This window comes from Mycobacterium riyadhense (genome assembly GCF_963853645.1).
In the GTDB taxonomy this organism is placed as follows: Bacteria; Actinomycetota; Actinomycetes; order Mycobacteriales; family Mycobacteriaceae; genus Mycobacterium; species Mycobacterium riyadhense.
In genome coordinates, this window is the sequence record NZ_OY970456.1 from 3,154,923 (window position 1) to 3,385,036 (window position 230,114).

Annotated in this window: 207 protein-coding genes and 11 pseudogenes (2 of these 218 cut by a window edge); 123 read left to right on the forward strand and 95 right to left on the reverse strand. The window is 64.4% G+C overall.

Annotated features, from left to right (window positions below; genetic code table 11):
• The 6 genes from AADZ78_RS14160 to AADZ78_RS14185 form a co-directional block, all read right to left on the reverse strand.
• Window positions 1-121: the beginning of an FAD-dependent oxidoreductase gene (locus AADZ78_RS14160; protein WP_085250195.1), read on the reverse strand. 845 nt of this gene lie to the left of the window's left edge; only the first 121 of its 966 coding nucleotides appear in the window; its start codon is at window positions 119-121; its stop codon lies beyond the left edge, outside the window.
• A gap of 24 nt (window positions 122-145) precedes the next feature.
• The gene (locus tag AADZ78_RS14165; protein ID WP_085250196.1) at window positions 146-667 is read right to left on the reverse strand and encodes a hypothetical protein; all 522 of its coding nucleotides are present in this window, start codon (window positions 665-667) and stop codon (window positions 146-148) included.
• Between the two features lie 135 nt (window positions 668-802).
• Entirely contained in the window at window positions 803-1,297 is a 495-nt protein-coding gene (locus AADZ78_RS14170) for an SRPBCC family protein (RefSeq protein WP_085250197.1), read from the reverse strand.
• A gap of 316 nt (window positions 1,298-1,613) precedes the next feature.
• Window positions 1,614-1,940, reverse strand: a complete 327-nt coding sequence (locus AADZ78_RS14175; protein WP_169726280.1) for a hypothetical protein — start codon at window positions 1,938-1,940, stop codon at window positions 1,614-1,616.
• Window positions 1,941-2,046: 106 nt separating this feature from the next.
• Complete coding sequence (locus AADZ78_RS14180; protein ID WP_085250199.1) at window positions 2,047-3,051, reverse strand: NAD(P)H-dependent flavin oxidoreductase; 1,005 nt, start codon at window positions 3,049-3,051, stop codon at window positions 2,047-2,049.
• Window positions 3,052-3,184: 133 nt separating this feature from the next.
• Window positions 3,185-4,024 (reverse strand): alpha/beta fold hydrolase, encoded by an 840-nt coding sequence (locus AADZ78_RS14185; RefSeq protein WP_239656275.1) that lies wholly within the window; start codon window positions 4,022-4,024, stop codon window positions 3,185-3,187.
• A 187-nt stretch (window positions 4,025-4,211) separates the two neighbouring features.
• On the opposite strand from AADZ78_RS14185, the gene AADZ78_RS14190 reads away from it, so the two are divergent.
• Genes AADZ78_RS14190 through AADZ78_RS14205 form a run of 4 tightly spaced genes read left to right on the forward strand, consistent with a single transcriptional unit; the run spans window position 4,212 to window position 7,020 of the window.
• Complete coding sequence (locus AADZ78_RS14190; protein WP_085250201.1) at window positions 4,212-4,799, forward strand: IS607 family transposase; 588 nt, start codon at window positions 4,212-4,214, stop codon at window positions 4,797-4,799.
• On the forward strand, window positions 4,799-6,190 hold the full coding sequence (gene tnpB / locus AADZ78_RS14195; RefSeq protein ID WP_085250263.1) for an IS607 family element RNA-guided endonuclease TnpB: 1,392 nt from the start codon (window positions 4,799-4,801) through the stop codon (window positions 6,188-6,190). The genes AADZ78_RS14190 and tnpB overlap by 1 nt, the downstream gene beginning before the upstream one ends.
• An 18-nt stretch (window positions 6,191-6,208) precedes the next feature.
• Window positions 6,209-6,478 (forward strand): Mpo1-like protein, encoded by a 270-nt coding sequence (locus tag AADZ78_RS14200; RefSeq protein WP_169726281.1) that lies wholly within the window; start codon window positions 6,209-6,211, stop codon window positions 6,476-6,478.
• Entirely contained in the window at window positions 6,475-7,020 is a 546-nt protein-coding gene (locus AADZ78_RS14205) for a TetR/AcrR family transcriptional regulator (RefSeq protein ID WP_085250203.1), read from the forward strand. Before AADZ78_RS14200 ends, AADZ78_RS14205 begins: the two co-directional genes overlap by 4 nt.
• Window positions 7,021-7,023: 3 nt before the next feature.
• On the opposite strand, the gene AADZ78_RS14210 is transcribed toward AADZ78_RS14205, so the two are convergent.
• Window positions 7,024-7,623 carry a TetR/AcrR family transcriptional regulator gene (locus tag AADZ78_RS14210; protein WP_139828660.1) on the reverse strand — a complete coding sequence of 200 codons (600 nt, stop codon included), beginning with the start codon at window positions 7,621-7,623 and terminating at the stop codon, window positions 7,024-7,026.
• A gap of 42 nt (window positions 7,624-7,665) precedes the next feature.
• Here AADZ78_RS14210 and AADZ78_RS14215 point away from each other — a divergent pair, with 42 nt between their 5' ends.
• Window positions 7,666-9,243: a phytoene desaturase family protein gene (locus tag AADZ78_RS14215; protein WP_085250205.1), complete on the forward strand. Its 1,578-nt coding sequence runs from the start codon at window positions 7,666-7,668 to the stop codon at window positions 9,241-9,243.
• A 10-nt stretch (window positions 9,244-9,253) separates the two neighbouring features.
• Here the strand turns inward: AADZ78_RS14215 and AADZ78_RS14220 are convergent, their stop codons facing one another.
• The 4 genes from AADZ78_RS14220 to AADZ78_RS14235 all read right to left on the reverse strand — a co-directional run bounded on the left by AADZ78_RS14220 (window position 9,254) and on the right by AADZ78_RS14235 (window position 12,114).
• Window positions 9,254-9,772, reverse strand: a complete 519-nt coding sequence (locus tag AADZ78_RS14220; RefSeq protein WP_239655342.1) for a YbhB/YbcL family Raf kinase inhibitor-like protein — start codon at window positions 9,770-9,772, stop codon at window positions 9,254-9,256.
• A 43-nt stretch (window positions 9,773-9,815) separates the two neighbouring features.
• Window positions 9,816-10,817: a zinc-binding dehydrogenase gene (locus tag AADZ78_RS14225; protein WP_085250207.1), complete on the reverse strand. Its 1,002-nt coding sequence runs from the start codon at window positions 10,815-10,817 to the stop codon at window positions 9,816-9,818.
• A 145-nt stretch (window positions 10,818-10,962) separates the two neighbouring features.
• Window positions 10,963-11,289, reverse strand: a complete 327-nt coding sequence (locus AADZ78_RS14230) for an ArsR/SmtB family transcription factor (RefSeq protein WP_085250208.1) — start codon at window positions 11,287-11,289, stop codon at window positions 10,963-10,965.
• 90 nt (window positions 11,290-11,379) lie between these two features.
• Window positions 11,380-12,114 (reverse strand): hypothetical protein, encoded by a 735-nt coding sequence (locus tag AADZ78_RS14235; RefSeq protein WP_085250209.1) that lies wholly within the window; start codon window positions 12,112-12,114, stop codon window positions 11,380-11,382.
• Between the two features lie 39 nt (window positions 12,115-12,153).
• On the opposite strand from AADZ78_RS14235, the gene AADZ78_RS14240 reads away from it, so the two are divergent.
• A complete protein-coding gene (locus AADZ78_RS14240) occupies window positions 12,154-12,867 on the forward strand; it encodes an MBL fold metallo-hydrolase (protein WP_085250210.1) in 714 nt (237 codons plus the stop codon).
• A 275-nt stretch (window positions 12,868-13,142) separates the two neighbouring features.
• Complete coding sequence (aceA, locus tag AADZ78_RS14245; protein WP_085250211.1) at window positions 13,143-15,431, forward strand: isocitrate lyase ICL2; 2,289 nt, start codon at window positions 13,143-13,145, stop codon at window positions 15,429-15,431.
• 87 nt (window positions 15,432-15,518) lie between these two features.
• Here aceA and AADZ78_RS14250 read toward each other — a convergent pair whose 3' ends face one another.
• The 3 genes from AADZ78_RS14250 to AADZ78_RS14260 form a co-directional block, all read right to left on the reverse strand.
• The gene (locus AADZ78_RS14250) at window positions 15,519-16,328 is read right to left on the reverse strand and encodes a sulfotransferase family protein (protein WP_085250212.1); all 810 of its coding nucleotides are present in this window, start codon (window positions 16,326-16,328) and stop codon (window positions 15,519-15,521) included.
• Window positions 16,329-16,484: 156 nt separating this feature from the next.
• Entirely contained in the window at window positions 16,485-20,201 is a 3,717-nt protein-coding gene (locus tag AADZ78_RS14255) for a PPE family protein (protein WP_204903398.1), read from the reverse strand.
• A gap of 483 nt (window positions 20,202-20,684) precedes the next feature.
• Entirely contained in the window at window positions 20,685-21,680 is a 996-nt protein-coding gene (locus AADZ78_RS14260; RefSeq protein ID WP_085250214.1) for an LLM class flavin-dependent oxidoreductase, read from the reverse strand.
• A 38-nt stretch (window positions 21,681-21,718) separates the two neighbouring features.
• On the opposite strand from AADZ78_RS14260, the gene AADZ78_RS14265 reads away from it, so the two are divergent.
• Complete coding sequence (locus AADZ78_RS14265) at window positions 21,719-22,261, forward strand: maleylpyruvate isomerase family mycothiol-dependent enzyme (protein WP_085250215.1); 543 nt, start codon at window positions 21,719-21,721, stop codon at window positions 22,259-22,261.
• Between the two features lie 143 nt (window positions 22,262-22,404).
• Here AADZ78_RS14265 and AADZ78_RS14270 read toward each other — a convergent pair whose 3' ends face one another.
• Together AADZ78_RS14270 and AADZ78_RS14275 are read right to left on the reverse strand one after the other, a co-directional pair.
• Window positions 22,405-22,818 (reverse strand): type II toxin-antitoxin system VapC family toxin, encoded by a 414-nt coding sequence (locus AADZ78_RS14270; protein ID WP_085250216.1) that lies wholly within the window; start codon window positions 22,816-22,818, stop codon window positions 22,405-22,407.
• The gene (locus AADZ78_RS14275) at window positions 22,811-23,065 is read right to left on the reverse strand and encodes a type II toxin-antitoxin system Phd/YefM family antitoxin (RefSeq protein WP_085250217.1); all 255 of its coding nucleotides are present in this window, start codon (window positions 23,063-23,065) and stop codon (window positions 22,811-22,813) included. Before AADZ78_RS14275 ends, AADZ78_RS14270 begins: the two co-directional genes overlap by 8 nt.
• A 194-nt stretch (window positions 23,066-23,259) precedes the next feature.
• On the opposite strand from AADZ78_RS14275, the gene AADZ78_RS14280 reads away from it, so the two are divergent.
• Complete coding sequence (locus AADZ78_RS14280; RefSeq protein ID WP_085250264.1) at window positions 23,260-24,423, forward strand: LLM class flavin-dependent oxidoreductase; 1,164 nt, start codon at window positions 23,260-23,262, stop codon at window positions 24,421-24,423.
• Window position 24,424: 1 nt separating this feature from the next.
• On the opposite strand, the gene AADZ78_RS14285 is transcribed toward AADZ78_RS14280, so the two are convergent.
• Window positions 24,425-24,892, reverse strand: coding sequence for an SRPBCC family protein (locus AADZ78_RS14285; protein WP_085250218.1), 468 nt, complete (start codon window positions 24,890-24,892; stop codon window positions 24,425-24,427).
• Window positions 24,893-25,082: 190 nt separating this feature from the next.
• Between AADZ78_RS14285 and AADZ78_RS14290 the strand changes: the two genes are divergently transcribed.
• From AADZ78_RS14290 to AADZ78_RS14300, 3 genes are read left to right on the forward strand one after another with little or no spacing between them, the layout of a single operon-like run.
• Window positions 25,083-25,835 carry a lysophospholipid acyltransferase family protein gene (locus tag AADZ78_RS14290; RefSeq protein ID WP_139828662.1) on the forward strand — a complete coding sequence of 251 codons (753 nt, stop codon included), beginning with the start codon at window positions 25,083-25,085 and terminating at the stop codon, window positions 25,833-25,835.
• 41 nt (window positions 25,836-25,876) lie between these two features.
• Window positions 25,877-27,007 carry a serine hydrolase domain-containing protein gene (locus AADZ78_RS14295; RefSeq protein WP_085250220.1) on the forward strand — a complete coding sequence of 377 codons (1,131 nt, stop codon included), beginning with the start codon at window positions 25,877-25,879 and terminating at the stop codon, window positions 27,005-27,007.
• Between the two features lie 54 nt (window positions 27,008-27,061).
• Window positions 27,062-28,330 carry a serine hydrolase domain-containing protein gene (locus AADZ78_RS14300; protein ID WP_085250221.1) on the forward strand — a complete coding sequence of 423 codons (1,269 nt, stop codon included), beginning with the start codon at window positions 27,062-27,064 and terminating at the stop codon, window positions 28,328-28,330.
• A gap of 79 nt (window positions 28,331-28,409) precedes the next feature.
• On the opposite strand, the gene AADZ78_RS14305 is transcribed toward AADZ78_RS14300, so the two are convergent.
• Complete coding sequence (locus tag AADZ78_RS14305; protein WP_085250222.1) at window positions 28,410-28,808, reverse strand: hypothetical protein; 399 nt, start codon at window positions 28,806-28,808, stop codon at window positions 28,410-28,412.
• A gap of 44 nt (window positions 28,809-28,852) precedes the next feature.
• Here AADZ78_RS14305 and AADZ78_RS14310 point away from each other — a divergent pair, with 44 nt between their 5' ends.
• Window positions 28,853-30,694 (forward strand): fatty acyl-AMP ligase, encoded by a 1,842-nt coding sequence (locus AADZ78_RS14310; protein ID WP_085250223.1) that lies wholly within the window; start codon window positions 28,853-28,855, stop codon window positions 30,692-30,694.
• Between the two features lie 185 nt (window positions 30,695-30,879).
• Here AADZ78_RS14310 and AADZ78_RS14315 read toward each other — a convergent pair whose 3' ends face one another.
• The 3 genes from AADZ78_RS14315 to AADZ78_RS14325 form a co-directional block, all read right to left on the reverse strand.
• Entirely contained in the window at window positions 30,880-31,788 is a 909-nt protein-coding gene (locus AADZ78_RS14315) for an SDR family NAD(P)-dependent oxidoreductase (protein ID WP_085250224.1), read from the reverse strand.
• Window positions 31,785-32,417 carry a TetR/AcrR family transcriptional regulator gene (locus tag AADZ78_RS14320; RefSeq protein WP_085250225.1) on the reverse strand — a complete coding sequence of 211 codons (633 nt, stop codon included), beginning with the start codon at window positions 32,415-32,417 and terminating at the stop codon, window positions 31,785-31,787. The genes AADZ78_RS14315 and AADZ78_RS14320 overlap by 4 nt, the downstream gene beginning before the upstream one ends.
• A gap of 339 nt (window positions 32,418-32,756) precedes the next feature.
• Window positions 32,757-33,236: an MPT63 family protein gene (locus AADZ78_RS14325; RefSeq protein ID WP_085250226.1), complete on the reverse strand. Its 480-nt coding sequence runs from the start codon at window positions 33,234-33,236 to the stop codon at window positions 32,757-32,759.
• A gap of 210 nt (window positions 33,237-33,446) precedes the next feature.
• Between AADZ78_RS14325 and AADZ78_RS14330 the strand changes: the two genes are divergently transcribed.
• Window positions 33,447-34,220, forward strand: coding sequence for a YqjF family protein (locus tag AADZ78_RS14330; RefSeq protein ID WP_085250227.1), 774 nt, complete (start codon window positions 33,447-33,449; stop codon window positions 34,218-34,220).
• Window positions 34,221-34,259: 39 nt separating this feature from the next.
• On the opposite strand, the gene AADZ78_RS14335 is transcribed toward AADZ78_RS14330, so the two are convergent.
• Window positions 34,260-35,027 carry an SDR family oxidoreductase gene (locus tag AADZ78_RS14335; RefSeq protein WP_085250228.1) on the reverse strand — a complete coding sequence of 256 codons (768 nt, stop codon included), beginning with the start codon at window positions 35,025-35,027 and terminating at the stop codon, window positions 34,260-34,262.
• A gap of 18 nt (window positions 35,028-35,045) precedes the next feature.
• Between AADZ78_RS14335 and AADZ78_RS14340 the strand changes: the two genes are divergently transcribed.
• Window positions 35,046-35,522, forward strand: a complete 477-nt coding sequence (locus AADZ78_RS14340) for a nuclear transport factor 2 family protein (protein ID WP_085250229.1) — start codon at window positions 35,046-35,048, stop codon at window positions 35,520-35,522.
• Window positions 35,523-35,526: 4 nt separating this feature from the next.
• Here AADZ78_RS14340 and AADZ78_RS14345 read toward each other — a convergent pair whose 3' ends face one another.
• Window positions 35,527-36,270 carry a DJ-1/PfpI family protein gene (locus tag AADZ78_RS14345; protein ID WP_085250230.1) on the reverse strand — a complete coding sequence of 248 codons (744 nt, stop codon included), beginning with the start codon at window positions 36,268-36,270 and terminating at the stop codon, window positions 35,527-35,529.
• 17 nt (window positions 36,271-36,287) lie between these two features.
• Window positions 36,288-37,238: a GlxA family transcriptional regulator gene (locus tag AADZ78_RS14350; RefSeq protein WP_085250265.1), complete on the reverse strand. Its 951-nt coding sequence runs from the start codon at window positions 37,236-37,238 to the stop codon at window positions 36,288-36,290.
• A 121-nt stretch (window positions 37,239-37,359) separates the two neighbouring features.
• Here AADZ78_RS14350 and tpx point away from each other — a divergent pair, with 121 nt between their 5' ends.
• On the forward strand, window positions 37,360-37,857 hold the full coding sequence (gene tpx, locus AADZ78_RS14355) for a thiol peroxidase (protein WP_085250231.1): 498 nt from the start codon (window positions 37,360-37,362) through the stop codon (window positions 37,855-37,857).
• Between the two features lie 5 nt (window positions 37,858-37,862).
• On the opposite strand, the gene AADZ78_RS14360 is transcribed toward tpx, so the two are convergent.
• The 4 genes from AADZ78_RS14360 to AADZ78_RS14375 all read right to left on the reverse strand — a co-directional run bounded on the left by AADZ78_RS14360 (window position 37,863) and on the right by AADZ78_RS14375 (window position 41,602).
• Window positions 37,863-38,036 (reverse strand): hypothetical protein, encoded by a 174-nt coding sequence (locus AADZ78_RS14360; protein WP_169726283.1) that lies wholly within the window; start codon window positions 38,034-38,036, stop codon window positions 37,863-37,865.
• A 285-nt stretch (window positions 38,037-38,321) separates the two neighbouring features.
• Window positions 38,322-39,398 carry an acyl-CoA dehydrogenase family protein gene (locus AADZ78_RS14365; RefSeq protein WP_085250232.1) on the reverse strand — a complete coding sequence of 359 codons (1,077 nt, stop codon included), beginning with the start codon at window positions 39,396-39,398 and terminating at the stop codon, window positions 38,322-38,324.
• A 1-nt stretch (window position 39,399) separates the two neighbouring features.
• On the reverse strand, window positions 39,400-40,629 hold the full coding sequence (locus tag AADZ78_RS14370; protein ID WP_085250233.1) for an acyl-CoA dehydrogenase family protein: 1,230 nt from the start codon (window positions 40,627-40,629) through the stop codon (window positions 39,400-39,402).
• 16 nt (window positions 40,630-40,645) lie between these two features.
• Entirely contained in the window at window positions 40,646-41,602 is a 957-nt protein-coding gene (locus AADZ78_RS14375) for an enoyl-CoA hydratase (RefSeq protein ID WP_085250234.1), read from the reverse strand.
• 215 nt (window positions 41,603-41,817) lie between these two features.
• On the opposite strand from AADZ78_RS14375, the gene AADZ78_RS14380 reads away from it, so the two are divergent.
• The 6 genes from AADZ78_RS14380 to AADZ78_RS14405 are packed head-to-tail and all read left to right on the forward strand — an operon-like array spanning window position 41,818 to window position 48,812.
• Window positions 41,818-42,927, forward strand: a complete 1,110-nt coding sequence (locus AADZ78_RS14380) for an LLM class flavin-dependent oxidoreductase (RefSeq protein ID WP_085250235.1) — start codon at window positions 41,818-41,820, stop codon at window positions 42,925-42,927.
• 2 nt (window positions 42,928-42,929) lie between these two features.
• Window positions 42,930-45,437, forward strand: coding sequence for an FAD-binding oxidoreductase (locus tag AADZ78_RS14385; protein WP_085250236.1), 2,508 nt, complete (start codon window positions 42,930-42,932; stop codon window positions 45,435-45,437).
• A gap of 15 nt (window positions 45,438-45,452) precedes the next feature.
• Window positions 45,453-46,508 (forward strand): alpha/beta fold hydrolase, encoded by a 1,056-nt coding sequence (locus AADZ78_RS14390; protein ID WP_085250237.1) that lies wholly within the window; start codon window positions 45,453-45,455, stop codon window positions 46,506-46,508.
• Window positions 46,509-46,513: 5 nt separating this feature from the next.
• Window positions 46,514-46,981 carry a flavin reductase family protein gene (locus AADZ78_RS14395; protein ID WP_239656730.1) on the forward strand — a complete coding sequence of 156 codons (468 nt, stop codon included), beginning with the start codon at window positions 46,514-46,516 and terminating at the stop codon, window positions 46,979-46,981.
• On the forward strand, window positions 46,978-48,045 hold the full coding sequence (locus AADZ78_RS14400) for a 3,4-dihydroxy-2-butanone-4-phosphate synthase (RefSeq protein WP_085250239.1): 1,068 nt from the start codon (window positions 46,978-46,980) through the stop codon (window positions 48,043-48,045). Before AADZ78_RS14395 ends, AADZ78_RS14400 begins: the two co-directional genes overlap by 4 nt.
• The gene (locus tag AADZ78_RS14405; protein WP_085250240.1) at window positions 48,042-48,812 is read left to right on the forward strand and encodes an SDR family oxidoreductase; all 771 of its coding nucleotides are present in this window, start codon (window positions 48,042-48,044) and stop codon (window positions 48,810-48,812) included. The genes AADZ78_RS14400 and AADZ78_RS14405 overlap by 4 nt, the downstream gene beginning before the upstream one ends.
• 4 nt (window positions 48,813-48,816) lie before the next feature.
• Here AADZ78_RS14405 and AADZ78_RS14410 read toward each other — a convergent pair whose 3' ends face one another.
• Window positions 48,817-49,926 (reverse strand): plasmid pRiA4b ORF-3 family protein, encoded by a 1,110-nt coding sequence (locus AADZ78_RS14410; protein WP_085250241.1) that lies wholly within the window; start codon window positions 49,924-49,926, stop codon window positions 48,817-48,819.
• Window positions 49,923-50,515, reverse strand: a pseudogene (locus AADZ78_RS14415) (hypothetical protein). Before AADZ78_RS14415 ends, AADZ78_RS14410 begins: the two are co-directional and overlap by 4 nt.
• A 53-nt stretch (window positions 50,516-50,568) precedes the next feature.
• Here AADZ78_RS14415 and AADZ78_RS14420 point away from each other — a divergent pair.
• Entirely contained in the window at window positions 50,569-51,933 is a 1,365-nt protein-coding gene (locus AADZ78_RS14420; protein ID WP_085250242.1) for an HNH endonuclease signature motif containing protein, read from the forward strand.
• Window positions 51,934-52,612: 679 nt separating this feature from the next.
• Here the strand turns inward: AADZ78_RS14420 and AADZ78_RS14425 are convergent.
• Window positions 52,613-52,963 (reverse strand): hypothetical protein, encoded by a 351-nt coding sequence (locus AADZ78_RS14425; RefSeq protein ID WP_085250243.1) that lies wholly within the window; start codon window positions 52,961-52,963, stop codon window positions 52,613-52,615.
• A gap of 10 nt (window positions 52,964-52,973) precedes the next feature.
• A pseudogene (locus AADZ78_RS14430) lies at window positions 52,974-53,318 on the reverse strand (hypothetical protein); the annotation flags it as partial.
• 68 nt (window positions 53,319-53,386) lie between these two features.
• Here AADZ78_RS14430 and AADZ78_RS14435 point away from each other — a divergent pair.
• Window positions 53,387-53,602 (forward strand): FitA-like ribbon-helix-helix domain-containing protein, encoded by a 216-nt coding sequence (locus AADZ78_RS14435; RefSeq protein WP_139828665.1) that lies wholly within the window; start codon window positions 53,387-53,389, stop codon window positions 53,600-53,602.
• A gap of 180 nt (window positions 53,603-53,782) precedes the next feature.
• Here the strand turns inward: AADZ78_RS14435 and AADZ78_RS14440 are convergent, their stop codons facing one another.
• On the reverse strand, window positions 53,783-54,028 hold the full coding sequence (locus AADZ78_RS14440; protein WP_204079230.1) for a hypothetical protein: 246 nt from the start codon (window positions 54,026-54,028) through the stop codon (window positions 53,783-53,785).
• A gap of 350 nt (window positions 54,029-54,378) precedes the next feature.
• Between AADZ78_RS14440 and AADZ78_RS14445 the strand changes: the two genes are divergently transcribed.
• On the forward strand, window positions 54,379-54,522 hold the full coding sequence (locus AADZ78_RS14445) for a hypothetical protein (RefSeq protein ID WP_204802857.1): 144 nt from the start codon (window positions 54,379-54,381) through the stop codon (window positions 54,520-54,522).
• Between the two features lie 347 nt (window positions 54,523-54,869).
• Here AADZ78_RS14445 and AADZ78_RS14450 read toward each other — a convergent pair whose 3' ends face one another.
• A complete protein-coding gene (locus AADZ78_RS14450) occupies window positions 54,870-56,072 on the reverse strand; it encodes a TetR/AcrR family transcriptional regulator (RefSeq protein ID WP_085250245.1) in 1,203 nt (400 codons plus the stop codon).
• Window positions 56,073-56,095: 23 nt separating this feature from the next.
• Window positions 56,096-56,488: a limonene-1,2-epoxide hydrolase family protein gene (locus tag AADZ78_RS14455; RefSeq protein ID WP_085250246.1), complete on the reverse strand. Its 393-nt coding sequence runs from the start codon at window positions 56,486-56,488 to the stop codon at window positions 56,096-56,098.
• 955 nt (window positions 56,489-57,443) lie between these two features.
• Between AADZ78_RS14455 and AADZ78_RS14460 the strand changes: the two genes are divergently transcribed.
• Window positions 57,444-57,857 carry a hypothetical protein gene (locus AADZ78_RS14460; protein WP_085250247.1) on the forward strand — a complete coding sequence of 138 codons (414 nt, stop codon included), beginning with the start codon at window positions 57,444-57,446 and terminating at the stop codon, window positions 57,855-57,857.
• A 10-nt stretch (window positions 57,858-57,867) separates the two neighbouring features.
• Here the strand turns inward: AADZ78_RS14460 and AADZ78_RS14465 are convergent, their stop codons facing one another.
• A complete protein-coding gene (locus AADZ78_RS14465; protein ID WP_085250266.1) occupies window positions 57,868-59,049 on the reverse strand; it encodes a LuxR C-terminal-related transcriptional regulator in 1,182 nt (393 codons plus the stop codon).
• Between the two features lie 125 nt (window positions 59,050-59,174).
• Here AADZ78_RS14465 and AADZ78_RS14470 point away from each other — a divergent pair, with 125 nt between their 5' ends.
• From AADZ78_RS14470 to AADZ78_RS14540, 15 genes are all read left to right on the forward strand, one after another.
• The gene (locus AADZ78_RS14470; protein WP_085250248.1) at window positions 59,175-60,410 is read left to right on the forward strand and encodes a cytochrome P450; all 1,236 of its coding nucleotides are present in this window, start codon (window positions 59,175-59,177) and stop codon (window positions 60,408-60,410) included.
• The gene (locus AADZ78_RS14475; protein ID WP_085250249.1) at window positions 60,407-60,808 is read left to right on the forward strand and encodes a nuclear transport factor 2 family protein; all 402 of its coding nucleotides are present in this window, start codon (window positions 60,407-60,409) and stop codon (window positions 60,806-60,808) included. Before AADZ78_RS14470 ends, AADZ78_RS14475 begins: the two co-directional genes overlap by 4 nt.
• Complete coding sequence (locus tag AADZ78_RS14480; RefSeq protein ID WP_085250250.1) at window positions 60,805-61,032, forward strand: ferredoxin; 228 nt, start codon at window positions 60,805-60,807, stop codon at window positions 61,030-61,032. Before AADZ78_RS14475 ends, AADZ78_RS14480 begins: the two co-directional genes overlap by 4 nt.
• Window positions 61,033-61,169: 137 nt before the next feature.
• Window positions 61,170-61,955 carry an MlaE family ABC transporter permease gene (locus AADZ78_RS14485; RefSeq protein WP_085250267.1) on the forward strand — a complete coding sequence of 262 codons (786 nt, stop codon included), beginning with the start codon at window positions 61,170-61,172 and terminating at the stop codon, window positions 61,953-61,955.
• A gap of 9 nt (window positions 61,956-61,964) precedes the next feature.
• The gene (locus tag AADZ78_RS14490) at window positions 61,965-62,780 is read left to right on the forward strand and encodes an ABC transporter permease (protein ID WP_085250251.1); all 816 of its coding nucleotides are present in this window, start codon (window positions 61,965-61,967) and stop codon (window positions 62,778-62,780) included.
• A 113-nt stretch (window positions 62,781-62,893) separates the two neighbouring features.
• Complete coding sequence (locus AADZ78_RS14495; protein ID WP_085250252.1) at window positions 62,894-64,231, forward strand: MCE family protein; 1,338 nt, start codon at window positions 62,894-62,896, stop codon at window positions 64,229-64,231.
• Window positions 64,228-65,256, forward strand: a complete 1,029-nt coding sequence (locus AADZ78_RS14500; RefSeq protein WP_085250253.1) for a virulence factor Mce family protein — start codon at window positions 64,228-64,230, stop codon at window positions 65,254-65,256. The genes AADZ78_RS14495 and AADZ78_RS14500 overlap by 4 nt, the downstream gene beginning before the upstream one ends.
• Window positions 65,253-66,485 carry a virulence factor Mce family protein gene (locus AADZ78_RS14505; protein WP_085250268.1) on the forward strand — a complete coding sequence of 411 codons (1,233 nt, stop codon included), beginning with the start codon at window positions 65,253-65,255 and terminating at the stop codon, window positions 66,483-66,485. The genes AADZ78_RS14500 and AADZ78_RS14505 overlap by 4 nt, the downstream gene beginning before the upstream one ends.
• Window positions 66,482-67,723 carry a virulence factor Mce family protein gene (locus tag AADZ78_RS14510; RefSeq protein WP_085250254.1) on the forward strand — a complete coding sequence of 414 codons (1,242 nt, stop codon included), beginning with the start codon at window positions 66,482-66,484 and terminating at the stop codon, window positions 67,721-67,723. The genes AADZ78_RS14505 and AADZ78_RS14510 overlap by 4 nt, the downstream gene beginning before the upstream one ends.
• Window positions 67,720-68,859, forward strand: a complete 1,140-nt coding sequence (locus tag AADZ78_RS14515) for a virulence factor Mce family protein (protein ID WP_085250255.1) — start codon at window positions 67,720-67,722, stop codon at window positions 68,857-68,859. The genes AADZ78_RS14510 and AADZ78_RS14515 overlap by 4 nt, the downstream gene beginning before the upstream one ends.
• Window positions 68,860-70,272, forward strand: coding sequence for an MCE family protein (locus tag AADZ78_RS14520; protein WP_085250256.1), 1,413 nt, complete (start codon window positions 68,860-68,862; stop codon window positions 70,270-70,272).
• On the forward strand, window positions 70,239-70,772 hold the full coding sequence (locus tag AADZ78_RS14525) for a mammalian cell entry protein (RefSeq protein WP_085250257.1): 534 nt from the start codon (window positions 70,239-70,241) through the stop codon (window positions 70,770-70,772). Before AADZ78_RS14520 ends, AADZ78_RS14525 begins: the two co-directional genes overlap by 34 nt.
• 17 nt (window positions 70,773-70,789) lie before the next feature.
• A complete protein-coding gene (locus AADZ78_RS14530) occupies window positions 70,790-71,272 on the forward strand; it encodes a hypothetical protein (RefSeq protein WP_085250269.1) in 483 nt (160 codons plus the stop codon).
• A gap of 4 nt (window positions 71,273-71,276) precedes the next feature.
• On the forward strand, window positions 71,277-71,597 hold the full coding sequence (locus tag AADZ78_RS14535; RefSeq protein WP_085250258.1) for a DUF732 domain-containing protein: 321 nt from the start codon (window positions 71,277-71,279) through the stop codon (window positions 71,595-71,597).
• A 10-nt stretch (window positions 71,598-71,607) separates the two neighbouring features.
• Window positions 71,608-72,234: a CAP domain-containing protein gene (locus AADZ78_RS14540; protein ID WP_085250259.1), complete on the forward strand. Its 627-nt coding sequence runs from the start codon at window positions 71,608-71,610 to the stop codon at window positions 72,232-72,234.
• Window positions 72,235-72,440: 206 nt separating this feature from the next.
• On the opposite strand, the gene AADZ78_RS14545 is transcribed toward AADZ78_RS14540, so the two are convergent.
• From AADZ78_RS14545 to AADZ78_RS14555, 3 genes are all read right to left on the reverse strand, one after another.
• On the reverse strand, window positions 72,441-72,863 hold the full coding sequence (locus AADZ78_RS14545) for an NYN domain-containing protein (protein WP_085250260.1): 423 nt from the start codon (window positions 72,861-72,863) through the stop codon (window positions 72,441-72,443).
• Between the two features lie 28 nt (window positions 72,864-72,891).
• Window positions 72,892-73,167 carry a hypothetical protein gene (locus tag AADZ78_RS14550; RefSeq protein ID WP_085250261.1) on the reverse strand — a complete coding sequence of 92 codons (276 nt, stop codon included), beginning with the start codon at window positions 73,165-73,167 and terminating at the stop codon, window positions 72,892-72,894.
• Between the two features lie 147 nt (window positions 73,168-73,314).
• A complete protein-coding gene (locus tag AADZ78_RS14555) occupies window positions 73,315-73,953 on the reverse strand; it encodes a PE family protein (RefSeq protein WP_204903397.1) in 639 nt (212 codons plus the stop codon).
• A gap of 317 nt (window positions 73,954-74,270) precedes the next feature.
• Here AADZ78_RS14555 and AADZ78_RS14560 point away from each other — a divergent pair, with 317 nt between their 5' ends.
• Window positions 74,271-74,588, forward strand: a complete 318-nt coding sequence (locus tag AADZ78_RS14560) for a PE domain-containing protein (protein WP_239656594.1) — start codon at window positions 74,271-74,273, stop codon at window positions 74,586-74,588.
• A 29-nt stretch (window positions 74,589-74,617) separates the two neighbouring features.
• Complete coding sequence (locus AADZ78_RS14565) at window positions 74,618-76,039, forward strand: hypothetical protein (RefSeq protein ID WP_239655152.1); 1,422 nt, start codon at window positions 74,618-74,620, stop codon at window positions 76,037-76,039.
• Here the strand turns inward: AADZ78_RS14565 and AADZ78_RS14570 are convergent.
• Window positions 75,955-76,650 (reverse strand): response regulator, encoded by a 696-nt coding sequence (locus AADZ78_RS14570; RefSeq protein ID WP_085253550.1) that lies wholly within the window; start codon window positions 76,648-76,650, stop codon window positions 75,955-75,957. The genes AADZ78_RS14565 and AADZ78_RS14570 overlap by 85 nt on opposite strands.
• Window positions 76,632-78,323 carry a sensor histidine kinase gene (locus AADZ78_RS14575; protein WP_204903396.1) on the reverse strand — a complete coding sequence of 564 codons (1,692 nt, stop codon included), beginning with the start codon at window positions 78,321-78,323 and terminating at the stop codon, window positions 76,632-76,634. The genes AADZ78_RS14570 and AADZ78_RS14575 overlap by 19 nt, the downstream gene beginning before the upstream one ends.
• Before the next feature lie 203 nt (window positions 78,324-78,526).
• On the opposite strand from AADZ78_RS14575, the gene AADZ78_RS14580 reads away from it, so the two are divergent.
• From AADZ78_RS14580 to AADZ78_RS14590, 3 genes are read left to right on the forward strand one after another with little or no spacing between them, the layout of a single operon-like run.
• Entirely contained in the window at window positions 78,527-80,311 is a 1,785-nt protein-coding gene (locus AADZ78_RS14580) for a PE family protein (RefSeq protein WP_085253549.1), read from the forward strand.
• A 37-nt stretch (window positions 80,312-80,348) separates the two neighbouring features.
• A complete protein-coding gene (locus AADZ78_RS14585; RefSeq protein ID WP_085253548.1) occupies window positions 80,349-81,263 on the forward strand; it encodes an NAD-dependent epimerase/dehydratase family protein in 915 nt (304 codons plus the stop codon).
• Window positions 81,260-82,732: an alpha-L-fucosidase gene (locus AADZ78_RS14590; RefSeq protein WP_085253547.1), complete on the forward strand. Its 1,473-nt coding sequence runs from the start codon at window positions 81,260-81,262 to the stop codon at window positions 82,730-82,732. The genes AADZ78_RS14585 and AADZ78_RS14590 overlap by 4 nt, the downstream gene beginning before the upstream one ends.
• Here AADZ78_RS14590 and AADZ78_RS14595 read toward each other — a convergent pair.
• A complete protein-coding gene (locus AADZ78_RS14595) occupies window positions 82,723-83,544 on the reverse strand; it encodes an alpha/beta fold hydrolase (RefSeq protein WP_085253546.1) in 822 nt (273 codons plus the stop codon). The two genes, AADZ78_RS14590 and AADZ78_RS14595, sit on opposite strands and share 10 nt — an antisense overlap.
• Before the next feature lie 159 nt (window positions 83,545-83,703).
• Between AADZ78_RS14595 and AADZ78_RS14600 the strand changes: the two genes are divergently transcribed.
• A complete protein-coding gene (locus AADZ78_RS14600; protein WP_085253560.1) occupies window positions 83,704-84,519 on the forward strand; it encodes a hypothetical protein in 816 nt (271 codons plus the stop codon).
• The gene (locus AADZ78_RS14605) at window positions 84,516-85,265 is read left to right on the forward strand and encodes a hypothetical protein (protein WP_085253545.1); all 750 of its coding nucleotides are present in this window, start codon (window positions 84,516-84,518) and stop codon (window positions 85,263-85,265) included. The genes AADZ78_RS14600 and AADZ78_RS14605 overlap by 4 nt, the downstream gene beginning before the upstream one ends.
• Before the next feature lie 62 nt (window positions 85,266-85,327).
• On the opposite strand, the gene AADZ78_RS14610 is transcribed toward AADZ78_RS14605, so the two are convergent.
• Entirely contained in the window at window positions 85,328-85,597 is a 270-nt protein-coding gene (locus tag AADZ78_RS14610; protein WP_085253544.1) for a hypothetical protein, read from the reverse strand.
• 118 nt (window positions 85,598-85,715) lie between these two features.
• Complete coding sequence (locus AADZ78_RS14615) at window positions 85,716-85,985, reverse strand: EF-Tu/IF-2/RF-3 family GTPase (RefSeq protein ID WP_169726432.1); 270 nt, start codon at window positions 85,983-85,985, stop codon at window positions 85,716-85,718.
• 142 nt (window positions 85,986-86,127) lie between these two features.
• Between AADZ78_RS14615 and AADZ78_RS14620 the strand changes: the two genes are divergently transcribed.
• Complete coding sequence (locus AADZ78_RS14620; protein ID WP_239655150.1) at window positions 86,128-86,427, forward strand: hypothetical protein; 300 nt, start codon at window positions 86,128-86,130, stop codon at window positions 86,425-86,427.
• A gap of 14 nt (window positions 86,428-86,441) precedes the next feature.
• Here the strand turns inward: AADZ78_RS14620 and AADZ78_RS14625 are convergent, their stop codons facing one another.
• Entirely contained in the window at window positions 86,442-88,793 is a 2,352-nt protein-coding gene (locus AADZ78_RS14625) for an arylsulfatase (RefSeq protein WP_085253558.1), read from the reverse strand.
• Between the two features lie 43 nt (window positions 88,794-88,836).
• A complete protein-coding gene (locus AADZ78_RS14630; protein WP_239656271.1) occupies window positions 88,837-89,199 on the reverse strand; it encodes a hypothetical protein in 363 nt (120 codons plus the stop codon).
• A 325-nt stretch (window positions 89,200-89,524) separates the two neighbouring features.
• Between AADZ78_RS14630 and AADZ78_RS14635 the strand changes: the two genes are divergently transcribed.
• Window positions 89,525-90,370: a ribonuclease Z gene (locus AADZ78_RS14635; RefSeq protein WP_085253542.1), complete on the forward strand. Its 846-nt coding sequence runs from the start codon at window positions 89,525-89,527 to the stop codon at window positions 90,368-90,370.
• 176 nt (window positions 90,371-90,546) lie between these two features.
• Window positions 90,547-91,191: a response regulator transcription factor gene (locus AADZ78_RS14640; RefSeq protein ID WP_085253556.1), complete on the forward strand. Its 645-nt coding sequence runs from the start codon at window positions 90,547-90,549 to the stop codon at window positions 91,189-91,191.
• A gap of 59 nt (window positions 91,192-91,250) precedes the next feature.
• Here AADZ78_RS14640 and AADZ78_RS14645 read toward each other — a convergent pair whose 3' ends face one another.
• From AADZ78_RS14645 to AADZ78_RS14665, 5 genes are all read right to left on the reverse strand, one after another.
• Window positions 91,251-92,372 (reverse strand): PPE family protein, encoded by a 1,122-nt coding sequence (locus AADZ78_RS14645; RefSeq protein ID WP_085253541.1) that lies wholly within the window; start codon window positions 92,370-92,372, stop codon window positions 91,251-91,253.
• Between the two features lie 18 nt (window positions 92,373-92,390).
• Entirely contained in the window at window positions 92,391-92,693 is a 303-nt protein-coding gene (locus AADZ78_RS14650; RefSeq protein WP_085253540.1) for a PE family protein, read from the reverse strand.
• A 289-nt stretch (window positions 92,694-92,982) separates the two neighbouring features.
• Window positions 92,983-94,170 (reverse strand): sensor histidine kinase, encoded by a 1,188-nt coding sequence (locus AADZ78_RS14655; RefSeq protein WP_085253539.1) that lies wholly within the window; start codon window positions 94,168-94,170, stop codon window positions 92,983-92,985.
• Between the two features lie 95 nt (window positions 94,171-94,265).
• Entirely contained in the window at window positions 94,266-95,477 is a 1,212-nt protein-coding gene (locus AADZ78_RS14660) for a hypothetical protein (protein ID WP_085253538.1), read from the reverse strand.
• A gap of 182 nt (window positions 95,478-95,659) precedes the next feature.
• Complete coding sequence (locus AADZ78_RS14665) at window positions 95,660-96,559, reverse strand: haloalkane dehalogenase (protein WP_085253555.1); 900 nt, start codon at window positions 96,557-96,559, stop codon at window positions 95,660-95,662.
• Between the two features lie 90 nt (window positions 96,560-96,649).
• On the opposite strand from AADZ78_RS14665, the gene AADZ78_RS14670 reads away from it, so the two are divergent.
• Window positions 96,650-97,261: a TetR/AcrR family transcriptional regulator gene (locus AADZ78_RS14670; protein WP_085253537.1), complete on the forward strand. Its 612-nt coding sequence runs from the start codon at window positions 96,650-96,652 to the stop codon at window positions 97,259-97,261.
• On the opposite strand, the gene AADZ78_RS14675 is transcribed toward AADZ78_RS14670, so the two are convergent.
• Window positions 97,251-98,258: an NADP-dependent oxidoreductase gene (locus AADZ78_RS14675; protein ID WP_085253554.1), complete on the reverse strand. Its 1,008-nt coding sequence runs from the start codon at window positions 98,256-98,258 to the stop codon at window positions 97,251-97,253. The genes AADZ78_RS14670 and AADZ78_RS14675 overlap by 11 nt on opposite strands.
• A gap of 798 nt (window positions 98,259-99,056) precedes the next feature.
• On the opposite strand from AADZ78_RS14675, the gene AADZ78_RS29065 reads away from it, so the two are divergent.
• The 3 genes from AADZ78_RS29065 to AADZ78_RS14685 all read left to right on the forward strand — a co-directional run bounded on the left by AADZ78_RS29065 (window position 99,057) and on the right by AADZ78_RS14685 (window position 101,593).
• Window positions 99,057-99,152: a phosphopantetheine-binding protein gene (locus AADZ78_RS29065; RefSeq protein WP_169726431.1), complete on the forward strand. Its 96-nt coding sequence runs from the start codon at window positions 99,057-99,059 to the stop codon at window positions 99,150-99,152.
• A 266-nt stretch (window positions 99,153-99,418) separates the two neighbouring features.
• Window positions 99,419-99,625 (forward strand): hypothetical protein, encoded by a 207-nt coding sequence (locus tag AADZ78_RS14680; RefSeq protein ID WP_085253553.1) that lies wholly within the window; start codon window positions 99,419-99,421, stop codon window positions 99,623-99,625.
• 261 nt (window positions 99,626-99,886) lie between these two features.
• Entirely contained in the window at window positions 99,887-101,593 is a 1,707-nt protein-coding gene (locus tag AADZ78_RS14685) for an FAD-dependent monooxygenase (protein WP_085253536.1), read from the forward strand.
• A 205-nt stretch (window positions 101,594-101,798) separates the two neighbouring features.
• On the opposite strand, the gene AADZ78_RS14690 is transcribed toward AADZ78_RS14685, so the two are convergent.
• The 3 genes from AADZ78_RS14690 to AADZ78_RS14700 all read right to left on the reverse strand — a co-directional run bounded on the left by AADZ78_RS14690 (window position 101,799) and on the right by AADZ78_RS14700 (window position 104,194).
• Window positions 101,799-102,599: a glycoside hydrolase family 16 protein gene (locus AADZ78_RS14690; RefSeq protein ID WP_085253535.1), complete on the reverse strand. Its 801-nt coding sequence runs from the start codon at window positions 102,597-102,599 to the stop codon at window positions 101,799-101,801.
• 62 nt (window positions 102,600-102,661) lie between these two features.
• Window positions 102,662-103,852 (reverse strand): PPE family protein, encoded by a 1,191-nt coding sequence (locus AADZ78_RS14695; protein WP_085253534.1) that lies wholly within the window; start codon window positions 103,850-103,852, stop codon window positions 102,662-102,664.
• Window positions 103,853-103,894: 42 nt separating this feature from the next.
• On the reverse strand, window positions 103,895-104,194 hold the full coding sequence (locus AADZ78_RS14700; protein WP_085253533.1) for a PE family protein: 300 nt from the start codon (window positions 104,192-104,194) through the stop codon (window positions 103,895-103,897).
• A gap of 578 nt (window positions 104,195-104,772) precedes the next feature.
• Between AADZ78_RS14700 and AADZ78_RS14705 the strand changes: the two genes are divergently transcribed.
• A complete protein-coding gene (locus AADZ78_RS14705; protein WP_139829106.1) occupies window positions 104,773-105,090 on the forward strand; it encodes a hypothetical protein in 318 nt (105 codons plus the stop codon).
• A 4-nt stretch (window positions 105,091-105,094) separates the two neighbouring features.
• On the opposite strand, the gene AADZ78_RS14710 is transcribed toward AADZ78_RS14705, so the two are convergent.
• Window positions 105,095-105,736, reverse strand: coding sequence for a cutinase family protein (locus AADZ78_RS14710; protein WP_204081642.1), 642 nt, complete (start codon window positions 105,734-105,736; stop codon window positions 105,095-105,097).
• A gap of 469 nt (window positions 105,737-106,205) precedes the next feature.
• On the opposite strand from AADZ78_RS14710, the gene AADZ78_RS14715 reads away from it, so the two are divergent.
• The 4 genes and pseudogenes from AADZ78_RS14715 (at window position 106,206) to lnt (ending at window position 111,648) form a co-directional block, all read left to right on the forward strand.
• The gene (locus AADZ78_RS14715) at window positions 106,206-106,601 is read left to right on the forward strand and encodes a PPOX class F420-dependent oxidoreductase (RefSeq protein WP_085253530.1); all 396 of its coding nucleotides are present in this window, start codon (window positions 106,206-106,208) and stop codon (window positions 106,599-106,601) included.
• A 130-nt stretch (window positions 106,602-106,731) separates the two neighbouring features.
• Window positions 106,732-107,238: an FxsA family protein gene (locus AADZ78_RS14720; RefSeq protein ID WP_085253529.1), complete on the forward strand. Its 507-nt coding sequence runs from the start codon at window positions 106,732-106,734 to the stop codon at window positions 107,236-107,238.
• Window positions 107,239-107,268: 30 nt separating this feature from the next.
• Window positions 107,269-108,864 carry an amidohydrolase gene (locus AADZ78_RS14725; RefSeq protein ID WP_085253528.1) on the forward strand — a complete coding sequence of 532 codons (1,596 nt, stop codon included), beginning with the start codon at window positions 107,269-107,271 and terminating at the stop codon, window positions 108,862-108,864.
• A gap of 136 nt (window positions 108,865-109,000) precedes the next feature.
• Window positions 109,001-111,648: pseudogene (gene lnt / locus AADZ78_RS14730) on the forward strand (apolipoprotein N-acyltransferase).
• 20 nt (window positions 111,649-111,668) lie between these two features.
• Here lnt and rbpA read toward each other — a convergent pair.
• Window positions 111,669-112,004 (reverse strand): RNA polymerase-binding protein RbpA, encoded by a 336-nt coding sequence (gene rbpA / locus AADZ78_RS14735; RefSeq protein WP_085253525.1) that lies wholly within the window; start codon window positions 112,002-112,004, stop codon window positions 111,669-111,671.
• Between the two features lie 168 nt (window positions 112,005-112,172).
• On the opposite strand from rbpA, the gene AADZ78_RS14740 reads away from it, so the two are divergent.
• The 3 genes from AADZ78_RS14740 to AADZ78_RS14750 all read left to right on the forward strand — a co-directional run bounded on the left by AADZ78_RS14740 (window position 112,173) and on the right by AADZ78_RS14750 (window position 127,927).
• Window positions 112,173-112,535: a hypothetical protein gene (locus AADZ78_RS14740; RefSeq protein ID WP_085253524.1), complete on the forward strand. Its 363-nt coding sequence runs from the start codon at window positions 112,173-112,175 to the stop codon at window positions 112,533-112,535.
• A 276-nt stretch (window positions 112,536-112,811) separates the two neighbouring features.
• The gene (locus tag AADZ78_RS14745; RefSeq protein ID WP_085253523.1) at window positions 112,812-125,288 is read left to right on the forward strand and encodes a type I polyketide synthase; all 12,477 of its coding nucleotides are present in this window, start codon (window positions 112,812-112,814) and stop codon (window positions 125,286-125,288) included.
• 20 nt (window positions 125,289-125,308) lie between these two features.
• A complete protein-coding gene (locus AADZ78_RS14750) occupies window positions 125,309-127,927 on the forward strand; it encodes a sugar epimerase family protein (RefSeq protein WP_085253522.1) in 2,619 nt (872 codons plus the stop codon).
• Window positions 127,928-127,932: 5 nt separating this feature from the next.
• Here AADZ78_RS14750 and AADZ78_RS14755 read toward each other — a convergent pair whose 3' ends face one another.
• A complete protein-coding gene (locus AADZ78_RS14755) occupies window positions 127,933-128,607 on the reverse strand; it encodes a hypothetical protein (RefSeq protein WP_085253521.1) in 675 nt (224 codons plus the stop codon).
• Between the two features lie 79 nt (window positions 128,608-128,686).
• Between AADZ78_RS14755 and AADZ78_RS14760 the strand changes: the two genes are divergently transcribed.
• Genes AADZ78_RS14760 through AADZ78_RS14770 form a run of 3 tightly spaced genes read left to right on the forward strand, consistent with a single transcriptional unit; the run spans window position 128,687 to window position 132,704 of the window.
• Entirely contained in the window at window positions 128,687-130,192 is a 1,506-nt protein-coding gene (locus AADZ78_RS14760; protein WP_085253520.1) for a carboxylesterase/lipase family protein, read from the forward strand.
• A gap of 5 nt (window positions 130,193-130,197) precedes the next feature.
• Window positions 130,198-132,183 carry a phosphotransferase gene (locus AADZ78_RS14765; protein ID WP_085253552.1) on the forward strand — a complete coding sequence of 662 codons (1,986 nt, stop codon included), beginning with the start codon at window positions 130,198-130,200 and terminating at the stop codon, window positions 132,181-132,183.
• A complete protein-coding gene (locus AADZ78_RS14770; RefSeq protein WP_085253519.1) occupies window positions 132,162-132,704 on the forward strand; it encodes a gluconokinase in 543 nt (180 codons plus the stop codon). Before AADZ78_RS14765 ends, AADZ78_RS14770 begins: the two co-directional genes overlap by 22 nt.
• On the opposite strand, the gene AADZ78_RS14775 is transcribed toward AADZ78_RS14770, so the two are convergent.
• The gene (locus AADZ78_RS14775) at window positions 132,673-133,533 is read right to left on the reverse strand and encodes a DoxX family protein (RefSeq protein ID WP_085253518.1); all 861 of its coding nucleotides are present in this window, start codon (window positions 133,531-133,533) and stop codon (window positions 132,673-132,675) included. The two genes, AADZ78_RS14770 and AADZ78_RS14775, sit on opposite strands and share 32 nt — an antisense overlap.
• 68 nt (window positions 133,534-133,601) lie before the next feature.
• Here AADZ78_RS14775 and pncA point away from each other — a divergent pair, with 68 nt between their 5' ends.
• Window positions 133,602-134,162, forward strand: a complete 561-nt coding sequence (gene pncA / locus AADZ78_RS14780; RefSeq protein WP_169726433.1) for a pyrazinamidase PncA — start codon at window positions 133,602-133,604, stop codon at window positions 134,160-134,162.
• A complete protein-coding gene (locus AADZ78_RS14785) occupies window positions 134,162-134,959 on the forward strand; it encodes a ketosteroid isomerase family protein (RefSeq protein ID WP_085253517.1) in 798 nt (265 codons plus the stop codon). Before pncA ends, AADZ78_RS14785 begins: the two co-directional genes overlap by 1 nt.
• Before the next feature lie 16 nt (window positions 134,960-134,975).
• Here AADZ78_RS14785 and AADZ78_RS14790 read toward each other — a convergent pair whose 3' ends face one another.
• Window positions 134,976-135,326 (reverse strand): DoxX family protein, encoded by a 351-nt coding sequence (locus AADZ78_RS14790; protein ID WP_085253516.1) that lies wholly within the window; start codon window positions 135,324-135,326, stop codon window positions 134,976-134,978.
• A 186-nt stretch (window positions 135,327-135,512) separates the two neighbouring features.
• Between AADZ78_RS14790 and AADZ78_RS14795 the strand changes: the two genes are divergently transcribed.
• From AADZ78_RS14795 to AADZ78_RS14815, 5 genes are all read left to right on the forward strand, one after another.
• On the forward strand, window positions 135,513-137,306 hold the full coding sequence (locus AADZ78_RS14795) for a PE family protein (RefSeq protein WP_204903395.1): 1,794 nt from the start codon (window positions 135,513-135,515) through the stop codon (window positions 137,304-137,306).
• A 201-nt stretch (window positions 137,307-137,507) separates the two neighbouring features.
• Window positions 137,508-138,824, forward strand: coding sequence for an ABC transporter substrate-binding protein (locus AADZ78_RS14800; RefSeq protein WP_085250485.1), 1,317 nt, complete (start codon window positions 137,508-137,510; stop codon window positions 138,822-138,824).
• Window positions 138,821-139,747 (forward strand): carbohydrate ABC transporter permease, encoded by a 927-nt coding sequence (locus AADZ78_RS14805; protein WP_085250486.1) that lies wholly within the window; start codon window positions 138,821-138,823, stop codon window positions 139,745-139,747. The genes AADZ78_RS14800 and AADZ78_RS14805 overlap by 4 nt, the downstream gene beginning before the upstream one ends.
• Window positions 139,748-139,751: 4 nt before the next feature.
• A complete protein-coding gene (locus AADZ78_RS14810) occupies window positions 139,752-140,588 on the forward strand; it encodes a carbohydrate ABC transporter permease (RefSeq protein ID WP_276062993.1) in 837 nt (278 codons plus the stop codon).
• Window positions 140,589-140,593: 5 nt separating this feature from the next.
• Window positions 140,594-141,679 carry an ABC transporter ATP-binding protein gene (locus tag AADZ78_RS14815; protein ID WP_085250488.1) on the forward strand — a complete coding sequence of 362 codons (1,086 nt, stop codon included), beginning with the start codon at window positions 140,594-140,596 and terminating at the stop codon, window positions 141,677-141,679.
• On the opposite strand, the gene AADZ78_RS14820 is transcribed toward AADZ78_RS14815, so the two are convergent.
• From AADZ78_RS14820 to AADZ78_RS14830, 3 genes are read right to left on the reverse strand one after another with little or no spacing between them, the layout of a single operon-like run.
• Window positions 141,662-142,486 (reverse strand): hypothetical protein, encoded by an 825-nt coding sequence (locus tag AADZ78_RS14820; RefSeq protein WP_204903394.1) that lies wholly within the window; start codon window positions 142,484-142,486, stop codon window positions 141,662-141,664. The genes AADZ78_RS14815 and AADZ78_RS14820 overlap by 18 nt on opposite strands.
• A gap of 22 nt (window positions 142,487-142,508) precedes the next feature.
• Window positions 142,509-142,844 carry a hypothetical protein gene (locus tag AADZ78_RS14825; RefSeq protein ID WP_085250490.1) on the reverse strand — a complete coding sequence of 112 codons (336 nt, stop codon included), beginning with the start codon at window positions 142,842-142,844 and terminating at the stop codon, window positions 142,509-142,511.
• The gene (locus AADZ78_RS14830) at window positions 142,841-143,179 is read right to left on the reverse strand and encodes a hypothetical protein (RefSeq protein ID WP_085250491.1); all 339 of its coding nucleotides are present in this window, start codon (window positions 143,177-143,179) and stop codon (window positions 142,841-142,843) included. The genes AADZ78_RS14825 and AADZ78_RS14830 overlap by 4 nt, the downstream gene beginning before the upstream one ends.
• 561 nt (window positions 143,180-143,740) lie before the next feature.
• Here AADZ78_RS14830 and AADZ78_RS14835 point away from each other — a divergent pair.
• Genes AADZ78_RS14835 through AADZ78_RS14845 form a run of 3 tightly spaced genes read left to right on the forward strand, consistent with a single transcriptional unit; the run spans window position 143,741 to window position 147,353 of the window.
• On the forward strand, window positions 143,741-143,959 hold the full coding sequence (locus tag AADZ78_RS14835; protein ID WP_139828704.1) for a hypothetical protein: 219 nt from the start codon (window positions 143,741-143,743) through the stop codon (window positions 143,957-143,959).
• Window positions 143,956-146,412 carry a hypothetical protein gene (locus tag AADZ78_RS14840; RefSeq protein ID WP_085250493.1) on the forward strand — a complete coding sequence of 819 codons (2,457 nt, stop codon included), beginning with the start codon at window positions 143,956-143,958 and terminating at the stop codon, window positions 146,410-146,412. The genes AADZ78_RS14835 and AADZ78_RS14840 overlap by 4 nt, the downstream gene beginning before the upstream one ends.
• On the forward strand, window positions 146,409-147,353 hold the full coding sequence (locus tag AADZ78_RS14845) for a hypothetical protein (RefSeq protein WP_085250494.1): 945 nt from the start codon (window positions 146,409-146,411) through the stop codon (window positions 147,351-147,353). Before AADZ78_RS14840 ends, AADZ78_RS14845 begins: the two co-directional genes overlap by 4 nt.
• A gap of 238 nt (window positions 147,354-147,591) precedes the next feature.
• Here the strand turns inward: AADZ78_RS14845 and AADZ78_RS14850 are convergent, their stop codons facing one another.
• Genes AADZ78_RS14850 through AADZ78_RS14860 form a run of 3 tightly spaced genes read right to left on the reverse strand, consistent with a single transcriptional unit; the run spans window position 147,592 to window position 149,331 of the window.
• Window positions 147,592-147,903: a hypothetical protein gene (locus tag AADZ78_RS14850; protein ID WP_139828705.1), complete on the reverse strand. Its 312-nt coding sequence runs from the start codon at window positions 147,901-147,903 to the stop codon at window positions 147,592-147,594.
• 13 nt (window positions 147,904-147,916) lie between these two features.
• Window positions 147,917-149,002 carry a DUF4226 domain-containing protein gene (locus tag AADZ78_RS14855; RefSeq protein ID WP_139828706.1) on the reverse strand — a complete coding sequence of 362 codons (1,086 nt, stop codon included), beginning with the start codon at window positions 149,000-149,002 and terminating at the stop codon, window positions 147,917-147,919.
• 14 nt (window positions 149,003-149,016) lie between these two features.
• Window positions 149,017-149,331 (reverse strand): type VII secretion target, encoded by a 315-nt coding sequence (locus tag AADZ78_RS14860; protein WP_085250497.1) that lies wholly within the window; start codon window positions 149,329-149,331, stop codon window positions 149,017-149,019.
• Window positions 149,332-149,582: 251 nt separating this feature from the next.
• Between AADZ78_RS14860 and AADZ78_RS14865 the strand changes: the two genes are divergently transcribed.
• Genes AADZ78_RS14865 through eccCa form a run of 3 tightly spaced genes read left to right on the forward strand, consistent with a single transcriptional unit; the run spans window position 149,583 to window position 157,207 of the window.
• Window positions 149,583-151,424 carry an AAA family ATPase gene (locus AADZ78_RS14865; RefSeq protein WP_085250498.1) on the forward strand — a complete coding sequence of 614 codons (1,842 nt, stop codon included), beginning with the start codon at window positions 149,583-149,585 and terminating at the stop codon, window positions 151,422-151,424.
• A 21-nt stretch (window positions 151,425-151,445) separates the two neighbouring features.
• Window positions 151,446-153,032: a type VII secretion protein EccB gene (gene eccB / locus AADZ78_RS14870; protein ID WP_085250499.1), complete on the forward strand. Its 1,587-nt coding sequence runs from the start codon at window positions 151,446-151,448 to the stop codon at window positions 153,030-153,032.
• Entirely contained in the window at window positions 153,032-157,207 is a 4,176-nt protein-coding gene (gene eccCa / locus AADZ78_RS14875; RefSeq protein WP_085250500.1) for a type VII secretion protein EccCa, read from the forward strand. Before eccB ends, eccCa begins: the two co-directional genes overlap by 1 nt.
• A gap of 32 nt (window positions 157,208-157,239) precedes the next feature.
• Here the strand turns inward: eccCa and AADZ78_RS14880 are convergent, their stop codons facing one another.
• The gene (locus tag AADZ78_RS14880; RefSeq protein WP_085250501.1) at window positions 157,240-157,644 is read right to left on the reverse strand and encodes a PIN domain-containing protein; all 405 of its coding nucleotides are present in this window, start codon (window positions 157,642-157,644) and stop codon (window positions 157,240-157,242) included.
• A gap of 11 nt (window positions 157,645-157,655) precedes the next feature.
• Window positions 157,656-157,934: a type II toxin-antitoxin system Phd/YefM family antitoxin gene (locus AADZ78_RS29070; protein ID WP_085250502.1), complete on the reverse strand. Its 279-nt coding sequence runs from the start codon at window positions 157,932-157,934 to the stop codon at window positions 157,656-157,658.
• 290 nt (window positions 157,935-158,224) lie between these two features.
• On the opposite strand from AADZ78_RS29070, the gene AADZ78_RS14885 reads away from it, so the two are divergent.
• From AADZ78_RS14885 to AADZ78_RS14930, 10 genes are all read left to right on the forward strand, one after another.
• The gene (locus AADZ78_RS14885) at window positions 158,225-158,521 is read left to right on the forward strand and encodes a PE domain-containing protein (protein WP_169726295.1); all 297 of its coding nucleotides are present in this window, start codon (window positions 158,225-158,227) and stop codon (window positions 158,519-158,521) included.
• A gap of 80 nt (window positions 158,522-158,601) precedes the next feature.
• A complete protein-coding gene (locus tag AADZ78_RS14890; RefSeq protein ID WP_085250504.1) occupies window positions 158,602-159,954 on the forward strand; it encodes a PPE family protein in 1,353 nt (450 codons plus the stop codon).
• A gap of 115 nt (window positions 159,955-160,069) precedes the next feature.
• Window positions 160,070-160,408: a hypothetical protein gene (locus AADZ78_RS14895; RefSeq protein ID WP_139828707.1), complete on the forward strand. Its 339-nt coding sequence runs from the start codon at window positions 160,070-160,072 to the stop codon at window positions 160,406-160,408.
• Window positions 160,409-160,434: 26 nt separating this feature from the next.
• A complete protein-coding gene (locus tag AADZ78_RS14900; protein WP_085250506.1) occupies window positions 160,435-160,719 on the forward strand; it encodes a WXG100 family type VII secretion target in 285 nt (94 codons plus the stop codon).
• Window positions 160,720-160,769: 50 nt separating this feature from the next.
• Window positions 160,770-161,600 (forward strand): ESX secretion-associated protein EspG, encoded by an 831-nt coding sequence (locus AADZ78_RS14905; RefSeq protein ID WP_085250507.1) that lies wholly within the window; start codon window positions 160,770-160,772, stop codon window positions 161,598-161,600.
• 121 nt (window positions 161,601-161,721) lie between these two features.
• A complete protein-coding gene (locus AADZ78_RS14910; RefSeq protein WP_139828708.1) occupies window positions 161,722-163,032 on the forward strand; it encodes an AAA family ATPase in 1,311 nt (436 codons plus the stop codon).
• A gap of 23 nt (window positions 163,033-163,055) precedes the next feature.
• Window positions 163,056-164,615, forward strand: coding sequence for a type VII secretion integral membrane protein EccD (eccD, locus tag AADZ78_RS14915; RefSeq protein WP_085250509.1), 1,560 nt, complete (start codon window positions 163,056-163,058; stop codon window positions 164,613-164,615).
• Between the two features lie 4 nt (window positions 164,616-164,619).
• Window positions 164,620-166,047 carry a type VII secretion-associated serine protease mycosin gene (gene mycP / locus AADZ78_RS14920; protein WP_085250510.1) on the forward strand — a complete coding sequence of 476 codons (1,428 nt, stop codon included), beginning with the start codon at window positions 164,620-164,622 and terminating at the stop codon, window positions 166,045-166,047.
• A complete protein-coding gene (eccE, locus tag AADZ78_RS14925; RefSeq protein ID WP_085250511.1) occupies window positions 166,044-168,038 on the forward strand; it encodes a type VII secretion protein EccE in 1,995 nt (664 codons plus the stop codon). The genes mycP and eccE overlap by 4 nt, the downstream gene beginning before the upstream one ends.
• A gap of 49 nt (window positions 168,039-168,087) precedes the next feature.
• Entirely contained in the window at window positions 168,088-168,372 is a 285-nt protein-coding gene (locus AADZ78_RS14930; RefSeq protein ID WP_085250512.1) for a helix-turn-helix domain-containing protein, read from the forward strand.
• A 6-nt stretch (window positions 168,373-168,378) separates the two neighbouring features.
• Here AADZ78_RS14930 and AADZ78_RS14935 read toward each other — a convergent pair whose 3' ends face one another.
• The 5 genes from AADZ78_RS14935 to AADZ78_RS14955 form a co-directional block, all read right to left on the reverse strand.
• A complete protein-coding gene (locus AADZ78_RS14935) occupies window positions 168,379-169,020 on the reverse strand; it encodes a maleylpyruvate isomerase family mycothiol-dependent enzyme (protein ID WP_085250513.1) in 642 nt (213 codons plus the stop codon).
• Window positions 169,017-169,505, reverse strand: a complete 489-nt coding sequence (locus tag AADZ78_RS14940) for an SRPBCC family protein (RefSeq protein WP_085250514.1) — start codon at window positions 169,503-169,505, stop codon at window positions 169,017-169,019. Before AADZ78_RS14940 ends, AADZ78_RS14935 begins: the two co-directional genes overlap by 4 nt.
• Window positions 169,502-169,825 carry an ArsR/SmtB family transcription factor gene (locus tag AADZ78_RS14945; protein WP_085250515.1) on the reverse strand — a complete coding sequence of 108 codons (324 nt, stop codon included), beginning with the start codon at window positions 169,823-169,825 and terminating at the stop codon, window positions 169,502-169,504. Before AADZ78_RS14945 ends, AADZ78_RS14940 begins: the two co-directional genes overlap by 4 nt.
• 33 nt (window positions 169,826-169,858) lie before the next feature.
• Window positions 169,859-170,131 (reverse strand): DUF3349 domain-containing protein, encoded by a 273-nt coding sequence (locus AADZ78_RS14950; RefSeq protein WP_085250516.1) that lies wholly within the window; start codon window positions 170,129-170,131, stop codon window positions 169,859-169,861.
• Between the two features lie 147 nt (window positions 170,132-170,278).
• Window positions 170,279-170,569, reverse strand: a complete 291-nt coding sequence (locus tag AADZ78_RS14955; protein WP_169726296.1) for a type VII secretion target — start codon at window positions 170,567-170,569, stop codon at window positions 170,279-170,281.
• A gap of 105 nt (window positions 170,570-170,674) precedes the next feature.
• Between AADZ78_RS14955 and AADZ78_RS14960 the strand changes: the two genes are divergently transcribed.
• Both AADZ78_RS14960 and AADZ78_RS14965 read left to right on the forward strand, forming a co-directional pair.
• Window positions 170,675-172,495 carry an alpha/beta hydrolase gene (locus tag AADZ78_RS14960; RefSeq protein ID WP_239656728.1) on the forward strand — a complete coding sequence of 607 codons (1,821 nt, stop codon included), beginning with the start codon at window positions 170,675-170,677 and terminating at the stop codon, window positions 172,493-172,495.
• Between the two features lie 96 nt (window positions 172,496-172,591).
• A complete protein-coding gene (locus tag AADZ78_RS14965) occupies window positions 172,592-173,428 on the forward strand; it encodes a DUF3097 domain-containing protein (protein ID WP_085250518.1) in 837 nt (278 codons plus the stop codon).
• Window positions 173,429-173,508: 80 nt separating this feature from the next.
• Here the strand turns inward: AADZ78_RS14965 and AADZ78_RS14970 are convergent, their stop codons facing one another.
• A complete protein-coding gene (locus AADZ78_RS14970) occupies window positions 173,509-175,275 on the reverse strand; it encodes an IS1634 family transposase (RefSeq protein WP_239655096.1) in 1,767 nt (588 codons plus the stop codon).
• A gap of 668 nt (window positions 175,276-175,943) precedes the next feature.
• Here AADZ78_RS14970 and AADZ78_RS14975 point away from each other — a divergent pair.
• From AADZ78_RS14975 to AADZ78_RS15020, 10 genes are all read left to right on the forward strand, one after another.
• Entirely contained in the window at window positions 175,944-176,468 is a 525-nt protein-coding gene (locus AADZ78_RS14975) for an OsmC family protein (RefSeq protein WP_085250131.1), read from the forward strand.
• Window positions 176,469-176,493: 25 nt separating this feature from the next.
• On the forward strand, window positions 176,494-176,949 hold the full coding sequence (gene cynS / locus AADZ78_RS14980; protein ID WP_139828653.1) for a cyanase: 456 nt from the start codon (window positions 176,494-176,496) through the stop codon (window positions 176,947-176,949).
• A complete protein-coding gene (locus tag AADZ78_RS14985; RefSeq protein ID WP_085250133.1) occupies window positions 176,946-178,013 on the forward strand; it encodes an acyl-CoA dehydrogenase family protein in 1,068 nt (355 codons plus the stop codon). The genes cynS and AADZ78_RS14985 overlap by 4 nt, the downstream gene beginning before the upstream one ends.
• A 19-nt stretch (window positions 178,014-178,032) precedes the next feature.
• Window positions 178,033-178,656, forward strand: coding sequence for an RNA polymerase sigma factor (locus AADZ78_RS14990; protein ID WP_085250134.1), 624 nt, complete (start codon window positions 178,033-178,035; stop codon window positions 178,654-178,656).
• Window positions 178,653-178,922, forward strand: coding sequence for a hypothetical protein (locus tag AADZ78_RS14995; RefSeq protein ID WP_085250135.1), 270 nt, complete (start codon window positions 178,653-178,655; stop codon window positions 178,920-178,922). Before AADZ78_RS14990 ends, AADZ78_RS14995 begins: the two co-directional genes overlap by 4 nt.
• Window positions 178,919-179,452, forward strand: coding sequence for a flavin reductase family protein (locus AADZ78_RS15000; RefSeq protein ID WP_085250136.1), 534 nt, complete (start codon window positions 178,919-178,921; stop codon window positions 179,450-179,452). The genes AADZ78_RS14995 and AADZ78_RS15000 overlap by 4 nt, the downstream gene beginning before the upstream one ends.
• A 40-nt stretch (window positions 179,453-179,492) precedes the next feature.
• Window positions 179,493-180,386, forward strand: coding sequence for a formate/nitrite transporter family protein (locus AADZ78_RS15005; protein WP_085250137.1), 894 nt, complete (start codon window positions 179,493-179,495; stop codon window positions 180,384-180,386).
• A gap of 174 nt (window positions 180,387-180,560) precedes the next feature.
• A complete protein-coding gene (locus AADZ78_RS15010) occupies window positions 180,561-181,442 on the forward strand; it encodes a universal stress protein (protein WP_085250138.1) in 882 nt (293 codons plus the stop codon).
• A gap of 73 nt (window positions 181,443-181,515) precedes the next feature.
• Complete coding sequence (fdxA, locus tag AADZ78_RS15015) at window positions 181,516-181,860, forward strand: ferredoxin (protein WP_085250139.1); 345 nt, start codon at window positions 181,516-181,518, stop codon at window positions 181,858-181,860.
• A 76-nt stretch (window positions 181,861-181,936) separates the two neighbouring features.
• A complete protein-coding gene (locus AADZ78_RS15020) occupies window positions 181,937-182,836 on the forward strand; it encodes a universal stress protein (protein ID WP_085250140.1) in 900 nt (299 codons plus the stop codon).
• Between the two features lie 80 nt (window positions 182,837-182,916).
• On the opposite strand, the gene AADZ78_RS15025 is transcribed toward AADZ78_RS15020, so the two are convergent.
• On the reverse strand, window positions 182,917-184,377 hold the full coding sequence (locus AADZ78_RS15025) for an aminotransferase class I/II-fold pyridoxal phosphate-dependent enzyme (protein WP_085250174.1): 1,461 nt from the start codon (window positions 184,375-184,377) through the stop codon (window positions 182,917-182,919).
• A 176-nt stretch (window positions 184,378-184,553) separates the two neighbouring features.
• On the opposite strand from AADZ78_RS15025, the pseudogene AADZ78_RS15030 reads away from it, so the two are divergent.
• The 12 genes and pseudogenes from AADZ78_RS15030 to AADZ78_RS15085 form a co-directional block, all read left to right on the forward strand.
• Window positions 184,554-185,120 (forward strand): annotated as a pseudogene (locus AADZ78_RS15030) (trehalase-like domain-containing protein); the annotation flags it as partial.
• Window positions 185,121-185,248: 128 nt separating this feature from the next.
• Window positions 185,249-185,692 (forward strand): annotated as a pseudogene (locus tag AADZ78_RS15035) (DUF1360 domain-containing protein); the annotation flags it as partial.
• Window positions 185,693-185,730: 38 nt separating this feature from the next.
• The gene (locus tag AADZ78_RS15040; protein WP_085250142.1) at window positions 185,731-186,396 is read left to right on the forward strand and encodes a UdgX family uracil-DNA binding protein; all 666 of its coding nucleotides are present in this window, start codon (window positions 185,731-185,733) and stop codon (window positions 186,394-186,396) included.
• Window positions 186,389-186,547 (forward strand): annotated as a pseudogene (locus AADZ78_RS15045) (hypothetical protein); the annotation flags it as partial. The gene AADZ78_RS15040 and the pseudogene AADZ78_RS15045, both read left to right, overlap by 8 nt.
• 619 nt (window positions 186,548-187,166) lie before the next feature.
• On the forward strand, window positions 187,167-188,798 hold the full coding sequence (gene mdcA / locus AADZ78_RS15050) for a malonate decarboxylase subunit alpha (RefSeq protein ID WP_085250144.1): 1,632 nt from the start codon (window positions 187,167-187,169) through the stop codon (window positions 188,796-188,798).
• Window positions 188,799-188,822: 24 nt separating this feature from the next.
• Complete coding sequence (gene mdcB / locus AADZ78_RS15055; protein ID WP_239656727.1) at window positions 188,823-189,680, forward strand: triphosphoribosyl-dephospho-CoA synthase MdcB; 858 nt, start codon at window positions 188,823-188,825, stop codon at window positions 189,678-189,680.
• Entirely contained in the window at window positions 189,668-189,979 is a 312-nt protein-coding gene (gene mdcC / locus AADZ78_RS15060) for a malonate decarboxylase acyl carrier protein (protein ID WP_085250146.1), read from the forward strand. Before mdcB ends, mdcC begins: the two co-directional genes overlap by 13 nt.
• The gene (locus tag AADZ78_RS15065; protein WP_204903392.1) at window positions 189,976-191,691 is read left to right on the forward strand and encodes a biotin-independent malonate decarboxylase subunit beta; all 1,716 of its coding nucleotides are present in this window, start codon (window positions 189,976-189,978) and stop codon (window positions 191,689-191,691) included. Before mdcC ends, AADZ78_RS15065 begins: the two co-directional genes overlap by 4 nt.
• Complete coding sequence (locus AADZ78_RS15070) at window positions 191,688-192,308, forward strand: malonate decarboxylase holo-ACP synthase (protein ID WP_169726277.1); 621 nt, start codon at window positions 191,688-191,690, stop codon at window positions 192,306-192,308. The genes AADZ78_RS15065 and AADZ78_RS15070 overlap by 4 nt, the downstream gene beginning before the upstream one ends.
• On the forward strand, window positions 192,305-193,237 hold the full coding sequence (locus AADZ78_RS15075; protein ID WP_085250148.1) for an ACP S-malonyltransferase: 933 nt from the start codon (window positions 192,305-192,307) through the stop codon (window positions 193,235-193,237). Before AADZ78_RS15070 ends, AADZ78_RS15075 begins: the two co-directional genes overlap by 4 nt.
• 127 nt (window positions 193,238-193,364) lie before the next feature.
• The gene (locus AADZ78_RS15080; protein WP_085250149.1) at window positions 193,365-194,336 is read left to right on the forward strand and encodes a LysR family transcriptional regulator; all 972 of its coding nucleotides are present in this window, start codon (window positions 193,365-193,367) and stop codon (window positions 194,334-194,336) included.
• Between the two features lie 281 nt (window positions 194,337-194,617).
• Window positions 194,618-194,938 carry a hypothetical protein gene (locus AADZ78_RS15085; protein WP_085250150.1) on the forward strand — a complete coding sequence of 107 codons (321 nt, stop codon included), beginning with the start codon at window positions 194,618-194,620 and terminating at the stop codon, window positions 194,936-194,938.
• A 209-nt stretch (window positions 194,939-195,147) separates the two neighbouring features.
• Here the strand turns inward: AADZ78_RS15085 and AADZ78_RS15090 are convergent.
• Together AADZ78_RS15090 and AADZ78_RS15095 are read right to left on the reverse strand one after the other, a co-directional pair.
• Window positions 195,148-195,423: pseudogene (locus AADZ78_RS15090) on the reverse strand (transposase); the annotation flags it as partial.
• Window positions 195,424-195,514: 91 nt separating this feature from the next.
• Complete coding sequence (locus AADZ78_RS15095; protein ID WP_085250151.1) at window positions 195,515-195,856, reverse strand: hypothetical protein; 342 nt, start codon at window positions 195,854-195,856, stop codon at window positions 195,515-195,517.
• Between the two features lie 258 nt (window positions 195,857-196,114).
• Between AADZ78_RS15095 and AADZ78_RS15100 the strand changes: the two are divergent.
• Window positions 196,115-196,297, forward strand: a pseudogene (locus AADZ78_RS15100) (DUF1360 domain-containing protein); the annotation flags it as partial.
• A gap of 41 nt (window positions 196,298-196,338) precedes the next feature.
• Window positions 196,339-196,599, forward strand: a pseudogene (locus AADZ78_RS15105) (uracil-DNA glycosylase family protein); the annotation flags it as partial.
• Between the two features lie 77 nt (window positions 196,600-196,676).
• Here AADZ78_RS15105 and AADZ78_RS15110 read toward each other — a convergent pair.
• Window positions 196,677-197,855, reverse strand: coding sequence for an SDR family oxidoreductase (locus AADZ78_RS15110; RefSeq protein WP_264033197.1), 1,179 nt, complete (start codon window positions 197,853-197,855; stop codon window positions 196,677-196,679).
• 196 nt (window positions 197,856-198,051) lie between these two features.
• Between AADZ78_RS15110 and AADZ78_RS15115 the strand changes: the two genes are divergently transcribed.
• Window positions 198,052-198,432 (forward strand): hypothetical protein, encoded by a 381-nt coding sequence (locus AADZ78_RS15115; RefSeq protein WP_085250154.1) that lies wholly within the window; start codon window positions 198,052-198,054, stop codon window positions 198,430-198,432.
• 128 nt (window positions 198,433-198,560) lie between these two features.
• Here AADZ78_RS15115 and AADZ78_RS15120 read toward each other — a convergent pair whose 3' ends face one another.
• Complete coding sequence (locus AADZ78_RS15120; RefSeq protein ID WP_169726278.1) at window positions 198,561-198,698, reverse strand: hypothetical protein; 138 nt, start codon at window positions 198,696-198,698, stop codon at window positions 198,561-198,563.
• Between the two features lie 294 nt (window positions 198,699-198,992).
• On the opposite strand from AADZ78_RS15120, the gene AADZ78_RS15125 reads away from it, so the two are divergent.
• Window positions 198,993-201,959, forward strand: a complete 2,967-nt coding sequence (locus tag AADZ78_RS15125; protein ID WP_239656726.1) for an FAD-binding and (Fe-S)-binding domain-containing protein — start codon at window positions 198,993-198,995, stop codon at window positions 201,957-201,959.
• On the opposite strand, the gene AADZ78_RS15130 is transcribed toward AADZ78_RS15125, so the two are convergent.
• The 3 genes from AADZ78_RS15130 to AADZ78_RS15140 are packed head-to-tail and all read right to left on the reverse strand — an operon-like array spanning window position 201,941 to window position 204,976.
• Complete coding sequence (locus AADZ78_RS15130; protein ID WP_204078973.1) at window positions 201,941-202,135, reverse strand: hypothetical protein; 195 nt, start codon at window positions 202,133-202,135, stop codon at window positions 201,941-201,943. The two genes, AADZ78_RS15125 and AADZ78_RS15130, sit on opposite strands and share 19 nt — an antisense overlap.
• A 52-nt stretch (window positions 202,136-202,187) precedes the next feature.
• On the reverse strand, window positions 202,188-203,984 hold the full coding sequence (locus AADZ78_RS15135) for a thiamine pyrophosphate-requiring protein (protein WP_085250156.1): 1,797 nt from the start codon (window positions 203,982-203,984) through the stop codon (window positions 202,188-202,190).
• 53 nt (window positions 203,985-204,037) lie between these two features.
• Complete coding sequence (locus AADZ78_RS15140) at window positions 204,038-204,976, reverse strand: fumarylacetoacetate hydrolase family protein (protein WP_085250157.1); 939 nt, start codon at window positions 204,974-204,976, stop codon at window positions 204,038-204,040.
• Window positions 204,977-205,281: 305 nt separating this feature from the next.
• Here AADZ78_RS15140 and AADZ78_RS15145 point away from each other — a divergent pair, with 305 nt between their 5' ends.
• The gene (locus tag AADZ78_RS15145; protein ID WP_085250159.1) at window positions 205,282-207,027 is read left to right on the forward strand and encodes a PPE family protein; all 1,746 of its coding nucleotides are present in this window, start codon (window positions 205,282-205,284) and stop codon (window positions 207,025-207,027) included.
• A gap of 63 nt (window positions 207,028-207,090) precedes the next feature.
• On the opposite strand, the gene AADZ78_RS15150 is transcribed toward AADZ78_RS15145, so the two are convergent.
• From AADZ78_RS15150 to AADZ78_RS15170, 5 genes are all read right to left on the reverse strand, one after another.
• Complete coding sequence (locus AADZ78_RS15150; protein WP_085250160.1) at window positions 207,091-208,416, reverse strand: acyltransferase family protein; 1,326 nt, start codon at window positions 208,414-208,416, stop codon at window positions 207,091-207,093.
• A gap of 41 nt (window positions 208,417-208,457) precedes the next feature.
• On the reverse strand, window positions 208,458-209,876 hold the full coding sequence (locus AADZ78_RS15155; RefSeq protein ID WP_085250161.1) for a GH12 family glycosyl hydrolase domain-containing protein: 1,419 nt from the start codon (window positions 209,874-209,876) through the stop codon (window positions 208,458-208,460).
• 152 nt (window positions 209,877-210,028) lie between these two features.
• Window positions 210,029-211,036 carry a cation diffusion facilitator family transporter gene (locus AADZ78_RS15160; protein WP_085250162.1) on the reverse strand — a complete coding sequence of 336 codons (1,008 nt, stop codon included), beginning with the start codon at window positions 211,034-211,036 and terminating at the stop codon, window positions 210,029-210,031.
• Window positions 211,037-211,142: 106 nt separating this feature from the next.
• Complete coding sequence (locus AADZ78_RS15165) at window positions 211,143-211,874, reverse strand: acyl-[acyl-carrier-protein] thioesterase (protein ID WP_085250178.1); 732 nt, start codon at window positions 211,872-211,874, stop codon at window positions 211,143-211,145.
• Window positions 211,875-211,907: 33 nt separating this feature from the next.
• Complete coding sequence (locus AADZ78_RS15170) at window positions 211,908-213,329, reverse strand: NAD(P)-binding protein (protein ID WP_085250163.1); 1,422 nt, start codon at window positions 213,327-213,329, stop codon at window positions 211,908-211,910.
• 126 nt (window positions 213,330-213,455) lie between these two features.
• Between AADZ78_RS15170 and AADZ78_RS15175 the strand changes: the two genes are divergently transcribed.
• Complete coding sequence (locus AADZ78_RS15175) at window positions 213,456-214,361, forward strand: alpha/beta hydrolase fold domain-containing protein (RefSeq protein ID WP_085250164.1); 906 nt, start codon at window positions 213,456-213,458, stop codon at window positions 214,359-214,361.
• 199 nt (window positions 214,362-214,560) lie between these two features.
• The gene (locus AADZ78_RS15180) at window positions 214,561-216,231 is read left to right on the forward strand and encodes a tetratricopeptide repeat protein (protein ID WP_085250165.1); all 1,671 of its coding nucleotides are present in this window, start codon (window positions 214,561-214,563) and stop codon (window positions 216,229-216,231) included.
• Here the strand turns inward: AADZ78_RS15180 and AADZ78_RS15185 are convergent.
• On the reverse strand, window positions 216,209-218,485 hold the full coding sequence (locus tag AADZ78_RS15185; RefSeq protein ID WP_085250166.1) for a molybdopterin-containing oxidoreductase family protein: 2,277 nt from the start codon (window positions 218,483-218,485) through the stop codon (window positions 216,209-216,211). The genes AADZ78_RS15180 and AADZ78_RS15185 overlap by 23 nt on opposite strands.
• A 234-nt stretch (window positions 218,486-218,719) precedes the next feature.
• On the opposite strand from AADZ78_RS15185, the pseudogene AADZ78_RS15190 reads away from it, so the two are divergent.
• Together AADZ78_RS15190 and AADZ78_RS15195 are read left to right on the forward strand one after the other, a co-directional pair.
• Window positions 218,720-219,592, forward strand: a pseudogene (locus tag AADZ78_RS15190) (DUF4081 domain-containing protein).
• A 61-nt stretch (window positions 219,593-219,653) separates the two neighbouring features.
• Window positions 219,654-220,520 carry a hypothetical protein gene (locus AADZ78_RS15195; protein WP_085250167.1) on the forward strand — a complete coding sequence of 289 codons (867 nt, stop codon included), beginning with the start codon at window positions 219,654-219,656 and terminating at the stop codon, window positions 220,518-220,520.
• 268 nt (window positions 220,521-220,788) lie between these two features.
• Here AADZ78_RS15195 and AADZ78_RS15200 read toward each other — a convergent pair whose 3' ends face one another.
• The 4 genes and pseudogenes from AADZ78_RS15200 to AADZ78_RS15215 all read right to left on the reverse strand — a co-directional run bounded on the left by AADZ78_RS15200 (window position 220,789) and on the right by AADZ78_RS15215 (window position 226,647).
• Entirely contained in the window at window positions 220,789-222,297 is a 1,509-nt protein-coding gene (locus tag AADZ78_RS15200) for a PPE family protein (RefSeq protein WP_085250168.1), read from the reverse strand.
• Between the two features lie 216 nt (window positions 222,298-222,513).
• The gene (locus AADZ78_RS15205) at window positions 222,514-225,414 is read right to left on the reverse strand and encodes an RND family transporter (protein ID WP_139828655.1); all 2,901 of its coding nucleotides are present in this window, start codon (window positions 225,412-225,414) and stop codon (window positions 222,514-222,516) included.
• Window positions 225,415-225,419: 5 nt separating this feature from the next.
• Window positions 225,420-225,854: pseudogene (locus tag AADZ78_RS15210) on the reverse strand (MmpS family transport accessory protein).
• A gap of 184 nt (window positions 225,855-226,038) precedes the next feature.
• Window positions 226,039-226,647 carry a TetR family transcriptional regulator gene (locus AADZ78_RS15215; RefSeq protein ID WP_085250170.1) on the reverse strand — a complete coding sequence of 203 codons (609 nt, stop codon included), beginning with the start codon at window positions 226,645-226,647 and terminating at the stop codon, window positions 226,039-226,041.
• A 327-nt stretch (window positions 226,648-226,974) separates the two neighbouring features.
• Here AADZ78_RS15215 and AADZ78_RS15220 point away from each other — a divergent pair, with 327 nt between their 5' ends.
• Complete coding sequence (locus AADZ78_RS15220) at window positions 226,975-228,231, forward strand: MFS transporter (protein WP_085250171.1); 1,257 nt, start codon at window positions 226,975-226,977, stop codon at window positions 228,229-228,231.
• Window positions 228,232-228,240: 9 nt separating this feature from the next.
• On the opposite strand, the gene larC is transcribed toward AADZ78_RS15220, so the two are convergent.
• The 3 genes in view from larC to AADZ78_RS15235 are tightly spaced (each overlapping or abutting the next) and all read right to left on the reverse strand, a layout consistent with a single transcriptional unit that may run on beyond the window.
• Window positions 228,241-229,437, reverse strand: coding sequence for a nickel pincer cofactor biosynthesis protein LarC (gene larC, locus AADZ78_RS15225; protein WP_085250172.1), 1,197 nt, complete (start codon window positions 229,435-229,437; stop codon window positions 228,241-228,243).
• On the reverse strand, window positions 229,434-230,090 hold the full coding sequence (gene larB, locus AADZ78_RS15230; RefSeq protein ID WP_139828651.1) for a nickel pincer cofactor biosynthesis protein LarB: 657 nt from the start codon (window positions 230,088-230,090) through the stop codon (window positions 229,434-229,436). Before larB ends, larC begins: the two co-directional genes overlap by 4 nt.
• Window positions 230,087-230,114: the 3' portion of an ATPase gene (locus tag AADZ78_RS15235; protein WP_085250173.1), read on the reverse strand. 770 nt of this gene lie beyond the right edge of the window; only the last 28 of its 798 coding nucleotides appear in the window; the start codon falls outside the window, past its right edge; it ends in the stop codon at window positions 230,087-230,089. Before AADZ78_RS15235 ends, larB begins: the two co-directional genes overlap by 4 nt.

The following is a 230,114-nucleotide window of genomic DNA, read 5'->3' on the forward strand; positions in this document are numbered from 1 at the left end:
GCTGGGGCATCGCGGCAGTCCACACCCGCACCGACCACCCCGCCTCAGCCAGGCACACCGCCGACGTCAGGCCACTGACTCCGGCGCCAACCACAATGACCTGTTGCACACCTGTTGCCACAGCAGCACGGTAGCGCGAGCCGATTCAGGGTTGCGGTACTTGCTGTCCGACCTGACCGAGCAGTCCGTTGAGAATGCCGAGATTCGCTTGCAGCTGGGCCCCGGCGACTGGTCCTGGAAGGTCGCCGGGCACGTTGCCGTCGCCCGGCGGGGCGATCTGCCAGGGCTGACAGCCATTCGTCTTGAACGCCTTGTCGGTTGGCTCGATCTGTACCACCTGTGGCTTCTTGCTCATTGCGTTGTCGATCAGTGCGCCGTCGGGGTTGCCCATCCGCTTCCAATAGCACGTGCCGTTGCCGACGGGTCCCGCGGAAGTGTAGGTGCCCGGCGCGATATCGGTCCCGACGGCATAGGTGCCGTCCTTGTCGATGGTCGTCTTCAGCGCCGGAGCGGGTGCCGGGGACGACGACGGTGCCGGCGCCGGCGACGGTTCTGGCGACGGCTGCGGATCCGCAGCGGCGACGCCGGCCGATGCCACCCAGCCCACGAGGATCACCACCGCCGTCGCACATCTTGCCGCAATGGCTGCTGTTGCAGTCGAGCGCATAGGCCAGCAGTTTACCGCGGTTTCCGTACCGCCATCCTGCGCGTTGAGGGTGAATTCTGGGCGAGCAAATCGGCCGGATTCCGCCGACCCCAGCCGCAGGTCGAGACCCTATGTCGCCGCCGGGATTTCAGTTGCTTAGGGCAACCGCTTGACCCGGCCGGCTAAGCCGAGCGCGTGCTCGTAGGTCTTGAGGTTGTCCCGAGAGATTTTCGCGTACACCGAGCGTTCGAGGAAGAAGCGCGACACCGGGTTATAGGCATGGTACGTCTCGTGGAAGGTCAGCACGGTGGTGCCGTCGGGCTGTTCGTCAAGTTGGTGGTAGCCCTCGGCGCGGGACCACAGTGGCGCGCCGACGGCCACGTAACGCGACAGTTTGTGGATCTTCGCCTCGGTGACCGTCTCAAAGGATCGCGCCTTACCACCGGAAAGCAGGTACTTGGGCACTTCGAAGATGCAGGTTCGGACCAGGCCCTCGCCGGCTTCGTCGCCCTCGTTGAGGATTTCCATGCTGCCGGTAGGCCACTTGAGGATCCGCGGCCGGGGTGAGTTGGGCGGCGCGGGCGGATGGAGCACCCGCCACACCTTTTTCGGAGACGCGTCGACGTGGAATCGCACGGTGTAGGACTGCATCAGTTTTCTCCAACAGGCTGTTCCCAGGCATTCCAATAAGTAATGGTCTCCACGGGCGGCCGCGTGGCCGGGCGGAAGTCGGTGCCGATGCGTTGTCGTCCACACCGTGCGAGGCGCCGACGCTGTGCGTGCATCGCCGGCCGCAGTGTCCAGATCAGCGCGGCCTCGCCACCGGGGCCATCCGGCACGTCAAGTCGCACCATGAGCGAACTCCCTGCGCGGTAAAGACGCTTCCGGCTTGAGGAAACCAGATTCTCCAGTTAGCTGTCTACCTTGGCCCTAGCGATGAAGCCGTGGACACGATGAATCGCCGCGATTACCGTCCGATGCGCGAGGCGGGCATCGCGCCACGCCACGTGTGGGAGGTCTCGGCGTGCAGTTCTTCCACGAGGTACACAAGGTACGCGGGCGTGCCGAAGACGACTTCGCGGCCGCATTTCGAGACGGCTGGATGACGATGCTTGCCGACGGCGACGACGCCCGGTTGCTGTGGTATGCCAACCGTGCACACGGCAGTGGCCCCGCCTACACCGTCGTCAGCATCACCGCCGTACGGGACGGCGCCGCGTGGGAGCGCCTCGCGTTGCGGGTGCAGAAGGGCGACCTGCAGAAGCGGATGCGCGGCCTCGACGAACTCCGCCACGAGGTCGAAGCCAAACTGCTGCTACCGCTCTCGTGGTCGCCGATCCGCGACGTGTCGTTCGGCGAGGGCCTGGCAGCTACATGTTTGAGGCCCTCAAATACCGCGATCAGTGGCAGAGTCGGTTGCTGCGGACGTCGGACTGGTCACCTCTTGACTGATTCAGGATTCGTGCGGCGTCACTTGCCATTTCGCGCACGATGTCAGCGGCGGGGCGAACATCGTGAACCAGCCCTATCGCCTCGCCCACCAACGGGGTGACGACATCGAAGTCCTGCGCGGCGAGTGCTTTCTGGAAGGCACTCACCGTCTCCGGCAACCGCGCCACCAGTTCGGAATCTTTGCCGTGCCAGGCCTCGATCAACGAGTTGGTGATCAACCGCGCGTCGTATTCGTCGGGCCAATCTCGTTGTCTTACAAGGTCATAGACTCGAGTGCGAACCGTGTCGTCTCCACCGGCCCGGATGGCTCGCTGTTGTGCTTGCGGTGTCACCAGCGCCTCCGTGCTGGCCCACAGCCGGGTGCCGACGAGCGCGCCGCCGGCGCCGAGCGCCAGCGCGGCCGCTAGTCCGCGACCGTCGGCGACACCTCCGGCAGCCACCACAAGCGTTTTGGCCGACTGTTCGGCGACGAGGTCGACGACGTCGGGCACGAGCGTGAACGTTGAGCGAGCACTCATTCCGTGCCCGCCCGCCTCGCCGCCCTGCGCCACGATGATTTCCGCGCCGGTGTCCAGGGCACGGCGAGCCTGGTCGAGGGTCTGCACCTGCAGGGTGAGCGGAACGTTGGCCCGGTGAATGCGGTTGGCGAACTTCGTCGGGTCACCGAACGACAGCATGATCGTGGCCGGCTGCCTCGCTAGGGCCAGGTCGAGCAGTTCGGGATTGCTCGCCAGGCTCCAGGTGATGAACCCGACTCCGACCCTTGAGCCTTGCGTCTCGTCAAATTCGCGCTGCAGCCAGGCCGCGTCGCCGTAACCCCCTCCGATCAGACCTAGGCCACCGGCGCCCGTCACGGCCGCGGCCAGCCGCCCCCCGGACGCCTCGGCCATCGGCGCAAGCAGGATCGGATGTTGGATACCGAAGAACTCGGTAAGACGGGTATTCAGTGGCATACTGGCATCCTCCGGGTCGGTAAGACGCTACGCCAACAGCTCACCGAACCATTGCTTGAGTTCGCGTGGTATCCAAGGTAATTGGTCGCGGTCGTGGTCGGGCACCTGGAGCGCCCCAGGGTGGGTCAAGCGATCATCGCGGCAACCCGACGGCAGCCAAGAACGGTTCGGCGAGCGCGAGAAAGCCTTGCGGATCCGACGAGAACACCACGTGCCCGGTGTCGAGGACCTCGAGGCGGGAGCCGCGAATGGCTTTCTGGGTCGCGCGCCCTGCGCTCAGCGGGATCGCGATGTCCTTCTTGCCCCACACGATCAGCGTGGGCGACGACAGCTCGGCGGCACGGCCGCGCAAGTCATGCCCGGGCGTGGGGAAGCTTCGCCACAGCGCTGTTCCGGTCCGCACGCCGTCGGCCGTCTTCGCTTTGGCGATGGCGCGCTCGGCGATCTCGCGGTCAAGGCCGGTCCTGGCCTTCATGTAGCCATGCACGAGCAGGGGAGCGGCGGCCCGGAACACCGCTGGCGTGCCGAGCACGCGGCAAAACGTGCGGGACAGCGGATTCCAGCGGACGAACCCGCCGGTGTTGACGAGCACCAGTCCCGCGACGAACTCGGGACGGTTGATCGCCAGCCGCGCGGCGGCGAACCCGCCAACCGAATTTCCGATTAACGACGCCCGCGACAGGCCCAGGCCATCGACAACGTCCTCGAGCACGTCGGCGAACAGGGGCGCGCTGGCCTGCATGCTGGCGTCAACAGGATCCGAATCCCCGTGCCCGGGCCAGTCCACCGCAATGGTGCGGTAGCGGCGCGCCAGTGTCTCGACGATCGGGTCGTAGTCATGCCGATCATGCAGTGTCGCATGGAGCAGCAAAACCGCTGGCCCACTGCCTAGTTCGCGATAGGCCACGCGTCCTGCCCTGGTTTGGATAGTCGTCATTGCGCTCTCTCTTCTGTTGACCGACTGGTCGGTCATCGCGTAGGCTACAACACTAGGACCGCCCTGACAAGGAGAGAGTCGAGATGCCACCGGCCCAGCCACCGGAAGCTCCATTCGCGGACAAGATGGCCTACTACCGCACGCAACACACCACAAAGGGGCTGCCAGCTGTTGCGGCGTGGGTGGTCGTTGGTTGTCGGTGGCGTGCTGTAGGAACGGAAGCATGAATCTGGCGGCGTGGGCTGAGCGCAACGGTGTGGCGCGGGTAACTGCGTATCGCTGGTTCCATGGCGGGCAGTTGCCGGTTCCTGCCCGCAAGGTTGGGCGACTGATTCTCGTCGACGCGCCAGCCGGCCAGGTGGGGCGGCGTGGGCGGACGGCGGTGTATGCGCGGGTGTCGTCGGCTGATCAGAAGGCGGACCTGGATCGGCAAGTAGCGCGGGTGACCGCGTGGGCCACTGAGCAACAGATACCTGTCGACAAGGTCGTTACCGAAGTCGGGTCGGCGCTGAACGGGCACCGCCGCAAGTTCCTTGCGCTGCTGGGTGATCCGACGGTGACGCTGATTGTGGTGGAACATCGGGACCGGTTCTGCCGGTTCGGCTCTGGGTACGTGCAGGTGGCGCTGGACGCCCAAGGCCGTGAGCTGATTGTGGTGGATTCGGCCGAGGTCGATGACGACCTGGTGCGCGATATCACCGAGATCTTGACGTCGATGTGTGCCCGTCTCTACGGCAAACGCGCTGCTGCCAACCGTGCTCAGCGGGCCGTCGCCGCGGCGGCACGCGCCGGGGAAGACGAGGCTGCGTGATGGCGCGCTTCGAGGTGCCTGACGGGTGGTGTGTGCAGGCGTTTCGGTTCACGCTGGACCCGACCGAGGCGCAAGCCGCCAACTTGGCGCGCCATTTCGGTGCTCGCCGTAAGGCGTTCAACTGGACCGTCGCGGCATTGAAAGCCGACATCGAGGCGTGGCACGCGGACGGCACCGAGTCGGCGAAGCCGTCGCTGCGGGTGCTGCGCCAACGGTGGAACACGGTCAAAGACGAGGTGTGTGTTAACGCTGAGACCGGGGTTGTGTGGTGGCCGGAATGCTCGAACGAGGCCTACGCCGACGGGATCGCGGGCGCAGTCGACGCGTATTGGAACTGGCAGACCTCCTGTGTCGGAAAACGCGACGGTAGACCAATGGGCTTCCCTCGGTTCAAGAAGAAGGGATGCGACGCTGACCGCGTGTGCTTCACGACCGGTGCGATGCGTGTTGAACCCGACCGCCGCCACCTCACGCTACCGGTGATCGGCACCGTGCGTACGCACGAGAACACCCGCCGGGTTGAGCGGCTCATCGCCAAAGGCCGGGCGCGGGTGCTGGCGATCACGGTGCGCCGCAACGGCACCCGTCTGGATGCGAGCGTGCGGGTACTCGTCCAACGCCCCCAACAACCCCGTGTGGCCCTTCCTGATTCACGGGTGGGTGTCGATGTCGGGGTCCGTCGCCTGGCCACCGTCGCTGACGCTGACGGCACGGTGATTGAACAAGTGCCGAACCCACGTCCGCTCGACGCGGCGCTACGAGAGCTGCGGCACGTCAGCCGTGCACGGTCGCGGTGCGCGAAAGGCTCACGCCGCTACCGTGCGCGCACCACCGAGATGTCCCGGCTACACCGCCGGGTCAACGATGTCCGCACCCACCATTTACACGTCCTGACTACACGATTGGCCAAAACCCACGGCCGCATCGTTGTGGAAGGCCTGGATGCGGCGGGATTGCTGAGGCAAAAGGGCCTGCCCGGGGCGCGCGCCAGACGGCGCGGGCTGTCCGATACAGCCCTGGGAACCCCGCGCCGGCACCTGTCCTACAAGACAGGCTGGTACGGATCGAGTCTAGTGGTCGCCGACCGCTGGTTTCCGTCGTCGAAAACCTGCCATGCCTGCGGGCATGTCCAGGACATCGGCTGGGACGAACACTGGACCTGTGCTGCCACCACTGGTGGTTGCGGTACCGTCCACCAGCGCGACGATTGCGCCGCCATCAACCTCGCACGCTACGAGGAAACACCTAGCGTCGTCGGCCCAGTTGGGGCCGCCGTCAAGCGTGGAGCCGACCGTAAGACCCGACCAAGCCGGGCAAGTGGCCGTGAAGCGCGGAAGGGACGCAGCCGCAAAGCTGCCGAACAACCCCGAGACGGGGTGCAAGTCGCGTGACCGCTAAAGATCACTCACTTGCAACGGATCCGGGCCACGCATCTCGTCGTCGGCACGCCGATCATCGCGGCCGGCCTGCCGCTAATCTTCGTCAAGCCAAAGGTCGGCGCCACGATGTTCCTCGAAGGATGGGCCATCCAAATCATCGGGCACCGGGTGTTCGAGAAGAACCTGCCGTCCACCCACAAGGGATGGATCACCTATCAATTGGCCGGCGTGATCCATGTCTGCGAGCAATACGGCGAAATGCTGGCCCGGCGCAGCCAGCGTAAGGCCGGATTGCGGTGAGACCGCCTGAGCCCGGCCGCAATGCGCTGCTGGACGCGGGACAGCGCCTGCTAGGAACTGCCGACCTGGCCCGGGTCTCCGTGAACTCCATCGTCGCCGAGGCCGGCATGGCCAAAGGCAGCTTCTATCAGCACTGGCCCAGCCGAGCCGAATACGTGCGGGCGCTGCACGCTCGATTCCACGACCAACTCGCAGAAGCGATCGCGACGGCCATGGACGGCCTGCCGCCCGGGCGTGATCGGCTGGAGGCGGGGATGAACGCCTACCTGGACGGGTGCCTGGCCGACCCGGCCACCAAGGCGCTCCTGGTCCAGTCCCGCACCGAGGCCGGCTTGAGCGACATGGTTGCCGCCCGCAACGAGGGCTCGGCCGCGTTGATGCAGCCCGATCTGGTTGCGCTCGGCTGGGCACGGCCAGAACCGATCGCAAACCTGCTCGTCGCCGCGATCGCCGAGATCGCGCTGTTGGAACTTGCTGCCGGTAAACGCGACAACGAGTTGCGCGGCGGGCTGCTCCGCCTGGCCACCGCGGACCGGGGCTGACCGTTACGTCAGCGGCACCAGACCGGACCTAACCAGATCCAGACTCGCGGCCACCAGTTCGCCGAGGTCGCCGGCACATCCATTGCGGCCCCAATTCTCAACCGCCACAACAAGAGCCGCCGCCAGCACGGCTCCCGCGACCTCCGCCACCAGATCGAGGTTCGCCGCCTCGGGGAGCCGGTTCCTGACGAACTCGGTCAGTACCTGAGCAAACGACGACTGCACCACCCGCAGATGGCCCGCGATGCGCTCCGCGCTGATCAACTCGGCACGTGCTGTCGCGGCCTGACGCACCACCTCGAGGTCGTACGGGAAGGCGGCGACGCTCGCCAGGACCGCGTCGAAGAGGGATTCGGCTGCCGGACGCTGGGCAAGCGCATCGGCCAGCCATTCCAACTGTGTCTCGTAATCTTGGAACAGCACCGCTTCCTTGGTGGGGAAGTGCCTGAAGAAGGTCCGTTCCGTGACGCCGGCCTCGCGCGCCAGCTCCGTCACCGTGACATTCGCAAACCCTTTGCGGGCGAAGCACTTTAGAGCGGCCTGGCGCAGCGCCTCGTGGGTCGATCGGCGGCGCAGCACGTGCCGGTTTGTCGGTTCGGCAATTGACATCTTCAAATTATGTCAGTACTGACATATTCTTGGCCAATGACGGACTATGACGCGATCGTCGTGGGCGCCGGGCACAACGGGCTGACCGCGGGGGTGGTGCTGCAACGCGCGGGTTTGCGCACGCTGTGCCTGGAAGCCAACACCTACGTGGGAGGCATGGCCGCGACGGTCGAGTTGATCGACGGCTTCCGGTACGAGATCGCGGGTTCGGTGCAGTTCCCCACGGCGGGCCAAATCGCCAAGGACCTCGGACTCGACACGCTGCCCACGGTGGATCCCGAGGTGATGTCGACCAACATCGGCGAATCCGGCGAAGAGCCGATGATCTTCTACCGCGACCCCGTACGGCTGACGACGCACCTCGGCGAGAAACACGGGCTCGAGGCCGTCACCGGCATGACAGAACTGATCGGCTGGAGTCAGGGACCCGCAAAGGCCCTGGGGCGCTTCGACGTACGCAAACCGCCCAAGACACTGGACGAGATGTATGCCTGTGCGGCCGACGAAGCCGAACGCCGAGCGATTCACGAAATGCTGTTCGGTTCGGCGATGGACGTCATCGACCGCTTCTTGCCCAACAAGACCAAGCACGCCGTCATGCGGGGGATGCTCGCGTTCCTGGCCGTCAACTCCACCTACCGCGGACCGTACACACCCGGCAGCGCCACTTGCTTGGCGTTCGCCCTTGCGGTCCCGCAGGACGGCACGGACAGCACCGCGATGATGACGAAGCTCAAGGGCGGCATCGGGGCACTCAGCGAACACCTCCGGGAACGATTCATCGCCCACGGCGGTGAAATCCGATTCCGCACGAAGGTGCAACGCATTCTTGTAGACCATGCCGCGGTGACCGGTGTGCGGCTGCGTGACGGGTCGACGATCAGCGCGCCAATCGTCGTTTCCAACCTAGCGCCTGACGTCACGCTCACCGAGCTCATCGAGCCTGAACACATTCCCGCACAGATAATTTCGCGCGTTTCGGGGCGCGATCACCGCGCCTCCTTCATACAGATGCACTTCGCCCTCGACGGGCTACCCGAGTTTGCACCGCCCTATGAGTTCTTGAACGAAGCGGGGATGCAACAGTCGGTCGGCATCTTCGGATCTCCCGAAGAGCAGCAACTGCAATGGGAGAACTGCCGTCGCGGCATCGTCCCGGACAACCCGTCGCTGGGAATGCAGATCCCTTCCGTGCACGATCCCGGCCTGGCCCCACCCGGGAAGCACGCAGCGAGCGCGTTCGCCTACGCCTTCCCGGTCGAAGTCAGCCGCGACCAGCACGGACATCTGAAAAACGAAATGGCACAACGTGTTATCGACAAGATCACCAGGTTTGCGCCCAATTTCAAAGACATCGTGATCCGCCATATCACGTTTGCGCCGTACCACATGCAGACCATGTTCTTCGCACCCGCCGGCGACTTCTGCCACGGGCTGTTGCACCCGGATCTCATGGGACCCAATCGTCCTGGGCCCAAGGGGTTTCTGGACTGTCCGATTCCGATTGACGGCCTGTATTTGGGCAGCGCCGGATGCCATGGCGGCCCGGGCATTACCTTCACGCCCGGTTACAACGCCGCCTTTCAGGCAATCGATGACATGGCGCCCCGGTAATGCCGTCGCGTCAGCCTTCGAATGTTCCAGTGAGCTGGGCCTGCGCGGTGGCCGCTTGTGCTATCGCCTGCGCCGCTTGCACCCCCGCGAGTCCCGAAGGGAGTTCGAACGTATTCGGCAACTGGTAGAGGGTAAACCGGTAGTGATGCGTCCCCGTACCGGCCGGCGGGCAGGGCCCGGTGTACGCGGCCTGACCAGCCGAATTCGGCAGGCTGATCCCGCCACCTGGAGTCTGACCATCGGCGGTCCTACCCGAACCGAAGGCAATTCCGGCCACGATCCAGTGGACGAACAGCCCGCCTCGGGCATCGGGGTCGTCAACCACCAGTGCCGCGCCCAACGGCGCCGACCACGTCAACGGTGGCGCTACATTTGCCCCCTTGCAGGTGTACTGCGCTGGGATCGGAGCGCCATCGCTGAACGCGGGGCTGGCGATCGTCAACGGATCAGTCGTCGGCGCCGCCGCGACAGTGGTGTCGCCGCAGACGGCTAGCACCGCCAGCAGGGCCAAACCGACGCCGGCCCACATCGTCCTGTTCTTCATATAGAACATCTTCGCGAAGCCAGTCCAATTATGGAACCAGCACGACCTTGCCGATGTTCTCCCGCGCGGCAAGAATCCGGTGCGCCGTGGGCGCTTCGGCGAACGGCACCGCCGCGTGAACGATCGGCGCGAGCGTACCGTCAAGCACCTTGGTCAGCGGCGCGATCCAGGGTTCGATCGAGCCACGGTCGTCCCACAACCGCAGCATGTTCAGCCCGATCACCGTTTTCGACTCCTCAAGTTGCTTCATCAGGTTGAAGCCTCGCAGCATGGACAATGCGTGTGGGGCAATCCTGCGCAACGATCGCTTCTCACCCTGTTGCATATTCGAAATCCCATAGCCCACAAGCCTTCCGCCTGGGCGGAGCAGATCATAGGACCGCCGCAGTGACGTCCCGCCAAGTGCATCGAGCACGAGGTCATACGGTTCGAGGCCTTTCCACCAGCCATCGCGGCGGTAATCGATCGCACGGTCAACGCCCAATTCGGCAAGCTTTCGGTGCTTTCCGGGCGACGCGGTGCCGTGCACTTCGGCTCCGGCGGCCTTGGCGAACTGAATGGCCGCGATGCCCACCCCGCCAGCCGCGGCATGAATCAGCACCCGCTCCCCGGCGCGCAACGACCCATAGCCATGTAGAGCCGCCCACGCGGTCGAGTAGTTGACCGGGATGGCGGCGCCTTGTTCGAAGCTCAGCGCATCGGGCAGTGGCACCGAGTCGGCGGCGGCCACGTTGACAATTTCGGCATAGCCGCCGAATCGGGTACCGGCCAAGACTCGTTCGCCGACGCGATTCGCATCGACGCCGTCGCCAACGGCCTCCACCGTTCCGGAAACTTCGTAGCCCACCACCGCCGGAAGCTTGGGTGCGTCTGGATAAAGACCGACACGGGCGAGGTGGTCGGCGAAGTTCACCCCCGCAGCGCGAACGACGATCCGCAGCTGACCCGGGCCCGGTGGAGGCGGGTCGGGCCGTTGCTGCACCTGCAAGACCGATGGATCGCCGTGCTTGGTGATGACGACTGTGCGCATTGTGTTCCTTCCTAATGGGTTGTCTCTCAGATTGCGTCGGCGAGATCAAAGCCGGTGTGCTCCACGACAACCAGTCGCCACATTCTCGCCAGAGGCGCAGCCACGAATTGATCTACCCGGATCGTCGCGGGGGCCGACGCCTCGGTCATTCCAGCTTCTCTGCCGTCTCGGCGAGAGCGGCCAGTCGCGCACGCCAGAACTTTTCGAACGGATGCAACCACTCGCCGAGTTCGGCCAGTGGTTCTGCAGTCAGCCGATAGATGCGCCGGCGTCCTTGCGGCTGGTCGTCCACTAGGCCGGCTTCCCGCAACACCTTGAGGTGCTCGGCGACGGCCGGGCGACTGAGCGCGAACCGCTCACTGAGTTCGCCGGCGGAAAGTGGCTGCCGGCACAGCATTTCAAGCAGCTTGCGACGCACTGGATTAGCCAGCGCCGCGAACACACGGTCGCAGATACGGTCGCAGCTGGCCACGCCGGGAACTATATGTCGGAAATTCCCGACATGTCAACAATTTCCGACGCGTTGGGGCTCAGTGCCAGTCAGGGGCCAATCAGGGGCCGATCAGCTGCCGGCAAACCACGCCGTCACCACGGTGCGAGTCTGTGGCGGTGGCAAGTGCGCTTCGCCGGAACCGAGTGAACCGACCTTGACCGTCCACAGCGCCTGAGAACGATCGATCGCCGACTCGCCACCACCCGGTCGGACGGGGACGAGGACCGCCGGGGTTTCATTAGGACAGCCGTAGGCGCCGACCAAGCCGTCATCCCGTCCACCCCAGGCGCCGCCGTTGCGTAGGCGGCATTGCGTCCCGTCATCGAGAAGCAGGGCAAACGGCGCCGGGGTCGGTGGCGCCAGCACGTGGGGAAGCGGATCGGTGGAAGTCACCCGACGAAGTCCTTTGCTCCAGGGGTCGTCGAGACACCACAGGGTTTTCGGGGCCGACGGCCCCGCCGGCCAACAGACGTCGGCACCAGCCGCATTGGGCGCGCAAGAGTAGATGTCGTCGGCGACCGCCGCCGGTGACGCGGCGCAGCCGAACACGTCGGCGACGTTGCCGGGATCCTGGGAGGGGGGCAACTGCCGGTAACCGTTGATCGGCTTCCCGTTTGCGTCGACAGCCACCACGGTGATGACCTGGGTGCCCTTTGGTATGACCGGTGAGGTGAAGGACGGCAACGCAACGTCTGGCCCACCGATCAGCCGGTAGTGCAGCAGCGCCCACGCCGCCGCGACGACGAGGACCGCTACGACGCCGGCGACCGCAACGCCAATCCATCGCGAAGATCTCGATGCCATTGCCGAATCGTACTTTCACGCGCGCGCTACGTTTCATTCGTGCACTTCGCCTGGGAGTCGGTGACTGACAGCATCCATCGGTGTCGGCTGCCGTTTTGTGACGTCACGATCGGGCTGGTGCTGGGCCGCACCGGAGCGCTGGTCGTCGATACCGGCACCACCCTCGGCGAGGCCGCCGCGATCAACGCCGACGTCCACGAGATCTCCGGAAACACGGTGACGCATGTTGTGTTGACGCACAAGCACTTCGACCATGTGCTGGGTTCCTCGATGTTCGCCGAAGCCGAGATCTACTGCGCTCCCGACGTTGTCGACTACCTCTCGTCGGCCACCGACCAGCTACGGGCTGACGCACTGAGCCATGGGGCAGAGCCGGCCGAGGTGGACCGCGCAATCGCAGCCTTGCGACCACCCCGGCGAGGCAGCTACCACACCGAGGTCGATCTCGGCGACCGCACAGTCACGATTACCCACGTGGGCCCTGGCCACACCACCGCGGACCTAGTCGTGGTGGCCCCAGCCGCACACGATCAAGGAGGTCCGCTCGTGGTTTTCACCGGCGATCTGGTCGAGGAGTCCGCCGAACCCAGTATCGACAGGGATTCCGATCTGGGGGCGTGGCCCGCCACCCTTGATCGGCTTCTGGCGGTAGCCGGACCCGATGCCCGCTACGTCCCGGGTCACGGAAACGTGGTCGATGCCGAGTTCGTCCGTCGCCAACGGGATTGGCTGCGAGAACACGCGGCGCGTTAGGTCACGATGACCGGTGGGGCGCGGCAAATCGATGCGCCACAACCGGTTTCGCCAGCGCAGCGCGGGTTTGCGCGCCACGTCTGATCCTCCTCGAACTCGGCTCGCGGACGCGGGCCAATGGACTCGATCACTGGACTGAGTTCACTTGACATTGAGTCTGAAACTGTCAAGCTGCGGGCCGAATTCTGGCCCGCTATCGGCCGGTGATCTAGCTCACCTGTTCGGGGCTACACTCACTGCGTCAGGCAATCGGGCCCGAGGAGGAGCGTACGGTCATGGCTATCGCCGAAACAGATACTGCGGTCCAAACACCGTTCGAGCAGGACATAGTCGCGACCCAGCGATACTTCGACAGCTCACGCTTCGCCGGGATCACCCGGCTCTTTACGGCCCGCCAAGTCGTCGAGCAGCGCGGCACGATTCCCACCGACTACACGGTGGCGCGAGAGGCGGCGGCGGCTTTCTACGAGCGCCTGCGCGAACTGTTCGCGGCAAACAAGAGCATCACGACCTTCGGCCCCTACTCGCCCGGCCAAGCCGTGAGCATGAAGCGAATGGGCATCGAAGCGATCTACCTCGGCGGCTGGGCAACCTCCGCTAAGGGCTCCACCACCGAAGACCCCGGGCCCGACCTCGCCAGCTACCCCCTGAGCCAGGTGCCCGACGACGCCGCGGTGCTGGTGCGGGCCTTGCTCACCGCCGACCGCAACCAGGAGTACCTGCGCCTGCACATGACCGAACGGCAGCGCGCCACGGCGCCCAATTACGATTTCCGGCCGTTCATCATCGCCGACGCCGACACCGGCCACGGCGGTGATCCGCACGTACGCAACCTGATTCGCCGCTTCGTCGAGGTCGGTGTGCCCGGATACCACATCGAAGACCAGCGCCCGGGTACCAAGAAGTGTGGCCACCAAGGGGGCAAGGTTCTGGTTCCGTCGGACGAACAGATCAAGCGCCTCAACGCCGCCCGGTTCCAGCTCGACGTCATGCGGGTGCCCGGCATCATCGTCGCTCGCACCGATGCCGAGGCGGCAAACCTGATCGACAGCCGCGCCGACGAACGCGACCAGCCGTTCCTGCTGGGCGCCACCAACCTGAAAGTTCCTTCCTACAAGTCCTGCTTCCTGGCATTGGTGCGGCGCTTCTACGAATTGGGCGTCAAGGAGCTGAACGGCCATTTGCTGTATGCGCTCGACGACGGCGAGTATGCGATCGCCAGCGCATGGCTTGAGCGCCAAGGGATCATGGGCCTGGTCTCCGACGCAGTCAACTCCCGGCGGGAGGACGACCAGCAGTCGGTCGACGACCTCTTCGACCAGGTCGAGTCACAGTTTGTGGCCGCTTGGGAGGACGACTCCGGGCTGATGACCTACGGCGAAGCGGTCGCCGAGGTGCTCGAATTCGGTGAGAGCGAAGACGAGCCGGCAGGCATGAGCCCCGACGAGTGGCGGCAGTTCGCCGGGCGTGCGTCTCTTTACGCCGCCCGGGAGAAGGCGAAGGAGCTCGGTGTCGACCCGCCGTGGGATTGCGAGTTGGCGAAGACCCCGGAAGGCTACTACCAGATCCGTGGCGGCATTCCCTATGCGATCGCCAAGTCGCTGGCGGCGGCGCCGTTCGCCGACATCCTCTGGATGGAGACCAAGACGGCAGACCTCGCCGACGCCCGACAGTTCGCCGAGGCAATTCATGCCGAATTCCCCGAGCAGATGCTGGCCTACAACCTCTCGCCGTCGTTCAATTGGGACACCACCGGCATGACCGACGAGGAGATGAAGCAGTTCCCCGCAGAGCTTGGCAAGATGGGCTTCGTCTTCAACTTCATTACCTACGGCGGGCATCAGATCGACGGCGTCGCAGCCGAGGAGTTCGCCACCGCGCTACGGCAGGACGGGATGCTGGCGCTGGCGCGCCTACAACGCAAGATGCGGCTTGTCGAATCGCCTTACCGCACACCGCAAACCCTGGTCGGCGGACCACGCAGCGACGCCGCATTGGCCGCCTCCTCGGGACGCACGGCGACCACCAAGGCTATGGGCAAGGGGTCCACCCAGCACCAGCATCTGGTGCAGACGGAGGTGCCGAAGAAGCTGCTGGAGGAATGGCTTGCGCTGTGGAGCGAGCACTACCAGCTGGGCGAGAAACTCCGCGTGCAACTGCGGCCCCGCCGCGCCGGTTCGGACGTGCTCGAACTCGGAATTCATGGTGACGGTGGCGAGCAGCTGGCCAATGTCGTCGTCGATCCCATCAAGGATCGCCACGGCCGCAGCATCCTTCAGGTGCGCGATCAGAACACGTTCGCCGAGAAGCTGCGGCAGAAGCGGCTGATGACGTTGATCCATCTATGGCTGGTGCATCGATTCAAGGCCGACGCGGTAATTTACGTTACGCCGACCGAGGATAACCTGTATCAGACCTCAAAGATGAAGTCCCACGGCATCTTCAGCGAGGTTTATCAGGAGGTCGGCGAGATCATCGTCGCCGAGGTAAACCACCCACGCATCGAAGAACTGCTCACCCCCGATCGGATAGCGCTGCGAAAGCTGATCACCAAGGAAGGCTAGTGGCGGCTCCTACGGCGAGCAGACGCAAAAGCCCTCGAAAAGTGCACTTTTCGAGGGCTTTTGCGTCTGCTCGCGGTGGTAAGCCGCCTAGATGACTTGCAGCCCCTCAGGAACTGTCGCCGGATCGCGCCAAAAAGAATGACCGATAAAAGCCTGAAACAGGTCGGGCGGCAGCAAAGTCCTGCGCGGTTCGGCTCGAACCGCACCGCGCACCGTGTGCAATCCGGGGGTGCCGGCGCGTTGGTCGAACTCGGTGACGTCGTAATCGACGTGCGCGAAATCGTGCTCGAAAGCCGGCTCGCCGATAAACGAATAGATGGCGTGCATCGTCTTGGCCGGATCGGTGGTCAGTGTTTCGTACTGGACCAGCAGCAGGCGACCGACTTGTTCGCCGAAACACGCCTGTTTCAGCGCCTCGAATGGACCGCCGACCATTCCCGTCGACGACACGATCTCATGGGCGCGGGTATAAACCGTCCCGCTTGGGCTGTAGCTGAAAAGCCCCGAAGGATTAAAGACGTTGCGCTGGATCAACCGCTCAATGCTGTCGACCACCCAGGGCAAGTCACGTACGCAGGCAACAACTTTCGCATCGGGGAACAAGCGGGCAATCGTCGACATCCGAGCGCACCAGACGCGGCTGGTATCGAAGATCACCTCGGCGCTGCAATCAGCGTAGTAGTTGTCGAACAACCCGCGCAGAATGCGCTCGCGTTTGGCATCGTCGAGGAACGTCGAAAACTCGTTACTTGCGCTCATCAGGCCCAGCATGCCGGCGAACAGGCCTTCCAGCGGACCGGACATTCCCGCCTCGAAGCGTGGATTTTGTCGCAGCAAGGCGGCCAGCAGTGTCGAACCCGAGCGCGGCAGGCCCGAGATGAAGTGGATGGATCTCATGGGTGCTCTCCCGTCTACGCCCACAACATGGCGTCGCTGGTGGACATCGGGGTTTCTAAGCTGGCAATCTTAACTGATCTCAGTTGGACGCCCGGCAGTAACACCGAAAAGTTCGTCACGCCAACCTCTCTCGGCCGGGCCCGGCACCGATGACTGTTATGTTGTCACGCTCTGGAAGAACATGCCTGACAGGCCGTTGCCAATATTGGCGAAGCCCGAGATAAGGCTGTTGACCGTGGCGGGCAAAGTGCCGGTGTTGGCGAAGCCCGAGATTGCGCTGCCCAGGTTGTTGAAGCCCGACATCAGGCCACCGTAGTTCTGGTAACCCGAGCCGCCCAACAATCCCTCGGGGTTGGTGTTGAACCAACCGGACAGACCGGTGCCGTTGTTGCCAAACCCTGAATTGCCGCCGGTGCCGGAGTTGAAGAAGCCCGACGAGGGACCGGAGCTCGCGTTGAAGAAGCCGGGCGCCGGCGGGAGATCGAATCCTCCCAAGGTGGTGGCCGGCATATGAACGCTCGGGATGATAAGCGGGGGTGTGGTGAAGGCCGCCAAGCCGATCGGGGGGATGGTGAACGGCGGTGTCGTGATCTCCGGGACGTTGACCTGCGGCAGTGTGAAACCGCCAAGTGCGATCGGCGGAATAGTAAATTCCGGCGTCGTCACCGCCGGAGTACTGATCTGGGGAAGTGTAAACCCATCGACACCGATCGCCGGAATACTCAACTGCGGCGTCGCAAACTCAGGCGTACTAATCGACGGCAGCGTAAACCCAGCAGCCTGAATCGCCGGAATACTCAACTGCGGCGTCGCAAACTCAGGCGTACTAATCGACGGCAACGTAAACCCAGCAGCCTGAATCGCCGGAATACTCAACTGCGGCGTCGCAAACTCAGGCGTACTAATCGACGGCAACGTAAACCCAGCAGCCTGAATCGCCGGAATACTCAACTGCGGCGTCGCAAACTCAGGCGTACTAATCGACGGCAACGTAAACCCAGCAGCCTGAATCGCCGGAATACTCAACTGCGGCGTCGCAAACTCAGGCGTACTAATCGACGGCAACGTAAACCCAGCAGCCTGAATCGCCGGAATACTCAACTGCGGCGTCGCAAACTGAGGCGTACTAATCGACGGCAACGTAAACCCAGCAGCCTGAATCGCCGGAATACTCAACTGCGGCGTCGCGAACTCCGGAGTATTCAACGACGGCAATGTAAATTCGGCAGTTTGTATCGCCGGAATGGTCAACGTGGGAGTAATGATCGAAGGAGTTTCGATGCGGGGGAGGGTAAAGCCGCTCACGGCGATGGGGTTGATATGGATCCCGGGGACATTAATGGTGGGAAGGTTAATTGCGGGAACATTGATTGACTCGATCCCATAGGGGACCGCGAATCCTCTGATGTAGCCGCCACCGATACTGAGGTACGCAGCTGGACCACCCGAGTTCGGTCTCCCCGGATTGCCCGCCGGAAGAGTGTTGCTGATAACTCCGCCGCCGATTTGCGGGAATACACCGCTTACTCCTGTTTGCAAGGCGAGGATGTTGTTCGGAAGAAACAAAACGAGATTGTCGACCCTGGCTTTGGGCAGATATATCGTCCCGGTACTTAGTGTGCCAACTATCCTGGGAGTGGTAAACGCATTCGTGCTGAGGCCACTGATAGTTATACCCGGAGTATCCAACGCGGGCAGATTGAAACCACCAACAGTGGTGCCCGCAGGTATTGTGATCGGCGGAATCACCGCCGGCGGGATGATCAGTGGTGGAAGGGTAAAGGCACCTACCTTACCACCAGAAGGAATATTGATCGCCGGAATGGTAATCCCTGGAATGGTCAGCTCGGGCAGGCTAAAGGCACCCACCGTCCCACCAGACGGAATATTAATTGGCGGAACCGTCACCGACGGAACGGTCAGCGCCGGCAGGCTAAACGCACCCACCGTCCCACCAGCAGGAATATTAATCGGCGGAACCGTCACCGACGGAACGGTCAGCGCCGGCAGGCTAAACGCACCCACCGTCCCACCAGCAGGAATATTAATCGCCGGAACCGTCAACGGCGGAACAGTCAACCCCGGCAGGCTAAACGCACCCACCGTCCCACCAGCAGGAATATTAATCGCCGGAACCGTCACCGACGGAACAGTCAACCCCGGCAGACTAAACGCACCCACCGTCCCACCAGCAGGAATATTGATCGCCGGAACCGTCAACGGCGGAACAGTCAACCCCGGCAGGCTAAACGCACCCACCGTCCCACCAGCAGGAATGTTAATCGCTGGAACCGTCAACGGCGGAACAGTCAACCCCGGCAGGCTAAACGCACCCACGGTGATATTCGCCGGCGTCGTCGACGCCGGAATCGACAACGAAGGCAACGTAACGCTCGGCAGACTAAACGGATTAACGGTGATTACCGGAGTTGTCGTCGCCGGCAAGGACAAAGACGGCAGAGTTAGCGCTGGCAGGGCGAATGCCGGGACTGAGATTCCGGGTATCTCTAGGGGCGGCAGCGTTAAATCCGGTGACGTGATAACAAAGTGCAGGCTGCCCTGGCCAACGCCCCGGTAAAAGATACCGTTGTTCATGTCGCCCGTGTTGTACAGGCCATTGTTCATGTTGCCTGGGTTGAGCGCGCCGGTGTTGATGTTCCCGCTGTTGAGCCAGCCGGTGTTTGAGCTACCCGTGTTGAAAGCGCCAGTGTTCGAGGCGCCTACGTTGAAGTCGCCCATGTTGTAACTGCCGGCGTTGAAGCTGCCGGTGTTCGCGTTGCCGACGTCGAAGAAGCCAGTGTTGAACGACCCCGCATTGAAGAAGCCGGTGTTGCCGTGTCCCGAGTTGAACAGGCCCGTGCTGAAATTGCCGGAGTTTCCGATGCCAAAGTTGCCGTTGCCCGAGTTGAAGAAGCCGATGTTGCCGTTGCCGGAGTTGAACAAGCCAAAGTTGCCGCTGCCGGAGTTCAGCCCGCCAATACCGATCTGGTTGTTACCGGTAAGCCCAAAGCCGATGTTGTTGTTGCCGGTGTTCGCAAATCCGAAGTTGCCGCTGCCGGCGTTGGCGAAGCCGATGTTGAGGTTGCCGACGTTTGCGAACCCATAGTTGCCGCTACCGGCGTTTCCGGTGCCCACGTTGTTGCTGCCCAGGTTTGCCCAGCCGAAGTTAGCGGTGCCGAAGTTTCCCGAGCCGAAGTTGACATTGCCCAGGTTCGCGCTGCCAACATTTCCCGAACCGTTGTTCGCGTTGCCCACGTTCCCGCTGCCGGCGTTGCCCAGGCCGAAGTTCAGGGTCGTGGCCCGTCCCGGAACCACCGGTTCGCCCGCTGCCGCAGGCGCCGCGCCAGCCAAACTCTGCAGCGGTTGGGTGAACGGCTGCAGCGCGGAGGCGACCGCCGAAGCCCCAGCGTGGTAAGCCGACATGACCGACACATCGAGGGCCCACATCTCTTCATAGAGCGACTCGACGGTGGCGATCGCCGGAGCATTCTGTCCGAAGAGGTTCGACAGCACGAGCGACACCAAGTCAGAACGGTTGGCCGCCACCAGCGCCGGTTGCACCATCGCCGCTCGGACCGCCTCGAACTCGGCCGCCATGGCCCCGGCTTGGGCTGCTGCCTGCCCGGCCCGGGCCGCCGCGGCGCCGAGCCACTCCACATAGGGGGCGGCCGCCGCTGCCATCGCCACCGACGACGCACCCTGCCACGATCCGGTCGCCAGACCCGAGGTCACAGACCCGAAAGAGACAGCGGCCGAACCCAATTCGTCCGCCAGCCCGCCCCAGGCGACCGCCGCTTCCAGCATCGGTTCCGACCCGGCGCCGGCGAGTATCAGAGCCGAGTTGACCTCCGGTGGCAACACGGAAAAGTTCATCGCTCCAACCTTTCTCAGGCAAGCATCACGCCCAATGGCAGCTCAGGACATCCGGCCACTGGCCCCGACCCGCAAACGGTTGTCGAGCTGATCTGGTAGCGGACAAGCTACGGGAGCCCATGGCGCCATTTGTACTATTTATCATAACGAGAGCAAACCGTTATCTAACTGTGATAACTTATCTCGATAATTGCCAATTCTCTTTACAACGGCGGCGTGGAGCCGGTGCTCCGTATTCAATGTCAAGGTCAGGACCACCGCCGTTGCCGCGGACTTCCGTGAATACCAACGGGTTTGGCCGAACGGCGATACGCGGAGTTACTGTCGCTAACAAATGACCTGACGGGTCAAAGTCGATGAATGGACAACGCTCCGTACGTCCAACAAATTGACGTCTAGCACATGTAATTCAAAGAAATGTACGCTGTTTCATAGAAGCTACAACGATGTTCGTGGCGGAAATACCGAGGTGCGCAACCTAGTTCACGTGGAGAGTCCGGCGGCCGCAGCGAAGGCACGCAGCTCGCGCGAAATATCCGATCCCGCAGGCTGATACACGAGTTCGGTGACACCGACCGCGGCAAGTCCAGCGATCTTCTCCGAAACCTGTTGGGCGGTACCCGTTAATGTCGTGGAGTTGGCGAACTCGAGGAAGTCAACGACATAGGGTGCATCGATCGGGTTGGGCTTCATCGAATGCCCTTCGTAGATGGCCAGATGCCGCTCGGCAGCGGGGTACGACTCGATCGCCTCGCGCCATCGTTTTCCACCCGGCAATGCGTCGACCGCATCGGCGCCCGCGCGCTCGTACATGGCGTGATAGAGCACGACCGCCGAAGGAGCCGCAGCGTCGATTGCCCGCGGGGAGGTCAGGTCCTCGCCCTCATCGAGCACGGTGCCGAAGGTCAGTAGCGCCCGCCAATCCGGCACGTCCGGGACTATCGGTTGCGGCACGCCCGCGGAGAACACACCATCACCCAGTTCGGCCGCGACGGCCAACCCCTTCGGGCCGTCGGCACCGATCAGGATCGGCACCTCAATGGGGCGCCGCGCCCCGCAGCCAGGTAGCTGCAGCATGCGGATCGCCGAGCCCTCCCACTCTGCCGTTTCGCCGGCGAGCAGCGTCCGCAAGCAACGAACGTATTCAGCGACCTGCCGCCACGACATGGGCCGCTTACCCATTGCGAGCCGACCGGTGAAGCCGGTCCCGATTCCCACCACCACCCGACCCGGTGCCTGTTCCACCAATTCTGCGATGGCAGAAGCGTTGACCAGTGGATGCCGCAGGCTGGGAACGAGCACACCTGGCCCGATGCCGATACGGGTCGTTCGCTCCGCGCATCTGCTCAGCACCATCCAAACATCGGTGACCAGCGCCGGCGAGTCATAGAGCCAGGCACGTTGGTAGCCAAGCGTTTCGGCCAGCTCCACCTGGCTGGGACTGTCGGAGGCGGTAGCAAGCGCGCACGAGATGTCCACGCGATCGATACTTCCACCAGCGGTGCATGATTGTCCGAATGAACAGGCAGGTCGGCGAGCTGCACTTAGCCGTCTGCCGGAGATTCGGTTTGGCCGTGCGATCGGCCGACGGGAAGTGGCATCGGCAATCCCCGTGTGCCGCCTGGAACGCCAGGGATGTCTTGGAACATGTCATCGGCTTTCACGATGTGTTGGTGTTGCGTCCTCTCGGACTAAAGCCCGGCCGGCCGCGCGACAATCCGCAACGGCGATGGACACTCACCTACGACCAACTCGAGGAGGCCTTTAGCCAGCAATACCTGTCGGAGCGAGCCGTCGGAGTTCTGGACGCCGACATGCTGGTGCCACGTCTCACGCAGGACGTGCTGGTGCATACCTGGGATTTGGCACGTGCGGTTGGGGCCGACGACCGGCTGAACCCGGATTGGTGTGCGCACTTCTTGGACCGACTGCCCGCCAACCCCGACGCGCCGAGCGCATCCGGTATGTTCGCGCCACCGGTCGTCGACAATCAAACCGACGCGCAGTCAAGGCTTCTCGCTCGAGTCGGCCGTGATCCATCGTGGCGGCCTGCGACATGAGACCACCACAGTGGCCTACCTTGATGGCAGCAGCAATCATGGCGAGCCAGTCTTGCTCCTGCACATGAGCTCTGCCCACCGCCACCACCACTCGACGGCGACATTTCGGTTTTGCATTCATATGTTCGGCCGAGCCTGAATGCTCAAACGCCGACGATCGTCAGGAGATGTTCGATGCCACGAAAGTCGTCGACGTTGCGCGTGTAGAGAGGCAGATCGGCGCCAAGGGCGGTGGCCGCGATCAGCAGGTCGACGGCCCGAGGGCCGCGCGCCTTGCGGCCGGTCGCGATGATTGCCGCGTAGATGAGTCCGTAAGCCCTGGCGGAGTTGCCGTCGAAGGGCAGCGGATCGAAGGTGGCCTCGGCTCGTTGTAGGCGATCTTGACGTCTGGCGCGCTCGGTGCTGTCACCCGTCGCATGGGGGCCGGCGGCGAGTTCGGCCATGGTGAGGGCGCTAATTGCGAGTTCGCTCGGAAGCTGGCCGGCATCGATGTGCTCTAAGTCGATCACAACCGAAGTGTCGATGAGTCCTCGAGGTGCCCGCGCAACCTCAGGCACGGGGTTCTATCTGCTGGCTTGCGGCGCGATCGAGGTCCGCTCGCAACCGCTCGAACTCCACGCGCGCCGCGCCCTTGAACGCCGCCAACGCCGCCTCGTAGCCTACGAACCGGTGCCGACGAAGTGGGGAAAGCTCCCCAACAGGAACCCCATTTCTGGTCACAATGAAGGATTCGCCCTGGTCAAGCTGCCGCATAATCTGGCCACTGTTATTGCGGAGTTCACGCTGCGTGATCTCTCTAGCCACCCGCCAATCGTAGCATCTGTGCTACATGCCGGGTGCCTCGGGTGGCGGGGCGGTTGCGTCGGCGACATCCGTCGCGGCTCTCCGTGATCGCGCACTGATCGTCGAAGCTGCAACCGATGCGGGCCCAGGATTTCCTGGCCCCACCGGTTTTGGCGGGGCTATGGTTCGGTCAAGCCGATCGCAAGGGAGCCCCAATGGCCAAACTCAGGTTCGGATACTTCATCGCCCCATTTCACCGCGCCGGAACCAACCCAACGCTGGCGTTACAACGCGACCTGGAGTTCATCCAACATCTCGACGCCCTCGGCTTCGACGAAGTGTGGTTGGGAGAACATCACTCGGCCGGCAGCGAGATCATCAGTTCACCGGAGGTCTTCATTGCCGCCGCTGCCGAGCGAGCCAAGCGGATCCGGTTCGGCACCGGGGTTATCTCGCTGTCGTATCACAACCCGCTCTGGGTCGCGGATCGGTTGATGTTGCTCGATCACCTCACCCACGGCCGCATCATCGGGGGAGTAGGACCGGGGTCATTGCCCACCGATTCGGCGATGATCGGGCTCGACCCCACCGATACTCGCGAGCTTCTGGAAACCAACCTCGATATCCTCGCGCGGCTACTGGCGGGCGAGACAGTCACCGCCAAGACCGCCACACACCAGCTCGTCGACGCCCAGTTGCAGCTTGCGCCGTACTCCGACGGCGGGATTCCGCTGGCGGTAGCCGCGGTCGCCTCGCCGACCGGTGCCCGGCTGGCCGGCAGACACGGCATCGGCCTGCTGTCCATCGGCGCGACGCTCACAATCGAAGGCTTTAGCGCGCTCGCCTACCACTGGGGCATCGTCGAAGAGCGCGCCGCGGCCTTCGGCACCCAAGTCGACCGCAAGAATTGGAGCCTGGTCGGTCCGTTCCATATCGCCGAAACCGACGAGCAGGCGCGCGCCGACGTGAAATTCGGCATCGAGCCGTGGTTCCGCTACTTCCAAAAGGTGGCCGCCTTCCCGCAGATGACCATGCCCGGAGAGCGGCTCGACGAGATGATCGACATCATCAACGACAACGGAGCCGGGGTCATCGGCACACCGGAGCGCGCGCGGGCCCAGGTGCAACGGCTGTGGGATCAGTCCGGCGGATTCGGCTGCATGCTGCAGATGGGCCACGAGTGGGCCAACCCGGCCGCTACCAAACGATCCGCCGAATTGTTCGCCGCCGAAGTGATGCCGCATTTTCAAGGACAGGCGCAACCGACCATCGACGCCGCCGCGCGGGCCAGCGAAGCACGCGACGACCTTGCGCAAACCCACCTACAGGCCATCGAGCACATGACCAAGAAGTATCAGGACGAGGTCGGTTCGAAATAGCTCAACGCGCGCTGGCTGCCTCGCGCTCGGCGGCCTTGACCAGACGGCCGGCGAACAACTTGACGGCGCCTCCCAGCGCCGCCCGCATCAGCGGACCTGTTCCGGCGACTCCTTCGATGAACGAGCCACTCCAACAGATGTCGGTTCCACCCGACGCATTGGGCGTCAGAGCCACCTCGCCCGTGTAGTCCTTGACCGGCGTCGAGGGCCCGACCAGCTTGTAGACGTGGCGGCGATCCTGCTCGTACTCGATGGTCTCTTCTCGCACGAATACCGGCCACAGCCCCAGCTTGCGGATCGCACCAACACCGCCCGGTGCCGGATCACCCTGCCGGGCCCAACTCGATTGCATGACGATCGGCTTCGCCCATTCCGACCAGCGCGCGCCATCGGTCGCGAGCCGGAACAACGTTGCGGCAGGCGCGCTACTGGTCTTGTTGACCTCGAACGAATACTTCCGACCCGACATGCCCCACCCCCGGATGCGAATGAACGACACTGTCGCGTACCCTACCGCGGCGGCGGCGGGGGTCCGCCATGCCACCGAAATAATCCCGCTCTGACCACGGCAAGGGCATACTCACGATGTGCCAAACGCCGATACCGTTTCAGTTCCCGCTGCGCCCACCAAGGAAGACGTCGCCGCGGCGCTGCGTGTCATGAAGCCGCTGCGAAGGGTGATCAAACCCAAGGTCTATGGGATCGACAACGTGCCGACCGAGCGTGCATTGTTGGTCGGCAATCACAACACCCTTGGCATGGTCGACGCGCCGTTGCTCGCCGCCGAGCTTTGGGAGCGGGGCAGAATGGTCCGATCCCTCGGCGATCATGCTCACTTCAAGATTCCGGGATGGCGCGAAGCCCTCACACGAATGGGCGTCGTTGAGGGCACCCGAGAGATCGCATCGGAATTGATGCGACGATGCGAACTCGTCATGGTGTTTCCCGGCGGCGGCCGTGAGGTCAACAAGCGCAAGAACGAGCAATACAAGCTGGTGTGGAAAAACCGACTTGGGTTCGCGCGGTTGGCAATCCAGCACGGGTACCCCATTGTGCCGTTTGCTTCCGTTGGGGCAGAACACGGCATCGACATTGTGCTGGACAATGAATCCCTATTGATGGCGCCAGTCCAGTTCCTGGCCGAGAAGGTGCTCGGCACACCTGACGGCCCGCCGCTGGTCCGCGGCGTCGGACTCACCCCGCTGCCGCGCCCCGAACGCCAGTACTACTGGTTCGGCGAGCCGATCGACACCACAGAGTTCCAAGGACAAGAAGCCGACGACAACGCCGCACGCAAAGTGCGCGAACGCACCGCTGCCGCGATCGAGCACGGCATCGAGCTGATGCTAGCCGCACGCGAAGCCGACCCGAATCGTTCGGTGGTCCGACGCCTACTACGGACCGACGCCTAGCACCGAATGATCGCGAAAGATTCTGTGGGTCAGGCTCATTAATGGCGAGGCCCGACTACAAACGACGCATCGGGAGACGGCTGCGGCTAATCACGGTCGCGCTGTTGCTGGCCGCCTGCGGTGGAAAGCACATGCCGAACTCTGTGACCACCACAGTCGCGACCACACAAACCCCCACCGTCAAAGCCCACAACAGCCAGGACGTATTGAACGGTGCTATCCGCGATGGTGAGCCTGGCTGTTCGGCTGCGGTGGGTGTCGAGGGGAAGGTCGCGTGGGCCGGGGTCCGCGGCTTGGCGAACGTGGCAGCCGGCATCCAGCTCACCACGGACACCGTGTTCGATATCGCCTCGGTGTCTAAGCAGTTCACCGCTACCGCGATCCTGCTCCTGGTCGACGCAGGAAAGCTCACGCTGGACGACGCGCTATCCCAATACCTGCCCGACCTGCCGGCGTGGTCGGACAAGGTCACGGTGGCCGAACTGATGCACCACACCAGCGGCATCCCCGACTACGTTGGTCTGCTGCAGGAGGAGGGGTATCAGTTCAGTGACCACACCACCGAGATCGAAGCCCTGCAGGCATTGGCCGCCGCACCGGAGCTGGTGTTCAAGCCGGGCACCCGATACGAATACTCCAATTCGAACTATCTGCTGCTCGGCGAAATTGTCCACCGAGTTTCTGGGCAGCCACTTCCGGAGTTCTTGAGCACACAAATCTTCCAGCCACTCGGTCTGGCGATGGTGTTGGATCCGGCCGCGAGAATTCCCAACAAAGCCTTGTCGTATACCAAGGGCGACGCCGGGAGCCACGGCGGGTACCAAGTAGCCGATTCCCCATGGGAGCAGATCGGCGACGGTGGCATCCAGACCACGCCCACCCAGCTGGTCCGGTGGGCGGACAACTACCGAACCGGCAAAGTAGGCGGCCCGCAACTGCTGAACGAGCAACTCGCGGGCGCGGTGGAAACCGAACCGGGTGGCGGCGACCGCTACGGCGCGGGAATTTTATCGCTCGCCAACGGCATGCTCGATCACGACGGCGCCTGGGCGGGATTCGTTACGGCCTTCCGCATCAGCAGCGACCGGCGTACTTCGGTGGCGATCAGCTGCAACGTCGACAAACAGGATCCCGAGGCGATGGCCGACACGTTAGGACGCATCTGGATGTAGCCGGTCCGGCCAACCGGTCCGGGATTCGCGTCAGCGCGTGCAATCATTCACGGTATGCCGAAACCGTCTGTGCTGACGACCGAGAATGGCCTACCATCCGGCGCCCAAGGTGCCTGCGATTCACGGTTCGTCAACGTTGTCCGAGCGTTCGCTGCGCTGTTCCCCGCCCGCATGTTCGGCGGTGGGGCGCTGTCTGTGTACATCGACGGTGTGCAGGTCGTCGATGTCTGGACGGGTTGGGCCGATCGGCGCGGCAAGCTGCCGTGGACCGCGGACACCGGAGCGATGGTGTTTTCCGCGACCAAAGGGTTGGCCGCGACGGTGATCCACCGGCTCGTCGACCGCGGGCTGCTCTCCTATGACGTGCCAGTCGCCGAGTACTGGCCGGAGTTCGGAACCAACGGCAAGTCCGAGATCACGGTCCGCGACGTGCTGCGGCACCGAGCCGGGCTGGCGCACCTCAAAGGTGTTGGCAAGAAGGAGGTCTTGGACCACCTCCTGATGGAAGAACGGCTGGCCGCGGCGCCAGTGGACCACACGCACGGAAAGACGGCCTATCACGCAATCACCTACGGATGGTTGCTGTCCGGGCTGGCGCGGGCGGTGACCGGCACGGGCATGCGCGACCTGTTCCGCGAAGAGCTCGCACGCCCGCTCAACACCGACGGTTTGCATCTTGGCCGTCCGCCGGCCGCTGCACCCACCACGGCGGCGCAGACGCTAGTACCCCAAGCGAAAATCCCCACGCCGGTACTCGACTTCGTAGCGCCAAAGGTCGCCGGGCTGTCGTTCTCCGGTCTTCTCGGCTCGATCTATTTCCCCGGCATCATGTCCATGCTGCAAGGCGATATGCCGTTTCTTGATGGAGAGATTCCGGCGGTCAATGGCGTTGTGACGGCGCGTGGCCTGGCCAAGGTGTACGGCGCGATCGCCAACGGCGGCATGATCGACGGAACACGACTGCTTTCCTCTGAGCTGGTGAGCGAACTGAAGGGGGAGCCCGATCTGACGCCGGATCTGAACCTGGGCATTCCGTTTACCTATCACCAGGGCTATCAGTCGTCGCCGATCCCCGGCCTGTTGGCGGGGTACGGCCATATCGGCCTCGGCGGAACCCTCGGGTGGGCCGATCCGGATACCGGCAGCTCGTTCGCCTACGTGCACAACCGACTGCTGACCCTGATGTTGTGGGATGTTGGCTCGTTCGCGGGCCTGGCTCCGCTGCTGAGCAACGCCGTCGCAGCCGCGCGACGAGCTGGCCCGCTAGAGGTGCCGCATCTCGGTGCAACCTATTACGAACCCGAAGAGCAAGAGGTCGTGTAGCTTCCCGCGAGGGTGCGCATTTGTACACGAATAAGCGGCGTGTCGCCGTACAAGCGCGCACGCTCGCGGGACTACAACCCTAAACGAATTCGTAGACCAGCCACCACACGAGAACGACGGCTACCAGCAGCAAGCCGGTCAGGATCGCCGCACGGACCAATGCTGACTGTCGATGAAACCAGTCACGCATCTGGGTGAAGCGCCAGTCGGTCCACGCATAAGCGCGAGCGGCCCAATCGATCTCGACCGCCAGAAGGCGGAACGCGACCAGCAACGCCGGGATCCCGGCTTCGGGAAGCAGCACGATCAGCGGAATGCACGAGACGAGCAGCGCGCCGCCGATGATGGCCAGCGCCGCGCGAATCGGCAGTGGCCTGGCCTGGCTCCGCTCGCGGTAGGCCAGCACCCGACCGAGCGCAGCTTCGCGGGCCGGGTTTCCTTTTGCGTCCACGGCTGCACCTGCGTTCGGCGTCGTCATCGCAAGGACTCTAACGGATTTCGGCGGACACCTAGACTGCGCTTATGGATTACGGTTCCCGGCAGGACTCCGTGGCTCCAAAGGGCCTGCTAGAGATCGAGGACTGCCTGGGCGCCGACGGCGGCATCGTGTTGCCGCCCGGCACCACGCTGATCTCTTTGATCGCGCGCAACGTCGCCAATGTCGGTGATTCGGTGGCGTATCGCTACCTGGATTACTCCCGTTCGGCGCAGGGACAGGTCGCCGAAGTGACGTGGGCGGAATTCGGCGTGCGGCTGCAGGCCATCGGCGCTCATGTGCAACAGTTCGCGGGTCCTGGCGACCGGGTTGCGATTCTCGCGCCGCAGGGCATCGACTACGTTGCCGGGTTCTACGCCGCGATCAAGGCGGGCACCATCGCGGTACCGTTGTTCGCTCCTGAACTGCCCGGCCATGCCGAACGTCTCGAAACGGCACTTCGCGATTCGGTGCCTTCCGTCGTCCTCACGACAACCGCAGCCAAAGATGCCGTCGAAGGCTTTCTGAATCACCTCACCCAGCTGCGACCGCTGCATGTCATCCTCATCGATCAGATACCCGATTCGGCGGGGGAGTTGTTCACGCCTGTGGATCTGGACATCGGCGCCGTTTCACACCTGCAGTACACGTCGGGCTCGACCCGGCCTCCGGTCGGTGTTGAGATCACCCACCGCGCGGTCGGCACCAACCTGGTGCAGATGATCCTCTCGATCGACCTGCTGAACCGAAACACGCACGGCGTCAGTTGGTTACCGCTCTACCACGACATGGGCCTGTCGATGATCGGCTTCCCGGCGGTGTACGGCGGACACTCAACCCTGATGTCGCCGGCCGCGTTCGTCCGGAGGCCGCAGCGGTGGATCCAAGCATTGGCCGCCGAATCACGAACCGGCCGCGTGGTCACCGCGGCGCCCAACTTCGCATACGAGTGGACCGCGCAGCGGGGCCTACCCGCGCAGGCCGAGGATGTCGACCTCAGCAACGTGGTGCTGATCATCGGTTCCGAACCGGTCAGCATCGACGCGGTCACGACGTTCGATAAAGCGTTCGCGCCCTACGGATTACCGCGCACGGCGTTCAAGCCCTCTTATGGGATAGCGGAGGCGACACTGATGGTCGCAACCATCGGTCACACCGCACAGACCACCGTTGCCTACTTCGACCGAGAGCAGCTCGGCGTTGGTAGGGCGGTACTGGTCGCCCCCGATGCTGCCAACGCAGTTGCTCATGTCTCATGCGGCCAAGTAGCTCGCAGCCTGTGCGCGGCGATCGTGAACCCTGACAGTGGCACCGAACTGGTGGACGGCGAAGTCGGGGAAGTCTGGTTGCAGGGCGACAATGTCGGTCGCGGCTACTGGGGACGACCCGAAGAGACGCGGCAGACGTTCGGCGCCAAGCTGGAATCACCGCTCACGGAAGGCAGTCACGCCGCCGGTTCGGCCGTTGCGGGCAACTGGCTGAGGACCGGGGATCTGGGCGTCTACTTCGACGGTGAGCTCTACATCACCGGCCGAATCGCGGATCTGATAACGATCGACGGACGTAACCATTACCCGCAGGACCTCGAGGCCACGGCTGCAGAGGCGTCGCCGATGGTGCGACGCGGATATGTGACGGGCTTCGCGGTGCCCGCTGACGACGGCAGCCAACGCTTGGTGATCATCGCCGAACGCGCGGCGGGCACCAGTCGCGCAGATCCGAAGCCAGCAATCGAGGCGATCCGAACGGCCGTGTCGCACCGCCATGGGTTATCCGCCGCCGACGTGCGTTTCCTGCCCGCCGGCGCCATTCCGCGAACCACCAGCGGCAAACTCGCTCGCCGAGCCTGCCGCGCGCAGTACCTCAGCGGCGACCTAGGTGTGCGCTAGGTGGCGGCAACGGATCGAACACGTTGCGCCCGAACGCCGTTCGCCAACCGGCAAGCCGGTCGAGGGCCGATGTCCAGATGCCGTAATGTGCTAAATCGTTGCCTCGCCGGATAATTCGCGCATAGCAGCACCCCCATCTGTGCCCTGGTCTTTGCGCTGTGCTTACCGACGCCCGGGACCGCTCGCTATGCCGCGCCGGACAGTAGCCGTTCACTGGTCTCCCAAAGGTCGACCGCTTTGGCGAGATCGTATGACTCAGTAGAAGATCGGATCGGTTTCAGGCCGGCAAAGTATTGGCCCGTTACGCCGTCGTACCGTGGATCGACCGCCAGCGCCGCTAGTCGTGCGCCGGAGACCCGGGTGCTGTGGACGAAGGGAAGGACGCGCAGCATTGGCGCCAGGTAGCGCCATGCTAACCGCTGGATCGGCGGATAGTCCCGCGCCAAGCTGGAACCAGGCATCAGGCCGGGATCGAACGCGTTGACGGTCACTCCCACTTCTCCGTGGTTGAGGCGACGGTCGAGCTCGTAGGTAAAGAGCACGTTACACAGCTTGGAGGTGGTGTAGCGACGGCGGCCTTCGGTCGACCTGTCCTGATCAGCGGGCGGGTGCGCGAGGTCGAGCGCGGAGGTATACCGCGGCGCGGGCATACCGGTGTGCTTACTCGGGTCGTGCGTGCCACTACTGACAACGACGATGCGCGCCGGGCGGGTCAACTGGTCGAGAATCCCTGTCACGAGGGCAAAGTGACCGAGGTGGTTTACCGCGAATGTCATCTCGATACCGTCGTCGGTCAACGCGCTGCCCGACACCACCTGTAGGCCAGCATTGCAGACCAGCGCGTGAATTGGGGGCAGCGGGGTGATCCGCACGGTTTCCACGAAGGTGCGTACCGACCGCAGCGATGCGAGGTCCACCTCAAGGACCGTGCAGCGGGTTGGTTCCCCGAGTTCTCCCACGGCCGCGCCGCCGCGCGCCGCGTCGCGCACCGCCAACACCACGTGCCACGATGCATCGCTGGCCAGCAGTGCCCGGGCGCACTCCAACCCGAGACCGGTGCTGGCGCCGGTGATGACGGCCGTTCTGGTGTTCACTTCTCCTCCAAGAGAATTCGAATCAGGGCTTCTAGTGCCTGCCACAGTCGCCGGTACATCCGCTCGACGTCCGTCGCGTCCGGCTCTAGGTGGTCGGCGAAGAAGACACCGTCCGACAGCGCAACCGCGAACCCAGTCAGTTCTGTAACGATGCGATCGGCGATGCCCCGCGGTAGATCGAACGGCAACAAGTGAGTGATGGCATCGCGAAACCGCGCGATCGCGGTGTCGCGGACCCGACGCACCATTTCGGCAACCGTCGGATCATCGCTTCGCTCCAGCGACAGCAGATAGAACAGTCGCAGGAAGTCCGGGTGTTGCGACTGCAGGTTCGCCAACGCGGTCAGCTGCCGTTCCGATCTCGCCTCGATGGCCTCGTCGGCTTCGTCCCAGGTCGGTATCGCGGCGAAGAATCGACTCGCGCCGCGCATCATCACCGCGGCGAGCACGCCTTCCTTGGAGCCGAAATGCCAGTAGATGGAGCTGGGTGGCAGCCCGCACGCGTTGCGGATGTCGCTGATTGACGTCGCCGCGTAGCCCTTGGTAGCCATCAGGCGTTCAGTCGCGTCGAGGATTAGCTCGCGCGAGGTCTCGCCTTGCTGCTGTTTCTTGGTCAGGTGAACGCTCACCGGTGCGCCATCCTTTAGATCCGCAATCGTCTATGCGTCTCCGGGCGGTGATATCCTCTGTAAGGATCGTTACAGACCTAACTGTATTGGCGCGAGTTTCCAGACGCAATACCCGGCCCGCGGAAAGCGGACTCCCACATTGGCCTGCGTCGACGCTCCGTTCCGGGGCGACAGGGCCGGGATGGACGCTCAGAGCCGTTATGACCGACGAAGCCGCGGGTAGGGCGGCTACGCCCGCGTTGCCGATTAGCTCATCAAGCTGCTCGAGCTCGTCGAGATTGCCACGCCCCACAGCTCAACGGCGAATTGGGCGTGCATCAGAGCAGTTGTCGTATCTGCTTATGGCCCCCAAATCAGGAGGTCTTCCATTCCGTTGTTCATTGCCACAATGGTCGGCGATGGGCCGGTGACATCGAAGTAGATTTTGCCGCTCGCTTGTGCGCCTTGCGGGATTGTCGCTCCGCTAATGGTGTTTGGACCCGAGGCTTGCCACAGGACCCGATAGTTGACGCCGTCGGCGGTGCGGGCGTTGAACTGCGAGATGGCCGGGGTGACGGGGCCCGAGATCGCATTGACGGTGGCGGTCGCTTCCCAAACGTCGCCGGCCACCGGATAGCCCGGGATAATGTCGGTGCTCGATTTGAGATCACTGACTTTCCAGCCCAGGACAACTTGCCCAACGGAGTCGGTCATCGTTAATTCATTGCCAAGTTTGCCGACGATCGGATAGGCCGCGGACGTAATCGGTGCACTGGCGACAGCAATCGTTGTCATGCTCACGATCGCTGCTGCGGTCTTTATCATCGTGGTGATCGTCATTGCTCCTCCACTACTCGATTTAGTTGATCACATCATTCGAGGGCGCCCGGCGCAATACACACTTTAATCGGCAAATGACCAGCGGTTCCATAAATTCAGCCCTGAAACCCGCGCAATTGCGTTAGCGCAGCGCTAACCAGAAGGTGGCCAACTGACAACAATTCGGTGCCTCATACCCGACCGTCGTAACCTGCATGCCACGATGGTTCGATGACCGCCACACCCGGCCCGTCCGATACCGGATCTGGTGAGGGTTCGCCACTAGCGGGGTATCCGGTCACACCGCCCCCCCTTCCTGGTCCGGTTGCCTTCGACCAGCGGTGGCGTGAGCTGACGTTCGTCCATTGGCCGGTGCGGCCCGAAAGTGTTGAACACTTGTACCCGCCGGGAACCCGCCCCGACGTTTTCGCCGACGGCATGACGTACGTGGCGTTGGTCCCGTTTGTCATGAGCAGCACCAAGATTGGCACGGCGCTGCCGCTGCGGTATTTCGGCAGCTTTCTGGAGACCAACATCCGGCTGTATTCGGTCGACGACGCCGGCCGCCACGGCGTGCTGTTCCGATCGCTGGAAACGGCTCGGCTGGCGGTGGTGCCCGTCACCAGGATTGGCCTCGGCGTCCCATACACGTGGGCCAAGATGCGGATGACGCGGTCCGACGAACAGATCACCTATGACAGCGTCCGACGGTGGCCCCGACGCGGCCTGCGCAGCCTGCTGACGATCACCATCGGCGACGTGGTCCAGCCGACGGCACTGGAAATCTGGCTCACCGCCCGCTGGGGCGCGCACACTCGCAAAGCCGGCCGCACATGGTGGCTGCCCAACGAGCACGGACCGTGGCCGTTGCAGGCCGCGGAGATCGTCGAGCTGCATGACGAACTGCTGGACGCGAGTGGCGTGCAACCCGCGGGCGACCGCTTGCGTCCGTTGTTTTCACCGGGCGTGCGAACCCGTTTCGGCCGCCCCTGCCTCGTTCAGTAGGCCAGCACGTGGAAGTGCCCCTGTTGAACAGAAATCGTCTTAGGGACAGGTATATCCACCGTCGATCACAATGTCGGAACCGGTCATGTAGCTTGACGCCTCGCTAGCCAAGTAGAGGTACAGGCCGGTGAGTTCTTCGGGGCGGCCGATGCGGCCGAGCGGAATCTTGGGCTCCCACAGCGCGTGGTACTCCGCTAGCGGCTCGACCAGCTCGGTGAGGATGTAGCCCGGACTGACACTGTTCACCCGAATGTTGTGCGGAGCCAACTCCACGGCCATGGCCTTGGTCAGGTGAATGACCGCCGCCTTGGAGGTGCAGTAGTGGCTCACTTGTTGCGGAATGTTGATGATGTGCCCCGACATCGACGCGGTGGTAATGATGGCCCCGCCCCGACCCTGCTTGACCATCGCCCTGGCCGCCGCCTGGGCGGTGAGGAATACGCCGGTCACATTGGTGTCTTGGATCCGCTGAAACGCTTCCAACGACATGTCCAGCATAGGGGTGACATCTACGATGCCGGCGTTGCAGACCGCGATATCGATCCCACCCAGCTCGGCGGTCGCCTGGTCGACCATGCTGGTCACCTGGTCTTGCTGGGTCACGTCGCAGCGGATCGGCACGGCCTTACTGCCGGCAGCGGCGATCTCGGCTGCGATCTTCGCCACGGCGTCGAAATGCCTTGCGGCAACGGCTACCTGAGCCCCGGCTTGGACGTAGGCGAGCGCCACCTTCTTGCCGATGCCGGTGGACGCCCCGGTTATCAGGGCCGTCTTGCCATGCAAGTCGAACAAGTCCAAGACGCTCATAGTTCTAGTGTGTCCGGTATGGGCAAGTTCTCCAAAGCCGAGATCGACAAAGCAATCAGGCACTACACAACGGTCGTCGACGGATGTTCCGCCTCGGGCGACTGGCGGCCATTCGCAGACCTATTCACTGAGGATGTGGTCTATACCGAGCACCACTATGGGGTCTTTCGAGGGCGCGAGGAGGTCCGCGACTGGATCGTCGCGGTCATGGCCCCGTTCCCGCACATGCGCTTTCCGTCTGAGTGGATCGCATACGACGAAGACAATGACGCGGTCGTCCTGATGATCAAGAATCTGCTCGACCACCCGACAGACCCCGACGGAGAGCCGTTCTGGTTTGCGAACTGGACTCGGCTCATCTACGCGGGAGGCGGGCTGTTCTCTAGCGAGGAAGACATTTACAACCCCAACCGTGACGCACCGGGCGTTGTCGGCGCCTGGCTGGAGGCCGGCGGCCGGTTCGCTTCGGACAAGTTCTTACAGCCCAAGGCGTAGCAGCTTAGGCAGACGAACCGACTGGCTGTCGCCGGCGGCGACGCGACCGCGCCGCGTTTAGCGCCTGCTCCCAGGCGAGCAACGTCGTGGCCTTGAGGTTCGCCGGCTTGACGCTGTCCTTGGACAGCAGGGCCGTCGCGGCGGCTTTCGTAGTGGCCGACGCCTTTGACATGTGGCCGCAGTCGAACGGTGGCTGGGGATCGTATTCGATCGCGAGCTGGATTGCCTTCGCTCGACTTTCCCCGCCCATCTCGCCGGCGAGCCACAGCGCGAGGTCAAGGCCCGCGGATACACCCGCACTGGTAACGATGTTGTGCTGGCGGACAATCCGTTCGTCGGTGACGGGGATAGCGCCGAATGCCTTCAACGCGGGAATGGTCAGCCAGTGCGACGTCGCCCGCCTGTCCCTGAGCAGGCCGGCCGCCGCCAGAATGACCGAGCCCGAACACACCGAAGTCGTCCAGCTAGCCGACTGATGGGCCTGACGCAACCAGTCGAGCAGCTTCTCGTCGCGTGCGTGCACCGGAGTAGACGGGCCCCCGGGCACGAGAATGACATCGGGAGAAGGTGTTTCGGCCAGCGAGTGCGTAGCGCCGAGCACCAACACGCCCGAGTCGGCGGTGATCGGCCCGGCTTCGTGCCACACAAACCGCACCTCGGCGTGCGGCAGCTGTCGCAGCACCTCATACGGACCGATCATGTCCAGGGCGGTCAAGCCCGGGTAGGCCACTAACGCGAACTGCGTCATGGGTGTCTCCTTACCGGTTAGGCGAACGCTTTGCGGTACTGGTCGGGCGGGATGCCGATGCGACGAATGAAGTTGCGCCGCATGGTTTCCGCCGTGCCGAAGCCGCAACGGGCGGCGATGGCCACCACGGTGTCGTCGGTCTCCTCCAACTGCCGGCGCGCGGCTTCGGTGCGAATACGTTCGACGTATTGGCCGGGCGCCTCACCGATTTCGTCGGTGAACACTCGGGTGAAGTGGCGTGGACTCATCGCCACCCGTTGGGCCAGATCGTCAATGCTGTGCGAGCCGCCCGGTTCGGCCTCGATGGCTTCCTGCACCTGGCGGATCGAGGTCCGCTTGGCTCGCGGCATCCATACCGGGGCCGCGAACTGAGTCTGCCCACCCGGGCGGCGCAAGTAGAGAACGAGCCAGCGGGCGACCGTTTGGGCGACGTCCGTGCCGTGGTCATCCTCGACCAGTGACAGCGCGAGGTCGATGCCCGCGGTGACGCCCGCGGCGGTCCAAACCGTCTCCGAGCTCCGGATGAAGATCGGGTCGGCGTCGACCGCGACGGTGGGGAACTCGCGGGCCAGCCGCGCGGCAAAGGCCCAGTGCGTGGTGGCACGCCGGCCGTCCAGCAGCCCCGCTTCGGCCGCCAGGAATGCGCCCGTGCAGACAGAGACGACGCGGCGGGCGGTGCCGGAGGCGACCCTGATCCACTCCATGAGCTGTCGGTTGGTTCGCGCGGCATCGACACCTCCACCGCCGGGCACCACGACCGTGTCAACCGGCTCGCTCGGGCGTGGCAGCGGCGCCGAGACAAATGCCAGGCCGGTCGCGGTGGTGATGGGCTGGCCGTCGATTGAGCCGACAACCACGTCGTATCCGCCGCCGGTCAACAGCGATGCGGCGGTGAATACCTCGTAGGGCCCTACCACGTCGAGGGCCTGCACAATCGGGTAGCCGACGATTACCACCTTGCGAGCCATGGACCCAGTGTTGGCCATGCGGCCGTATGTCGTCTACGACACGCACCCCACAAATTAGGACATACGCTTGCCAGGGCAGCCCGATCGAACGCGGTACTGCCGGTCTTGGCAGACTGTGCCCATGGCACAGATAACCCTGCGTGGAAATGCGATCAACACCGTCGGCGAGTTACCCGCCGTCGGATCCTCGGCCCCTACCTTCAACCTGACCGGCGCCGATCTCGGGACGGTCAGTAACGACCAGTTCCGCGGCAAGCCGGTGTTGCTGAACATCTTTCCGTCTGTGGACACACCGGTATGCGCTACCAGCGTGCGGACCTTCAACGAGCGTGCCGCCGCAAGCGGTGTTTCGGTGCTGTGCGTCTCGAAGGACCTGCCGTTCGCGCAGAAGCGATTCTGCGGCACCGAGGGTATCGAGAACGTAGCGACCGCATCGGCATTCCGCGACAACTTCGGCGAGGACTACGGCGTCACCATCGCCGACGGTCCGATGGCCGGCCTGCTCGCCCGGGCCGTCGTGGTGATAGGCGCCGACGGCAACGTCGCCTACACCGAATTAGTGCCAGAGATCGCGCAAGAACCCAATTACGATGCCGCGCTTGCGGTATTGGGCGGATAGCTGCGTTAGGGTTCCGGTGAAAGCGTAACCGGCAACCCGACCACCGCGCCCGACGCGCGCGGGCCGTATTCGCCCCCCTGTGCGTTAACCGGGCAGCCGGCCAACGTCGCCGCGGCCATGGCGGCCAATATTGCGCCCAGTAGCGCCCGAACGGCCAGCTTCCTACGGTTGGCATTCATCGATTGATCCTTTCATCGCTCGGTCACTATTGCGCGCAATGCCGAAATATTATCGCCACGACAGTTTCGCGCCAATAGCTGTTGAGAAATAATTTGGCGACGTCCGCAGCCAATTTAGGAATGTCGTCGAGTGCACCATAACCGGCTGGCATACAACATGTTTGGTGGATTGACAGATATGGTGTCGCGTAATTGTAAAATGGTTCGACACATGGACGTCAATTACTTTTACAAACGCCGTTCGATGACGCCGATGACAAATATTGCGGATGGGCCACCGGTCGTTTACAGGCCCACCCGGTCGGCGAGCAGTGCCCGGTGGTAGGCGCTACTACCAAAGAGCGCCTCGGTGGTCTTGGCCCTGCGAAAGTACAGGTGCAGGTTGTGCTCCCAGGTGAAGGCGATACCGCCATGGACCTGGATTGCCGAGCCGGCACACAACACGTAGGTGTCGGCGGCCTGCGCCTTCACCAAGGGTGCTGCGACGTGAAGCTCGTGCCCGTCGATGGCGCTCATCGCGGCGAACATCACCGCCGAGCGGGTCGCATCGATTTCGATCATCATGTCGGCGCACGTGTGCTTGACCGTCTGGAAAGAACCGATCGGCCGATCGAATTGCCGTCGGCTCCGGGCATATTCGACCGCCAAGTCAAGACATGCCTCGGCGCCACCGAGCATCTCGGCCGCCAGCAGCACGCGTGCCACGTCCAGCAACCGCTCGAGGTCGTCGGGTGAGCCGGCGGCCAAGGGTTCTGCGGGCACGTGCGCCAACCGCAGCTTGGCGACAGGGCGGGTTGTGTCGAAGGAGGGTAGCGGGATCACGGTGACCCCAGGAGCGTCGGCCGCCACGACGTGCAGAACCACCACACCATCCGCCTCCGCCGGGACCACAAACAGGTCCCCGACGTGGCCGTGCAGCACCGGGGAGCACTCGCCGGTGAGGACGGTATGACCGCCAACGCGGCTGGCCCGCACAGTGGCGGCGGACGGGTCAGCGACGCGGGGACCGGCCACGGCGAACGCTCCGATCTGTTCGCCGCGGAGCAAGCCGGCGAGCAGGCCTTTACGCTGCTCTTCGTCGCCCATGCGAAGGATCGCCTCGATCGCAAACGTCGTGGCCGCGAACGGCACCGGCGTTAGCGCACGGCCGAGTTCGCCGAACGCGATTGCGGTCTCGACGACAGTGGCGCCCACTCCGCCGTACTCCGCAGGTGTGTGCAGCGCGGGCAGCTCCATCTCGGTGCACAGCCGGTGCCAAAGCCTGACGTCGTGGCCGGCATGGCCATCGGCGCCCTGGTCGCGAAGCAGGCCACGCAGCGACGCACGGAAAGCGTCTTGTTCGGCGCTATAGCGAAAATCCATGTCAGCGCACCGCTTCCGGACGGGGTTCCTTGGCCAGGCCGAGCAGCTGCTCGCCGATCACGTTGCGCTGGATTTGCGAACTGCCGGCATAGATCGTTGCGGCACGGGCGTAAAGCAGCTCATCCATCCAGCACGCGGGGGAGTTTGGGGTACCCGCCTCTGGCATCACGCGGGCTCCGCCGTTCCCTGGACCCGTCGGAGCGAGCGCATCCAGGCCGAGGACTTCGACGGCGAGGTCGGTATAGCGGCGGAAGTATTCGCTCCAGATGACCTTGGTAATCGCGGCCTCGGCGCCGGGTGGTCGACCGTTCACCGAAAGGGTGAGGTCGCGGTAGCCGCGATACCGCATGATCTGAACACGGGAAAAGCACCACGCCAAGCCATCTCGGATACGCGGGTCGGTGTCCATTCGGCGTTCCCGGGCGAGTTCGCACAACCGCTGCAGGCCGCGGCCGAACTCGATAGCCGCCGTGGTGACCTGCGATCCGCGTTCGAAACCCAACAGGGTCATCGCGGTCGGCCATCCGTTGCCAACCCCTCCCACCACGTTGCCGGACGCAGTGCGCGCGTCGGTGAAAAAGACCTCGCTGAAGGAGGAATGTCCTGCGGCATTGACGATTGGTCGCACCACAACGCCGGGCTGGTCCATGGGCACCAGCAAGAAGGACAGGCCCTTGTGTTTGGCAACGCTTGGGTCCGTCCGGGCCAACAGGAAGATCCAGTTGGCAGCGGACCCGGCCGATGTCCAGATCTTCTGTCCGTTGATCACCCACTCGTCATCGTCGAGCAGGGCACGGGTTCGCACGGCCGCCAGGTCCGAGCCGGCCTCGGGCTCCGAAAATCCTTGGCACCAGCGGTCTTCGCCGGTGAGGATGCGCGGCAGGAAGCGCTCCTTCTGCTCGGCGGACCCCAGGGCGATCAGGGTGTTGCCCAAGAGGTCGATCCCCAGCAGATCGTTTTCCGCCCGCTCAGGTGCACCAGCGCGCGAAAACTCCTCGGCGAGCACCAGCTGTTCGATCGCCGAAAGGCCACCACCGCCGTACTCCTTCGGCCAAGACACCGCGACCAGGCCGCAGGCGGATAGGGAGCGCCGCCACTGCCGCGCGAACGCTACTCGCTCGTCGGGCGGCAGAGCCCCGAGTCCGGACCAGCCGGCCGGTAGGTGTTCGGCCAAGAACGCGCGGATCCGGTCGCGGAACGCTTCCGCCTCTGTCGGGTAGCTGACATCCACTCTGGGCGCCCCGGCGTCAGGGTCGCTGTTTGGCCGCCGGCAGGATTTCCGGCGTGGCGCGCCAGTCGTCGAGGCCGTGCTCGACCGTTCCGTACGACAGCTTTCCACCGGTGACTTCGGCCCAGTGCGCATGATTGAGCTGATGTATCTTGAAGCAACCGTCAAGTGCTGTCGAGAAACCCTGTGCATCTACGGTTTGATTCACCGATTCCTTTATCAGCAGTGCCGCCATTGTTGGCACCTTGGCGATTCGACGAGCGAACTCGATTGTGTTGTGCGCTAATTCGTCGGCCGGGAACACCTTGCTCACCATCCCGAGTGCGTGCGCCTGCTCGGCGTCGATCGAGTCGCCGGTAAGCAACAACTCCTTTGCCTTGCGCGCACCGAACTCCCACGGATGGCCGAAGTACTCGACCCCACACATACCAAGCCGGGTACCGACCACATCGGCGAACACGGTGTCCTCGCTCGCGACGATCAGATCGCAGCACCACGCGAGCATCAGGCCCGCGGACAGCACCGTGCCGTGCACCTGGGCGATCGTGATCTTGCGCAGATTGCGCCACCTCTTCGTGTTTTCGAAGTAGTAATGCCACTCCTGACGGTTGCGCGACTCCACCCCACCCAAGGTTCCGCCGTTGCATCGGTACGTCGGATGCTGGTCGGGCCCCGCTGCGCGCTCACGGACGTCGTCGGCGGAGCCGAGGTCGTGGCCCGCGGAGAAGACAGGGCCCGCGCCTCGCAGGATCACCACGCGGACCATGTCGTCGGCTTCGGCGAGTTCGAAGGCGAGGCCCAACTCCACGAGCAGTCCGCGCGTCTGCGCGTTGCGTTGTTTCGGACGGTTCAGCGTGATGGCCGCGATCCGGCCGTCATCAATCGCTTCGTATCCGATGTATTCGAAGTCTGGAACACGCTGCGGCCGCTCCCCATCCGACCGGCGATCGACCGGACTGACCCCGGTGACGCTCATGGCGGCTCCTTACTGCGCAGTGCGCGCTGAACGGGTGACGACTGCGAGGTTACGCGGCCGTCCGCCAGGATGTCCATAGCTAGTACGCCATTGTCAGTTAACTAACGAGATAAAATACCTAAAAAACTGGCTCTTGTGCCGAGTAAAGTATCTTGATAGTACTGTTGTATATCCTACAGAAGCTCGCCGCGTGTCGACCAAGAGAAGGGTTGAACATGGAGATCGGAATATTCCTCATGCCGGCCCACCCACCGGAGCGCTCCCTCTACGACGCCACCCAGTGGGACCTCGACATCATCGAGCTCGCCGATCGACTCGGCTATGTCGAAGCCTGGGTCGGTGAACACTTCACCGTCCCGTGGGAACCCATCTGTGCCCCGGATCTGCTGCTGGCGCAGGCGCTGACGCGTACCAACCGCATCAAGCTCGCACCCGGCGCGCATCTGCTCCCGTATCACCACCCGATCGAATTGGCTCACCGGGTTGCCTATTTCGATCACCTCGCCCAGGGCCGATTCATGCTCGGCGTCGGCGCTAGCGGTATCCCGGGCGACTGGGCGCTCTACGACGTGGACGGAAAGAACGGCGAGCATCGCGAGATGACCCGCGAAGCTCTCGAAATCATGTTGCGCATCTGGACCGAAGACGAACCCTGGGAACATCGCGGAAAGTACTGGAACGCCAACGGAATAGCGCCGATGTTCGAGGGCTTGATGAAGCGCCACATCAAGCCGTTCCAGAAGCCGCACCCGCCGATCGGCGTCACCGGGTTCAGCGCCGGCTCGGAAACGCTGAAGCTGGCCGGCGAGCGCGGTTATCTGCCAATGAGTTTGGACCTCAACACCGAATACGTGGCCACGCACTGGGATGCGGTGCTGGAAGGCGCGGAGCGCAGCGGCCGTACTCCGGACCGCCGCGACTGGCGGCTGGTGCGTGAGGTCTTGGTGGCGGAGACCGACGAGCAGGCATTTCGGTATGCCGTCGACGGCACCATGGGGCGCGCCATGCGTGAGTATGTGTTGCCGACGTTCCGGATGTTCGGCATGACGAAGTTCTACAAGCACAACCCTTCGGTGCCCGACGACGATGTGACTCCGGAATATCTCGCCGAGAACACCTTCGTGGTCGGCTCGGTGGAGACCGTGGTCGAAAAGCTCGAGGCGACCTATGACCAGGTCGGCGGATTCGGCCATCTGCTGGTTCTGGGATTCGACTACATCGACAACCCCGGGCCATGGAAGGAGTCGTTGCGGCTACTCGCCGACGAGGTCATGCCCAGACTCAACGCCCGCATTGCAAACAAGCCCGTCCCCCTGGTCGTCTAGCTATGGCGAATCGTCAGGTCACGGTCGGCTATTCCGACGGAACGCACAAGACGATGCCGGTGCGGCCGGACCAGACGTTGCTCGATGCCGCCGAGGAACACGGTGTCGCCATCGTCAATGAATGCCAGAGCGGAATCTGTGGAACCTGCGTGGCCACCTGCACCGCCGGCCGCTATGAGATGGGACGCACCGAGGGGCTGTCCGATGTCGAGCGCGACGCACGAAAGATCCTCACCTGCCAGACATTCCCGGAATCTGATTGTCAAATCGAACTGCAGTATCCCGCCGACGACAATGCGGCGCTGCTGATCGCCGGCGACGGCGTGGTGACCGGGGTCGACTTGGTATCACCCAGCACCGCCGTGCTGCGTGTCGACGTCTCAGCCATGGCGCAAGCCGTGAAATACCAGGCCGGTCAGTTCGCTCAGTTGCAGGTGCCCGGCACCACCGCGTGGCGTAACTATTCCTATGCGCATCCGGCTGACAACCACGGTGAGCTGGAGTTCATCATCCGGCTGCTGCCGGACGGCGCGATGTCGAACTATCTTCGGGACCGCGCCAGACCAGGCGACCGTATTGCTTTGCGCTGCAGCAAAGGCAACTTCTACCTACGTCCCATCGTGCGGCCGGTGATCCTGATAGCAGGCGGTACCGGTCTGTCGGCAATCTTGGCGATGGCCCAGAGTCTGCACGCTGACATCGCGCAACCGGTGTACCTGCTCTACGGGGTGACCGCTGCCGAAGACCTGTGCAAACTCGACGTTCTCCAAGCGCTGCGGCGCCGCATTCCCGGCTTGGAGTTGCATGTCATCGTCGGGCGTCCGGACGCCGACTGGGACGGACGGACCGGGCTGGTCACCGATCTACTGGAGGAGCGGATGTTGGCCGGCGGCGACGCCGACGTCTATCTCTGCGGCCCGGCGGCAATGGTCGAGGCCACCCGAAGCTGGCTGGAAAACAACGGTTTCCATCGGGTGGGACTGTATTTCGAGAAATTCGTTCCCACCGGGGCGACGCGCCGCCGTAACCCGGCACGCCTCGACCACTCAGCGCTGGACATCGCCGAGCTATGCCGCCGCGGCCGTGGCACCGCGGTGGTCATCGGCGGCAGCATCGCGGGCATCGCCGCGGCCAAGGTGTGCAGCGAGACCTTCGAACGCGTCATCGTGCTCGAGAAGGACGATCCGCACCGGCGCCGCGAAGGTAGGCCGGGCGCGGCGCAGGGTTGGCACCTGCACCATCTGCTCACCGCCGGACAGATCGAACTGGAGCGATTCTTCCCCGGCATCGTCGACGACATGGTGCGCGAGGGCGCGTTCAAGGTCGATATGGCCGCCCAGTACCGGATTCGGCTCGGCGGCACCTGGAAGAAGCCCGGGACAAGCGACATCGAAATCGTCTGCGCCGGGCGTCCGCTGTTGGAATGGTGCGTGCGGCGCCGGCTGGACGACGAACCGCGGATCGACTTCCGCTACGAATCGGAGGTCACCGACCTGGTACTCGATCGCAGTGCCAACGCCGTCATCGGCGTTGCCGTGCAGGGCGATGGCGCTGAACCAGAAGTGATTCCCGCCGAGTTCGTGGTGGACGCCTCGGGCAAGAACACCCGAGTGCCGGAATTCTTGGAGCGCATCGGCATTGGAGCTCCCGAGGTCGAGCAGGACATCATCAACTGCTTCTACTCGACTATGCTGCACCGAGTTCCGCCGGAGCGCCAATGGCAGGACAAGGTGATGGTGATCTGCTATGCGTACCGTCCCTTCGAGGACACCTACGCCGCGCAGTACTACACCGACAGCTCACGCACCCTCCTGTCCACCTCGCTGGTGGCGTACAACTGCTACTCACCGCCACGCACCGCGAGGGAGTTTCGCGAGTTCGCCAATCTCATGCCGTCCCCGGTCATCGGAGAGAACATCGACGGGCTGGAACCGGCCTCACCGATCTACAACTTCCGCTACCCGAACATGCTGCGCCTGCACTACGAAAAGAAACGCAACCTACCCCGCGGGCTGCTGGCCGTTGGCGATGCCTACACCAGCGCCGACCCGGTATCCGGTCTCGGTATGAGCTTGGCGCTCAAGGACGTTCGCGAGATGCAGGTGCTGCTGGCCAAATACGGTGCGGGACACCGGGATCTGCCGCGCCGATACTATCGCTCCATAGCGAAGATGGCCGATACCGCATGGTTCGTGATCCGCGAACAGAACCTGCGCTTCGACTGGATGAAAGATGTGGACAAGAAGCGCCCGTTCTACTTCCGCGTACTCACCTGGTACATGGACCGCCTGGTGGAATTGGTCCACGACGATCTCGACGCCTACCGCGAGTTCCTGGCCGTCGTCCATCTCGTCAAGCCACCCTTAGCGCTGATGAAGCCCGGCATCGCCAGCCGGGTACTCGGCAAGTGGGCGCGGACAAGGTTGTCGGGGGAGAAGACGCTGATCGAGCGTAACTACGAAAATCGTGCGGTACCAGCCACTCCCGTGGATCAACTCGTAGGCGCTTAAGAGAGAGAGACTAAGATGTCGCAGGTCCATAAGTTCCTGAACTGCCGGGGTACCCGCATCCATGCCGTCGAGGACGGCGCGGGCCCGTTAGTGGTGCTGCTGCACGGGTTTCCGGAGTCGTGGTACTCGTGGCGTCACCAGATTCCCGCGCTCGCCGCGGCCGGCTACCGGGTGGTAGCTATCGATCAGCGCGGCTACGGGCGCTCGTCGAAGTACCGCGTCCAAACCGCATACCGCATCAAGGAATTGGTCGGCGACGTCGTCGGCGTTCTCGACGCCTACGGTGCGGAACGGGCGTTCGTGGTCGGCCATGACTGGGGGGCGCCGGTCGCCTGGACCTTTGCCTGGCTGCATCCGGAACGGTGCGCCGGGGTGGTCGGGATCAGCGTTCCGTTCGCCGGTCGCGGTGTAATCGGCTTGCCGGGCAGTCCGTTTGGCGAACATCGCCCCAACGACTATCACGTGGTACTCGCGGGCGACGGCCGAGTCTGGTACCAGGACTACTTCTCCGCGCAAGACGGCATCATCGCCGAGATCGAAGAGGACGTGCGCGGCTGGCTGCTCGGGCTGACGTACACGGTTTCCGGTGAGGGGATGATCGCGGCCACTAAAGCCGCCGTCGACGCGGGCGTTGACCTGGCAGCGATGGACCCGATCGACGTGATCCGCGCCGGCCCGCTGTGCATGGCCGAAGGTGCACGGCTCAAGGATGCGTTCAGCTATCCCGGGACGATGCCGGCTTGGTTCACCGACGCCGACTTGGATTTCTACACTGGCGAATTCGAACGTTCCGGTTTTGGCGGACCGCTCAGCTTCTACCACAACATTGACAACGACTGGCACGACCTGGCCGATCAGGAAGGCCGGCCGCTCACGCCGCCCGCGATGTTCATCGGTGGCCAGTACGACGTCGGAACGGCTTGGGGCGCCGAGGCACTCGACCGCGCACCCGAGGTGATGTCGAACTACCGGGGCACCCACATGGTCGCGGACGTCGGGCACTGGATTCAGCAGGAAGCGCCCGAGGAGACTAACCGGCTGTTGCTCGATTTCCTTGGCGGGCCGCACTGATGGTCGTGGATTTGCGGCGGGCCTTTGGTTGCTTCCCGTCCGGCGTGGTTGCCGTTTGCGCGATTGCTGACGATGCGCCGCTGGGCATGGCGGCCAGTTCGTTCACGTCGGTATCGGTTGCGCCGCCGCTGGTGTCGATCTGTGTCCAGAACTGCTCGACGACGTGGCCGCGGTTGCGCGATCGTCCGCGCCTGGGCGTGAGTGTGCTCGCCGAAGGACATGACGACGCCTGTATCAGCCTGTCGCGCAAGGTAGGTGACCGGTTCGCCGGGGTGGCTTGGCGCTCGCTGCCGGGCGGCGGCGTGGTGGTTCACGGAGCCAGCGCGTGGTTGGATTGCCGCCTGCACGCCGAGATTCCGGCCGGCGATCACCTCATCGCGCTGCTCGAGATCTGTGGACTGGAAGCCGATCCGGACATCCCGCCGCTGGTGCTCCACGGGAGTCGATTTCGCCGGCTGGAGATGATCGCATGAAAACCACCGACGTGCGGGTGTGCCGAGCGATCACCGCGGTTGCGGCGGGGCATCCGGTCGTCTTGACCAACGGCGCCGACGGCGATGGTCACCTCGTCTTCGCGGCCGATGCCGCGACCCCACGGCTGCTGGCGTTTACGATTCGCCATACCGCGGGCTACGTCCGAATCGCGTTGCCGGGCACCGAGTGCGAACGGCTGAACCTCCCGCCCATGTGCCACCGCGACACCGGCCCTCGGGTGTCGGTCGACGTTCGCGGAACGGGCACCGGAATCTCGGCGAGCGATCGCGCCCGGACCATTGCGGCCCTGGCGTCGGCCGAATCTGAGCCGTCTGATTTCCGTCGCCCCGGTCACGTGGTCCCGCTGCAGGCGAACGCGGCCGGCGTGCTGGTACGGCCGGGAGCCGCCGAGGCAGCGGTCGACCTGGCCTGCCTCGCCGGGCGTCGGCGCGCCGGGGCGCTCTGCGAAATCGTGTCGCGCCGCAATCCTGCGCTAATCGCCCGCGGCGCCGAGTTGCTCGAATTCGCGGTGGAACACGCACTGGCCGTGGTCTCGATCAACGAACTCGTGGCCTATCGGCGCCGCACCGAGCCCCAAGTGGTCCGGTTGGCGGAGACGCTGGTGCCGACGTGGGCCGGCAGGTCCCGGGTCATCGGCTTTCGTGACACACATGACGGCGGCGAGCATTTGGTCGTCATCATGGGCAACCCGGACGCCGGCGTACCCGTACCGCTCCATCTCCACGTCGAATGCCTGACCGGCGACGTGTTCGGCTCCACGGCGTGCCGGTGCGGCGGGGAACTCAACGGCGCCTTGGCCCGAATGTCGGCGCACGGCTGCGGGGTTGTCGTGTACCTGCGTCCGCCCGGATCGCCGCGTGCGTGTGGTCTCCTTGGCCACGGCGGGGGAGATGCCATGCCGGAGACCGTGGCCTGGATCCTGCGCGATCTCGGGGTGTTTGCGCTCAAGCTTTCCGACGACATGCCAGGATTTGGTCTAGTTATGTTCGGGACCATCCGCGAGCACGGGATAGGGGCTGAAGCGTTGGCGGCTGCGGGTTGAGCCATCCAGACCTGGCCGGTAAGGCCGCGATCGTGACCGGGGCCGGAGCCGGAATCGGGCTCGCGGTCGCGGAGCGACTCGGCGCCGAAGGCTGCAATGTGTTGTGTGCGGACATCGACGGTGCCGCGGCGGACGCCACCGCACTGAAAGTCGGCTCCGGCGCAATCGGTCATCGGGTTGATGTCAGCGACGAGGAACAGGTCATCGGCATGGTCGAGGCCTGCGTCAGCGCATTCGGCGGGGTGGACAAGCTCGTCGCCAATGCCGGTGTGGTTCATATGGCTTCGCTCCTCGAGACCACTGTCGAGGACTTCGATCGGGTCATCGCGGTCAACCTGCGCGGCGCCTGGCTGTGTACCAAGCATGCGGCCCCGAGGATGATCGAGCGGGGCGGGGGAGCCATCGTCAACATGTCTTCGCTGGCGGGCCATATCGGGGTGGGCGGCACTGCGGCATACGGCATGTCGAAGGCCGGGATCAGTCACCTCAGCCGCGTCACCGCAGCAGAGCTGCGCTCCTCCAATATTCGCGCCAACGCTTTGCTGCCCGCGTTCGTCGACACCCCGATGCAACAGACCGCCATCGCGATGTTCGACGAGGCATCGGGCCAGGGCGGGGCGCACGCGATGATCGACCGCCTGCAGGGCCGCATGGCCACACCGGAGGAGATGGCCAGCATCGTGGCATTCCTGCTGTCTGACGACGCGTCGATGATCACCGGAACCACTCAGATTGCCGACGGCGGAACCATCGCCGCGCTGTGGTGATCCGTTAGTTGGTGGCCAAGTAATCGGCGAGCCCGCTGGCGCGGGGAAGCAGCGACCGCGCCGAAGGGCCGGCGGACCACATGCGCCACTCGCTGTTGTCGATCAGGTCGAGTCCCTTCATGACCGCGGCGCACTGGCCGGCCGCGGTCCGCACGTCATCCTGGGTTACCGGCTGCCCGTCACGCTGCCAGCCGCGCCCCAGCAGCAGGTGCACTCGCGTAGCGAGATGCGCAAGGGGAAGGGGACCATACGCGACCAGCACCGCGGTTGTCAGTTCCGTGATTTCGGTGGTAAAGGCGTTGGGCTCGAAGGCCGTACGGAGCCGGCGCACCACCGCAAGGTCATCGCTGGCGGCGCGGGTAGGGGAGAGCACGCCGTGGCGCAGCCGCAACAACCCGACGCGGCGCAGCAAGTCGTGCAGCATCACCAGGGGCCACAGGTCATCTTCGGTGGCGGCGGGACGACCGAGCGGATGCCAGTGTGGGCGGTGTTGTTGCATGCTGCGCACCGCCGTCCGTGGCAACCGCCCGCCCGGAGTGAGTTTGATCCCGTCGGCGACGAGGTCGAATAGCAACCGCACGCTCTCGGGCACCTCACCGACTACCCAACGCAGACGTTGGTCGGTCGCGGCGCGGTCAAACGGCCGCAATCGGTTGCCGGTCCAGCCACGCATCTGGTCGTGGTCGGGGTGAGTTGGGTCGGCGAGCGTGTCGAGCAGCTCGGCGTACCCGCCAGGCCCCCCGCAGTCCTCGGGTGGGCAAGCACCGTAGCCGTCCACGCAGCCCGGCACCGAAACGCCCGGCCCGAGCACTTCGACGTCGTGGGTCCAGCCGTCGCCGAAGTCGTAGAGATACTCGAACCTGGCGCCGAGGTCGGCCAGCCGCGCACCGGTCTCATCGCGCTGGTCTTGCGGCCAGACCTCCTCCCCAGGGAGCTCGATGCCGTAGGTCGCTTCCGGCGTGACGAATTGGTGCAGATGGGAGTTGGTCCACCCGATCGCGGCCTGCAGTAGATCGTGCAGCTCGGGCAGCGTTGCCGACGCGGGCACATCGATCACCCGGGCAAGCGCGGGCTTGACGTAGCGCAACGTCACCTGCAACCGGGTCGTCTTCACGACGCAAGTTCCGTGTCGATGAATGACGCTGCGGCACAACACTTCTTGCACTTGCACCCTGAATCACACCAGCACTGCTGATTGCGGCCCGGCGGCCAGGCGATCACATCGTGGTCGCCCCGCGCTGTCAGGTGCGCGGCATACTCGGCACGGGCGTCTGACGAATCGGGCTCTTGCCCCTGTTCGGCGCACCAGGCAGTGAAGGGTGCCACGCGGATCGCTGCGACCGCCAGTCCTAGGAAGCCTGCCTCGGCCAATTCGACCAGCTTTTGCTGCATCCTCCAGCAGTACAGCGGGTGCGCCACCGGCCCGTCCGGGCCGGTCACCAGGTCGCTTCCGGCGAAGTCTGGCCACAGTTCGAGTGCCCGCTCGTAGTCACCGGCGGGCAACCACGCCACCGACACCGCGGTAACCGGTTCGGCGGAGTCCGCCGCGGGTTCCTCATCCGCGGGGGTCATGTCAGCTGGGTCCGTTCTTGCTCATGTTCCAGCATCCTGCCGCATCGCCACCGCACACAGCATATGGTGCCCGGAGTCGCGATGGCGCAGTCACTTTCTCTGTGAGCGAAATCTTTTGTATCACTGATCATTCCGCGACTATGACGGCCCGTCCTTGTCAGTGGTGCTTCGTAGAATTTGAGGCATGACTTCGGACACGCGCGAGGAGATCTCCGCGGCGTTTGATGCCTACCACGCCTCATTGTCCAGGGTGCTGGATCTGCAATGCGATGCGTTAACCACCCCGGAATTGCTGGGCTGTTTGGAGCGACTCGAGGTCGAGCGGCGCCGGCAGTGCGCCGCCGAGCACGCCTTGATCAATCAACTCGGTGCGCAAGCCTGCGCGGAAGAGCTCGGCGGGACACTGCGCACGGCGTTGGCCGACCGGCTACACATCACTCCCACCGAGGCCAGCCGCCGCATCGCCGAAGCTGAAGACCTCGGTGAGCGCCGCGCCCTGACCGGTGAACCGCTGCCACCGCAGTTGACAGCGACCGCGGCCGCTCAACGTGAGGGCAAGATCGGCAGAGAACACATCAGGGAGATCCGCGCCTTCTTCAAGGAGTTGCCCGCCGCGGTGGATCTGGGTATCCGCGAGGCCGCCGAAGCCCAGCTGGCTAAGCTGGCCACCAGTCGTCGTCCCGATGACCTGCGGGGACTGGCCACGCAGCTGATGGATTGGCTCAACCCCGACGGCAACTTTTCCGACGAGGAGCGTGCCCGCAAGCGCGGCATCACGGTGGGTAAGCAGGAATTTGACGGGATGTCGCGCATCAGCGGTCTGGTAACCCCGGAGTTGCGGGCCACCATCGAGGCGGTGTTGGCCAAACTGGCGGCGCCGGGGGCATGCAACCCCGATGACGAGACCCCGGTCGTGGATGACACACCGGACGCGGACGCGGTCAGCCGCGACACCCGCAGCCAGGCGCAACGAAATCATGATGCTTTCTTGGCCGGGCTGCGGGGGCTGTTGGCCTCCGGTGAGCTGGGGCAGCACAAGGGGTTGCCGGTGTCGATCGTGGCGACCACCACGCTTAAGGAGCTGGAAGCCGCCGCCGGCACGGCGGTGACCGGGGGTGGTTCGCGGGTTCCGATGTCGGACCTTATCCGGATGGCAAGCAACGCGCACCACTACCTCGCATTGTTTGACGGCGGCAAGCCGTTGGCGTTGTACCACAACAAGCGGTTAGCTTCTCCTGCGCAGCGAATCATGTTGTACGCGAAGGACCGTGGCTGCTCGAAGCCGGATTGCGACGCCCCAGCCTACCACAGTGAGGTCCACCATGTAACGCCGTGGACGACCACCCACCGTACCGACATCAACGACCTCACGCTGGCCTGCGGCCCCGACAATCGCCTTGTCGAAAACGGTTGGAAAACCCGCACTAACAGCCACGGCGAGGTCGAGTGGCTACCGCCCGCCCATCTAGACCACGGTCAACCGCGAATAAATCGATACCACCACCCCGAGAAAATTCTGTGCGAACGGGACGACGACGAACCGCATTGACACCGAACAACAAAGGCATTGCCGGTCGCGTCGCTGAATTACTGAAGCAGACGCGGACCGGCCGGTCCGTGACGGAGCATAGCGCATGAGATGCCATGTGCGAGAGACGTATTCGATGAAGTCGATCGCCGCGGCGACGAACTTTGGTGAGGCCTGTGCGACTTTCTATGTCACTAGGGGGCATTACTACCCGTCGCCGAACATGGCTCCCTGCTCACCGACAGGAATAAGGTCGAGCAATCCGTAATGCTTGGAGCCCGAGGCGGCCGTTCTGGGCTCGCCACCGAGTCGTTGATACGCGTGCGCGCATGTTAGGAGTTTCGTCGCGCGCTCACGGGTGAGCACGGACCTAATTTCTTCGCTATTGGTCTCCAGACGGCCGCGGTGCTACTAGCGCCCGACCGCCGACGAGGTGTTATCCAAAGCGCGACAGGCCCACAAGCGATTACAAGCGGGGCTGGATCATGTTGCGGCCGACGGGGAAACGCTGCGCTGCTCACTTAGGACAATATTTTGCGTTGGTCGCGCATCACCTGGTTCATGAACTGAAAGCAGTCGACACTGTTTCCATGACAAGAGCAACGGGCGCTGTTGAAGACACAGCACGCCGCCGACGGCCGTCGCGTCCTCGCCGTGCTCGGTCTGGTGGAGCGCGCCGCCCGCGGCCGAACATCGTAAATCAAGCATATTCGTCAACAGATATCATCAATGTCGGCGCCGGACTATTCAAATCATCGATGTACTGGTGGCCCGGTGCTTCGCCATCGATCAATGGCGATAGCTTATCGAGGATTTCCACCAACTTCGTGTCGTCGAAGCACCATACTACGGTTTGCGATCCCAGTTCCATATCCGCAGTTCCGCTTTCTCGCACTATCCGTTGCTGTACACCATCTACGTCGAAAGTTGCCCGACCACTCTCATGGGCCGATCGCACGGCGGACTGGAAAATGCGGAGCCCATCCCGGTCTGCAGCTACCAGAACTACGTCACCGAAATAGTTATCCGGCTTGACACGGAAAACGGTCATTCTGATCCAATCACGTGTGAGTCGGAAGGTCCCCGATGGGAATATTCTGCCACCTAGAGGTCGGCGAATCGTGGGGGTTGTAATCCCAATGCGGATAGCGGTAGTTGTCTCCTGGAAAATATCGCCACCAGCCGCCGTTTTCGTCCCAAAGACTTTCGCCGCCGCGAGCCTGTTGGCTAGGACGACTGGGCGGTCCAACCGTTAGGTTGCCTTCCGCGGGCAGGCTAACGCCGGGCGGAGGTAAGCCTTCGTTGGGTTGTGGTCCAGCGGGGTCGGGAGCAGGAGGGGGTTCACCTTCGACCGGCACGCCCAATTCGCCTAACCGGGCTCTGATCGCGGCTTGTCTATCAAGGAGACCCATCCGCCGCGACAACCTCAATCCGATATCAATTGAGCGATATCGTTGTCTGCATGGAGCAGATCGTGATCCGCAATCTTCCCGAGGGGACCAAGGCGGCGCTGCGGGTCCGTGCTGCACGTCATCATCACTCCGTCGAAGCGGAAGCCCGCGCGATCCTCACCGCGGGATTGTTGGGTGAAGATGTCCCCATGTCGGTACTGCTGGCCGCCGACAGTGGCCATGACATCGACTTCGAGCCCGAACGTCTCGGCCTGAGCGCCCGCACCCCGCAACTGTGACCTACGTGCTGGACACCAACGTGGTGTCCGCTTTGCGCGTGCCGGGACGCCACCCAGCCGTGGCGGCGTGGGCGGACTCGGTGCAAGTCGCCGAACAGTTCGTAGTGGCGATAACGCTGGCCGAGATCGAGCGCGGCGTGATCGCCAAAGGTACGCACCGACCCGACCCAGGGTGCGCACCTACGGCGCTGGTTCGACGACAAGGTGCTGCGCATATTCGCCCGCCGGACGCTGTCCTTTGATCTGCCCGCCGCTCGCATCCTGGCCGCCTACCCCGTGCCAGAACACGCTCCATACGACGACGCGCTGATCGCGGCCGTCGCCCAAGCCGCCGGCAAGATTGTCGTGACCCGCAACACCCGACACTTCGAACCGCTCGGTGTCCGCTGCCTGGACCCGTGGAGTCACCACTGAGGCGATCTTCACGGCCACTCCTGGCGGAGGCCCAGCGGGCGTCGGAGTAACGACTGCCCAGCGGTGACTCTGGAATTCACAGTTAACGAACCATTCCGTGATGACGACTGACTCCGAGATTCGCGGTCAAACGACTCCCGAATTGGCGGTCAAAGACGGAGACCACATAGGACGTCGTCAAGCGCTACGCAGACGCCGACCATAAGTCGGTGAATTCCTGGATTGAGGGCATGCTCGACCTCGAGGACATGCGGCGGCGTTGCCAAGCGCACGACCGGTGGATGCAGGAACATCCCTAGGCCGCGGAATTCAGCGAGGCCTCGGCCGAGGGCAATCTTGACGAGCTGACCAAGCATTAGCGTTTGAAATCGCCAAGGCGCGGCGGTATCTGGACGACGGGCGCAGGAGTCGAGGTGTTGGTCGTCTCCTCGACGATGTACAACGAGATCCCCAGCGAACCGACCGTTATCGTCGTGCCGATCTTCGACCACGACCCTGACAGCTGACCAGTGCCAACTTCTCCTACAACGCCGAGAACAACAACATCGAGTTCGGGCTGCTCATCCACGACAACGGGCTTGCCACATCGATCGAGTCCACCATGGCCGCCAAGCACGGGAGTCTGTACGAGCTGGCCTGACTCGGCTGCGAATGGTCCGGGGCGGAAAGCTAGTTCTCGCCGGCGGGCCCACAAAGGCTCCGCAGCGAAACTAGGCCACAAGTCTTCGAGTCGGCACGCTCGTGGTTTTCAACGGCACTTTGGTCAACTCTTCTAACGTCCAGAGCGCCAATGGAACCGGCGGTGTGCACAAACTTGCGTCAAGTCGGGAACTCGGCCGGGAGAGGCTACCCCTCAAGCCGATGACGATCGGCTGGTCAGGATCGACAGCGCAATTGCGGTGAGTTCTTCGGCAACTCCGACGTACCGCGTGAGATGCCATGTGCGAGCGACATCTTCGATAAAGCTGATCGCCGCCGCGACCAGTAGTCGCCCCTCGGCGACGCTGGTCTCGGGGACCAGCTTGGCGATGAGCTCGATCCACACGGCCTCGCGGTCGGCTTGATTTCTCAGATACCCGTCGCGCACCTCGCTGGAGGCGTGTGGGAGTTCGGTGATGGAAACGGCAACCAGATCCGGGGCGTCCAGGCTGAGCCGGACGTGACCCTGCACAAGGCTCTCAAGTCGTTGCGCGGCTTCGGAATTCGTTCGCACGGCACGGATGCACTCAAGGCTCCGCCACTCATCGAGGCGGCGGATGAGCGCATCCAGGATGGCCTGTTTGGACGGAAAGGACCGGTATAGACCCGGACCCGCGATCCCGGCACCCTTGCCGATCTCACTGGTACTGACGGCAGGATAACCCTGTGCACGGAACAGCCGGGCTCCCGTCGCAAGCAGCGTTTCATAACGCGAGAAGAGCACGCCGTCGTCGTCCCGCGGGGCATCGAGGGGCTTCAACTTGGCCACCGGAGGCGTCTTCGCCGCGGCCATACATGCTTGGTACAGGCGCTCTTTGAGTTCCTCCGCGGGAAGGGTCAGGTTGTGCCTGCCCAGGCTGGTAAGCGTGCTGGACACCGCCCACGCCCGCAGCTCGGAGTGTTGTGGACTCAGGCCAGGCACCTCGAGGAGGACGTTGGCGCGCATGCCGGCGACGATCACGTTGATGCGCCGCCGGACCTCCGCCCGGTCGGCCTCGTTGAGGTAGCGGGCCTCGCGTTGCCACAACACTGTCAAGGACCGAGATGCGATGGCCGCTGCGATGTGGTCCGGTAGATCGACGCTCAACGGCCGAGGTGTGGGCTCCGCCTGGCCGTCGATGAGACGACGCGCGCTCTGGTACTGCTCCTGGCCGTTCCGAATAGCTTCGGCGAGCAACGCCTGCTTGTTGTCATAGTGCCGATACAACGCACGCGCGGTGACTCCTGCTGCCTCGGCGATGTCCTCCAATTTGACCGAATGGAAGCCACGTTCGATGAAGAGCCGAACGGCCTGCTCCAGAATCTGCTGCTTTCGGTCTTTAGGCCGGCGCCTAACGGGCTGGGCCAGAGTCTCCATGGTCTCCATCGATTCCGAACCCCCTATAGCTTCATCCCGCTCTGCCGCTCGAAGTCGGCAAGGTCAAAATAGTCGCTGAAGCGGGTGATCTTGCCATTCTTGACCCCGAACACGCCGGTCACCGGCAACACGACTTTCCGGCCATCGTTCATGGTGAAGTAGTCGACGCGTTCGACGAGTACCCGGCCGGGTTCAGCGGCCAGGGTGACGATATCGAGCTTGGCGTCGGCGAACGCGTCCAGAAACGCTTGGAATATGCCGCGAATGCCCACGATTCCTTCGATCGGCTCGACCGGCACATTGTGGTAGACCGCGTCATTGGCGAAGCCGCTGCCGATGGTTTCGAGGCTGCGCGCTTCCCAGGACCCGAGAAAGTCGCGGACGAGCTGCTCGCTGGCTTCCTTGGTGTCGGTCATGAGAAGAGCTCCTCAGGTGGCGGTCGATCGAATTATCAAAATACATCATTCGCCATATATGCGCTACGACATGCTATTTGTAGCCTCAGCTCCTTTATCGCAAGCATATCGATGATGGACATATTGCATGCTCGTCGAGCCTGTCAATCTGTAGACAAAGTGCAGGTGGAGGCCTGCAAACTACAGGCTCGGCTGCGTGCATTGCTACGAGGGCGTGGTGGCATCCCACCTCGGGAAGGTCGAAAGCGCCTGAACCTCAACCCCGTTCAGGCCGACCGACTGCGAGGGCCGAGATGGTGGCCACCATGACTAGCGGGCAAGTTACACACCTAACTACACTTCGCCGATGCATCAGCGACTGCATGTCAATACGGCTGGTATGCAGGCGATGGCTACCGGTTGGGGCACTTCGGCGGGCGAACTAAACGTGACGACGGCGCCGGCGGGGCTCAGCAGAATGGGGTGGAAATCCCCAACGGTTACGACGATCCCAGCGCGGGCATCCGATACCGGCTGCCGGACGGTACGACAATCGGACAACGCTGGTCGGCCGAATCCACCGGAAGGCCGGTCCTTGACTTCAATATCCCCGGCAAAGATGGCTACACAAAAGTCCACATCAACCCGCGAGGAGGCGTGCCAGACATTCCCGCACCTGCGAGACCGGCGTCACCGCCGCGGGTCTCGGGCGAACCCCCAGCGATTGCGCGTCCACCCGTAGCGCCGGTACCAGGCCGTGTCGGGCCGGCGCCACCGTCCGTCGGTGGTGGACCGGTACCGCCGGAATCCATTCCGCACCCGGTCCATCCACCCCACAGCCACCACGGACCACCTGTGCTGGGCAGAGACGAGTTGCCTGACCTAGATGAATTCGCCCCGGGATGACGCATCTGATGTTGATCGTCACGGTCGCCGGAAGCGGCACCCTAGAAGCACTGCGGAAGCATGGAGAACAATGAATCAACACGATGAGGCACACCGCGCCAACAATCAAGCCGACATGGGCCCACGAGAGCGACTGCGCGCCGAGTTGCTCGTCAGCGGGCTCTACGATTATGTACCGCTGGTTCAAATCGCATCGACGATCGCCCGCGAGGACATGGCCGAAACCCTTCCGGCCCAACAAGAGTTGGCTTTGCAAACCATTCGATCGCTTGTCGAGGACGGCCTCGTGCTCATTGGGGATCTCCCTTTCCCGGGCGAGACGTTCGCGGGATGGGATCTCTCGATCGACGCGGCGATGGACCGCGTCTACGACCTTTTTGTGGGCCACTACGAAGAGCGTCAATTGTGGGATCTCACGATCTGGCTGGCACTCACCCCCGCCGGCGAACGGTTGGCCCGCGAGCTCAGGAATCAACGCCGATAACTCCTGAAGCTCAACCGATATCGGGCACGCTGGCCAGCCGCACGTACGCCGATGCGGCCTCCGCTCGATTGGTGGCATTCAGCTTGCGCAACACCCTTTTGACGTGCGACTTGACCGTGCCAGCCGAGATGACCAGCTCGTCGGCGATCTGCTGATTGGTGCGACCGGCCGCCATCAACCGAAGGACCTCTACCTCGCGGCGGGTCAGCATCGTCATCACCCGCGTCTGCACCTCCGCCAAAGACCTTGCGGCGGGGCTGCGTTCGACTGGCTCGATCTTACGCAGGTCCAGATCGGCATCCTGCAGCGCACGGGCCGCCTCGTCCGCGGACGCCAGCGCACGCAGGACCTCGGTGTGCTGTCGGCGCATTCGCTCCATCAGAACCGTGCGCTCGTAGGCATATCCGAAGCCCTCGGCGAACGCCCACACCGTGTCACGGTCGATCTCGTCGACCAGGCGACCCGAATAGAGCCGGTCGGCATGCAGGAATCCGATCACCTTGCCCGTCGGCATCACCGGTGCCGCGACGTAGGAATGCGTCAACGAGAAATCGACGATCGGCCGGTTGACCCGTGGGTCGTTGCGTGCGTCGCGCACGATCGCCGGCGCGTGCCGGCGGATCATCTGCGTTTCAATCAGCATGTGATCCAGTAGCGGCGCCACCGACTGCGCGAAGGCGACCATCTTCTCCGCGCCCGCGGTGTCGTCACCGAAATACGCCGCCTCCATGACCATTCGGCCCTCGTGTACGCGAAATAGCACGGCTCGATCGAACCCACACGACTCCACCAGTTCGCGCGGCGCGCGGTCGACGATCGTCGCGACATCGTCTACGGCCCGCAGCTTGCTCAGACCCTCCTGCACCGCCAGCAGCGCGTAAGTCCGTCGCTTCGCTCCGTCTTCGATCAACTCCCGTTCGAGCGCGGACAGGTCCAGCACCGATTCCAGCGCATCAAGCGCGTGTGCATCTCCGAGCGACTCCAGCGCGTGGTGCACGATGGCGGCCTTCGCGTCTATGGCCTCGGCGACAACCGCCATCGCGTCGTCGGTGGGATCGACATCGTGGAACGTTTCCCGGTAGCGACGCGCAGCATCGGTTTCTCTGGCCGGACGCGACGCCCAGCCGGGGTGGTCACCGTCGGCCAGCGTGCGCGATGCGCTGGGTTCGGGTGTCTCGCTGACCACGGTCACGCTGCTCACTGTCCTCTGACCAGAGCAGCGGCGCGACCGAAATCCCAAATTCCCCTCGTATGGGGGCAACAGTCCTCCCCAACGGGGGATCGCTTTGCTGACGTGGCTGGCACAGGCTGGTCGACATGTCACTCACGACGGTTTCAGCCCTCGAACTTCTGACCACCCCGCACGGCATCGCCAATCCGTATCCGCTGTATGACCAACTGCGAGATCTCTCACCCGTTGCGGGGTACCGGGATTGGCCGCCGGGAACCGTTCCCGGGGCCGATGAGCCCGTCACCGCTTGGGCGCTGTTCCGCTACGACCAGGTCTTCGAGGCAGCCAAGGACAGCACGACATTCTCGTCGCGGGATCCGCTGCAAGAGGCCTCCTCGGCGCCGAGCCTGATGCTGGTCAACACCGACCCGCCCAAGCACGAAGTCGAGCGAAAACTGGTGAGCCAGGCGTTCTCCCCGCGCCGGGTCAAGCGGCTGGAGGGCTGGCTGAACGACATGGTCCCGCGCCTGCTGGACAACCTCGGTTCGGGAGAAGTAGAGGTCATGGAGTTCGCCGCCGAGGTTCCCACCCGGGCCATGGTTCGACTGTTGGGACTGCCCGACGGCGACCACATCCGGTTCCGGCGATGGGCCAACGCGTTCATGCTGTCGTCGTCGCTGACCCCGGAGGAGCGCATCGCGAGCAACGAGGAAATGGTGATGACGTTCGCCACCCGCCTCGCCGAGCACACCGCCCGGCTGGCGGAGCGCCCGACGCGCGACGACATAGATGAAGCCGAAGACCTCATATCGGCGCTGTTGGGTGCCGAGGTGGACGGGCAGCGACTCACCCCAGAGGAAATCGTGCGGTTCTGCGTCACTCTGGTGGTCGCCGGCAGCGAGACCACAACGTTCTTGATCGGCAACCTGCTGCATGCGCTGGCGCGAGAACCCGAGGTGCAGGCGCGCATTCGCACCGACCGGACGCTGCTGAACATCTTTGTCGAGGAGACACTTCGGCTGGACGGGCCGCCGCAACGTCTGTTTCGCATCGCCACCCGCGACGTCCAGATCGACGGCAAGCTGATCCACAAGGGCGACTGGGTGGCGTTGTTCTTTGGCTCCGCCAATCGCGATCCGGCGGTGTTCCCCGATCCGGGGCGACTCGACATCGACCGACCCAACATTCGCCAGCAGCTGTCGCTGGGTCACGGCCTGCACTTCTGCCTCGGCGCCTCGCTGGCCCGATTGGAAGTCATAGCGGTGCTCAACGCGGTTCTCGATCGCTACCAGACGACCGCCCTGACCGACGACCCGGGCACCAAGCAGACCGCGAGCCTGCTCACTCATGCGTACGTCCGTTTGCCCTTACACCTGTCATGACCGACTCACGCAATATCGAAGCGACACAAGCGATCTACGCCGCAGTGCCTGCAGGTGACCTTTCGACTGTGCTCGCCCACCTCGATCCCGATGTGCGCATCACGTACTACGGCACCGAGCAGATCCCGTACGCGGGCGATTACCGCGGCATCGACGGTGCGATGACGTTCCTCGCCAACGTCGGTGAGGCGATCGAGATCGTCGAAATGGAACCATGGAAGTTCATCGCGCAGGGCGACGACCTCGCCACCTGGGGCCGGCAACGGTTCCGGCGACGTGCCACCGGGCGCGAATGGGAATCGGAGTTCGCACACATCATCACGTTGCGCGAGGGTCGCTGGTTGCACCTCCGGGACTTCGCGAATTCCGCTGTAGCCCTTCAGGTGTTTACCCAATGAGAGTCGTCGCAGACCGGGAGATCTGCATGGCCGCGGGAATGTGCGTGATGACGGCCGACGCGTTCTTCGACCAGGACGCCGACGGCATCGTGCTGCTTGCCTCCGATGAGGTGCCCGCCGGCCCGCACACCGACTTGGCGCGCAGGGTGCAGAACGCGGTCAAGTTGTGCCCGTCGGGCGCACTTCGGCTATTAGACAGTACTAGCAATATACATCAGTCATGATAACTGGTGTTTGCTTCGATATTTACGTGCTGATTGCCGATCGTGATGCGTATCGACTATGGACATATGGGCCTCACGGCGCGTAACCTCACCGATGTCACTCGTCCACTTCGACTTGTCCGGGGGTGCGCGGCGACATGGTGATCGCGGTCGACCGAGCGGCTGGTCCGGTCATCCGGCCCGTTGGCGCGATGGGCGATTTCTTCGCGATGACACTGGACACTTTCGTGTCCATGTTCAAGCCACCCTTCGCGTGGCGTGAATACCTATTTCAGTGCTGGTTCGTGGCGCGGGTGTCGACGCTGCCCGGGGTGTTGATGACGATCCCGTGGGCGGTGATCTCAGGGTTCCTGTTCAATGTCCTGCTGACTGATATTGGTGCCGCGGATTTTTCGGGTACCGGCTGCGCGATCTTCACGGTGGACCAGAGCGCCCCGATAGTGACGGTATTGGTGGTAGCGGGCGCGGGTTCCACCGCCATGTGTGCCGACCTGGGTGCGCGCACTATCCGTGAGGAACTCGACGCCCTGCGGGTAATGGGCATCAACCCAATCCAGGCGCTGGCGGTTCCCCGGGTGTTGGCGGCCACCACGGTCTCGCTGGCCCTGAGCTCGGTGGTGACGGCCACGGGCCTTATTGGCGCGTTCTTTTGTTCGGTGTTTCTCATGCACGTCTCGGCGGGTGCGTGGGTGACGGGTCTGACCACGCTGACCCACACGATCGACGTCATCATCTCGATGATCAAGGCGACGTTGTTCGGGCTGATGGCCGGACTGATCGCCTGCTATAAGGGCATGTCGGTCGGTGGTGGCCCGGCCGGCGTCGGCAGGGCGGTTAATGAAACCGTGGTGTTCGCGTTCATCGTCTTGTTCGTCATCAACATCATCGTCACCGCCGTCGGCATGCCGTTCATGGTGTCCTGAGGTGAACCCATGACGGTGACCAAAACCCTCGTCGGCGAGTGGAATCGGTTGGGATCGCAAATGCGGTTCTATGTCAGCACCCTGGCTGGGATTCCGGACGCCGTCATGAACTACCGGAGCGAGCTGCTGCGGGTGATCGCGCAAATGGGGCTGGGCACCGGGGTTCTCGCCGTGATCGGCGGAACCGTCGTCATCGTCGGGTTCCTGGCCATGACCACCGGCGCAATCGTGGCGGTGCAGGGCTACAACCAGTTCGCCTCGGTTGGGGTGGAGGCGCTAACGGGCTTCGCGTCCGCCTTTTTCAATACTCGCGAAATTCAGCCGGGAACGGTGATGGTCGCGCTCGCGGCCACCGTCGGCGCCGGGGCCACCGCGCAGCTGGGGGCGATGCGGATCAACGAGGAAATCGACGCGCTCGAGGTGATCGGTATCCGTAGCGTCAGCTACCTGGCGAGCACCCGAGTGCTCGCCGGAGTGGTCGTGGCCGTCCCCCTGTTCTGCGTGGGACTCATGACCGCCTATCTGGCCGCTCGCATCGGTACCACGGCCGTCTATGGTCAGGGCTCCGGTGTGTATGACCACTACTTCAATACGTTCCTGCGTCCGACAGACGTGCTCTGGTCGTCGTTCGAAGTCGTCGTGGTCGCTCTGATGATCATGCTGGTGTGTACCTATTACGGGTACACCGCGCACGGCGGGCCGGCCGGGGTTGGCGAGGCCGTTGGCCGCGCGGTGCGGGCCTCGATGGTCGTGGCGTCGATCGCGATCGTCATCATGACGCTCGCCATCTATGGTCAGTCGCCCAACTTTCACCTGGCGAGCTAGGCATGAGACATGCCACCACGAGGTCGTCGAACGTGGGGGATATGCACGCATTCCCATCACTTTTCGTCCGTAGGGCCCACGTTCGACGAGGCAAACGAAGGATCGCTTGCGCCATGAAACGCGGGCCAGGTAGACACCGTCTGCACGACGCCTGGTGGACGCTGATCCTGTTGGCGGCAATCGGTGTGGTCGTCCTGGTGACCGCGGTGTCCTTCAATGGCACCTTTCGGTCCTATGTGCCGGTGACGCTGACCGCGGACCGTTCCGGGCTGGTGATGGACACCGGCGCCAAGGTGATGATGCGGGGCGTGCAAGTCGGCCGGGTCAGCCAGATCGGCGCCAAGAATGGGGCCAGCCTCGAACTCGAGATCGATCCCGACCAGATCCGGTACATCCCAGCCAATGTCGAGGTACGGATCAGCGCCACCACCGCGTTCGGCGCAAAGTTCGTCGATCTAGTGATGCCGGAGAACCCAAGTCGCGCTCGGCTTTCCGCCGGGGCGGTATTGCGTTCGAAGAATGTCAGCACAGAGATCAACACCGTCTTCGAAAACGTCGTCGACTTCCTCAACATGATCGATCCGCTCAAACTGAACGCCGTGCTCACCGCGGTGGCCGACGCGGTACGCGGGCAAGGCGAACGGATCGGCCAAGCCACCACCGACCTCAACCAGGTATTGGCAGCACTCAACGCGCGCAGCGAAACCATGCGCCAGAACTGGCGATCCGTCAAGAAATTCAATGACACATACGACGCGGCAGCCCAGGATATCCTGACGATCCTGAACGCCGCAAGCACGACCAGCTCGACCGTCGTGAATCACTCCACCCAGCTGGATGCCTTGCTGCTCAACGTCATTGGGCTATCGAATACCGGGGCCAATCTACTGAGCTACAGCAGGGACAATCTGGTCGCATCGGTCAACATCCTCGAGCCGACCACGAACCTGCTCTTCAAATATCACCCCGAGTACACCTGCTTCCTGCAGGGCACCAAGTGGTATCTCGACAACGGGGGCTATTCCGCGTGGGGAGGTGCCGACGGCCGGACGCTGCAACTCGATGTGGCGCTGTTGCTGGGCAACGATCCCTATGTCTATCCCGACAACCTGCCGCTTGTGGCGGCCAAGGGCGGTCCCGGCGGACAGCCGGGGTGTGGATCGCTGCCGGATGCCACCAAAAACTTCCCGGTGCGCCAGCTTGTCACCAACACCGGCTGGGGCACCGGGCTCGACATTCGGCCCAATCCCGGTCTCGGACATCCCTGTTGGGCTGACTACTTCCCGGTGACCCGCGCCGTGCCCAAGCCGCCATCGATACGCCAGTGCCTCCCCGGGCCGGCGATCGGGCCGAATCCTGGGGGGCCGCCGTACGGGGCGGCGCTGTACGGGCCGGGAGGAGTGCCGCTATGGCCAGGTGTTCCTCCAGCGGAAGCGGGTGAGCAGCCATGAGGGAGAACCTGAGAGGGGTCCTCGTGCGCCTCGCCGTCTTCCTGACGGTTTGCTTACTGACCGCGGTCTTGCTGGTTGCTGTCTTTGGGGAAGTGCGGTTCGGCGAAGGCAAGACCTACTACGCCGAATTCGCCAACGTGTCTAATCTGAGGCAGGGCAAGCTGGTTCGCATCGCCGGCGTTGAAGTCGGCAAGGTCGAGAAGATCTCCATTAACCCGGACGCGACGGTACGGGTCGAGTTCACCGCCGACAATTCGGTCATCCTGACCGAGGGAACCCTGGCGGTGATCCGCTACGACAACCTATTTGGCGACCGCTACCTGGCACTGGAGGAAGGGGCCGGCGGACTTACCACTCTTAGTCCCGGCCAAACGATTCCGCTGGCCCGGACCAGACCAGCGCTGGATCTGGATGCCCTGATCGGCGGCTTTAAGCCGCTGTTTCGTGCGCTGAACCCCGACCAGGTCAACGCGCTGAGCGAACAGTTGCTGCAGGCGTTTCAGGGACAGGGCCCCACGGTCGCCTCGTTCTTGGACCAAGCCGCGGTCCTGACCAACACCTTGGCGGACCGCGATCAGCTCATCGGTCAGGTGGTCGACAACCTCAACGTGGTGCTGGGTTCGCTTGGGGGGCAAAGCGATCGGTTGGACAACGCGGTACTGTCGCTATCGCAGCTGGTGCACGGGCTCGCGGAACGCAAGACCGATATCACCAACGCGGTGGCCTACACCAACGCCGCCGCCGGCTCGATCGCCGACCTGCTATCGCAAGCCCGCGCGCCGTTTTCGACGATGCTGCGCGAGACCGATCGGGTCGCAAGCATCGCGCTGGCCGATCACGATTACCTCGACAATCTGCTCAACACGCTGCCGGACAGATACCAGGCGCTGGTGCGCCAGGGCATGTACGGCGACTTCTTCGCCTTCTATCTGTGCGACGTTGTGCTCAAGGTCAACGGCAAGGGCGGCCAGCCCGTGTACGTCAAGGTCGCCGGCCAGGCCACGGGACGGTGCGCGCCGAGATGAAAACATTCGCCGAACGCAACCGGCTGGTCATCGGCACAGTCGGCATCGTGACGATGGCCGGAGCCGTGGTGGGCGCCCTGCAATACCGGAACCTGCCGATTTTCGATCAGGGCAAGAGCGTCGCCGCCTATTTTGCCGATGCGGGCGGGCTGCGGACGGACAACACCGTCGAAGTCTCCGGGTATCCGGTGGGAAAGGTGTCCAGCATCGAGCTAGACGGACCTGGCGTGCTGGTGAAGTTCAAGGTGGACAACGATATTCGTCTCGGCAACCGCACCGAGGTGGCAATCAAGACAAAGGGTCTGTTGGGCAGCAAGTTCCTCGACGTCACACCCCGTGGCGACGGCCAACTACAAGGCCCCATTCCGATCGAGCGGACCATGTCGCCGTACCAACTGCCCGACGCCCTTGGCGACCTGGCCTCCACGATAAGCGGATTGAACACCAACCGGTTGTCCGAATCGCTGGCTACCCTGGCCCAAACCTTTGCCGATACTCCGGCCGATTTCCGCAACGCGATCACGGGGGTGGCTCGGCTCGCGCAAACACTCGATGACCGCGACGCCCAACTGCGTAGCCTGCTCGACAACGCGGCGAAAGCGACTGGCGTGCTGGCCAAGCGCACCGACCAAATCGTGGGCCTGGTGCGCGACACTAATGCGCTGTTGGCGCAGCTGCGCACCCAAAGCGCTGCCCTGGATCAGATCTGGGCGAATATCTCGGCGGTGTCGCGGCAGCTTCAGGGCTTCATCGGCGAGAACCGCGAGCAGCTGCGGCCGGCGTTGGACAAGCTCAACGGGGTGCTGGCCATCATCGAAAACCGCAAGGAACGCGTGCAACAGGCCATCCCGCTGATCAACACCTATGTCATGTCGCTCGGCGAATCGCTGTCGTCCGGACCGTTTTTCAAGGCCTACGTGGTGAATCTGTTGCCGGGTCAGTTCGTGCAGCCGTTCGTCAGTGCCGCGTTCTCCGACCTGGGGCTGGACCCGGCAACCTTGCTGCCGTCGCAGCTGACCGACCCGCCCACCGGTCAACCCGGCACTCCGGCGTTGCCGATGCCGTACCCGCGGACGGGCCAGGGCGGCGAGCCGCGGTTGAACCTGCCCGACGCGATCACCGGCAATCCCGACGATCCGCGCTACCCGTACCGGCCGGAACCGCCGGCCCCGCCACCGGGCGGTCCACCACCCGGCCCGCCAGCGCAGCAGCCGGGGGACCAGCCATGACAACGAGGCTGCGACGTGCCCGCTCTGTGTTAGCGACCGCCCTTGCCTTGGTGCTCGCCGCGGGCGTGATCGTGGCGATGCGAACCGCGGGGGAGACGGCCCGGACAATCGTGGTCGCCTACTTCGACAACAGCAACGGCGTGTTTGCCGGTGACGACGTGCGCATCCGGGGTGTGCCGGTGGGCAAGGTCCTCAAAATTGAACCGCAGCCGCTGCGGTCGAAGATCTCGTTCTGGTTCGGCGGCAAGTACAAGGTTCCCGCCGATGCCAAAGCGGCGATCCTGTCGCCACAACTGGTGACGGGCCGGGCTATCCAGCTGACGCCGCCCTATACCGGCGGGCCCGTTATGGTCGACGGGGCGGTCATCCCCCAGGACCGAACCGTGGTGCCGGTCGAGTGGGATGACCTGCGGGAGCAGCTACAGCGGCTCACCGAATTGCTCAAGCCCACTGCACCCGGCGGCGTCAGCACGCTGGGTGCGCTCATCAATACCGCCGCCGACAACCTGCGCGGACAGGGTGCCACCATCCGCGACACCATTATCAAACTGTCGCAAGCGGTTTCAGCGCTAGGCGACCATAGCAATGACATCTTCGCCACCCTGAAGAATCTGTCGACGCTGGTGTCGGCGCTGCATGACAGCGCAGATCTGCTCGAGCAACTCAACCACAACCTCGCCGCGGTGTCGTCGGTGCTCGCCGATGACCCCAACAAGGTCGCTCAGGCGGCCGAGAACCTCAACGCGGTCGTGGCCGACGTGCAGAGTTTCGCCGCCGATAACCGCGAGGCGATTGGCACAACGTCGGACAAGCTCGCGTCGATCAGCAAGGCGCTGGTCGGCAGTCTCGACGACATCAAGCAGACCCTGCACATCGCGCCGACTGTATTGCAGAACTTCAACAACATCTTCGAACCGGCCAACGGTTCGCTGACCGGTGCCCTGGCGGGCACCAACATGGCCAACCCAATCGCGTTCCTGTGCGGTGCAATTCAGGCCGCCTCCCGGCTGGGCGGCGAGCAAGCGGCGAAACTCTGCGTGCAGTACCTGGCGCCGATCGTGAAGAACCGCCAATACAACTTCCCGCCGCTAGGGGAGAACCTCTTCGTCGGTGCGCAGGCCAGGCCCAACGAAGTCACCTACAGCGAGGACTGGATGCGGCCCGACTATGTTCCGCGAGCCACCGATCCCGCGGCTGGCCTGCGCGGCTTGATGATGCCGCCGGAAGGTGACTCATGAGAGTCAGCCCGATCCTGGTGGTGATCCTGGTGGTGACCGGGGTATCCGGTTGCGGCTGGCACGGGCTGAACTCGCTGCCGTTGCCCGGCACGCAGGGTAACGGCCCAGGGGCCTACGTGATCCAGGCACAAATGCCGGATGTCAACAACATTCAGGCGAACTCGCGGGTGCGCGTCGCCGACGTGACGGTCGGCCACGTGACAACAATCGAGCGTCAGGGCTGGCATGCGTTGGTGACCATGCAACTCAACGGCGACGTCAACCTGCCAGACAACGCAACGGCCAAAATCGGCACCACCAGCTTGCTGGGCTCCTACCACATCGAACTCGCGCCGCCGAAACGCGAAGCGCCGCACGGCAAGCTGCGCGGCGGCTCGGTCATTCCGCTGTCGCGCGGCGGCGCCTATCCGAGCACCGAGCAGACGTTGGCGGCGCTGTCGTTGGTGCTCAACGGCGGCGGACTGGGCCAGATACAGGACATTACCGAGGCGTTGAGCACTGCGTTCCGCGGGCGCGAACAAGATCTGCGCGGCCTGATCGGGCAGCTAGATAGGTTCTCCGCATACCTCAACGACCAATCCGACGACATCATCGCGGCCACCGAGAGTTTGAACCGCTTGGTGGGAAAGTTCGCCGCCCAACAACCGGTCCTGGATCGGGCCCTGGCGACCATCCCGGACGCGCTCGCGGTGCTCAACGAAGAGCGGGACAAGCTCGTCGAGGCGGCCGATCAATTGAGCAAGTTCAGCGCCCTGACCGTCGACTCCGTCAACAAGACCAAAGCGAACCTGGTCAAGGAGCTGGCACAGCTGGGCCCCGTGCTGGAATCGCTCGCCAACGCCGGCCCGGCCCTGACACGATCGCTGTCCCTGTTGGGCACCTTCCCATTTCCGAACGAGACATTCGAGAATTTCCAACGCGGCGACTACGCCAACCTGACCGCCATCGTCGACCTCACCCTCAGCCGAATCGACCAAGGCATATTTACCGGCACCCGGTGGGAGTGCCATCTGACCCAGCTCGAACTGCAGTGGGGTCGTACCATCGGCCAGTTCCCCAGCCCGTGCACCGCGGGCTACCGAGGCACCCCGGGCAATCCGCTGACCACCCCCTACCACCCGGACCAGGGGCCCTAGATGCTGCATCTACCGCGACGAGTCATTGTGCAGCTGGCCATCTTTAGCGTGATCGCGGTCGGCGTACTGGCCGTCACGTTTCTGCACTTCGTCAAGCTGCCGGCCATGCTTTTCGGGGTCGGCCGCTACACGGTGACTATGGAGCTGCCGGAAAGCGGCGGGCTGTATAGCACCGGCAATGTCACCTACCGCGGCTTCGAGGTGGGCCGGGTCGAATCGGTGCGGCTGACCGACAGCGGCGTACAAGCGGTGCTGTCACTCAAATCGGGCATCGACATCCCGTCGGACCTCAAGGCCGAGGTGCACAGCCACACGGCGATCGGCGAATCCTACGTCGAGTTGTTGCCCCGTAATGCCACCTCGGCGCCGCTGAAGGACGGCGACGTCATTCCGCTGGCCGACACCTCAGTGCCGCCCGACATCAACGCCTTGCTCAGCGCCGCGAACACGGCTTTGGCGGCAATCCCTCGCGACAACCTGAAAACCGTGGTGGACGAGTCGTATACCGCGGTGGGCGGGCTCGGTCCGGAACTTTCCCGGCTGATCATCGGGTCGTCCAACCTGGCGATCGATGCGCGCAAGAACCTTGATCCGTTGGTGGCGCTGATCGACCAGGCGCAACCGGTGCTCGATTCGCAGACCCGCACCTCGGACGCCATCGCGGGGTGGGCCTCCCACCTGGCCGCGGTCACCACGGAATTGCAGACGCACGACGCAGCCGTCGGCAACGTCATAGACCACGGCGGCCCCGCCTTGGGCGAGATGCGTCACCTGATCGAGCGCGTGCAACCCACGTTGCCCATCCTGCTCGCGAACCTCGTCAGCGTCGGCCAGGTCGCGCTCACCTACCAAAACGACATTGAACAGCTGCTGGTGGTATTCCCCATGGCGGTCAGCGCCGAACAGGCCGGGATCCTGGCCAACCTGAACACCAAACAGGATTACCGGGGTCAGTATTTGAGCTTCAACCTCAACCTCAACCTGCCGCCGCCGTGCACCACCGGGTTCCTGCCCGCCCAGCAGCAACGCATCCCCACGTTCGAGGACTACCCGGGCCGGCCGGCCGGCGACCTGTACTGCAGGGTGCCGCAGGACTCCGTCCTCAACGTGCGCGGCGCCCGGAACATACCCTGTGAAACCGTACCCGGCAAGCGCGCGCCCACCGTGAAGTTGTGCGAGAGCGCCGAGCAATACGTGCCGCTCAACGATGGTTTCAATTGGAAGGGCGATCCCAACGCCACGCTGTCCGGCCAAGACATACCACAGCTACCGCCCCTCGCCGCCGCCCAGTACGACCCGGCCACCGGCACTTATATCGGGCCCGACGGGCATCAGTACACCCAATCCGACCTTGCTCAAACCGCGCCGAAGGACAAGTCATGGCAAACGATGTTGCTACCACCGGGCAGCTGACAACCGTAGCGCACACCCACCAATCGCCGCGGCGAGCGGCGCTCTTTGGCTTGGCCGTCGTCGTTGTATTGGCAATATTGCTGTGTTGGTTAGGATTTCGCTTCCATCAATCGCAGCAGGCGCAGGCCGAGCGTAGTCAATTCCTGCAGGTGGCAAGGCAGGGCGCGCTGAATCTGACGACCATCGACTGGCGGCATGCCGACGCTGATGTGCGCCGCATTCTGGAAAGTGCCACAGGCGAGTTCTACAACGATTTCACCGGCCGTTCGCAGCCATTCATCGAAGTACTGCAGCAAACCAAGGCCACCACGGTCGGCACGATTACCGAGGCGGGGCTGGAGTCGCAAACGACCGATACGGCCCAGGCGCTGGTGGCAGTGTCCGTGCGGACATCGAATGCCGGTGAAGCAGACCCCGTTCCGCGGGTGTGGCGAATGCGTATCACCGTCCACAAGGTCGGCGATCAGGTCAAGGTTTCTCACGTCGGGTTCGTCCCATGAGCGCCGCGGCGCGCCGCATCCACTGGTCGCGGGTGATCGCCTACGCGCTGCTGCCCGGTCTGCTGCTGTTGTTGGCATGTGGCGCAGGCTTTCTGAAGTGGCAGGACGCCTCCCTTCGCGACGCCGCGGTTGCGCGCGCCGAATCCGTGCAGGCCGCTACCGGAGGGACCATCGCGCTGCTGACCTATCGGCCCGACACCGTGCAGAGAGATCTTGAGGCCGCGCGGGGCGGGCTGACCGGCACGTTCCTGAGTGCCTACACACAGCTCACCCACGACGTGGTGATTCCCGGAGCGCAGCAGAAGCAGATCTCTGCGGTGGCGACTGTCCCGGGCGCCGCGTCGGTCTCGGCTTCCGCCAGCCACGCCGTCGTCCTGCTGTTCGTGAATCAGACCATCATCGTCGGCCAGGACACGCCGACCAACACCGCATCCAGCGTTCGGGTCACCCTCGACAAGATCGACGGGCGTTGGCTGATCTCGCAATTCGACCCGGTCTGAGCGTATGAGGATGCAGCGGGTGTTGGCGGGTGCGCTGTTGCTAGCCGCGACCGTGACACCGAGCGCGCATGCCGATGCGGTGGCGTATCTGGTCAACGTGACGGTGCGTCCGGGCTACTTCGCCAACCCTGACTCCGCCCTGAGCTACGGGAATGACCTGTGCAACAAGGTATCTCAGGGTCGTACCTATACACAGGTCATCGGCGAGATCAAGGCCGACTTCAATACCGCCGACGAATACCAGGCCTCGTATCTACTCAGCCAAGCCGTCAACGAACTGTGCCCCGCGCTGATCTGGCAGTTACGCAACTCCGCGGCCCGCTAAGGAGGCTGACATGCACCATCGATCGCTGGCCCTGACCGTCTTGTCCGCTCTGGCTGCCGGTGCGGTATTGGGCACACCCGTCGCACAGGCCGACAACAAACGACTCAACGACAGCGTGGTCGCCAACGTCTACACCGTTCAACATCAGGCCGGCTGCACCAACGACGTCAAGGTCAACCCGCAACTGCAACTGGCCGCCCAATGGCACGCCGTCGATGTGCTGAACAACCGAAACCTCAACGACGACATCGGTTCTGACGGGTCCATGCCGCAAGACCGCGCAAATGCCGCCGGTTTCCACGGGAAAGTGGCTCAAACCGTCGCGCTCAATCCTGCCGTAGCAATCAGCGGCGTCGAGTTGATTAACCAGTGGTATTACAACCCCGCATATTTCGCGGTCATGTCCAACTGCGCTAACAGCCAAATCGGGGTGTGGTCCGAGAACAGCGCGGATCGCACCGTCGTGGTGGCCGTTTACGGGCAGCCTGATCGGCCTCCCGCGACACCGCCCGGGGACAACGTCCCGATCGATCCGAGCCCCGACTACGACGCCAGCGACGAGGTCGAGTACGGCATCAGCTGGCTTCCGTGGATCCTGCGCGGCGTGTACCCTCCGCCCGGCATGCCACCGCAGTAAGGCGACCGCGCTCAATGCCTAATCAGGCGACGTCGAAACACGAACCTTCGAACTGGGGTGAGCGTGAATCGTGGAGTCAGAGCGGAGGTCGGCGTGCGGTTCGATTGTGACTTCACCGGCCCGAAAGGAGCGCACTACGTCGCCCACATGCGCGTCGCCGAGGTGAACGGCGAACGGGTCGAGTTCGACATCACGACACAGCCGGGCTAAGCCGGCCCGCGTTGACCCGGCCGCTGAGCCGGTTTGGCGCGACGTGGGTCGATGAGGTCACGGAAACCTTCTGCCCGGTAGACGGAGGCGCCCAAGCTTCGCACCCGGTCGGCCAACGCCTTGTCCGATGTCACGACACGGATTTCGTGCGGTTGGTCGTCGGTTTGCACCAGCCGGACGATCTCGTCGTCGGCCGAGTTGGCAGCCGCCTTGGGTGCATGCGCTACTTCGATCACCGACGACCCGATGGTGGTTGATGGCGGCCGCTCGAAGACCACCACCACCCGGGCTGCGTCTTTATTGGCGGCAGCCCAGCGCTCCAGCATGTCCACCAGCGTGACCATCGCCCGGTGTCGATCCCGCCACCACCCGTCCGGACGACTCCCGATCACGTTCATCCCGTCGACGATCCACCGCACAGCTCAGGCTACGACGAGCCTCGCAACGTTAGAACCATCTACGCTTTCGGTATTTCTTGATGTCATTCCGGAACCTCTGGAGATGCTGCTCAGTGGCTCTTTCTTCCAGGACCCCGAGGGCGTTGACGAGCTCTAGGTGCGAAAGGATGAGCAGCCCATTCAACTGCTTGAGCCGTTCCGGCCTCGCCAGCGACTCATCGTCGTCGACATGGATGAGCAAGAAGTCACGCAGCGCCTTGCTGCCGGTCATCTGCTCTGGGACTTTCATCTGCCGCAAGATTGTGGCCATGTCGGGGCTGGTCACAGCATCCCTCCTTCAGGATCGAGTAACAGCGCAAGCGTAGGAGACCGGCACCAGCCGGCGGCTGCGCCGCGGGCGAAAGCGGTGATGGTGTCGCTACCGGGCATTGAGTAGAAACCCGGGGATGATTCGGTTCGCGGCCCGATGCTATTAGGTCAGGCGTTCGCCCGGTTGTAGCTCGCTGCCGTCTTGGCGCTGTTGGTCGTCCTCCTCGGGTTCGGTAGCCGAGACCAACCCCGGTTTGGCGGCACCGCCTGCCGGGGCCCCCGCACCCATCCCGCTGCCCAACGGAGCCGCACCACCCATCGCCGACGAACCGGCATTGGCAGCCGCCGACGCCACCGGCGACGACGACGCCTCGACCACCTGCGAGACCACCGGCGTGCGCGCCACCGCCTCGGCCTGGGCAGCCAACGACCCCGCCCCCAACACACCACGACCAACACCCGACCCCCCGGCCCCTGCAGACCGGGTAATCGCCGACCCACTAAACGCCACCGCCCCCGCGGCATTGTCATCGGCATCGCCATACATCCGCGCGATATCACTCAACGCCGTACCGGTGCGCATCAACTCCTCTTGCGCCGCGGTATTCGACGCCAACATCGACGCGGCCTCCTGCGCAAACGCCAGCACCGCCTGCGCAGACACCTCTTCGGCACCGGCCGGAACCAACCCGCTCAACACCGACATCGCCGCCGTCGAACCAGCACTTAAACCCTGGCTCCCAATGTCGACCAATTGCGAACCAATGTCGCCCGCGGCCGGGTCGTGGGACATCGAATCCATCTAGCTGCTGCTCCTACCGAATTTTGCGCACCGACCGGCCCGATGCGCACCACGATGCAATCAATTCTAAGCCCCCTCAGCATCGGCTCACCCGCAAAAACTGTGACCCACCCAACCACCCCCACACCCGTGAGCACAATGCGCAAAACCAGGAAATCGCCGCTTAGTCCCACTATCGCCCACAAGCACGACACCCGCACCACAGCGCCGTTGAATTGGTGCCAGCCGAAGCCATTCACCAATGGCCATTCCGCCGCTTTCACCGCCAAGCAGAAAACCTCGGCGCTACGCCATCGAGGAGTACCCAAATGCAATCAATGTCATTTCAACCAGTCGTCGCCGACATTGGCGAACAAGTCGTCAACATCGGTACCAACGCGCTAGAGCAGGCCGCGAAGGCGTCGATGTCGATGATCGGACTCGCCCCCGCCGGGGCCGACGAGGTCTCGGCGCAGGCAGCAATGGCGTTTCACGAAGAGGCCGCCGCGCTGCTGGCGCTAAACCAGGCGGCCCAGCAAGAGCTCATGCGGACCGGCTCGGCGTTCACCCAGATTGCGCAAACCTATACCGAGATCGACGAGGCCGCCGCCAGCTTAGTATTCGGCTCCTTTCCAATGCCCAGCGTCACGAAATGACAAATTTAACGAAAGCAACGAATAAGAATATGGACAATGTAATCGATCTGGCCGACCAGGCCATGTTTCTCGGGGAGCAAGCAACGGGAGCTACCGGCCTGTTGCAATGTGCCTGGGTTTACAACCGCGCGGTCGACCTCGACGGCCTGCGGCGGTTCCATCATCATCTGCAGCGGGGACGGTTGTGCCGCCGCATCGAACGGTCGCCATTGCCGTTCGGTCGGCATCGCTGGGTATCTCCCGATCGCGTGCCCGAACTCGAGATCGTCGCCACGGCCCGGCCGCGGGCAGAATTCGACGCTTGGCTCGCCGAGCAAGCCGGCTCGCCGGTGGATGCCGAGCACGGGCCCGCCTGGCACCTTGCGGCCCTGCCGTTCACCGACGGCGGCACGGGCGTAAGCCTGGTTATCTCGCATTGCCTGGCCGACGGCCTCGGGTTGTGCCAAGCGTTGGCCGACGCAGCGGTCGGTCGCGGCGTCCCGGCCCGCTGGCCCGCCGCCGGGTCACGTCGGCGGTCGACGATAGTGCGCGAAGACATCCGTCAAACCGTGCGCGACATTCCCGGCTTCGGCCGCGCCGTCGCCGCCGCGGCACGACTGGCCTGGCGCGAACGTGCGCGTGCGGCAACTGCCGCGCCACTACCCGCGCGGCCCACCACGCCGGACGAAGCCGTCACGCTGGCGATGGCAACCGTCTTTGTGGATGCCGACGACTGGGACATCTGCGCACACATCCGCGGCGCGACCAGCAATGCGCTGTTCGCGGCGGTGGCAGCCCGCCTCGCCCACCGAGTGGGACGGGTGGCCGCGGACGGCTCGCTCACATTGGCGATGCCGGTGAACGAGCGCACCGTAGGCGACACCCGGGCCAACGCGGTCACGAATGTCGACATCACCGTCGAGCGTGTCCCCAGAACCACGGACCTGCGCGAGATCCGAGCCACAATCAAGCAAGCGCTGATCCGCCACCGGGAGGTGCCCAACGAACGCTGGGCCTTGATGCCCCTCGTTCCGCTGTTACCCAAGCGTCTGGTCAGGAATTTGGTCAGCGTGGCCGCCGGCACCCCAAGCACCGTCGTCACGTCCAATCTCGGTGCGATCGACCCAACCGTCGCCCGGTTAGACGGCACCGGCGCCGATCACTTCGCAATGATGTCACTCTTTCCCGGCGTTACCACCGCGATACTGCATCGCACCGGAGGACGTCTGGCATTGGTCTCGGGAAGAGTGCACGGCCGGATCTTCATCTCGGTCCTTGCGTATCAGCCAGGCTATTGCAACACGAATGATGTTTTGCACCAAGACGTTTTGAGCACTCTGGACGATTTCTCGCTCAGCGCCTCGCCGGGCTGGCCATGCCCTGACAGTCAACGGTTGGCATCTCGGTTGGATCGGTGGGCCCCGATGTCCCTGGCTACGAATTCTTGCTCAGGCCTGCCGGTGGTGCCGTAGCGCAGCCCCACGCTGACCTCACCGGTGTTGGCCAACGCCGCGAGGTAGCGTTGGGCTGTCGCCCTTGATATGCCGATGGTCGCGGACACCTCCGCCGCCGACATTGCCGCCTCAGATGCTTGCAAAGCCTGCAGCACAAGCTGTTTGGTGGGCGAGGCCGCGGTCGCCGACGACTGAACGGGAGCGATTCTGGGGCGCAACGCATCCAGTGCCGCGTCTACGTCGCCCGCACCGAGATTTGGGCCGGCCAGGATCTTGCGGTAGCGGGCGTAGCCCGACAACCGGGCGGCCAGGTCGGTGGTGGCGAACGGTTTGACCAGGTAGCTCACGGCGCCGGCCGCCAAGGCAGCGCGGATCGTGTCGGCCTCGGTTGCGGCGGTCAGCACCATAGCGTCACCGCGCAGTTCGCGTACGAAGTCGATTCCGGATCCGTCGGGGAGGTATACGTCGACCAGGGCAAGGTCGACGGGCTCGGCCGCTCGCGCGGCCGCGAGGGTATTCGCGGTAGCGGCGACCGTAAAACCGGGCATGGCATTGATGATTCCGGCGTGCAAATTGGCGACGCGGAAGTCGTCGTCGACCACCAGCACGGTCAGGTCTGCGCCGCCCATCGCTCCTCCTCTGCCATCACGCCCGGCAGCCGGGCAATGAATTCCGCACCGGATAGTCCGAGCTGTGCGTCGGGATTGCCAGGGCTCGACAGCCAGAGGTCGCCACCGAGGGAACGGCTGATCTGGCGCGACAGCGCAAGCCCAATGCCGCGCCCGCCGGGTATCCCGGAGTCCGGCTTTGTCGTCCTGCCTTCGGTGAATAGTTGCTCGACGAAGTCGGGCCCCACGCCGTCGCCGCTGTCGGCTACCGTCACATGCAGTGTCGAACCGTCTTGCAGCAGTTCGACTTCCACTTCTTTGGTCGCGTTGGCGCTTATTCGGGCGGCATCGATCCCGTTGTCGACCAAGTTGCCCACCACGGTAGTGACGTCCACCGGCAGTTCCAGCCGGCCAGACACCCAGGTGTTCTCCCCGATTTTCAGGGTCACGCCGGCTTCGCGGGCGGCAGCGGCCTTAGCCGCCAGGAATGCCTGCAAGTGGGTGTCACGGATGGAGTCAATTCCCGCGAGGGAAGATCCCAACGGACCCGAACCGAGGAGCTCCTCCAGATACTGCAACCCCTCCTCGACGTGACCGCCGTGCAACAGCCCATTCAACAGATGCAGACGGTTGGCGAACTCATGGCGCTGTGCGCGCAGCGCCGTGCTCATCACCTGCACGGCGTCCAGCTGCCGCGTCAACGACTCGATATCGGTTCGATCCCGCACCACCAGTACGGTTCCCAACTCCCGCCCGTCGCGGGCGACCGGTCGCGCCGAGACCACCACGATCCGCTCACCGACGGTGGCCAACGTGGGCGCTGCGTCGGCGGCCTTGAACACGTCGAGGACTCGCGGGGTCAACCCGACGTCGTCAACGCGGCGCCCCCGTTCGTTGCCGATCTTGAGCAGCCGACACGCCTCGTCGTTGACGAGGGTGATGCTCCCGGTCGTATCGGCTGCAAGCACACCCTCGTCAATCCCGTGCAGCACCGCCGCCTGCGTTCGTACCAGCTCTGCCATTTCGGCGGGCCGCAGACCCAGGGTGAGTCCCCGCCAGCGCCGGGCCAGCACCACAGCGCCGCCGACGCCGATGAGCAGGGCCGCGCCGCCAAGCGGGGCCAAGACTCGAAGATTGTGCGAAAACTGTACGTCAAAGGCTTTCGTGGAGATGCCAACGCTGACCATCCCCAGCACACGATCCGAACCCGGTTCCAGGACTGGCACTTTGGCGACAATCGAGCGCCCGAGGGTGCCGGATTGATGGACCACCTGCTCGTGTCCGGCAAGCGCCTCGGCGGGATCGGTACTGACCGTGCGACCCAGCTCGCTGCGATGGGGATGCGCGAGCCTGATGCCGTGTGTGTTGGCGATGACGACGAATTGCACATGGGTGCGCTGCTCAACCCGTGAGGCGACGCTTTGCAGCGGACCGGTCGCCAATTCGTCGACCAACTCGGGGCTGAGGATCAGCGCACTGTCGTCGTAGCGCGAGATGTTGTTAAGAACCGTTGGGGAGGAGGCCACAACGCGAGCGATATCCAACGCATGATCGCCGTACTGAAGGTCCAGCCGGTGTCGATTGAACTGCGCAAACAGCCCAAACGCGACGACCAGCGTCAGCGTCACGAGCACAAGTTGCAGCAGCAATACCCGGCTGGCGAGCCGCAAGTCGATGCGACCCTTGGAGGCCATGCGGGGACGTTACCACGCGCGCTGAGCAAAATGCGCAAAAGTCGACGGATACGCGATGCCTACTCCCTCAAAAAGGGGAGGAAATTTCATCCACAAAATCGGCCATTTGTCCCATACACGCGCCGCCAAACGGAGCCGAAAGTAATAGGTGAGCCGAATAACGACTCAGTAACGAAATCCAATCGAACATAAGGGGTCGAAGAATGTTCGTGTTGGTCGCCCCGGAGATCGTGGCGACGGCAGCGGCGGATGTAGCGCGGATCGGTTCGTCACTGCGTTCGGCAAACGCGGCGGCAGTTGCCCCGACCACGGCAGTATTGGCCGCAGGCGCCGACGAGGTGTCGGTAGCGCTGGCGTCGCTCTTCTCCGGGCACGGCCAGGCGTATCAGCAGCTAAGCGCTCAGGCGACGGCGTTTCACGACCATTTCGTCCAGGCCCTCAATTCGACTTCGGCGACCTATGCAGCCGCCGAGGCCACCAACGCATCGCCAATGCAGCAGCTACTCAACGTGATCAACGCGCCGACCGAGGCACTCGTGGGTCGCCCGCTAATCGGCAATGGGGCCGACGCGGCGCCGGGCTCCGGCGCAAATGGCGGGGCTGGCGGGATGCTGTTGGGCAATGGCGGTACCGGCGGGTCCGGCGCTGCCGGCCAGGCCGGCGGTGCCGGCGGCGCGGCCGGGCTGATCGGCAACGGTGGTGCGGGCGGGGCCGGCGGCGCCGGCGCGAACGGCGGGACCGGCGGGAGCGGCGGCTGGCTGTACGGTAACGGCGGCAACGGCGGTAACGGCGGTAACGCGACGTCGGTCACCACCACCGGTGGCGGCGGGGGCGCCGGCGGCGATGCCGGGCTGTGGGGCGCAGGCGGTCATGGGGGCGCCGGCGGCGCCGGGATGACCGGAGCGGACGCAGTCAACCCCCCACCCGCAACCGACCCAAACCTGAATGGCGCAGCAGGTAGCAGCAATCAAGTCAACAAGGCCGGCACCGTCCTCGGCGGGAAGGGCGGTCCAGGGCAACCCGGCAGCGCGGGCATCAACGGCGGTAGCGGCGGTAGTGGTGGCAACGCCGACGCCACTCGGGCTGACGGAGCAACATTGGCGTCCGGGGCCCAGGCCGGTAACGGAGGCGACGGCGGTGACGGCGGCGCCGGCGGCGCCAATGGCGGTGACGGCGGCGCGGCCGGCTACGCGCGCACAAGCCACAATGTGGCCGCCGCGGGTTGGGGCGGTCACGCCGGTGACGGTGGCGGCGGCCTGGACGGTCACGGCGGCAGCGCCGGTGGCGCCGGCGGCAATGGCGGGCGCGGCGGGCTGCTGGTCGGTAACGGCGGTGACGGCGGCATCGGCGGCGTCGGCGGCTATGGCGGCAGCGCTTCGGGCGGCGGTGCCGGCGGGGCAGGCGGTGGCCACAACCCGGTCGATTCGTCGTCCACGCTCGCGGCATACAGCTCCATCGACGACGCCTTCGGCGGCAATGGCGGATCCGGCGGGGCTGGCGGCGCCGGCGGGCAAGGTGGTCTGGGAGCCGCCGGAGGCGCGGGCGGTAACGGCGGTGCTGGTGGGCTGCTGGCCGGCAACGGGGGCGTCGGCGGACACGGCGGCGCCGGTGGGGCTGGCGGCGCCGGTGGCCTGGGCGGCAACGGGGGCGACGGTGCCGCGGGTGGTAGCGCGGGTGCCCCCAATGGGTCGGCTACCGGCGGTATCGGCGGCGACGGTGGCGACGCCGGCAACGGCGGCGACGGCGGCGACGGCGGTGCCGGTGGTCACGGTGGCGCCGGCGGACGCGGCGGCCTGCTCGGCAAGCATGGCGCGTCAGGCATCGGCGGTAACGGCGGTGTCGGCGGCGACGGCGGCGCGCGCGGCGACGCGGGTAGTGGAGGCGTCGCCGGCTTGGGCTTGGGGGCAGCATTCCATAACGGCTCTGCCGGTCCCGACGGAAACCCGGGCTTCGACGGGACCGATGGGACTGCCGGCAACCCCGGTTGACGGTCGGGCCGCAGAGCGAGCCGCATAACATCGGCGCATGCGCGCCTCGAAGATTCTGATCACCGGGGTCACCGGCCAGGTCGCCGCTCCCATAGCCATGGCCCTGGCATCCGACAACGAGGTCTGGGGTATTGCCCGCTTCACCGACGCCGCCGCTCGTGCCAGCCTCGAGCAAGCGGGCGTTCGGTGCCAGTCGGTGAACCTGACCGCCGGCGACTTCAGCTCGATCCCTTCGGATTTCGACTACGTCCTCAACTTGGCGGTGGCCAAGAGCGGCAACTGGGACAAGGATCTGGGCGCCAATGCCGAGTCGGTTGGTTTGTTGATGGCCCACTGCTGCGCCGACTCTGTCTTGAAGGCGTTTCTGCATTGCTCGTCGGCGGCCGTCTACGACCCGCCCGGCGACGAACCGCGGACCGAGCGTGCCGCTTTAGGCGACAACCACAAGGTGCTGTTCCCCACGTATTCGATTTCCAAGATCGCCGGGGAGGCCGTCGCACGATCGATGGCGCGCGCCCTTGAGGTTCCCGCCACGATCGCTCGGCTCAACGTTCCGTACGGAAACAACGGCGGGTGGCCGTACTTCCATATGGAGATGATGTTGGCCGGGATCGCCATCCCGGTCCCGCCCGGCGGACCGGCGCGCTACAACCCGATCCATGAAGACGACATCATCGCGACCATCCCCAAACTGCTTGCGGCGGCGTCAGTTCCGGCCACCACCGTCAATTGGGCGGGCGACCAGATCGTCAGCATCCAGGATTGGTGTAGTTATATCGGCACGCTGGTCGGCCGCGAGCCGGTATTCGACGAGAGCCAACAAGCGCTGCGTGGCAACCCCGTCGACGTGACCAGGCTGCACGAACTTATCGGCGGCGGAACCACCGTCGACTGGCGGGACGGGATACGCCGCATGGTCGCAAAGTTTCACCCAGAGCTCGTCAGCGCGTGAAATCGATTCGCGGCGTTAAGCAGTCGTTTGACGCACGTCCCGTGCCCCAGTGGTTCGAGGACGCCAAATACGGCATCTTCATCCACTGGGGCCTATATTCGGTTCCTGGCTGGGCACCGCTCGAGGCCGACATCCGGGAACTCATGGCAACGAAGGGACCAGCGTATTGGCTCAAGCACAACCCATATGCCGAGTGGTACCAGAATACGATTCAGATCGCCGGCAGCCCGTCGCGACGACATCACCTCGAGACCTACGGTCCGGACTTCCGCTACGACGACTTCAAGCCGATGTTCAACGACGCCGCGCGCCAGTTCGATCCAGCCTCCTGGGCCGACTTGTTCGCGCGGGCGCAGGCTCGCTACGTGGTTCTCACCACCAAGCATCACGACGGGTTCACGTTGTGGCCGAGCCGACATCCCAACCCACACAAGGATTCCTGGCATGCCGACCGTGACCTCGTCGGTGACCTGACGACCGCGGTGCGCGACCGAGACCTGAAGATGGGGCTGTATTACTCGGGCGGGTACGACTGGACATTCAACCCGGCCACCATTACCGACTTCGCCGGCATGGCCGGCTCGCTGGTTCAGACCGACGAATACACCAGGTACGCAAGCGATCACGTCCGCGAGCTGGTCGATCGCTACCAGCCCTCAGTGCTGTGGAACGACATCGGGTACCCGCCACAGGCCGACCTCGCCGAGCTGTTCACCTACTACTACGACCGGGTGCCCGACGGGGTGATCAATGACCGCTGGGCCCAGCTGCGGCTGCCGACGGGTCGCGGGACGAGACCGTTGCTGATGCGTGGCCTCAGCCTGGCGAGCGCAGTCTGGAAGTATCTCCCCGACCGCGTCAAGGTTCTCGATTTTCCTACCGGTTTCCACTACGACTTTCGCACGCCCGAATACACGCAGTACGACGCGATCAAGCCATACAAATGGGAGTCGACCCGTGGGGTAGGGCACTCCTTCGGGAACAACCGCATGGAGGGTCCCGACGACATGCTGTCGCTGCCCGAGCTTGCCCGTTCCTTCGCCGACCTGGTGAGCAAGAACGGCAATCTGCTGCTCGGCATCGGACCGTACCCGGACGGGACGATCCCCGAATTGCAGGCAAAGCTGCTCACCGACTTCGGAATGTGGCTCGACGTGACCGGTGAGGCCTACTTCGGTACCCGCCCCTGGGTGAGGGCCGAGGCTACCACCACCGACGGCACCCAGGTGCGTTTCACCCAGAGTGACGACGCCCTGTACGCGACGATGCTGCAGGCGCCGGGGGAGCGTCGCATCGGTATACGTGGCATTTCGGGCGATTCGGATACCAAGGTCGAGCTGCTAGGTGGCGGCGTCTTGGAACACGAACACGCAGACGATCGCATCACGGCCACCTTCCCCGACGCGTTGGACGTCTGGCCGGCCTACGCGCTGAAGATCACACCAAAGCCACGCGTCGATCAGAGGTGAGTCAAAAGCCGCTCGGCAAACGTTTCGGGGTGCTCCCGGTGCATGAAGTGCCCGCCCGGAACCTCCTCAACTATGTAGTCACTCTTGAACATTCGGGCGGCACCCCGATAGTCCGAAGGCGCAACGATCGGATCGTCGAGCCCCGCGAACACCACCGTCGGCACCGTGATTCGCGTCTTCAGTGACGCCGACGGGACGGGGGAGAGCTTTCGGTAGTAGCCGAATGCCGCGTTCAAGCTCGCCGGGTTGGAAAAGCTTGCGCGGATGGCGTCGAACTCGCTCGAGTCGGGGTTCCAGGTCGGCGACCAACGCCGATAGATCGCGGGAAGCGCTGCGAAGTCGTTGCGCGCGAAACGTTTCGGCGCCCCCGGCAGCTTGTAGACCGCGAAGTGGCGGGCGCCCCAAAGCTTCTTCGGTGATGGCTTGAGCGCGGCGGGGTGCGGAATGCCGACGACAACCAGCTTTTTCACCCGGTCCGGGTCGAGCGCAGCCGCGCCGTATGCGGCCGAGGCTCCCCAGTCGTGCCCGATCACTATGGCGTCACCGGCGCCGAGTGCGTCAATCAACGCAAGTGGATCGCGCGCCAATGTCTCTTGATCGGGATCCCGGTTGGGCACTGCGCTCGGGTGGTATCCGCGCATGAATGGGCTGACTGCGCGGTATCCCTTGGCGGCGATTCGCGGACGAAGATCGTCCCAGGTGTGCGCCGTGTCCGGGAACCCGTGCAGCATGAGCACCAGTGGCCCAGCGCCCTCCTCGAGATAGGCGAACTTCAGCCCGTTCGCGTCGACAAAATGAATCGCATCAGCCATGGACTGGGGACGATACGCCAATCGCGGCGAACTCAACAGAGCCGATCAACGCCGTTGTGTCCTTGAGCTGAATCGCCGCTGCACCGCGCTAATGTGTACGCCGACGACCCCGGTGGCAATGCGGACGCCGCGCAGGCCGGCCCCGCGGGGAGGAGCACGATGCGGTCCGCGACGGCTGGCCAACCGTGGCCGCGGGTGGTGAGCGCTATCGCTCTTGCCGTTCTCGGCACCTGCGGCCTGGCCTTGCTGGTGACCGCACCGCACCCAAGTCGGGCCGCCAGCTCAACGGCGAGCCTGGCGTCTCGAACGGATTGGGCTCTCGCGACGGCGTTGCCGGCCAGCGCCGACTTCCCGGCTGACTGGGGGTACTCGTTGACGGGGCGGTTGCAGCGAGCCGCACCGTCGCCCGCAGAGGCGTTGGCGGCCCAGCCAAGTCCCGCTCCGGCGGCGGTTTATGCGCCGGAGACATGCGGGAGCATCCCGAAAATCCTCGATCATTCCGGGGGCGCGCTGGCCGCCTACGTCCAAGTCGATCGGTACGCCCAGGTGTTCGTGCAGGACGCTCCACCCCCGGACGCTGCCGCGACTGGGGAAGGTCGCGAACACGGGCCGAATGCGCGGTTTGCGATCTGGGTCGTTCCCGACGGCCCGACCCGGATCGCGAGTTACTTGAAATGGCTGGACCAATGCGGCGCCTACCGAGTCACCAACTACTTTCTGGATGGCCAGGTCAAGGACCAGCGCAACGTTACGAGCCAGGTAGAAGCCCGATCGGCGGACGGCGCCGACGCCGCCGTCACAGTCACCAGGACGTTCACCACGATCGGCAGCCACGACCCTTCGTCGACCTACCATGTCTCCTACTACGCCGTGCGCGGTGTCCTGTTGGAATGCACCATCTACATGGAGGGCGCCGAACTCGACCAGGTAAAGCAGATCGCGTTCCACACGCTGACAAAGCTGCGCGGGCTATGAACAGTGCGTCTCGACTCCGCAAGCCGCGCCGGGCGTGGCCGATCGCCGCTGCGTTGTGCGTGATCGCAACCGCCGCAGTGCTGATCACCGCACCATCGGTGCTCGACGGCTGGCGAAACCGGGGCCCGTCCGGGCCCGAGGGGCTGGCCCCGAAGCTGGCCGCGCTGAGCGACCAGCAGTTGGCGGATCTGCTGCCGAAGGAGGGCGAATTTCCGGCCTCTTGGACGGTCAGCGAAATCAAGGAGCTGTCGGATACGTTCGGCTACTTGAGATATCACGTATCCGACGAAGGGCTGGGCTTTGACCCGGTCGAGTGCTTCTCGGTGGTGGGTGTGGCCTCGACCGGCGCTTTCGACGCCGCGGAGGTCTTCGGGCACGACCCCGCCGATCCGCCAGAGGTCGCCGACCGGAGGGACATCCGCCTGATGGTCGGCCGGGAATTCGATCCGGCCGGATTTGACACGTTCACCGGCCTGGTTTCGCGGTGTTTGCGTTTCAGCAGCGCCGCCGTCGGCTCCTATACAGTGCGCATCCTCGAAGACGCGCACCCCTCCACCGGGCCGCAACGCTTTCGGTATTCGATCACCACCACAATCGGCGGTGACCCCGCCGACGCGACCCGGATTGACTACTACTCCTACGCACGCACATCCGGGTTAGTCCTGACCGGTACCGCCAGCGACGGCCATCAACAGTCCTTCGACGCACTCTTCGACAGCACGCTGCGCCGTATCACCGAACGCTGACGCGACGACCATTCGGCCCGAACCCGAGCACAGTCCGGACCGATTGGCGCTATGTCGCGACATCACACACGTTCAGAGCCGGGCCCCTTGGTGTAGCGGGTCAGGAACCCGATGGCCGCGACGGCAGCGACCGCACCGATTACGCCCCAGAGCACGAGTTGGAAGGCCAACGCACCCACGAACCAGCCGAACGTCATCGAGATGTACAGCAGCCAGATCACGCGGAACAGAGACCAAGCGGCCAGGATGGCGCTGCCAATCCCGATGGCCAGGCTGTATTGGCGATCGACACGGTTGATCTTTTCTTCGATGCTGGCGGGCACGATCTTCATTTGCGGTCTTCCTTTCCTGAGCTGTCGCCTCGATGGCGTCGTTATTGCGGCAAGTACATACCCGTTGGGCGGCTACCGATCCCAACAACACCTCACCCAATGGCGGCGACTGCCCGGACTATGCGAGAAAGACGCCCGCCGACGTGATCACATCTCCGGCAGCGAGGTCGCTCGTAGTGAGCTTCTTGAAGAGCAGGCCAACGTTGTCGCCCGAGGTCGCGGTGTCCAACTTTTTGCGGAATGCCTCGATCGCGTCGACCCTGACGCCCGGCCCGTCGTTGATTCGCACCTCATCACCGACCCTCAGTTCGCCGTACTCCACCCGGCCGGTGGCCACCGCCCCGCGACCACGGATGAAGAACACGTCCTGAACCGTCATGCGAAACATGTGCGGCAACGCTACACCGGCCACGAAGTGGGTTCGACGATGACGCACACGGCAAGCTGGTTAACTGGCATTCGTGGGCTGGTTTCAGCGAGCGAGGAAAGCCAATGCGGGCCAGCGGGTCACGCGGTCCGACAAGCGGCAAGTGGTTGACACCTCGGCCGAACTTAACGCGCTCAACGCCGATCGGGAACGCCTGATGCGCGAGGGCCTGGTGGGTGTCGCAACGATCATCGGCATCCGAGAGAACGTCGCGACCACGATGCTGGGCACCTGGCATGAGCTGGTGCTGGACGTGCACTTGCCGGACCGCGACCCATACCGCGCCGCACGGCGCATCGCGCTAGAGCTGTCGACCGCCCCGCACATCAAGGTCGGTGCCGAGGTGCCGGTGCGAGTCGATCCCCGGGACCAATTGAAGCTCTTGGTCGTCGCGACGTTGTAAATGTCCAGCCGCGCCTATTGCTTGGCCATGGCGACGAGCAGCCGGTCCTGCGGCTTGATCAAGTGATCCTGGCTGTCGCCACCGACTTCCAGCTGTACCCAGGCGATTTCGCCGGTGAACGCGTTGCCGGTCGCCTCGTAATCCGGTGCGCATGGCGAACCCGTGCTGCGCCCGACATCGCATGCCTCGTCGGCGGAAAAGGCCATCGGCTGGGTGATGTCCACGCGCCCCTTGCCGACGGCGACGCCGTCGTAATACAGGGTGACGTCACCGCCCTTGGCGAGACCGTCTCCGTCGTAGGCGAATTCCATGCGGACTTGGTGGTTGCCTGCCGGGATCGGTTCGTCGGCGGCCACCATGAACCGGTGAATGCCCAGGAAGTTGTAGCAATACTTCAGCCGGCCTTCATAGGCGTACAGCGCCCACCCGCCGACCAAACCGCCCTGGCTGATAATCACGCCGTTGGCACCTGCTTCGGGGACGGTGACATTCGCCGTCACCGAGTGAGATGTGTTCTTCAGTCCCAGCACGCAGTTTTCGCTGACCCGCATCCCGGGGAACAACAGCTGCCGGTTTCCGCGAATCAGTTTGGGGCGCCCGGCGATATCGGGATTGAAGCGCTCGAACGAACGGTCGTCGAGCGGCAGCACGTTGTACTTCACGGCCTCGATGAGCCAAAGCCGCTGCAGCTCTGCCAGCTTCTGCGGATGGTCCTTGGCCAGGTCGTGGGCCTGGGTCCAGTCGTCAGGTCCGTAGAGCTCCCATTCGTCGTCGTCGAACGCGGGCGCATCGAGTAACCACGGGGTGCGGTGCTTGGTGACCGCCATCCAGCCCTTGTGATAGATGCCGCGGTTGCCCAGGCATTCGAAGTACTGCAGATCGTGGTTTTCGGGCGCTTCGGCGTCACGCAGCGTGGCCAACATGCTCACGCCTTCGATCGGTGCCTGCTGAATTCCGTTGACCGACATCGGCGCGGGTAGCCCGGCCGCTTCCAGGATGGTGGGGGCCACATCGATCACATGGTGGAACTGGTGGCGGCACTGGCCTTTCTCGGCAAACCCATTGGGCCAGTGCACAACCGTGCCATTTCGAGTACCGCCCCAATGCGACGCGATCTGCTTGGTCCACTGATAGGGCGTGCACAATGCGTGTGCCCAGCCCACGGCGTAGTGGTTATAGGCGCGCGGCGTTCCGAAGTCGTCAATCTTGCTTTGCAGAAACTCCGGGCTTTCGATGCCACCTAACCCGTTGAGTGTGGTCATCTCGTTGAAGCAGCCAAGCGGAGTGCCCTCGGCTGAGGCGCCGTTGTCGCCGATGATGTAGATGATCAAGGTGTCGTCAAGGACACCTAGATCGGCGATCGCGTCGACCACACGACCCACCTCGTGGTCCGTTTGCTCTAGGAAGCCGGCGTAGATCTCCATTTGCCGCGCCAGCACCGGTTTCAAATCGGCGGGCATGTCGTCCCAGGCCGGGATCTCCGTGTGGCGCTTGGTCAATTCTGCGCCTTCGGGTATCACACCAAGTTGCTTCTGTCTCGCGTAGATCCGCTCCCGCATCACGTCCCAGCCGTCGTCGAATTTGCCCTTGTACTTGTCGGACCAGCGCGCCGGCACATGGTGGGGGGCGTGCGTGGCGCCCGGCGCGAAGTACATGACGAACGGCTTGTCTGGGGCCAGCGCCTTCTGCTGGCGCACCCAGGTGATCGCGCGATCGGCGAGATCTTCGGTGAGTGTGTAGCCCTCCTCGGGTGTCTTTGGCGGCTCGACCGGGGTCGTGCCCTCGTAGAGCCCGGGGTAATACTGATTGGCCTCCGCCCCGACGAAACCGTAGAAATATTCGAATCCCGCACCGGTCGGCCACTGATCAAACGGTCCGACCAGGGAAACTTCCCACGGTGGAACCTCGTGACACTTGCCGAACTGAGCCGTCGAATACCCGTTCAGCCGCAGAGTTTCGGCGATGGATGCCTTGTCTTTTGGCCGCACACTGCTGTATCCGGGGGCCGAAGTGGCCAACTCGGTGACCCCGCCCGCGCCGACGGAGTGGTGGTTACGGCCGGTCAGCAACGCCTGACGGGTGGGCGAGCACAGCGCGGTGGTGTGGAATCGGGTGAGCTTGAGGCCGCCGGCGGCGAGGCGCTCGGCGGTGGGGGTATGACAAGGTCCGCCGAATGCCGAGGACGCGCTAAATCCCACATCATCGAGCAGCACGATCAATACGTTGGGCGCGCCCGCCGGCGGGCGCAGCATTGTGATCGGCGGATACGTCGTGTTGGGATCCTTGGCGTCGTACGTCGTCAAGCCAACATGCTTGCGATCCACGATCGGCAGACTTTCCCGCATCACCTGGCGCGGCTCCGTCATCATCTTTCCCTTCTCGAACAGTTCGCGGGCGTCGGGACGGGCACTAGCCCGTGCTGACGCACCCGCTGACGCTGACGTGGCGGCCCACGTTGGCACAGACGTTGGCGTAGCCGGCCGGGTCTGGTGGCGGAGGGGGTGGTGCGGACTCCGACGGCGGCGGGTAGTAGGCCGGCGGCGGTACGTATTGTTCGACGGTACCGGCGACATCCGTACACCCGCCGACCGAGACGTGGCGGCCGCCAACACTGGCGCAGGCGTCCGCGCGGGCCTGTGCGGGGGCCGCGAGGCTCAGGGCGCCAGCGGCCGCGGTCATCGCCAACACCAACGCGGCGACCGATAGCCAAGACCGCGCACGCCCGGACTCGTTGTGTGTCCGCCTGCTCATCCGGTGGGCGGTGTCATTCATTCGATTCCCCTATTCCGCATGGATTTCGCGGCAAGCAGTTGCTCGCCGCACTGCCCACTATCGGCTGGTAATCGCGACAAATCTGTCGGATGAACGCCGGATTTGGCGGATGAACTTCTCTCCCCCTTTTGGAGGAGGATCGGGAGGTCCTCGCTACCGCAAGGAAACGCTGCAAGCCATCTCACATCTACGAAACATGCTGTCGCGGTATATATTTCGTAGCGGCACCGTACCTCGCGGGCCGCCGCGGGGGCGGTTCGGCCGACCATGATCGGGTCACCGGAGGCACTGGCGCCGGGATGAGCAGTTGTGGCATACCTGTGGCGTGATTGAAGTTACTTTGCTGGGCACCGGCAGCCCGATCCCGGATCCGCTGCGCGCGGGCCCGTCCACACTCGTGCGCGCGGGTGGTCAGGCTTTACTCGTCGACTGCGGCAGGGGAGTGCTGCAACGCGCCGCCGCCGTCGGTCTGGGCGCCAACGCGCTGACCGCGCTGTTGGTGACCCACCTGCACAGCGACCATGTCGCTGATCTCGGTGATGTGTTGATCACCCGGTGGGTCAGCACGTTTGGCCCCGATGCAGCGCCGTTGCCGATCATCGGTCCACCGGGAACCGCCGCGATGGTGGAGGCGACGTTGGCCGCCTTCGGCGCCGATATCGGCTATCGGATTGCTCACCACGCCGACCTGACCCAGCCGCCGGCCGTCGAGGTGCACGAACACACCGACGGAATTGTCTGGGACCGGGACGGAGTTCGTGTCTTGGTGGCGCCGACGGACCACCGCCCTGTGTGTCCGACGATCGCGTTTCGTGTCCAGCACGACGGCGTCTCGGTCGTGTTGGCCGGCGACACGGTGCCGTGCGAAGGCCTTGACCGACTGGCCAGCAGAGCGGATGCCATGGTGCACACCGTGATTCGCAAGGATCTCGTCAAAGCGTTGCCCCTACAGCGCATCCGAGACATCTGCGATTACCACTCCTCGGTGGAAGAGGCGGCTGCAACCGCCGCGCGCGCCGGTGTGGGCACTTTGGTGCTCACCCATTGCGTACCGCCGATCGCACCAGGTCAAGAGGAGGCCTGGCGGGCCTGCGCTGCGGCACATTTCGACGGGCGCATCGAGCTGGGACCCGATCTACATCGCGTCGAAGTGACCCGCGCCAGCCGATGAGCGCATCCGTGGCCGCCGTGCGGCAGAGTCGTCCTGTGACCCCAACATCCAGTAACTGCGTGACCGGAAGCGAGCAAATTGCCACGCCATTCGGACCGGGAAGCAACAATGAGGAGGCGCCCGTCCGCCCCTCGGCCGGGGCCAGCAAGCTTTGCAGCGAGCACTTGGAGCAACCCATGGCCGACCCCACTCGAGTCACAGTCGTCGTGGCCGACGATCATCCGGTAACGCGGCAAGGTGTGGTGCGCGCGTTGAAGTCCAGCGGGCGGGTGCACGTCGTCGCCGAGGTGGCGGACGGTCGCGCGGCCCTGGACGCCATCCGGCAACTCAGACCGGCGGTAGCCCTGCTCGACTACAAGATGCCCGAGCTGGATGGCCTTGAAGTCACTCACGCGATTACCCGTGATGGGTTGCCCACGCACGTGGTGTTGCTGAGTGCCTTTGATGACAGCTCGGTTGTGTACAAGGCTCTGGCCGAGGGCGCTTCGGGGTATCTAACCAAGGAATCCGATAGCGACGAAATCGTGAACGCCGTGGTCAAGTGCGCCAGCGGCGAGGCGTACCTGCCCACCGGGATAGCCGGAGGGTTGGCGAGCGAAGTCAAACGGCGGGCCAGGGGAGCGACGACGTTGTTGACCGAGCGCGAAAGTCAGGTGGTGAAGATGATGGCAGACGGGATGTCGGTTCCGCAGATCGCGTCGCAACTTCACCTGGCAACCAGCACGGTTAAGACGCATGTCCAGAGCCTGTACGAGAAGCTTGGTGTCTCCGATCGGGGAGCGGCCGTCGCCGAGGCGATGCGGCGCCGACTGCTGGAATGACGATCCGCTGAGGTGCGCTGAAAGGCCGCCCCCAGTTATCCGCCCAGTTATCCGCCCAGTTATCCGCCTGCAACCGGGCGCATCATCACGGTGAGCCGGAATCCGTATCGCGGAATCGAGTCGCCACCGCCGCGACCCGCGCCCGTCGCCATCGGTATCCCGGGCATTCCCGGGCCCCCTTCCATGACCATGGGCGCGCCGCCTCGTCGGGTAGCCGGCAACCCAGCCGCGCCGTGCCCCTTCGGCGAAGCCATCGTGGTCCAGCTCGGCGGCACGGACATGTGGCCGATCGACGGAGCATGTCCCAGGCTCGCCGATATCGCCGGCGGTCGCGCACCGAGACCCGCTGAACGCATCGTGCCGGCTGCGGAACTGAGCCCGCCCGTAGCCGAACCCAACGCCTTCGCCGGCGCCGCGGCGGCGGTCGCCACCGCGTTCACAGCGGACATGGCCGACATGCACGCACCTGTAATCTGCGCAGCCGTAGTCCCGAACGCCGCCATGTCGGAAAGGAACTCCAGGAAGTTGTAGACCCATAGCGGTGGCGTGAACGACGCGAGCCGATCCAGCGCCTGGGGCACCGTAGCGATCACTCCCGCGCCCACCGACATGACGACCTGGCCAACATCGGCGGCCCGCCCGGCCAGCGCGACCGCCTTGGTGATCACCGGCGGCGGGGTGAACGGTGTCAATGTCGTTGCCGCGGCCGAGACGGCGGCGTAGCAGAACATGGCCGCGGCGTCCTGCGCCCACATCTCGGCGTAGAGCGCTTCGGTGGCCGCGATCGCCGGGGTGTTCTGACCGAGGAAGTTGGTCGCAATCAGCGACATGAGGAGCGCACGGTTGGCCGCGATCACCGGCGGCGGCACGGTCATGGCGAACGCCGCCTCGTAGGCAGCAGCCGCCGCATTGGCCTGGACATGCGCCCGCGAAGCCTCCGCGGCCGTGGCGCTCAACCATGTCACATACCGTGCCGCCGCGGCCGCCATCGCTGTCGATGTGGGGCCCAGCCACGGCCCACTGGTCAACCCAGAGATCACCGAGGCATACGAGGCCGTAGCCGCGTGCAATTGGTCGGCCAACTCCGCCCATGCCGCTGCGGCCGCCAGCATCGGGCTGGCCCCAGGGCCTAAATACATTCGGCCCGAGTTGATTTCAGGTGGTAAAGCTCCGAAATCCATTCCTGATCCTCTGGCCAATTAACTGCTGGCCGCGACCACATTCGCGGCCTCGGTCCCCGCGTACGAATCGGCTCCGGCCCGCAGGGTGGTCACGAACAGTTCATGAATCGCTACGGCCTGGGCGCTGAACGCTTGATACATCTGGGCGTGCGCGGCGAATTGTGCTGCGGTTAATGCCGATACCTCGTCTGCGGCAGCGGGAATCACCCCGGTCGTAGGGCCGGCTGCGGCGGCGTTCTGGGCAGTTAAGGCAAAGCCGACACCCCGCAAGTCGTCGCTCGCCGCCGCCAGCATTTCTGGTGCGGTTATCACATAGGACACGGGTCCCCCTTTGCGAAACGGGCCGACTCTGTGGAATTGCGTTTGCGCTCAGATGGGTTATTGAGTTCACGTTCCGAGTAATAAGTGATAACAACCACATAACTAAGATGCCCTGGCGAGACGGCAATGCGCATCGGCTGACCGGCTACACAGAGGATGAATTTGCGCCCCCCAATTGACGGAGCGCTCTTCTGCTAATTCTGCACGTCATGTCACGAGTTTGTCTGGCGCCCAGCGAGATTCAGATTCGTAGCGATCGTAGTGCCACTCGCGCCCACGAGGTGCGGCGTCAGTGCCGTAGCGGCAGCTCCACGCGCACGTGTGCCCCGACGGGCTCATTGACGATGGTTAGCGTGCCGCCGGCGGCTTCCACGCGCGACCGATGCGAGGCCAGACCGATGTGTCCCTGTGCGAGACGCCGTGCCGCGGCGTCACGGCTGATACCAATCCCATTGTCTACCACATCGATACGAGCCACGTCACCGGCGACTGCCAGTTTCACCGATGCCCTGCTGGCCTGCGAATGACGGGTCACGTTGGCCAACAACTCGCGGACCACTCCGAACAGGATCGGGTCGATCGCATTGGCTGCCTGGTAATCAGTGTCGGTTGTGATCAGTATTCCCGAGCGAGCCGCCGCAACCGACGCCAGCTTTTCGACGGCAGCGGCCAAGCCGACCTGATCGAGTACGGCTGGGTGTAGCTCGAAGGTCGCCTCGCGCAGCAACCGCGAAGCGTCCTGCAGGCTCGCCAGTGCGTGCTCGAGAGGCGCATCGGGGGAGACCTTGACGAAGTCTGCGATATCACGCCGTGCGGCCAGCACATCTTGCAGCGGTCCGTCATGGATGGATTCTGAAATCTGCCGGCGTTCGGCCTCCGAGGCGGTCATCGTCTGCGCGAGTAACTCATCGCGGGACCTCGTCAGTTTCGCCATTTCGTCGACATTTCGCAGCCGAAAAATCACCACCAATAGAGCTGTGCCGCAGATAAATCCGTACATCAGCACGATCAGCGCCGTTATCCCTGCGCCAAGACGTGGTGCGATCACCGGGTCCAGCAGAACCGATGCGGTAAATACCGCAAGGCTACAAGCCAGCACGGTGGCGGCCCGTCGCACCGACAACTCGACAGCCACCATCCTCGGTAGCAACGCCATCACCAACAGCGGAATATATCCGCCGGGCGACAACAGCTTGAAGCCGAACACCGCCGCGACGTCAACCAACGCGAAAGTCAGTAACGCTTTGTCACCGGTAAAGCGCGACTTTGCCGCAGAAAACGCCACTGTCAGCGTGCATATCGCGATGAGCGCGTAGCTGCTAAGCAGCGCAATCTGCGCGGGCCATCGAGTCGGATCGGTGTCGATCACCATCCCCAAAAGCATGATGATGACCACTCCGCCGCGAAGCATGGATCCGGCCTGCAATGAACGCAACCGCTGTTTGCGAAGGACCTGCTCGACATCGGTGCTGCTCATCGTTTCTCTAACATACGACGGGACGTCAGCAATTTTGGTGTTTCTCGCGTCCCATGCCGCGAATGTAGATCGTTTCTGCCTCAACCGGATTGCGATCAGACCACACCCACTCGCGCAAGGGTGCACAAAGTCGGATAGTACAGATCGCGATTCCATCCGACCGCGGGAAACACGACACCCTGGAAGAGGCTTGGGACCGCAGCGCGCGCACGTTCATGCCCGGTTTCGATATCGAGCACCACGACATGGTCTGCGCAGCGGCGCGCCCCTGCCGCGCGCACCCGCCGATTGTTCAACAACGGCCCGCCGTACCCCATCAGTCGGCGCAGACGATGGCCGCGTAGTCCGGGGAGACGGGCGTGAAAGTCGTTGATGACGACCTCGCCGGTGTCGGCGAATCGGACCATGTGGCTGGCCGTGGCGTACGGGCGCCGCCACAGGCGTTCCAGGCCGGCATCGCCGAGGCGCCAGGCGGCGAGAACGGCGTTGGCCGAGTCGTAGCCCAGTGCGATCCGGCGCTGTGGGTCGTACAACGGCGGGTTGGTGACGGCACCCCGCGCGATGCCGCAGATGTCGACGAACTCGTGATCGGTTGCGTCCGTTAGGGAGACACGGATTAGCTGATTGGCGCTGGTCGCCACACCGGCGGCGAGCATCGAATGGGTGTAGGTGTGTTCGCCGTTGTTCAGAAACCACATGTGGCCGCCGTCCACCACCGGATCCCAGCCGTAGCTCTGGTCCGGTCGGCCACCGTAGCGCAGCACCCAGCTGTCATCGAGCTCCAGTCGTTCCGCCGCCGGGTCCCAGATGTAACGGTACGTCGTGGTTACACCTACCACGTAAATCGCGTGGCCGTCGCTGGACAGCCGTGCGATCGTTCGCTCGGGCAGCTCGACCTCTGCGCAACGCGGCTGCAGGCGTTCGGGTTCCAGCAACGAGAGCCGGGCTCCCCGCGAGTCGTTCTTCCTATCGAAATCCTTTGTGGCGATGGTCCCATCGGCGAGGATGACGAAGGAGTTGTACGGGCGGGGCTGGGGCAGCTCGCGCCGCTCGATCACCGAGCAGTCCGGCGCCAGTCGATGGCACCAGCGTCCAAACACCGTGTACAGCGAGCCGTTGGCGTGGGCCGCGAGTCCGCCGGGCCAGAACGGCCCCGCGGCTAGTTCCGGTGAACGTTCCAGTGGCCGTAGCGACTCGGGATCGATCCGCTCGACCCACCCGGTCGACGGACTGGCGAGCATCCGCGGCCCCAACGTGTGCCGCAGCACATACACCTCGCCGGGATCGCGAAGCACCACCATCGTCACCGCGTAGGCGTCTCGAGTTGTTACCTCAAGGCGTTCACCGTCAGCGATACCGAGCCCGCGGTTGCCGTGCGGCGCCTGGGTACGTCGCGGGCCCCCGTCCTCGCCCGGCCACGGGCTCGGCCAATATCCTGCCAGGGCAGCATCGCGACTGGAGTCGTTGGTAAGCAACTGTTTGCGACTGGCTAGACCTTGGCGAGCAGACCAAGCAGTTCCCCGGCCAGTTGCTCGCCGCGGTCTTCTTGAAGGAAGTGCGCGGCACCCTCGATTCGCACCTGCTCGTGTGCAGAGGGGATTAAGTCGCAAAAAGCCTGCCCCGACCTCGGGTACGGGAAAACCGGGTCACTGTCGGAGAACGCCACCAGTGCTGGTTTGTGCCAGCGCGACAGCTCCTCTCTGACGGCTAGCATCTCCGCCACGCCGGGCGCGTCCTCGCTGATGGGGACCAACAGAGGAAATTGCGCAGCGCCGGCCTTCGACTCAGCGCTCGGGAAGGGCGCGTCATAGGCGGCCACGACGTCTTCGGACAGCTGGCTGGTCGTGGCTCCTTGGATGACGAATCCGACGGGCAGATCCGGGTTCTTCTCCGCGAAGTCGCGCCAGGCCATGAATCCCTTGGACACTCGCCCGATGAACACACCGGTGTTCATAATCATCAGCGCCTCAACCCGATCGGCGTTTTCCACCGCCCAGCGCAGTCCAATCGGGCCGCCCCAGTCTTGGACAACCACAGCCGCGTTGTGCAGGTCGAGAGCGCCCAGCACCTTCGCGACCAACTCGCTGTGGCGATCGTAGGTGTACCAGCGCCGGTCGGTGGGTTTGTCGGAGCGGCCGAAACCCGCGTAGTCGGGAACGATGACCCGGTGCCCTGCCGCGACCAGCGGCACAAGCATCTTGCGATAGAGATAGGCCCACGTCGGCTCGCCGTGAAAACACACCACCGGCGATCCCTCCCGTGGCCCCTCATCCAGGTAGTGCATCCGCAAACCGTCGACTTCCAGGTAGTGCGGTTCGAAGTCGTACCCAGGAAGATGCTCGAAGCGCGAATCGGGTGTTCGAAAAACCTCCGGGGCGCTGGAACTCATTGCTGCCATCTCCAATTCGGTAGGGCCGGCGATGCTGAACACCGTAACGGATTTTTGACCGACCAGTCAACTATCCGATAGACTTCGCGAGTGCCACGAACTTCCGACGCCCGGGATCGCATTTTGTCAACCGCGGCACGACTGTTTCTCGAGCGCAGCTACCACGACGTCGGTGTCGAGGAACTCTGTGCCGCGGCTGACGTTCGCAAAGGCAGCTTCTACCACTACTTCTCGTCGAAAGCTGAACTGGCAAAAGCGGTTATCGATCTGCACACGCAGGCTTTTCAGGCGCGGCTGGCCAGCCAGACCGGCGCCACAGCCGCCGACAAGTTCGCCGCCATTCCAGACGCGATCGGCGCCATCCAGGCAGCGCTGTATGCGCAGTTCGGACGCTTCGTCGGCTGCCCATTCGGCAACCTGGCAGCCGAGCTGTCGACCACCGATGAAGCGGTGCGCATCCACCTCGCCGCGCGGTTGGCCGCATTGGAAGAGCAACTCGCCCAGGTCTGCCGCGACGCCGCCGCTGCCAAGATGTTGCGCGATGACGTCGACCCCGATCGGCTGGCCCACGCGATATTCGCTCATTACCAGGGTCTTATCCTGCTCGCCAAACTGCATGGCTCGAGCGCTGCTGCGCTGGCACCCGCGCTGCACGACTTCGTTGACGGCTACCTAACCGACGCGGTCAGAGCTAGACCTTGACCACAAGCTTGCCCACATTCTTGCCGTCGAACAGCATGTTGATCGCCGTCGGCAGCTGCTCGAAGCCCTCAACGACGGTCTCGAGTGGCGTCAGCTCGCCCTTGGCAATCAAGCCGGCGATCTCGCCGATCGCCTCCGGCGCCCGGCCGAAGTGGTCGAGAACAATGAAGCCCTGCAGCGTCACCCGCTGGATCAGCAAGTTGCCGAAGGCGCGCGGGCCCGGCGGCGGGTCGGCATCGTTGTAGCCCGAGATCAGCCCACACAGCGCGACGCGCGCGCCAGTGTTGAGACGCGCAAAGATCGCGTCCATGATGTCGCCGCCGACATTCTCGAAGTCGACATCGACGCCATCGGGCGTTGCCGCGACGAGCTGGGCGGCCCAATCGTCGGCGCGATGGTCCACCGCCACGTCGAAGCCGAGCTGCTCGGTCAGCAGCGCGCACTTTTCCGGGCCGCCGGCGATCCCGACGACGCGGGCGCCGTCGGCCTTGGCGAGCTGCCCGGCGACCGAGCCGACCGCACCCGCCGCGGCCGAAACGACAACCGTCTCACCCGGCTGCGGCTTGCCTATCTCACGGATCCCGATCCACGCGGTGAGCCCGGTTATCCCGAGTGCACCGAGGTACGCGCTCGGCGAGACGCCCTCGGCTACGTCGATCGGAAACAACGGCATTGTGTCGGAGGCAACCGTGTACTCCTGCCAGCCGACGAGACCCTGAACGATCTGCCCGACAACGTAGTTGGGATTCTTCGACGCCACGACCTTGCCGAGCCCGCCCGCGCGCATCACTTCGCCGATACCGACCGGCGGTAGGTAGGTCGGCGTTTCATTGATCCAGGTGCGGTTGGTCGGATCGAGGGAAATCCAGTCGACGCGGACGAGTGCCTCGCCGTCGCCGATGTCGGGGATCGGTACCTCGCTGAGTTCGAAGGTGTCCAGACCGATGCGTCCGGTTGGGCGTTCCCGGAGCAGGAAGCGGCGGTTTCGATCGGGCATGAGCGCACGGTACCCCACACGGTATTGGCCATGCCCGATCGCGCTTTCGTGCCCGCCAAACTCTACGAAAGTGTTGCAGAATGTGCCGTTCAAGTTCGCGATGCGCCGGGTTGTCCGGCCTGCCTCAGCCAGATCCGCGTCACCCTGGCGGTAGGCCATGGACCGCGGTTGCCCTCCTTTCCCGCTGAACCGGGATTGGTCGAGACGCGCCCAATTCTGCGCTTGTGTCATACACCTCCGACATCGGGATTCCAGCATTGCCGAAATCCCACCTAGAGAAGACGTGAAAGCTGTTGAGCACCAATGAATTTGCGGCCTAACCCGACGAGCCAGCAGCGGTGGATGGAGCTTGATCGGCAGACCTTCCACTAACGAGGGGCCAGCTCGACATTTGTGAATTCTGGGCGCTAAAGCGGCCGGACCCGCCGTCTACGCACATTGAAAGCCCTTCGGGCTCGCGACCGGGGTCCAAGCCCGATACGAACTGCTTTCCCGAACGCGTCGGATTATCGCGGTTATCGAATCCTGAGTAAGCACACACCACGACCGCAGCCCACGGGGCAACGCTAGTGCGCTCCGCCTGCCCGACGCCGACCCCAGCCGCAGGTCAAGGCTCTATCCCAGCACCTGAACCCTGGCTGCTCACCCGGGGCGGGCATTGTCGTACCTCGGATTCATGACTCAGCGCGACGCCAGAGCGGTCATGGCTGTCGTCCCGGTTCCCGTATCAGCCCGATTCCGGAATACCGGGCGCCAACCACACGCGCCCAAGAGCCGCTAACCGGCAGCTACGCCCAGGTGCTCGATGTCGACCGAGTCGGAATTGACACCTCGTTGTTCGATCTGGGCGGTGATTCTCTTTCGGCCTCGCGCATCCACACAGTCGCCACGTAGCGAAATGTCCGTCTCGTCAATATTCGGGGTGGCTGATTCCCAGATCGCGTCCGATGAGCCCGGGGAAGGCCTAATACGACCGCTCGGCACCGGTACTGCCCGTGATTTGCCGTCTATCGGACGTAGGTAAGGATCGGATTTCAAATTCACGGCTAATTCTCATCTTTTGCCACGGTTTGATCACAGGTTTGCTAGGAATCCTGGGTCCGAGGCTAAGTCACATAGTCGTGGATTTGGCATTGCGCATCCGAGAGGAGTTGACAATCGTGGCGAGTGCATCGGGGGCGAAGGTAATCCACCTACAGTCACACCCGGCCTGGGCTGCCGCTCAGCAGCGCGAACGTCAACTTCAGGAAGAGATGCGTCGCCATCCGGCATATCTGGGCCGGCAACGCGCCGCCGCACTGGGGGGCGACCTCGCGATCGGTGCGCGCAACTTCGCGGTGTGCCCCAGCACCGACACTCCAGCCTGACGATTCCTAGATGCATAACTCCTAACACCGCGCCGAGCGTGGACCGGCTGCGCCGAATGTGTACTGGCAGCGAGCACACGTCGTCCGATGCCGCGGTGGTTGCACGCTCGGCGTGTCGACGATCACGTAGTCCAAAGGCCGCGGCGCCGTTGATCGGCAAGGCGATGCCGTACCGGCTTGCGTCAATCTCCCGGTAGTACTACAGTCGTAGTAGCATAAATTCACCGGTTGAGGAATTATGTTCGAAGGGGCTGGTCGGCGATGACTGAGCAATTGACTGCGGTACTGATCGTCGGGGCGGGGCCGACGGGGTTGACGCTGGCGAACGAACTGACCCGGCACGGTGTCGCGGTGCGGATCGTTGATCGTGAACCGGCGCCGCTAACGACGTCCCGTGCTTTGGTAGTACAGCCTCGAACGTTGGAAGTCTTTGACGACATGGGCGTTATCGACGAGGCGCTCGCGGCAGGTAGCCCGGCCACATCCCTGACGATCGCATTCCGGAAGGAGAAGGTGCGGGTTGACCTCGCCGGCGTCCTGACCGGACCCCAGAACTACACCGCCTACCCCGCGCTGCGCACATTGTCGCAGCACGACACCGAGCGGATTCTCACGCAGGCCCTGTCCAAGCGGGGCGTCGAGATTGACCGCGGACGGGCGCTGATCGATCTGACTCAGGACGGCGACACCGTAGCAGCGTCGCTGCGTGGTCAGAATGGATCGATCGAGACCGCGCGATGCCGTTGGATCATCGGCTGCGACGGCGCACACAGTGCGGTCCGCAAAGCGGCTGGCATCGCATTTGCCGGTTCCACCTACCGCGACGACTTCATCATGGCCGATGCCGAACTCGACTGGGAGCTGCCCCACGGCGGCCTATACGGATTTCCCAGCGCGGCCGGCATATTCGCGGCGTTTTCGATGCCAGGCGAGAACCGGTACCGCATCTTCGGCAACGTGCCCCCAGGACCCGACGGGCCCAGCGCCGAGTACAGCGAGCCAACCCACGATGAGTTCCAGGCGATGCTCGACCAGCGAGTGCCGTTCCCTGCCAAGGTGATCAAGGAGCACTGGGTGACCCGCTACCGGGTGCACAGCCGTGTCGTGCCCATTTATCGCCAGGGCAGCGTCTTCTTGGTGGGCGACGCCGCACACGTGCACAGTCCGGTCGGAGCCCAAGGCATGAACACCGGTATCCAAGATGCCTACAACTTGGCGTGGAAACTCGCGCTGGTTGAGCGCGGCATCAGCGACGAATCGCTACTCGACAGCTACGAGGCCGAGCGTCATCTCGTGGGCGTTCAGTTGCTCAAGACGACGGACCGGCTGTTCACGGCTTTGTTGGGCAACAACCCGCTATCCAGGATCGCTCGCGGTTGGCTAGGCCCAACCGTGGCGGCACGAGTGCTCACTCAGCGCTCATTGCGCCGTTGGTTCGTTGGCACGGTCGCGCAGTTGCGGCTGCACTACCCCGACAGTCCGCTCAACGCCCAGGACGGCTCCGGCTGGGCTGACGCTCCCGCTCCAGGCGACCGGGCACGAGAAGCCGACGTGCTGATCGACGGGAAGCCGGGACGCCTCTACGAGGTATTTCGCGGCATCCACCACACCGTGCTGCTGTTCACCGGGCTCGACGATCGGGCGCGACCGGCCGTCGAGCTGTGCCGGATCGCCGAACAGATCGAGCGGGCCTATCCCGGTCTGGTGCGGGCGAGCGTAATCACGGCGGAACGCTTCGCCGACCATCCGATGGCACTGGGTGATCCGGATCGATCGGCACACCGTCAATATGGCGTCGCATCGCCCTGCGCGTTTGTCATTCGGCCGGACGCACATGTCGGCTACCGCGGGCGGGCGGTGGACCTAGACCGGCTGCTGGGTGACCTAGCGACCCGACTGCCCCGCGGTGCTGCAAACTCGGGCGCCACGACACCGCCGAGCCGGGCCGCGGGCGCGGGCAACGGCTAAGGCACCCGCTGTCCACGGCAGCGGGCAGGCGATCCCGCCAATGTTCCATGCCCCCAGACCACTAGTGCGGTGCGAATGGCGTCGGGGCGGGTCCTCAGCCAGGCACCTAGGGGCGGGCGACGACGCCGACTGCACATTGGCGTGCAGGCGACAAAACCGCCGGCCGTGACGCGCGACGAGCGGCCCGACGTCCATGTGTCGTGTCCTACCAGACGCGCACCCAGTCGACGAGCATCTGCGCAGGATAGGTTCCCGGACCGGGATCGCCGCCACCGGAACCAGCGACCGCGAGATTCAAGATCGGAAACACCTGGTAGCCGGGGTTGTTGAAGGGCCAGTCCGCCAGCGAGTTCGCCGACACAGTGAAGTATGGCTGCGCGCCGTCCACATAGTCCTGCCAGAAGCGCATACCCGCCTCATCCCACTGGACCCGCCAGGTGTGCCAGGCACTGTCCAGCGCGAGGTTGTGGGTCTTCCATTCGGAGCCGTTGGCTTTTGCGTGAACGGTGGTCGCTGCAGGCCACTTACCGTTGCCGTACCACTCCAGGATGTCGATTTCGCCCTGAGCATCACTGGACAACCACCAGGCGGGCCAGCATCCGGCCGTGAGGCAGTCGAGCTTGATTCGGGCTTCCCAGGTGTGGCCGCTGCCCCCTTGCCACGGGCTGAAAATCTTGCCGCCGTAGTAGGTGTTGCCATCCTTGGCGGCGCGGATCACCAGGTTGGAGTTGCCATCGAGGAACACGTTCTGCCGATCGTCTCGATACTGGCCGACATGTTCGGGTAACTCCCAATACGTCGGGTCCTTGATCGTTTCGCGGGCTTTCGACACCGTCCATTTCGACGGATCGGGGGCTGCGCCGGCAGGCCCATCGAACTCGTCATGAAAGAGGAAGTTTCCGGGCTGACTGTTGGGCGCGGCACGAGCCGGTACGACCGGCGTTGCGACTACCAGCGCACCGATGCCCGTCATCAACAACATGCTGCGACGATCCATCTCGGGCATAAGCAAGGCACCATAGCAGCCCAGGCCGTACGACGCTAAAACTGAGAGCGCCCCGAGTGGGGTCACCCGGCGGCAGGTGGTTTTGCCATCACCGAGGGCCTGAAACCGTAACTCGGCAGGTTGCGCCCGTAGTGACCGCCGACAAACTGGCCAAACGGGGTCATCGGAAGGGTATTCAGCCCTTCCGCCCCCGCCGGGACCGTAGCGGCGTTGGTAAGTGCCGCCACCCCGGGGTTCGTCATGGCGTTCACCGGAGCCCAGCTCGCCGGCACCGACAACCCGCCCAGCGGAAGCGCCTTCCCCAGACCCGCCGCTACGCCACCGGCATTGGCTGCCGTCGATCCAGCCGCTGCGCCTAATGCCTGCGCCGCACCTTCGGCGGCCTTTGCCGCGGGAGCCGCCAAACCCTTCGCAAACGTGGTCATGGCCGTGATCCCGTTGCTGATCTGCCCAAAGGACTGTCCTATCTGGACGGACATCTGCGCCGACGAAATGTATCCACCGAGATACTTCGTGTACATCGAGGCCAGATCGTCGAACGGCGTGTTATTGACCAGAAAGTCATCGATTGGCTTGAGGCTTGACATGCTCAAGTTGGGCGAAGACAGGGTGTTCAACAGGCCGGAAATTTCGTTGTTCATGCCGCCCAGTACCCCCTGCACGCCGTTCTGCGCGGAGTTCTGGGCTGCGGCCGCGACCGCGTTGGCCTCGCCAGCCACCCCGAAGGGAGTGGTCACTTCCGCCGGCTCGTTGAATTCGGTCAATTGCGACGCCGTCGACGAAGAACTCGCGTAGGCGTACATCGCAGCGGCGTCCTGGGCCCACATCTCGAAGTACTCCGCCTCAACGGTGGCGATCGCCGCGGTATTTTGGCCCAAGAAATTCGTCGCGATCAACGCCGCCAGCAGAGCACGGTTGGCTGCGATCACCGGCGGCGGCACGGTTGCCGCGAACGCTGTCTCGTACGCCGCCACGGCTGCGCGCACCTGACTTGACGTCAACTCGGCCTGCTCAGCGCTACTGTCCAGCCACGCGACGAACGGAGTCGTGGCCGAAACCAGCGACGCTGACGCCGGCCCCAGCCACGGACCGCTGGTCAGCCCGGCAATCACGGACCGATGCCCCGCGGCGGCCGCGTGCAAGTCAGCGGACAGCCCGGCCCAAGCCGCCTCTGCGGCGAGCAACGAACCCGCACCCGGGCCGGTGTGCATACGCCCAGAATTGATTTCTGGGGGCAACATCCCATAGTCCACGTCTGAAACCTCTCTAGATCTCAGTACGACCAGCCGACCCGCTCAGCCAGCCGCCGTTGCGTTCGCCGCCTCGGTCTCCGCATACGAACCCCCGCTGGCCGCCAACGTTGCCGCCAACGACTGTTGAATCCTGACCGCACGCGCGGCCAGCGCTTGATATCGCTGCGCATGGGCGGCGAGCTGTGCCGCCGTCAGCGCTGAGACCTCATCGGCGGCCGCCGGAACAACCGCGGTCGTCGGCCCGGCTGCAGCCGCATTGCCGACAGAGAACGCGGCGCCGATCGACTGGAGATTGCTGGCTGCCGCCGACAGCAGCTCTGGATATGCGGTAACGAAAGACATGGGATTTCCCTTCAGCGATACGGGAACCTGCCGAACACGCTGATGTACTCGGCTACCTCGAACGCTATAAACGGGAAGCTGACCTACTCAACGCAGCTGATCGCGCGGAATTGATCCTGACCTTGCTGTTTTGCTAACATTCATGCTGATTTAATCACAGGACCTTCACAGGAATTCCCCACGATCTGTTCATTGAACATACGCACATTTGTGCCGCGATAAGCAGAAAAATGTCCCTGGATGTCACAGCGCGGCGGCAACGGCCCGACCGCAGATTTCAACTACGCGGGGCGTCCGGCCCCTATCACCCTCACCGCCGGTTTCCAAGATAATTATTCACCCCGAGTTAATGTATCCGCACGCGATTCTCACGGCCCAAGGCGAAAGAACCAACCGGAGCGCCTATTACCAGAATAAAATCAGGCTGATGATATGACTTTACCAAATTGGGTTGAGGCGTCCTTCGCGCACCGGGCAATTTCGAACTCCGTCGCGGTCACCGATCCAGGGGCCCTGCCAGTTGTTGGCCGAGGTGTATCTGGTCCGTGATCTTCATGCGACGGCGACAAAGGACGCTCATGTTCATGATGGCGCTTGCGGTTATCGCCGCACTGCTGATGGCACTGTTCCTCGGCTATCACTTCGGCCGCCGCGCTGGCTCGACACCTGCAATGCGGAAGCGGCGAAGGCGTCGAGCGGCACTGGGCGGGCTCGCTCTCAGCCTGATCGTGCTGATGGTTGCGCGCCGTATCCAACAGGGCTTTGTGGTCAAACGTGCCCTTCCCGGCGCGGCAGGGGGCTGGGGGCTGAAACTTATTGAGGCGCTTCAACTCCGACGGGGTCGACGGCGGTTCCACAGGCCGATGACGCGTTGGGCCCAGGTGACGCGCGCGTGATCGACTACAGCTTGCTGGCCACGAAGTCGGCGGCCTGGTTGGCCATGCCTGCCTGGATGTATGCATTGGCGAGATGTTGCGGCCAGTTTTCTTTCCAGGTGTTCGGGTCGGCCGGGTTGCAGACCGGATCGGCTCCATGGCACAACTCGATGGTCCGGTCGTTGTAGAGCGGGCTGAAGTTCGTGATGGGCCCAACCCACTGGCTCCCGTTGCCGAACAAAGCGACAGCCGCGATGTGCTGATCGGTGCCGTCTGGCAGGGGGCTGTCGAATCCAAACGCGGACATCGGAACCGCGAGCACGATGTCGGTGACCGCCGCGCCCAGCGAGTAGCCGCCCAACACCAGCCGGGTGTCCGGGCAAGTGTTGACCATGTATTGAATGTGGCGGCTCATGTCGTTGGCGCCGACATCAACTTCGCTGTCGGCGGGGTACTTCACCGCATAGGTGCCCATGCTCTTGCCGCCGAGCTTGGAGCTGAGCGCGTTGATGAAGGCGTTACCGAGTACGCCGGGCCCTGGCGATTCGAATCGGCCGCGGGCGAAAACGACCTCCACCTGCGGACATCTCGCCGCAGCGGCGGATGGCGCCGCCGGCAGCGTTGTTGACGGTAACACCGCGTCAGCGACCGTTAGTGTGGCGGCGATTGCGAACGCGGCAACGCCAACCCGAAGCCCAACGACAAGCGATTTGAGGGGAACGACAAGAGATTTGAGGGGAAGGGAAGCGTGCACAGAAGGATGTTAGCGATTCACGCCGGGTTGGGCGCTTCGAAAAAAGCATGAAAAGCGAGGACCTGGAGTCTCTGGGCTGTCACCTGCGCTGCTGGCCGTCTCGGCGAGCCATGCAGCGTCCGTGGGCTCAGGTCCGAGACCGCACGTGACGCAACCGGGACGGGACCGACATACCGAAGAAGCCCGGGGCGTAATCTGCGTTCGGGACGAGCTGAGGAGCGTTTTAGCGATCACGGCCAATCGGCTTCGTGGCACCATCGGTTGCCCGAAGGTTGCATAACCACGTCAAAGATCATCGGTAAGCCGCGTGCGGGAAAACCGCACGCACGGATTGAAAGGAGGAGGGGAAACGGGCTCATCAAGCACCGCACCCCGAGTACCAATGACGCCCACCTTCGCCGACCTCGCTAAGGCGCAATACATCCTGCTGACCACCTTCACCAAAGACGGCCGGCCCAAGCCCGTCCCGGTCTGGGCCGCCTTAGACAGCGACGACAGCGACCGCCTGCTGGTCATCACCGAGGGAAAGTCGTGGAAGGTCAAGCGAATTCGCAATACCTCCCGCGTGACGCTGGCCACCTGCACCATGCGTGGACGCCCGACCAGCGAAGCCGTCGAGGGCACCGCCGTCATCCTGGACAAGTCACAAACCGGTGCCGTCTACGACGCGATCGGTAAGCGGTACGGGATCGTGGGCAAGGTCTTCAACTTCTTTAGCAAGCTGCGCGGCGGCATGGAAAACAACGTAGGAATCGAGCTCAAACTTGTCGACAACTAAGGCAATAACCGTCACTCGGATTTCGACTGCAGACACCAGTTCCGAGTGAGTCACGGATGTCGTCATCTAACTGCGGCCGCGACGTGGCCATTCGAGGAACTCGGGCATAGCTCACGGACGTTGGCCTGACATGGTAAGTCGGCTGCTTCTCGGGTATGCCGTCGTCGAGCTCATGGCGGTTGTCGGGCTGGCGTCGGCGATCGGGTTGGGCTGGACCTTGTTGGTGCTGCTGGCCACCTTCGTGCTGGGCTTGGTCGTGTGGGCTCCCATGGGCGGTCTGCAGCTCGGCCGGCAAGTCATGCAGTTGCGATCGGGTCTGAAGGACCCGCGCACCGCGCTGAGCGACGGCGCGCTGGTCGCCATGGCCACGGGCCTGGTCCTCGTTCCCGGGCTGGTCACCACGACCCTGGGACTGCTGCTGCTGCTGGTCCCCCCGATACGTGCGGTCGCTCGCCCAGGGTTGACCGCCCTTGTCGGGCGAGGGTTGGCGCAGCGTGTACCGCTGATCGACGTCACGGTCGGTGACGAGCACCAAGACCACCACCGCCAGGACTTCATTGATGGCGAGGTCATCGACGTCCAAGAGGGATGGGTAGGCGAACCGCCCGTCCTGCCGCCAAGCTCCGATTTCCGCTGAGCCGCGGTCTTCCCCGCGTAGTTTTGCCCTGTGGTCCAGATTCCCACCAAGCTGCTGGTCAACGGCCGGGTACATAGCCCGACCCACCCCGAAGCCACCGCCATGGCGGTGCGTGGGAATGTGATCGCGTGGCTGGGCAGCGACGACGTGGGCCGCAACCACTTCCCGGACGCCCAAGTGGAAGATCTCGACGGCGGATTCGTCGCGCCAGGATTCGTGGACAGCCACATCCATCTGACCGCGACCGGCCTGACGATCAGCGGACTGGATTTGCGTGCGGCACGCTGCCGCGCGCAGTGCCTGCGGATGGTCGCCGACTACGCGGCCGCCCACCCAGGCCAACCGGTGTGGGGGCATGGCTGGGACGAGTCGACCTGGCCGGAGAACAGCCCGCCCAGCACGGCCGACCTGGACGCGGTACTCGGTGACCGGCCCGCCTACCTGGCACGCGTCGACGTGCACTCTGCACTGGTCTCGACGGGGCTGAGCCGGCTGGTCCCCGAACTGCCGCCAACAACCCCGCAACAGCCGCTGACCGGCGACGCCCACCACCTAGCCCGGGCCGCCGCCCGCGACCTCCTGACCGACACGCAGCTCGCCGAAGCCCGCGCGGCCGCACTCCATGCCCTGGCCGCGGCCGGCGTCGTCGCGGTGCACGAATGCGCCGGCCCCGAAATCGGCGGGCTAGACGACTGGTTGCAGCTGCGCGCTCTCGATCACGGCGTCGAGGTGATCGGCTACTGGGGTGAGGCGGTGGCCAGCGCCGCGCAGGCCCGGGAGCTGGTACACGACACCGGGGCCCGCGGGTTGGCCGGTGACCTGTTCATCGACGGAGCCCTCGGGTCACGTACCGCCTGGCTGCACGAGCCATACGCCGACGCACCCGACTGCATCGGCACCTGTCATCTCGACCCCGAGGCCATCGAAGCCCACCTACGGGCGTGTACCGAGGCGGAGGTGACCGCCGGTTTCCACGTCATCGGCGACGCTGCCGTCTCGGCGGTCGTCGCCGCCCTCGAAACCGTCGTCGACGACCTCGGGGTGGTGGCCGTTGCTCGCTGCGGGCACCGCCTGGAACATCTGGAGATGGTCACCGCGGAGCAGGCCGCAAAGTTGGGCGCCTGGGGCGTCATCGCCAGCGTGCAGCCAAGTTTTGATGCGCTGTGGGGCGGTAGCAACGGCATGTACGCTCACCGGCTCGGTGTGAACCGAGGTTGCCAGCTCAACCCCCTTGCGCTGTTAGCATCCCAAGGCGTGCCCCTCGCGCTTGGCTCCGACGCCCCGGTGACCGGGTTTGAGCCGTGGCTAACCGTGCGCGCGGCGGTCAATCACCGCACGCCGGGCAGCGGGGTATCGGCGCGAGCCGCGTTCGCCGCAGCGACTCGAGGCGGCTGGCGCGCCGCCGGTATCCGCGACGGCATGACCGGCATCCTGGTCCCGGGCGCGTCCGCCTCCTACGCGGTGTGGGACGCCGGAACGCTCGACGTCAGCGCGCCGCGCGACGGGGTCCAACGCTGGTCAACCGACCCGCGTTCCCGGGTGCCCGCCTTGCCGCGGCTGGGCCCCACGGACGCCTTGCCACGCTGCCGCCAGACCGTGCATCGAGGTGCGGTCATCTATGGCTAGGCAATGGCGCGGCCGACGGGCCCTGTGCGCCGACGTCGACGAAATCGATCCGGTGGCCCCCAACGATGGGGCCGAACCGGCTCCAGAGCAGTCAGAGCAGCCAGAGCAGGAGGAAAGCCCCGCCGGTTCGCCGGGCATGCCGAGCAAGGCGAACCGGCTTGGTGTCGCGGCACGATGGCTGCGGGCAAGGGTCGGTGCCGGTCTAGCGGCGGGGCTGCCGGCCGCACGGGCCGCGCTGCGGCCGCGGTGGTCCCGGCTCGTGGTCGCCGGATTGGCGGGTCTGCTGCTGTACGCCAGCTTCCCGCCCACGAACTGGTGGTGGGCGGCGATCGTCGCCCTTGCCCTGTTGTCGTGGGTGCTGACTCACCCCGCCACAACACCGCTGGGTGGGCTCGGTTACTGCTTCCTGTTCGGTCTGGTGTTCTATGTGCCGTTGTTGCCGTGGATCGCCACCTTGGTAGGCGCTATGCCCTGGCTGGTGTTGGCGACGGCTTCCGCCCTGTTTCCCGGGCTCTTCGGACTGTTCGCGGTTGTGGTCCGTCGGCTGCCGGGCTGGCCGATTTGGTTCGCGGTGCTATGGGCGGCGCAGGAGTGGTTGAAGTCGATCATCCCGTTCGGCGGATTTCCCTGGGGGTCGCTAGCCTTCGGTCAAGCCGACGGCCCGCTGCTGCCATTGGTTCAACTCGGCGGCGTTTCGCTGCTCGCGGCGGCGATCGTGCTGGTAGCAAGCAGCTTGACCGCGATCGCGCTGGAGATCGAGAAGTGGTGGCGGTCCGGCGGCCAGGTGCGCCTTCCGGAGTCCAACGCAAGCGGCCCGCCGCCGCCGGCGGTGGTGCTGCCGGGCGTTTGCATCAGCCTGGTCCTGTTGGCCGCCATCGTCGTCTGGCCGCAGGTGCGGCACTCCGGGGCGGGATCCGGCGGCGAACCCACGGTCACCGTCGCTGTCGTACAGGGCAATGTGCCCCGGCTCGGTCTGGACTTCAACGCGCAACGTCGAGCGGTACTGGACAACCACGTCCGCGAGACACTGGTGCTGGCTGAGGACGTGCATTCCGGCATCGCCCCGCAACCGCACTTCGTCATTTGGCCGGAGGATTCTTCCGACATCAATCCACTGGTCAATGCCGACGCCGGGCAGCAGATCTCCGAGGCTGCGGCTGCGATCGGGGTACCGATCCTGGTCGGCACCGTGCTCGACGTTCCAGGTCGCCTGCAGGAAACCCCGGAATTCACCAACACGGTGCTGGTCTGGAATCCGGTTACCGGGCCGGCTGACCGTCACGACAAGGAAATCGTGCAGCCATTCGGTGAGTACCTCCCCATGCCGTGGCTCTTCCGGCATCTCTCCGGGTACGCCGACCGTGCCGGCCACTTCGTTCCCCGCCCAAGCACCGGTGTCGTGCGCATCGCTGGGGTGCCGGTTGGGGTGGCCACCTGCTGGGAAGTGATCTTCGACCGCGCGGCGCGCAAGTCGGTTCTGGGCGGCGCGCAGTTGCTGGCCGTGCCCAGCAATAACGCCACCTTCAACCAGACGATGAGTGAGCAGCAGCTGGCCTTCGCCAAAGTTCGGGCCGTGGAGCATGACCGGTACGTTGTGGTCGCAGGCACCACCGGGATCAGCGCGGTGATCGCCCCGGACGGCGGTGAGCTGGCCCGCACGGACTTCTTCGAGCCCGCTTATCTGGACAACCAGGTGCGTCTCAAGACCAGGCTGACTCCTGGGACGCGGTGGGGTCCGGCCGTGCAATGGACCCTGGTTGGGGCGGCTGGGGCGGTGATTCTGGTTGCTATACGGCACAATGGGTGGTTCCCGCGTCTGACACGTCGGCGGTCCAGGCCTCCGGGCGACGACGCGCCCCCGGGCGAATCTGATGACTCGGGTGTGCCGCCCCAGAGCGAATCAGAGGGCGGCCTGGAGGATAAGAAAGACACTCCGTCCGATGAGGGCGGCCGATACTCACATGGTTTCGGGCAACATGAAGGAGCTACATGACCACCGGCCAGTCTGCGCCCCAGGTCCCGGGCAGTCGGCCCAGCCAGCGCGTCTTGGTGATCATTCCCACCTTCAACGAGCGGGAGAACCTGCCGCTTATCCACCGCAGGGTGACGGACGCTTGCCCCGATGTGCACGTGCTCGTCGTCGACGACAGCAGCCCCGATGGCACCGGGGAGCTCGCCGACGAACTGGCCCAGGCCGATCCCGGTCGCACTCATGTGCTGCACCGCACCGCAAAGAACGGCTTGGGTGCGGCGTACCTGGAAGGTTTCGCGTGGGGTTTGAGCCGGCAGTACTCGGTAATTGTCGAGATGGACGCCGACGGCAGCCACGCGCCGGAACAGCTGTACCGCCTGTTGGACGCCGTTGACGCCGGAGCCGACCTGGCCATCGGTTCGCGCTACGTCCACGGGGGAGCGGTGCGCAACTGGCCGTGGCGTCGGCTGGCGTTTTCCAAGACGGCGAATACGTATGCGCGGTTGGCCCTCGGCATTGGTGTCCATGACATCACTGCCGGCTACCGCGCTTACCGGCGCGAAGTGCTCGAAGCGATCGGCCTAGACAGCGTGGACTCTCGAGGCTACGGCTTCCAAATTGAGATGACGTGGCGCACGGTGAACACCGGCTTCATTGTCGTCGAGGTGCCGATCACCTTCACCGAGCGTGAATTCGGCGTGTCCAAGATGGGCGGATCCAGCATTCGCGAGGCGCTGGTCAAGGTCACTCGCTGGGGTCTAGAGGGCAGGCTCAACCGGGCGCGAACCAGCCGCGCTCACGACCGCTCCTAACCGTTCGAAAGCTCCCGGAATCAGCTGCGGCGGCGCGACCTGATGAGTTCGAGGCGCTCCTTGAGCAGCTCCTCAAGCTCTTCGACAGACCGACGCTCCAGCAGCATGTCCCAGTGCGTTCGCGGTGGCTTGACCTTCTTCGGCTCGGGCAGGTCACCCTCGATCAGGGTGCCTTCCATGCCGTTGCGGCAGAGCCAGGTGCCGGGGATATCTGCGTCGTCGGCGAACGGAACCTCGAACTCCTCGCCGTTTTCGGTGCGGTACCGAGCGATCTGACGCGGTGCGAGGTCGTGGTTACGGTCCGTTTCGTAGCTCACGGCTCCGAGGCGACTGCCTCTCAGGACGCGATCAGCCATTCCCGCTACTCCTCTAGATCCTGTGAGCTCCTGGCTCCGGTGGTGATTCTCTTCGCTTTGGCAAACGTTGCGATCGTCTGCATAGTTCCCGCGTGAAAACGCGGCCCACGCAACGCGGCACCTAATGATACCGGGATCACGGGCTGCGTCGGGCTAAAGTCGTGAGGCGTGAGTCTTGCCCGACATCAACGCGGTCGACCCCAACCGTGCCGTTGGTGTGGTCGCGACGTCACCGATGTCGGCATGGGTCGTCGTCGCCAGTATTGCAGGCAGTCCTGCCGCCAGCGGGCATATGAGCAGCGGGCCATGATCACCCGAGGTGAGGCGGTGGCCTTGCCCGCCGATGCGGTGGTGTTGTCGGCCGACGAGGCGGCCGACTTATCGGATCGCGTCTACCAGGTGCGATGCGCGGCGGAGGATGTCGTCACCGCGCTCGACGAAGGAGCTGGGGCAACCGAACTGCGTGAACTTTGCCACCAGTTGATCCGGGCCGCCAAGGCTGCCGACGGGTGGCGCCGGGTGGGCGTCTAGCCCGCCCCGCTCGCGCATTGACATGCGCGTATCCGGCAGGGGTGAGTGGGCCAGGTAAAGTCACGCCATGAACGGTGCATCGGGGCCTGCGGGGGCTACCAGGGGTCAGACCAGCCGTTCCTCGGGTAGCCGGAAGCATCGGACGTTTTTTTGAAATCCTGCCGCAGTTGGCGATACTCACGAGCGACATTCTTGGGTCGAAGCGCAGCACGATGTCTCGCTTCGTGCAGCAACGTCGGTGACTCGGCGTAAGCGAGGATTAGGCAATGGTTAGTAATGGTTGATCAACTCCAGCATGCGACCGAAGCGTTGCGGAAGGCGCTGGTCCAGGTTGAACGCCTGAAGCGCACCAACCGTGCGCTGCTGGAGCGGTCGAGTGAGCCGATCGCCATTATCGGAATGTCGTGTCGCTTCCCGGGTGGAGTCGACTCGCCCGAGGGTCTGTGGCAGATGGTCGCCGAAGGCCGGGATGTGATCTCAGAGTTTCCCACCGATCGCGGCTGGGATTTGGCTGGGCTCTTTGATCCAGACCCTGACGCGCGGCACAAGTCCTACGCGCGAACCGGGGGCTTCGTGGACGGCGTCGCCGACTTCGACGCCGCCTTCTTCGGGATTGCGCCCAGCGAGGCGCTGGCGATGGATCCCCAGCATCGGATGTTGCTGGAGCTCTCGTGGGAAGCATTGGAGCGGGCCGGGATCGATCCGAGTGGGTTGCGAGGCAGCGCCACGGGCGTCTATGCCGGGCTGATCGTCCAGGGCTACGGCATGTCGGCCGAGGAGATTGAGGGCTACCGACTCACCGGAATGACCTCCAGCGTCGCCTCCGGGCGGGTGTCGTATGTGCTGGGTCTGGAGGGCCCGGCCGTGTCGGTGGATACCGCGTGCTCGTCGTCGTTGGTGGCGTTGCATATGGCGGTACAGTCGCTGCGGTCCGGCGAATGCGACCTGGCGCTAGCCGGCGGCGCGACCGTCAACGCCACGCCGACGGTCTTCGTGGAGTTCAGCCGGCACCGGGGACTGGCGCCGGATGGGCGATGCAAGGCGTACGCCGGGGCGGCCGACGGGGTCGGCTGGTCCGAAGGCGGGGCGATGTTGGTGGTGGAGCGGTTGTCGGATGCGCAGCGGTTGGGTCATCCGGTGTTGGCGGTGGTGCGCGGTTCGGCCGTCAACCAGGACGGCGCCTCCAATGGGTTGACCGCGCCCAATGGTCCCTCGCAGCAGCGGGTGGTGCGCGCCGCGCTGGCGAATGCCGGGCTCTCGGCGGCCGACATCGATGTGGTGGAGGGCCACGGCACCGGGACCACACTGGGTGATCCCATCGAGGCTCAGGCGTTGTTGGCGACCTACGGCCAGGATCGGGCGGAGCCCGGAAAACCTTTGTGGTTGGGGTCGATCAAGTCCAACATGGGCCACACGCAGGCCGCCGCGGGGGTGGCGGGTGTGATCAAAATGGTGCAGGCACTGCGCCACGAGGAGTTGCCGGCGACGTTGCATGTGGACGCGCCTTCCCCGCATGTGGATTGGTCGGCGGGAGCGGTGTCGTTGCTGACAACGTCGCAGCCCTGGCCGGCCGACGGTCGGGTGCGCCGCGCCGGGGTGTCGTCGTTCGGAATTAGCGGCACCAATGCACACGTGATCGTCGAAGCGGCTCCGGTCCAGCGCCGCGGGCCCTGTTCGCCCAGCCCCGCGGTGCCGTGGATAGTGTCGGCCAAGTCGGCATCGGCGTTGGGGGTGCAGGCGGCCCGGTTGGCGGAGCACATGCGTGGCCATGACGGGCTTGATGTTGCCGACGTGGGGTGGTCGTTGGCCGGGCGTTCGACCTTCGAGCATCGCGCGGTGGTCGTCGGTCGCGATCGGGCCACTTTGCTGGCCGGGTTAGATGAATTGGCGGGTGACGACGTTGCGGGTGGCGTTGGTGTCGTACGCGGAATCGCTCAGCCAGCGGGCAAGACCGTGTTCGTGTTCCCCGGCCAAGGCTCCCAGTGGGTCGGTATGGGTGTCGAATTACTCGATACTGCACCGGCATTCGCACAGCAGATCGATGCGTGTGCCGCGGCCTTCGCGGAATTCGTCGACTGGTCACTGTCCGATGTGTTGCGTGGCGTTCCGGGTGCTCCGGGACTGGATCGCGTGGATGTGGTGCAGCCAGCGCTATTTGCTGTGATGGTGTCATTGGCCGAACTGTGGAAATCGGTCGGGGTACGCCCGGATGCGGTGATCGGCCATTCGCAGGGTGAAATCGCCGCCGCCTACGTGGCCGGGGCGCTGTCGCTGCGCGACGCGGCAAAGGTGGTCACGCTGCGCAGCAAATTGCTGACCGGACTCGCCGGCCCGGGCGGCATGGTGTCGATCGCGTGCGGTTCCGACAAGGCGCAAGAGCTGTTGGCGCCCTTTGGCAATCGGGTCGGCGTGGCCGCCGTCAACGGCCGATCGGCCGTCGTGGTGTCGGGCGAAGGGGCCGCGCTGGAGGAGCTCATCGGGCTGTGTGCTGATCAGGAACTGCGCACCCGGCGCATCGAGGTCGACTACGCGTCTCATTCGGTTGAGGTCGAGGCGATCCGAGCCGAGCTGCTCGACGTTCTGTCGGGCATCGAGCCCCAAGCCACCCGAACCGTCTTCTTCTCCACCGTCACCGGAAACCGTTTGGACACAGCCGGTTTGGATGCCGAATACTGGTATCGCAACATTCGGCAGACGGTCGAGCTCGACCTGGCGGTGCGCAGCGCGTACCAGCATGGCTACCGCACTTTCATCGAATCCAGCCCGCATCCGGCGTTGATCGCAGGCATCGAAGACACGTTTAACGACTGCGCTGCAGGCGACGCCGAGGCAGTGGTCGTTCCCACCCTGGGTCGTGAGGACGGTGGACTGCACCGGTTCCTGTCGTCGGCCGCCGCCGCGTTTGTCGCCGGTGTTGCTGTGGATTGGCGTGGCGTGCTGGGCGGGGCAGGGTTTGTTGAGCTGCCGACGTATGCCTTTGAGCGGCGGCGGTTTTGGCTTGCCGGTGAAGGTGTCGCGGCCGACGCCCACGGTTTGGGACTGGGTGCCAGCGAACACCCGTTGCTGAGCGCGGTGGTGGACCTGCCGGCTTCGGGTGGGGTGGTGTTGACGGGTCGGTTGTCGCCGAGTGTGCAGGGGTGGTTGGCCGATCACGCAGTGTCGGAGACGGTAGTGTTCCCGGGCGCGGGCTTTGTGGAGTTGGCCGTGCGCGCCGGCGACGAAGTCGGCTGTTCGGTGCTCGATGAGCTGACCCTGCGGACACCGTTGATGTTGTCGGCTTCGACTTCGGTTGCGGTGCAAGTGGTTGTCGGCGCCGTAACCGAATCCGGCCATCGCAGCGTGTCGGTCTACTCCCGCGCCGAGGCAGGCGCCGGTTCGGTGTGGGTGTGCCACGCCGAGGGCACGCTGAGCTCCGGAGGCGTCGAGCCCGGCGCGGACCTCTCGGTCTGGCCGCCCGCGGGTGCCGTCGCCGTGGACATCGCCGACGGCTACGAACGGTTGGCGGCGCACGGGTATGACTACGGTCCAGCGTTTCGGGGCCTGACCGCGCTATGGACCCGCGGCGACGAGCTGTTCGCCGAAGTGCGGCTGCCGGAGGCGGCCGGCGGTGTTGCTGGATTCGGGGTGCACCCAGCGCTACTGGACGCCGCGCTCCATGCGGCGCTGCTGGCCCACCAAGATGCCGAACTGGTGTTGCCGTTCTCCTGGCAGGGTGTGTCGTTGCATGCCGCAGGGGCATCGGCGGTGCGGGCTCGGATTGCGCCGGTGGGCCAGTCGGCAGTGTCTATCGAACTTGCCGACGGGCTGGGATTGCCCGTGTTGTCGGTAGCAGCGATGGCGGCCCGTCCGGTGACCGAGCAGCAGCTGCGGGCCGCGGTGTCCGGCTTGGGCGCGGACCGGCTATTCGAGCTGGTTTGGTCACCGGCGACATCGGCAGGCAAGGATGCCACACCTTCCTACGAAGTATTCGAATCCGTTGCGGCTGACGAGGATCCGGTATCAGACACCTACGGGCGCGCTCACGAAGCTCTGGCGGCTGTGCAGTCGTGGCTGACCGACCGTGACTCGGGAGTGCTGGTGGTGGCGACCCGAGGAGCGATGGCGTTGCCGGGGGAGGACGTCACGGACTTGGCCGGCGCTGCGGTGTGGGGGCTGGTGCGTTCCGCGCAGACCGAGAACCCGGGCCGGTTCGTGTTGGTTGATTCCGATGCGCCGCTTGATGATGCGGCAGCAGCCACCGCACTGGCGCTCGGCGAGCCGCAGGTGCTGTTGCGAGGCGCACAGGCCTACATCGCCCGCGTACATGCCAGCCGCACCGTCAACGAAATCTTGGTGCCGCCAGGCGACGGACCGTGGCGGCTCGGCATGAGCAGCGCGGGCACCTTTGAAAATCTGCAACTGGAGCCGGTTCCCAACGCCGATGCGCCGTTGCAGCCCGGCCAGGTTCGAGTGGCCCTGCGCGCCATCGCCGCCAACTTCCGCGACATCATGATCACCCTGGGCATGTTCACCCACGATGCGCTGCTCGGCGGCGAAGGCGCCGGTGTGGTCGTCGAGGTCGGGCCCGGAGTTACCGAATTCGCCGTCGGCGACTCGGTGTACGGCTTCTTCCCCGACGGCAGCGGCACCCTGGTTCCCGGCGACACCCGCCTCTTGCTTCCGATGCCCGCCGACTGGTCGTACCCCGAAGCCGCGGCCATATCAGCGGTTTTCACCACCGCATACATGGCCTTCGTGCATTTGGCCGAGGTCAAGCCGGGACAGCGGGTGTTGGTGCATGCCGCCGCCGGTGGCGTGGGCATGGCCGCGGTCCAGCTGGCCCGGCATTTCGGCTTGGAAGTGTTCGCCACCGCCAGCAAGGGTAAGTGGGACACCTTGCGGGCCATGGGCTTTGACGAAGACCACATCTCCGATTCGCGCAGCCTCCAGTTCGAGGACAAGTTCCGGACGGTTACCGGTGGGCGCGGCATGGATGTGGTGCTGGATTCGCTCGCCGGTGAATTCGTGGATGCATCACTGCGCCTGGTAGCCCCGGGCGGGATCTTCCTGGAGATGGGCAAGACCGACATCCGTGATCCAGGCGTTATCGCCCAGGAGCACCCAGGGGTGCGCTATCGCGCTTTCGACCTCTTCGAGCCCGGCCGTTCCCGCATGCACCAGTGGATGCTCGACCTGGCCGAACTCTTTGACGCCGGCGTGCTGCGGCCGTTGCCGGTGACCACGTTTGACGTGCGGCGCGCGCACGCGGCGCTGCGGTATCTGAGCCAGGCCCGCCATGTCGGCAAGGTCGTCATGGTGATGCCCGACGCGTGGGCCATGGGCACCGTGCTGATCACCGGCGGCACCGGAATGGCGGGTTCGGCGTTGGCGCGTCATGTGGTTGCCCACCACGGTGTGCGTCATCTGGTGTTGGCGAGTCGACGCGGTCCGGATGCGCCGGAGGCCGCGGAGTTGGTGGCCGAGTTGAGCGCCGCCGGTGCGCAGGTGCAGGTGGTGGCGTGCGATGCGGCGGATCGAGCGGCGCTGGCCAAGGTGATCGCCGATATTCCCATGCAGCGGCCGCTATCGGGTGTGATTCATGCGGCTGGAGTGCTTGACGACGCAGTGATTTCGTCGTTGACGCCAGACCGGGTCGACATGGTGTTGCGCGCCAAGGTGGACGCGGCCTGGAACTTGCACGAGTTGACCCGCGATCTGAATCTGTCTGCGTTCGTGATGTTTTCGTCGATGGCTGGACTCATCGGTTCGTCCGGGCAGGGCAACTATTCGGCGGCCAACTGCTTCCTCGATGCGTTGGCCGCTCATCGGCGCGCTCACGGGCTGCCGGCGATGTCACTCGGGTGGGGACTGTGGGAACAGGCCAGCGCCATGACCGGTGGACTCGACGCCGCCGATCTGGCCCGGCTGGGCCGCGAGGGGATCCTGGCACTGTCCTCGGAAGAGGCGCTGGAATTGTTCGACACGGCACTGATCGTGGACCAACCCTTCCTGGCGCCGGCGCGCATCGATCTGGCTGCACTGCGGGCTCATGCGGAGGCGCTGCCTGCGATGTTCACCGAGCTGGTCAACGCGCCGATGCGACGGCAGGTTGACGATTCTCTGGCGGCAGCGAAGTCGAAATCGGCGCTGGCGCACCGCCTGCACGGCTTGCCGGAGCCCGAACAGCATGCCGTGTTGCTGGACTTGGTGCGATCCCATATCGCCACTGTGCTGGGCAATATCGCACCGGAAGCCATCGACCCCGACAAGGCGTTCCAGGAGTTGGGTTTCGACTCGCTGACCGCGGTCGAAATGCGCAACCGACTCAAATCCGCTACCGGCCTGTCGCTTTCACCCACGCTCATCTTCGACTACCCGACGCCCAACGGCCTGGCGTCCTACATCCGCACCGAACTGGCCGGAGTCCCACAAGAAGTCAAGCAGACACCCGCCGTTCGTGCCTCGGGCGACGATCCGATCGCGATCGTGGGCATGTCGTGTCGGTATCCGGGCGGGGTGGAGTCACCGGAAGACCTATGGGACATGTTGGTCCAGGGCCGTGACGTGCTCTCGGAATTCCCGAGCGATCGGGGCTGGGATCTGGCCGGGCTGTATAACCCCGATCCCGACGTGGCGGGGACCTGCTACACCCGCACCGGTGGTTTCGTGGACGGCGTCGCAGACTTCGACCCCGCCTTCTTCGGGGTCGCGCCGAGCGAGGCCCTAGCTATGGACCCCCAGCAACGGATGTTCCTCGAACTTTCCTGGGAAGCCTTGGAGCGAGCGGGAATTGATCCCGGCGGACTGCGGGGCAGCACTACCGGCGTGTTCGCCGGGGTGATGACCCAGGGCTACGGCATGTCCGGGTGCTCGTCGGCCGCCGAAGCGGTGGAAGGCTTCCGGCTGACCGGTCAGTCGTCGAGCGTGGCGTCCGGTCGGGTGGCCTATGTGCTGGGGTTGGAAGGCCCTGCGGTGTCGGTGGATACGGCGTGCTCGTCGTCGCTGGTGGCGCTGCACATGGCGGTACAGTCGCTGCGTTCGGGGGAGTGCGATTTGGCGCTGGCCGGCGGTGTCACCGTGAACGCCACACCCGACATCTTCGTCGAGTTCAGCCGCATGCGCGGGTTGTCAGCGGACGGCCGCTGCAAGGCATTTGCCGGCGCAGCCGACGGCACCGGCTTCTCCGAAGGCGGCGGACTGCTGGTCGTGGAGCGGTTGTCGGATGCCCAGCGGCTGGGTCATCCAGTGTTGGCGCTGTTGCGGGGTTCGGCGATCAACCAGGACGGAGCCTCCAATGGATTGACCGCGCCCAATGGTCCCTCGCAGCAGCGAGTGGTGCGGGCGGCGTTGGCCAGCGCGGGGTTGTCGGCCGCCGACGTCGATGCGGTGGAAGGCCACGGCACCGGGACGACACTGGGCGATCCGATTGAGGCGCAGGCGTTATTGGCGACCTACGGCCAGGGGCGCGCGCAGCCGCTATGGCTGGGGTCGGTGAAGTCGAACATGGGTCACACGCAGGCCGCCGCGGGGGTGGCCGGTGTGATCAAGATGGTGTTGGCGATGCGCCATGAGATGCTGCCGGCGACGTTGCATGTGGATGAGCCGAGTCCGCATGTGGAATGGTCCGCCGGGTCGGTGTCGTTGCTCACAACGCCGCAGCCCTGGCCGGCCAATGGTCGGGTGCGTAGGGCTGGGGTGTCGTCGTTCGGGATCAGCGGCACCAACGCGCACGTGATCGTGGAGGCGGCACCGGTGGTCGCCGCGGTCGAGGATGCTCGGCCCAAGCCGCCCATGGTGCCGTGGGTGGTGTCGGCCAGGTCGGCGTCGGCGTTGGAGGCGCAGGCGATTCGGCTGTCGGCGTATGTGCATGCCCATGACGAGATCGATGTTGGCGACGTGGGGTGGTCGCTGGCGGGACGTTCGGCCTTTGAGCATCGCGCGGTCGTCGTCGGTGGCGATCGGGACAGCTTGCTGGCTGGGTTGGACGAGTTGGCCAGCGGTGATCCAGGCTGCTCGGTGATCCGTGGCTCGGCCCGTTCCGGGGGCAAGACCGTCTTCGTGTTTCCCGGCCAAGGCTCCCAATTCCTGGGCATGGGAATGGGATTGCACGCCGGATACCCGGTATTCGCCGAGGCATTCAACAGCGTCCTGGCCGAACTGGACCAGCATCTGCTGCGCCCACTTCGCGAGGTGATCTGGGGCTGCGACGAAAACCTGCTGAACACTACCGAATTCGCGCAGCCGGCGTTGTTCGCGGTAGAAGTCGCCCTGTTTCGATTGCTGGAATCCTGGGGTGTGCGGCCCGATTTCGTGATGGGCCACTCGGTCGGCGAGATTAGCGCCGCGCACGTCGCCGGCGTCTTGTCACTGGAAAACGCCGCGGTACTGGTCGCGGCCCGCGGCCGGTTCATGCAGGCACTGCCGGCCGGCGGGGCAATGGTGGCCGTGCAGGCCACCGAAGATGAGGTGCGGCCGTTGTTGACCGCTGAAATCGGCATCGCCGCGGTCAATGGCCCAGCCTCGGTGGTGATTTCGGGTGCGGGCGATTCCGTCATCGCCGTCGCCGAACAGCTCCGCGCCCGCGGCCGACGCGTCCACCAACTAGCCGTCTCGCACGCATTCCACTCGCCGCTGATGGAACCCATGATCGACGAATTCGGAACGGTGGCTTCCGGACTCACCATCTCCCAGCCCACCATCGGAATCATCTCGAACCTGACGGGCCGGCTGGCGGGTGACGACTTCGCGTCCTTGGCGTACTGGAAGCGACATGTCCGGGAAGCGGTGCGGTTCGCTGACAGCGTCCGCTTCGCTCAAGCGGCGGGTGCCACTCGGTTCGTCGAAGTCGGGCCGGGCAGCGGTTTGACGGCATCGATTGAAGAATCGCTGCCCGATGCGGACGTTTTGACCGTTTCCGCGCTGCGCAAGGACCGGCCCGAGCCGGCTGCCGTGATTCACGCTGTCGCCCGCGCCTTCGTCGGGGGTGCCACGGTGGACTGGCGCGCTGTAGTGGGCCAGGCGAATCTTGTCGAATTGCCGACGTATGCCTTTGAGCGGCGGCGGTTCTGGCTGTCCGGTGAAGCTGTTGCTGCCGATGCCGCCGGCCTGGGGCTGGAGGCCAGCGAGCACGCGCTGCTGGGCGCCGTGGTGGAGTTACCAGCGTCGGGCGGGGTAGTGCTGACGGGTCGGCTGTCGCCCGGCGCGCAGGGTTGGTTGGCCGATCACGCCGTTGGCGGCGTGGTGATCTTCCCCGGTGCGGGCTTCGTGGAGTTGGCGATCCGCGCCGGTGACGAGGTGGGCTGCGGGCTGGTGGACGAGCTGACATTGGCGGCGCCGTTGGTGTTACCACCCACCGGATCGGTGGCCGTGCAAGTCGTCGTCGGTGGTCCCGACGAGTCGGGCGCTCGCGCGGTTTCGGTGTACTCGCGTGCCGACGCCGGCGCCGACTGGTTGCTACACGCCGAGGGCACGTTGAGCCCGGGGACGGCGAAACCCACCACCGACTTGTCGGTATGGCCGCCGGTGGGCGCGGTCGCGGTCGAGATCGGCGACGGGTATGAGCAGTTGGCCGAGCGCGGGTATGGGTACGGGCCAGCATTCCGGGGCCTGAACGCGATGTGGCGCCGCGGCGAGGAGGTCTTCGCCGAGGTGACGTTGCCCGCGAACGCCGGGGTCTCCGTTGCCGGTTTCGGGGTCCACCCGGTGCTGTTGGACGCGGCCTTGCACGCGGTGATTCTGACCGCCGATGCCGCCGAAGTTCCCCCGGGCTCGGTGTTGGTTCCGTTCGCCTGGCAGGGCGCGTCGCTGCATGCCGCGGGCGCGTCGGCGGTACGGGCCCGGATCGCACCCGCGGGTCCGTCGGCGGTGTCGATCGAGTTGGCTGACGGATTGGGTCTGCCGGTGCTGTCAGTGGCCTCGATGCTGGCCCGGCCCGTGACCGATCAGCAGTTGCGGGCAGCGGTGTCCGGGTCGGGACCGGACCGGCTATTCGAGGTGATCTGGTCGGCGCAGCCGCCGGCCACTGTCGAGCCCGTACCCGTACGCCCTTGGGGGACAACGGATACACCCGATGCCGCTACGGTCGTTTTCGAGGTCGAACCGGTCGCCGGTGATGTCGTCACCGGGGTCTACGCAGCCGCGAGCTCGGTGCTGGAGGTGTTGCAGTCCTGGCTGTCCCGCGATGGGGCCGGGATGTTGGTGGTGGCGACACGGGGAGCGATGACCTTGCCGGGCGAAGATGTCACGGATTTGGCAGGTGCGGCGGTGTGGGGCCTGGTGCGATCGGCGCAGACCGAGCATCCCGGCCGCATCGTGCTCGTCGACACCGATGCGACCCTTGATGATTCGGCCATAGCCCAGGTCTTGGCAGCTGGCGAACCACAGGTGTTGTGGCGTGGCGACCAGGTGTACACCGCGCGGGTGCACGGCAGCCGCGCGGTCAGCGGCGTCCTGGTACCACCCGGTGACGGTCCCTGGCGGCTGGGCATGAGTGCCCCGGGCACCTTCGAGAACCTGCGGCTGGAACCGATTCCCGACGCCGACGCCCCGCTGGAGCTCGGCCATGTTCGGGTCGAATTGTCAGCGGTCGCCGCCAACTTCCGCGACGTCATGATCGCGCTGGGTCTGTATCCCGATCCGGACGCGGTAATGGGTGTTGAGGCGTCCGGTGTCGTCATCGAAACAGCCACTGCGGACGGTGGTTTCGCCGTCGGGGATCGGGTCATGGGCCTATTCCCGCAGGGCACCGGAACGATCGCCACCACCGACCACCGGCTGCTCGTCAAGGTGCCGGCCGGATGGTCGCTCACCGCGGCCGCCACCACATCGGTGGTCTTCGCCACCGCCTACTACGCACTGACGGACCTTGCTTCGGTGCAGCCCGGGCAGCGGATATTGGTGCATGCCGCCACCGGTGGGGTGGGAATGGCCGCCGTGCAGCTAGCCCGGCATTGGGGCTTGGAGGTCTTCGCCACCGCGAGCAAGGGCAAATGGGACACGTTGCGGGCCATGGGATTCGACGACGACCACATCTCTGATTCGCGCAGCCTCGAGTTCGAAGAAAAGTTCCGCGCCGTCACCGGTGGACACGGCATGGATGTGGTGTTGGACTCGCTGTCCGGTGATTTCGTGGACACCTCGTTGCGTCTGGTGGCGCCCGGCGGGACCTTCTTGGAAATGGGTAAGACCGACATCCGCGACCCCGGCGCGGTCGCCGAGCAGCACACGGGTGTGCGCTATCGCGCCTTCGACCTGTTCGAGGCCGGGCCGGACCGCATTCAGCAGATGCTCGCAGAGCTGGCCGCGTTATTCGGCGACGACGTGCTGCGGCCGTTGCCCGTGACGACGTTTGATGTGCGACGGGCACCTGCGGCCTTGCGGTACTTGAGCCAGGCGCGCCATGTCGGCAAGGTCGTCATGATCATGCCCGACGCTTGGGCGGCGGGCACCGTGTTGATCACCGGTGGCACGGGCATGGCGGGCTCGGCGCTGGCGCGTCACATCGTGACCCGGCACGGTGTGCGTCAGCTGGTTTTGATCAGTCGCCGCGGCCCGGATGCGCCGGGAGCCGCGGAGCTGGTCGCCGAACTGAGTGATGCCGGTGCGCAGGTGCAGGTGGTGGCGTGCGACGCGGCCGACCGGGCGGCCCTGGCCGAGGTCATCGCCGATATCCCCGTGCAGCAGCCGCTCTCGGCCGTGCTGCACACCGCGGGGGCGCTCGACGACGCGGTCGTGACATCGCTGACGCCCGAGCGAATGGAAGTGGCACTACGCGCCAAGGTCGACGCGGCGTGGAACCTTCACGAGTTGACCCGGGACCTGGACCTGTCGGCGTTTGTGCTGTTCTCTTCGATGGCCGGGCTGGTGGGGTCGTCGGGGCAGGGCAATTATTCGGCGGCCAACTCTTTCCTGGACGCACTGGCCGTACATCGGCAAGCACACGGACTTCCGGCCGTCTCGCTGGGCTGGGGACTGTGGGATCAGGCCAGCGCCATGACCGGCGCTTTGGAGGCCGTCGACTTCAAGAGGTTCGCGCGGGACGGCATCACGGCGATGTCCTCCGATGAAGCCCTCGGCTTGCTCGACACCGCAATGATTGTCGGCCAACCGTTCATGGTGCCGGCGCATATCGATCTCGCCGCGTTGCGGGTCAAGTTTGACGGTGGCACGCTGCCGCCGATGTTCGTCGATCTGATCAACGCGCCGACCCGGCGCCAGGTGGACGACTCGCTCGCCGCCGCGAAGTCGAAATCGGCTCTGCTGCAACGCCTTGACGGGCTTCATGAAGACGAGCAGCATGCCGTCCTGCTCGACCTGGTCCGTTCGCACATCGCCACGGTGCTGGGCAACACCAGCGCCGAAGCGATCGATCCGGACCGGGCGTTTCAGGAGTTGGGCTTTGATTCACTGACTGCGGTCGAAATGCGCAACCGGCTTAAATCCGCTACCGGACTGGCGCTTTCGCCCACGCTCATCTTCGACTACCCGAACTCGGCCGCGCTCGCCGGCTACATGCATCGAGAGCTCCTCGGCACGTCAGCCCAACAGGCCCCGGCCGAGGTGGCAGGGGAAGCCGAACTGCAGCGTGTGGTGGCCTCGATTCCGGTCAAGCGCCTGCGGCAGGCGGGAGTGCTGGATCTATTGTTGGCGTTGGCAAATGAAAGCGACACCAATGGTCAGACGGCGACGGCTCCCGCGGAGACCACCGAAAAGGACATCGCGGACATGGACCTCGACGACCTGGTGAACGCGGCATTCATGAACGACGACGAGTAGCGCATGAGCGAGCACATTCAGTGAGGGTTGCGGTCACGGGGGCCAGCGGTGTTCTCGGCCGCGGTCTCGCGGTCCGATTGCTCAGCCAGGGCCACGAGGTCGCCGGAATCGCCCGTCATCGACCCGAAAGCTGGCCGAGCCCGGCAGATTTCGTCTCGGCTGATATCCGCGACACAAGCGCGGTCGCGCATGCCATAGCGGGAGCCGACGTGGTCGTGCACTGTGCCTGGGCCAGGAACCCCGGGCCGGACCACCGCATCTGCCACCAGGTGAATATCGAAGGCACCAGCAATGTCCTCACGGCGATGGCCGAGACTAAGGCCGAGCGAATCGTGTTCACCAGCTCGGCGCACGTTTACGCGCCGACATCCACCGAGGGCCAACACAAGGCCCGTGTCGAGGAGATGTTGGCGGCCTCGGACCTGCAGTGGGTCGCGATCCGTTCGGCACTCCTTGTTGGTCGCAGCGTCGACAACTGGGTGCGCCGGCTGTTGGCGCTGCCGGTTTTTCCTGACGGTTACGCCGATCACACGGTACAAGTTGTCCATACCGACGATGCGCTTCGACTGTTGACCCGCGCGGTTCTGGACACTGGAATCGATAGCGGTGCAGTCAATCTCGCAGCCCCGGGCGAGCTGACATTTCGGCAGATCGCAAACCTACTCGGACGTCCAATTGTGCCGACTGGCGCGCGGATGCTACGGCGACGCGTCAACCCATTCACCGAACTCGAATTCGTGCAGCGCGCACCGGTGATGGAAACCTCACGGCTGCATGACCAGTGGGGATTCCAGCCAGCCTGGACCGCACGGGAATCCCTCGAAGACTTCGCCCTGGCGGTGCGTGGCCGGGTTTCCTTTGGTGGCCGGGAGGTATCGCTGCCGTGGCGCCTGGCCAATGTCGCCGACCTGCCCGCCGTCGACGCCCCGGCCGAGGACGGCCAGGTCCCCAGATTGGCGGGCCCAGAAGGCGATAACGGCGAATTCGACACTCCGATAGACCCGCGTTTCCCGACCTTCCTGGCCACCAATTTGTCGGAAGCACTGCCCGGTCCGTTCTCACCGTCGTCGGCGTCGGTCACCGTGCGAGGCCTGCGCGCCGGCGGCGTTGCCATCGCCGAACGCCTCCGGCCCGGCGGGATCGTGCAGCGGGAAATCGCACTGCGCACCGTCGCCGTGTTCGCTCACCGGCTCTACGGGGCCATCACCTCGGCGCATTTCATGGCCGAAACCGTGCCGTTCGCGAAGCCCGCGATGATCGTCAGCAATAGCGGCTTCTTCGGCCCCAGCATGGCGTCGCTGCCAATCTTTGGTGAGCAGCGCCCGCCATCGGAAAACAGCCGGCTCCGCAGGCAGTTGCGGACGGTCCGCAACATCGGGGTTTTCGGCGTTAACCTCGTCGGCCTGAGCGCGGGTTCGCCCCGGGACACCCGCGACTACCTGGCCGACGTCGATCGGCTGGAACGCCTTGCCGGCGACGAGCTCACCGAACTGGATGACCGACGGCTGCTGAGCCTGATCTTGTTGGCGCGCGACCACGTCGTACACGGATGGCTGCTGGCCTCGGGGTCTTTCATGCTGTGCGCCGCGTTCAATGTGCTGTTGCGGGGCGTGTGCGGGAAAGACACCGCACCGGCCGCAGGACCGGAATTGGTCAGCGCGCGATCGGTGGAAGCGGTACAGCGGCTGGTGCTTGCCGCGCGGCGCGACCCGACGGTGCTGCGCCTGCTCGCCGAACCGGGGGAGCGCCTGGAGAAGCTGGCCATCGAGGCACCGGATTTCTACGCGAAGGTGCGGCAAGAGCTTTCGTTGATCGGGCACCGCGGCCCGGCTGAGGTCGAGATGCTGTCGACCAGCTACGCCGACAATCCCGAGTTGTTGGTCCGGATGGTCGCCAGAACCTTGAGTGCACCGCCCGGACCGCAGCCCCATCGTCCCGCAATTCCGTTGCGGGCCAAGCCCATTGCATTGCTAGCGGCGCGCCAGCTGCGCGACCGTGAAGTCCGCCGCGACAAGATGGTGCGCGCCATCTGGGTGCTGCGCGCGCTCCTTCGCGAGTACGGGCGCCGGCTGACCGACGCGGGCGTCTTCGATGCCCCCGACGACGTGTTCTATCTGCTGGTCGACGAACTCGATGCCCTTCCCGAAGCCGTGTCAGATCTGGTGGCCCGGCGTCGGGCCGAGCATCGCCGGCTGGCCGGCGTGGTCCCGCCCACGGTGTTCAGCGGAAGCTGGAAGCCGCAGACCGTCGCCGCGGCGGCGCTCGCCGCCGGGGACACCCTGCGCGGAGTCGGTGTTTGCGGCGGGAAGGTCCGCGGCCGGGTACGCATCGTGCGGCCCGAGACCATCGACGACCTGCAGCCCGGTGAGATCTTGGTCGCCGAGGTCACCGACGTCGGCTACACCGCCGCATTTTGCTATGCCGCCGCAGTGGTGACCGAGCTCGGCGGCCCCATGTCACACGCCGCGGTGGTCGCCCGTGAGTTCGGCTTTCCTTGCGTTGTCGACGTGCCGGGCGCCACGCGCCTGTTGCCGTCAGGAGCGCTCATCGAGGTCGACGGCACAACCGGCGACATTCATGTGCTCGAATCGGCTCCCGAGAACAACCCTCCGCTTCCAGCCAGCGATCGAAGTCGTTGACAACCTCAGCAGTTAAACGCGGTGCCCACACCGTCGGGCGGCGGCACCGACCGCAGACAACCGAACGTCTCGATGCCGGCGGGGCTGAACCGGGCCGCGGACTGATGGGCGTAGTTCACGCACACCACACCGGCTTGATCGGCCCGGCAACGGTAATCGCCGAACGACAACGAATCGCCGGTCATCAATTCCGGCCCGTCGCCAAAGACGAACGGTCCCGGATCGGCACGCGCGGAACCGACCTGCAGGTTCGTGCCGTCGAAGTCGACCCAGCCGGCTTTCCATTCGCCGTAGGCAGTGGCGGGGGCAGGGGGCGGGTTGGTCAGTTTGACCAGACACGCCAGCGCATCGCCGGTGTGCTTGGAATCCGTCATGCACGCCACGGCGCCGCCCGAAGCGCTGAAAGCGACATCGCTGCCGAGCTGGGTGGTTACGCCGTCGCGGCTCGCGTTGTGATACCGGGCCGGATCGCCGGGGTGACCAGCCTCGATCCAAGCAATGACGTCGGAGATTGGCGCCCCCGGGGCTGGCACGCTAGCGGTCGCCGACGGCTTGCTGGTCGAGGAGACCGTGCTCGTAGTAACCGGGGAACTGGTTTGCGAATGCCCCGCGCGGTCGCCGGCGCCATGTGAGCATCCGGCAATCAGCAATGTCACTGCGACCAACGCGGCGATCCGCATTCAGTCAGGCTAGCCGCCACGGAGACGATTCTGGGCGCTGCGCGCACACTACATCCATAGTGTCGGCTACCGTCTGGATATGCACGAGCGCACCGTCCGCGCACACACGGCCAGCGGCATCGTCGAAGGCTTCACACGCGACGGCGTAAACCGCTGGCGATCCATCCCCTATGCCAAGCCACCTATGGGACCCCTGCGTTTCCGAGCACCCCGGCCAGCGCAGCCTTGGTCGGGAGTCCGGCACTGTCACGCCTTCGCCAACTGTGCGCCTCAGCAGCGTCGCTATACCATGCTCGGAATCGGCAAGTACCAGCCCATGAGCGAGGACTGCCTCACCCTCAACGTCGTCACGCCGCAAACTCCCGCTGCCGAACCGCTGCCGGTCATGGTCTTCATTCATGGCGGAGGGTACATCCTGGGCAGCTCGGCAACCCCGCTGTATGACGGGGCGGCGCTGGCACGCCGCGGCTGTGTTTACGTGTCGGTCAACTACCGGTTCGGCGCCCTGGGTTGTCTGGATCTTTCGTCGCTGTCGACACCGGACATCGTCTTCGAAAGCAATCTGTATCTGCGCGATCTGGTGCTGGCGCTGCGCTGGATTCGGGACAACATCGCCGAATTCGGTGGTGATCCCGACAACGTAACCATCTTCGGCGAAAGCGCGGGCGCCCACATCACCGCCACGCTATTGGCGGTGCCGGCCGCCGAAGGACTGTTCGCCCGGGCGATCTCGGAAAGCCCAGCCGCGGGCATGGTGCGTTCGCGAGAGGTTGCAGCAGAGTTCGCGAAACGCTTCGCGGACCTGCTCGGCGTGCGCACTGAGGACGCTGCCGCCGCGCTGATGCGGGCGTCGACTGCCGAATTGGTGAAAACACAACACCGACTGATCGACCAGGGCATGCAAAAACGGCTGGGCGCCTTCCCAATTGGTCCTGTCTTCGGCGACGACTTTCTGCCCGTGGATCCGGTTGAGGCGATGCGATGCGGCCAGGCTCACCGCGTGCCGCTCATTGTGGGCACCAACGCCGAAGAGGGCAGGTTGTTCACCCGCTTCCTTGGAATGTTGCCAACCAACGAAGCGATGGTCGAGGAGCTGTTCGTCGACGCGGAACCGGGTGCTCGCGAACGCATAACCGCCGCCTATCCGGAATATCCAGCGCCGGCGGCATGCATCCAGCTCGGCGGTGATTTCGCGTTCAGCTCCGCCGCCTGGCAGATCGCCGAGGCTCACGGCATCCATGCGCCGACGTACATGTACCGCTATGACTATGCGCCGCGCACGCTGCGCTGGGCGGGTATCGGGGCCACGCATGCCACCGAGCTGTTTGCCGTCTTCGACATCTACCGCACCAGGTTCGGCGCATTGCTGACCGCGGCGGCCGACCGGCGCGCCGCGCTGCGCGTCAGTAACCAGGTGCAACGACGATGGCGGTCGTTCAGCCGCACCGGTGTACCGGGCGACGACTGGCCGGCTTATACCCACACCGACCGCGCCGTCATGGTTTTCGATCGCAAGTGCCGCGTCGAGTTCGATCCGCACCAGCAACGCCGGATGGCGTGGGACGGCTTCTCCCTGGCACGCTGACCATCATGGAACCCAGCACCGAACGAGTGATCGAACGACCGAGCGAGCTCACCGCGTCCTGGTTGACCGCGACGATCGGAGCCGGTGTCGTTGCCGATTTCACCGTCGAGCGCATCGGCACCGGCCAGATGAGCGAGTGCTACCGCGTCTTGCTGACATACGCGGAACCGGGCGGGCCCGAATCGGTGGTGTTGAAGGTAGCGGCCACCGATCCGATGAGCCGCCAGACCGGGTCGGCCTTGGGCCTCTACGAGCGCGAAGTCCGCTTCTACCGTGACATCTCACCACGTCTTGGCGGGTCGATAGCGCCTTGCTACCACGCGGCGGTCGACGCCGCGAGCGGAGCATTCGACCTACTGCTCGGTGACGCCGGACCGGCGGTGGTCGGCGATGAAATCGCCGGCGCCACAACCGAACATGCCATGCTGGCCGTCACCCAACTGGGACGGTTGCACGGCCCGCTGGTCGGCGACACCACGCTGGCCGAAGCTCCGTGGCTCAACCGCGACGCACCGCTCACCCAGGCCATGATCACGCCGCTCTACGCCGGCTTCCTCGACCGCTACGGCGATCAGATCACACCGCAATGCCGGATGGTATGCGAACGTCTGATCGCCGCGTTCGACGGCTATCTGGACCAGGAGGCCACGAGAGTTCAAGGCTTGGTGCACGGCGACTACCGTTTGGACAACCTGCTTTTCGGCACCGCCGAGGCGGACCGGGCGCTCACTGTGGTCGACTGGCAGACCGTTTCTTGGGGGCCGGCGCTAACCGATCTGGCGTACTTCCTGGGCTGCGCCCTACCGACGCAGGATCGTCGTGCTAACTACGACGTGTTGCTGCGGGCGTATCACGAGGCATTGGGCCCCGAAGCGCCGATCAGCCTGTCCGACGTCGCCGAAGGCGTACGTCGACAAAGCTTTTTCGGTGTGATGATGGCAATCGTCTCGGCAATGTTGGTGGAGCGCACCGAGCGGGGCGACCGGATGTTCATGACGATGCTGCAGCGGCACTGCGATCACGTCCTGGATACCGACGCATTGGCGACGTTACCGGTTCCGTCGCCCCTGGAGCCGTTACGGCCTTCGGAGCAAGACGAACTCGCCCATGCCCCGACCAAAGAACCGCTGTGGAGTGAGAGCTGGTATGCCGACTTCGTGGACGCGACACAGGGTTTGGGCGGCTGGTTCCGGCTCGGCCTGATCCCGAACCAGCACACGGCCTGGTTTCACGCGCTGCTGTGCGGACCCGATCTACCGACCGTCGCCGTCGTCGACGTCGAAGTCCCACTGCCGGCAGACCCGTGGGTGCTGCGCACCGACGCCATCGATGTGGGCCACCGCGCCGACACGCCGCTGCAGAGCTATCGGGTTGACGTGCGGGCGCAAGGCCAGGCCTACCCGGAACCGTCGGCGTTGTTGCGCGACGAAGCGGGAGATCCGGTCGAGATCGCGATGAATCTGGTTTGGACCACCGACGGTACGCCGTATCGGTACCGCTTGACGACCCGTTACGAGATCCCGTGCACCGTCTCCGGCGGCGTGACCGTGAATGATACTCGCTACCAATTCAATTCGATTCCCGGGCAGCGCGACCACTCCTGGGGTGGCCGCGACTGGTGGAGCATGGACTGGATGTGGACTGCGCTGCATCTGGACGACGGCACCCACCTGCACGCGTTGAACGTGCGAATTCCGCACACCCCAGCGGTCGGCATCGGCTACATCCAGGACGCGGCGGGAAAAGTCAGCGAGCTGCGAACGGTCGACATTCGGGAAACGTTCGGCGACAACGGGTTACCGCTGAACGCGAAATTGAGTCTGAACCCAGGTGGGATCACGGCGAATATCGATGTGTGCGGGCAAGCGCCGGTCCGACTGACCGCCGGCGACGGACGGGTGAGCCAGTTCCCTCGTGCCTGGGTCAGCATCAGCACCGCAGACGGGCGAAGCGGGGTGGGTTGGATGGAATGGAACCGCAACCTTCAGTGAGCGCGACCCGGGTACCGATCGTGGTGATGGGTGTCGCCGGGTCGGGCAAATCGACGGTGGGTCCGGCGCTTGCCGAACGGTTGCGGGTGCCGTTCATGGATGCTGACACGCTGCATCCACCGAGCAATATCGCCAAGATGTCTGGCGGCGAGACACTCGATGACGACGATCGCTACCCATGGCTGGAACGGGTTGGCCGATGGCTGGCCGGTCACTCGCAGGGTGGTGTGGTGAGTTGTTCGGCGCTCAAACATCAATACCGCGATCAGCTGCGGGCGCACTGCCCACGGCTGCAGTTTTTGCATCTCACCGGGTCACCGGACCTGATAGGCCGCCGGTTGGCCGCAGGGTCTGGTCACTTCCTGCCGCCCACGCTGTTGCGGTCGCAATTCGACGTCCTGGAACCGCTCGGTGACGATGAGAGCGGTGTCGTCGTCGACATCGGCGCGGCTGGCCAGGATGTGCAAGCAGTTGTCGACGCGTTCTTGGCTAACGGCCCCAACGCTTGCGACGGTCGTTAACTCGTTCGTCGATTCGGTCGCGCGCGGCGTCAGCCAGCTGACCGCCCCGCACTACCGCCATGTCGGCAAGCTGGCTGCCGCGGTGACGTGCGGTTTCAGCCAGTTCCACGCCGCGCACCCGAGCGGTGCTTGCCAATTTTTCGCCCCGCTTGCGCGCGGCCTCGGCCAGTGGCGCACCCCTTTCGGCGGCTGTGCTGGCCAGTTCGCGTCCGCGTTCGAGCGCGGCTTCGGCGTATGGCGCGCTCTTTTCGGCGGCTGTGCTTGCCAGTTCGCGTCCGCGTTCGGCGCCCACCTGCAGGCCGTGGACGATCCTTTCGCCCAGCTCCGGGTCAATCAGCGTGTCGTGAGATCCCGGCAGCGCCCCGGATACCTTCTCGGAGAGTCGTTCGGCCGCCCGGCGGCCACGCCAACCCAATGACGGCTTGCCCCCGGTATCGGCGGCCGCGATGATCAGTCCGCCCAACAGGCTTACGTCGCTAAGGAATGCGCGGCGTTTCTCGGCCTTGAGCGCCGGATCGGCTTCACTCCAAAACATATGGGCGCCAAGGCTGCCCGGTATAACTGTCAATGCCAGTGCGGCCGAAGCAAGACGCGGTGTTCGGCCGGTGGCGAGCAAGATGCCGCCCCCGATCTGAACGGCCGCATTGATTCGAGCGAACGTCTCGGCGTCCGCTGGAACACGGCTGCCAACGGGATCCGGCAATGCCCGCAGTCCGTCCACCGTGGGTGCCGCGGCCTCGGCCGCAGGCTTGGGATTGAGCAGCGAGTCCACGCCTTGGCCGATGAATGCGACCGACAGCATGGGTCTCGCGATTCTGCGGATCAACATGGTCGATGGTTACCCGACTGGCCATCGCACAAACCCCTGGATTGCCCGACGAGGATATGGTGTATTGCGTGCGAGCGTTGATCATCGTCGACGTGCAAAACGACTTCTGCGAAGGCGGCTCGATACCGGTGCCCGGTGCCGGCATATTGGCCCCGGCGATCAACGAGTACCTGTCCGAAGATCCCGGCTACCAGCACATCGTGGCCACCAAGGACTTCCACATCGATCCCGGCGACCATTTTTCCGACCATCCGGACTACTCGTCGTCGTGGCCACCGCACTGCCGCGCGGGAGGCCCCGGCTCCGAATTCGTTCCCGATCTCGACACCCGCCCCATCGAGGCGGTCTTTCGCAAGGGGGCCTACGCCGCGGCCTACAGCGGCTTCGAGGGCGTCGACGATAACGGGACGCCGCTGCTGGATTGGCTGCGCCAGCGTGGGGTTGACCGGGTCGACGTGGTCGGCATTGCCACCGATTACTGCGTCCGACGCACCGCCGTGGACGCGTCCCGCGCCGGATTGGCCACCCGGGTGCTGCTGGACCTGACGGCGGCTGTATCGGCGGATTCGACCGCGCAAGCATTGGACGAGATGCGCACCGCCAGTATCGCGTTGATCGGAGGGCACTGATGGGTGCACCCGACCGGGATGATCTGCTGGCCGCCGTCGAGCGGTCGCCGCAGGCCGCGGCGGCACACGACCGCGCCGGCTGGGTGGGACTCTTCACCAGTGACGGCCGCGTCGAAGACCCAGTCGGGTCGCGCCCGCACGTCGGCACCGAGGAGATCGGCCGGTTTTTCGACACCTTCATCGCCCCGCGTGACATCACGTTCCATCGCGATCTGGATATCGTCTCCGGAAACGTGGTGCTGCGCGACGTTGCGCTTGAGGTGGCGATGGGGTCGGCCGTGACGATGTTGATCCCCGCCTTTCTGCGCTACGACCTCCGAGAAGTGAACGGGGAATGGCAGATTGCGGTTTTACGGGTGTACTGGGAGTTGCCCGCGATGATGCTGCAGTTCCTCCGGAACAGATCACGCGCGGTGGCGCCCGCCTTGCAACTGTCGCGGGGATTGTTGGGCAACCAAGGCCCGGGCGGTACCGCAGGATTCATGACCGGCTTCATTCGAGCCGGAACGCGTCACAAGAAGCTGGTGGAAGCCTTCCTCAACGCGGTCGTCTCAGGAGACAAGTTCGCCGCGCTGAGTTCGTTATCATCCACTGCCCCAATAACTTTGGGCGACGACAAGCTGCTTGACGTTGTCGAACTCATCGAGCAACTGAGCGGAGCCAGCTGGACAAAGGTGATCGGCGCGGGCTCGACAGTCACCGTGTCACTCGCCTCTGGCCGCGGACGCGGCATCCTGTTCGCCGACGTGGCTTGGCGCGGTGATGCCATCAACCGGATCCGGTACTTTCCCGCTTGACCGGCTCGCCGCCTGTTCAGTGCACGATCATCAGCGCCAGCGAGGCGAGCGACAGCACTAGGTAGCCGCCCGGAAACGCGATGTTGGAAAACACGCGTGCCCGCACGTGGAACACAACAGCGCCGACGAAGTACAAGACCAGGCCCGTTGCCGCCGCGATGCCGATGCCCGACAAGCCGAGCAGCCCGACGATCAGCCCGCCGGCTCCGGCGAGTTTCAGCACCGCGAGCGTCGGCAGCCACGAGCGGGGCACCCCCACTCGGGCCGAATTCGCCAGCACGAACTCGGCCGGGATGAGGTCGGGTAGCGCGACGCCGGCGGTGAGGATCGCGGTTGTCCCGACGACCGCCAGGTAAGCAGTTTCCATGGGATTACTCCTTTGTGCTGGGGGCTGCGTTCGGTGGATGCATTCATCTGTAAGACGACATTCGCCCGGAAAGCGTGACCGTCGATCCGGTGCGCAGCTGCAGTTCGGCTCGATGGAAACGCCGGATGTCGAGCCCCGGTCGCGATACAGTGACCGCACCGCGTCTGGTATGGCATGGGGGTGCCGATGTCTTCTGTATATGTGGTGCCGGAGTTAATGGCAGCGGCGACAGCGAATTTGACGAGCATTGGTTCGTCACTCAGCGCCGCCGCTGCTGTAGCCGCGGCCCCCACAACGGGGATAGCGGTGGCAGCCCAGGACGAAGTGTCGGGCGCGATTGCGGCGTGGTTCGGGTCGTACGGGCGGGTCTATCAGGCGCTGCATGCCCAGGCATCCGAATACCACAACCAGTTCGTGCAGGCGTTGAATACGAGTATCGGGTCGTATGTCAGCGCCGAGGCCGCCAACGCCGAGCAGAATCTGCTGCGCGCGATTAATGCGCCCACCCAGACACTGCTGGGGCGCCCATTGATCGGAAACGGTGCTGACGGGCAGCCTGGAACCGGGCAGGCGGGAGGGGCCGGCGGGCTGCTCTACGGCAACGGCGGGGCCGGTGGGTCAGGTGCGCCAGGCCAGGTAGGTGGTAACGGCGGGTCGGCCGGGCTGATCGGCTCCGGCGGGGCCGGTGGCCAAGGCGGGGCCGGCGCCACTACCGGCGCGGCCGGCGGGAATGGCGGTGCGGGCGGTTGGCTATGGGGTAACGGTGGCGCCGGCGGGGCCGGCGGGAGCGTCACCGCCGGCGTGACGGCGACTGGCGGGGTTGGCGGGAATGGCGGTGCCGGCGGGTGGCTATTCGGTAACGGTGGTGCTGGGGGTGCGGGCGGGCACGCATCTGTCGGGGACGGGGGGATGGTCGGAGGGCCTACCGCCGTAGCCGCGGACGGTGGGCCGAACGGGTCGCAGGGCGGTGACGCGGTGACCGGAAATGCGCTCGCCGGGTCGGCGACGGCCGTCGGTGGGGCCGGCGGCCACGGTGGGGACGGCGGGCGGTTGTGGGGTAACGGTGGCGCTGGGGGCGCGGGCGGGCATGCGACCAGCGGGGACGGGGGCGCCGTAGGGACGCCCGCCCAGGCCTTCGGCGGAGAGGGTGGAGTCCAGGTCAACGACGGGATCGGAGGAAACGGCGGGGATGCCAAGGCGGGCACGACCATTGCCGGAGCCTCCACCGCGATTGCCGGTGCCGGCGGGAACGGTGGGGCTGGCGGGTGGCTATCGGGCAACGGTGGTGCTGGTGGTGCGGGCGGGCTCGCATCCAGCGGGGACGGTGGCGCCGGTGGCGACCTAACCGCCAGGGGCGGAGCTGGTGGAAGCACCACGGCCGACGACGGGATCGGAGGAAACGGCGGGAGTGCCACGGTCGGCGCGTCTGCTGGCGGAGCCTCGACGGCTAAGGGCGGGGCCGGCGGCACCGGTGGGGTTAGCGGGTGGCTATGGGGGAACGGCGGTGCTGGGGGTGCGGGTGGGGCCGCATCCAGCGGAAACGGCGGGGCCGGGGGGTCGCTGCTCGCTATCGGCGGGGCCGCTGGGGCCGGCACGGTCGGCGGTGGAGTCGGAGGAGCCGGCGGGGATGCGACCGTCGGTGCGTCTGCCGGCGGGGCCGCGACGGCTACCGCAGGGTCCGGCGGCGACGGTGGCGCTGGCGGATGGCTATGGGGCGATGGTGGCGCCGGGGGAGCAGGCGGGCACTCATCTACCGGAGAGGCCGGGGCCGCCGGATCCACCATGGCTATAGGTGGGGCGGGGGTCGGCGGCGGGTCGGCTACGACCGCCAACTCTTCTGGCGGGGAGGTGACGGCCACTGGCGGGGCCGGCGGGAACGGCGGGACCGCCGGGCTGGGGGGTCACACCGGTGACGGTGGCGACGGCGGTGTGCCCGGAGGCGCTAACGGCCAACCCGGTGTAAACGGCCGACCCGACTGACCGGTTGGACGCTGACTGGCCAGGTCAAGACTGGCCGGTTGCTATTCGAGCAGTGGATGTGTGAGCCAACAGCCGACATCTTGAGCGACGACTTGGGCGCCGCATCGGCCAGCTCAGCAGTGCCACAGGGCCATCGACTAAGAAGGACGTCACGAAGCCGACTGGAGGAGGCCGACGGGAGGGGCCAAGATCGGAAGCGCCATGGTTGATATGCCGTTCGGGCGGCGGAGCCTGCTGCGGGGTACCGGGGCAATCGCTGCGGCCTCGGTAGCACCGTGGGCTGCGGGCTGCGCTTCCGACGACGACGCCCTGACGTTCTTCTTCGCGGCGAACCCGGACGAGCTCCGTCCCCGGATTCGCATCGTCGACGAGTTTCAGCGCCGCCATCCCGACATCAAGGTGCGTGCGCTGTTGTCAGGACCGGGTGTCATGCAACAGATAGCAACGTTTTGCGCCGGCGGCAAGTGTCCCGATGTGTTGATGACGTGGGAGTTGACTTATGCCGAACTGGCGGACCGCGGAGTTTTGCTAAATCTCAACACCTTGCTGGCGCGGGATCCGGGTTTCGCCGGGCAGCTGAAGTCGGACAGCATTGGCGCATTGTACGAGACCTTCACCTACAACGGAGGTCAGTACTCGTTTCCGGAGCAATGGTCCGGAACGTTCCTGTATTACAACAAGCAGCTTTTCGCCGAGGCGGGAGTGCGGCCGCCACCAAGCACCTGGAAACAACCTTGGAGTTTCGATGAATTCCTGGATACCGCCAAGGGTCTCACCAAACGGGAGGCGTCGGGCAGGGTCACCCAATGGGGTTTCGTCAACGCTTGGGTCTCGTTCTACACCGCCGGGTTGTTCGCCATGAACAACGGCGTACCTTGGTCCACGCCACGGATGAACCCTACTCACCTCAATTTCGATCACGACGCGTTCATCGAGGCGGCGCAGTTCTACGCCGACCTGATCAACAAGCACAAGGTCGCGCCGAGCACGTCTGACCAACAGTCGATGTCCACGGCGGACCTGTTCGCCGTGGGAAAGGCGGCGATGGCGCTGGGCGGGCACTGGAGATACCAGACCTTCGATCGGGCTCCCGGGCTCGACTTCGACGTCGCCCCACTGCCAATAGGCCCTCACGGACAAGCCGCCTGCTCGGATATCGGCGTCACGGGGCTCGCCATATCGTCGACCAGCCAACGTAAGGAGCAGGCATGGGAATTCGTGAAGTTCGCGACCGGACCCGTCGGCCAGCAAATGATAGGTGAATCACGACTTTTCGTGCCGGTGCTGCAATCCGCGATCACTTCGGACGGATTCGCGGACGTGCACCGCAGGCTCGACAACCTCGCCGTCCTCACCGAAGGACCAGCCGTTTCCCAAGGCATGCCGATTACCCCAGCGTGGGAAAAAATTAGCGCGCTGATGGAACGCAGCTTCGGACCCGTGCTGCGCGGGGCGCAACCGGCGACATCGCTGACTCGGCTGTCGCATGCCGTCGATGAGGTGTTGCGGAGCACATGATTTCGGGCCCGGCTACCGAAAATGCCCGTCCATCGCGCCGACGCGCCTGGGCCGGCCGCATGTTCGTCGCGCCGAACCTGGCCGCGATCGCGGTGTTCATGATCTTCCCGCTCGGATTCTCGCTTTACATGAGCTTTCACAGGTGGGACGTGTTCACGCCGGCAAAGTTCGCGGGTCTGCATAACTTCGTAAATCTGTTCACTTCTGATCCGCTGTTTCTGATCGCGATGCGCAACACGGTGGTTTTCACCATAGGAAGCGTGGCGCCAACCGTGCTGATCAGCCTTGTGGTCGCAGGCCTGCTGAACCGGAAAATCAAAGGTATTGGCATCTTTCGGACAATCGTCTTCTTGCCGTTGGCCATCTCAACAGTGGTGATGGCGGTCGTCTGGCAATTCGTCTTCAACACCGACAACGGACTGCTCAACATCATGCTCGGCTGGATCGGGATCGGCCCCATCCCATGGCTGGTCGAACCCGGATGGGCCATGGTCTCGCTCTGTCTGGTCAGCGTGTGGCGCAGTGTGCCGTTCGCCACGGTGGTCTTGCTGGCCGCAATGCAGGGGATTCCGGAAACCGTCTACGAAGCCGCCAAAATCGATGGCGCCGGCGAGGTACGGCAATTCGTGTCCATCACGGTGCCCTTGATTCGCGGGGCAATGTCCTTCGTCGTCGTCATCTCGATCATCCACGCGTTCCAGGCTTTTGATCTCATCTACGTCCTCAACGGTTCCAATGGTGGACCAGAGACCGCAACCTATGTCTTCGGCATCATGCTCTTCCAAAACGCCTTCTCCTTCTTGGAATTCGGTTATGCGTCTGCGCTGGCGTGGGTGATGTTCGCGATCTTGCTCGCGTTGACCGTGCTGCAATTCCGGTTCACTCGGCGGCGATCATGGGAGGCTTCCGGTGGGCTCGGCTGAGCGGATGGCCAAGTACAAGATGCGTCGGGGCATCCTGCGGGGTATAGCCCTCTACGTCGCGCTGACCGCGATCGCGTGGTGCGCATTGTTTCCCATCCTGTGGGCGCTGTCGGGCTCGTTGAAGAAAGACGGCGAGGTGAGCGAGCCGAAGCTGTTACCGTCGCACCCGCAGTGGTCGAACTACGGTCAGGTATTCGACCTGATGCCGTTCTGGCGAATGTTTTTCAACACCGTGCTGTACGCCGGATGCGTTACGGTGGGCCAGGTCTTCTTCTGCTCGCTGGCTGGATATGCCTTCGCGCGACTAGAGTTTCGCGGTCGCGACACCTTGTTCATCCTGTACCTGGGCACCTTGATGGTGCCGCTAACCGTGACGGTCATTCCGCAGTTCATATTGATGCGGGTCGTGGGGTGGGTAGACACGCCCTGGGCGATGATCGTCCCGGGCTTATTCGGCAGCGCGTTCGGCACCTATCTGATGCGGCAATTCTTTCGCACTCTGCCCAGGGATCTCGAGGAAGCCGCGATTCTCGACGGTTGTTCGCCGTGGCAGATCTACTGGCGGATCTTGCTGCCGCATGCGCGGCCCGCGGTCATGGTGCTGGCGGTGCTCACCTGGGTCAACGTGTGGAACGACTTTCTGTGGCCGCTGCTGATGATCCAGCGCAACAGCCTGGCGACGCTGACTCTTGGACTGGTCCGATTGCAGGGCGAATACGTTGCCCGGTGGCCTATATTGATGGCGACCTCGATGCTGATTCTGATGCCGCTGGTACTCCTCTACGCGGTCGCGCAACGCTCCTTTGTCCGTGGTATCGCCGTAACCGGGATGGGCGGGTAATTCACGTGGCTGCAGTAAGTTTCGAGCGGGCGACCCTACGGTATGCGGGCGCGGATCGACCGGCCGTGGATGGCCTCGACCTTGTTGTCGGTGACGGTGAGTTCGTAGTCCTGGTGGGGCCATCCGGATGCGGTAAGACGACCTCGCTGCGGATGCTGGCCGGACTGGAAACGCTGGACTCCGGGCGTGTCCGAATCGGCGACCGCGATGTCACCAACGTCGAACCCAAGGATCGCGACGTCGCGATGGTCTTTCAGAATTACGCCCTCTACCCGCACATGACGGTGGCGCAGAACATGGGCTTCGCGCTGAGGGTCGCCAAGATCCCGAAATCCGAAATCCGCGACCGGGTGCTGGCCGCGGCGCAAATGCTTGATCTGCAACCCTATCTGGATCGCAAACCCAAAGACCTCTCCGGCGGGCAACGGCAGCGCGTGGCGATGGGGCGCGCAATCGTACGCCGTCCGCAGGTGTTCTTGATGGACGAGCCGCTGTCTAATCTCGACGCCAAACTGCGTGTGCAAACTCGCAACCAAATCGCGGCATTGCAACGGCAACTTGGCACCACCACGGTTTACGTCACCCACGACCAGGTCGAGGCCATGACCATGGGAGACCGTGTCGCGGTGCTGCGCGATGGCGTGTTGCAGCAATGCGCGGCACCGCGCGAGCTTTACCGCAACCCCTGCAACGTGTTCGTCGCCGGATTCATCGGGTCTCCGGCGATGAACCTGTTCACCCTGCCAGTCGTCGATTCCTCAGTGTCGCTGGGGGACTGGGCTATTCAAGTGCCGCGTGAGATCGCCAACACCGCAGCCGAAGTCGTCGTCGGCGTACGCCCCGAACATTTCGAGCTCGGCAGTCGCGGTGTTGAGATGGAGGTCGACGTCGTCGAAGAACTCGGGGCAGACGCCTACCTGTATGGCCGAATCACGGGTTCCGGCAAGGTAATCAGTACATCCGTTGTCGCTCGCACCGATGGCCATCACTCGCCCGAAAGGGGCAGTCGGGTGCGCTTGCACCCACACCGCGGGCAGCTGCACTTTTTCGGCGTTGACGGGCGGCGGATTGACTCAGGGTCCGTCGCCTAGCCGCGGGAAATCGGCCAATCGCCAGCAGCCGAGCGACCAAGCGGCGTACTGTTCCAGGGCGGTGCTTGCGTCTTCGCTTGCGACACTACGGTCTTCGCCGTCGAGGGCTGCGCGCCGTGCTTCAACATAGGCGGCCGCGGGTGCTTCTACACGGGCTCGGGCCGATCTGTACTCCGAACTCCATTGTCGGGCGGCATTATCGACGTGCCGAAGGGCGTTGACGTAGTCGTTGGAGAGCCACGCGCCGAACCTGTTGAGCGCCGCGGCGGCGCGGCCCCCACCCGGCCACGCCACGCGAAGTTGTTCGCCAAGTGCCGACAGGCGCGTTCCGAGCGCTTCGAACCCTTCCGGCATCAACTCGGGAAGTATCACGTCGTTCTCGCCGATCGTGAGCACGACAGCGCAGCTGAGGATCTCGTCGGCGGTTTGCGGTGCCCAGCTGTCGTCGTGTGCCCAACTCGTCGATGGGGCGCGGGCCGGACGGCGGCTGATGTCCACCGGGTGGTTAGCGGAGGGCGCGACGAGCCCCAGCATGCCAACCGACGTCCATCGCGAAATCGCCGTCATGGTTTGGGCTGTCCCGATGAAGATCTCGGCCATGCGCGTGAGTTCGTCGGCGGCGTCGCAAGCCGCCACGCCCAGAGATGAGCGTGCATAGGTCAGGTGGGCAGCGATCCGCATTGAGTAGGGATCGGGGGCCGGTGACGGCACCGGCAGGCGCAGTGGCCTGCCTCTCGTGGCAAGCGAATCGGCGACGGAGAGAACTTGATCAGATATCTCACGGACCGCGGAGACGTCGAGCAGCACCGTGTGGTCCATCGCCGTTACCTCAGTACTTGAGGGTCTTGTGTCTGAACGCCTCGTACTCTTCGGCGGTGGGCACTTCGGGCATCAGCTCGTAGATCGTTGGCCGGAACCGCCGGTCGTCGATAGCGGCATCCAGCTGTTCGCGCAAGCTCAGCCGGCCCCGCGCCGAGGCCACTGACGCTACCGCCAAAACCTCTTGTGCCAGTGCACGTTCCGTCATCTTCCGGACTTCCTCATCAAGAAAGATGCCACGCACGGCGCCGCCGTGAGCCGCCAAGACGCCGATTGTGCGGCGCTGATTGAACACCTCGTAGGTCCGGTGTTCGAAGGCGCCTTCTTCGTTGGGCGGTTCGGTCATCGCGACTCTTCTCGCGCGTCGGCTGTCTGGTCGGTCAACACGTCCGACTCGCGGTACAACCGCAGCACCTCGGCGGCAGCCTCTTCGCTGGCCGCGGCCGCAAGCCGGGAGATGTCCTTGGCGATTGCGGCGGCAGTCTTGCGGTCCAGCACTCCGGGCTTGAGCCAGAGGTCGACGAGCTCGCCGTTCATGTCGACCTTGACGGCGATCTCCCGGTCCTTAGACACCCGTTCGGCGGTGTAGGTCCGCATTTGGTCCAGCGACGACATGAGGCGATCGCTTAGTTTGTCGGCGAAGTCCAGGGCCTGTTGGACTTCCGGGTTGACGCTGCTCATACTTCGATGACCTTATCGCCGGTAGCCTCGACCGGCTGCGTCCGTGCAACCATTCTCGGACCGGTGATGGGTGCGGTGATATCCGGACCCGGCCTGATCGCTATTCATGCAGGTAACATGCCATCTATGGACGCGCTTGCCCCGGGGGGAGCACAGCCTCCGACATCGGGCCCCCGCGATACCGCGAACAGCCACGCTTCCCGTCCGTGGCCTGAGGGTGCGGCGTTGCCGCCGCCAACTGCTTACGGTCCGTATCGCGAGACTGCGCCGTACCTCGGTGGGCCTCGGCCGCCAAGACGCCAATGGTTTCCGGTCGCCGTCGTAGCCGCGATCCTGATCGCTGGTGCACTCATCGCGGCAGCGATCTTCTTCAAGGGCGCTGGTACTTCGCCCACGCCGGCGACCGTGGCACCGACTGCTCAGCCGCCGACTGCGCAGCTGTCGCCAACGTCGGCGGGTCGCGCCAAGACGTGCTTTGCCTGGTCAATCGCCAAGGCGGACCTTGGGCAAGTGCCACGGCTCCCGAGTGGGTGGACCTACGAAACATCGGGGATCGATCAGATGATCGCCAGCCGAGCGGCCATTATCGACAAAATATTGAAGACCTTTGCTAGCCAGATCTCACCAGAACCGGTCGATGTCGCTGTGGCCGCCCACCAATTCATTGACAAGCAGGGTGCGGAGGTGACCAAGCTGCCTGCCCACACGCTTAACGCCGCAGACATCAATGCGATCGCCGATGCCACCGCTGCGTTGAATCGCGCCTGCGGCGTGGAATGACTCCCAAGCCGACTACCCCCCACGCCGATGAGATTCTCGGCCCGTACTGGGAATCGTCGATAACTCCTGAAAGCCTGAGCAACTGGTCGCTGAAGCTTGCGGATGCCGCTGCCGAATTGGGGTTCATCGCCGGCGACGGTCAGGTCAAGGCCATACAGCTCCTTGGCTATGGCCAGGGTGCGCTGGCCGAAGCCAGTTCGGCGGCGTGGGTCAAGTTCTTCGCCGAAGTCACCGAGATAGGGGCACAATTCGCCGCGGCTTCGACGATCGTTGCGGGTTGCGCTGAGGTGTTGGGCACCATGCTGGTGTCGATGGCGGGCGTCGTGGAGTGGGCAGAAGCCGCTATTGCGGCTTTCGAAGCGGCCCGCGTCGAATTGGAACTTGTCGGCCAGAACGTGGACGAGATGATCCGAGCCGTCATTGCCGAAGCGCACACCCAAGTGGTGGGATTTTCGACCGGCGCGACCGGCGCGATCACTGAACTTTTTGCCGGTGTTCCCGGTATGGGCGCACCGCCGTCCGGTCCTCCCGGCATCCACACACCGACTGGTGTAAGTCTGCCGGGGGGTGCGCCAGCCGATCCGGCGGGCATGGCTCCGCCGGCGGAGACGCCGGCAGTCCCGTCGGGCCTGGCGCTGCCCGGCGGGGCGCCCGCCGGTCCGACGGGATTGGCCCCGCATGGTGACGTGACTGCGGTCCCGACGGGGCTGACCTCACCGGGCGGCGCACCATCGGTTCCAACTGGCTTGTCCGCGCCTGGCGGAGCGCCGGCCGTTCCGACGGGTTTGGCCTCGCCCACAGGTGCGCCGGCCGGTCCGACGGGATTGGCCTCGCCGGGAGGTGCGCCGGCGGTCCCGGCTGGTTTGGCGTCGCCGGGTGGTGTGCCGACAGTTCCGGCCGGTACGGGTGTTGCGCCGGGGACGGGCTTGCCCGGCACCGGCACGCCTGCGGCGGGCGCACCCGCCATGACTACACCCGCCGGTTTGGCTACGCCGGCCACAACAGGCACGCGGGCCGCTACTGGGACGGGGGCCATGCAGCCCGCCGCCGGGCTAGCCCCGGCAACTGCCATAGCCGGGGTCGATGCGGAGGCCACGGCAGCTGCTCCGGTTGCCGCCGTTCCCGGTGCTGTGGGCTCGGCGGCTGGTGCGGCTCCGGCTGCGGCCGCCGCGGCAAGTCCAATCGCGGGCGCCCCGATGAGTGCGGCGCCCATCGCAGCTGCCGCCACCGCCATGCCTGCGGCGGTCTCGCCAGCGGCTGCAATCCCGTCGGTGACGCCGGTCGCCTCGACGGCTCCCGCTATGGCCCCGCCGCCCATGGCGGCTGTCCCGGCTCAGCCGGGCCCCGGCTTGCACGCGACGGCGTCTACCTTGGCCGCTCCGTCGTCCGGAGCCCCGCCCAGCGCGGCCGTGCCGTCCAGCGGTCCCGGACCGCACCCGCCCACCGGGCAGCAATCTTCACACACGTCCGATGATGCAGACCATGTCGTGCACGATGCGGGGCGGATGACCGCTTCGCCCCTGATCACTCCCGACGACGCCGCGATCATTCCTGCGCCGTTCGTGGTGCGCGTTCCCGGGGAGCAGGTGCGGGTCGTCGACTTGGACCTGGCGACGGTGCGTGGGGTGCTTGAGGCCGCCGGCGGAGGATCCGGCGTGAGGTCGGCCGCCGGCATGGTCGTGACCGGCGGCCGCCGCCAAGTCGTTGTCACAACAGACCGTGGTCGGAGCTGGTTTCCGCCGAACACGCTGCTGCCCGAGGATGTCGTGCTGCCCTGGGCGCACGAGGACTCCGCGCGCTGGGAGGGCCTGCTGGATCCAGCCCGGGCGATCGTCGAGTACGCCGCGGCGACGTCGGCGGAGTTGACGGCGCTGGCATCGACGCACAGCAGCGCGCCCGGTGTCGCTGCCGGGGTGCCGTTCGTGTTCGCGGACGCGGTAGAGCGACCCAGGCCGGACTTATTAGACGGCCCGGTCGCGCGGCGTGAGGTGTTTGCTGTATCAGCGACTCGATTGGCTGCCGCCGCCGCCATCACCGACCCCGCTGATCAGCGCCGGCAAGCGGTGTGGATCGCCCACGACGCAGTGGTCAAAGCTGGCTCACCGGCAACGCGCAGCACGCTTCGCCGTTCTATATTGGCTGCTTTCAATGCGGATCCGGCGCTGTCCGAATCCCGCAAGATCGAGCGTCTCGAGTGGGATGCGCTGGTGACCGAAAACGAAGTTTTGTGGGAGAAGGATTTCGCTGCGAGAATGGATGTCCGCAACGTTGCTATTGGCCAATTGGACACCGGGGGCGGAAAGTGTCGGCCGTTCTTGGTGCAGTCGTACGCAACCGAGGCAGTACTGGCGTTGCGGAATGCGTCACCGCGTCAGGCTTTGCTGGATGCCTTGTATTCGTGGTCGATGCTGCTGGAGCTGATCGATACCGACAGGGAGGCGGTGCTCGCGTGAACCAGCCGATGCATTTTGATATCGCGACCTTTCGCGACATGTCCGGCCGGATGGCTGAGGACGGTTTTCACGCCGGCAATTTGGCCCGCGACGCGACATTCAGCTACTCGCCGGCGGGGGGTAACAGCCCAACGGGGTTCATCCTGTCGACCGGATTGGGCGCTCTGCAGGGTGATTTGGCGCTCGGACCGCCGGGAATCTTGGATGGGGCCGCTGGAACCGATCGTGGTGTCCAAACGGGATTGAGCAACATTGAGGGCCAGGATCAGACCAACGCGGGGCGCGCCCGTCTCGCCAAGGACCCAGGGGACCCGGAGTCGATCGAGCAACAGGCCGCGGACAAAGCCAAGGAGGCTGCCGAAAAGCCCGAGCAGATGATGCAGCAGATGTTGCAGCAAATGCTCCAGATGGCAGCCCAAACCGGTGGTCAGTTCGGGCAGCAATTCGGTCAGCTCAGCCAGCAGTTCAGTCAGCTGTTTGGCCAGGCCACACAGCAGATGAGCCAGCTGTTCTCTCAAGCGGGCAAGGCCGGGGCCAGCGGCGTTGAGCCCGCGGTCGACGCCGCCGCCGCAGGACTGGATGCGGCAGGCGCAGCAGGAGGCGGTGCCGGCGGCGCGGGACTGGGTGTGACCATGCCCGCGGGTCTGGACGAGGCGGTCACTCCGATGACTACCTCAAGTGCGTTGGCGCCCAGTGCGATTCCACTCGCCGCTGGCCCACAGGCGGCCTCGGCGGCCGGCCGAGGTGGGATGCCGATGATGCCGATGATGCCAATGGCGCCGCACCGGGGGTCCGGTGACGGGAGCACATCGGTCAAGCGGGATCCAAAGATCTTCCCGGAGAGCAAGATCTACGATCCGCCGAAAGGTACCGAGCAGAACTTCGGGGCCAACCCCGAAATCGAGGCGGAGGAGCCACCTTTCGGCACCGCAAAAGCGTGACCAAAACCGCAACGGCATGCGTCGGTGTCGAAACTGATGTTTTGCAGGGAAAGTGCGAGACGGTGTCTGCAAAACGTCAGTCTCGGCGGCCAATCCAGGACTGAACATTCCGATCAGCTTGTCGTGACTAGACGCGCGCCTCGCTCGGCGAGCAGGGGTTGAATCACATCGGCAAGTGGGCACTGTCGACGCCGCCATGCACACTCTTCGCTGACTGGTTCGCACTATGTCCGTCCCCTCATCGCAAGAAGATGATGGTGTGTGGGGCTCGGATCACGATGGCAATGCAGCCGTAGAGCAGAAAGCCTAGGACTCCGGCCAGGAAAGCAACGACGAGTTTCGTGTCCTGAGGCCGGCGCCGTCGCATCCTTCGATACACCAGCGGCGCGCCTACGAGTGCGACCGCCAAACCCAAAAACAGCCCGGCGGTCGGTGCGTAAAACAACAATCCCGTTACGAACAAAACGAACCCCGACATGGCCCAGATGCCAATTGCCGCAACACATCCCAGCGCCGCTGAGATGACGTACAGGATTCCCGTCTTGGTCATGACCGGCTCCGGCTTATCGTCCACCGTAGGTCATCAGCCCTTTGGCCTCAGCGACATGTCGGGTGACTCGATCGATGTAGGGTTGCCATACACCCATTGCCACGCCGGTGTAGCCGGTACGTAAGCCCGGACTAAGTATCGGAATATCTTCTGAGCCAGGACCTTGGGTGATGTAGCCGCGTATGCCGAGATGGAGTTGTCCACCGCCTTCGTAAAATCTGAAATGGATTGTGCTTCCAGGCCCGTCGACGTGGCCGGGGAGGGTGACAAATTCAATGTTGATGTCGTTTGCGCTTCGTGCTACTTGAGTCACTCTGACCGGGAAATTTGCCGGAAGTTTTTGACCAGCCATTCTGATTTCCAGGGGAAGTTCATCGCCAACTTTAGGAAGATTTTTCGGTGCCCCTCCCATGGGGAAGTTGCAGTTGAAGCATCGGTTGAGTTCGTTCCACACGTCGTCGATGGAGGTGACCTCGCCAGCACTTGTTACGCCGGGATACTTGGAACTGCCCGCTTCGACGTCGCTGGTGAAGTCGAGGTTGTATTCCCAGGGTGACTCGGGAGGTGGGATGCGTGGAGCCTCAGGCACTTCTGTGTAGTCGACCGCTTGTACGCCGCCCGTTGCGGGCTTGTTCGACCTAGCGGTAGAGAGGCTGGCAGTGATGGTCTCAACTTGTCCGGCCAGACTCGCAAACTGGGCTTGGGCACCTTTTACAACAGCCTGAGCCTCGCCAATTCGCAACGCGCCGGCGCGAAGGAGGGCAATCTTGCCGGCGGGTGTCGTGGCCACCGGGTCAAGGGCGGCCTTGTCCGCTAGCCATTGGTTATAGATCGCGTCGAGTCGTGATCGCGCATTGAGGGAGACTTGTCCGCCATTCTGGACGATCGGACCCACTGATGCGTGGGCGTTGGAAAGGATTTGCCGTCGGGCGTCGAGGCTGTCGCTGGCTGAGCGAGCGGCTGCGCTAGCAACACCGGTCCACTCGGTTGCGGGGGGAACTGCGCCACCGAATGACCGTGGTGGCCAGCCAGGAGGGGGACCGGCACCCAGTGATGCACGCAGTCGCTGGAGCATCGCGTCGATATCTACGGCAGGCATCGCGACCCAAGCTGTCAGATCTGTGTTGTCGTGGATGCGCCGACCCGGTTACCCGAAGCTGCATCGGTTCGAAGAAGATTCTTGACCACGGATCGGGTCGTGTTGGCAAAGTCGTGGAAGTCCTTCGACAGATCGGTTCCAGCTGCGAATAGCGCGGCATCGAACGCAGCGACCGCATCGGTGAGTATCGCGCCAGCCGGGCCAAACGCTGAGGACATCGCGGCGGTCATAGCGGGATCGGGCGTGGCCGCGGCCAGTATCTGCGCAGCGACAGCATCATGCTTGCCAGCGAACGCGGCTACGTCGCCTGTCTCGAACCTCAGGCTCATAGCGAACACTCTAGTTGGGTTGCTTACCTCCGTCAGTGCGGTGGAGAAACTCGGAGCGATGCGCCTGACGGCCGCGTTCGAGCGATGCCTGGCCTGGTGTAGATCGACGTACCAGCTCGCCCGTTCCGAAGGCTGAGCTCAGCCAAGTGTTGAGGGCGCCGCGGCCAGCTAGGATCGCACCATAGCTGCGCCCCAGCGTGCGCGCATGATCCCGGCTGCCAGCAAAGGATCGGACAGAGGATTGGTGAGGTATGTCCACAGGTGTCGCCCGGCCGCTCGATGTGTTCACGATCGGGCTGCGGCACCTGCGTAACCGGGAGACCCAGCAGGCCCGGGCGGCGTTCGCGCACGCGACCGAGGGCGACCCGACGATGTGCGACGCGTGGTTGGGTCGGATGGCCGCCGGAGAGCAAACCGTGGAGGTTGCCGCCGGCGCCTATAACAACCGCGGCAATTTCGGCGCCGCCCTTCGGCACGCCCAGATGCGGGTCGATCAGCTGGGCGTCCAGATCACCCTCACGCTGGGCACCATCGCGCTGCGGCTGCCTCTCAACGGCGATTCCGATCTGGCCATCGCATACGCCGTGGCGTTGGCCGAAAGCGACCCGCCGCGGCTGGCCGCTGCCAACGAGGTCATCGAGCGCCAGCTGCGCCGCTCCACCTCGTCGGCCTTTGAGGTGGACATGCTCGACTACGTGCGCCTGGGCTTGCTCGGCTTGGCGCGGCGCTGGCCCGATGTGCTCAGTTTCGAAAACTCCCAGCAGTGGCGCTCCGACCGGCCCGACCTGGTGAAGTTCCTCAACGCCGGGATGCTGGTCTGGAAGGTCTGGGCGCTGATCGGCACGGGAAATCCGCTAGAGGCACAGCGCTTTTCCGAGAGCGGTCTCGAATCGCAAGGCCTGCCAACCGATCTGCACGCCAAACTCCGGCTGGCGCGCGGATACGCGCTGCGGGCACAAGGCCGACGGGACGAGGCGATGACCGCGTTTCGCGAACTCAAGGCGTGGATTGCCTCACCGGAAGTGGACGCCGCGATCGCCGACCCGGACACGATGGTCGACATCGTGACCGCCGAATCATTGGCGACCCGGACCGACATCTGGGATCCCGAATCCGGCCAAACCGCGGCCGCGCTGGAAACCGCGGAGCGTGATCGCAGCAGAGAAGTGGTGCGCGACGAGGCAATGACTTTGCTGGGCAAGCAAATTGGCATGGAGAGCGTCAAGAACCAGATCCGGCGCCTGGAAGCCAAGGTGGCCATGGACCAAAAGCGCGCCGAGATGGGCGTGGGCAGCAAGAAGGAGCTGGCGCTGTCCTATATCTTCGTCGGCCCACCCGGCACCGGCAAGACGACGATGGCGCGAGTGCTCGCGAAGCTGTTTTTCGGGCTCGGCCTCATAGCGCGCCCGGCCGTGGTTGAGGCGTCGCGGCCCCAGTTCGTCGACGAATATCTGGGCAAGACGGCGCAGAAGACCAACGCTGTGCTCGACAAGGCGCTGGGCGGACTGCTGTTCATCGACGAGGCCTATTCGCTGTATGCCCGCGGCTATTCCGATGGCGACGCCTACGGCGAAGAGGCGATCAACACCTTGTTGGCGCGGCTGGAAAACGAGCGCAAAGCCGCCGACCCCAACAAGAAGCTGGCCGTGGTCATCGCCGGCTATGAGGCGGACATCGACCGGCTGCTGTCGATGAACGAAGGTTTGGCGGGCCGGTTCACCGCCCGGATCAGGTTCGAGTCCTACAGTCCGGAGGAGCTGGTGAAAATCGCCGATCTGATAGCCATCGAAGAGGATGCGCTCTACTCGGCACCGGCCCAGGATCTGCTGCTTTCCCACCTGTCCAAGCTGTCCGAGACCCAAATCGCCGACACCGACTCCGGCGGTCGGCCCCGGATGGTCCCCGCGCTGGACAAGGCCGGCAACGCACGGTTTGTCCGCACCATCACCGAAAAGGCCGCGGAGTACCGCGATTATCGGCTCAATACCTCCGGAGCGACGCCGACCAAAGAGGCGCTGGTTACGCTGGAGCCAAGCGACGTCGACGAAGCTTTCCGTGAATCCTGTGTGACACAACGGATTCCGTTCGAATGAACTAACGGGGGGATTGGGGTAGTGGCCGAGTTAGCAGGTCCCGAACACCGGCGACGCCGCCGCGGCTTCCGGATGACCGCCAAATATCAGGTCAGCGGTCTGCGCTTCCTCTACCGGCGGATGGCGCACGCCCTGGTCCGTCGCGACACCCGGATGATCGATGATCCCCAACGAGCCCAGGCCGCCCCGCTGATCCTGGGTTTGCTGCTGGCGCTCATCATGGCCGTCGGCACCGTCGTTTGGGGTCTGTTCTCCCCGGCCGGCCTGGTGAGCAACGCGCGGATCGTGGTCGACAGGGACACCGGCGCCATGTACGTGCGCATCGGGCCCCGGCTCGATCCGGTCACCAACCTCACCTCCGCACGGCTCATCCTGGGCTCTCCTGACAACCCCGTGCGGGCCAGCGCGGCCGAAATCGCCAAATACCCACACGGCTCGCTGGTGGGCATCGTCGGAGCCCCCACAGACATCCGCGACAGCACCGATCCATCGTCGATCTGGACGGTATGTGACACCACCATGACCGGCGCCGCGGTCCCGCTGGACCCGGTATCCGGACTGCCGACGACCGCGATGTCACCGGTGACCACTACCGTGATCGGCGGAAAACTGACCAAAACCAATGACATCACCAAGCTTTCGCACAACCAGGCCCGCTTGGTCAGCTATGACAAACGGACCTGGCTGATCTATGCGCGCCCGGACGGCGAAGTGGTCCGATCCACGGTGGAGCTCACCAACTCGGTTATTGCCGACGCACTTGGGCTGCGGGCATCCGATCTGATCCTGCCGATCTCGCAGGGCCTGTTCAACGCGATCCCGGCCGAGCCGCCGTTGGTGGCGCCGCCGATCGCCGAAGTGGGCGCCCCGCCGAAATTCGCGCTCAACCGGCCGTTAACGGTGGGGACCATCCTGAATGTGCGTGAACTGTCCGGGGCCACCAGGTATTACGTCGCACTGGCCGATGGCGTGCAGGAAGTCGGGCTGGTGCCCGCAACCATGATCCGCGCCGCCAACACCCAGGTAGGCACCAAGCCTGTTGAAATCGGACCCGATGAGCTGGCGTCGCTGCCCAAATCCCATCAACTGGAGGTCTCGTATTATCCGGCGGCGCAAGTGCAATTGGTATCGGCCGCCCACGAACCGGTGACCTGCTGGTCGTGGTCGCGTGTGGGCGAAGAACCGACCGCGCGCACAGAGGTCATGGTCGGTCGGACGCTGCCATTGACCGACAAACAAAATGCGGCGCTAACGACGCTGGTGTCGGCGCCAACGTCAAAAGGGATGACCGCCGACCGCGTCTACATGCCCTCGGGTGGCGGACGATTCGTTCAGATCACCGGCGCAGCAACCGATTCCAAGAACCGGGAAAGCTACTTCTGGATCGCCGATAACGGTGTGCGGTTCGGGTTGGACACCACCGACTCCAAGAGCGGGGACACGACGCTGTCGGCGTTGAATCTGCGCCACCCCGTACCAGCGCCCTGGGTGGTGGTGTCGCTGTTTGCCCCGGGACCGACACTGTCACAACGCGATGCGCGGATCCGCCATGACGGCGTGCCCGCCGATCGCACCGTCGCCGGCATCGACGACAAGGAGATGAAGTAATGCGCATCAGCTTCTTGCGCCCGGCCAACCCGGTGCCGCCGCCCCGAATCATCCGGGACGAAATCGAAGTTCCGCCACCAAAGGAGATCGAACAGGGCGAACCCGCTTCGCGGATACGCACGGTGGGCCTGCCGATCCTGATGATCGTGCTGGTGGCCGGAATGGTTGCGTTGATGATCCGTTCCGGGCGCGCGTTTAGCCCGCTGATGATCCTGTTCCCGCTGATGATGCTCGGGGGAGTGGGCGGGATGGCGTTTGGTCAGCGCGGCGGCACCGGCACCTCACGCGCCCAGGTGCTCGAGGACCGCAAGGCCGCCACCCGCGGGCTGGGAATGATCCGGGAGAAGGTGTTCGACCGCGGCCTGAGCATGCATGCCGGCTTGCAAAGTTCCTACCCCGACCCGCAGATGCTGGCCAGTCGCATTGGCGGCGAACGGATGTGGGAGGTGGTGCCGACCGGTGACGGGTTCACCGCATTGCGCTACGGGCTGGGGGATGTCGAGCTGGCCGCCCGCATTGTCGCGCCGGAAGCGCCGCCGGGGGAGTTCCTGGAACCGGTGAGCTGGGTATCCACGGTGCGCTTTCTGCGCCACCACTCCACCGTGTCGTCGATGCCGGTGGTGGTGACCGCCGCCCGCTTTCCGGTCATCGGCTTCACCGGCGACCGCGACATCACGCTGGGGATGGTGCGCTCAATGCTGTTGCAGGCCGCCGTCACCCACGGCCCCGACAACCTGGCGATGGTGGTGCTCACCGACGATCCCGACGCGCCGGCATGGAGCTGGATGAAGTGGCTGCCGCACTCCCAGCATCCCTACGAGCTGGATCGGCTGGGCAGCGTCCGGATGATGTACCGCGACTGGTCAACGCTGCAAACCAGCCTCGGTGGCGACGAGGCCGACCCCGACGACCCGAACAAAGTCATCGACTTCACGATGAACTTCAACCCCGACCCCGAATTCACCACCGACAACTACCGCCATGTGCTGGTAGTGGTGGACTCGGCCGTCACCGACAAGCTCGTCGACTCGGTAATCGCACCGCGCGCCGGCGTGACCTGGCTGCTCGTCGGCCCGCCGGAAAACGCCCTCAGCGCCGAAGAAGGCATCACCTTGCGCTGCGACTCCGACGGCAGCGTGTGGCGCAGCGAGGCGGATCGACCACTGGCCGAACCCGTGAAAGTCGCGGTGGCCGACAATATTTCGCTTGTTGATGCGCGAACCGTTGCCCGGCAATTGGCGCGCTATGAAGTGGCCACGCTGGCCAACATGGGCCGGCAGGCCAAACAGGCCGAGCGCGGCCGAGACTGGCAGACCCTGATGCGGGTGCGCGACCCAGGCGCATTGGATCCACTGGACTTGTGGTCCGTCATCAACCGCTACGACGACAAGCGGCGGCTGAAGATTCCGATCGGGTTTCTGCAGAACGGCGACCGTCTCGAACTGGATATCAAACAGGCCGCCGAGGGTGGCACCGGGCCGCACGGGCAGCTGTTGGGCACCACCGGCTCCGGAAAATCTGAGTTCCTACGCAACCTGGTGATCAACGGCTGCGTGGCGCACTCCCCGGATGTGCTCAACTGGTTGCTCGTCGACTTCAAGGGCGGCGCCACCTTCAACGGCCTCGATGAGTTGCCCCACGTCAGCGCGGTAATCACCAACATGGAGCAGGAAGCCCATCTGGTGGCGCGGATGAAGGAGATGATCAACGGCGAGATCGACCGCCGCTACCGAATCTTTCGGGAGGCCAAGGAACTCAACCCGCGCTACGACGTCAAGGATCTGCGCGACTACGAGAAGCTGCGTGAGCGCGGAGTGGACTTGCCGCCGCTGCCTTCGCTGTTCGTCGTCATCGATGAGTGGGCCGAGCTGTTGCAGATGCATCCCGACTACGGCGAGCTGTTTCGGCGTATCGGCCGGGTCGGGCGATCGGTTGCACTGCACCTGCTGTATGCGTCGCAGAACCTCGACAACTCCGGGCGGGCCAGCGGTCTGGAAACCAACATCGGCTACAAGATTGGCCTCAAGACCCAGACGGCGTCGGATTCCCGTGCGCTGCTGGACGGTTCGGACGCGGCCTACCGGCTCTCCGGCAGCCCCGGCCACGGAGTGCTGCGCCCCACCGGTGGGGATCTGATCGGCTTCTACGCCGGCTGGACCGGCGCGGCGTATTTTCCTCCCGTGGTCCCGACGGCAGGCTCCAACGGCCACCGCGGCGGCAACACGACGTTGGACCCCAACTTGGTCGAGCCGCGGGCCTTCACCGCGGCGCCGCAGCCGCTTCCAAACACCGGCGCGGATGTCGAGGTCCCAGAGCCGCAGCACACCGAAGAGGAAATCGAAAGCGCACCAACGATATTCACCACGGTGATCGAGCGCCTCAAGAGCGCTCACTTCGCGCCGCCGTACCGGATGTGGCTGCCGCCGCTGGAGGCGACGACGCTGGACAGCCTAGAGCCGGAGCTGCGGGATTGGCAGGTCCCGAGCAACGAATCCATCGCCAATCTTGTTGTGCCGTTTGGATTGTTTGACAATCCGCTCAAGCACGAGCAGCCGAAATGGGCGCTCGATGCCGAAAAGAACCTGCTGATCCTCGGCGGCAGCGGCGCGGGCAAATCCACGGCGGTCAAGACCCTGGTGTGCTCGCTGGCACTGGCCAACACTCCCGAGCAGATCCAGATGTACATCGTCGACTACGCCGGCGGCGGGCTGAGCCCGCTGGCCGACCTGCCCCACGTTGGGGCGGTCGTGACCCGCTCCGATCCCGACGCGATCAACCGGATCTTGATGCAGATGGGCACGCTCTTAACCGCCCGCGAGCGATTGTTCCGCGAGAACCGCATCACCATCGACGAATACCGGCAGGCCCGCACCAACCCGGATTGTCCGTTTCTGCAACAGGATCCCTACGGTGATGTTTTCGTCATCATCGACGGGTGGGACGCCGCGGTCGCACAAGATCAGGTGTTGCAGTTCCGTGGCGGCGAGGTTGAGGCGCTGCTGGTCGGCGCCCGCAACTACGGGCTGCATTTCGTGCTGACTACCGCGCGGGTGGTGGAGATGCGGGGGATCGAGCCCAACATGAACACCGTCATCGAGTTGCACAACGAGACCGAATTGTCGCGGGTGGGCTCGCAGCTGGCCAAGCAGCGGCGCAAGGATCCCGGGCATGCGATCACCACGGGATCGGAATTTCAGGGACTGGTGTCGCTACCGCGGATCGATTCGGTCGCAGACCCCGCGACGGTTCCGGCGGGTATGACGGCGCTGGTCGAGATGATCGCCGAGCGGTTCGCCGCGCGCGGCGCCGAACGACTCCGGACACTGCCGACTTCGCTGACCCGGGATCAGCTGGGCGCGATGGTGTTTGCCGCCGACGAGGCGGCGGCCGCCGACCCGCGCCAGTCCCAGCTCGCCGACAAGAGACGCCTGCGGATCGCGTTGGGAGTGCGGGAGGACACGCTGGGCCCGGCCTACGCCGAGATGTATCGGGAGCCGCACCTGCTGATCCTCGGTGAGGCCAAGAGCGGCAAGAGCGAGCTAATCGGGACGGTCTGCGACAGCATTAGCCGCCGTTTCGCGACCAAAGACGACGCGGTAATCGTCCTGATCGATCCGCGGCGGCGCCATCTCGGTCGGGTAGGCCTGAAAAACGTCTTCGCGCACATCCATCGCGAGGACGAGATTCAGCCCACCAACGAGGCGCTCTATCGGCAGCTGAACCTGGCCGAGCGTGAGGTGCCCGCGGATCTGGACGCCGAGACCCGCGCCGCGCGGTCGTGGTGGTCGGGTCCGGAGATCTTCTTCGTCATCGACGACTACCACCTGGCCGTGGATCTTCGCTCGGCGGTACCGCCGGTGATGCACGCGATGGCACCCTGGTTACAGAACGAGTCGTTGGCCCGTGGCTTCCATTTCGTGCTGGCCCGCAGCTCCGAGGAGCTTTACCTGGCCACCAGCCGGGACCCGCTGATCAAGCGGATGCTGCAGGACCGGGTGCCGACGGTGTTGCTGTCGGCCGACAAATTCGACGGTCAGATCGGTGACACAAAGTTCGAACGGTTCCCGTTTCCGGGCCGTGCCCGCTACATCGAGGCGTCGCTGGCGCGGAAGAACCGGATCCAAGCGGCCTGGTCGGGCGTCCGCGACAGCCAGGAGACGGACTTCGAAGATTAAGAGGTCATCGAACGGGCCGCGGTTTGCATCGTTCATCTAACGGCGATGATGGCCAAACGCGGGTGAACGCCGCTGAAATCAGTTTCGTTGCGGGTAATGAGTGGGACGTCCAGCGCAACTGCTACGGCCGCAATGAGTAGATCGAACCGGCGCGGCTTCGGGTTTCGGCCACCGGCTCGCACTGTGGCGCACAAGGCTCCATAGATTCGCGCAGCTTGGGCGTCGAACGGTATCGGATCGAAGGTATTGATGATCCAGTGATAGCGCTGTTCGCGCACGGCATTGAGGAGTGGATCGGCGGTGTGCAAGCCATATGACAGCTCGGCGAGCGTGATGGTGCTGACCGCTGCTGCCGATGCCTGCGCGGCGACGGCAGCAGCCGGGTAGTCGATGACGACGGACGTGTCGAGTAATGCTCGCTCGTGCGGTGTGGTCATTCGGTGACGCGCTACCTATCGGCGTGGCTGTCGTCCACCGCATTGTCGAGTTTTTTCAGGTCACGAGTGAACCGTGCCACGTCCCAGGTGGGAAGTTCGCTTATGCCCGCGGCGATTTGGGCTACTGGAACGAAGCGCGGGCGTCGATCGGATCCGGATTCGCCGTGTGGGACGAGATCTGCTACTGGCACACCGTTTCGGGTCACCGTGAACCGTTCGCCCCGTTGCACACGACGCATTATCGCGCCGCTATCGTTTCGCAGTTCCCGTTGACTAAGGGGTGTCGCCATAACAGCTAACGTAGCGTAAATGTGCTACGCACTGTAGCCAAGGTCAGATTGGTGACTACGACAGTCTCTCGAATGGCATCGCTATTGGACTCGTGTTAGCTACCCTATTCAACACGCATTTGCCCTTATTGAACACGTGTTACTTAGTGGGTCCCGCTACCATGGATCTGGCCGAAACGGGTGAGTTGCGGCGACCAGCGTGTACAGTCAATATTTACCAGCAGAGGTAAAAATCGTCCTAGGCGGCAGTGGCCCGTTGCGGCGGTTTGGGGTTGCAAAGAGGTTTGCTAGTGATCACTCATGTTATACCAGAGGCTTTGCTGGCTGGTGTGGTGGATGTTGTTAGCAACGCCGCCACCACCGCGTCGGTGGTGGCCGGCACCGCGCCCGGCACGATTGCGCCGCCGGTTGCTGGGACGGACGAAGCCTCGGCATTGGCATCGCTGAACACCAGCGTGCACGCCGCGGAGTTTCTCACCACGGCCGCACACGGGACCTTCACGCTGGGGCACTACGCAGGCGCGCTGGGTAACTCCGGGGTAGCCTACGAGGTGGTCGACGACGCCAATGCCGCGATGCTGATCTAGCCGCCCTCCACGATCATGGCCGAGGTTGGGGGACCCGAGGGCTGGTGTACACCACCCCATTTCGCTGGGGGTGACCGCTGATGGTGGCCGCACCCCCGGAGGTGATCACCGGCCGTCTGATGTCGGGTGCCGGCGCTGCACCCATGCTGGAAGCGTCTGCGTCCTTTACTGCGGCGGCGGCGGCCTACGAGGCCGCCGCCGACCGTTTGGAGGCGCACCTAGCGTGGCTGATGAACGCTTGGCAGTCGCCGACGGCGCTTGCGGTGCTGGCCGCGGTGACTCGCTATGTGGCCTGGCTGCGGGTTACGCAAGCCCAGCTCGTCGCCTCGGCAGGGCGTACCGCCGACCAGGCGGCGGCGTTTACCACCGCCTACACCACGATGGCGCAGATGGCCGAAATCATCGACAACCGGGTCACCACCGCCGTCTTGTACGCCACGAATTTCCTCGGGGTGAACACGATTCCGATCGGCGTCCGAGAAGGGCAGTACGTTGGGATGACCATTCAGGACATCGTCGTGCAGGAAACGTATTTGGCGGCAACCATCGCCAACACGGCGTTCGAGTCGTTTCTCCCGGCGATTCCCATCGTGGTCGGCGCCCCTGTCCTTCCGCCGGTGATCGACCAGGCTGTCGTCGCCGCGGACCGCGCGGGGGACACCTTGATGCTGGCCGCGAGCAAGGCCGAGTCGGCGGCCCAACTGATGAGCCAGATGATGGGCCAAGGCGTCAGCGCCGCGGTAATGGGCGGGCTGTTGAGCAAGGCCGGCGTCCAGCAAGCCGACCCGCATGACGCGCTGGACCGCTACCGCGACGCGCAATCCCAACAGCAGCAACAGCAGAGCGCGACCGACAAGATGGGCAAGCAGCTGATGCAGCAAGTTCCGCAGCAGCTGGCCCAGGGCGTCTCCCAGGCCGCCCAGATCCCGCAACAGGCGGTTCAGCTGCTGACTCAGCCGCTGCAGCAGGCCACTCAGCAGGCCCAGCAGTTCGGGTCACAAATCGGGCAGCTGATGTCGCAGGTAGCACCGGAACATCGGGTCGATTCGCCGGGGTTTTTCGACACCCAGCCGTCTTTGCCGACGCTGGATCGATTGGCCGGCAGCAACATTGGTGCCCCGGCGCTGACCGCTGCGATACGAGTCCCCACCCTGGGTGGACTGTCCGCGGCCTCGACCGGATTCCGGTTCCCCAGCGGTTGGGACAGCGCCTTGCCAACCACTCCGGCGTCGGCGTCGCCGGTTGGGTTGGCGGCGCGACCGCTCGGAGCTGGCATGGCCCCGCTGCACGCATTGCATCGCCCGCAGGAAGAGGAAGAAGAAAAGGTCACCCGTGCCGCACCGGAACTGGTACCGGTGTGGGGAGCCGAGCCTCCCGAACTGCAGACGGTATCTGCCGGGGAGCTGGTCAGCGAACGGCAGGAGGCGGTATGAGCCTCGCGCCGAACACACACTTGCACTCAGCGCTATTCGGAGTGCGCCATGCCGGGTTGGCGTGGAAATCCAGGAATGGCGATTCACCCCTGAGATCACAAGATTGGAGAGGCTGATGGCGACAACAGCCGGCATGCCGTTCTCAATGGATACGGCCAATCACCTGGCCCAGACCCAAGGATTCATGGGCCTGGTCGATGAGACCCGCGGCAACAACCAGCGGCTGCTGGCGGCGGCGGATACCTTCCAAACCGTCAACCAGGGCCACATGTCTCAGTCAGCCCAGGTGGTTTTGGCCGACGTGCACTCCACCGCCGTGCAGAACAACGAGGTCCTCAACGGGATCACCACCGGTCTGCAGACCAGCTACCAGATGACCGACGGCCAGGAAGCCACCAACGCCGCCAACGTCATGCACGCCGGAGCAGCGCTCGGCACGTCGATCTACACCTAACAGACCAATCTTCAAAGGAGATTCCAATGGCCGACATCCTCTACAACTACGCCGGCATGGAAGCATGCATCGGGGAGATGACCCAGATCCACGCGACCGCGGTGGCGCTGAAGATGACCGGCATTGCCCACCGGGAGTCGCTGCGTGGCACCTGGACTGGTAATGCGCACATGTCGTTCGACGACGCCTTTCAGCGCTACCTCAACGTCAACGAACGTGTCGAGGAAGCTTCACAGCGCGTCATCCAAGCACTGAGCACCGGTACCTCGGACATGCAGGCCTGCGAAATGCAGCAGTGCCAAGTGTTCTGAGGCAAAAGTCCGGTCGCGCAGACGATTTGGGCGCACCAAGGCGATCCGACATGCTGGCCGCGGCGCACCTCAGCGTCGACGGGGTGTTGTTCCTCAAGCGGCTGCTGGGCATCGAGAGCCTGCCCGCGGTGTTGGCCCTGCTCGACAATGTGTACTACGCGGCCGACCAAGCCGTGGTCGACGACCACACCGTCCCGGTGCTGGTCGACAGCGGCCTGATGTCGCCGGACGGGACGGTGGAGCCGTCGCTGCATCAGTGGTTGCGGGTGCTCGAGCGGCCCGAGATCGACGTGTCGTTGCGCGCCTTGGAAGGCGACCGGATGCGCCGGGCCGCGGTCGCCCGTCGCGGCGAGAATCACGTGCTGGCACTGCGCCGCAACGACGAGGTTGTGATTCAGGGTGTGTGGTCGCACGGGCAGTCCGTCGACGAAGTGATGTGCGCTCCGCTGTGGGCCGCGTTGCGGGTCAGCCAGGATCAGCCTGCTCCGCCGCCGGCAGACCTGGAGTCGGTGACGCTGTCGTGGGCAGAGGTTCAAGAACTGGCAACGTGTGCGCCCGGGCAGAATCTGCGCTGGCTGCGCGACCACGGTGTCAACCCGGCTGCCGCCAAGATCCTCAATGAAATGTCGACCTATTCGGGGCAGCGCGCCGAGCTTGTGATCCACCAGGACCAGGGGATCATCACGTTTGAAACGCCGGCCGGTGTCGGTGTTGCCGACACCTCCGCGGGACGGGTTGTGTCAGCGGTGCGCCGTCAAGGCAGTCAGTTGTATGTGACTTTCGGTCCCGGTACCTATGCGCGGTTTCGTGCCGCGATGACCGATCTGGTCGACTTGACGCCGGCAAAGAATTGGTTTGCTGCGCGACCGCGGCCACATTGAGGAACAGGAGTAGGTTAGTGACGGAATTTCGGGTTGGCGAGCAGACGCAAAAGCCCCCGAAAACCGCGCGTTTCGGGGGCTTTTGCGTCTGCTCGCGCTCCTGGTGCGGAAGGGTGACCGAGTGACTGACGACGACGTCCAGGCGCAACGGGCGCAAGAATCGGCGCAGCAGAGCGCGCCGCCACCATCGCTGGTGCCCGCGCAACAGCCTCCGCAGCCGACACCACCATTGCCCGGTCCGCCTGCGGGGCCCGTGACTGCGGTGTCCGCGCCGCCCGGGCAGCGCGAGACCGTCGCGCAGCGGATTCCTCAGCCCACTCCCGCGGCGGCTTCGCCATGGGCCTCCCCGCAGCACCAGGCACCGCAGTGGGCGCCACCGACACCGGTGCAGGCGCCGGCACCGGGCGCGTCGCGTAATAGCGCGGCGGTGGACATCCGCACGCAGGCACCCGACGGTGACCAGTACCGGCGGCCCGCCGCCCCGATCCAAGCCGCCGCCACCGGTATCCGCCAGGAACTGATCAAGGTGGCCACCGAGGAACGCTCGCCGCGCGCCAACGCTGGCTGGCGCGGAGCGCTCAACCACCTGGGCCTCGGACTGGCTCCCGGGGCAAAGGAATTGGCGCACCGGGAGGTGCTGCGTCGCATTCGGGCCAGCAAGCAAAAGATGTATTCCATTGCGGTGCTGACCCTTAAGGGTGGTGCCGGCAAAACCACCGTGACCTCGGCGCTGGGCCAAGTGTTCGCCTCGGTCCGCGGAGACGGCGTCATGGCCGTCGATGCCGATCCTTCGTCCGGCGACCTGCCGATGCGCACCGCATCGCACCCGGAAAACCTGTCGATGGTCGATCTGATTCAGGAAGAAGATCTCACCCAGCGCGACTTCGTGATGCGGTTCCTGTCGACTACCGACACCGATCTGCAAGTGCTGGCCAACGGATGGCGCGCCGACGACGACCGGGTGCTCGAACCCGACGATATCCGCGATGTCCATGAAATTGCCTCGCACTACTACAGCCTGCTGCTGTGGGACGGCGACACCAACCTGCATTCGCCGCTAGTGCGTGAGGTGCTGTCGAAGTCTGACGCGGTTGCGCTGTTGGTGCAGGCATCCCCACAAGGGGCGGTCGCGGCCGGCAACGCCATCGACTGGCTGCGGTTCCACGGGTTTGAGGGGCTGCTGGCCCGCACGGTGCTCGTGGTCAACGAATCCACCAGCAAGACAAGGGTCAACATGGACTCACTGCTGACCGTGCTACGACGTCAACAACTCAAGATTCACCGCATCCCGTTCGACAAGCACCTCGACGAGGGTCTGGTGGTGGACCTGGCGAAGCTGCGCAAGAAGACGCTACGCGCCTTCGAAGAGTTGGCGGCGATGCTGGCCGACGACTTCACCGTCCCGCAACCGCCGGCGGCGGTACCAGCCTGAGTTAATCGGAAGAGAGGCAACCGATGTCAGTGGTATTGCCCGCCGCCCCACTGCCGGCCGAACCGGCCCCCGAGTCTGGCGCTGGGACTGGACCGGCGACCGCTGTGCCAGAGCAACTACGGCTGTGCATCCACGTGGCCAACTACTTCGTGGACACCTCGGTCTCGGCGCACGCACCGCTGTCGGTGGTCATGGAAGGGCTGGTGCCGTTCCTGGTCGATACCCTCCGAAACGAAGGCCTGGCAATAGAATTCGATCGCGCTGCGGTTTACTCACTGGCCGTTGAAGGTGGGATGGCATTCCCGCGGACGACCACGCTGGCCGATGCGGGTGTGCTGGACGGCGCCCGGCTGATCCTGCGGGAAGTGCACTCCAACGAGGTGTTTCGGCCGATCATCGAGGATTCGGCCGACGCCATGGCCGAGTTCAACGCCGCGAAATTCGCATCGTTTAGCCCCGGCACCGCACGGGTGCTGGGACTGGCCGCGCTGATAGCCGGTTCGATGCTGCTGGCGGTGCTGAGCATCGCGGCGTGGTGGGCGACATCGAGCATCGCGTGGTGGCTGCCGCCGACGGCGGCGCTGGCGCTGATCGCGGTGTCGGGTGCGGTGATCGCGGGGCGGCGTGGGGCGACCCAGATCAGCTACACCTTGGGGCTGGCGGCGCTGCCGCTGGCGCTGGCCGCCGGCTGGGTGGCCGTTCCCGCCTATGACGGTATCGACGGGCACTGGACGGCGGCCAATATCTGCGCAGGCATCTTTACCGCCGGTGGTGTGTCGCTGATTGTGTTGTGGCTGACCGGGATTGGCATTGCCGCGCATACCGCGGTGGTGACCCTTTCGGTTGCCGGCGCGGCGGCGGCCGCGGTGCGCGTCTACACCGGGTTCGACGGGCGCCAGATCGCCGCAGTGGCGGTGCTCGTGGGTGCCATCTTGATCGCCTCCGCGCAGGCGATGGCGCTGGGTTTGGCGCGGGTGCGGCCACCGAGCCTGCCGCCGCCGGGGGAGGACATCGATCGCAGCGAACTCGAGGAAGCTGCCCTGGTGGTCGAGGTGTTCGATGACCCCAGCGGGGTGCGCTCGGTAGCGTTGGCCGAAAGTGAAGACGCCCAACTGGAGCGGCGGTCCCGTGCCTCCAACAAGTACCTGACCGGTCTGTTCATCGCCGCGGTGATCATCACCGCGGTCGGTGCCGTGGCCGCGGTGTACCCGCAAACCCACTACTTCTACGGCGAGGTCGCGCTGGCGATTAGCACCACGCTGGTGCTGGCGTTGCGGGGGCGTTCGCTGACCGACCGTGTCCAGGCGGTGACGTTCTTCCTGGGCGCTTTCGCCGTGGCCGTTGGACTGGCGATCACCGTGGTGCTCGGGACACACAGTCCGGTGGCGCAACTCAGCGTGTTGGGAGGGACCGCCCTGGCCGTGGTGCTGGCGGCGCTGGCCGCGTTACGGATACCGGGAGCCAAGATCTCCGAACTGACGGCGCGCCGCACGGAGAACCTGGAGTTCTTGCTGATCCTGGCCGGACCCCCGCTGGTGGTATGGATAACCGGCACCTTTGCGGCCCTGCGGAACCTGTTCTGACGCAATGAGAATTCCGACGTTGGCGCGCGGCGCGGCAATCCTGACAACGGTGGCCGCCATGGTGGCGGTGACCCCGGTCGGCACCGCCGCCGCGGTCAACCCGCCCAATCCGGATATCGGGGCAGCACCTCCAGACGGCCCGCCTAGCCCCGATGTGTCAATGCGCAAGAACGGGGCCTGCGTCGTCGGTGGCGTCTTGCCCAACTCGGATCTGTCCAAGCCGCCACCCCCGTCGGTGTCACTGCAGCTCGACAAGGCGCATAGCTTCTCTACCGGCGCCGGCGTGATGGTGGCCATCATCGACACCGGGGTCCGACCACAGCCTCGACTTCCCGGCATGATCCCCGGCGGCGATTACGTCGAGCCCGCCGGCAACGGCTTCGACGATTGCGACGGGCATGGCACCATTGTGGCCGGAATCATCGGCGCCGCACCGGCTTCCAGCGATGGGCTGATCGGAGTCGCCCCCAATGCACAGATCCTTGCGATTCGACAGACCTCGGCGGCCTACATCCCCGACGCCGGCTCGGCCAACCCCGACGACCCCACGGCGTCGCGCACCGCCGGCGACATTCGCACGCTGGCACGGGCTATCGTGCACGCCGCCAATCTCGGTGCCCGGGTGATCAACGTGTCCGTGGTGTCGTGTGTGAAGGCGACCACCCCGATCGAGCAGGCCACGTTGGGCGGTGCGCTGAAGTACGCCGTCGATGTCAAAGACGCGGTGGTGGTCGCCGCCGCGGGCAACATCAACGGAATCGACGCCGGAGCCGGTCAGCAGAACAACTGCCGGGCCAACCCGGATGTCGATCCCGCGCATCCCGAGGATCCCCGCAATTGGGGTGGTGTGACGTCGATTTCGACGCCGTCCTGGTTCGACGACCAGGTGCTGTCGGTGGGATTCGTGTCGCCGGATGGGGTTCGCGCGCAAAATTCGATGTCTGGGCCATGGGTCGACGTCGCCGCACCCGGATCCGGCATCGTGTCGCTGAGTTCCACCGGGGACACGGTGATTAACGGGGTGCCCGGCAGTGACGGACCACTGGTGCCGATAGCGGGCAGCTCTTTCGCCGCGGCGTATGTGTCAGGTTTGGCGGCGCTACTGCGATCGCGATTTCCGAATCTGACAGCGCACCAAGTCATTACCCGCATTATCAGCACCACACACGCGCCGGCGCGGGGCGTCGACAATGTGGTCGGTCGCGGCATGATCGACCCCGTCGCCGCGCTCACCTACGAGGTCCCGATCGAGGGCAAACCTGCCGCGACGGTGCAGGCGGCCCAACTGGCGATGCCGCCACCGCCGCGCCCACCCGATCGCAAGCCGAAGCATGGCGCAGCCATCGTGATGGGAACCGTTGTGGCGGTGCTCATCGTGGTTGGTGTGGTGGTCGCCGCGACGGGTGCCCGCCGACCGGGACGGCCGCGATGACCCGCCGCGGCCGGGTGCAGGCGCACCGTACCGGTTGGCTGCGCGTTGGCCCGCCATCGGCATTGGTGTTCACCGTCGTCGTGTGCGCATTGGTACCCACCACCACCGGGCCGAACGGGGCTGGGCTACTCCTTTGGTCGTCAGTGCTTATCGGCCTGGCGGCGTTTGTCGCGCTGTTCGTTCCGATCCGGGGCCGGGTGTTGCTGGTCGAGTGGATCGCGGTGGTGCTGGCGTTCTGGCGGCGCCGCAAGCGCCCGCTGGTCGACGAACTACCGGCGGCGACGGACGTCAACGTCATCGCGGGCGCCGCCGGCGTGCGCTGGGACGGCTACATGGTGGTGTCGGCGGTCGAAATCACTGCTGCTCCGGCGCTGACCTATGAAGCCGCCGGTCGAGCGGTGACCGACAGCGCATTGTCTTTGGATCTGGTGGTGTCGCTGATGCGCCACTACGACCTCAACATTGACATCGATATCGTGTCGACCGGCCGCCACGTGCCGTCGGGATCGGCCTATCGCACGGTGTACTCCGAAATCGTCGGTCCACGACCGGTAATCGGGCAGCGACGCACCTGGCTGATATTGCGCCTGGATGCCAAAGAAAATCTCACCGACATCGTCGCCCGCGGCCCCTCGGGTCGCGCGGCGCCCAAGGCGTTGGTGTCGGCCACCCATCGGGTGGTGCAACGCTTGCAGCGGGCGCGGATCCGTGCCTGCGCGCTGTCCGCCGAAGACCTCGACGAGCTTGCCGCGATCTTGCTTAAACCCATTGGCGCCGTGGGCAATCGCGAGCGCTGGGGGACGGTGGAATCCGGTCCCAACTACATCAGCACCTATGTCGGCGATCCCGCCACCCTCAATTCCGACCAGCTGGACCGGTGGTGGTCGTGGCGCACCGAAGACGCGGTTGTCATGCTGCGGCTGTCGGGCATGCGTACCGGTGATGTCAAGGTCGGTTCGGTGGTGCGGTACGTGACCCACGGCAAGGCCTACCGGCCGCTGGCCGGGTCGAATCTCGCACTGCCCACCGGTGTTCAACGGCTGATGCTGGCGGCCCCAGTGCCGGGAGGCGACCGCAGTCTCGAAGTCGCGCTGCCCTCAATCAGCGTGTCCCAGCTCGACGAACTCAGCATTCCGATTGGACCGTCCGGACAACTGCTTGGCCAATCCGACGACGGAAGGATGGTGGCCGTGCCGCTCTGGGACCAGAGTGGACAACCACAGCGGCGCCGGATTGAGGCGTGCGTCAGCGTTGAGCTTGCGCAGCAGCTGATCTTGCGGGCGGTGGTGACGGGTGCTGTGGTGTGCATTCACACCGACTCGAGGCCGCGCTGGGACAATCTGGTGGCCGCCATCGGCGACAGTGCGCGGCTGTTTTATGCCACCGCGGGCGCGTTTGCGTGCGATATCGCCGTGTTCGACGGACGTCCCGTTACGACCGTGCCGGCGCGGACGGTGATGCGATTGCGCGGGCCGGCTAATGAGATGGCCTCCGCAACAATTGGCGGCGCGGATGTGACCATGGTGGAGGGCGACGGCCAGACCATGGAGATCACCGTCGGATCTGACCAGTCGCAGCTAGTGCGGATCATCCGCAGCCGCGAAGAAGACCGCTATCTGGGACACGCTGAACCCGAAGCGATTCCCCGCCGATCGGTGTCCACCGAGCCCACCTTGACTCGTACGGCACGCCAGCCCCAGCCACGGATTCGGGAGCCGGCCCCGGTCGCCGCCGCAGCACCGCCGGCCACAGCTGCCGACGCTGGGAAGCTGACGATCGCGAGTGGCGGCCCTCGGCACCGCAATATCGCAGGGCCACAACGGGTTGTGCGTGTGCAGCGGCCCGAACCGGCCGCCGGTCAGTCAAGGCCGCCGCGCCCGCGCCGGCAATTCAATCTGCCGCAGGATTCGCCGCCGGCACCGCCCGACGGCGAGTCCGATCCCGCACCGCCGAATCCGGAACGCCGGGTTCGATGGCGCGGACGCGAGTAGTCAGCGCACGACACGGCGGGGAATTGCATTGATCAAGAGGGGGATTGGAATGGCACAGCTGGAGCCGTCGCATCCGGCCACCACGTATTTCGCGGAGCGGTTGCAGGAGTTGGCGTCGACCACCAACGTGCGTACGCACGACGACAGCGGGCAGGTACGCAAGATGACCCCGTTGCGGCTGCAGAAACTGCTCAAGGAGCAGGCGCCGGACCTACCGGTGTCCCAGACTCAGATCTATCGCTACTACCACGGCGAGGCGGCGCCGAGACTGGATGTGGTCTGGGAGCTGGCGCATTTGCTCGGTGTGTCACCGCGCGCCTTCCTGCCGGAGTAACGCCCGTTAGCTGACGCGTTCTGCCAGGGTTGACTTTCCGGGGCCGGAGAGCTCGGCGAGTGCCGCCGGCCTGCCGGCCATCGCCATCATGAGGGCTTCGCCGGGGCCGGTGACATCCGGCCCGCTGCCGTATACCCAGTCGATATCGGTGGCGCGTAGTCGCAAACCTTTGATTCGTCCTCGCGCCCCAAGCCTGGGGTTCTTCGGCAGGAGTTCGAGGACGCGCCCGAGTCGCTCCGCCGGGATGGTACGGGGCTGATCTAGCGCTCTCCGGATGTCTTGGTGGTGGACGGTGCCGTCGATGAGGGCGATCATTCCGCCGAAACCCGTTGTCAGGCCACGAGGTTCGAGGTGACGATCGACAAAGTCAAGCAATTGTTGTGGGCTCAGCGATGCGAATTCGTCGACACCCACTTGGTTTGCCCGCACGATCCGGCCTTTGACAAAGCGTTTGAGCAGCCCGATGGCGTTGAGCTCTTCGTAGCTGAACATATGCGCGACAACATCTTTGACACTCCACCCGTCGCAGAGGCTGGGCGCTTCCCACTGCCCCGGCGTCAGAGTGGCCAGAAACGCCGCGAGTTCGGCCCGCTCGGCACGAGCCATAGCCATCAAGGTGGTTGCCGACCCGTTTCCCGCCCGGGTCATGGTCGCGCCTCGACGCCGAATAGGCCGGCATAGCGGCGCAGGTACAGGGGCCATCCGGCCTCGCCGTCGACACCGTCGGCGACGGACTCCCAGCCCGAGCCGTGCCGGTCGAGGCAGCGGTGTTCGAGTTCCACCCGCGTCGTTTCGGCGGATTCCGCGGTGAAGCGGACTTCGACTTCGCTGGTCTTGGAGAGATCGGTTTCGGGCTGCCAGGCTGGGCTGATGTCCCAGCTGAACACCACTCGAATCGGGGGCTCGTAGACCAGCACGCGTGCCCATCGACACACGCTGCCGTCAACGCCACGGTCGTAGATGTGCCCTCCGGCATGACATTCAAAGACTGTTTCGGCGATTGGGGCGGCGAGCAAGTTGTGTTCACGGGGCTTGAAGTCCCCGAAGCGAGCCGTGAATACGGCGAAGGCGCGCTCGATCGCGGCGTTGACCACAATGTGGTGTCGGACAGCTTGGGTTCGCGGACGTGTCATGCACCGTCTCCTTCTTTATCGATGATCTGCGCGTAGGCAGTCAGGGCCTGTGTCCAGAACCGGTCGAGGTCGGCGCGCAATGCTTGCAGGCCCGTCGGGTCAAGCTGGTAGACGCGACGCGTGCCCGCGGCGCGGTCGCACACCAGCCCGGCGGACTTGAGCACCTTCAGGTGCTGTGACACCGCCGGCCGGCTGACGGGCAGTTCACGGGCCAATTCACCGACGGCCAACGGGCCGTGCGCCAGGCGTTCCACGATGGCCCGCCGAGTCCCGTCGGCCAGCGCCTGCCATGCCTCACCCGTGTCTTGGTAAGTGGACACGAACCGTAAGTCTACACTTACGGAAAGAGGCGATCAATGCCTAACGAGTAAGCACTTCACCCGATCGATGTCGTCGAGGGAGGGCATCTCCTGCGTGACTCGCGTAATTGCCACCCCGACATCCGCTGTGGTAATCGGCCGACGGTGATGTGCAATGAGTTCACTTGTGAGGGCATTGATTTCATCGTCGGAGAGCCGTCGCCGCGATAGGGCGACCAACGGCACATAACCGGTGACCGGCATCCAGGTGGGGTAGCCGCCGCGCAGAAAAGCGACAAACTTCGATACCCGCTGGGCCATGTGCATGGATCCACCTCGCTAACGCCCCCGGCCATCCATTAACGGCAGTTTGCGCCCCGGTAGCAAACCTAACAGCGAGGACATCACCAGACCAGCAACGCCACACGTCGCCGCAAAATTCGTTCAAGCACCACGCCCGTCACCGGGCTACCGCTAACGGTGCGGAACGCGTTCGGCGTTAGTCACGTCGGCGGTGACAATGGCCTGGGCCGCCACCCGGATATCCGAAGCATGAGTGTGGTAGCGGTCCGCGAGTTGCTCGCCGCTCATCTGCAGCTTCGCCAAGTACTCGCAAAGCGCAACGCTGAACATCGCTCCCGCGGCCCCGTATACGCCTACCGAGGCAACCAGGGACGGGTCGGGTTCGCAGGCTGCCATCACTTCGGCCGCCAGCCCATCGTTGGCGTCGCCAAACGCCGTTACCTTGGCCGCGTCAATGGACATTGGTTGCGTCATACGCTGTCACGCCCCCTTGATTCGCAGACCGTAATCGCTCGTCCAAGATTACCTGTCTTGTCGCTGTTGCGCCGGGTTGGCTACGTTGTCGGGGTGGGGACATCGATCGATGCTGCCCTTGCGGCCTTGAAGGCATTGCTGGGCACCGGCGATCCGGTGTCTCCCCGCGTCCCCAATCTGCCGGCCGATCCGCCGCCCTGGCCACCGTGGACCGGTGCGCTGTCGGATGCGGCGAAGATCAAAAGCGCGGACTTGGATGGCCAGCGCACGCGGCTGTACACGCAGCAAGTCAACGCCTACCCAATCATCACCGGTGCGGGCCAGAGCCTTCTGCATGCCCGCAAGCAGATGGACGCAGTCATTGCGGCCTGGCTGGCGGACAAGCTCAGCCTCGGCCGGTTAGCGAACACGCCGCAGGGACAGCGGGCATTGCTGGCCGCTGGACAGATGAGGCTGAGTGAGGCCGCTGAGGTCATCCGGCAGGCTATGCGGGAATTCGGCCAAGCCGCACAGCAACTCAACGCCATCGCCAACGATTTTCCGCTGACCCCCGGGCAAGGGCGGACGGCCAATCTGGAGATGCCGCAACTGCCCCCGGACGGGACAAGTGCCCAAGACGTCGAGAATTGGTGGAGTTCGTTAAGCCAGGACGACAAAGACAGGCTGATCGCCGCGCATCCACAAAAGTTGGGGAATTTGAACGGCATTCCCGCGGCAGTGCGCGACCCGGTCAACCGAGCGGTGCTGAACGATGACCTACATCGCGTGCAGGACATCGCCAGGCGCAACGGTGTCGACCCCAACGCGGTGATCGGCGACCCAGGCAAGTACGGGTTGTCGGGCGACGAAGTTACCCGCTACAGCAACGCCGTCAGAACTTCCGAAGGACTCGAACACGACAGGACATGGACCGCGGACGGCCAAAACAATGCCGACCGACCTGTCATGTTGTGGGCATACGACCCCTTGGCATTTCAGGGTCGAGGCAAAGCCGCCATCGCCATCGGTAACCCCGACTGGGCCCGCAACACGGCGGTCATCGTGCCGGGCACCGGTAGCAGCGTGAAAGCGGGTTGGCTCGCCGCAGGGCGTAACGACGCCGCTGTGCTCTACGACCAGACCGGGCTCGCCGATCCGGATAGCACCTCGGTAATCGCGTGGATGGGCTACGAAACACCGGACAGCTTTACCGACCCGGATATTGGGAACACGACGCTGGCGCGCCAGGGCGGCGACTTGCTGGCCGCCGACGTGAACGGCTTGGGGGTCACGCACAATGGCCCCGCGAATATCACCGTGATCGGACATTCGTATGGATCGACCACGGTGGCCGATGCGTTTGCCAACAGCGGCATGCACGCCAACAATGCGATATTGCTGGGATGTCCAGGCACCGATCTGGCGCGTAGCGCCGCCGATTTCCATCTCCCCGAAGGTGGCCGTGTCTATGTCGGGGCCGCCTCCACGGATCCCATTAGCTGGGTCCCCGAGATGGGTTCGACGCTGCAGAACTATCTCAACGACAAGCTCGGCGACCTGGTGGGTGCCTCGGCAGGGCTTGGTGCTGACCCCGCCTCGGACGGTTTCGGGTCAATACGCTTTCGCGCCGAAGTCCCCGGCGCCGACGGGCTGGATCCCGCCGATCATTCGTACTACTACACCGTCGGCAGCGAATCGCTGCGCAGCATGACGGACATCGTCACCGGCAACCCCGGTCGCCTCTTCGAGGACAACTTGATTGCCGAAGGCCGCCACTTGCCGCACCTGACCACCCCCAGTCAGGTCAACATCCCGGGGCTTGGCAGGGTTGAGCTACCCCATATCGACGTTCCGTTGCCGGGTTTGGGCGGGATCGATATCGAGCCTGAATCAAACCGCGGCGGCGTCACCAGTAGTCACCAGTATCGGCCCTAAGTTTCAGCACGGAAAATAAAACTGGCACAAGGATTTTCGAGGCAGTTACGGCGCGCCTCGCCCGCGATTGCCCGCTCCGCTTCCTAGTATTGCCGGGTGATGGATCGCTACGGAACCGACGTGCTTGCCGGGGGAGGGCGGCGCAAGCCTCGCTCGGTCGAGCACCCTGTCGAGCTCGGCATGGTTGTCGAGGACGCACAGACCGGCTACGTCGGCGCCGTGGTCCGGGTTGAATACGGCCGCGTCGACCTCGAAGACCGCCACGGTCGCACCCGCGGCTTCCCGCTAGGTCCCGGCTACCTGCTCGACGGTCGCCCGGTAATTCTCGCGGCGCCCCGCCGCGCGGCACCCGCTGGCCCGACGCGAACGGCGTCGGGATCGGTCGCCTTGTCCGGTGTGCGAGCCCGGGTCGCCCGCGCCAGCCGGATCTACGTCGAGGGCCGTCATGACGCCGAACTCATCGCACAGGTCTGGGGCGAGGACCTGCGTGTCGAGGGTGTCGTGGTCGAGCACCTCGGTGGAATCGACGACCTGGTGGACATCGTGGCCGAGTTCGCGCCGGGCCCACAAAACCGGCTCGGCGTGCTGGTCGATCACCTTGTCACGGGTTCGAAAGAGGCGCGCATCGCCGATGCGGTGCGCCGGGGACCGGGCGGCTCGAACACGTTGGTCGTCGGTCATCCCTACGTCGACATTTGGCAGGCGGTAAAGGCGCAGCGAGTCGGTCTGGCCGCCTGGCCAACTGTGCCGCGGAACATGGAGTGGAAGCGCGGTGTGTGCGAGGCACTCGGCTGGCCGCACGCCAACCAGGCGGACATCGCCAACGCATGGCGGCGCATCCGTTCGAAGGTTCGCGACTGGAACGACCTGGAGCCGGCCTTGATCGGCCGGGTCGAGGAACTGATCGACTTTGTGACGCAGCTAGCTGGCTAACCCGAAGTTGCGGCGTTATGGGTGAGTGGATTTCTAGTTGACCTGGGGTTTTGCTGGTCTTGTTGGGGTGGTGGTTCTGGCTACGCTGCGGTTAGTGGGATCGGGGTGCCGATGAGGTCGAAGGCGCGGCGTTGATCGGGGGTGGGTTCGGCCAAGGTGGGCACCGTGGCGTTGGTGCCGTGGTAGTGAATGTCGTTGCGGGTCAGGGTCGCTAGGTGGTCGAGTAGGCCGCGGAAGCTGCGTAGCGGGTTGCCGTTGGCGTCGTGTTGGGTGGAGGCCTTGGCTTGGGCCTGCGGTGAGCGTTGCGCGGGGGCGACGGGGTTGTCGCGGGTGGGTGGGTGTTCGTCGGTGAAGGTCAGTGGCGCCCAGGCTTTGCGCAGGTGCCAGATGAGGTAGCAGGCTAGCAGGCAGATCAGTACGTGGGCGCGGACGCGCTCGTCGAGGCGGTGGTGAATGGGTCGTAGATCCAGGTCGTCGGTTTTGATGTTGCGGAAGTCGCGTTCGACGTGGGCCAGGTTCTTGTAGCTTTCTACGACCGCGGTCGGATCGAGTTCGGTGGCGGGTACCGGTGTGCGTAGCACGTAGATGCCATCGAGGGCGGCTTCGGCATCGATGGCGGCCTGGTCGCGGTGGTAGGTGAAGGTGGTGTCGGTGATCTCGCGGCGAAAGTGCTTGCCTACTTTGCGTTTGGCGATTACCCGGCCGATGGCCTCGCCGATTTTGCCCGCTCCGCGCAGGCGCCCGGATGCCACCCGGGCGGCGATGGCGGCCAGGTCGGCGTCGGTGGCGGCCAGCAGTTCGTTGCGTTTGCGGGCCCGCTCGGTGGCCAGGGCGGGGTTGCGGCAAGCGATCAACCGTTCCCCCGGGTAGTCGGGGTGGCTGATCTCGGCGAGGTCTTGGGTGTCGAACAGGCTCATTTGCAGCGGTCCCTGCTCGGCGGCCAGTGTGGCGATATCCGGGGCGCGTAGCGCCGTGATCCACCCGAAAGCCGTTGCGGTGTCGGGGCTGTCGTTGAGCTTGCGCAGCGCGTCGATGCGCGCGGAGGTGATCATGCCGCGATCGCCGACCAGCACCAGCCGGGTCAACCCGAAGCGGTCGCGGATCACCTCGACGATGTCGCTGAACGCGACCGGGTCGGCGGTGTCCCCGGGCACTACCCGTACCGCCACCGGGCGCCCGGCCGGGTCGGTGAGCACCCCGTATTCAATCTGCGGCAGGCCCTTCTTGCCGTCGCGGGAATAGCCATAGGCGGCCAGCTCACAGCACCGCCCGGTCACCCACGAGCTGGTCAGATCAAACAACGCCATCCGGCTTGGGTTCGCCTCTGGCCCAAGGTGTTTGGCGGCTAGCTTCTTCTCGATTGCGTCCTGGCGATTGGCCAACCAGTCCATCGCGGCATACACCTCATCGGTAGACGCATCTGCCACCGCCAGGTCGGGCCCCAGGGTGCAATCGGCCCATCGCGACAGCGTGGACAGTTTGGAGGCCGGGCGGATCACCCGCGAGATAATCAACCCCAGCACCAGGTCCCGAGATCGGCAGGCCGGGCCCAACAGGCCCGGAAACCCCAATCGGCGGGCCATCGCGGCGACCGCGGCCACATGCCCGTGCGGCAGCGAGCGAGTGATGGTGCACGCCGCCTCGGCGGGTACCAGTGCCTGCCCCTTCAGCGTTGCCTCGATCGCGGCGATCGCCTCCGCGGGCAGCTTGGACAGATTGGCCAGGGTCTCGTGGCGGACCTTCTTGCCCTCGCGGTAGGTGCGGCGCACCAGCACCGACTCGTAGCGGTGCACGTTGCCGGCCTTGTCCACGTACCTGCTCGGTGTTCGGGCTACATGCATTCGCATCGGCTTCACCATAACCGGATACTACCAGGCAAATTCACCAATATACGTCATCAACACGCCATATTCACTGGCTACATATCCAGGCCCCAAACCCACACAGATCCCAGCTCAACCGCCAAATTCGCCATCTCACCCGACGCAACTTCGGGCTAACAAGCCCACTGCCCGAACCGGGCGCCAGCCGTCCGACGCCATTTTTGGCCCGTGGTGTAGATCACTCACGTCTGGCCGTCACAAAACGGGACGAGCCGTGCACTAAGGCGACGAAGCATCGCGGATTCGTAGCCAAAGAATCTCGCGGTCCATACCTGAGCGGCGAAAGGGGGTGAATCCTTGTCCCACGAACTTCTCTTCTCCGAGATCGCCACGAGCTCGACCTTTGCCTTCTTCCGAGCTGACAGTGCCGAGTGAACAGAGTGCTCATAGCAACGCAGTGGGCATAGCCCGCACGCCATCGGCGCCTGCCGGTGGTGTGCGGGCTTTCGTATGCCCGCCGGTGGCAACATATTTCGGCGTTGAGCCAGCGCCGGGGCCATTTCCCCGACCCGAGCGTCGCCATTGTCATGTTTCGATCATGTAAATCAATTTCTCGCGCCGTCACGTTTCGGTACCTACCGAGCACTAACGCCTGGAACACCGTCGCTTTTTTGCAGATTCGGAGGAAATTCATGACGGACGTGCTTGTTATCGACGCTGAGGGCCTGGATCGGCTGTCGTGCACCGCCAAAGCCGACCCCAGCAGTGGCAAGAAAACCCTGAAGGCCAAGACGGTTTGTGAGGCCGGGTTCCGCAACATGACTTACGTGCGCGACCTGGCACCGATGCTGGTCGGCGAACCGCCCGCATTATTGGGTGATGACTCAGCTCCCAACCCTTCGGAAACAACGCTGGCCGCTTTGGGTTCGTGCATCTCGGTCGGCCTGCTGGCCAACGCCACGCATCGTGGTGTGACCCTCACCAAGATTGAGGTCGAGATGGAGGGTGACATCGACATTTCCGCCGTGTGGGGGGTTGGCGACACCCCGGATGGCAAGGTCCTCGGCTTCACCGCGGTCCGCTGCAACGTGACCCTCGCCGGGGACGCCGACGACGCAACACTCAAGGAGATCCACGACAACGCGATCGCGTGGTCGCCCGTGGTGAACACATTCCGCCGCCCGGCAACGGTCGACTCGACCCTGTCCATCGGCTAGGCAACCCGACGTGACGCCAACCAGGATGCACCTCGCTGAGGTCATCAAACTCGCGCGGCTGGAAAAGGGACTCAGCTGGGCGAAGATCGCGGAAGCCATCGGCAAGGACAAGGTGTGGACCGTTTCCGCACTACTTGGCCAGCATCCGCTCACGGCCAACGATGCCAAGACTGTCACGGCCCTGCTCGACCTCGGTGACGATGCCGTCACCGCGTTGCAGCTGGTCCCCAACCGCGGAAGTAATCCATCGGTACTGGCGGATCCGACGATCTACCGATTTCATGAGGCGCTCTCGGTCTACGGGCCGGCGCTCAAGGAGCTGATCAATGAGGAATTCGGCGACGGGATCATGAGCGCGATCAACTTCCGGATGAGTGTCGAACGTCGCACGGATCCGCATGGCGATCGGGTGATTGTCACCTTCGACGGCAAGTTTCTCGACTACACATGGAACAACACTGAACAGGAGGTGTCGCCGTGACCGCGACGATCGATGCCGCGATCGGCCTGCTCGATTCCGAGCTACTGGCAGACATTCGTGCCCATGCCGGCGCGTTGGACCGTGGCGAGCTCACCAGCCGCCGCAGCTTTGCCGCTCTTGGTGCTGCCGGCCTGCTCGGGGTGGGCGCCCCGGGTAACGCCGACGGCAGGTTGCAGCAGATGGCCGAAGTGATCCGGCTAATCTCTGGGGAATGCATGAGCACCGGTTTCTCGGTATGGGCCAACCGGATGACGATCGAGTACTTACTCACGGCGGCAACACCACTTGGCGAGGTCGCCGCCAAACCCCTGTTGGCGGGGACCACGCTGGGAGTCACCGGCATGGCCGCCGCATTCAAGGACGCCGCCGGCTGCGGCAGCCTGGAGCTCACGGCCGCACGGGTCGCCGGCGGCTACCAGCTGAGTGGTTCCATCAGGTGGGCCAGCAACCTATACCAGGATTCGGTCATGGTCACCGCGGCACGCACCGAGCGTGGCGACAAATTGATCGTGGCGCTGCCGTTGAACACCCCGGGTATCACCGTGGGTGATCACTTCAAACTGTTGGCGATGGACAGCACGGCCTCGTCGTATCTGGAACTGAAGGACGCCTACATCGCTGATGCGCAGGTGTTGACTAGTGACTTCGATGGGTTTATCGACGCCGTTCGTCCCACTTTCCTGGTCCTGCAAGCGGCCATGTGCATCGGGCTGGCCCGAACCACGTTGATACAGGCCAAGATTGGGCTGACCGGAGTCAACTCGGTGTTCGCTCCCGATGTCGAGTTGATCGCGGGCAAGGTGGCGTTGGCGGAGACAACCTTGGCCAGCCTGGCCGGGGCTGTCGGTGGGCCGCGTCCGCCGAGCAAGAGGGAATTGCTGTCACTGCGGCTTACTGCAGCCGAGATCGCCAGCGCCAGCGCGGCATTGGAGATCCGTACCGCGGGCGGCAAGGGTTACGCGAGCAAAACGCCGGCCAGCCGGCGATACCGGGAGGCGGCGTTCATTCCCGTCCAGTCGCCGTCCGAGGCCCAATTGCGTTGGGAACTAGGCGGGTGCCCCTGAGTGACGGGCCGGGTCAACGATGACCCCGGTCTCGGTTCCTCCCGAGTCCGCAGCCGAGCTCACGGTCGGCGGTATTCCGCTGGCCAGCTTGGTGCGCGACTACCACCGGCCGATGGTGAATTTTGCCTGCACAATGGTGAATTCACCGACGGTGGCCGAAGAAGCTGTGCAAGAGGCATGGCTGCAGGTGCTCAAGTCATCGGGCTCGTTCGAGGGTCGTTCCTCGGTGGCAACCTGGTTGTTCGGGATCGTCAAGATCACCGCATCGCGGCATCGGCGCCGGGAGTCGCGGATCCGCGAGCACGAGGTGCTGGCCACCGTGGATACAGATGCAGCTGACCCGCTGTCCGGCCGCATGCATCCTGCCGGCCATCACGATGCCGGACACTGGAGTGTCCCGCCGTCGAGGCGGTTCCTGCCGGAGGACCAAACCGTGGCACAGGAGTTGGTCGGGGTCGTGCGCGCAGCGCTGGATGCGCTGCCGGTGCGGCAACGACAGCTGATCATCCTCCGTGACCTCGTCGGCACGTCCGCCGAAGAGGCGGCCGAAATTCTTGAACTCTCCGCCGAAGCGCAGCGCGCTCTGCTGTATCGCGCTCGAGGAAACCTTCGAAACGAATTGGAAAAGCGGTATCAACGATGACCGTCTACGACAACACAGTTCCCGCGATCGACTGCGTCGACTTCGTTCGACTCGTCGACGATCTTGTCGACTCCGATCCGCAGCAGTGGGGCCCGATCGTGGCCAGACACCTCGAAGAGTGCCCTCCCTGCCTGATCTATCTGCAGCAGATACTCGACCTCAAGATCCTGCTCAACCACGTTTTCGACGGGGAGAAGCTCACTGATGAGCACATTGCGGGGGTCATCAACGCGATCAATACCCTCAGGAAAGGCCACGATCGATGAATGCTCCTGAAGACCAGATGTGGACGATCGGCGGACCCGTCGATGCAGTAGCGATGCGCCACACCATGGCCGCCTTCCCGTCCGGTGTCACCATCTTGACGACGCGATTGGGGGAGCGGTCGGTCGGCATGACCATCAGCTCGTTCGCCTCGGTGTCCATCTGCCCGCCGCTGCTGCTGCAATGCGTCGCGCGCGGTGCGGGCAGCCTTCCGGCGTTCCGCATCGGTGGTTCAGTGGCCGTCAACATCCTGGCACGTGACCAGGCCCACCTGGCTCACCGATTTGCGAGCAAGGTCGAGAACCGTTTCGAAGGAGTCGAATTCGACACCGACGACAATGGCTGCCCAGTTCTTGCTGGCGCCGCTGCTTCCGTAAGTGGTTTCATAGACCGGATTTACGATGCCGGAGATCACGTCATCCTGCTAATTCGCGCCTGTGTGGTTCGTCGGGATGAGACGCTGCCGCTGCTCTACTACGCGGGACGGATGCACGACTGGATGGACACTGTCGGTTCGATGGTGGCTTCGTAAGCCGCGCAGAGCTTTCCGCGCTTCGCCGAAGGGACAAATCATGTCGCTGCCCGCCGCGGCTCAACGATGCCTTGAAGAGCCGCCAGTCATCGACCCCGTCATCGAGGATCCGTTTGAGCCGCTCAGCGTCCAAGCCATGGTGTGCCGTATCGCCGACATGGCGATCCAGAAAGCCGCGCACCCGTGGGCATTTCTGACGCGCTCGGTGGTTGGCGGTGCGATGGTGGGATTCGGGACGCTGCTGTCCTTGGTTGTGAGCACAGGGGTGAGCACACCCGGAATCGCCAGCCTGCTGATGGGCCTGGCGTTCGGTATGTCGTTCGTGCTCATCCTGGTCTCGGGGATGTCGCTGATCACTGCGGACATGGCTGCCGGATTCCTCGCAGTCATTCAGGCCCGCATGAGCTGGGCCGGCTACTTGCGGCTGCTCGTCGTCGGTCTAACCGGAAATCTTGTTGGCGTCCTGACGTTTGTCACGGTGTCGGCTGCTGCCGGCGGCCCGTACCTGGGTGTGTTCGCCGGGCGAGCCGCAGCCGTGGGCGTCGAGAAAACCGGCCAACCCTTCTGGACCGCGTTCTTGCTGGCGGTGTTGTGCACGTGGTTCCTGCAAACGGCCATGTGCTTGTACTACAAGGCTCGCAGCGATGTCGCGCGGATGGGATTCGCATTCTATGGTCCGTGCGCGTTCGTCATGAGCGGAACTCAGCACGTGGTGGCCAACGTCGGATTTCTTGCTCTTCCCATGTTGCTCAGCGCATTTCACGCTTCAGCACCACACACCGCGATTGGTTGGGGATTGGGGAGTCACGGATTGCTCACGAATATTTGCGTCACTGGCGCTGGCAATCTCGTCGGCGGCACTCTCTTCGTGGCCGTGCCGTTTTACGTCATCGGACGCCTTCAGCCGCAGGGGATAGCCGGCGCCGCGACATAGCCACCCGTCGTTACTACCGTCGTCAAGAAACGCAACCGGTATAGCACGATGAGCGTAGGGCCATTGGACTCTAACCGCGGTCGTCAAACGTCCCTACCGAGCAGGTAGCGACGTCTTGTAGCGTTAGTCGACAGCCGTGGAGTGCCACCAAGGGGTTGATGCAGGGAGCGGGAAATGGCAGATACGACAACAAAATACGGAATCGTGGTCGGCATTGACGGGTCGCAAGAATCCGACGCCGCCGTAGCCTGGGCAACCCGTGAAGCCGTCATGCGCCGAGTGCCCCTCACCCTGCTGCACGCGGTTGCCCCCGTGATTGTCGGTTGGCCGGTGGGCCGCCTCTACGCGGACATGCCCGAGTGGCAGAAAGACGCCGCACAGCAGGTCATCAAGCAGGCCCGCGAGGCGCTCACCGGCAGCCTCGGTGAATCCGAGCCGCCGGAAGTGCGCACCGAGACGGTGTATTCCGACCTCGTCCCGACGCTCATTGAGGCATCGAAGCAAGCCTCGATGATCGTCGTGGGTAGCCAGGGGATGGGCGCTCTAGGTCGGATGCTGCTGGGCTCGGTGAGCACGGCGCTGATTCATCATGCGCACGGCCCGGTGGCGGTGATTCATTCCGGTGAAGGGGCGGCTCGAGACTCCACCGCACCCGTGCTCGTGGGCATCGACGGATCGCCGGCGTCAGATGCCGCGACGGCGTTGGCATTTGACGAAGCTTCCCGCCGCGGCGTAGATCTTGTGGCACTGCACGCCTGGAGTGACGTCGGCGTGTTTCCGGTTCTCGGGATGGACTGGCGCGACCGTGAGAGTCAAGGTGAGGAAGTCCTCGCGGAACGCCTGGCGGGCTGGCAGGAGCAGTATCCGGATGTTCATGTGCGGCGATCGCTGGTGTGTGACCGGCCCGCCCACTGGCTGCTTGAGGCGTGTGAAGCTGCCCAACTCGTCGTGGTCGGCAGTCGCGGCCGCGGCGGATTCCCCGCCATGCTGCTGGGTTCGGTCAGTTCTGCCGTGGCTCACTCGGCGAAGATTCCCGTGATCGTGGTCCGGCCCTAGGAGGTCTTTGGTCCCGTCGGATAAGGCCTTTCGATAGGCGCGTTGGCCGGCAGCGGTTTTATAGCTTGACATCATGACCTATGTGATCGGCAAGGAGTGCGTGGACGTAGCCGAAAAGTCTTGCGTGCAGGAGTGTCCCGTTGACTGCATCTACGAAGGTGCCCGAACGATGTACATCAACCCCGATGAGTGCGTTGACTGCGGCGCTTGCAAGCCCGCATGCCGTGCCGAGGCGATCTACTGGGAGGGGGATCTGCCCGACGACCAGCGCCAGCACCTGGACGACAATGCAGCATTCTTCCGCCAGACTCTGCCGGGCCGAGACGTCCCCCTCGGCTCGCCGGGCGGCGCCGCCGGTGTGGGCCGAGTCGGTGTCGATACACCCTTGGTCGCAGCCATGCCTGCACGCGACTCGTGACTAGCCGGCCGATGCATTGCAGAGTAAGTCGCTCAGTGGGCTAATTGAGGTTAGGTATGACGTAGGGAGAAACGAAATGCCTGCAACCGACACGACCTCCACGAAACAGTACGGCGTTGTCGTCGGCGTCGATGGCTCACCCGCATCGAACGCCGCCGTGAGTTGGGCGGCCCGTGACGCGGCAATGAGAAACATTCCGTTGACGGTGGTCCATGTGGTGAACACCGACGTGGCGACGTGGCCGCCAATGCCGTACCCGGGTACGTGGGCGGTTTGGCAGGAAGATGAGGGGCGCAAGGTCATCGCCGCTGCGGTCAAGATTGCCGAAGAGGCCGTCGCGCCGGACCACACGCTCACCATTAATAGCGAGATCGTGTTTTCAATCCCCGTGCCCACCATGGTTGAAATGTCCGCCGAGGCCGAGCTGATGGTCGTGGGCAGCTCTGGTCACGGAGCGATAGCCCGGGTTTTGCTCGGTTCGGTCAGTTCGAGTGTGGTACGGCGCGCAAATTGTCCGGTGGCGGTTATCCACGACGAAGATCCGTTGATGCCGCATCCGCAGCACGCTCCGGTGCTGGTGGGTATCGATGGGTCGCCGACCTCGGAGCTCGCGACGGCCGTGGCCTTCGACGAGGCGTCGCGCCGCGGTGTCGAGCTGATCGCTTTGCACGCGTGGAGCGACCTCGACTTGGTCGAACTGCCGGGGTTGGATTGGACGGCGGTTAAGGACGAAGCTGAGCGCAGTCTCGCCGAGCGTCTGGCGGGCTGGCAGGAACGCTACCCGGACGTGACCGTGTGCCGAGTGGTCGTTTGCGATCGGCCGGCGCGACAGCTTGTCCAACGGTCGGAATCCGCTCAGCTGGTCGTCGTGGGCACGCACGGCCGCGGCGGTCTCACCGGGATACTCCTCGGTTCGGTGAGCAACGCGGTCGTGCACTCCGTCCGGATGCCCGTGATCGTCGCGCGACCTTCCTGAGCTCCTTGGGCTAGCGCGAGCAGACACAAAATCGCCCCGGAACGCGCGATCCAGGGCGATTTTGTGTCTGCTCGCGCCGGTTAGGCGACCACGCGGAATTGTTGTGCCGTCGGATCGGCGGGATCGGGCAGCGTCATGCCCGCCTCGACACCCGATCGCAGGTAGTCGATGACGCCGTCGTTGAGGCGTTCACCGGGCACAACCGCCGGAATGCCGGGTGGATAGGGGGTGATCTGTTCGGCGGCGATGCGGCCGACGGCATCCGCTGCGGGAACCAGTTCGCTTGGTGCGAAGAACGCGTCGCGGGGCAGTTGGACCGTTTCAAGTTGCAGTTGAGCTGGCGACGGCAGCTGTATCGACGGCGGCCGCTCGAATTCTCGTGCGGCCACGCGCCATCGCGTCATCGCATCCACGAGTCGGTCCGCGGTGCGCTTGTCGTCGGCGAACGACATTGTCGCCAGGATGCGACAGTGATCGCTGAGGCCGAGGTCGATTTGGCAGTTTTCCCGAAGCCAGTCTGCGGCCTGGTATCCCGATGTTCCGGTTGCCGAGATGTCCATCAATACCTGAGTCGTGTCCAGGTCACAGGACGCTTCCTTGCCGAGCAACTCCTCCTCAAGGACCATTACGTCGGCGAGCTCGGCCAGACACGACCGCAGATAGCCGGCCAGCTCCAGCTCGGCAGTCAGCAGATCGTGGCCCTGCTCGACCATCTGGCGTCGCCAACCGTCCAGGGCGGCATAAACCATCACGTTGGGGCTGGTGGTCATCAGCAGATCGGCGCACGATGACAGCCGCATGGGATCGACAAGATTCCCCTGCAGGTGGAAGACGGATCCTTGCTCGAATCCGGCTCCCATCTTGTGCACGCTGACCACACAGACGTCGGCGCCCGCGTCCATCGCCCAGGTCGGCAGATCTTCGTGGAACGGTAGGTGCGCCCCCCAGGCCTCGTCGACGATCAGCGGCTTGTTCCGCTCGTGGCAGACGTCGGCGATGGCCGCGATGTCGGCGCAGGTGCCATACGGGCTCGGACTCACAATCAGTGCTCCGGCCGCGTCGGGGTGCTGGTCCCACGCGGCCCGAACCTGGTCTGGCGACGGTGGGTGCGAGAAGTGGCGCTGGCTGTCCCATCTCGGCGTAATCCACAGGGGGAGCACCCCGGAGAAGATCAGGCCGGCGACGATCGATTTGTGGCTATCTCGAGCGACGAGGAGACCGCCCCGGTCGCCGCCTGCCACGGCCAGCATCGCTGCCTTTACCGACAGCGAGCTGCCGCACGTGGAGAAAAATGCGGTGTTTGCGCGGACCGCATCAGCCATCAATTCCTCTGCCCGCGCGAGGTATCTACCGCGAGACAACCGATCGTCAAGCCCGCCGGTGGCTAGCACGTCATTGCGAAACGGATCTTTGCCCAGGATGGCCAGGACGCGGTCGTCGGCGCCAGCACCCTGGCGATGACCCGGCGGTGAGAAGCCGTATCGGTTGTTGCGATGGTAGTCGAGCAACGCGTCCAGCAGCGGCGCCTGCGACTGATCCATGATGAATCGAGTACCCGCGGACCACGGGCCGCAATCCGGCGTTTGCCGCACAGTATCGCGGGTATCAACCCCGGTATGGTCGACCAGCCCGCAAGCACCGCTTGGTGCCATCGACCACACCGATCTCAGCGCGACCCCTCCTACGAGTCGTAAATCCGTTCTGCGTGAAAGGCGAGATGGACGAGCGACGACTACTCGCGGAACGCTATCCGCCACAAGTACTTCGGCAATACGCCCTACTGGCGGACGGAGAACGCGGCGTGGTCGTCGGGCCGCGGGGTGACTACTGCTGGATGTGCTTGCCACGCTGGCACAGTGGCGCGGTGTTCAATTCGCTGCTTGGTGGCCCCGGCGTATACGCAGTCGCTCCACATCGACCCCGTTTCGTATGGGGGGGAAACTACGAACGGCGGTCGCTGATTTGGCGTTCGCGTTGGGTCACCACCGAAGGGATCGTCGAGTGCCGCGAGGCCCTGGCATTGCCTGGCGACTCGGGCACTGCGGTGTTGCTGCGGCGCATCCACGCTATCGACGGACAACCGCAGTTGCGGGTCGCGCTTGACGTACGCGCCGAGTTCGGCGCCTACGCAATGTCGAAAATTGCGCTCGCGGACGGGGTGTGGACCGGGAGATCTGGCCCATGCCGATTCCGGTGGACGGGGGCAGCTTCCGCCAAACTGGGCCACGACGGTTCGCTGCAGGCGGTGCTGGACGCAGTTCCCGGACGGGACCACGACCTGGTTCTCGAGCTTTCCGACAAAGAACTAGATGGAGATGTCATACGCGCCGAGGACGCGTGGCATGTCACTGAAAGTGCTTGGGCGCAAGCGGTTCCAGCATGCGCGGACAGCCTCGCCGACGTCGACGCCGAGGGTATGTGGTTGTCCTGGCTGTCTATTGCGTGCTGGTGGCTATCGCCGCGGCGGTGGCAGTGGTTACCGGACGCCGACTGCCGAAACGGTGGCCGGTGCAGGACTTGGTCACCGTTGCGCTGGGCACCCATAAGTTGTCGCGAACCTTGACTAAGGATGCGGTGACGAGCCCGTTGCGAGCGCCGTTTGCACACTATTCGGGCACCGCCGGCCCAGCCGAGGTGACCGAAGAATCCCGGCAGACAGGCCAGTTGCGGCACAGCTTGGGGGAGATGTTGACATGCCCATTCTGTCTCGATATGTGGGTGGCCACGATGTTTGCCATCGGGTTGATCTACGCGCCCCGGTTAACGCGTCTGATCGCGGGCACCTTCACCGCATTGGCGGGCGCCGACTTTCTTCACCTTGGCTATGCGATGGCGCAGCGGTCGGCGCAGGGATGAGCTAGCGCACCGCGAAACGTGTTGAGAACACGCGATCAATGACCAAGGCAAAATTCCCGGGTGCGGAGCACTACCTGCCTGACGATCACGCGCTGAGTTCCCTGGCGGAGGCGGCAAGCAGCTGTCAGGGTTGTGTCCTGTACGAGAACGCCACCCAGACCGTCTTCGGTCACGGCAGACATGATGCGCCGCTGATGTTGGTTGGTGAGCAACCCGGGGATCGTGAGGACCTGGAAGGGCTTCCGTTCGTCGGTCCGGCCGGTCGACTGCTCGAGCGTGCTCTCGACGACGCCAATATCGGTGTCGAGCTAACCTATCAGACTAATGCCGTCAAGCATTTTAAGTTCAGCAGGTCGGGCAAGCGCCGGATACACCAGAAGCCGGGGCGGACTGAAGTCGTCGCCTGTCAACCCTGGCTGATCGCCGAAATTGAGGCGGTACAGCCGAGACTGATCGTCTGTCTCGGTGCAACCGCCGCACAATCCTTGCTGGGCAGTGCGTTTCGGTTAACCGCCCATCGGGGTGAGCATTTGCATCTGCCAGCAACCCTTGGCGTCGACGTAGATCCACAACCGGTGGTCATGGCCACCGTTCATCCATCGGCGATCCTGCGTGATCGCAGCGCAGGCCATCGCGAGAGCTACCGGTTATTCGTCGACGACCTGCGGAATGCGGGGGCCGGCGTCGACCTCGAGAGACGGTGATTTGAGCGGCGTGCTGGGCATCATCTGCGCTGCCGAACGGAATTACCCCGCCACGCTGGATCGGTTCTGCGATCGATTTGCTCCCTATAACTTTCGGCAACACATGATGCGTCCCTTATCTAGTCGGGAAGAAGCAACTGCTTATGTGGCTGGCCCGTCACTTCGTGCCCTGCACCTTGCAACTTACGGCTGCACGCGTGATGTGTTGTGCCTCAAGCATAGTCGCCGCGATACGGAGTTGAACCGCCTGCAACGCAACCAATCAGGATCCTAATCGATAAAATCAGCAATTCCATTGGACGCAAGTGCGTCCGGACCCCATAGTGGGACGTACCACGCATCACCTGTAGTGCAGATCGGGAGGCCACATGCCGCACATACACTGGCCGCGCGGTGGCGCAAGTCATTTCGCGACCACAAGTGGTGGGATCACTGACGGCGATGGCCGCGATCGTCGCTCCAGCGGAATCCGCACACGTCCTCGAACAGAACAGTGTTCGGCCGCACGGTATTCGGGATCCCGGGTCAACACGCGAACTCGCCCTCGATGGCCTCGGTGCTCGATCTGGATCCCAACCGCCGTTGTCAGTTCCGGTGGCAATGTCGTTGCTTTACGACGACGCGCTCGGTTGGCGGCCGAGGATCTTCAGCGATCGACGCTGACATCTCACCGCGCCGAGTTCAGCGGTCGGGCACACCTGACCCTGTCCTCCCACCCACATAGCGTCACCGTCCATATCCGGTCTGCTAGCGGATCCGGGTACTAAGCGATGCCTCGCTGGGACACCCGCCGCCGTGCGAAAGCCGAACGGATCGCGGCCGGCCGGACTTGCGCCGACGACAAGGTAGTCGACCGGCACCGGCTCGTCGATCTCCTGCACGCCGTGATCCGCCCGGGAGACCGGGTCGTACTCGAAGGTGACAATCAAAAGCAAGCCGACTTTCTCTCCCGCTCCCTGGCCGGCTGCGACCCGATCCGCCTACACGACCTGCACATGCTCATCCCCTCTGTGTCGCGGGCCGAGCATCTGGACCTGTTCGACCGGGGAATCGCCACCGCGCTCGATCTCGCCTACGCAGGTCCCCAGAGCGTACGTATCGCGCAGATGGTCGACGACGGCGTGGTCCGCATCGGGGCGATCCACACCTATATCGAGTTGTACGCGCGCATGTTTGCCGACCTCGCCCCTGACGTGGCGCTGCTGTGTGCCGAACGGGCCGACCGCGACGGCAACCTGTACACCGGACCCAACACCGAGGACACTCCGACCCTCGCCGAGGCCGTCGCATTCCACGACGGCGTCGTCATCGTACAAACAAACGAGATCGTCGATGCCGAAAAACTTCCCCGAGTAGACATTCCGGGCAGCTGGATCGACTTCGTGGTGACCGCCGACCGGCCGTACGCCCTGGAGCCACTGTTCACCCGAGACCCGCGCCGCATCGGCGAACTAGACATTCTGAAAGCAATGATCGCCATCCGCGGGGTCTATGAACGCCACCAAGTGATGTCACTCAACCACGGAGTCGGATACGACACCGCCGCAATCGAACTGATCTTGCCCACCTACGGTGAGAGCCTTGGTTTGAAGGGCAAGATCGCCCGGCACTGGGCGCTCAATCCGCATCCGACCTTGATCCCGGCCATCGAATCCGGGTGGGTTGCCTCGATCCACAGCTTCGGCGGTGAACCCGGCATGGAGCGCTACACGGCCGCCCGACCCGATGTGTTCTTTACCGGCGCGGACGGATCGCTGCGATCCAACCGGGCCTTGGCCCAACTGGTCGGCCAATATGCCGTTGACATGTTCATCGGCTCCTCGCTGCAGATCGACCGCGACGCCAACTCATCCACAGTTACCGACGGACGCCTAGCGGGATTTGGCGGGGCACCCAACCTGGGCCACGATCCGCACGGGCGCCGACACCCGTCGCCGGCCTGGCTCGACCTCGCTCACGGTCAGAGCGCTGGCCGGCGCGGCCGCAAGCTGGTCGTGCAGATCGCAAAGACCTTCCGCACGGGTGGTGTACCCACCTTTGTCGAGACCCTCGACGCGCTGGATGGCGGGCGGCGGGCTGGCATGCCGCTGCCGCCGGTGATGATCTACGGTGACGACGTCTCCCACGTCGTCACCGAAGAAGGCGTCGCCTACCTGTACAAGGCTCACTCGCTGGCCGATCGGCGCGCCGCCCTGGCCGCCGTTGCGGGCGTCACACCGGTGGGACGACTCGCCCGCCGAACCGAAGCCCTGCGCCGCGACGGCCTGGTCGCCTTTCCCCAAGACCTGGGAGTCGACACCCGCCTCGCCACGCGGTCATTGCTGGCCGCACGCGGTATCGATGACCTGGTCGCCTGGTCCGGAGGTCTGTACGACCCACCACCACGGTTCCGGGACTGGTAAATGGTGCCACCCCTGGTATGCGCAGTGCAGTCTCCTGCACTCGGGACCCACGAGATCGCCGATCTGGCGGTCTATGCCCTGCGCGAGGAAGCCGAACTGACTCCCAAGCCTGGCCTCGTCGACCGGCGCGGTCCCGGAGCCCACACGGACATGTCCCTCGCCCTGCTGTTCACCTCCGCGGACGCGCTACGCTCGGCGTTCTACGAATGTGCCTGCGCCGCCATGGAACTCGACCTCGGAATCGAGCTACGGGCACGTGTCGGGTGTATTGGCCGAGCCGGCGAGCGGTCAATGCTGACCGCCACCGGCGGGGTCAATACTCACCGCGGCGCGCTGTGGGCGCTGGGACTGCTGTGCGCCGCCGCAGGCGCCGGCGCCACGACGGTTCACGAGTCCGTCGACTTCGCGGCACGCCTAGCCCGCATCCCTGATCCCGCCCTCGCAGCCCATCACCACACCCAAGGGTCACATGGGGCCCTCGCTCGGCGCCGCTATCGCGCCCTCGGCGCCCCTGGCGAGGCCAGGGCAGCGTTTCCCCACGTCACCGATCATGCACTGCCCACGCTACGTGCGGGCCTGGCCACCGGCTGCGACCCTTCACTGGCCCGCCACGACGCGCTGCTCGCACTGATCGCCCGCCTCGACGACACCTGCCTATTGCACCGCGGCGGCCGCGCCGGACTGACGGCCATCCAATCCGCGGCCAGGTCCTGTCTGACCGCGGGTGGGATTCGGACACCCCAAGGACGCCAACGCTTTTGGATGCTCGATCAACTCTGTGCCCGACGGCGGCTGTCCCCTGGCGGCGCCGGGGATCTGCTCGCCGCCACCGTTTACCTCGATGCCTTTGACCGAAGGAGCGACCCATCATGCAGACACTGAACTACCACTTCCCTGCCAGACAGCAGGTCACCAACCCGGCACACGTCGGAGTCGTCGCCTCGGGAGACCTCGAAATACTCCTCGAGCCCCCAGCGGGCGATCACCCGGACGATGCGTCAGTACGCGTGCGCACCAGTGTCAACGGCTTCGACACCGTTTGGCGCGAGGTGCTGGAACGATTCTTCGCCCACACCCCACTCGCCGGGCGCTGGGAGCTTAATGACTACGGCGCAACTCCCGGTGTAGTCACCCTTCGGCTCCGCCAGGCGGCCGATGCGGCGTGCGGTGGTCGCCCATGAACGCCCCGGTTGACCACCTCCGCACGGGCCAAACCTGGCAGCAAATGCTTGCCCGGCGCAGTTTCATCGAGCTCGACGCGCTTGCCCGCTGCACCTCCCTGCTCGACGACGGAACGCTGCGGGTCCTGGCCGATCCGTTCGCCCGGCTGGAGTCACCGTGGCTGGACCCCCAGGGAATCACCCCACAGTCCGATGACGGCGTGGTGATCGCACGCGGCACAATGGACCGCACACCGGTTGTCGTCGCCGCCATCGAACAGCATTTCCAGGGCGGCGCGATCGGGGAAGTCTCCGGCGCCAAGATCGCCCAGGGGCTGCTGCTAGCGGCAGCCGAATCGCGGGCCGGCGCCCCTGTGGCTGCGGTGATTCTGTTCGAGACCGGCGGGGTGCGGCTGCAAGAAGCAAATCTTGGCCTCAACGCTGTCGCTGAAATCTGTTCGGCTCTACTGGATTTGCGACCTCTGGCACCGGTCATCGGTGTGGTCGCCGGCACCGTTGGATCGTTCGGCGGCATGAGCATCGCCGCCGGACTGTGCACGCGCCTGATCGTGACCCCGCAGGCCCGCATCGGCCTCAACGGACCGGAAGTTATCGAACAAGAGCACGGTATAGACGAATTCGACTCCTGCGACCGCGCGCTGGTCTGGTCCGTCGATGGCGGTCGGGCCCGCCACGCGGCCGCACTGGCCGACGACCTCGTCCCCGACGACGCGGACCGGATCCGCAGCACGGTCGTCGCGGCTCTGCGCGCAGGAGTGCCCCCGTCAGGCCAGCATCGCAGCGAACGCATCGACCTGCTCGCCCGTCGACTCGCCACTGTCGACCGCATCGACCCGCCCACCGCCGAGCAATTGCACCAAATCGCCCGGCCGACCTGCCACCCGAGGACCGCGCTCACCCCACCGGACTCCCGGGGACGAACATGGCTGGCCGCACTCACCGCAGGGCACACCACAGAACCCGTAATCCCGTCGGTGTTGCGCGTGCTGACCGATACCGCACTGTACCTTGCCGTCATACCCGACCCGGACAACGCCTACCGGTGTGCCCGCAACGGCGAAGTCGGACTGACCGAAGCACTGGCCCTGGCTCAAGCCATCCACGAACTGATCGACGCAGACCGCTCGGCAACCGCCAAACGTGCCGTCGTTGCCATCGTCGACCTGCCCAGCCAAGCCTACGGACGTGTCGAAGAAATCGTCGGACTGCACCAAGCCATGGCAACAACCGTCGACGCGTATCACACCGCCCGCACCACGGGACATCCAGTGATCGCACTCGTCGTCGGAACGGCCCTGTCCGGCGGCTTCCTCACCCACGGGCTGCAGGCCAACCAAATCCTGGCCCTGGACGACCCCGGGGTCCAGATCCACGCCATGCACCGCGATGCCGCCGCCCGCGTCACCCAGCGCACCGTCAAAGAGCTCGACGACCTTGCCAACACCATCGCACCGCTGAGCTATCGCGTATCCGATTGGGCGACACTGGGATTTTGCGATGAACGCCTTTCGGTAGATGACGCAGACACCCCAACCCAGCACGATGTCACGGCGGTCACAACAGCCATTGCCGAAGCGGTCGAACGCGCCCGCCATGGCCCGACAGACCTATCCAACCGACTCGATTCGCCCGCCGCCCAGCGCACCCGCCACGCTTCCCGCGCGGTGCGCGACGTGCTGGCCCGCCAGTGGAACGGCCCGGGTAGATCGTGAACCGGCCACGGCCGCACGACCTGCTCCGAATCACGGTCACCGCGGACCTCATACCAGCCCATGCACCGGCCTGGGTGTCCGCCGCCCTGACACGAGTGCCCTGGGTGGTGGTCCGACGCGCCACTACGCGGCCGGGGCGCATCGACGTCGGGGTCCGCGGCGCCACCAGGTCAGACCGATACGCGATGTCGGTCGCCTACTCGACCGTCGAAACCGTCGTAACACCAGAGCAACTCGCCCGCGTCGATCTTTCCACGCAACGAAAGGTCGCTGCCATCGATGCACTGCGGTTCTTGCGGCCGCATCTGCTGGGCACCCAGCTGCCCTGGGGGCCAACCGGCGCAGTGGGATTCGAACTCGCTTCACGTGCGCCGACCGTGCATCCGATGAGTGATCTCGACCTCGTGCTCTACCTCGACACGCAGAATCGGGCTGCGCTGCAGCGGATTCATGAACTCGACTGTGCGTTTCGCAACGCACCCGTGCGCGTGGACTGCCAGGCCGAAACCCGCTGGGGTGCGATCGCGTTCTCCGAAATCACCTCAGGAGCAGCACAACTGCTGGCCAAAACGGCAGCCGGACCGCGCCTGATCGACGCCAAGGCACTGACACGATGAGTGTGGCACTGCTCTTTCCCGGGCAAGGCGCCCAACGTGCCGGCATGCTGGCTGACCTCCCCAAGACGCCGGCGGCCCAGGCAGTGATCGCGCAATCCCACGCCACGTGCGAAGACCTCGGCATCACCGGCCCACTCGACGCCCCCGAGTACCAGTCCGACACTGTCGCCGCGCAGCTCAGCCTGCTGATTGCCGGCGTAGCCTGCGGCAGAGCGCTACTCGACGACAAGGGGCTAACGGCGCAATATGTCGCGGGCCACTCGGTTGGGACGTTCGCAGCCGCGGTCATCGCGGGTGCGCTCACCCTGCGCGAGGCGCTGATCGCCGTGCACCTGCGCGCCGAGTCGATGCGCGCCGTTTGCAGCGAGCGCACCTGGGCAATGGCCGCAGTCACCGGCCTGACAACCGCGGCCGCCCACCAGCTCGCCAACCGTGCCGCCACCCCCGACCAGCCCGTGTGGGTGGCCAATATCAACACGGCAACCCAGACCGTCCTCGGTGGCACAGCGCCGGCATTGAGTGATGCCGAACAGCTCGCCCGCCGCGCTGGAGCCACCTCGTTCACCCACCTCGACATGGAGATTGCCTCACACGGGCCCGTTCAAGAACCCACGTCCCGCGCCCTGCGATCACACTTGTCGACCATCCCCCGCAGAACGCTCAAACTGAGGTACATCACCAACACCGGCGGCCGAGCGGTCGGTTCGGCTTGGCCTGTGCTCGACGACCTCGCGGACTCGCCAGCTCAGGCCGTCCGCTGGTACGACGGCGTTCGGCTGATGGCCGAACTCGGTGTCACGTGCACCGTGGAATCGCTGCCGGGGCACACACTCACCAGACTGGTCGCAATAGCGGTACCGGTCATCACCGCGGCGGCCCTCGATGAACATGGGCTCACCCGCACATGCGCACTGGCCACTCGCCCTTGAATCAGAAGCGCACGATCTCCACTCGATCCGCTAAATCTATTGGGCTGAACGTGATTTCGCGAACGTACTGACCACGCCCGCGAACGCGCCCGTCGAGAACAGCAATCACGTCCAATACAATTATCAAATGATCGATTCGGATTCTGATTGGTTTGCGCTGCTAGCGCCTCAACTCAGCATCGCGGTGGCTGTGTTAGAGGAACAACACATCACTCGGGCGGCCCACAAGTTGGGAGTGCCACAACCCACCGTGACCGCGGCGATGCGTCGTATTGGTGAGGCCATCGGTGCACCGCTGGTTCAACAGTCGGGCCGCGGAATCGCAATCACCCCAGCCGGTCGCGCCTTCCTGCCCAGCGCCCGAGTCGCGTTGACCAGCCTGCGAGCTGCCCGCCATGAAGTAAGCGACATCATCGATCCCGATCACGGCCGAGTCGGCCTGGGCTTTGTCCACAGCCGTGGGGTGCGCGACGTACCCGTGCTCATCGACGCTTTCTTGGCGGCATATCCCGACATCACCTTCGGACTTCAACAAGGCCCGATCGACGAACTGCTTGAACAGATGCTCAGCGGCACCATCGATGTGGCAGTCGTGGCGCCGATTCCCGACGACCCACGCTTGGAATCGGTGGTGCTCGATGACGAGCGCCTATACCTGGTTGTTAGCACCAGGCATCGTCTTGCCCGTCGACGCTCCGTCAGGTGGCACGAGGTTGCCGGTGAGTCGTTTATCGCATTGACCGAGCCTTACGGTTTACGACAGGTATTCGATCGTCTGTGTGCCCAAGCAGGTTTCGAGCCGGCTCTGGTGTTCGAAGGGCAGGAGATCACCACGGTGCGCGGCCTCGTTCGCGCGGGCCTGGGAGTTGCGCTGCTGCCAGGTTGTCCCGATGCCCGGCAGAGACACGCCGAGGAGGGACTCGCCGAGATACCCATCAGTCGTCCTGTGGCCCATCGCGAGGTGGGAGCAATATGGATCAAAAACCGCCACCCGTCTCCGGCCGCAAGACGCTTCATCGAATTCCTGACAACTTCGGGTGTCCGCGTGCTGGCCGAATCTCGCGACGGGCAGTGCGGGGCAGCGCAGTCCAAACGATGAGCGGCATATTCGGTCCACGAAGTACACCGGTTCTAACCGCACTATGAGCTACTCTCGGACGTCCTCGACAGACGTCGCCTGTCGATCAACGCCCAGTGTTACCACCGAAATGCGAAACCCGACTTGGGCTTCGCGATCGCAGCAACCGCAGGACCGAATTGAGGCTCCGCGAGCAATATCAATCAGATTTCGAATCGATTTGATCAACTATCCTATTGGACGTGATTGGTTATGAGAGGTCACAGTTGGGACGTCCTATACGCCACACGTAGGAGTCCCTTATGGATACGCAGTCCACGCGTCTTGCCGCTGTCTGTCACGGCCGATGTCGGGAGGACGTCGCTGACGGCGATCACAATCGCCATCATTCAGGTCGCACCATCGCTCTCACCGACAACACCCGGCTGACTGCGCCATCGACCGTTGCGACGACGCGACCTAGCCGCAGTCATCTCGACGCCAGCATTGCGGGCGCACACAGCCGGGGCTACAAGCAATACGACCTCATCGTCATCAGCATCCTGTGCTTCACCATTATCCATCGCCGCTGTTACGGTGCCGTGTCGACAGTTATGCAACGCACCACCGCCTCTAACTCATGAAACGCAACCACGCAGCTGGTTGTGCACTCCGGGCAACCGCGCCAGCAACTTCGACGTGGCGCTGGCTTCCGGTGCCGAGGCGCTTTCAGCGTCGATCGGGCGGAACCGTAGCTCCCCCCCAAGGGCTGGCAGCGCGCAGAGCGGTAGTCGACTGGCTACTCGAGAAAAAGCAGACGTCTGCCGATCTGGATACGCATCAACGCCCGTGGCGCCAGCTGTGTGGTGAGTTGGTGGGCTGCTTCCCGCCGTAGATGCACGCGCCGACGATCTAGTCCGGTCAGCTTGGCTTTGGCTGCCCGATGACCGTGCGCTCCGGGGATACGGCGGGAAAGTTCACGACTGGCCCGCCGCCGCGCCAGCAGGGTGGCTTTCAGCGGGGCCGGATTCTCATACTCGACGACGGTTTCGACGCCGGTGACGGGATCGATCGTGGCGACGGTGGCCAGAGTGCGCACGCCGAGGTTGTGGGTGGTTTGCGGCAGTGGCGGCCCGATATCCCTTCAGTAGTGCGCATTATTGGTGCGGCGCGCGTGGGGTGCGGGTGGGGATTAACTTGCAGCGCAAGGAATTCCTTATTCACATCCAGATGTGGTGACGCCGCGGGCAGGCGCTCTCCGCGAGGCGAGGTCGAGAAAGTTTGAATTGATCGATGAGGTTCGATACTTCGTTGAGTTCGTGGCGCAGGTTCTGAAATCCGACTTCGTCAGCTGCGTCGAGCAAACCCACGGCGCCGTAGTGCGCCAGGCGTCGTAGCCGGCCGGCCAGCACGGTACCCCACCTTATGCTGAAGTCGTAGATTTGGTCTTCGGTCACAGAGTCCTGTTGTGCGAGTGCCCGTAACTCGGTGAGTTGTTCATCGAGCAATTCCGTGTCATCGGCGACGGCTGTCACCGTCGGGTGCTCAAGTATTGCGCTCATGACCACTCCTGATCAGTCCCGCGTTGTCACAGCCGTGGATTGGTCACGTTGGACCACCTACGGCTTCACCTTCCTGGGTGCGATATACCCGATTGGGCCCAATTACTATGCCCGACGCGGATGTCACTGTCTTTTGGGCGATGCGTCCTGTCTCGCGGCGGGATTCCCGTGCGAATGGCGTACACGTGCCGTGTATTGCGGGCGCACGCAGCCACTTTGGCAGTGGATTGCTTGCCGCCGAACGGGTACCCGGGCACAGCTTTGGGGGAGATGTTGACATGCCCATTCTGTCTCGATATGTGGGTGGCCACGATGTTTGCCATCGGGTTGATCTATGCGCCCCGGTTAACGCGTCCGATCGCGGGCACCTTCACCGCATTGGCGGGTGCCGACTTTCTTCACCTTGGCTATGCGATGGCGCAGCAGTCGGCGCAGGGATGAGCTAGCGCACCGCGAAACGTGTTGAGAACGCGCGATCAAAGCCGAGACTGATCGTCTGTCTCGGTGCAACCGCCGCACAATCCTTGCTGGGCAGTGCGTTTCGGTTAACCGCCCATCGGGGTGAGCATTTGCATCTGCCAGCAACCCTTGGCGTCGACGTAGAACCAGAACCGGTGGTCATGGCCACCGTTCATCCATCGGCGATCCTGCGTGATCGCAGCGCAGGCCATCGCGAGAGCTACCGGTTATTCGTCGACGACCTGCGGAATGCGGGGGCCGGCGTCGACCTCGAGAGACGGTGACCCGGCCAATACTCGAAAAGGTCAGCCAGACCAGCGGGTTCAGCCAGCTCTGCACCGCTCGACCCAGCTGGCCCGAGTCATCGCTGAACTCGGCGGCGGGCCCACTGAGCGGCCGCGGCAGTGCTTACCAGAGTCAGACCCGGCACGAGAGTTCGAGCGTGCCGCGACGCCCACGACTGGCCACTGTGTGAATGCGAACGGCTGTCAAAGACTCCGTGCGCACCGTGGTCCTCGCCGCCGGGTCCATCCAGCGGCTCCCAGAGGTTGGCGGGCCGATCGGGACCGACCGGCTGATCCGTCTGCTGGGAGTCATATCCGGTGCGAGCCAGGTAGCGGTCGAGTAATCCAGGGACCAGACGTTGAGCCACAACGGTTCCGACTGTGCTGGCGCCGACCCAGTACTGCTTGCGGCGTGGATGATCCAGTGCGTAGACCACTCCACGAGCGGCGACTTCAGGCTGATATATCGGGGGAACCGGCTGAGGGTGATTGGTCATGCGCGACCGCACCCAGGAGAATTGCGGAGTGTTGACCGCCGGCATCTGTACCACGGTGATCCGAACGTTGCTGCGTGCGTGCATCAGCTCGGTGCGTACCGATTCGGTGAACCCGTTGATCGCGTGCTTGGCGCCACAATAGGCCGACTGCAGCGGTATGGCGCGGCTGCCCAGCGCCGAACCTACCTGCACGATCACACCAGAATCACGTGTGCGCATGTGATCGAGCGCGACCTTGGTGCCGTGTACGTAGCCCAGGTAGCTCACCTCGGTCACTCGGCGGTATTCATCCGGCTCGATGGCGGTGAACGGCGCGAACAATGACGTGAACGCCACGTTGATCCACGCGTCGATGGGGCCAAAGCGTTCCTCGACCTGACGCGCCGCCCGCTCCACCGCGCTGAAATCCGCTACGTCGGTGGGAATCGGAAGGGCTTCGCCGCCCGCGGCCCGCACCTCGGCGGCTGCGGCATCCAAGCCTGTCGTACCACGGGCCAGCAGTCCGATGCGGCTTTCACGCTGTGCCAGCAACCGTACGGTGGCCCGTCCGATGCCGGCGCTGGCGCCTGTAACCACCACCACCTGCGGAGTCTTGCGGTTTTGTCGGCGTACCCCGACTTCCGGCCATCCGCTGGCGATTCGTTGAAAGGTCTCGGCCAGTTGGGCTGTCGCTTCGCTGAACTGGCCAACCAGTGCTCTTGCGGTACTGGGGCCGCTGGGCCGAACCGGGTATATCATCGGCACGTCAGACGCAGACATGAGTGCTCCCCAGTGCTTGGCAATATCGTCCGACTACCCCTCGGATATACGGATAAACATTTGCTCGCCGGCTGGTGCCATCTGGGCCTGCCCGGCACGGCACATCGTGTTTCAGCACAACGAACGTGGGTAGTTGACAAGAAGTCGCGTGCGGCTGTGGCGCGATAAGGCTGCGAGATCCTACGAAGGGGGGCGCATGAATCTGTCGAACCAACAAACCGGCGAGCGCATCTCCAATGTGAGCACCCAATCGCCGAAGAATAGCGATCACGGCCGTCGCCGTCGTGGATTGGTGAACTGGGGGCTGGCGTTGCTGACGGTTCCAGCGGCGCTGTTGATCATGATGTTGGCGGTCGGCGCGGCAATGAGCATCGCCGCGTGTAGCGCTGCGCAATGCCCACAGCTGGGGCCGAGCGGCATCGTGTACGGCGTGTTGCTTTATGGCGCACCGGTGGTTGCCGCCTTGACAATCGTTGTCTCCTGCTTCACCGCGTTCCGTCGCTTGGGCTTCCTTGTTCCAGTCTCTGGGTTCGCCTTGCTCCTCGCCGATGTCGTGTTTACGGCAATGTTGTTTTGAGACGTCGATCCCGCGCAAAACTCGAAAATGGCGGTCCTGCATAGGGTTCCGATGATCCATACAGGCGAATCGTAGGCAGAGATGAATGGGCCCAGACCGCTGCGGACTGGACCCATTCGCGCGACAAGCTACTGCCTGGCCTTCTCGCGTTCCTCGGCCGCAGCCGCACCGCCGCGAGCCGATGCTGCTTCGGCTTCCTTCGCCTTGCCCTTCACGCCCTCAACGACGCCCTCGACGGCCTCTCGTGGGGCACTTTTGTTCGCCATGCGTCTCCTCCTTGTCGTTGCTTGGCTTACCTGGACTTCGCGCCCGGTCTGTTGCGCTCAGCCGACAGGGGTCGCACCAGCACGCGTCGTACACGCGTCGGTTCTTGGAATTCCCCTGCACCATCAGGGTTTCCGGATGACGGAAGCCTCAAACATGTGACCGAATCGCTGCGCGATGTCCGAGCTCGAACAGACGTACGGCACATGGCGAATCGCTAGGTTAGGCCCGCGCGCAGCGGGTAGTCCTCGAGTCGGTAGCGGACGGAAAGGGGCGCATGTCCGGTGGTGACGGTTGTGTCGACGCGCTTTGCAGCGCAGCATGAGATCGACACGGCGCGACTGGAAGCGATGCTGGCCGAAAGAGTGGACGGCGAGGTCCGTTTCGACGACGGCAGCCGGGCCGCGTATTCGACGGATGCCTCCAACTTCCGACAGCTGCCCATTGGCGTCGTTGTACCCCGCACCCCCGAGGCAGCGGTCGAAGCGGTGGCCGTTGCCCGCGCGTTCGGAGCACCGGTGCTGTCACGTGGGGGCGGAACCAGTTTGGCAGGCCAGTGCACCAATACCGCGGTGGTGCTGGATTGGTCGAAGTACTGCGACAAACTGGAATCGGTGGATGCCAAGGCCAAACGCTGCGTGGTGCAGCCCGGAATCGTCCTCGACGAACTCAACCGCCGACTGGAATCCACCGGGCTGCGCTTCGGCCCGGAGCCGTCGACGCACGCGAATTGCACGGTGGGCGGGATGATCGGCAACAACTCCTGTGGGTCGACGGCGCAGCGTTGCGGCAAGGTGGTCGACAACATCGCGAGGCTGGAGGTCCTGTGCTACGACGGAACCCGGTTCTGGTGCGGCGAGACCAGTGATGAGGAGTATGCCCAGATTGAGGCCCACGGTGACTTGAGGGCTGCGCTTTACCGACGGCTGCGACGATTGCGTGACGAGTTCGCCGACGACATTCGCAACGGGTTCCCCGCGATTCCCCGGCGGGTGTCTGGATACAACCTGGATTCGCTTCTCCCGGAACACAATTTCGACGTAGCCGGCCTGCTCGTTGGCAGCGAATCCACACTTGTCACCGTGTTGCGCGCGGAACTGGAGCTGATCGAGACATGGCCCAAGCGGGCACTGGTGGTTCTGGGATACCCGAGTATCGACCAAGCCGGCGATGCGGTGTGCTCGGTACTGCCGTATGAGCCGATCGCCTTGGAGGCCATGGACGACAAGCTAATCAGGGATGAACGGCTGCACCATCTCAACGCCGAAGCAATCAAGAAGTTGCCGGAAGGGGCGGCGTTCTTGTTGGCACAGTTCGGCGGCAATGACCAGGACACGGTTGACGCGCAGGCGAAGCGGATGCTCGACGGGCTGCACGAAAGCGAGCACGACGCCACGGTGTCTTGTCTGGACGACCCCGCACGCGAGGACGAACTCTGGCAGGTGCGCGAGGCTGGTCTAGGTGCTACTGCGCACGTGCCAGGGCACGCGGAAACCTTCGAAGGATGGGAAGATTCGGCGGTACCTCCCGAACGGCTCGGCAACTACCTGCGTCGGCTGCAGGCGCTCTACGAGGAGTTCGGCTACAGCAGTGCGGCCGCACCCAGTTTGTACGGGCATTTCGGCCAGGGTTGTGTCCATACCCGCATCCCCTTCGACTTGTTCACAGCCGAAGGTGTCTCGGCGTATCGCCGCTTTCTGGAGCGTGCCGCCGATCTGGTATCGGAATTCGGTGGATCGCTGTCGGGCGAGCATGGCGATGGCCAGACTCGGGGCGAGCTGCTTCCGCGGATATTCGGCCACCGGCTGATGTCGGCGTTCGCGGAACTGAAGGACATCTTCGACCCACAGGACCGGATGAACCCGGGCAAGGTCGTGGCGCCGCAACCGCTGGATGCCAACCTGCGTCTCGGGTCGACCTGGGCACCAATCACGCCACAAGACTTACACTTCCACTATCCGCACGATGGTGGGTCGTTCGTGCATGCGGCCAATCGCTGTGTGGGAGTGGGCAAGTGCCGTCAGCTTGATACCAGCTCCGGACAGGTGATGTGCCCGTCGTATCAGGTCACCCGGGAGGAAGAACATTCCACCCGCGGACGGGCCCGGTTGCTGTTCGAGATGCTTGACGGTCACGGCGACAGTCCGATTCAGGACGGGTGGCGATCGACGGATGTCAAAAGGGCGCTGGATCTCTGCCTGGCGTGCAAGGGCTGCAAGTCCGACTGCCCGGCAGATGTCGACATGGCCACCTACAAAGCCGAGTTCCTGGCCCACCACTACGAAGGCCGGCAGTGGCGCCGGCCCCGCTCCGACCTATCGATGGGATGGTTGCCGGTCGCCGCGCGTATGGTTACTGACGCACGAATGGGGTGGTTGGCCAACGCGCTGACGCGCACGCCGGGGCTGCGCAGGGCCGCGATAGCCGCGGCCGGGGTTGCCGACCGCGAGATTCCGCGCTTCGCCAAACAGACACTGCGACAATGGTTCACCAAGCGCACCACACGCGCCAGCGGCAAGCGCGGCACGGTCATGCTCTGGCCTGACACGTTCACCAACTGCTTCCACCCTCAAGTTGGCCACGCGGCGGTGCATGTGCTCGAAGAGGCCGGGTGGCGAGTAACGCTGCCGCCACCGCGGCTGTGTTGTGGGTTGACGTGGATCTCTACCGGCCAGCTGCGAACCGCAAAGGAAGTGCTCGCACGCACGGTGGCCGCGCTGGCGCCGCACGTGCGCGCCGGCGGGCTGGTGGTGGGCCTGGAACCCAGCTGCACCACGGTGTTTCGCGCCGACGCGGCCGAGCTGTTCCCCGACAATCACGACGTGCTGCGGCTGCGCGATCAGACCGTCACCCTCGCCGAACTGCTAACCGAGCACTCGCCCGGCTACCAGCCACCGCGGCCAGTTGGCGGAAAGCTGTCCGCGTTGGCCCAGGTGCATTGCCACCAGCACGCCGTACTGGGCTGGGACGCGGATGCGCAGCTGCTGGAGGATGCCGGAGTTGAGGTGGCGCAGCTGGGTGCCGGATGCTGCGGCCTGGCCGGGAATTTCGGCTTCGAACGCGGCCACCTTGGCGTCAGCGAAGCGTGCGCTGAGCGGGTCATGTTGCCGGAAATTCGCGCCGCCGACCGCGGCGCGGTGGTGCTCGCCGACGGGTTCAGTTGCCGCACCCAGATTCACGAACTCGACAGTGGCGGGAGAGAAGCGGTGCACCTAGCCGTACTGCTGGCTGCGATGTACAAGACTCAGCCGCAGCGGAATTGAGCCAGATCGGCGAATCGGGCAGCCAGACCGTGGCCGGGCATATCCGTGTCGGGACGAACACTGCCGCCCGTCGGATTCAGCGTGCCGTCAATGGCCATGTTCTCGATGCGTACATGGTCGTGGAACCATTCCAGATGACGCAGATTGGGGGTCGCCGCGCCGACATGTGCGTGCAAGTGCGCAGGTTCCGGACGGCGGTGTCGTCTCGACCTGCGCCGCCGGGTTTGCTCATCGTCGGCTAGGTTCCCGGTGCGGCAAGAACTCCTGCGCTTTGATCTTGATGCCTTCCTTGATGATGCCGAACGCGTCCACGTCGCCGTGCAGCACGGCACTGACGGCGGCCTTCATCTGGTCCAAGCTGGCATGCGGCGGCACCGGGGGAACATTCGGGTCGCAATGCACGTCCAGCAGCGTTGGCCGGTCGGCGGCCAGCGCCCGATCCCACGCCGACGAAATCTGCTCGGGATCGGTCAGGGTTGCCGAGCCGAAGCCCAGGCTGGCCGCAAACGCCGCATAGTCGACATCAGGAAGGGTTTGGGATTCGGCGAATTTCGGTGCGCCGCCCATCGCCCGCATCTCCCAGGTCACCTGGTTCAGGTCGTTGTTGTGCAGGACCGCAACGACAAGCCGAGGATCCGTCCAGTGCTGCCAGTAGTGTGCGATGGTGATCAGTTCGGCCAAGCCGTTCATCTGCATCGCGCCGTCACCGGCGAAAACAATGACTGGTCGGTCCGAATGAGCGAACTTCGCGCCAATGCCGTACGGGACGCCCGGACCCATCGTGGCCAGGGTGCCCGACAACGAGCCGCGAATATTGCCACGGAACTTTAGTTGGCGGGCATACCAATTCGCCGCTGAACCCGAGTCGGCGGTGACGATCGCATTCTCGGGCAGCTTTGGCGACAACTCGGTGAACAGCCGCATCGGGTTGATCGGATCGGCGGACACATCGGCTTCCATTGCCATGGTTTCCCACCAACGGTGCACGTTGTGTTCGATCGTCTCCCGCCAAGTCCGGTCGGTCTTGCGCCGCAACAGCGGCAGCAGTGCGCGCACCGTCATGGCGGCGTCGCCCACCAGGTTCACCTCGTTGGGGTAACGCATGCCGATGACCGTGGGGTCGATATCGATCTGCACGCCGCGTGCCGCACCGAAGGGCGGCAAGAACTGCGTATACGGAAAACTGGACCCGATGGTGAGCAAAGTGTCGCAGTCGCGCATCAACTCATAGCTGGGACGGGTGCCCAACAATCCGATAGATCCGGTCACCCACGGCAGTTCATCGGACAGCACATCCTTGCCCAGCAACGCTTTTGCCACCCCCGCACCGAGGACGTCGGCGAGCTCGGTGATCTCCTTGACGGCGTTGCGCGCGCCGGATCCGACAAGCATCGCGACGCGTTCACCCGCGTTGAGCACGTCGGCGGCCCGCTGTAGCCCGTTGGCAGAGGGTTCAACGGCGGGTTGCTCGAACCCCAGACTGGACGGCACCATCTTGAATTCGTGTGCAGGAGACGAATATTCGAGCTCTTGTACGTCCTCGGGGATGATCAGCGCCGTCGGTCCACGTCGGGTCAACGCGGTGCGAATGGCGCGGTCGAGCACGTTGGGCAGCTGCTCGGGCACCGTGACCATCTGAACGTAGTCGCTGGCAACATCCTTGAACAAACTCAACAGGTCGACCTCTTGTTGGTACCAGCCGCCCATTGCTGTGCGGTCGGTTTGCCCCACGATCGCTACCACCGGTACCCGGTCGAGTTTCGCGTCGTAGAGGCCGTTGAGCAGGTGGATCGCGCCCGGGCCGGAGGTCGCCGCGCACACCCCGAGTCGACCACTGAATTTGGCGTAGCCTACCGCTTCGAAGGCCGCCATTTCCTCGTGTCGCGCCTGGACGAACATCGGCCTGTTGTCGGCGCGGCCCCACGCCGCGAGCAGCCCATTGATACCGTCGCCGGGGTAGGCGAACACATGTGTGATTCCCCAGTCGCGGAGTCGTTCCAGCACAAAGTCGCTGACTTCAGCCATTGCACACCTCTTCCCGTCTCGTGTCCCGAGACGGTTACCCACTTGGTCGGTGCTTACGCGTACCGCACCGCGGTGCGCTGGGTTCCGAGGTCGATCTGCCCGTCGTCGGTGGCCACCGACGCTTCGACAATGTCACCTTGCCGCAGATATTTCGGATTGCCGGCCTGACGTTTGAAGAAGGCGTTCCATTTGATGGCCGGTGGTAACAGGTTTCCGATGATTGCCACCGGCTTCGCCGGGGCACTCAGGGCGGTGCCAACAGGGGTGCCGGTGAGTATGAGGTCGCCGGGAGCGAGCTCCTGGAATTGGGTGAGCGACTGCAGCGCCTGCAGTGGCCGGTAGAGCATGTCGGCTTCGACGAGCGCGTTCTGTCGCTCCTCGCCGTTAACACTCAGGCGCAGCCGCAGATCACCGAACCGCTGGAGTTCGTCGGAATTCAGCAACACCAGCTTCGGCCCGACCGGGGTGAACGTCGGGTAGGACTTGGCTTCGTAGAACTGTGTCTGTGGAAGCTGGATATCGCGCGCAGACACATCGTTGGCGACGACCAGACCGGCGACGAAATCGGAGAGGGTCGCGTGGGAAATGGTTGTACCGACCGGGATTGATCGGCCGATCACCAACCCGATCTCGACCTCATAGTCCAGCAGTTGGACGTGGCCGGGCTTGACGATGTCGTCGAACGGGCCGCTGATCGACGCAGAAGCCTTGCGGAAGAAGGTCAGCGGCATCGATGTCGGGTCCATGCCCGCATCCTTGACATGCGATTCGTAATTGGTCATCTGGGCGACCACGCGGCACGGCCGAGTTACCGGCGAGATCAAGTTCAGGCTTGCTAAAGGTACGGTGCCGGTCTCGCGGGCTGCCGCCGCGATCGCGGGACGGTCGGCCAGCAGCGCTGCGGTGGTTGCCGCGGCAGTCGCGATCTTCGCTGGGCCGCTTGGGGTTTCGACCCACCAGGCGTCGACGGTGCGCAGGACGGAGACGCTCATGCGGTGAGCACCTTCGGATGGCCTATGACTCTCCCCGATCTAATTGGCGAAATCGTCACATAGACATAGCACTCGGTCAAGGATTTCTGACGAGATCCTCATAGGTAACGACGTCGATGTTCCCCACGCCGAGGCGCACTACGGCATCGTCGGCCTGCCGGATCGACGATTCAAGCCCGCCCGGCATTCTGGCGAAAAACCGATATACGCGCGGGCATCGCAATAGCATTCGTGACAAGTTGTCCGATTCCACGGCAGCACTTGCCGCTTCGAGAACAGCGGATGACACTATAAGGGGTTCCATCGTGGCGAATTTTGTGATGTTGCCGCCGGAGATCAATTCTTTCCTGATGTTCACCGGTGCGGGATCGGCACCGATGCTAAACGCCGCCGCGGCCTGGGACGGGTTGGCCTCGGAGTTGGGGACGGCGGCGTCGTCGTTTTCGTCGGTGACCTCGGCGCTGGTCGGTGCGTCCTGGCAGGGTGCGGCCTCGGCGGCGATGACGGTCGCGGCCGCCCCGTATGCGCAGTTTTTGAACGCGGCTGCAGCCCAAGCTACCGGGGCAGCCGCGCAGGCCAAAGCGGTGGCCGGTGCGTTTGAGGCCGCGCGCGCGGCGATGATCCATCCGTTGGCGGTGACGGCCAACCGCACCGCGTTCGTACAGTTGGTTCGGTCGAATTGGTTGGGGCTCAATGCGCCTGCGATCATGGCAGCCGAGGGCCAGTACGAGCAGATGTGGGCCCAGGATGTGGCCGCAATGACCGGGTATCACGCCGGGGTGTCGGCTGCGGCGGCGCAATTGCAGACCAGCCTGCAGCAGATCCTGCGGAGCCTGCCCAACTTGGGTATCGGCAACAAGGGCAACGCCAACATCGGCATCGGCAACACCGGCAGCGGAAACATCGGCCTCGGAAACAGCGGCGAGGGAAACAGCGTGCTCGTCCCCCCACAAGCGGGCAACAATAATATTGGCGGCGGAAACAACGGCAACAATAACGTCGGCGCCGGAAACATCGGCAACCACAACTTCGGCTTCGGCAATAACGGCACCGGCAACGTCGGCTTCGGAAACGCCGGCCCGGCCGACCTATCGAACCCAGACCTGTTCACCTTTCACGTAACGCCGGGCAGCAATAACGTGGGCATGGGTAACACCGGCAACAGCAACTTCGGCCTCGGGAACACCGGAGACGGAAACATAGGCGGTGGCAACACCGGCATGGGAAACTTTGGTGCCGGAAACACCGGCAACGGAAACTTTGGGTTTGGAAACAGCGGCGACAACAACATCGGGATAGGGCTCACCGGCGACAATCAGGTCGGCATCAACCTGGCCGGGCTGCTGAATTCGGGCAGCGGCAACATCGGCTTGGGGAATTCGGGCACCAACAACATCGGCTTCTTCAATTCCGGTAGCGGCAACATCGGCATCTTCAGTTCGGGCACCAATGTCGTGTTCCCAGGCCAACTCAACAGTCTTGGCTTCGGGAACTCCGGCACCGGCAATCTCGGCTTCGGGAACTCGGGCGCCGGAAACGCCGGCTTTTGGAATTCGGGCCTCCTTGACACCGGCTTCGGGAATGCGGGCTCGATTAATACCGGCGCATTTAATGGGAACAACCTGAACACGGGCTTTTTGAACTCGGGCGAGACAAACACCGGCTTCGGGAACTCGGGCCACGTCAACACCGGCTTTGGGAATGCGGGCAATGTGAACACGGGCTTCGGGGCCACCACCGACAGCGGTCAGGTCGGCGTCGGCGCGGTCGATAACTCGGGATTCTTCAACGCGGGCGCCGGAATCTCGGGCTTTGGCAACACGGCCAGCGGCGGTTTTGTGAGCGGCAGTATGTCGGGCTTTGGCAACACGGCCCGCGGAGGCTCGCTGGAGACCGGCGTTAGCTCGGGCTTCTTCAACACCGGCGTCACGGGCGCCATAGGTGCCTTCCCGAGCGGTGTGCTCAGCGGCTTTAACTCGGGCTTTTTCAACACCGGTACCGCCTTGTCGGGCTTACTTAGCCTCAGCAAGCTGGCTATCCAATCAGGTTGACCCGCCCGCCATGCTGACCGACCACCACAGGCAACGCCGATCGGTGGTGCCCAAGAGTTCAGCTCATCCGGTCGCGGGCGTCGAACGTAGCCCCGCGCTGATCTTGGCTGGACGAAACGCCACCAGTGCCACCCCGACGCCGAAGATCAGGGCGGTCATCCACGGGAAATTCCCGTACGGAGCGAATCCTTCGGCGGCGAAAAACGCGAGGCCGTATGTTGCCATCGCTGCGCCGGCCACGAGGAGGGGTTCGCTCCAGCGATCGGCGAGCGATAAATCGATGATGGGCAGCGGGGCCGCAGCAACACGACGCAACAGCCACAACAGCGCCAGCTCTACCGCCGTCACGAGGCAGAGGATGACCACCCACTCCAGCCGGGCCAGCCACCACTGCGCCGTTCCCTCGACCGGTTGCGGCAACAGTCCGGTCGGGTAGCCGACGAGCGCCACGATCACCACGGGCAGCATGTGCCACAGGTACAGCGCCATCACGTTGCTATTGGCGACGGAGAGCACCCGCTGCACCAGATGTGGGCGTAGGGCACGGTTTAACATCGGCGCGAGCGTCATCGCCGCTCCTGCCTGCGCGCATCCGAACGCCAACATCGCTACCGAGGGTGGCGCCGAATTCTGGATCACTTGGCCGGGAATGCCGATCATGCTGACCGGGTAGGGACCCAGCCCGATCAGCAATGCCAGTGCCAGCGCCGAACCGATGGCAAGCAGCAACGGCCTATGGCGGGCTAACTGCCCGACGTACCAAGCGATTCCGATCTGGTAGAGCGCTCCCCAGCAGAGCAGGTAATTCAACCAGCCGAGATACGCCACGTGCGCGCCCAGCGAGACGGCATCGACTGCCACGACAGCCAGCACCACAACGGCCGGGGCTAACAGTCCCCAACGTCGTTGTGCGGCAATAGCAATGGGTGTTAGCGATACCACCACTACGTAGACTGCGAGAAACCACAAATGCATTGCTACGGCCCAACCCGCGTACTCCAGCGCGGAACCGGCCACACCGCTGAACTCCAGAATTGCGACAACCAGCGACACCAGTCCGACGTACACCGCGGTGGGTCCGAGTACTCGCGCCAGTCGATGCCGAAGCCACGTCTGCCGCGACACACCGCCGGGCTCGTTACGGTGTGTCCAAGACACCGCGCCGGCGTAGCCGGCCACCACGAAGAACACCGGCACCGCCTGGAAAGGCCAAGTCAGCCACTGGGTCCAGGGTTGGTCGACGAGCGGGTTCTGCCGACCGAATGATCCGTCGCGATATGTCACCGATCCGGCCGCCCAATGCCCCAGCACAATGAGGACCACTCCCGATGCGCGGTAGAAGTCCACCGCCAGATCGCGGGCCGGCCGAGTTGTGGGTGCGTGGTTCATCGTCCGCGAGAGTACGCGGACCTCGAGCGGCGACTGCGTCGTTAGTTGACGTTGGCGGAGAACGAATCGACCCCCAGACCGACCCCGCCGTCCCATGGCTCAAACCCGGCTTGGATGCTGGTGAGATACCACGAGTCGGTGATCGGCTCCATGGTGCTCGTGTGGTCCACGAAGCTCATGACATCGAAATCCCAAACCTCGATCGGTGACGTCGCGACGTATGACATCACGTTGTTCTGACCGTTGGTGCCGTCCCAGACCATAAAGGTCTTTCCCTCGATCGTGGCGTTGCCTACCGGGGAGCCGACGGGCTGGATGGGGCCCTGGTGGTTGAACCAGATCATGATCTCCTGCTGGTTGACACCGGTGGTCTTGGGTGTGGGATCCAGCCAGATGTCATAGGAGGCGTTCCAGGTTCCGGTGACGGGGTAGTTGTAATCGATGCTGCTGGTTGCGGTTTGGATCTGGCCCAATTGCATGGGCAGCGTGGTCCCCACCGAACCGGTGCCATAGTGCCAGCCCGTGAAGATCGAGGGGTATCCGAGTGGGGCGCCGTTGGTCGGGGCGGAGCCATTTATCGACGTGATGGTAAAACCTCCGGTGGGACTGACGTCGATGGTCTGCCCCGCCGGGTTGTTCCATGCGTTGTTCTGAACAACGTAGCCATCCGCGGTCGTCGTCGTTCCGAATTGGGCGGAGATCAGAGTGCCGCCAGTCGGGGGTGTTGTGGGTGGCGTCGTTGGGGTTGAGCCACCGGTGCCTATCTGCCCGTCTGTTCCGGCGTGGCCGAACAACCCGGCCTTCCCGCCAGTGCCGCCCAGTCCTGGGTTGCCGCCGTTGATGTCCGCTACCGCCGAGCCACCGGGGCCGCCGTCGCCGCCGTTGCCTACGAGCAGACCACCGTTGCCGCCGTTGCCGCCGGACGCGCCGACACCACCAGCCCCGCCAGCTCCACCGTTTCCGAACCATCCGGCGTTACCGCCGGCACCGCCGGCCTGGCCGGTCCCGCCGGCGGCGCCATTGCCACCGTTCCCGTACAGCAACCCGCCGTCCGCGCCACGCCCGCCGGGCACGGTCGCGTCGGCCCCATCGCCGATCAACGGGCGACCCAGCAGCGCCTCGCTGGGCGCGTTAACGGTGTTGAGCGCCTGCTGCGCGAGGGTCTGCAAGGGCGACACGTTGGCCGCCTCGGCGCTCGCATAGAACTCGGCACTCGAGGTCAATGACCGCACAAACTGGGCATGAAATGCCGCCGCTTGGGCGCTCACGGCTTGATATTCCTGCGCGTGCGCGTTGAATAACCCAGCGATGGCCGCCGACACTTCATCGGCAGCGGCCACCAGTACCTCCGTCGTCTGGGCCGCGGCCACGGCGTTCGCGGCGCTGAGCGTCGAGCCGATCCAGGCGACATCCGTCGCCGTCACCGCCAATGCTTGCGGCGCAGCAATCACATATGACATGCCCGACCCTCCGCCCCGACTTATCACGTGCTTATCACGGTCGTATCACGACTTTATTAAGCCTATCCAAATCGCGACAAAAATGACCCTATTACGAAACTATCACGACCCCATCGTGACCTGGCTATTTTGCGGAAGATCGGAAGCGTTTCTCAGCCGTGCGGATAGGCGTGGATGAGCGCGGTGTCGAGTCTCGGTACAGCATGGGTCAGTTCGTGCTCGGCTTCATGGGCGATCCGGTGTGCATCGTTCAGGCTCAAAGTCGGGTCGACATCGAGTTCGGCATCAGCGTGCAGCCGATGTCCGATCCAGCGCATCCGGACGCTACGCACGGCTCGCACCCCCGGCTGCGCTGCCAACGCCGTCTCGGCGCGAGTGACGAGTTCGGGGTCGACGGCGTCCAGTAGGCGCCGGAACACGTCGCGCACTGCGGTGCGCAGCACTGCCAAGATGGCCACGGTTATGAGCAGCCCGACGATGGGGTCGGCAATTGGATACCCCAGTGCGACACCCGCGGCGCCGAAAACCACCGCGAGCGAGGTGAACCCGTCGGTACGGGCGTGCAGTCCGTCGGCAACGAGCGCTGCCGAACCGATCCGTCGCCCCACCCGGATGCGATACAGCGCGACAAGTTCGTTACCGACAAATCCGACCGCGCCCGCTGCTGCGACCCAGCCGAGGTTTCCAATCGCCACCGGATGAATCAGGCGCATCACAGCCTCGTAGCCAGCGATGGCCGCTGACAAGGTGATCATCGCGACGACGAACAATCCGGCGAGGTCTTCTGCGCGACCGAAACCGTAGGTGTATCGCTTTGTGGCAGCACGCGTTCCGAGAGAGAACGCGATCCACAGCGGCACCGCGGTTAGTGCATCGGAGAAGTTGTGAATGGTGTCCGCGGCTAACGCTACCGATCCTGAGATCGCGACAATCCCGACTTGAAATGCTGCAGTGACGCCAAGCGCGGCGAGGCTGAGTTTCACCGCGCGGATGCCAGACGCGCTCGACGACAGCGCATCGTCGACGCTGTCGGTCGCATCATGACTGTGCGGCGAGAAGATCTCGGCGAGCAGACCACGAACACCGGTCGGATGGTCGTGGCCATGGTCATGGTCGTGTGCGTGGTCGTGTGCGTGGGACAGGGCTCGGGTATGCGTCATTGCCGTGTGACCCCCATCGCAAGCAGATCTCGCTTAGCCCGCTTAATTGCATACATACGCAGATAATAGACATAGGCGACTGCCTACCGCCACCCGGTACCCGGGACTAGATCGTGCGCAGTAGAGCTGCCGCGCGCACGTCATCACCGACGGTGAAGTGCATGCGCACGCTGCCGTCGCGATGTTCGGAACGGATTGTCACGGGTTCACCCAACTTAATTGGCCTGCGGTATTCGAGCACCGCGCGATACGGGGCTCGTTCGAATTCGGGTACTTGTCCCAGTATTTCGTGCACACCGTGCCAGTAGATGGTGTTGTTGACATGCTCAAAGGGATCAATATCGGTGCGGCGCAAGGGAAATGGTGCCTCGGTACCATCTTGCACCGGCGCGGTGAGCCAAGGGCGCCACTTGAGCCGGTGGTTGTCGGTGGTACTGCCGAAACGTGCGATGCAATCGTCGACAAGGCGTGACGGAGTCAGGGTGTCCTTGTTGACGCAGATCCAGAATCCCTCGGTTTCGATTCGGCCGCCGTCAGAACCCTCGAGTTGGACGCGCATGGAGCACCATCTGGTGGACAGCGCGGCGCACCAACGGCGGAAGGTGATGTCGCTCGGCAGCACGATCGGCTCGATGACGTCGATCACCGTGCGCAGGACGATCCAGTGGGGGTGGACTTCTGCCAGTCCGGCATCAGCAAGATGTTCGGCGCCGACCTCTTGGATATAACGCGCAACCCCGTCGAGGCGTAGTCTTCGGCGCTCGTCGATGTCCGATGTGGCTACCCGCCAACCGGTTTGGTAGACGTACCCGAAGCCGGGCACGCCGACAAGCGGCATGTCCACCTCGGTTGGCTGCGACACGGCCTCTCCTTACCGTCGTTCGCTTGTTAGCGTGACGCACTGGCTGCGCAGCGTCTCTAATTGCGCGACGGCGGTGTCCAATCTTTTTTGGAACATCGACACCACCCGTTCACGCACTCGCGGCTTGTGCGACAGCGGCGGAAGCAGATCCGCGAGGAGGTTCAAGCGTGCCGAACTCAGCCAGTCCGTCAGGTCCGGGTCGTGCAGCCAGCGCCGGAAGTTACGCAAGTCGGATTGGGTAAGACGCAGCCAGTCCAGATCGGAGTCCGGGTGTGGAATCGGTTCGCAGAGTTCGTTTTTCGCCGCATCGTCGTCGTAGGCGAATTCAACGTGGGCGATGAATGCGGCACTGAACACCTGTTGGCATCCGCGCACCGCCTGCAGGGTGATGCGGCCCTCGTCGAAAACCGGCGTTGCGGGTCGTTGTGGCGCTCCGTCGGCCGTGCAGTCAATGTAGATGGCCGAAGGGGAGGAGGGCACGGAACCGCCGTCGAACACGACCGCGTCGGGCTCGATGCGCTGGACGTGGCCCATCCTGACGATGTCGTTGATCCGGCGTAGTTGACCGAATTCGGCGTGGGACACCGTCGCACATCGATACATGGCCGGACGTACCGACGGATCGATGCGCAGCAAGGTTCCGGCGGCCTCCAGCCGATCAAACAAGTCCTCGGCAGACGTCGCTTCGCCGATTGCCTCAAGCGTCGTACCGAAACTGGCCCGGAACTGGTCGATGAACGTCGGCCCCGGCTGCAGCGTTGCCCGGTCGATCAGCCAGGAGTCACGCGGCATGATCCAGGTCAGCTTGTCGGGGCTGATGTCGTGTCGGAGCAACCACAGACAGACGTCCATGCCGGTTTTGCCGGCCCCGACGATCACATACCGGTCGCGCGCACCGAATTTCGGTAGTTCGTTTGGGGCGATGCAGTCGACGCCGGGTGCGACGCGGTACGGCGCGGGCCGCATCGAGGGCACGACGGCACGCAGATAGGTGGCGTCGACAATCCGCTGCGTGACGGTGACTGCTCGTTCGGAGCCTGCCAGCGTTCGGATACGGCCGTCGCCGAGATACTCACTCATCGGGAAGTAGGAAACGCGCCCCGTCGGAAGAAACTGTTGCTGCATGACGCCGTCGAAGTATGCGCATATCTCGCCGACCGGGGCGAGCTCGTTGAGCCCTTGGTTCCAGCCGACTTGATCAATGGTGTTGTTGCCCAGTGCTCTTGAGTTGACGCCGTAGTACGCCGACGGCTGGTGTAGCCGCACGAATGGGTAAGCGGTGGTCCAATGTCCACCAGGTTGACACGCACGGTCAACGATGACGACCGTTGCTTCCGATTCGGTGATCAGCGTGTCAGTGAACGCCATGCCCATGGCTCCGGCGCCGATCACCAGGTAGTCGGCCTCGATGGGCTTTATCGGCCCTGCCATAGGCCCTCCTTCATGCACGCAAACAACCGTTGCGACACGATAGCGCCTGACCCGGTCGACCGGATGCAGCGGGGACTGCCAATATCCCGCTTGCGGTGGGTATGTTTGCCGAGATGAGGGCGCAAAATGGCTGACATCAGCTGGGCGAGCCGGGCATTACCCGCAATCCTGCGCATCACGGGCAGGAGCCGCCCTTACGTGAGCGCTCAATCCGCGCGTGCGCATATCGATCGGCGTGCGCTGCGTCCGCAACCGTACGGCCCGCCGCCTCGGTTGCGATCCGACGTAGCGGTGACGGTCCAGCGTCGATTGGGTTGGCCGATCTACACCATCACGGCCAACATCGGGGCGCCCGAGCGCATCGTCTGGTATCTGCATGGCGGCGCATGGGTAAACGAAATCACGCCACAGCATTGGCAATTGGCCGCTCAAATCGCGGCCGAGGCGCGCGCCACGGTGATCGTCCCGATCTATCCATTGGTGCCGTTCGCTGGCGCGGCGGACGTCATGCCCGTGATCGTCGAACTCGTGGCAGACAACGTGTCACGCGACGGGAGCGTATGTCTGGCCGGGGATTCCGCCGGCGGCCAGATCGCATTGTCGGCGGCACTACTGCTGCGCGATGAGCATGGCGTGGTGATACCTCGGACCATTTTGATCTCGCCCGTCTTGGATGTGTCGCTGACCAATCCGCTGATCGGTGCGGCCGAATCCGACGATCCGTGGTTGGGACGCGAGGCGCTGCGCGTATTCGCGGATCGGTGGCGCGGTGACCTACCGCTGACGGATCCGCGTGTTAGTCCACTCGCGGGTGATCTCAGTGGTTTAGGGCCTTTGACGGTCCTCACCGGCACTCGAGACATTCTCAACCCCGACGCACGAGCCTTGGCGCAAAAGGCCACTGCCGCAGGCGTAGACATCGAATACCACGAGCGGCGAGGTTTGTTGCACGTGTATCCGCTGACCCCGACGCCGGAAGGGCGTGCGGCGCGGGCGGTTATCGTCGAGCGGCTGCGGGGACGGCGCGGATGATCGCAGGTCCGTTGCCACGCCCGTCTCTTGTCCGGCAGGCATGCTTTGTGCCCTCCTCGCAGCGGCGAGTGGCCCGGCCGCACGCCCAACCGGCGGGTTGTCGCTCTGAGGTGGGCGCAACGACGATCTCTCCTCTTAGAAACGCGTGTGGCAGGTGTGACGCTTGTTCGGCCAATGCTGCCCCACTGGGGGAGCGAGCATGACTGTCGAGCAGTATTTCGATCTCGGCTCCTACCACCGGCCGGTCGAAACCACTTGCGCGCAAGCGCAGGTTTGGTTCGACCGCGGACTGGTGTGGGCGTACGCGTTCAATCACGAAGAGGCAATCCGCTGCTTCCAGCGGGCCCTGGAACTGGACCCGGACCTGGCCATCGCGCGTTGGGGAATCGCCTATTCGGTCGGGCCCAACTACAACAAGGCATGGGAGGCATTTGACCCGATCGACCTGACCGCTTCGCTGGCCCGTGCGCACACGGAACTCCAACTGGCCGCACAGGGCCGGGTCAGCCCAGTCGAGCAAGGCCTCATTGCCGCACTTGCGGCGCGCTTTCCCACCGACGACCCAGCCGACACCGATGCACTACACACCGGGCTAGTCGCTTACGCCGACGCAATGACGGCGCTGGCCGCGGCTTATCCCGAAGACGTAGATGTGCAAGCGCTCGCTGCCGACGCACTGGTCAACGTGACGGCGTGGGCGCTGTGGGACACCGCGACCGGCGAGCCAGCCGCGGGCTCACGCGTGCTCGAGGCCAAGCGGATCCTCGAGACCGCGCTAGCCGGGCCAGCGGGCCGTGAACACCCGGGCATCCTGCATTTGTATCTGCACACCATGGAGATGTCGGCGACTCCGGAGGACGCCCTACCGGCAGCGGACTTGTTACGCGGCTTGGTGCCCGACGCCGGGCATCTGCAGCACATGCCGAGCCACATCGACGTGCTGTGCGGCGACTACCGCAGCTCGATACTGGCGAATCTTGCGGCGGTGCAAGCGGATCGGCGCTTTGTAAGCCGCGAGGGCCCGTTGAACTATTACTCGCTCTACCGTGCGCACGATCTGCACTTCGTCGTGTATTCGGCGATGTTCGAAGGACAATCGCAAATCGCCTTGCAGGCCGCTGACGAGCTTGCCGATCAGCTGACAGCCGAGCTGCTGTCGATCGAATCGCCGCCGATGGCCGACTGGCTCGAGGCGTTCGTGCCGTTGCGTACCCACGTGTTGATGCGGTTCGGCCGCTGGGACGAGCTGATTGCGCAACCACTTCCGGAGGACCGAGATCTATACTGCACCACCGCAGCGACGATTCACTACGGACGCGGCATCGCGCTAGCGGCCACAGGGCAACTCGCGCGGGCAAACGCCGAGCGGGCGGCGTTCAGTGAGGCATACGACCGGATACCGAACTCCCGATACCTGTTCAATAACACCAGCCGAGACATCCTCGCGGTGGCAGCGGCCATGTTCGACGGTGAGATCGCCTACCGCGAAAAGCGTTTCGATGAGGCGTTCGGTCATCTGAGGCGCGCGGTCGAGCTCGACGACGCGTTGCCTTACGACGAGCCATGGGGCTGGATGCAACCCGCGCGGCACGCGTACGGGGCATTGCTGTTAGAACAAGGCCATGTCGCGGAGGCGGCTGCCGTGTATGCCGCCGACCTCGGTCTGGACCCCACGTTGGCCAGGGCCTGTCAGCACCCCAGGAACGTGTGGAGCCTGCACGGCTATCACGAATGCCTGCAGCGGCTCGGCCGTACCTCCGAGGCCAGGATCATTGGCCAGCAGCTCGCGCTGGCGACTGCCCGCGCCGACGTACCGATTCATGCGTCCTGCGCCTGCCGACTCGACGTCATGTCCTGTTGCGAGGACTGAGGGCGGGCGGTGGCGATGGTTCGGCGACGGTGGGGCCCGCGCCACGGCGAGCAACGCCGACATAGGTGGAATTCATTGCGGGCGTTTGCGACAGCGGATCTACCGGTTCGGCGTCAATCAGGAGGTTGCGGTTCACCCCGAATGACTGCGGCGCAGATCCGGTGTGCGGGTCGAAGATTCGCGAACCCCAGCCGTGGTTGATCACGATGACGCCGCGCCGGGGTCGATCGCTCAGTGACGCATTCGCCTCGATTTCGCCAACCGGCGAATACACGCGCACCGGGTCCCCGTCACCGATGCCGAGCGTGGCGGCATCCGCGGGATGAATGAGAACGACGCTGCCTTTGCCGCCGGGGTGCAGGCCGGGCAGCTCGTTGAGAAACGAATTCATGGAATGGCGGTGACGGCGGTTGCCGATCTGGAAGGGGTAGCCAGGCGGAGCCTCAGAAGGCGCCGCGGCGAGCAATTCACGCGCCCGCGCGACCAGCTCGGTGGGCGCGATATGCACCCGCTTGTCGGCAGTGCGCAACGCTGCGGCGAAGTGGCCATACTCCCGCGGGCCAAGCACCATGCCGTGTGGATTGGCAAGCAGCTCACGCCATTTCAACTTGTGTCCGTTGACGTTGCGCGACGTGGCCACGATGATGCGGTTGATCCAGTGCGGCGTGAATTCCAGCGTGGGTCGCCGGGTCAGCCGCGCAAGGCGCCGGCTGGTCCTGATGAACCCGTTGACACCCTTGATGCCGAACAGCGGAACGTCCATCGCCAGCGCCAGGTCGACGAAGATGCGCCATTCTTCGCGTGCAGTCGCCGGCGGGTTGACTGCACGCACGCCGTACTGCACATACGGCTCGTCGTGTAGGTTACTTGTCAGCGCGAGCAGGTCGTCACGTTCGAGCCAGTGCACGGCGGGCAACAGCCAGTGCGCGTGGCGATGACTCTCACGCTGCACAAAGTCGATGGCCACCAACAGATCCAGTTGTGCAAGCGCACTGTCCAGGGCCGCGCCGTCGGGACCGGAGACCACCGGGTTTCCGGCGTTGATCACCAGGGCCCGGATCTGCCCGGGGCCCGGTGTGGTGATCTCGGCGGGCAGTTCGCTCAACGCGTGCGCGCCGGCAACCATCGTCCGGCCGGTCAGTCGGCTTCTGTGCTCCGGGGGCTTGGTTGCGGCCGCCAGGCGCAGCGAGTCGACATAACCGGGTTCGAAGCGACGGCCACCGGGACGGTCCATTCGCCCGGTGATCACGTTGAGGACGTGGCCAAGCCATTCGCCCACGCTGCCCGAGACGTGCAGTGAGATCCCGGTTCGCGTGATTGCCATCGCGGATCTGGAGGTCGCAAATTCCCTTGCAGTGGACTCGATCTCGGGGCGCGGGACGCCGCACCGATGAGTGAGGTCGTCCAGCTCGGCTTCGGTCAAGAGCTGGCGTAGCGCCGGCATGCCGGTGGCGAGTTGCGCACAGTCGGCGCGGTGTTCGAGTCGTTCGTCGAGGATCACCTTGACCATCGCCAGCAGCAGCGCCCAGTCCTGGCCGGGACGCACCGCGATGTGCACGTCGGCTTTGTCGGCGGACTCGGTGCGTAGCGGGTCGACGACCACGATCTTGGCCCCCTGCTTTTGCCGGGCGAGCGCGCGCTGCCACCCACCGGGCGCACTTTCTACCCAATTCCATGCACTGACAGCGGGATTGGTGCCGACCAGCAGAAAGTAGTCGCAGTTGTCGATATCGGAGACGGGCACCATGATCGCCGAGCCGTACATGGCCTCCGCTACGACATGCAGTGCGTTCTGGTCGACCGAGCCCACCGCATACCGGTTGTGGGTGCCGACCGCGTCCAGCCAGGCGTTCATGAAGATCAGATTCGACAACGAGAATCCGGCCGGATTGCCGTAATAGGCGGCTATCGCGTCCGGGCCATCGGCCTCGATCAGTCCAGTCAGTCGGGTGGCAATATCCGCGATGGCCTCTTCCCACGTCGCTTCCACATAGCGATCGCCCACCCGTCGCATCGGGGCAAGGATCCGGCGCGGATGTTCGACCATCTGGGCGGCGGTGCGGCCTTTCGCGCAGAAATCCCGCCAACTGTGCGGGTTTTGCTTGTCGGCCGATATTTTGCACACCCGATTGCCCTCGACGCTGACCTCGACACCACACGAGGCCAGGCAGTATCGGCAGAAGGTGTAGATCGTCCGCGCGCCGTCGGGTGTGGCCGGAACGTCTCTGGGTTGCACCTGTTGGTGTTGTCCCATTTTCAGAGCGTGACACCGCAGCATCATTTTGTAAAGTTCACCCAGTTGTCACGGGGTGTTGTTTTGTGCGGCCACAGTGCTAGTATCTCGCAATCGAGATTCGTTATGCGAGTCTATTAGATCCGTATATCGGATCATATTGACGATCGGTTCCGGAAGGAGGTGCCAGATGTCCCATGAACTTCTGTTTGGCGAGATCGAGGCCGCGTACACGCAGCCCGCGTTCCAGCCCGACTGCATCGTGGAGTAACCAGCGTGGACGTGCGACGGGTGTCGGTGGTCCATGATGCTGCGGCGGTGAGCCGGCTGTTTGATCGGGATCCGGTGGGATCCTGCATGGTTGCCGAGGAGATCGCCGACCATGGCATCGGCACGAACGCTGTCGGCGCGGAACTATGGACCTGCGCTGCCGCTGATGAGTCGCTGTGCTACGCCGGAGTCAACCTAATCCCGCTCCGCGGCGATGCCGGCGACCTGCACGCATTTGCCGACAAAGCGTTGAGTGAGTCTCGCCGGTATACCTGGTTGATCGGTGGGGCCGAGCTGGTGATGCCCATGTGGCAGCGGCTTGCGCCCGTTTGGGGCCCAGCCCGCTACATCCGCTCCGATCAGCCGTTGCTGGCCATCGCCGGGCTGCCCCGTTGCGCGATCGATCCCGCCGTGCGCTAGGTCCGCCCCGACGAACTCGACGCCTACCTGACGGCAACCGCTACGGAGATAATCGCCGAATTCGGCGTCGATCCACGCCTCGGTGAGCGCGGCAGCAAGTTTCGCGGGCGGCTGGCCAACCTCATAGCGGTTGGCCGCGCCTGGGCCCGCTTCGAGCGCGGCGAGGTCGTCTTCAAGGCCGAATTGGGAGTGCAGTCGTCGAGTGTTGGCCTGATTCAAGGGGTTTGGGTGCATCCCGAACGGCGCGGACAGGGCCTATGTGTCCCAGGCACTGCAACGGTAGTCAGTGCGATCGTCGCTACCGGTCGCATTGCCTGCGGGTATGTGAACCACTCCAACGTGGCGGCCCGCGCCGCATACGCCCGCGTCGGTTTCAGCCAAGTTGGCAGCATCGCTTCAGTACTGTTGGGTGAACCGGACCACGTCGTGGACCGATAAATGTGGGCTTGATGGATGTCGGACAATGTAGACAACTTTGAGCAATGGCAGGCGGCTGAAATTGAGCGACCAACCGCGAGACATCCGCGAATTGACCGCAGACGCCGAGGCCTACCGCGACGAGCTATTCCAACGCTGGACCGGACTGCTGAGCTACCGCTACATCGGCCGCAAGCACTCGTCGATGAACCTGGGCGAAATCGATAACACCGTCGCCATCCGGCGCGACATGCGTAATGCGGCCGGCGGAATCATGGTTGCGCCGCTGGCCATCTCGTCGCCGGAAGGGTGCCAGACCGACCTTGTCGCGGTTCCCAACCCTGTTATCGCCTCGGTACAGATCGTTGACCCCGGCTACGACGTCACCAGAATCGAGATCGTCGGATCCGGCATTGTGCACCAGGGCCGGACGATGGGCTACGGGAGGTGCAAGATCGTCGACGCACACAACCCGGATCGGGTGATCGCCTTCAACGAAGGGCAGGGAGCGATCATCGGCACGCCACCGGAAGGCTTGGACAGAATGGACGTTTCGGGCACCGAACTCGTAATCGAGGACGCTCCGGACCTGCCGCCGCTGTGGCAAGCATTCGGTGCCACCAAGCGCGGCGATGGCCACTGGATATTGCCGGCGTTGAGCGCCGAATTCGCCTCGCCGGACGCGGCGTTGCACATCGGACCGCAACACGTCGTCCTCGAGACCGCGGCGACGGACCTTGCCGCCGACGTCGCCGGGACCCGCAAGGTCCAAGTCATCAGCTGGCACGTGATGTTCATGTCACGCGGCAAGGTGGGCCCGTTCCGCGTGGACGCCACCGCGTACGCCGGCGAAGCCGGACGCGTCGGCGTGCGAATGCTTCTGCACGACGAGGGAAACGCAGACAAGGCCATCACCTCCGCCGCGGCGATCTTCGACATCGTGGGCTAACCCGTGGGATCGGAGAAACCCGCAAACACTGTCCCGGTCAGCGGCCCAGAATCACGTTGAGTAGTTGCGTTGCTCCACTTCGACGCGGCGACGCCACCATGTCACGTTGAAACGTGAAGTCACCGACAACGTCGCATTGGCGACCACCTCGTTGACGATGAATGTGCAACCGAAACATGCTCAACGCCAACGCAACGCGTTGCTGACGACAACTCGATTCGTCTGGCCGTGGGTAGGCTCGTCGAGGCGGCTACCAATGGACTCACGTCTAACGGTTGATGTGGAAGGGGCCGATGCCGATGAGGTTGTCGCCGGTGAGGAAGGCGCCGAGGTTGTGGTTACCGGTGTTGAAAAAGCCCTGGTTGAAGTTTCCGTGGTTACCCACGCCCAAGAGCGACAACGGACCCAGGGGTAGGCCGCCGTTGTTGGTGCCAACATTGGCGATGCCGACGTTATTGATGCCGTTGTTGGCAATACCGAAGCCGCCGAATTGAGTGATCGGGTCGGTGGGGGTGAAGTGGGGGCTGGTGTTGGCGATGCCCACGTTGACACTGCCGTTGTTCCAGGCGCCGACGTTGAAGAGACCGTTGTTGGCGATGCCGACACCGCCGAACAGGGTGATCGGGTCGGTGGGGGTGAAGTTGGGGCTGATGTTGCTGATGCCCACGTTGAGGGTGCCGGTGTTGAAGAAGCCGATATTGCCTTGACCGACATTGCCGTAACCGAAGTTGGGCAGCTCGCCCGCCCCAGGCAGGAGCGTTGCGAGGGCGCCGTTGTTGACGTGGAAGGGGCCGATGCCGATGAGGTTGTCGCCGGTGAGGAAGGCGCCGAGGTTGTGGTTACCGGTGTTGAAAAAGCCCTGGTTGAAGTTTCCGTGGTTACCCACGCCCAAGAGCGACAACGGACCCAGGGGTAGGCCGCCGTTGTTGGTGCCAACATTGGCGATGCCGACGTTATTGATGCCGTTGTTGGCAATACCGAAGCCGCCGAATTGAGTGATCGGGTCGGTGGGGGTGAAGTGGGGGCTGGTGTTGGCGATGCCCACGTTGACACTGCCGTTGTTCCAGGCGCCGACGTTGAAGAGACCGTTGTTGGCGATGCCGACACCGCCGAACAGGGTGATCGGGTCGGTGGGGGTGAAGTTGGGGCTGATGTTGCTGATGCCCACGTTGAGGGTGCCGGTGTTGAAGAAGCCGATATTGCCTTGACCGACATTGCCGTAACCGAAGTTGGGCAGCTCGCCCGCGCCAGGCAGGCTGTGGAGCGCCTGCGCGGGCAAGACCAACTGCGCCGCAGCCGCCGCGGCTCCAGCGTGGTATTCCACCATCGCGGCCACGTCCTGAGCCCACATCTCCTCGTAGACGCTCTCGGCGGCCGCAATCGCCGGTGCGTTCTGCCCGAACAGATTCGACAGCACCAGAGATACCAAGTCAGAACGATTGGCCGCCACCATCACCGGGTGCACGGTGGCCGCCAGCGCCGACTCGAATGCACCCGCGACCGCCTGCGCCTGCGCGGAGGCTCCGAACGCCTGGGTCGCCGCCGTACTCAACCAGCCCGCATACGGCGCGGCCGCCGCCAGCATCGCCTTAGACGCGGCACCCTGCCATGCCTCGCCGGCCAACCCTGAGGTCATTGCGGAAAACGAACCCGCCGCCGAATCGAGCTCAGAGGCCAACGTATTCCAGGCAGCCGCGGCCTCCAACAATGGTGCCGAGCCTGCGCCAGAAAACATCCGCACCGAATTGATCTCCGGTGGCAACACCAAGAAGCTCATCACCGACCACCTCTCTAGCCCGATTTCCGCCCGTGGTTTGAGGCTGCGGCGCCGAGGCTACATGGCTATATCCGATCCGGATGGATTTTCAATACAATCTCAAATACAACCCGCACGCCTGTACGGTGTGATACGGTGCCTTACTTTTCCGGCGCGAGCCTGCCGGGCGTCCCGCCTATCGAAGTGTGCCGACGGATCGTAAGTGGTGCGTATTGATCAAGCGGGGGTTAACGATTCGGCCTTCTTGGCCGGCTTCTCACTTGGACCAGGCCAGGGCGACGGCACCGGCCGTTGCCGGACACGCTGGGGCCACCAGAACCACTTACCCAGCAGCGCGGCAATGGAGGGCGTCATCAGCGACCGCACCACCAGCGTGTCGAAGAGCAGGCCCAGGCCGATGGTGGTGCCCACCTGACCGATAACCGTCAACTGGCTGACCGCCATCGTCATCATCGTGAACGCGAATACCAACCCCGCCGACGTGACTACCGACCCGGTGCCACCCATCGACCGAATGATGCCAGTATTCAAGCCCGCGTGGATCTCTTCCTTGAACCGGGACACCAAGAGCAGGTTGTAGTCGGCGCCGACCGCGAGCAGGATGATGACCGACATCGCGAGCACCATCCAGTGCAGTTCGATGCCTATCAGATGCTGCCAAATCAGCACCGAAAGCCCGAACGACGCGCCCAGCGAGAGCAAGACGGTACCCACGATGACCGCCGAAGCCACAACGCTTCGCGTAATGATCAGCATGATGATGAAAATCAAACACATGGAAGCGATTCCGGCGATCAGCAGGTCATAGTTGCTACCGTCCTGCATGTCCTTATAGGTTGCCGCGGTCCCGCCTAGGTAGATCTTCGAGCCCTCTAGGGGAGTGCCCTTGAGCGCTTCGTAAGCGGCCTTCTTGATCGCATCGATATGCGAAATGCCTTCTGGTGTCATCGGATCGCCGTCGTGGCTGATGATGAACCGCACGGCATGGCCGTCGGGGGAGAGGAAGTTCTTCATGCCCCGCTTGAATTCGGGATTGTCGAAGGTTTCCGGGGGCAGGTAAAAGGAGTCGTCGTTCTTGGATGCGTCGAATGCCTTGCCCATGGCGGTGGAATTCCGCTGCGCCGCCTGTTGCTGATCCAGCAACCCTTTCTGCGTCGCATACATCGTCAGCATCGTCGTTTTCATGTTCTTCATGTTCTGAATCATTTCGGGCATCAGCGCCGTCATCCGAGGCATCAGGGTGTCGAGATGTTCCATGATCGGTATCAGGCTCTGGATGTCGTCGGTCATGGTGTCAACGCCGTCGAGGGCGTCGAAGATCGATCGCAATGACCAGCACACGGGTATGTCGAAGCAATGCTTTTCCCAGTAGAAGTAGCTGCGGATGGGTCGGAAGAAATCATCGAAATCCGCCATATGGTCCCGCAATTCGGCGACATCGAGAGTCATGTCTTTCATTTTCGTGACCATGACGTGCATGTCGTCGGCCATCTGTTGGGTGATGCTTTGCATCTGGACCATGCTGTCGATGGTCGTCTGCATCTCGTCGGCCTGGCGGAGCATGTCGGCCATCTGATCTTCTTGATACTTCTGGTTCATCTGCTGAGTGACGCCTTGCATGCTGATCTGGAAGGGAATCGAGGTGTGCTCGATCGGCGTGCCCTCGGGCCGGGTAATGGCCTGCACGCGACTGATCCCGGGCACCCGGAAGATCGTCTTGGCGATTTTGTCGATCACCAGGAAGTCCGCGGAGTTGCGCAGATCATGGTCACTTTCGATCATCAGCAGCTCGGGATTCATCCGCGCCTTCGAGAAGTGCCGATCCGCGGCCGCGTAGCCCGCGTTCGCCGGTAGATCGGCGGGCAGGTAGTTGCGGTCGTTGTAGTTGGTCCGGTATCCGGGCAGGGTGAGCAGCCCGACGAGCGCCAGCCCGATCGTCATGATCAGGACCGGGCCTGGCCACCTGACCACGACAGCGCCTACCTTGCGCCAGCCCCGAATACGCTGCGCCCGTTTGGGTTCCAGTATCTGGCGGAACCGCGATGCCACCGAGATCACCGCGGGGCCGAGCGTCAACGCCGCTGCCACCACGACGACCATCCCGATGGCCAACGGGATACCTAGCGTCTGGAAATAGGGCAGGTTGGTGAAGTGCAGACAAAACGTTGCGCCGGCGATGGTCAATCCCGATCCGAGCACAACGTGTGCGGTGCCGCCAAACATGGTGTAATAGGCGTCTTCTCGGGACTGGCCGATCGACCGGGCTTCCTGATAGCGACCTATCAGGAAGATCGCGTAGTCGGTGGCGGCCGCGATCGCCAACGTGACCAACAGGTTGGTGGCGAATGTCGAGAGCCCAATGATGTTGTAGTAGCCCAGGAAGGCAACCACTCCCCGGGCGGCTGCAAGTTCGAAGACGACCATCGCCAAGGTGAGCAGCACCGTGACGATCGACCGGTAGACCAACAGCAGCATCGCGATAATCACCGCGAATGTCACGGTTTCGATCACTTGCAAGCTGCGGTCACCGGCGATGTTCTGGTCGGCTGACAATGCGGCTGGCCCGGTGACGTAGGCCTTTACCCCGGTGGGCGCGGGCACGCTCTTGACGATCTGCTGTACGGCCTCGACCGACTCGTTGGCGAGCGCTTCGCCCTGGTTACCGGCGAGATACACCTGGACGTAGGCAGCCTTGGCGTCGTTGCTCTGTGCACCGGCCCCGGTGAGCGGATCGCTCCAGAAATCTTGCACGTGTTCAACGTGTTTGGTGTCGGCGTCGAGCTTCTTGACGATCTGGTCGTAGTACGCGTGGGCCTCGTTGCCGAGCGCATTTTGGCCCTCCAGCACGATCATCACCGAGCTGTTGGACTTGTACTCATGAAATAGCTCACCGACGCGCTTCGTCGCGATCACTGATTGCGCATCGTCGGGGCTCATCGACACCGAGCGCATCTTCCCGACCTCGTCCAGCTGCGGGACGATGACGTTGAGCAGCGCGATAAGCGCGATCCAGCCGAGGATGATCGGTACGGCGAACGTCCGGATGAATCGTGGGAGCGCCGGCCGCGCTACGTGTTTGACGACGGGAACGGTGTCGGTCTGGGCGTCGTGCGTCATTGTGCTCACGCGGATTTCACCAAGCAGAAGGTCAGGGCATGCACGCCGTTGGAGATCTTCTCGTCCTTGATTTAGTCGTCGACGGTGATTCGGCAGCCGAGGTAATCACCGTCGCTTTGCGCCACGATGTTCGGGAAGACCGACGGGGCGGTCGTACTGAGGACCAACGTCCAGGGCAATGGCGCGCCGTCCACCCGCTGTGGCTCCGCGCTGAGATCCAAGTAGTTCACGTTGGCTTGGTTTGCCGAGCCGAATACTTCGTACTTGACGACCTTGGGCTTGAACGGCTTCGAATCGTCCACCCGTGCGCTCGTCAAAGTCGCGGCGTTCTCGGCACCGAAGAACGACTTGACCCGGGCGACCGTAAAGCCGCCGACAATTACGACCGCAACGATCAACAGCGGCAACCACGCGTTACGCACAAGCTTCGATATCTGCACCGGTGATTCCCCTACCGCCACAACAGATTTAGCCGATTGCCCTGCTTTTCAGACCCGCGGTCGTTCCTGGCGCCGGCGCCTGCCTCGCATCCCGGAAGCGTTTTCGAGCACCGCCGCCAGCGCATTGGTACATAATGTGCATATTTTGCAGATTATGCAACTTTATGTGTTGCCGGTCACGCCGTCACTTCGTGAAGATGCTGTTGACCAGCGCGGCAGCTCGCTCGACGTAAGGCATCGGCGTGTCGTCGGCATCCGCCGGCTCCGCGCTTGTCCAGCGCTCAATCCCGGAACGCACGGCGGTCAACGCCAACGCCGAGATCAACGCCGGTATCTCGTCGTCTGAGCGCATCGCTTGGCGTCGCGCGACAATGTCGGCCAGCTGGGTCTGGAATCGCTCCAAATCGGCGAGGAATGCGGCCAACACCGGGGGCGACGTTTTGGCCAGTTCGAGCATGCAGGCGGCCTGGTCACGTTCCGGCGGCATGTCACGAAGGTGGTGTGCCGCCAGGGTGATCAGCTCCGCCAGGACAACCGAGTACGGGGCGGGCCCCGCTGCGACGAATTCCTCGGCGAGCTCGGCGGGTATGTCCGAGGGGCCATAGGCGATCGCGGACTCTTTGTTGGCGAAGTAGTTGAAAAATGTGCGAGCCGAGACCCCAGCTTCCGAGCAGATTTCCTCGATGGTCACTTTGTCGAAGCCACGTTTTTGGGTCAGGCGGATCGCGGCGCCGCGGATGTCGGCGCTGGTCTGACGGCGGCGTCGCTCGCGTAGACCCATCTGATTCGCCATAACCCCATAGTTGCACGGAATGCACACTTTGCAGTCAAACGGCGAGAGCGGCTCGCATTTCTGTCACCGCCGTGATCCACGCGGGAACGAACTGCATAGATATAGTTGCGTATAACAATAGTATCTATGCATAATCGTAGGGTATGGCTGGTAGCTCGGTTGGACCGCCCGGGCATCGAGCTGCGGCAATTCGCCAACGGTTCATGGCCTGGATACCCGCGCCCGTTGTATGGCACCAGGCCGCCAATGTGACTGCAAACAAGCAAAATCGGAGGAAAGAAATGGATTCCGGGGCACGTTGGGTCATCTCTGGCCCTCGTCGGTAGAGTGCTCCGGCACAAGGGTGAGGCCCGGTTGGTTTGCACCGCGGTAGCCCGGCACTCCTACCGCCTCGGCTACCTGACTGCCATGGTCATCGACACCATTGGCAACGGTTTGTGGATTCCGTTCGCGCTGCTGTTCTTCACGCACGGACGCGGCATGAGGCTCGCCGATGCGGGCGCGGCGCTGACCATGGGCAGCCTGGTTTCGCTGCTGGTCGGCGGCTTTTTGACCGGGGCGGTCGTCGACCGCATCGGGCCGTTTCGCGCGGCGACGCTCAGCTCGCTGATCCGGGTGATTGCCTTCCCGTGTTACTTGGCCGACAACACGGTTGCCTCCCTAGCGATCATTGCGGTGGCGGTGAGCTTTGCCGGCCGGCTCTTCTGGGTGGCGCACCCGGGGATGGTACGTGCCTTGGCCCCGTCGGAGGAGGCTCGCGTAGGCCTGTTTTCGTTGATCAGCGCATTGCGCAGTATCGGTCTCGGGATCGGTGGGCTGATCGCCTCGCTTGGAGTTTGGGCGGAACGGGGCAATGGGCTTTTCTGGAGCTCCATCGTTGTGGCGAACGCGATCAGTTTCGCGCTTTGCGGGTTGCTGTTTTGGCGACTGCGCCGTTTCGATCACAAAACCGAGCACTGCGCCGGCAGCGGTGTGGGCCGCTACCGCGATGTGTTGGCGCAACGTCGGTTCTTGGTGTTCGTGGCGGCGATTTTCGTACTCGCGCTGGCTAACGTCGGGTTCGACTCGATACTGCCGGTGTATCTGCTCGCGCTGGGCTTCCCGGCCTGGGCTCCACCGATCGCCTACCTGCTGGCCAGCATCCTGATCGCGGCCTTCGCGCCGCTGGCGACCAAATGGGGCCGTCGTAGGTCTGGGCTGCGTCTGCTGGCTCTAGCAGCTGCTCTGCTCGGAATCGCATTCGCCGCGCTCATCGCGATGGTCGCAGTCGACGACGTGGGCAGGACGGCGCTGCTGGGGGTGGCCGTGACGTTCTTCGGCCTGGCCGCAGCTACCTGGGGAGCCACCGCGTTGAAAACCATGCTGAATTTCGTGCCGCGAGGCAGGGCGGGTCGTCATTCGGCGGTCTACTCGTTGTCGTGGGGTGTTGCCATTGCCGTCGGTCCTGGGCTGTTCTCCTCGTTGTTCACCCTCGGCCGCGTGCTCCCCTGGATCTTTCTCGGCGTGGTGCTCGTTTTCGCGGTCACGGCATTCCTGGCATCGTCGCGGGCTGCGCGGCACACGCTTGGTGCATCCGGGCAGTGATCCCCCAGGTCACGACAGAGTTGCTTCCCATTGCGCCACAGCGGCTTTCATGTCCGCATTGGATGCAGCTCGCCGGGCTTCCGCTAACACCTGCTTTGCCGGCTTCCCGAGCGCTTGCGCGGCGGCCACAACATCTCGCCACTCCGGATTGACATTGACGGTTTCACCGTCTAGCCGGGCGGTCTTGATCCGGATTGGTTGCCCGCCAACATGAACAAGGCTTTCGGACCTGGCTAGGCAGTGGTGCTTGGTCACCGTCGATTCCCGTAATCCGATCGTGCTGGTCTCGCGGAATATGATCGCGCGCAGATCCGCGGCACGTTCGCCGGGGGCGAGTACTGAAAGTGTGTGAGCGGGCCGGCCCTTCTTCATGATGATCGGGCTGAGCCAGGCGTCGTAGGCTCCGGCGGCGAGCAAGCGCTCGATGACGTAAGGCCACACCCGCGGGTCGAGGTCGTCCACGTTGGTTTCGAGCCGTACGGTGCGGGTCGGTTCGTCGACCGGCTCGCCGACAACAATGCGCAGGACGTTGGCAAGTTCGATCGGATTACGCTGGCCCGCACCGCATCCCACACGAAGCATGACGAGTGGTGGCATCTCGCCCCAATCCGTCACGAGCGTCGCGAGCACCGCAGCGCCCGTCGCCGTGGCGCATTCCGTCATGACTGGACCGGCGGCAACCGGGACACCCTTGAGCAGCTCCAGGACCGCGGGGGCCGGAATCGGCAATGGACCATGCGCCCCCTGGGCAGTTCCGCTGCCAAGGCTGACCGGCGAACAGTGCAGCGCCTCAAGGCCCAACCGATGAAACCCGGCCGCTGCGCCAACCACGCAAGCGAGGGTGTCGCGGGTTAACTGGTGAAAGTAGCTGCTTTCGAATGGAATTCGGCGCACACGCGATTCGGCGTCGGCCAGTCTGCGAAGGATGGTGGCGGCGGTCGTTCGAACGGGTTCTTCAACTCGGTCGAGCAGACCTTGAATCTGCACCTCGGGAAGGTGCGGGATGGTTGGGATCTCGTCGGCGACAACGTCGACCTTGGTGGCAGCGATGCCGCCCCGCTCGCATGTGATCGACGTGAGCGTGACGCCAAGGCCGAGTTGGCCGACCGTCGTCTGCACCAGATCCAACGGCACCCCCGCGTCGACGAGAGCACCGAGCAACATGTCTCCGCTCACCCCGGCTCGGGCGTCGATCCATCCGATCATGTTCGGTTGAGTGCCAAAAGGATTCGGTTCGCCGCACACGCGGCCCCGAACCCGTTGTCGATGTTCGTCACGGCGACGCCCTGCGCACAGCTGGTTAACATCGAGCGAAGCGCGGTTTCCCCACCGGCGGCCGCCCCGTAGCCGGTTGACGTAGGCACCGCGATAATCGGCTGGCCGGTGAGCCCGCCGACGACCGAAGCGAGCGCGGCATCCATCCCGGCAACCACGATCACGACATCGTACGTGGCGATTTCATCGACCCGCTCCAGCAGACGCCAGAGTCCGGCAACACCGACGTCGACGATGCGGGTGACCCGAAAACCAAGGAACTCGAGTGTCCGACAGGCCTCGGCCGCGACCGGGATGTCCGATGTGCCGGCGGTGACAACGGCGACCGTGCCGTCCCGTTCCGGTAGGCAACCATGCATGACCGCGGTTGCCGACTCCGCGTCGTATACGAGTGACTGCCCGGCGAGTTGCCGGACCGCGTGGTACTGAGCTGCGCTCATACGGGTGAACAGAACCGGGTTGTCGGGCCGTTCCATCAACTCGGCCACGATGACGCGTAGCTGGCTCGTCGTCTTATTGAGGCAGAACGTCGCCTCGGGCATCCCAACCCGCACAACACGGGCGTAGTCATAGCGAATGGTCACGCGAGCAACCTCAGGGCGCGACCG

Excerpts from the sequence above, each read along its gene's own strand:
- AADZ78_RS14165 (WP_085250196.1), bottom strand. The coding sequence starts at position 667 with ATGCGCTCGACTGCAACAGCAGCCATTGCGGCAAGATGTGCGACGGCG.
- AADZ78_RS14170 (WP_085250197.1), bottom strand. The coding sequence starts at position 1,297 with ATGCAGTCCTACACCGTGCGATTCCACGTCGACGCGTCTCCGAAAAAG.
- AADZ78_RS14180 (WP_085250199.1), bottom strand. The coding sequence starts at position 3,051 with ATGCCACTGAATACCCGTCTTACCGAGTTCTTCGGTATCCAACATCCG.
- AADZ78_RS14185 (WP_239656275.1), bottom strand. The coding sequence starts at position 4,024 with ATGACCGACCAGTCGGTCAACAGAAGAGAGAGCGCAATGACGACTATC.
- AADZ78_RS14190 (WP_085250201.1), top strand. The coding sequence starts at position 4,212 with ATGAATCTGGCGGCGTGGGCTGAGCGCAACGGTGTGGCGCGGGTAACT.
- tnpB (WP_085250263.1), top strand. The coding sequence starts at position 4,799 with ATGGCGCGCTTCGAGGTGCCTGACGGGTGGTGTGTGCAGGCGTTTCGG.
- AADZ78_RS14215 (WP_085250205.1), top strand. The coding sequence starts at position 7,666 with ATGACGGACTATGACGCGATCGTCGTGGGCGCCGGGCACAACGGGCTG.
- AADZ78_RS14220 (WP_239655342.1), bottom strand. The coding sequence starts at position 9,772 with ATGTGGGCCGGCGTCGGTTTGGCCCTGCTGGCGGTGCTAGCCGTCTGC.
- AADZ78_RS14225 (WP_085250207.1), bottom strand. The coding sequence starts at position 10,817 with ATGCGCACAGTCGTCATCACCAAGCACGGCGATCCATCGGTCTTGCAG.
- AADZ78_RS14235 (WP_085250209.1), bottom strand. The coding sequence starts at position 12,114 with ATGGCATCGAGATCTTCGCGATGGATTGGCGTTGCGGTCGCCGGCGTC.
- aceA (WP_085250211.1), top strand. The coding sequence starts at position 13,143 with ATGGCTATCGCCGAAACAGATACTGCGGTCCAAACACCGTTCGAGCAG.
- AADZ78_RS14250 (WP_085250212.1), bottom strand. The coding sequence starts at position 16,328 with ATGAGATCCATCCACTTCATCTCGGGCCTGCCGCGCTCGGGTTCGACA.
- AADZ78_RS14255 (WP_204903398.1), bottom strand. The coding sequence starts at position 20,201 with ATGAACTTTTCCGTGTTGCCACCGGAGGTCAACTCGGCTCTGATACTC.
- AADZ78_RS14265 (WP_085250215.1), top strand. The coding sequence starts at position 21,719 with ATGAACAGGCAGGTCGGCGAGCTGCACTTAGCCGTCTGCCGGAGATTC.
- AADZ78_RS14280 (WP_085250264.1), top strand. The coding sequence starts at position 23,260 with ATGGCCAAACTCAGGTTCGGATACTTCATCGCCCCATTTCACCGCGCC.
- AADZ78_RS14285 (WP_085250218.1), bottom strand. The coding sequence starts at position 24,892 with ATGTCGGGTCGGAAGTATTCGTTCGAGGTCAACAAGACCAGTAGCGCG.
- AADZ78_RS14290 (WP_139828662.1), top strand. The coding sequence starts at position 25,083 with ATGAAGCCGCTGCGAAGGGTGATCAAACCCAAGGTCTATGGGATCGAC.
- AADZ78_RS14295 (WP_085250220.1), top strand. The coding sequence starts at position 25,877 with ATGGCGAGGCCCGACTACAAACGACGCATCGGGAGACGGCTGCGGCTA.
- AADZ78_RS14300 (WP_085250221.1), top strand. The coding sequence starts at position 27,062 with ATGCCGAAACCGTCTGTGCTGACGACCGAGAATGGCCTACCATCCGGC.
- AADZ78_RS14305 (WP_085250222.1), bottom strand. The coding sequence starts at position 28,808 with ATGACGACGCCGAACGCAGGTGCAGCCGTGGACGCAAAAGGAAACCCG.
- AADZ78_RS14310 (WP_085250223.1), top strand. The coding sequence starts at position 28,853 with ATGGATTACGGTTCCCGGCAGGACTCCGTGGCTCCAAAGGGCCTGCTA.
- AADZ78_RS14325 (WP_085250226.1), bottom strand. The coding sequence starts at position 33,236 with ATGACGATCACCACGATGATAAAGACCGCAGCAGCGATCGTGAGCATG.
- AADZ78_RS14330 (WP_085250227.1), top strand. The coding sequence starts at position 33,447 with ATGACCGCCACACCCGGCCCGTCCGATACCGGATCTGGTGAGGGTTCG.
- AADZ78_RS14335 (WP_085250228.1), bottom strand. The coding sequence starts at position 35,027 with ATGAGCGTCTTGGACTTGTTCGACTTGCATGGCAAGACGGCCCTGATA.
- AADZ78_RS14340 (WP_085250229.1), top strand. The coding sequence starts at position 35,046 with ATGGGCAAGTTCTCCAAAGCCGAGATCGACAAAGCAATCAGGCACTAC.
- AADZ78_RS14345 (WP_085250230.1), bottom strand. The coding sequence starts at position 36,270 with ATGACGCAGTTCGCGTTAGTGGCCTACCCGGGCTTGACCGCCCTGGAC.
- AADZ78_RS14350 (WP_085250265.1), bottom strand. The coding sequence starts at position 37,238 with ATGGCTCGCAAGGTGGTAATCGTCGGCTACCCGATTGTGCAGGCCCTC.
- tpx (WP_085250231.1), top strand. The coding sequence starts at position 37,360 with ATGGCACAGATAACCCTGCGTGGAAATGCGATCAACACCGTCGGCGAG.
- AADZ78_RS14360 (WP_169726283.1), bottom strand. The coding sequence starts at position 38,036 with ATGAATGCCAACCGTAGGAAGCTGGCCGTTCGGGCGCTACTGGGCGCA.
- AADZ78_RS14365 (WP_085250232.1), bottom strand. The coding sequence starts at position 39,398 with ATGGATTTTCGCTATAGCGCCGAACAAGACGCTTTCCGTGCGTCGCTG.
- AADZ78_RS14375 (WP_085250234.1), bottom strand. The coding sequence starts at position 41,602 with ATGAGCGTCACCGGGGTCAGTCCGGTCGATCGCCGGTCGGATGGGGAG.
- AADZ78_RS14380 (WP_085250235.1), top strand. The coding sequence starts at position 41,818 with ATGGAGATCGGAATATTCCTCATGCCGGCCCACCCACCGGAGCGCTCC.
- AADZ78_RS14385 (WP_085250236.1), top strand. The coding sequence starts at position 42,930 with ATGGCGAATCGTCAGGTCACGGTCGGCTATTCCGACGGAACGCACAAG.
- AADZ78_RS14390 (WP_085250237.1), top strand. The coding sequence starts at position 45,453 with ATGTCGCAGGTCCATAAGTTCCTGAACTGCCGGGGTACCCGCATCCAT.
- AADZ78_RS14400 (WP_085250239.1), top strand. The coding sequence starts at position 46,978 with ATGAAAACCACCGACGTGCGGGTGTGCCGAGCGATCACCGCGGTTGCG.
- AADZ78_RS14420 (WP_085250242.1), top strand. The coding sequence starts at position 50,569 with ATGACTTCGGACACGCGCGAGGAGATCTCCGCGGCGTTTGATGCCTAC.
- AADZ78_RS14425 (WP_085250243.1), bottom strand. The coding sequence starts at position 52,963 with ATGACCGTTTTCCGTGTCAAGCCGGATAACTATTTCGGTGACGTAGTT.
- AADZ78_RS14450 (WP_085250245.1), bottom strand. The coding sequence starts at position 56,072 with ATGGAGACTCTGGCCCAGCCCGTTAGGCGCCGGCCTAAAGACCGAAAG.
- AADZ78_RS14455 (WP_085250246.1), bottom strand. The coding sequence starts at position 56,488 with ATGACCGACACCAAGGAAGCCAGCGAGCAGCTCGTCCGCGACTTTCTC.
- AADZ78_RS14460 (WP_085250247.1), top strand. The coding sequence starts at position 57,444 with ATGAATCAACACGATGAGGCACACCGCGCCAACAATCAAGCCGACATG.
- AADZ78_RS14470 (WP_085250248.1), top strand. The coding sequence starts at position 59,175 with ATGTCACTCACGACGGTTTCAGCCCTCGAACTTCTGACCACCCCGCAC.
- AADZ78_RS14475 (WP_085250249.1), top strand. The coding sequence starts at position 60,407 with ATGACCGACTCACGCAATATCGAAGCGACACAAGCGATCTACGCCGCA.
- AADZ78_RS14480 (WP_085250250.1), top strand. The coding sequence starts at position 60,805 with ATGAGAGTCGTCGCAGACCGGGAGATCTGCATGGCCGCGGGAATGTGC.
- AADZ78_RS14485 (WP_085250267.1), top strand. The coding sequence starts at position 61,170 with ATGGTGATCGCGGTCGACCGAGCGGCTGGTCCGGTCATCCGGCCCGTT.
- AADZ78_RS14490 (WP_085250251.1), top strand. The coding sequence starts at position 61,965 with ATGACGGTGACCAAAACCCTCGTCGGCGAGTGGAATCGGTTGGGATCG.
- AADZ78_RS14495 (WP_085250252.1), top strand. The coding sequence starts at position 62,894 with ATGAAACGCGGGCCAGGTAGACACCGTCTGCACGACGCCTGGTGGACG.
- AADZ78_RS14500 (WP_085250253.1), top strand. The coding sequence starts at position 64,228 with ATGAGGGAGAACCTGAGAGGGGTCCTCGTGCGCCTCGCCGTCTTCCTG.
- AADZ78_RS14505 (WP_085250268.1), top strand. The coding sequence starts at position 65,253 with ATGAAAACATTCGCCGAACGCAACCGGCTGGTCATCGGCACAGTCGGC.
- AADZ78_RS14510 (WP_085250254.1), top strand. The coding sequence starts at position 66,482 with ATGACAACGAGGCTGCGACGTGCCCGCTCTGTGTTAGCGACCGCCCTT.
- AADZ78_RS14515 (WP_085250255.1), top strand. The coding sequence starts at position 67,720 with ATGAGAGTCAGCCCGATCCTGGTGGTGATCCTGGTGGTGACCGGGGTA.
- AADZ78_RS14520 (WP_085250256.1), top strand. The coding sequence starts at position 68,860 with ATGCTGCATCTACCGCGACGAGTCATTGTGCAGCTGGCCATCTTTAGC.
- AADZ78_RS14525 (WP_085250257.1), top strand. The coding sequence starts at position 70,239 with ATGGCAAACGATGTTGCTACCACCGGGCAGCTGACAACCGTAGCGCAC.
- AADZ78_RS14535 (WP_085250258.1), top strand. The coding sequence starts at position 71,277 with ATGAGGATGCAGCGGGTGTTGGCGGGTGCGCTGTTGCTAGCCGCGACC.
- AADZ78_RS14540 (WP_085250259.1), top strand. The coding sequence starts at position 71,608 with ATGCACCATCGATCGCTGGCCCTGACCGTCTTGTCCGCTCTGGCTGCC.
- AADZ78_RS14555 (WP_204903397.1), bottom strand. The coding sequence starts at position 73,953 with ATGGATTCGATGTCCCACGACCCGGCCGCGGGCGACATTGGTTCGCAA.
- AADZ78_RS14560 (WP_239656594.1), top strand. The coding sequence starts at position 74,271 with ATGTCATTTCAACCAGTCGTCGCCGACATTGGCGAACAAGTCGTCAAC.
- AADZ78_RS14565 (WP_239655152.1), top strand. The coding sequence starts at position 74,618 with ATGGACAATGTAATCGATCTGGCCGACCAGGCCATGTTTCTCGGGGAG.
- AADZ78_RS14570 (WP_085253550.1), bottom strand. The coding sequence starts at position 76,650 with ATGGGCGGCGCAGACCTGACCGTGCTGGTGGTCGACGACGACTTCCGC.
- AADZ78_RS14575 (WP_204903396.1), bottom strand. The coding sequence starts at position 78,323 with ATGGCCTCCAAGGGTCGCATCGACTTGCGGCTCGCCAGCCGGGTATTG.
- AADZ78_RS14580 (WP_085253549.1), top strand. The coding sequence starts at position 78,527 with ATGTTCGTGTTGGTCGCCCCGGAGATCGTGGCGACGGCAGCGGCGGAT.
- AADZ78_RS14585 (WP_085253548.1), top strand. The coding sequence starts at position 80,349 with ATGCGCGCCTCGAAGATTCTGATCACCGGGGTCACCGGCCAGGTCGCC.
- AADZ78_RS14595 (WP_085253546.1), bottom strand. The coding sequence starts at position 83,544 with ATGGCTGATGCGATTCATTTTGTCGACGCGAACGGGCTGAAGTTCGCC.
- AADZ78_RS14600 (WP_085253560.1), top strand. The coding sequence starts at position 83,704 with ATGCGGTCCGCGACGGCTGGCCAACCGTGGCCGCGGGTGGTGAGCGCT.
- AADZ78_RS14605 (WP_085253545.1), top strand. The coding sequence starts at position 84,516 with ATGAACAGTGCGTCTCGACTCCGCAAGCCGCGCCGGGCGTGGCCGATC.
- AADZ78_RS14610 (WP_085253544.1), bottom strand. The coding sequence starts at position 85,597 with ATGAAGATCGTGCCCGCCAGCATCGAAGAAAAGATCAACCGTGTCGAT.
- AADZ78_RS14615 (WP_169726432.1), bottom strand. The coding sequence starts at position 85,985 with ATGTTTCGCATGACGGTTCAGGACGTGTTCTTCATCCGTGGTCGCGGG.
- AADZ78_RS14625 (WP_085253558.1), bottom strand. The coding sequence starts at position 88,793 with ATGACGGAGCCGCGCCAGGTGATGCGGGAAAGTCTGCCGATCGTGGAT.
- AADZ78_RS14630 (WP_239656271.1), bottom strand. The coding sequence starts at position 89,199 with ATGAATGACACCGCCCACCGGATGAGCAGGCGGACACACAACGAGTCC.
- AADZ78_RS14640 (WP_085253556.1), top strand. The coding sequence starts at position 90,547 with ATGGCCGACCCCACTCGAGTCACAGTCGTCGTGGCCGACGATCATCCG.
- AADZ78_RS14645 (WP_085253541.1), bottom strand. The coding sequence starts at position 92,372 with ATGGATTTCGGAGCTTTACCACCTGAAATCAACTCGGGCCGAATGTAT.
- AADZ78_RS14655 (WP_085253539.1), bottom strand. The coding sequence starts at position 94,170 with ATGAGCAGCACCGATGTCGAGCAGGTCCTTCGCAAACAGCGGTTGCGT.
- AADZ78_RS14665 (WP_085253555.1), bottom strand. The coding sequence starts at position 96,559 with ATGAGTTCCAGCGCCCCGGAGGTTTTTCGAACACCCGATTCGCGCTTC.
- AADZ78_RS14675 (WP_085253554.1), bottom strand. The coding sequence starts at position 98,258 with ATGCCCGATCGAAACCGCCGCTTCCTGCTCCGGGAACGCCCAACCGGA.
- AADZ78_RS14685 (WP_085253536.1), top strand. The coding sequence starts at position 99,887 with ATGACTGAGCAATTGACTGCGGTACTGATCGTCGGGGCGGGGCCGACG.
- AADZ78_RS14690 (WP_085253535.1), bottom strand. The coding sequence starts at position 102,599 with ATGCCCGAGATGGATCGTCGCAGCATGTTGTTGATGACGGGCATCGGT.
- AADZ78_RS14700 (WP_085253533.1), bottom strand. The coding sequence starts at position 104,194 with ATGTCTTTCGTTACCGCATATCCAGAGCTGCTGTCGGCGGCAGCCAGC.
- AADZ78_RS14705 (WP_139829106.1), top strand. The coding sequence starts at position 104,773 with ATGTTCATGATGGCGCTTGCGGTTATCGCCGCACTGCTGATGGCACTG.
- AADZ78_RS14715 (WP_085253530.1), top strand. The coding sequence starts at position 106,206 with ATGACGCCCACCTTCGCCGACCTCGCTAAGGCGCAATACATCCTGCTG.
- AADZ78_RS14720 (WP_085253529.1), top strand. The coding sequence starts at position 106,732 with ATGGTAAGTCGGCTGCTTCTCGGGTATGCCGTCGTCGAGCTCATGGCG.
- rbpA (WP_085253525.1), bottom strand. The coding sequence starts at position 112,004 with ATGGCTGATCGCGTCCTGAGAGGCAGTCGCCTCGGAGCCGTGAGCTAC.
- AADZ78_RS14745 (WP_085253523.1), top strand. The coding sequence starts at position 112,812 with ATGGTTGATCAACTCCAGCATGCGACCGAAGCGTTGCGGAAGGCGCTG.
- AADZ78_RS14755 (WP_085253521.1), bottom strand. The coding sequence starts at position 128,607 with ATGCGGATCGCCGCGTTGGTCGCAGTGACATTGCTGATTGCCGGATGC.
- AADZ78_RS14760 (WP_085253520.1), top strand. The coding sequence starts at position 128,687 with ATGCACGAGCGCACCGTCCGCGCACACACGGCCAGCGGCATCGTCGAA.
- AADZ78_RS14765 (WP_085253552.1), top strand. The coding sequence starts at position 130,198 with ATGGAACCCAGCACCGAACGAGTGATCGAACGACCGAGCGAGCTCACC.
- AADZ78_RS14770 (WP_085253519.1), top strand. The coding sequence starts at position 132,162 with ATGGAACCGCAACCTTCAGTGAGCGCGACCCGGGTACCGATCGTGGTG.
- AADZ78_RS14775 (WP_085253518.1), bottom strand. The coding sequence starts at position 133,533 with ATGTTGATCCGCAGAATCGCGAGACCCATGCTGTCGGTCGCATTCATC.
- AADZ78_RS14785 (WP_085253517.1), top strand. The coding sequence starts at position 134,162 with ATGGGTGCACCCGACCGGGATGATCTGCTGGCCGCCGTCGAGCGGTCG.
- AADZ78_RS14790 (WP_085253516.1), bottom strand. The coding sequence starts at position 135,326 with ATGGAAACTGCTTACCTGGCGGTCGTCGGGACAACCGCGATCCTCACC.
- AADZ78_RS14795 (WP_204903395.1), top strand. The coding sequence starts at position 135,513 with ATGTCTTCTGTATATGTGGTGCCGGAGTTAATGGCAGCGGCGACAGCG.
- AADZ78_RS14800 (WP_085250485.1), top strand. The coding sequence starts at position 137,508 with ATGGTTGATATGCCGTTCGGGCGGCGGAGCCTGCTGCGGGGTACCGGG.
- AADZ78_RS14805 (WP_085250486.1), top strand. The coding sequence starts at position 138,821 with ATGATTTCGGGCCCGGCTACCGAAAATGCCCGTCCATCGCGCCGACGC.
- AADZ78_RS14810 (WP_276062993.1), top strand. The coding sequence starts at position 139,752 with ATGGCCAAGTACAAGATGCGTCGGGGCATCCTGCGGGGTATAGCCCTC.
- AADZ78_RS14825 (WP_085250490.1), bottom strand. The coding sequence starts at position 142,844 with ATGACCGAACCGCCCAACGAAGAAGGCGCCTTCGAACACCGGACCTAC.
- AADZ78_RS14830 (WP_085250491.1), bottom strand. The coding sequence starts at position 143,179 with ATGAGCAGCGTCAACCCGGAAGTCCAACAGGCCCTGGACTTCGCCGAC.
- AADZ78_RS14835 (WP_139828704.1), top strand. The coding sequence starts at position 143,741 with ATGATCGCCAGCCGAGCGGCCATTATCGACAAAATATTGAAGACCTTT.
- AADZ78_RS14840 (WP_085250493.1), top strand. The coding sequence starts at position 143,956 with ATGACTCCCAAGCCGACTACCCCCCACGCCGATGAGATTCTCGGCCCG.
- AADZ78_RS14850 (WP_139828705.1), bottom strand. The coding sequence starts at position 147,903 with ATGACCAAGACGGGAATCCTGTACGTCATCTCAGCGGCGCTGGGATGT.
- AADZ78_RS14855 (WP_139828706.1), bottom strand. The coding sequence starts at position 149,002 with ATGCCTGCCGTAGATATCGACGCGATGCTCCAGCGACTGCGTGCATCA.
- AADZ78_RS14860 (WP_085250497.1), bottom strand. The coding sequence starts at position 149,331 with ATGAGCCTGAGGTTCGAGACAGGCGACGTAGCCGCGTTCGCTGGCAAG.
- AADZ78_RS14865 (WP_085250498.1), top strand. The coding sequence starts at position 149,583 with ATGTCCACAGGTGTCGCCCGGCCGCTCGATGTGTTCACGATCGGGCTG.
- eccCa (WP_085250500.1), top strand. The coding sequence starts at position 153,032 with ATGCGCATCAGCTTCTTGCGCCCGGCCAACCCGGTGCCGCCGCCCCGA.
- AADZ78_RS14880 (WP_085250501.1), bottom strand. The coding sequence starts at position 157,644 with ATGACCACACCGCACGAGCGAGCATTACTCGACACGTCCGTCGTCATC.
- AADZ78_RS29070 (WP_085250502.1), bottom strand. The coding sequence starts at position 157,934 with ATGGCGACACCCCTTAGTCAACGGGAACTGCGAAACGATAGCGGCGCG.
- AADZ78_RS14890 (WP_085250504.1), top strand. The coding sequence starts at position 158,602 with ATGGTGGCCGCACCCCCGGAGGTGATCACCGGCCGTCTGATGTCGGGT.
- AADZ78_RS14895 (WP_139828707.1), top strand. The coding sequence starts at position 160,070 with ATGGCGACAACAGCCGGCATGCCGTTCTCAATGGATACGGCCAATCAC.
- AADZ78_RS14900 (WP_085250506.1), top strand. The coding sequence starts at position 160,435 with ATGGCCGACATCCTCTACAACTACGCCGGCATGGAAGCATGCATCGGG.
- AADZ78_RS14905 (WP_085250507.1), top strand. The coding sequence starts at position 160,770 with ATGCTGGCCGCGGCGCACCTCAGCGTCGACGGGGTGTTGTTCCTCAAG.
- eccD (WP_085250509.1), top strand. The coding sequence starts at position 163,056 with ATGTCAGTGGTATTGCCCGCCGCCCCACTGCCGGCCGAACCGGCCCCC.
- mycP (WP_085250510.1), top strand. The coding sequence starts at position 164,620 with ATGAGAATTCCGACGTTGGCGCGCGGCGCGGCAATCCTGACAACGGTG.
- eccE (WP_085250511.1), top strand. The coding sequence starts at position 166,044 with ATGACCCGCCGCGGCCGGGTGCAGGCGCACCGTACCGGTTGGCTGCGC.
- AADZ78_RS14930 (WP_085250512.1), top strand. The coding sequence starts at position 168,088 with ATGGCACAGCTGGAGCCGTCGCATCCGGCCACCACGTATTTCGCGGAG.
- AADZ78_RS14935 (WP_085250513.1), bottom strand. The coding sequence starts at position 169,020 with ATGACCCGGGCGGGAAACGGGTCGGCAACCACCTTGATGGCTATGGCT.
- AADZ78_RS14940 (WP_085250514.1), bottom strand. The coding sequence starts at position 169,505 with ATGACACGTCCGCGAACCCAAGCTGTCCGACACCACATTGTGGTCAAC.
- AADZ78_RS14950 (WP_085250516.1), bottom strand. The coding sequence starts at position 170,131 with ATGCACATGGCCCAGCGGGTATCGAAGTTTGTCGCTTTTCTGCGCGGC.
- AADZ78_RS14955 (WP_169726296.1), bottom strand. The coding sequence starts at position 170,569 with ATGTCCATTGACGCGGCCAAGGTAACGGCGTTTGGCGACGCCAACGAT.
- AADZ78_RS14970 (WP_239655096.1), bottom strand. The coding sequence starts at position 175,275 with ATGCGAATGCATGTAGCCCGAACACCGAGCAGGTACGTGGACAAGGCC.
- AADZ78_RS14975 (WP_085250131.1), top strand. The coding sequence starts at position 175,944 with ATGACGGACGTGCTTGTTATCGACGCTGAGGGCCTGGATCGGCTGTCG.
- cynS (WP_139828653.1), top strand. The coding sequence starts at position 176,494 with ATGCACCTCGCTGAGGTCATCAAACTCGCGCGGCTGGAAAAGGGACTC.
- AADZ78_RS14990 (WP_085250134.1), top strand. The coding sequence starts at position 178,033 with ATGACCCCGGTCTCGGTTCCTCCCGAGTCCGCAGCCGAGCTCACGGTC.
- AADZ78_RS14995 (WP_085250135.1), top strand. The coding sequence starts at position 178,653 with ATGACCGTCTACGACAACACAGTTCCCGCGATCGACTGCGTCGACTTC.
- AADZ78_RS15000 (WP_085250136.1), top strand. The coding sequence starts at position 178,919 with ATGAATGCTCCTGAAGACCAGATGTGGACGATCGGCGGACCCGTCGAT.
- AADZ78_RS15005 (WP_085250137.1), top strand. The coding sequence starts at position 179,493 with ATGTCGCTGCCCGCCGCGGCTCAACGATGCCTTGAAGAGCCGCCAGTC.
- AADZ78_RS15010 (WP_085250138.1), top strand. The coding sequence starts at position 180,561 with ATGGCAGATACGACAACAAAATACGGAATCGTGGTCGGCATTGACGGG.
- fdxA (WP_085250139.1), top strand. The coding sequence starts at position 181,516 with ATGACCTATGTGATCGGCAAGGAGTGCGTGGACGTAGCCGAAAAGTCT.
- AADZ78_RS15020 (WP_085250140.1), top strand. The coding sequence starts at position 181,937 with ATGCCTGCAACCGACACGACCTCCACGAAACAGTACGGCGTTGTCGTC.
- AADZ78_RS15025 (WP_085250174.1), bottom strand. The coding sequence starts at position 184,377 with ATGGATCAGTCGCAGGCGCCGCTGCTGGACGCGTTGCTCGACTACCAT.
- AADZ78_RS15040 (WP_085250142.1), top strand. The coding sequence starts at position 185,731 with ATGACCAAGGCAAAATTCCCGGGTGCGGAGCACTACCTGCCTGACGAT.
- mdcA (WP_085250144.1), top strand. The coding sequence starts at position 187,167 with ATGCCTCGCTGGGACACCCGCCGCCGTGCGAAAGCCGAACGGATCGCG.
- mdcC (WP_085250146.1), top strand. The coding sequence starts at position 189,668 with ATGCAGACACTGAACTACCACTTCCCTGCCAGACAGCAGGTCACCAAC.
- AADZ78_RS15065 (WP_204903392.1), top strand. The coding sequence starts at position 189,976 with ATGAACGCCCCGGTTGACCACCTCCGCACGGGCCAAACCTGGCAGCAA.
- AADZ78_RS15075 (WP_085250148.1), top strand. The coding sequence starts at position 192,305 with ATGAGTGTGGCACTGCTCTTTCCCGGGCAAGGCGCCCAACGTGCCGGC.
- AADZ78_RS15080 (WP_085250149.1), top strand. The coding sequence starts at position 193,365 with ATGATCGATTCGGATTCTGATTGGTTTGCGCTGCTAGCGCCTCAACTC.
- AADZ78_RS15085 (WP_085250150.1), top strand. The coding sequence starts at position 194,618 with ATGGATACGCAGTCCACGCGTCTTGCCGCTGTCTGTCACGGCCGATGT.
- AADZ78_RS15095 (WP_085250151.1), bottom strand. The coding sequence starts at position 195,856 with ATGAGCGCAATACTTGAGCACCCGACGGTGACAGCCGTCGCCGATGAC.
- AADZ78_RS15110 (WP_264033197.1), bottom strand. The coding sequence starts at position 197,855 with ATGTCTGCGTCTGACGTGCCGATGATATACCCGGTTCGGCCCAGCGGC.
- AADZ78_RS15115 (WP_085250154.1), top strand. The coding sequence starts at position 198,052 with ATGAATCTGTCGAACCAACAAACCGGCGAGCGCATCTCCAATGTGAGC.
- AADZ78_RS15120 (WP_169726278.1), bottom strand. The coding sequence starts at position 198,698 with ATGGCGAACAAAAGTGCCCCACGAGAGGCCGTCGAGGGCGTCGTTGAG.
- AADZ78_RS15135 (WP_085250156.1), bottom strand. The coding sequence starts at position 203,984 with ATGGCTGAAGTCAGCGACTTTGTGCTGGAACGACTCCGCGACTGGGGA.
- AADZ78_RS15140 (WP_085250157.1), bottom strand. The coding sequence starts at position 204,976 with ATGAGCGTCTCCGTCCTGCGCACCGTCGACGCCTGGTGGGTCGAAACC.
- AADZ78_RS15150 (WP_085250160.1), bottom strand. The coding sequence starts at position 208,416 with ATGAACCACGCACCCACAACTCGGCCGGCCCGCGATCTGGCGGTGGAC.
- AADZ78_RS15155 (WP_085250161.1), bottom strand. The coding sequence starts at position 209,876 with ATGTCATATGTGATTGCTGCGCCGCAAGCATTGGCGGTGACGGCGACG.
- AADZ78_RS15160 (WP_085250162.1), bottom strand. The coding sequence starts at position 211,036 with ATGACGCATACCCGAGCCCTGTCCCACGCACACGACCACGCACACGAC.
- AADZ78_RS15165 (WP_085250178.1), bottom strand. The coding sequence starts at position 211,874 with ATGCCGCTTGTCGGCGTGCCCGGCTTCGGGTACGTCTACCAAACCGGT.
- AADZ78_RS15170 (WP_085250163.1), bottom strand. The coding sequence starts at position 213,329 with ATGGCAGGGCCGATAAAGCCCATCGAGGCCGACTACCTGGTGATCGGC.
- AADZ78_RS15175 (WP_085250164.1), top strand. The coding sequence starts at position 213,456 with ATGGCTGACATCAGCTGGGCGAGCCGGGCATTACCCGCAATCCTGCGC.
- AADZ78_RS15180 (WP_085250165.1), top strand. The coding sequence starts at position 214,561 with ATGACTGTCGAGCAGTATTTCGATCTCGGCTCCTACCACCGGCCGGTC.
- AADZ78_RS15185 (WP_085250166.1), bottom strand. The coding sequence starts at position 218,485 with ATGGGACAACACCAACAGGTGCAACCCAGAGACGTTCCGGCCACACCC.
- AADZ78_RS15200 (WP_085250168.1), bottom strand. The coding sequence starts at position 222,297 with ATGAGCTTCTTGGTGTTGCCACCGGAGATCAATTCGGTGCGGATGTTT.
- AADZ78_RS15205 (WP_139828655.1), bottom strand. The coding sequence starts at position 225,414 with ATGACGCACGACGCCCAGACCGACACCGTTCCCGTCGTCAAACACGTA.
- AADZ78_RS15215 (WP_085250170.1), bottom strand. The coding sequence starts at position 226,647 with ATGGCGAATCAGATGGGTCTACGCGAGCGACGCCGCCGTCAGACCAGC.
- larC (WP_085250172.1), bottom strand. The coding sequence starts at position 229,437 with ATGATCGGATGGATCGACGCCCGAGCCGGGGTGAGCGGAGACATGTTG.